This window comes from Corynebacterium occultum (assembly GCF_009734425.1).
Lineage (GTDB): Bacteria > Actinomycetota > Actinomycetes > Mycobacteriales > Mycobacteriaceae > Corynebacterium > Corynebacterium occultum.
Genome location: NZ_CP046455.1, coordinates 2,003,842 through 2,234,527, shown reverse-complemented (window position 1 = coordinate 2,234,527; position 230,686 = coordinate 2,003,842). Strand labels below are relative to the sequence as shown.

The window sequence follows — 230,686 nt, the reverse complement described above, 5'->3', positions numbered from 1 at the left end:
GGCCACCGCCGTCAACCATGCCGAGGTCATTGCGTTGCTGCGGGAAGAATCCGGCCGGGTCCGTGGGGTGGAGGTGCTCGACCGGCTCGGTGGGGGCAGTCATGAGATCCGGGCGAAGGTCACCGTCAACGCCGCCGGCCCCTGGGTTGAGTCTGCGCTGGGGGAGCTGGCCGAGGTGGTGGGGGTGAAGGTCAAGCAGTCCAAGGGAGTGCATTTGCTCACCCGGGATCTGGGCAGCCGGGAGGGGGTCTACGTCCGGGGCCGTAATGGTCATCATTTCATGGTCAATCCCTGGGAGGGAAGGACCCTGATAGGTCCCACGGACACCCTGATCAGCGGCAGTGCCGATGAGGCGGTGACCACCCCGGAAGATATTGAGCTGCTGCTGGAGACCTTTGATTCAGTGGCCGCTGAGCCGCTGGATCGGGCGGCGATTGAGGCGACCCTGGTGGGGGTCAGGCCGCTGGTGGATGATGGTGCCGACACCTACACCTCCTCCCGCCGCTTTGAGATCTTCAACCATGCGGAGTCCGGGGTGCCGGGTCTTTTCACCGTCACCGGCGGGAAGTGGACCACCGCCCGGGCAATGGGAGAGAAGGTGCTGGAGAAGGTGCTCAAGGTGGAGGCTGAGAATCTGCCACCGACCCGGAAATTCGATTCCCGCCATCTGCCGGTGGCCGGATCATTCGGGGATTTCGGCAGCTTGGAGGCGGCCTTCGAGGCCGCCCTGCAGCGTGAGCCGGAGTTGGGGATTCCGGAACGCAACCGCCTGCACCTGGCGCGGCTCTACGGAACCGGGCACGGGGCGGTGCTGGAACTCATTCGGCAGGATCCGGGGTTGGCGCGCGAGATCTCCCCGGCCAATGGCTGCCGGGACATTCTGGCACAGGTAGTTTATGGGGTGTGTGAGGAAGGGGCACGCACCCTGCGCGATGTGGTGGACCGCCGTCTGACCCTGGGTACTCTCGGCCTGGTCAGCGAGGCGGCACTACGCCTGGTGGCTGAGGCCCTGCGGCCCTTGCTGGGCTGGCGTGCGGAAGACACTGAATCTCAGGTGGGGGAATATCTACGTACCCAGGCGGCGATGCGGGCCGTGATCGAGTCGGTGGGTTAAGACTCCACTGGGATGGCATCCTCGATGAACTCAATGATGTGATCGGCTGAGTGCATCGAAGAGAGCAACCGTAGTCCTGAGCCATCCGGAGGGCTTGACCAGTGGGGGTGGCGCTGGGAGGGCGGACCGGTCCCGGTACTCCCATTATCAGCGTCTGCTTTCCAGGGGTCAGATCCATCCCTGGCAGTCAGTCGCCACCAGGGGGGGGAGCACGCCGTTTTTTCGGCGACCCCAGAACTGACTACCCCCGCGCGGGACGTTCACTGGGATACCCGTGAAAAATCCGGGACCGCAAGACTATGGTCTATCCTTAGCAAAGCCTTAAGGGATGCTGAATTATTATCTGGTCGTTATCTGGCACATTTTATGAACGTGGCAGCAGGCGGCCAACCAGACTGTGACCATCAAGCGACCTTGGGGGGCAGCCACTTGCCGAGTGAAACCTGAAATGGATCCACCAGTAAATAAGTCATGTTCCAGAACCCGTCAGAAGCTTATGTGCCTCTATTAAAATGCCCCGTCTTAACCTTGCTCAATAGGTTAACCAATTCTCCCAAAAATATGATGGAGAAATCTCTCCGAAAATCATAGAGCAATGGTAAGTATTCGCCCCTCGCATTGAATAAGAATTAACACAATGACATATAGCATCGTATCAATTTTCGGATTCTTCGCCATAATTTCCTTATGCGCGTTAGCGACAAGCAAGCTGATCGGTCTAACCAGGACCATCAGTGCCCACGTATTGGCGATAGCAATAGCATGGTTTTATGGATTTCGGTCCCCCAATGTAGGGGCAGACACTGAGGAATATATAGACAGGTTCCTTGATGAAACCGTCACCAGTGATTTCCTGTTCTCCTATGCAGGCATCCTGCTCAAGAAGGTTGGGCTGGATAGTTCGCAATACCTTTTTGCCCTCGCGCTTGCGACCAGCCTGCTGCTGCTGCATGCAATAAAGAATTTCACACAAGATTACTCTTCCGCATCCCTTTATCTGGCGTTGGCGGCGATATTGCCTTATGGAATAATGCAATACATAAACATTTCCCGCCAGGGACTCGCGGTAGCCATCGTCCTCTACGGCATCTCCCTCATACAGCATAAGTCCAGTGTGCGCGGCCTTGCAATGCCCCTCGCGACACTATTCATACATAGGACTACCGGGATAATCTATCTGGTATCTCATTTCTGCAAGAGGTTTCTGTCCAACAGGTATGGGCTCTTCATCGCTTTCGCAGCCATGACCATTGCATTCATCCTGTCGTCCTATACCCCTGAAATACTCTCGATGGCTGATGCCGATCTGGCGGAGAAATACAAAAGCTACTTATTTCTCAATACTTCCGAGTCGCCATACCTAATTTACGCCAAGTTTTTATGGGCAGTTTTTCATTTAGCCATCGTGTATAATCTGAATAAAGTTAAGGCGATTCCGCCAGCTCTCTATTACTATTATATATTCGTTACATTGTCTGGTATTGCCCTTTACCCCAACCCGGTAGTGTCTACCAGACTTCTCGCATCCATAGACTTTATCCTCCCCGTAATCTACGCCATTCCCACAGCTGAAAAGGGGAAGGATCTGAGAACAATTGGTGTTGTGAGTCTGTTCCTTTACGCTCTTGCTTCTCCTTTCCTATTCAGCATGTATGCCCTCAGCTTTAACTGGGGCTGAGTGGGCTCTCTGGGATGGAATGCGGACTGAATTTGGTTATTGTGCGGTGATGAACTGCGTGGTGGCGTCTATGTCAGTGCTGTTCCTGGGGGCAGGGAAAGCAGCTCACCAACCCGAATTTCTCCCGTGGCTTCGTTTCGTGATGGGCACGTGGGATAACCGCAGTAAGTAAGGATCGATGAGATCCCGGCGGGCGGGGGCCTGGTATCGGGGAAACCAGGCTCTAAGGTCCTTTAATCTAAGTTCCTTCAGGTAGTTGGCACTGTGGGACTGCGCGTTGAGAAAAAGCGGGATAAAACTCTGGAGCGCTCGGGTTGGGTGGGGGAGCGGCCCGCAAGTACGGACAACACCCCCTAAGAACTGGATAACGATGCTCTGCAGCTGAGCGAGTACAGCATGGGAACTCTCAGACCACCGGAAGAACTTTTAGGCCAGCAGCCAACCTATGTAGAGCAGCAGTCAACCTCTACGTGGTGGCACATAGATGTGTCGCGCTCACCAGCACCGGTGTGATTGTGCCAGCCCATCCAGTTGTGTTCCTCGAAAATGATGATCAGTGTTCAGGCCTTGGAGGGGACTGGCTTCAGTGTCTGAAAAGGGGACTTTTCCTGGTTATTCTTGGGCTCATGATCATCTCTGATTCGCGGCATATCGCGGTGGTGGCTCAAGCCCTCCCGCAGACGATCTACGACATCGCCCGTGATCTCTTTCGGCTGCCCGAATGGGCCGCTGGTTTGGCCGCGGGAAATCTGCAGGTGATGGATGAAAATACGGTGGAGCTGGACTCACCGATGGGCCGGGTACGCACGGTGTTTCTGCCGCGGAACCAGCTCGGTGTGCTCGATCATCGTGTGATCCTCCCAGACGGCACCACCATGGACAATCCGCTCCGGCTGGTTGTCCACCCCGCCGGAACCGAGATCATCTTCACGGTGCGGCAGGGGAGTGCAAGCAATGCTGATTTCGAGGCTGATTGCCTGGCGGTCCGCGCTGATCTGGAACGACTGGCCAGGCTTGCTGAAAAATCAGCGGAATCAGAGGAATAACCCGCGGCGCAGAGCCCTAATCCACCCTAATACAGGGCGTCTTTCACTGAGTCCCAGGCCGGGGTGAGCTGGGCCCGGAAATTACGCCAGGCGTGCACACCGCTGTCGAAGTACTCCACCACCTGGTGCTCCATCCCGTGATTCTTCATGGCCTCATCCAGGTCCTGGGTGCACAGCATCGACCCCTGTTCCAGGATCATGCCCAGCGGCATGTCGATCAGTGCGGTGTTGCCGTAGTTGTGGCGGTCCACATCGTCATATTCGCCATTGGCGGATGCCAGGTAGACCGCCATGTCGCGCAGTCCCTCCGGGTTGGCGGTGACATCATGTTCCACCCAGGTCTCGGAACCGTAGGGGCCCCACATGTTCTCCACGTCCCCGCCGCGGGTGCCCAGGGTCAGCTGTGCGGTCTGCCGGCCCAGGGAGTCCAGGGTGGAGTAGCAGCCGGAGAGGCCGAAGACCGCGGAGTAGAGCTCGGGGCGGGTGTTAGCCAGGTGCACCGCACCGGTGGCACCCATGGAGATGCCGCCGATGGCACGCTTGCCGTTGAAGTTCAGTTCCGGTTCCGCCTCCAGGATGGGTGGCAGTTCCTCAGCGAGGAAGGTTTCCCACATGTGGCGGCCCAGGTTCGGATCATCGGAAACCCAGTCGGAGTACATGGAGGCCCGGGCCTCGGTGGGCATGATCAGGGTGACGTTCTCATTCTCGAAGAAGCTGCCCGCACGGCCGGAATCCAACCAGTTGGAGTCGCGGGCGGCGTCCACCCCATCAAGCAGATAAAGCATCGGGGCAGGGGTGGTGGTGTCCGCGGAACGCAGCACCTGCACCTCGACATTGCGGGCCATGGCGGGGGAGGCGATGGTCCAACGCTCCAGACGATCCCCCTCCGGCACGCGGGAGATCAGCTCCGGGGTCTGGATCGACTCATCCAGTGGCTTGGGGTAATCGCCAGCGATGATGACCATCGATTCGGGCAGGGAGATCTGGGAGGAACCGGTGGCTTCCAGGGAGCTGGTCAGAGCACGCAGGGAACTACCTGAGTTGGCGGCTGAACTGCCGGAGTAGAGGTCGATCAGATCCCGGGTCAGATCCGCCAGATCCTCCTGATCGGAGGACGCTGCGGACCCGGTGGTGGAGCCTTCGCCATCATCCTGCCCGCTGCTGGAACCCAGGGAACTACCCGAGCTGAGCGGCGCTGAAGACCCTTCGTCAGAACCGGTGCTCTGGGCCAGGGCGGGGCCTGCCCCCAGCGTCAGGCTGAGTGCCAGCCCGGTGGAGATGATGGACCAAGACCTTGAAACCACGTATTTTCCTCCCAGAAGTCCTGCTGTCTTCACCCCGCTCGACCATGACCGGGGCAGACCATTTCGCTAGATCCTACTGGGAGAACTGTCGTGACCAAAGTGGCTGTCGTTACCTCCCGGCCGGTTCCGGGGGGATGTGGCCGGGTTCCCCAGGCAGCGGTAGGTTCCTCAGAGGTGCAGGTGAAAGGCTTTTCCAGGGGAGCTTCACCCAGGGGGTGGAAGCTCTAGTACAGGACGTGCTTGATGGCATCCCAGCCCGGCTGTAGCTGTTCATTGTAGTTATCCCAGTTGTGCAGACCACCGGACTTGTACTCCACCACCTGGTGGTCCATCCCCTTATCGTGCATCGACTTATCCAGGTTGTAGGTGCATTCCAGAGCGCCCCGCTCCAGCACCACACCCGCGATCATGTTGAAGAAGGGCTGGTCAGTGTAGACCGGCTTATCCCCGGCGGTCACCGAACCATTGGCCACGGAGAGGTAGACGGCCATGTCGCGCAGTCCCTCCGGGTTGGCGGTGACATCATGTTCCACCCAGGTCTCGGAACCATAGGGGCCCCACATGTTCTCCACGTCGCCCCCGCGGGAACCGACAATCAGGTTGACGGTCTGGCGACCCACCGGGTCCAGGGTGGAGTAGCAGCCCGAGATGCCGATGACCCCGTCAAAGAAATCCGGGTTGGAGTTGGCCAGGTTCACCGCACCGGTGGCACCCATGGACAGCCCGCCGATGGCACGCTTGCCGTTGAAGTTCAGCTCCGACTCCGCCTCCAACAGGGGGGCCAGCTCCTCGACGATGAAGGTCTCCCACTTGATGGTGCCCAGCGCGGGATCCTCCTGCTCCCAGTCGGAGTACATGGAGGCAGCGGCACCCAGCGGCATGACCACGGTGGCATTCTCCTCGGCGAAGACCTTCGGTGCCTCGCCCCCGTTGATCCAACCGGAGGAATTCTTGTTGCCGCCGATGCCGTCCAGCAGGTAGATCATCGGTGCGGCGGCCGAGTCATCTGCGGGGCGCATGATCTGCACCTCAACCACCCGCTTCATCGAGGGGGAGGCGATGTGCCAGCGCTCGAGCCGGGGAGCGCGGGTGTCGGTCTCCCGGCTCAGTATTTCCGCGGTGTTGATGCTCTCATCGGTGGTGAGGGGGTAACCGCTCTCGCTGCTGAGCAGGGGGCCGCTGAACTGTGTTTCGTAGAGTCCGACCAGGTTCAGTAGTCCCAGCAAACCGTTGACCCCCAGCCCGGAGGAGGTGGTGGACTGGGAGGAGCCGGTGATCAGTGCCTGCAGCAGACTGTTGGCGGAACCGAGCACACTGCCTTCCTCCTCGGCAGGGCTGGCGTCTCCGCTCTCATCGGAGTTGGCGGAGGAACCGAAGGAAAACAGGGAAGAACCCGAGGAGAGGGAGGAGGCACCAGCGGATTCACCGGTGGACTCCTCCGTGGCGCTCTGGGCCAGCACCGGGGTGCTGCAGAGCAGGGCGGCGGAAAGGGTGGTGGCAAGCGTGGTACGCAGGACAGACCGGGACATGGGGTTAAAGGCCTCCGAATTTTTCAGGCGGCACTTTTCAGGATTTAAGGCCGCAATCATCAAACGTATAAAGATAACATTGTGTGAAAGTGCTGGGCAAAGTTATCTTTCCCGGGAAAACCATCCGCACGTCTCAGGCCCGCCTAATTCTTCCTGGGTTTCAGCTTCCCCACCGGACTGCAGAGCAAGGAGCCCCGGCCTTCATCAGCTGAGGTGGCAACAGCCCAGCTGCACCGGAATCAGCGCGGCAGTGGTTCCGCCTTGGTATCCAACCATTCGGTGACCAGCTGTTGCAGCTCCAGTAGTTCCGTCGGCCAGAAATCCGGCTGCCGGGAAGGCGAAACCACCCGGCGGACATGGGTGGCATTGAGCAGCCAGACATGGCCTTCCTGAAGTTGCTGGTGGGTCAGGGGAGCTGACTCAACCACGGCCACACCCAGCCACAACAGGGCGCGGCGCACCAGCTGCGCGGTCACCGACTCCAGCTGACGGGGATGCTGGGGGAACTCCGCGATCCAGGGCACATCCTCGATCAGGGAACCAGGGAGGAAACGGATCGGGGTGGAGAAGCAGCACTCCACCACCTTCCCCTCCTCATCGAGCAGGATACGTTCATCCTCCGCCACCTCCGCCAGGAGTTCCTGCAGCAGGGGGATGTCGGGGCCCTTGATCTTCGGTAGGACCCGGGTGTCAGCTGCCCCGCTGGCGGACAGGGTGGCGGTGTCGGTTTCGGGGCGCGCCGGACGTCGCCGCAGACTGACCCCCACCTTGTTCAGTTCCAGGCGTGGGGAGGTGCCGGAAAGATCCTCGGAGCTCAGCAGGGAACGTAGGTGTGTCGGCTCCACCTGATGTCCCTGGGCCAGGCAGGCCCTCCGGAAGCGTTCCAGGTGCAGGCTCAGCCCCCGGACCACCGGTCCCTGCCCCAGGTCACGCACCGTGAAGGAATCCGCTGCCAGTAGTTCACTCATGTCCAGTCCTCCAACCAGTCGTCGGCATTGTCGGCGATCCCGAGCAGTCGCCGCAGCGGCAGCAGCTTCACCTGCACCTCAGCAGCCTCCTCGGCCGGGTCACTGAGCATGGTCACCGCGCCCCCGGCACCATAACTCAGCTCTTTGCCCGACACCACCGCGGTGCGGATCAGCACCGCGGTATCAACGACACCATCAGCACTCAGGTGTCCGGCGACACCGGAGTACCAACCCCGGGTGCCAGGCTCCAGGGTCTCCAACAGGGCCATGGTTCGTTCTTTGGGTGCCCCGGTCATGGATCCGGGCGGGAAGGCCGCATGGATCACCTGGTGGACCGGAACCCCGGGGTGTAACCGGCCGGTGACGGTGCTGATCATCTGGTGCCCGGTGGCGAAACTGTGCACCGCACACAACTCCGGCACCTGCACCGACCCGGGTTCACACCAGGCGGCGATGTCATGGCGCATCAGGTCGACGATCATCTGGTTCTCGGCCCGATCCTTCACCGAGGCCTGAAGTTCCGCACGGACCCCCTCATCCTGTCGCTTATCGACGCCGCGCGGGCGGGTGCCCTTGATCGGGCTGGCGGACACCATGCCCTGACCGTCCACGGACATGAAACGCTCCGGGGAAGCCGAGAGCAGGGCCACCCCGTCGACCCGCCAGAACGAGGCCATCGGGGCTGGGGCGAGCTTCCGCAGCCGCAGGTAGAGACCGAGGGGCTCAGGTTCCTCCGCCAACCTGGTGCGCACGGTGGTGGTCAGACACAGTTCATAGGACTCCCCGGCCCGGATGTGCTGCTGGCAGGCCTCAACCGCCGCGAGATATCCGGACAGGGAATGATCTGCCCGGGGGATACCCACCGTCACCGGGGCGGCGGCCGGAACGGGCTCAGCCAGATCTGCCAGGGCAGGCAACCGGACACCTTCGCGGGTGTAGAGCCAGGTGCCTTCCCGGGTTTCCTGCACCAGTACATCCGGGCACAGGTACATGGCAGTCTCCGCCTCATAGTCCAGCGACCAGAAGACACCCGGGCGGTAAGGACCCCCACCGGTGACCTCCACCTGGGGAAGCTGTGCCAGCCGCTCCTCCAACAGGCTCGCCGCAATGATGCCGGACTCACCGGACCCCAGGTCAGCGGCCAGGAAACTGCTGCGGCCGGTGGGGTGCACGGCATCGGAACTGTCCAACCAGACCAGACTGCGGGCCAAAGGATCCAACACCGCGGCCACCGCGGAGAGGGAGACCTGGCTAAGGAGTTGGGAGTGCCAGCGCACCCTGGGCGGAAGGTTGACCCCCAGTTCCCGCAGGAGAGCACGGATCATCAGCTCCCCACCTACGGTGCCCACCGACTCGGGGTGGAACTGCACCCCGACCTGTGGGGCATCCAGTCGACTCAAGGCCATGATGGTCCCGTCCTCGGCGCGGGAGGTGACCTTAAGATTTTCTCCCACCGACGCCGGATCCACCGCCAGCGAATGATAACGGGTGACCTCAAGGGGACCTGGCAGGCCCGCGAAACCGTCAATCCGGCTGCTCCGCCCGTGCATCGGGAAAGCAGCCCTGCTCACCCGGGCGCCGGCAGCCACCGCGATGGCCTGCATACCCAGGCACACCCCCAGCACCGGAACACGGTCCTGCGCCAGGGCCAGGGCGGAACCACGAAGATCATCGGGGTTATGCGGATTCCCGGGGCCGGGAGAGATGACCACGCAGTCCTGCGCGGCGATCAGAGCCGGGGTCAGGCGGGGGTCGTCGTGAAGCAGCACCCCTGGGGCAGTCCCGGTGGCCGCCTGAATCAGATGCGCCAGGATCCCGGTGAAACTGTCGTGGTTGTCAATCAGCAGCAACGAAGGCGGGATCCGGGAATCTGAGTTCATGGCAGCTCAGGATACCCGGGGCCATGGTGAGGTCAGGCAGCGACCACCGGTTCGGTGTCACCACGCAGCAGATCCTCGATCTGTTCGGCGGCGGCCACCACAATGTCCCAGCGGAACTCCTCCGGCATCGGCTTACCGGCGATGAAGTCGTGGTACCAGGAGGTGCGCCGGGAACGCATCGGCACCCACAGCCGTTCCAGGGCGATATAACCGGCGGCCTCCGACTCCGCACCCAGCAGCTTGCCCGGCTTGACCTGCTCCGCACCCTCCCACAGCTGGGAAAGATAACCGGTGAAGATCTCTCCCAGACAGCGCGCGATCTCGGCGAAACCATCCCGCTCCACGGAATGGTGGATGCGGAGGTGATACCAGCAGTCAAGTTCACTCATCATCGGGAAAGGCTGATCACCGGACTCCGGTTCATGGGTGATGTTGCACCAGGAGGTCTGACCCTCCCACTCCCGCTCCCAGGTGGCCACCGCGCCGATCTTCCAGAGGTTGCCCAGCATCTCGATGCGACGCACCGGGCGGCCGGCCCCGAACTCCATGTAGGACATGTTCGGCTCAGTCCGATAACCCAGGCGCTTGCGCCAGGCGGTCGCGGCATCACGGTAGCTGGGCAGATGGAGAACCGGGTTGGCACCCTCATTGAGCTGCGGGGCGCGCCGGGTGTGCTCCTTGAGGTAATAGGCCTCGGCTTGCGGCGGTACCGGTGCCTTGCCGGGGTTCTCCCGCGGGGTGTCCAACGTGATCGGGACGGCATCCTCCTTGGGTTCATAACCGAAGGCGTGCCATTCCATGGCGGAACGGACCTGTAGCCCCTGGATCATCTGCACCAGCGAGGGGTGGTCTTCATGGGTGTGGAACTCGACCGCGTCGGCTGTCTGCAGCGCGGTGCTGGCAGCCTGGGAGAGGGTCAGCTGCGGCATATGGCGCATGACCTCCACGATGAACTGCCCGAGTCGGGCTCGTCTGACCGGATCCTTCTCTTGGTGGATCCGAGCCTGCACACTGTTGAAAATAACGGCGGTCATGTCGCCACTCCCTCGCCGGTTGAAGGTGTTCTTTCTCCTTGGACCTGGTGTACTAGATGCGCAATTTAGTTACCTGGGTCACAGTCTAATGGGGAAGTTGAGACCCGTAAAGAGGTGACTCATGGTTCAGCCTGCTCAGCGCCACCCCGTGACACCCCCGGTCGAGCGGAAAACTCCCCGCACCAAGGTGTGGTGCGGGGAGCGGGAATCCAGAGTTGGGGTCAGCAGTAGTTCAGGGACGGTCAGTTGTGTTCTTCGCGGCCTGTCCCGGATCATCAGAGGTATCCGGGTTCTCGTTCTTTGCGGTCCAGCCGTCGGCCCACCGGCCGGACTCGTAGTCATAGTCGACCTTGTTGCCGAACTCATCGGTGCGCTGGTACCACTCGGTCACCTTCACCGAGGTGGAGTCGAAGTCATGGCCGGCACCCCGGCCCTCCTCCGCCTCGGAGACCCCGAACTCGAAGTCATCGCCGTATTCCTCCAGGCCGCGGACCACGGCATTGGCGACGGCGACGCGGGCGTACTTGCGTCGGATGGCGGCAGGGTCGGTGGAGAGATCCTTGAGGAAGGCGACCATCATCAACAGCAGCACCACCGAGAAGGGCAGTGCCACCAGGATGGTCAGGTTCTGCAGTGCGGCCAGCGTCTCCTCGCCGCCGGCGAGCAACATGACCACGGCGATGCCCATCATGCACAGTCCCCAGAAGATCACCACATACTTCTTCGGTGAGGGGTCACCCTTGGAGGACATGGTGCCCATCACCACCGAGGCGGAGTCCGCTGAGGTGATGAAGAAGATGGCGAGCACGAAGATCAGGATGAAGGGGGTGATCTGGTTCAGCGGCAGGGTCTCGAAGAGGGAGAAGAGCACATTCTCCGAACCTGCGGAGCCATCGAAACCGGCTGTGCCCTGCATGTTCAACCACACGGCTGCACCACCGAAGACGGTGAAGGCCAGGATGATGATCATGGTCGGGACCAACAGGGTGGCCAGGGCGAACTCACGCAAGGTGCGGCCCCGGGAGATCTGGGCGATGAACATGCCCACGAAAGGTGTCCAGGCGATCCACCAGGCCCAGTAGAAGGCGGTCCAGCCAGCCTGGAAGCTCACGGTTTCCTCGCCCCAGGACAGGGACTTGCTCATCATCGGCAGCAGTTCATCAACGTAGACCAAGATGCCCGAGGGGATGAGGTTGAGCAGGAAGAGGGTGGGGCCGGTGAGGAAGACGAAGGCGATCAGAATCAGGGTCAGCGAGACATTCAGGTTGGAGAGGTAGCGGATACCCTTCGCCACACCGGAGACCGCGCTGATGATGAACCCGGTGGTCAGCACAGCGATGATCATCAGCAGGACATCATTGCCCACTTCGCTGATCCCGGAGATGATCTCGATGCCGGTGCCGATCTGGGTGGCGGAGAGCCCCAGGGTGGCGGCGGTGCCGAAAAGGGTGGCGAAGATGGCCAGGATATCGATGATCCGTCCCACCAGGCCATCGGTCTGTTTGGTGCCGAAGAGCGGCTGGAAGACCGAGCTGATCAGGCTGACCCGGCCCCGCCGGAAGGTGGAGTAGGCGATCGCCCCACCCACCAGGGCATAAAGCGCCCAGGCGGAGAGCCCCCAGTGGAAGTGGGACTGGGCCAGCGCCTGGTGCAGGGCTGCGGGGGTGCCTGCCGCCACCGTGCCCGGCGGGGGATTGAGGAAGTGGGAGAGGGGCTCGGAGGGGCCGAAGAAGAAGATGCCCACGCCGATACCGGCACCGAACATCATCGCAATCCAGGAGAAACGGGAAAACTGGGGGCCCTCATCATCCTTACCCAGGCGGATGGCGCCGAAGCGGGAGAATCCGATATAGGCCATGAGCACCAGGCCGAGGATCATCACCAGGTTGAGCAGCCATCCGGTGTTGGTCATCGCCCAGGCGAAGGCGGAGGATGAGACCTCACCGACATGAGCGGGGCTCGAAATACCCCAGATGATGAAACCGATGATCAGGACCGCAGTGACGGCGAAGACGAACCAGTCCACCCCGAAACGGTTGCGCTGCTCATCAACACCGATGCCCGGCACCAGGCCAGGGTGTAGATCATGTGGGTATGAGCTCCCGGAAACCGGTTGTTCCGGCTCCTCGGCAGCAGCGCCGAGCTTGGGGGAGTGCACAGATTTATCTGGCATTATTTTCCTATCAAAGATAGTGGACAAAGTGGCCATTATTCGGCACGCTGGGACACAATGCCAACTCCTCCGGCCACATGCGGTCAGCAGGTTAAGGGAACTTCCCCAGGGGGTGGGCGGGAATTGATCAGGAAGCTACGGGGTTGAACATGAGTATGAGAATTGATATCTGGTCTGACTATGTCTGCCCCTTCTGTTCCCTCGGGGAGCGGCATCTCTCCCTGGCGCTGGAGAATTTCGCCGGCCGAGAGGATGTGGAGGTCATCTGGCGTAGCTTCCAGCTCAGTCCTGAGGCGGAGAAGGAACCTCAGGACTCCATGGTTGAATCCCTGTCCCGGATGAAGGGTGCCCCCACCGCCCAGATCGAGGGCATGCTGGGTCAGCTGGCCGCCCAGGCGGAGCAGGTCGGACTGGACTTCAACTGGCGGGAGGGCGTCAACGCCAACACCTGGGACGCCCACCGGGTGGGCCAGCTCGCCCGGGAGAAAGGGGTGGGCATGGCCTGGGATGAGATCGTCAAGGACGGTTTCCTTTCCCGGGGCCGCAATATCGCCGACCATGACACACTCCGTGAGTTCGCCGGAAAGGTCGGCCTCGAAGCGGAAGAGGTGAATCGGGTGCTGAACTCTGAGGAGTACAGCGATCAGGTCAACGCCGATATCGCCACCGCCCGTCAGATCGGTGTCCAGGGGGTACCCTTTTTCGTCTTCGATGGTCGACTGGCGGTCTCCGGTGCGCAACCGGTTGAGGTGTTCACCCAGGCGCTGGAACAGGCGGCGGCTGCGAAATGACGGTCTGGTTCACCTCTGATCTTCACCTGGGGCACCGTTTTGTGGCGGGGCTACGGGGTTTTAGCGATGTGGGCCGCCACGATGCGACAGTCCTGTCCAACCTGAAGGAGCAGGTCGCCCCGGGGGACCGCCTCTGGGTGCTCGGCGACCTGAGTGTCGGTGACACCAGGGAAGAACAGCGCGCCCTGGACCTGATCCAGGAACATCTTCCGGAGGTGGAGAAGCATCTCATCCCCGGAAACCATGACTCCTGCCATCCGCTCTTCAAGAGTTCCTTCAAAAGGCAGCGGGTCTACCTTGAGGTCTTCGAGTCGGTGCAGGCCTATCAGAAGCTGCGCTGGCAGGGGCAGGAGGTCTGGCTCTCGCATTTCCCGCGCCCCGGGCAGGACCATGACGGCATGACATCCCGTTTCGATGACCTGCGTCTGCGGGTGCCCTACCTGGTGCACGGTCACCTGCATTCCCCGGTGCCGCAGGTGGCCGAGGGACAGGTGGATGTCGGTCTGGATGCCTGGGGATTGCAGCCCGTGCGCCAGGAGGATGTGCAGCAGCTGCTCTTCAGCTGAGCAGCGCGGGGAGGATGCGGCGTCGACAAGCGCGGGTCGTTGCCAGGTCTGCGTCTCAGCCATTGTCCTGTTAGCGCTGCGCGCCCGCTTATCGACGGCCCGGTGCACCCCTTGCACCGGGCCGTTTCGGCAAGGCGGTGAGGGAGCTGTCGGCAGGGCTGCAGACGCGGGGCCACCGGCCTATCACTGCGGTGACGGTGATCCCGCAATTCTCCGGCGCTGGTACCAGAAACCTTCGCTACATAGCTCCTGAGTGACGGATTCCTGCATATCTGCCCCGGAAAACTCGTTGGGGTGAGGTTAAACTTCCTCAGTTTCCCGGTGCCGACCCAAGGGGCAGGATGATGTCATCCACTCATCCGGAGAGAAAATGGGTGCACCGGCACCCGGGGAGGTGCCTCCAGGGCGCTCACCGGTGTGGCTGGCGGAGCGATGCCACTCGTTGCCGCCGGGATCCTGGGCCAGCAGATCCTGGGCTGAATCCGGCCCACAGCAAGGTGTTTCCGCTCACAAAAGGGGCTCCCTAGGGGTTCTGCTCAAGCTGCCCGGTGCCGGAGCTGCACCTTTCTGTACAGCGGAAAGCTCTCCCCCTCAGCGTGCTCTCATCGGTTTTCGGGACTTTCGCCAGCTTGAGAAAGGTCACGGAACCATTACGCTTTCCCCATGTGAAAATCATACCTTTACGTCGATTTCTTCCTACAACCCTGGCTATCGCCGGATTGTTGGCACTCACCCCCTGCGTAGCAGAAGCTGCAACACCCGGCACAGCGCTCAGCTCTTCCCTCTCCGATGTGAAACAGCGGAACTATGCCCAGCAGACCCAGCACAACTTCGGCGATGTCCGCGTCTACACGGAGGGCGTGGACTTCTCCCGGCCCGTGGGTGCGGTCATCCGGCTGCACGGCGACGGCGCCTATGAGTACCACAACCCCGGATACCTGCTTGAGGGGCTCGCAGCCGTGGCGGCAGCGGAGAATAAGATCCTGATCGCCCCATTGACCCCGGACTCTGCCACCACCACCTGGTGGAAAAATTCCGCGTCCAATGCCGACTGGTTGGCCGAACTGCTCGAGCAGCAGATCCTTCCCGAATACGGGATCGACCGCTCCGATATCTGGTGGATGGGATACTCCGGGGGCGCAGAGCTTCTTGCCCACGAGCTGATCCTCAGTGAGCCGCAACTGGTGAGCGGCGGGGCACTCATGCTCGGCGGCGGCGGCCGGCCCTGGGGTGCGGACCCCGCTGCCATTGCGGCCGCCGCTGAGCAGGTCGGTCCGCTGACCTGGGTGAGCGGCACCGCTGATGATGGCACTGACCCGCAAGCACCCTTCAACGCCTATGGGGCGGCGCAGGAAGGCGCGGCCTGGTACCGGGCGCAGGGTTTCGGGGCAGTTGAGGAGTCCTACCCCCAGGGTGTGGACCACTTCGGCCTGAACAGCACCGCGATTCTCCAGGCTGCGCTGGACTAGGGGAGGAACCCCCTAGTTGTATTCCCGCGCGGTGCGGATACGGCGGGCCAGTTCCGCAATCTCCTCGAAACTGAGTTGACGGTTGGCGCTGGCGGTGACGTAGTCGAGCAGGCTGTAGCCGGCCAGCTGGACCGCCAGGTGGGTGTTCCAGCGCTCCTTGGCGATCTCCGGATGGTTGTTCACCAGGGTCTGGACGGCGCGGCGCTCCCCGAGCAGTTCATACTGCAGGTCGCGCAGTTCAGTGAGCTGACGGCCCGGACGGGAGGTCAGCAGGGCGCCGGTGGCGGCTCCCATCGCATCGAAGGCACGGCGAACCAGACGGTCATGGTGGCGTGGTCCGGAATCCCGCAGGATGAACCAGAGCGCGAGCAGGCCGAAGACGATGGAGAGGAGGATCTCCATGCTGCGCCCGAACATCACCTCACCCAGGGGGGAGGCGAGCGAATCGCCCATCAGCAGTGCCAATGGGGTGGTGAAGATGACGGTGAAGGCATAGTTTCGGGTGACAAAGAACTCCGCCCCGAACTGACAGACCGCCAGGGCGAGCAGCAGAGTGAACCCCTCAACCTCCAGGTAGTGGAAGAGGGCGAAGAGGAAGATGCCGATCAGGGAACCGATCATGCGGTGCAGCCCACGGATGGTGCCCGGGATGCGGTCCGGACCCCACTGGATCATCAGGAGGGCAGACACCACCGCCCAGTCCGGCCGGTCGAAGCCCAGCGCGATGCCGATCACGGCAGCCAGGGTGGTGGCTACCGCGACCTTGATTGCGGTGATGCTGGCATGGCTGTCGGGGTGCAGGGAACGGTAGATGCGATAGCTGACCGAGGGGCGCGCCATGGGGATTGCGGTGCGGGAGAGATCGATGTAGTTCGGGGTGTCGGTCAGCTCCTCGGTGGCACCACCCTGGGGGAGCATGGCACTGGCCTGGGAGAGTCGCCGGTGCGCGGTGGTGACCCGGTCCACCAGGTCCCGCTGCTTCTCGTCCAGCAGCTGCCCGGCGCGCACCGCACCGGAGTCGGAGAGTGCGCCCCAGGCGTTGGTGAGGGCGGTTTCGGCCTGGTGGTTTTTTGCCAGGGCGGGTTTTTCAGCGGCCTCGAAGTCGGCGACGGCCTGCTCCAGGGTTTTCACCGCCTGTTCCTGGGGGTGGCGGTGGTTGAACAGAGCGGGGAACATGCCGATGAGCAGGGCTGCTGCCACGCCGACCATGGCCCAGAGGCCGACATCCACGGGGTTGAGGCCCAGTTTGGCCACCATGGTGGAACCACCGCCGACCATGACGATGAAGAAGCTGCCGGGTGGCGGTAGTCGCAGGGCGTTCTGGACGAAGGTGCCGATGGTGGCAATGATGATGGTGTAGAAGGCGGAGAGCAGCAGCCACCAGTGGGAACCGTCGACTCCCATGGCCTGGAACATGGACTCGCCGACGAAGGCACCGGCGGTGGCGCTGAGTGCGATGAGTGCTCCGGCGATGAGCATCACCCGCCAGCGGGCGCGGTAGGCGTGTCCTTCGCCGTAGATGACGGCGAAGCCGCCGGCGGCGATGAGCATGATCTCATTCTCGAAGCCGAGCATGAGGGCCAGTAGTCCGGGCAGGGTGACGGCCAGCGCTGCTCGGAGCGCGCCGGGCCAGCGGGGGGCACTGCTGTGGAAGGCGGTCAGCAGCTGCCAGGGGCTGGGGCGGGCCGGGATCGGTTCGGGTAGGTCGGTGTTCTGATCAGGTCTGGGCTGTTTTAGCGGTTCCTGGCCGGGGGTTTCAGGATTCAATGGCGGACTCCGTGGGTAAATCAAGCGGTATATAGCTACGTCAACTAAGAGAAATTTCCGCCCCGGGGATTGACCTGGGCGGAAGCATTCCTTTCCATCATAGGCTGCTGAGCGGGGGTTTCTATCAGGAAATAGGCGTGATGCTGAGGTATCTCTGCTGGGAGAGTGCGTCCTGACACCCTGGTCTGGATCTGTGGGAGGGGGACCGGTGGACCTGAGAGTGCCGCGGGATGAAGGTGTATCCGCCCATCCCCGCCCCGTTATGAACAGATCTGTCTAGGGGGGCTAGACAAAGAGGTACCGGTTGGTCTATATTCTGAGGGGTCTAATAGTAATCTCAAACCTCGGAAAGCTGGTTCCCATGATCATCACCGGACTCGCCGTCGGTGCCGTACTCGGCATCGTGATGCAGCGCGGTAGGTTCTGTGTCACCGGCATGCTGCGGGATATCTTCCTGCAACGCTCCTGGCGCACCTTCGTCGGGCTGCTCGTGGTCATCGCGGTACACGCCGTGGGCCTCGCCGCCCTGACCTCCGCAGGCGTGATCACCCCGACCTATGACAACTTCGCCCCGGCCGCCGTGATCCTCGGCGCCTTCATCTTCGGTTTCGGCATCATCCTCTCGGGTGGTTGCGCCTCCGGCACCTGGTACCGCTCCGGTGAGGGACTGGTCGGCTCCTGGATCGCCCTGGCCACCTACGCCGTCTCCACCGCCGCCATGAAGACCGGCGTCCTGTCCGGTTTCACCAATTTCATGTTCTCCTGGGAGACCGAACTGACCACCCTGCCGGCACTCTTCGGCATCTCCGTCTGGTGGTTCGTCGTCCCCTTCGCGGCCCTGACCATCTACCTGGTCCGCCACTTCCTGACCCTGGAAGCCAAGCGCCCCAAGATCGCACGACTGGGGAACCAGCCGGCATGGAAGCGCCCCCTGCACGTCTACACCGCAGGTGCCCTGATCGGCCTGATCGGTGTCATCGCCTGGCCGCTCTCCGCTGCCGCGGGCCGCAACTCCGGTCTGGGCATCACCACCCCCACCGCCCACACGCTGCAGTACATCACCACCGGTGATGAGAGCTACCTCAACTGGGGTGTCATGCTGGTGCTGGGCATCCTGGTCGGCTCTTTCATCGCCGCCAGGTCCACCGGTGAATTCCGGGTGCGCGTGCCGGACTCCGTCACTTCTGTCCGTTCAGTGATCGGCGGCACCATGATGGGTGTCGGCGCCTCCCTGGCCGGTGGCTGCACCGTCGGCAACGGCATGGTCCAGACCAGCCTCTTCAGCTTCCAGGGTTGGATCGCTCTGCTGTTCATCGCCATCGGCGTTGGCGTGGCTGCCAAGATCTTCCTCAAGCCTGCCACCGCAGCGAAGAAGAAGACCCCGGACACCGGCACCTACTCCACCGAGCAGAGCCTGGCCAACGAAACCGTCACCTCCGCCGAGGACCGTGTGCTGAAGGTCGCCGACAACCCTGCAGTCAGCCCCGCCCCCCTGGGTGGACTGAAGATGGCGACCGGTCTGATCAACATCCAGCCCGCCGTCAGCGAGAAGCTACGCGAACTGGGTGATGGCTACTACGCCCTGGACTCCCTCGGCGCGGTCTGCCCCTTCCCGCTGATCGAGGCCAAGGACGTGATGCAGGATCTTCAGTCCGGCCAGCACCTGGTCATCGACTTCGACTGCACCCAGGCCACCGACGCCATCCCGCAGTGGTGCGCCACCGACGGCCATGAGGTCACCGACTTCCGGGAAACCGGGGAGGCCTCCTGGCAGATCACGGTGAAGAAGGGCTAGACCTAGTTTTTCGGTAGAGCTCCGTAGATCAAAGCACGGCATGACAGGAAATATGTCATGCCGTGCTTCTGTTTCCTGGATGACCAGCCATGAGTTCCAGGGGGGTCATGCAGCCTAGAGTGGGGAAAACCGGCCTTAAGGTCCTAGATCCCATCCTTAAGTGCCGTTTTCCCCACTCTAGGCTGCATGCCCGGATGAACTAGAGCGCAGAAACCCCCACCAGCATGCCCAGGGTGGCACCCGCCCCGGAAGGCAGGGTGATCCCTCCACGACCGGCCCCCAACTTGGCCGGTTCCACACAGACGAACTGCCGCCACTCATCGGGACCCACATCCGCCATGCCAGCGGCCTTTTCCTCCCCGGGGTTCCACACCACGGTGTGGTCGGAGCCATAACCGTAGATGCTGATAATCCGCTCAGCACCTTCATCGATGATGCGGACCGGGGCCTCCGTGGCCATGTCCTGGGTGGGGGCGACAGCGAAGAACTCATCATAGAGGGAGCCATCGAAGGTGATGGGGGAGGCATCGGCACCCTCCACTGAAATCTTCGTGACATCAGAGACCAGGAAATAAGGGTGGAAGGCCAACTGGATGGTGGCTTCCTTCTGTCCCAGGTTGGTGGCGGTCAGGGTCTGGGCGAAACCATCAGCGGTGGCCCGGGTGGTCAGGATCAGCTCAATGCCCCGCCAGGTGAGGGTGGCGTCGAAACCTCCCTCGACCTCCTCCGTCTTCCACTCACTACGCCGTGCCCAGCCATGCGCCGGGGTGAATCCGAGCAGGTCATTGAACCAGGGGGCGATGATCGGCACCCCACCACGGATGGATTCACCCTCCCCGAATGTCGCGCTCGTAGATAGGTAGAGCAGATCACCGAGCTGGGTGTCGGCAGCGGTCAGATGGGCACCGTGGGAGGTGTACCGGAGCGGGCCGGCAGTGATGATTTCAGACATACGGCCAGCTTAGCCGGAAGATAAACTGGTACCCATGACTCTTCGCACCTCCACCGCCATCCGCTTCGGCCACACCTTCCGGGAGCACCGCCTCCGGGTGCCCTGGGATCATCATGCGCCCCGGGAAACGCTGGAGATCTTCGCCCGGGAAATCATCCCGGCCGGTGGTGAGAACCTCCCGACGCTGCTCTACCTGCAGGGCGGCCCAGGCTTCCCCTCTCCACGGCCGGTAGACCCCAGCGGATGGCTGGAAGCCGCCCTGGAACACCACCGCGTGATCCTGCTCGACCAGCGGGGCACCGGACACTCCGAGCGTATCGACGCCGACAGCCCCTACCTCGATGCGGCACATCTGCGGCTGCTGCGGGCAGACCAGATCGTCGCCGACGCAGAAACACTGCGTGAAGCACTCGGCATCCGCCGCTGGTCCCTGCTGGGGCAGAGCTTCGGTGGCTTCTGCATCACCACCTACCTTTCCACCCACCCCGAATCCGTCGAACACGCCTACCTCACCGGCGGACTACCCAGCACCGACTCCCACGCCGATGACATCTACCGCGCCACCTTCAGCAAGCTGAGCACCCGGCACGAGAAGTTCTACACCGAAATCCCCTGGGCGGAAGACCGGATCCGGGAGATCTGCCACCACCTCAACAACTCCGAGGAACTACTGGCCACCGGGGAAAGACTCAGCTCCCGCCGTTTCCGCACCATCGGCATCGAACTCGGCCGCGGCACCGGATTCGACACCCTGGCCTACCTCCTGGAGGAACCTTTCCGGGAATACCGGGGGGAGAAACGTCTGCGCAGTGATTTCCTCCTCGACGTCGGTGGGCGCGTCAGCTTCGCCGAAGCCCCGCTCTACGCGGCCATCCATGAAACCATCTACGCCGGCACCACACCGGGTCCGACGAGTTGGGCGGCACAGAGCGTCAGCGATGCGATTCCCGGCTTCGCCTATGATCTGGATCCCCGGGAGGCTGAGCCCTTCTACCTCACCGGGGAGCACATCTTTCCCTGGCAGTTCGAGGAGGATCCGGCCCTGGAACCCTTCCGTCAGGTCGCCGAGGAACTCGCCCAGGCCGAGGACTGGACCCCGCTTTATGACGCCGAGGTGCTCGCCGAGGCCGGTCCCGTCTGCGCCGCCGCGGTCTACGTCGATGACATCTTCGTGCCCCTCGAACATTCGCTCCGCACCGCGGAACGCTACCGGGATCTGCGCCCCTGGATCACCAATGAGTTCCAGCATGATGGCATCCGGCAGGATGGGGCAGCCATCTTCCGCCGCCTGTACCAGATGGTGCGGGAGCACTGAGAAATCCCGATCCGCTGTGAGCTGAACTACTTTCTCCTAGACTCGGGATTTGACACACCGAGATGAGAAGGAAGTTCGAGAAGCATATGAAGCACACTGATCCGGAACGCGGGCGTCAGATCGCCGAGAACGACCGTAAGCACGTCTTCCACTCCTGGTCCGCCCAGGACAAGATCAACCCGTTGCCCATCGCTTATGCCGAGGGATCCACCTTCTACGACTATGAGGGCAAGGGCTACCTCGACTTCAACTCCCAGATGGTCAACGCGAACCTGGGCCACGGGCACCCTAAGCTGATCCAGGCGATCAAGGACCAGGCCGACCGGCTCGCCACCATCGCCCCCGGCTTCGCGGAGGAAACCCGGACGGAACTGGCCCGGCTCATCGCCGAGGCCGCCCCCGGTGACCTCAACTACGTCTTCTTCACCAATGGTGGTGCCGATGCGGTGGAACATGCGGTGCGCATGGCGCGGATCCACACCGGCCGCCAGAAGATCATGAGCGCCTACCGCTCCTACCATGGCGCCACCAACCTGGCGATGACCCTGACCGGTGAACCCCGCCGCTGGCCCACCCCGGCCGGTGACCCGGGAGTGGTCCACTTCTTCGGCCCCTACACCTACCGCTCGCCCTTCTGGTCCGAAACCCCGGAGCAGGAGACCGAACGCGCGCTGGCCCACCTGGAGGAGCAGATCATCCTCGAAGGTGCCGGCACCATCGCCGCCATCCTCATGGAACCGGTGGTCGGCGGCAATGGCGTGCTGATCCCGCCGCCGGGATACCTCAAGGGGCTGAAGGCATTATGTGAGAAGTACGGCATCCTCTACATCGCCGATGAAGTGATGATCGGTTTCGGCCGCATGGGCACCATGTTCGCCGTGGAGGCCTTCGACGTGGAACCGGATCTGCTGACCTTCGCCAAAGGATCCAACTCCGGTTATGTCCCTCTCGGTGGGGTGATCATCAACGAGGCCATCCGCGACACCTTCGCCCAGACCTCCTACCCTGGTGGCCTGACCTACTCCGGACACCCCCTGGCCTGTGCTCCCGGTGTGGCCACCTTCGAGGTCTTCCGCGAGGACAACCTGCTGGACCACATCAATGACCTGGCGGAGCGGGTGATCAAGCCGGCATTGGAGGAGATGAAGGAGAAGCACGCCTGCGTCGGTGATGTCCGGGGCATGGGTATGTTCTGGGCGATTGAGCTGGTCAAGGACAAGGAAACCCGCGAACCGTTGGTGCCCTTCGCTCCCAAACCGGAGGAGAACCAGCCGATGGTGGAGTACACCGCGGCCTGCAAGGAGCGGGGACTGTGGCCCCACACCCACTTCAACCGCACACATATCGCACCTCCGCTGACCATCACCGAGGAAGATCTGGTGCGTGGTCTGGGGATCATCGATGAGGCCCTCGGCGAGATCGACAAATACGCCAACTAAGCCCGGGAAAATCCCCTACCGGGATCAGACGCAGGCCCGCTTCAGGATTTTCCCGAAGCGGGCCTGCGGTGTTTTCAGGGCCAGGTGGCGGGGATGAGCTACCCAGGGTCAGGGGGCCGCGAAGGTCACCGGCAGATCAGCCACATTCCGATAATCCTCGGACTCATCACCGAAGACCTTGATCACGCATTCCTCGGCGGTGCAGTCCAGACCCTCACCGGTCGCAGCGGCAGCCAGCGTGAGGGTGGCGGTACCAGCTGGGGAAATCTCATGGCTGCCACCCGGGTTCCTCAACCAGGCGCGGTGCCCCTGATAATCGGCGTCACCGGTGCAGGTGGGATGACTGTTTTCCGCCGGTTGCCCGGCCTCACAGATGGCCACATGGTAACCGCGTTCAGGGTTCAGGCCACTGACCTCGATGGTGATGGAAGTGCCCGGGGTGATGTCGAAGAAGGGATCTGCACTCAGGTCCACAATCTCCGTTCCGGTGGGTGCGGCCTCATCGGGGCCACCCAGGGAGAGGCCCCCATCGTCAGTGGAAGGGGTGTCATTTCCCTTGCTTTCCCCGGGCTCCCGGTTCTCCCGGTTTTCTCCACCAGCTTCATCCTCCCCGCTGGTTGCCGTGGCATCCGCGGTTTCCGGGGCGGATCCTTCCGTCCTCTGGTCTTCCTCGGGGGCGGGGGTGTTGCTGCCTGCGGCGGAGCTTTCACCCTCAGCGGTGGCTGCGGTCCGGGTCTGGTCATCTCCCCCGGAATCGGAGCAGGCGCTGAGCCCGGAACCGAGAATCAGAATGGTGGCCAGGGTGGGGAGGAAGCGGGTCCGGTTCTTCAACAAGGGGGAGGTACCTTTCCGGGTTTTCATCAGGGGAGGGACACTAAGAGCCTAGTGGTGCCTCTCACCGGGCCCTGCGCTCTGGTGCCTTCCTGCTGGAGTTGAGGGGGGAAGTGTGGGTTGGGTGGGGATTCCACTTCCCATCACGCACCGCAACCCCAACCCCACCCGGCCGAGCTTTATATTAAGGAGAAGAAAATCACGACCCCCAGGAGTGCGGTACCCCTGGGGAGAATGCCCTCCTCTGCCAGGCACCACAGCCCTAAAAACGCTGAACACCGCCTCCCCGCTGGGTGTGCGGGGAGACGGTGGCTTCAGGTGGGGGTGGAACCGGAGGGCTGTGCTGCCGCGGTGCCACGGGTAGAACCCAAGGGGCGAAGATCAGGCAGGGGTGGGGTAGGGGGAGTTCGCCTACCCCGGTGAGGGGTTTAAGCGTTCGTGGACACGAACTGCTCTTCCTCGGTGGAGCCCTTCAGCGAGGTTGTGGAAGAGGTCGGGTCAACGGTGGTGGCGATATTGTCGAAGTAGCCGGCACCGACCTCGCGCTGGTGCTTGACGGCGGTGAAGCCACGCTCCTCAGCTGCCTGGAACTCACGGTTCTGCAGGTCGACGAAAGCGGTCATACCGTTGCGGGCGTAGCCGTGTGCCAGATCGAACATGCCGTAGTTGAGGGAGTGGAAGCCAGCCAGGGTGATGAACTGGAACTTGAAGCCCATGGCGGACAGTTCCTTCTGGAACTTGGCGATCTCATCTGCCTCCAGGTGTGCGGACCAGTTGAAGGAGGGGGAGCAGTTGTAGGCGAGTAGCTGATCCGGGAATTCTTCGTGGACGGCTTCGGCGAACTGCTTGGCCACTGCCAGGTCCGGGGTACCGGTCTCCATCCAGATCAGGTCGGAGTAGGGGGCGTAGGCCTTGGCGCGGGCGATGCAGGGCTCGATGCCGTTGCGGATCCGGTAGTAACCCTCGGCGGTGCGATCACCCTCGATGAAGGGACGGTCACGCTCATCGACGTCGGAGGTGATCAGGGTGGCGGCCTCAGCGTCGGTACGGGCGATGACCACGGTCGGGACGTTGGCGACATCGGCTGCCAGGCGGGCGGAGGTCAGGGTGCGGATGTGCTGCTGGGTCGGGATGAGGACCTTGCCACCGAGGTGGCCACACTTCTTCTCGGAAGCGAGCTGATCCTCCCAGTGGGTGCCGGCGGCACCGGCACCGATCATGGCCTTCTGCAGCTCGTAGACGTTGAGGGCGCCGCCGAAGCCGGCCTCGCCGTCGGCGACGATCGGAACGAGCCAGTTGTCGACGGAGGTGTCACCCTCGGAGCGGGCGATCTCATCGGCACGCAGCAGGGCGTTGTTGATGCGGCGGACGACCTGGGGGACCGAGTTGGCCGGGTAGAGGGACTGGTCCGGGTAGGTGTGGCCGGAGAGGTTGGCGTCACCGGCGACCTGCCAACCGGAGAGGTAGACAGCCTTCAGGCCGGCGCGGACCTGCTGGACTGCCTGGTTGCCGGTCAGGGCACCCAGGGAGTGGATGTAATCATCGCCGTTGACACCTTCCCAGAGGATTTCAGCGCCACGACGGGCGAGGGTGTGCTCCTCGATGACGGTGCCCTGCAGTTCAGCAACCTGCTCTGCGGTGTAGTCACGGGTGGTGTTGGCCCAACGGGGGTTGGTGTCCCAGTCCTGCTGGATCTCTGCTGCGGTACGTGCCTGGCCGGTGGTGCTCATATCGGTCACTTCCTAAAATCTTGAGGGCTTCCAGGGGATGGAGCCTGAGGGAGGGGAACTGCCTTGGGCGCTACTGCGGTCTCACCTGAAGTGTGTAACCGTGGTCACGCTGTCTTGGTGGCGTGGTTCACACACTGCTCGATCCCGTGATCTTCGTCAACGGTCTCGGCTCTTAAACTTCTGCGCGGGGGTAAGGGGTAATTTCGCTAAGTTTGCAAAGATTGAAATTTAGAAATCTCTATCAATAGTTTCTTCTATCGCCCCTGAGCTGCATTTAGTCAAGCGATGCGATTTTGGCCGCTAGGTTGCCTTTTCGGGAAATTTGCAGAATTATCACGATGGTCATCCTTTTGTGATGGGGGTAACTATGGGGCGAAGTTCGCAAAAGCCTTTTGTTCGTGACGGCCATCACTTAGCCTGATTTTCAACGCACCGCATCGGAATGCGTGCCGGACCGCTTCCCACTAACGAAGTCATCTCCTGACTTCCCAGGGATCCGCGAAGGCAGTCCCCACCTTTCCCGAGTCAGTAGGAGCCAGACATGTCCGAGCAGTCCACGACCATCATCAACCTCACCGACACCACCGAGCGCGTCAACGCCGGAGGCATGGAGGTCGCCAAGGTCCTCTACGACTTCCTGGCCGAGACCGTTCTTCCGCACGTCGACGTGGAGGCTGGCCCCTTCTGGGAGGGTTTCGGTCAGCTCGTCCGCGAACTGACTCCGCGCAACCGTGAGCTTCTGGCACGCCGTGACCAGCTGCAGTCCCAGCTGGATAAGTACCACCGGGAAAACCCGGGCCAGCTGGATCCGGATGTCATGGAGGCCTACCTCACCGAGATCGGTTACCTGGTTGATGAGCCGGGCCGCGGCCAGATCGTCACCCGCCACATCGACCGGGAGATCGCCGAGACCGCCGGCCCGCAGCTGGTCGTCCCGATCACCAACGCCCGGTTCGCCATCAACGCAGCCAACGCCCGCTGGGGTTCCCTCTATGACGCCCTCTACGGCACCAACGCCATCCCGGACACCGACGGTGCGGAACGCGGCAAGGGGTACAACCCGGCCCGGGGCCGCAAGGTCATCGAGTGGACCCGCAAATTCCTCGATGATGTCATCCCGCTGCAGGGTGCCAGCCACGTTGATGTTGAGCGCTACGGAATCACCGAGGGTCGCCTGATCGCCCATATCGACAAGTCGGAACACAGCCTGGTCAATGAGGATGCCTACCTCGGTTTCACCGGTGACCTCTATGATCCCGCCTCCATCCTGCTGCGCAACAACGGTCTGCATATCGAGCTGCAGATCGACCCGGTTTCCCCGATCGGCCAGGATGACCCGGCCGGGCTGAAGGATGTCATCCTGGAGTCGGCCATCACCACCATCATGGACTTCGAGGATTCGGTCGCCGCTGTCGACGCCGAGGACAAGACCCTGGGTTACCGCAACTGGTTCGGCCTGAACACCGGTGAGCTGGCTGAGAAGGTCACCAAGAACGGCAAGACCTTCACCCGTGAGCTCAACGAGGACCGCCACTTCATCTCCCGCACGGGCTGCGATCTCCCCCTGCACGGGCGTTCCCTGCTGTTCGTCCGCAATGTCGGCCACCTGATGAGCAACCCCGCCATCCTGGTTGATGGTGAGGAGATCCAGGAGGGCATCATGGATGCCGTCATCACCTCGCTCTGCGCCATCCCGGGAATCAACCCGGAGAACAGCCGCCGCAACTCCCGCACCGGTTCCATCTACATCGTCAAGCCCAAGCAGCATGGCCCGGAGGAGGTCGCCTTCACCAACGAGCTCTTCGGCCGGGTCGAGGATCTGCTGGGACTGCCGCGCAACACCCTCAAGGTCGGTGTCATGGATGAGGAGCGTCGCACCTCCGTCAACCTGGATGCCTGCATCATGGCGGTCGGTGAGCGCCTGGCCTTCATCAACACCGGCTTCCTGGACCGCACCGGCGATGAGATCCACACCTCCATGCAGGCCGGCCCCATGGTCCGCAAGGCTGATATGCAGACCGCCCCCTGGAAGCAGGCCTATGAGAACCACAATGTCGATGCCGGCATTGCCCGTGGTCTGCCCGGCAAGGCCCAGATCGGCAAGGGCATGTGGGCCATGACCGAGCTGATGGGGGAGATGCTGGAGAAGAAGATCGGCCAACCCCGCGAGGGCGCCAACACCGCCTGGGTTCCCTCACCCACCGGCGCCACCCTGCACGCCACCCACTACCACCGCGTCGATGTCTTCGCCGTCCAGGAGGAACTGAAGGCCGCCGGCCGACGCAACTCCTTCGTCGACCTGCTCACCATCCCGGTTGCCAAGAACCCGAATTGGACTCCCGAGGAAAAGAAGGAGGAGCTGGACAACAACTGCCAGTCCATCCTCGGCTATGTCGTCCGCTGGGTGGAGCAGGGCGTCGGTTGCTCCAAGGTTCCGGACATCCATGATATTGACCTGATGGAGGACCGCGCCACCCTGCGCATCTCCTCCCAACTGCTGGCCAACTGGCTGACCCACGGTGTGGTCACCGAGGAGCAGATCCTCGAGTCACTGCAGCGGATGGCCGCGGTCGTCGATAAGCAGAATGAGGGGGATCCGACCTACCTGCCGATGGCCGCCAACTTCGAGGGCTCCATCGCCTTCCAGGCTGCCAAGGACCTCATTCTCAAGGGTGCGGACTCCAGCGTCTCACCCTCGGGTTACACGGAGCCGATCCTGCACGCCCGCCGCCGCGAGTTCAAGGCGCGGGAAGGCCTGGTCTAAAAACCCCGCTTGACGACGTCCCGTGCCTGCCGCAGAAAATGCGGCAGGCACGGGGTTCTCCCGCTCAGCTGGCCTGGTTGATGCGGATGATATTGCCGGCGGGGTCCCGGAGCGCGAAATCACGTACCCCGTAGTCCTGGGTCATCGGCTCCTGGATGATCTCCGCACCGGCGGCTGAGACCTGTTCGAAATAGCCGTCCAGATCATCGGTGCTCAGGATGACCCCGGCATAGACTCCCTTGGCGATCAGTTCCGCGATCACCTGCTTTTCCGGCTCGGTGATCCCCGGGTCCACCGCCGGGGGTTGCAGCACGATGGCGGTGTCCGGCTGGCCAACGGGACCGACGGTGATCCACCGCATGTCTTCATAACCCACATCCAGACGAACCTCGAAACCGAGTACATCACGGTAGAAGGTCAGGGAGGCCTCGGGATCGGTGTGGGGAAGGAATGAATTCGAAATCTTGATGTCCATGACCCTGAGGTTAGGGCGTGGCGGAGCCCTTTGCTTCTTGATTCCTGACCGGTCTGCTCACCTGGCGGGTCACACAGGGTGGAAGTCCCGCCGCCTCCCCGCCATGCCCCTGCTGGTAGACACTGGGGGAGACCCCGACCAACTCCGAAAAACGGGTGCTGAAAGTGCCCAGGGAAGCCGAACCCACCGCGAAGCACACCTCCGTGACACTGAGATCACCCCGGCGCAGCAGGGTCTTGGCGCGCTCAATCCGCCGGGTCATCAAATAGGAATAAGGCGGTTCCCCATAGATCCGCTTGAACTCCCGACTCAGATGCCCAGCCGACATATAGGCCCCGCGGGCCAGTTCCCCCACATTCAGAGGGCGGTCGTATTCCCGGTCGATCCGGTCCCGGACCCGCCGGATCGCGATGATGTCAGCCAGCTTCTGCTGCTGGGGATTTCTTGCCATGAACATGATGCTACGTCATGTCCATCGCTGCTCAGCCCCCATTTCTGGGTGATTGTGGCCAGCGCCGCCTGAGCGTAGCTTCAGAGTTAAGCATGCCCTGGGATCTGTCCCCGGGGGTCCGCATGGTCCACACCAGAGTCCCGGAGGACTGCCTGATGGAAACTCCCGAGAAAACACTGACCACCGGAAGAACCCGCGACAACACCGGAAAACCCATCGAGGGCACCGGTTTCAACTACACGCCGGGAGGTCGCGTGGCCGAGGCCCTGGCAGCCCGGATCAGCCCCATCTACTCCCACCCCACCCACGGGGAGTGGGGTATGAAACTGGTCGATCCCAGTGAAAACGGCGGTGAGTATCTGCGGGGCATAGGGGTGTTCCGGGAGGGCCAGCCCTGGTTGGCGGCGCACTATCACCCCGACTATGAAGAGCACTTCGAGATCCTGGAGGGCACCTTCGCCTTCCGGTTGGACAGGACGGTGTACAACTTCGGACCAGGGGAGAAGGCAGCGGTCCCCAAGGGGGTGCTGCACACCTTCCGCTACACCGGCAGGGGATTCGGGTCCTTCCTCATCGAGGCCCGGCCGGGGGGACGTTTCGCCGAGTTCATCCCCATCTATTATGGCCTGGCCCATGACGGGAAGTTCTCCAAGTCCGGGGCGCCGCAGCTCCTCCCGGCGATGCTCATGACCAGGGAGCTCGAGGGTGACACCGTCTTTCCCTCGCCGCCGCCGCGGATCACCCGTCCCCTGGCCAGGGTCCTGGGCCCCCTCGCCAGTCGGCGTGGCTACCGGGAACTCTTCGACCTCTACCGCACGGATGAGTTCTGGGAGAAGCGGGTGGAACAACCCTGATTTCCCGGGTGTCAGGGGGACTGGCTGCCGCGGCGTAGATAAGCCTGGGGTGGGGTGGGTATCAGGAAGATTTCACGTCTTTTTCACATATGTGCGGGGATACAAGTAAGTTCAAAGGTGATTTAGTTCATTCTTTCGGTGCTCCCCCCGGGGTGCCGACGAGAGAAGGATACCGACATGTTCTCCACACCTAAGATCCTCGCCGGCCTCTTCGCCGTCGGCGCACTGACACTCTCCGCCTGTTCCTCCGACTCCAGCGATGACACCGCCACCGGTGGCGACGCAGCCGGCGGCGACTCCTACAGCATCGGCATCAACCAGCTGGTGCAGCACCCCGCACTCGATGCCGCCACCGAAGGCTTCAAGCAGGCCTTCGAGGATGCCGGTGTCGAGGTCGACTTCGATGAGCAGAACGCCAATGGTGAGCAGGGCACCGCCCTGACCATCGCCCAGCAGTTCGCCGCCGCCAACCTGGACCTGGTGCTCGCCGTGGCCACCCCGGCAGCACAGGCCACCGCCCAGAACATCACCGATATTCCGGTGCTCTTCACCGCGGTCACCGATGCCGAGGCCGCTGAACTGGTGGACTCCAACGAAGCCCCGGGTGCCAACGTCACCGGCACCTCCGATGCCGCCCCGATCGATGAGCAGCTGGCACTGATGCAGGAGCTGGTGCCGGACATGGAGAGCATCGGCATCGTCTACGCCTCCGGTGAGGTCAACTCCCAGGTTCAGGTGGATGCGGTGAACCAGGCCGCTGGCCCGCTGGGCGTGGAGGTCAAGACCCAGACGGTGACCACCGTCAACGAGATCCAGCAGGCCGTGGAGGCACTGGGTGAGGTCGACGCCATCTACGTGCCCACCGACAACATGGTCGTTTCCGGCATCGCCTCCCTGATCCAGGTTGCCGAGCAGAAGTCCATCCCGGTGATCGGCGCGGAATCCGGCACCGTCGAGGGTGGTGCCGTGGCCACCCTGGGTATCGACTACACCGAACTGGGCCGTCAGACCGGTGAGATGGCCCTGGAGATCCTGCGCAACGGCGGTGACCCGGCCACCACCCCCGTCGAGACCGCCCAGGAGTTCACCTACGTCATCAACGAGGATGCCGCGGAGCGTCAGGGTGTGAGCATTCCGCAGAACATCCTGGACGAAGCTGAGCGGGTATGATCGGCGCCTTCGAGGTCGGCCTGATCTACGGGGTCATGGCGCTCGGGGTCTACCTGACCTTCCGGGTGCTCAACTTCCCCGACCTCACGGTTGACGGTTCCTTCACCACCGGTGCGGCCACCGCCGCCATCGGTCTGCTCAACGGCTGGAACCCGATCCTGGCCACCCTGGCGGGTTTCGGCACCGGCTTCCTGGCGGGCGCGGTCACCGGTCTGCTGCACACCAAGGGCAAGATCGACGGCCTGCTCGCCGGAATCCTGACCATGATCGCCCTGTGGTCGATCAACCTGCGCATCATGGGTGGGGCAAATGTGCCCCTCCTGCGGCAGGACACCCTCTTCACCCCCCTGCGGGAGGCGGGGATCCTGAACAGCTGGGGCAGCGTCGCCGTCATGGCGGTCGCGGTCGGCCTGCTGGCTGCCGTGGTGATCTGGTTCCTGCGCACCGACCTGGGGCTGTCCATCCGGGCGACCGGCGATAATGGCCAGATGATCACCGCCTATGGCGTCTCCACCGACTTCACCAAGACGCTCACCCTGGCGCTCTCCAATGGTTTCGTCGGCATGTGTGGTGCCCTGATCGCCCAGTACCAGGGCTTCTCCGATATCTCCATGGGTATCGGTCTGATCCTGGTCGGACTGGCCTCGGTGATCGTGGGCCAGGCCGTTTTCGGGCAGCGTTTCCTCTGGCTGGCGGTCTACGCCGTCATCATCGGTTCGGTGCTCTACCGACTGATCATCTTCGCTGCCCTGCGACTGGGGCTGGACCCCAATGACATGAAGGCGATCACCGCGGTGCTGGTGATCATCGCCCTGCTGGTGCCGCGCATGAGGGAATGGTGGAAACGCTTCCAGACCTGGATCCGTCGGGCCAACACCGACCTCCAGCTGGAGGAAGAACCACATACCCCTGACCTGGTGGGAAGCACCCCGACCGGAGAGGTTCGATGATGCTGCAGATCAAGAACATCTCCAAGACCTTTTTCCCCGGCACCGTCAATGAACGCAAAGCCCTGGACAATGTTTCCCTCCATATGGAGGAAGGTGACTTCGTCACCGTCATCGGTTCCAATGGTGCCGGAAAATCCACCCTGCTCAATGCGGTGTCCGGCCGGCTGATCATGGACCGCGGCAGCATCAGTATCGCCGGATCCCAGGTATCCCGGCTGCGGGAGCATAAGCGTGCCCGCTTTGTCGGCCGGGTGTTCCAGGATCCCCTGGCAGGCACCGCTCCCCACCTCACCATCGAGGAGAACCTCTCCCTCGCACTCCGACGTGGCCGTTCCCGGGGTCTGGGGCCCAGCCTGAGCCGGAAGCGGCGGGAGCTCTACCGGGAGGAGCTGGCCAAGCTGGAGCTGGGGCTGGAGGATCGGCTCACCGCCAAGGTCGGACTGCTCTCCGGTGGTCAGCGACAGGCACTCTCCCTGCTCATGGCCGGATTCACCCAGCCGCAGATCATGCTGCTTGATGAGCACACCGCAGCGTTGGATCCCCAGCGCGCCGACCTGGTCACCGACCTGACCCGACGCATCGTGGCTGATGGGCGCCTGACCACCCTGATGGTCACCCACAACATGGAGCAGGCGATCCGCCTGGGCAACCGACTGATCATGATGCATGAGGGACGCATCGTCTATGAGGCGGACCCCGTCACCAAGGCGAAGCTGACGGTGCCGGACCTGCTCAATGAGTTTGCCAATATCAAGGGCGCCACCCTCTCGGACAAGTCCCTGCTGGGCTGAGTCCCGCCCGCGCCCCCCCTGCCAGATCGTTGCATTCCCAGAACTGATCCCCGGGCCGGAGGAGTTAATCTCCCTCCGACCCGGGGATCAGTCTCTGTTCCACCGTTATTTCCTGATGTCAGGCTGTAGTTCCCGGCCGTGACTGTCCAACTGCTCAGCCGGATTCTCCGCGGGTGGCTTCAGGTCCCCCACCGGGGTGGTGGCAGGGCTGGGATCAGGTAGTTCTCGGGCGGGGAGATCCTGGCGGGTGGCGGTATCAATGACACGTGCCACCCATTCCTCGAGGGGGCCCCGCCGGAACTTCAACTTCCACAGTGCTGCCACCGTTGCCGCAACCACCACGGTCAGTATCACCAGCAGATCATTTTCCGGCGCTTTCCCCTGGAGATAATCATCGAAATCCGCAGCCGGGTTCAGCAGGGTGAAGCCGAGCCCATGGAAGTACCAGGCGGTGGTGAGAACATGCAGCACATACACTGTCAGGCTCATCGAGCCAGCTGCCCGCAGCGGATAAAGCAACCTATTCAACCAGGTGAAACGGCACAACAGCAGGCACAGGGCGAGTGCCGCCAGCGAAGCGAAAAGGCTGGTGATCTGCTCCATCAGGCCACCGCTGTGACCCTCCGGAGAGAGAAAGACGAAGGCCGGTTCAGACACCAGGAACCTGGATTCAAAGATAACTTCCTCGGTGTAGTACTGCACCGAGGAATCCGGGTCGAGCGGAATGAAACCGAGAAGATAACGGGCCTGAAGCCCCAACATTGTCAGCAGCGCACCCACAACCAGCAGGCAGCTGAGCGCGATGGTGGAAACCTGCGGGGTGATCAGCAGCCGGTGGAGCAGAATACCCGCTGTGACATAGGTCAACCACGCCAGGAGCGGGTAACTGCCACCCATCAAGGACGTGAGGAAAGCTCCGGGGAGCAGCACCTGCAGTGCCGGGCCCACCAGCAGCAGAGTCAACCCCAGGGAAATCAGGGTGGAGTTTCGGGCACGGGGTGCCCAGCTGAGCAGGACCATCGCCAAACCGAGGGGGAGCAGCACCACCGCGATCGAGACCTGAGCCTCTCCCAGGATGAAACCCAGGACCATGAGGATCAGCCCCCGGATGATCAACCGGTGGCGATTATGGGCCAGGGTGGCGCCTCCGGCCCGGACCGCAGAGGCAGAGATGATCGACATGGAGATCCCGGCCAGGACCGCAAAGAGAGCGGAGGGCAGACCATTCCGGGACTCCATGAAGATCCTGCTGAAACCTTCATAATCCAATTCCTCACCCAGGTGGGAATAGACCATACCCATCACGGCGAGGAAGCGGGCCAGGTCAAGACCGTGGATTCGAGGGGCGAGGGTGCTGATGGACGCAGGCAGGCTTGGGGTGAGGGTGTTGGTTTTCATGAAACCCCGATCTTGATGATGGATGGACCATTTCAGTCTAGTGACAGCTGAGGGATTCCTGCGGTGAAATACCTCCCGATAGTGGGGAGCTGGGGACGTCATATTTCGGGGCACCACATCCCTGGGCGGCATGTTGCGGGGCAGAGGTGCAGCTCAGATACGGGGCGTGGATTAATCTTGTTTCTCATGTACAGCAGCCTGGAGATCATCGAACTCGAAGAAGAGGGTTATACCGTCGTATTCACCCACCCGGCGGGGTTCACACATCTGGCCCAAGCCGGCCTGCACACCGAACTGCCCCTGCTGCTGCCCCACGCCATGGAGGTGTTTGCAGATCACCGCGACTTCCAGGACTATGTCTGGGACACCGCAGGGCGGCACTGCCCCTTCATAGATGTCTCTGACCTGGCTTTCCAGGTCTCTGGGGTCACCTCCCTGGGCATGGATGCCAGGGATCGGCTGCTGGGTTCCTTCACCCTTCGGCAGATCTACCGCCTCCCGTACAGCACCGACTATGTTCTGGCGGAGGTGGGGATGGAGAGACCGGAGCGGCAGCGCTTTTATCTGCTTTTTCCCGCTGCGCTGGTGGCACGACATGGCCCGGGCACCGTGGTCTGGGGAGTCTTCGACCGGGTCAGGGATATCGCTGATGTACCCACTGAGCAGATCCTGGCCTCCACCCATCCTAACCTCATCTTCCGGGTGGTTCTGGCACTGAGCCGTGGGGACCGGGAACTCTGGGACCTGATGCTGGAACTGGGGGGAGTCCGCCTCAACTATCATCGGGGCAGTGCAATTGGCTGAGGATGAGGGCTATCGGGTGATCACCGATGATGGGCCGCCGATGCGATTCAGCCTCCATGACCCCGCCTACCGACAGACCCATGTCGACTCTGAATCGAGCACCGGGCGGGCCGGCAAGGATGTCAGGGGCATCCCCATGGATGAGCCCGCCTATCACAATCTGCTGGCGATCCTGGAACGGGTGATGGACACCCCGGAGATGATGGCGGATGAGAAGCTCATGTACCGGGTGAACCAGTTCCTCGCCCTGGTCATGGCGGCCGCGCCGCGCCGGGTGCTGGCCCGTCACCACGGTTTCGCTGAAATATCGCTTGGGGCGGCGAGGGAACTGGACTGGGAGGACATCGAGTCCTGGATCGCGGAGCAGCCACCGGAGGAGGAAGCGGCGGAACGTCAATTCCTGCTGGAACCCGGTCAGGCGGTGGATTCCCAGGTGCTGGCTACCCTGCACCGGGCCTGTGAGGACCACTCCCTGCTGCGGGTGGAGCTGAAGAAAGCTGCGCCGGTGGTGTTGGAGGCAAGAAAGATCGGTTATTCCTGGACCACGGAGCGCCAGCTGCAGGGCTTCGACCAGGCCAGCGGACAGGAACTCAAGCTGGGGTTTTGACCTTGTACAGCGTGGAATACCTGGGTATGCCCTGGGGCCGCTGACAAAGGGGGAAGGTGATTCCCGGGGTCCACCTGAATTCCGGGGAAGTGATCATGGTGGATTGTCCACCCTGATGGGCTAGTATCTGTGATGATCTACATGAACCAGTTGCGAAAGAAATGGCGGCGCTCATGAATGCTTTTGAACACGGTCGCGACCATGTTTCGCTCAGTGTCGGCGAAATGTCGGAGTTTGAACGCCTCATCGACATTTTCGAGGTGGCTGAAGAGCATGTTCTTGACCCTGGCCTGCTCACCCAGGTCTATTCCTCCTGATATGCCCCTGAACCTGATGCATCTTTAGAGTCCACAAAGAAAAATTGCCCTGTCCGCGGTGTGTGACCGTTGACAGGGCAAAAGTGTTTCCCCGGGGTCTAGCCCCTGACCTCGGGCAGCTGGGCAGTGGTATCGGGGTAGGAGGCCTGGGCACCGTGGCCGGTCGCGGCGTAGGCACCCACCCGGGCGGCGTGCTGCGCCGCGGCGATCATGTCCTCACCTTCCAGGAGCTTGGCGACGAAGGCACCGGCGAAGGCGTCACCGGCACCGGTGGTGTCCACCGCTTCAATCTTCGGGGTGGGGATCTCCACCAGTTCCGCCGGGGTCCCCACCAGCGCACCATGGGCGCCGAGAGTCAACACCACCGAGGCGAACCCGGCGTCGAGAAGCGACTGGGCGAGTACCTGCGGCTCCCCGGACTCCGGGGTGATGCCCAGCTGCTCCAGGATCAGACCGGCCTCATGCTCATTGGCCATGATCGGATCAGCTTTCAGCAGGGCCTCCCGGGGCACCTCGATCACCGGGGCGAGGTTGACCACGAGACGTCCGCCACAGAGCTCGGTGGCGGCGGCGAACCCCGAGGCCGGGATCTCACCCTGGAGCAGCAGGATATCGGCCCCGACGAGGGTGTCCGCATGAGTGCGGACATAGGATTCATCGACGGTGGCGTTGGCGCCGGGGACCACGATGATGGAGTTCTCGCCGTCCTTGGACACCGTGATCACAGCCAGGCCGGTGGTTGTCGCGGTGGTGGCCACCCCGGTCATGTTCACCCCGGCGGAGTGGAGCAGTTCGGTGCTGGGGCCGGCGTAGGCATCTGAACCCACCGCGCCGATCATGGTGACCTCCGCGCCCTGGAGTGCCGCGGCCACCGCCTGGTTGGCACCCTTGCCACCTGGGGTTATGTTGCCACCGCTGCCCATCAGTGTTTCACCTGGGTGGGGATGGCGGTGGACCCGGACCACCAGATCAGCGTTGATGGAACCGACCACGACGACACCACTCATCGACATTCACCCCTTTTTCTCCGCAGCCCGGCGATGGGTTGTGCAGGCCTGCGATCCTGGATATTTTCCCTCAACTCTAGCGATGTGTCAGAGCGGCCGACACTTCCCATGCCGCTGTTGCCAGGCGTGGCTCAGGGGGCGGAACCGGCGGTGGAGGCCCGGATCTTCAGTTTGGTGGGCAGACGTACCGACACCGGTGGGGTGTCCCCGGCAATCAGGTGCTGCAGCACCTCAAAGGCGCGGATCCCGAGCTCGGTGACCTGCTGATCGATGACCGTCAAGGGGGCCGGCTGCAGCTGGAAGATCGGGTGGTCATCAAAACCCACCAGGGCGATGTCCCGCCCAACTTCGACGCCAAGCGTGTGGCAGGCCTCGAGTGCACCGATGGACATCATGGTGTCCCCGGCGATGATGGCCCGGATTCCCTGAGCCAACAGCGTCCGGGTGCCTTCATAACCTTCCCGCTGTTCATAACCACCGGGGTACACCGGCTGATCCCCGAAGCCTTCGGCGCGGCAGGCGTCGTGGAAGGCGGCCAGTCGTTCCCGACCGGTGGAGGTGTCCACCGGCCCTGAAAGGTAGCCGATCGAAAGGTGGCCACGCTCCTTCAGATGTCTGACCGCGGCGGTGACCCCCTCCGTGGGGTCCGAGGAGACGGAGGTGATCTCAGTGTCCGGGAGGGTGCGGTCAACCAGGACGAGCGGGACACCCAGGTTTCTCAGTTCCAGCAGCTGTTCGCTGTTTTCCTCATGGGGGACCACCAGCAGGCCGTCCACCCGATGTCCCGCCAACACCCTCAACGCCTTGGCCAGTTCCTCCGGATCCTCCTCGGAGGTGAAGAGGATGGTCGACAGGGATGCCTCGCTGGCGGCATGCTGCACCGCAGCGGCGAGTCCCGCGAAATAGGGGTTGATCACACTGGGGATGGTCAATCCGATGGTGGAGGTCCGTGCGGCCCGCAGGGCACGGGCCTGGGCATTGGGCTGATAACTCAGTTCTATGGCGGCAGCCCGGACGCGTTCTGCGGTGCCCGCGGAGATTGCGGAGTGGCCGCTGAGCGCCCGGGAGGTGGTGCTTATGGAGACCCCAGCCAACTGCGCCACTTCTTTGAGGGTGGCCGGTTTGGCCCTTCTGGGGTGGGGAGGCTGGGTCATCATGGTGGGTGGACTTTCAGGCTGGGGGACCCTCCCCGGGCTCAATCCGGTCGGGCGGGATAGTTCTTTCGGGGGTGAAACTAGGGGAGCGGGGTGGGAAGCGGACTTAAAGATTCAAGTTAGGGCTGCAATCGTTTGCATCGTTCAGGTCAACTTAACCTAAATTCCCAGGTGGACAGTGTCAAGCGTTGTGGGTTACAGCCCGGCATCAATTGTGACTCATATTGCGTTTATGCAGGTGAAGGGCATCTTTTTTCGGAGTGCCGCAGCCCCGAACTCGGTTGGCGAGGGAGGGGTGTTTACAGCTGTCGGGGTGGAGGCTCAACCGCGGTGCTGGTATGGCATGGCCAACGGGGTACGGGATCGTGAAAAGTGGGTGAATTTAACGGATTGTCAACACTGCGCTTCAGTTTCCGGGTTAGGGTCTTGAACATGAAAAACACCACCCAGATCTTGCCGGAGTGGCTTGCGTCTCAGGTGGATGCAGCCGAGGACAACGGCGTTGAACTCCAGCACCTGATGGACACCTCCCCCTACCGCACCGCTGCGGTACGCACTGTCGCCTCCGATGGTGACTTTGAACTCCGCGGCGGGCATGTCCACCGACGTGTGGTCCCTGCCGGGGAGACCTGGCTCCCCACCGCTGATCCCCGGATCCAGGTGTTAGGGGACACATACCGCGTCCCGCTCATCGTCACCGAGGAGATGTTGGCCGGTGAGGGTTTCCCGGTTCCCCGGGCCATCGCCGGGATGCTCCAGGTGCCCCGGCTCTCCTTTAGGGCGTTGGACTCCCGCAAGGGCAAGCGGGGCCTGCACCTCAATGATGAGCATGCCCTGCTCGGCTCCATCGCCGATTTTCTCCAGGAGATGGACACCCGGGTCGGCGAAGAAGTCGCGTTGATATTTCATCCGGACGGAAGTTTCGATGTCCAGCCTTAAAGTCATGAGCGATGCCGCCACCTTCACAGTTACCCGCACCAGGCGTTCCCTGCTTGCCTCCACCATGTTCCTGGGGTCAACCCTGGGACTCTTCCTGGTGCTCCTGGTCGGGCTCCTCTTCCTGGAAACCGGGGCATTCGGAGTATCCCCCTCAGTGGCACTGTTGACCACCGGTCTACTCAGCATTCTGCTGCTCTGGCGGATGCTCCACTGGATCAGCCCCCGCCGCCAGCCCTATTTCAGTCTGGTGGGCCACTACTTGAGGGACTACCGGGGCCGGGAAATTGATCTGCGGGATATCCAGGGGATACAGACCTGGGTGGAGTCCAATGGTGATACCGGTTCCTCCCTGGTGAAATTCACCCTCATCCCGCAGGGCAGTGACGCGCGGGTGGATCCCAAGGCGAAGTTGGCTGCGGCCTTCAGTCGTCAACACCAGATCCCCCGGGAACTGGAGTCCGGCACCTACAGTTACCCGTCTTATCTACAGCCACCGATGCACGTCTTCACCGCGGAGATACAGCGCCGTGTCCCCCATCTCTTCCTGGAACACGTCGGCGAGCTCTAAGACGCAATCCGCGGAAATGGCCAGGGGTTGGCTGGCACACTGGATGCCATGACTTTGTTGGAACGCTATTTCCGCCGCCTCGGTATCCCGGCCCCTGCGGCGGGGAGCGACCCGGTTGAAACCCTGGACAACATCCTGTCCCACCATGCCGAAGCCATCCCCTTCGAAAATCTTGACCCGCTGCTTGGTCGGGGAGCCAGCCTTGATCCCGGGGTGGTGGCCACCAAGCTTCTCGACGCCCGACGCGGTGGTTTCTGCCATGAGCACGCCCTGTTGGTCCAACAGGTCCTCCGGGAACTGGGTTTCAAGTGTTTTCCCGTCCTGGCGCGGGTCTATCGGGATCCCACCCTGACCACTCCCTCCGGGCCGACCCACCATCTGACCCTGGTGGTGCTGGGCGAGCAGCTGCGGCTGGTGGATCCGGGGTTCGGTGGTGGCACCCCGACCGTCTCCCTCCCGGTTGAGGTGGGCGCTCAGGTGGGGGAGTTCCGCCTGGTGTCCGCACCTGAGACACTGCCCAGTCAGCTGCAGGCCAGGGACGTCTCCCTGCTGCTGCAGCGCCGCTCCGGCGAGGGGGTGTGGCACAACCTCTATGGTTTCGACACGGTCCCCGCCCAGCCCCAGGATATTGAGGTTTCCAACTGGTATGTCTCCACTAGCCCGCAGGTCATGTTCACCCGCTACCCGGTGTTGGCGCGGCCCCTGCGGGACGGCACCCGGCATAGTCTCCGGGGTCGGGTGCTGCGCAGCGTCGGACCCGAGGGTGAACACCGGGAGGAGATCGGTGACCCGGGTCGATTGGGGCAGGTGCTGGGGGAGGTCTTCGGGTTGGAGCTGATCGATGCCGAGGTCGGGGAAGTGTGGGAACGGTCCGGAGAGGTCGACTGAGAAAGCGGTTCCCACCCCACTCCAGAGGGTTTTCTCTCCCCGGGGTCCGGGGGGAAGTGCACCCCTGGTGGTTTTCCCCTTCGCAGGCTAGTTTTCAAAGGTATGCGCCTTTTCGCCTCGATTTCCCCCTCGACCCAGGCCAGGGAGCACCTGCTCGGTGCGCTCCGCCCGATCAGCGCGGACCTGGGCCCGGATCTCAGATGGACGGACCCGCAGCAGTGGCACCTGACCCTCGCCTTCTACGGGGAGCAACCTGAAGGGGCGATCGAGGATCTGCTGGGGCACCTGGCCATGGCTGCCGCCGGGGCCCGGGCCATGGAGCTCAACCTCAGGGGGGCTGGTTCCTTCAACCGGCGGAATCTCTGGGTGGGGGTCGGCGGGGAGACTCCGATGCTCAAGCAGCTGATGGCGGATTGTCTCCTCGATCCGAGCGAGCGTTCCCGGCAGCGCGCCCATCTCACAGTGGCCCGTAATCAGCGGGGCAGGCAGCGGGGCTGGGATCCGGTGCTGGATGATGTGGTGCATGCGCTCGCCGTCTATCAGGGGCCGGATTTCCCGGTCACTCAGATCGACCTGGTTAAATCCACCCTCGGGGCGGGTCGGGGAGGGGAACCCCGCTATGAGGTGCTTGCGTCGGTGCCCTTGGCGGCCCAGCACATTGACGCCGGTTACTGAGCGGGGGTGATTGTGAGGGGCACCACTTCGGGGTCACCCGCACTTCTTTTTTCACAAGGAACCAATAAGGTCATTTTCAGCGGGCCACCACGAGGCGGCCAGGGCTCAAATAGGTTACCTAGAGAAGGTGGGGAATCAATGACCCCGAGTGAAGCCCGATCCAGGTTGAACGAAGCCGAGCGGATCCGGGAAAGCCTGAATTGGTGCCAGTGCAGGTGGACGAAGATCTGCTGTGCCCTGCTGATCGGCTGTTATCTCTGTGTCCAGGCTTGGGGAGCGCTGATTCCCGAACTCGGTTTATTGGGATTGTTCATAGTGCTGGTATTGCTGCTGCGGAAGCGACTGTGCAATCCCTACTCTCATGGTCCTTCCTGGCAGCACCCCGATTCTGTGGCCGCAGCCACCTGGGTGGGAGTTGTGCTCTGGATCCCGGCGGTGATCTTCATACCCCAGGAACCCAGATGGTTGGGGGCATTGTTCGGCGTGATCGGTGCCCTCTTCGTTTATGGGGCTTGCCGGGTGAACCAGGTGGATGGTTCAGGTTCTCTCATCACCGGTGCCCCGGGATTTCCCACCATCCCGGGCAGTGCTGACCCCGTGCTTGGCCTGAACCCGGTGCTGCAGCAGCCTGGCCGGCTGCACTGCTGTGTCGCACTTCGCACCGTCGACGCGGTGGAAGGTGAGCAGGGGCCCCGGGAGATGAACATTTGCCTGCTGCAGGAAAAACTGGGGCTCAGCGAAGAGGAGGTGAAGGAGGTTCTCCACCGGTTGGTGGCCGTGGGCTATCTCCGTTGGCAGCGGGACTTCGGCATCCGGCAGGAAGGTCTGGGTGGCTGGGTCTATCTCACCGTGGGTGGGGCCTGGGCACTGGAGGCACATCTTCAGGCACTCCACCGGATTGCCGGGGAGCAGCCGAAACAGACCATCCCGGGAGTTAATCCAGCGCCGGCACGGCGGTGAGCAGCGCCCGGGTGTACTCATGCCGGGGGTTCTCCCACACGCTGGCAATATCTCCTTCCTCCACCACTTGCCCCTGGTTCAGCACCACCACCCTGGAACAGACCTGACGCACCACTGAAAGATCATGGGAGATGAACACCAGGGTCAGACCATATTCCTCCACCAGCTGATCCAGCAGCGCCAACACCTGGGCCCGGACGGTGGCATCGAGGGCGGAGACCGCCTCATCGGCCAAGAGCACATCTGGTCGGGGTGCCAGGGCCCGGGCAATGGAGATCCGTTGACGCTGCCCACCGGAGAACTGGTGGGGGTAGCGTTGGGCGGCATCTGGTGGCAGACCCACCTCAGTGAGTACTTCCCGGACCCGGGCGGCACGTTCCGCCCTGGTCATTTCGGTGCTCAGCAGGGGTTCCTCCACGGAGGAGAAGATCCGCATCCTCGGATCCAGGGAGGACATCGGATCCTGGAAGACCAGCTGGGTGCTGGCCTTGACCCTCACGGTGCCGGAGGTGGGCTGATCCAGACCTGCGATCAATTTCATCAGGGTGGTTTTACCCGAACCGGACCCACCGACCACACCCAGCCTTTCCCCGCGCCGGACCGTCAGGGAAACCCGGTCCAGGGCGGGGATACCACGGTGGGAGCGGGTCAATTCCTCGGTGATGATGATCGGCTCCCCTGGGGTAGTCACCGGAAAGTTCTCCCCCGGCCGGTAGGCGGCCACCAGCGCAGCGGTGTACTCATGGGCTGGTTTCACCAGTACCTGGGCGGTGGGGCCGGATTCCACCGTCCGCCCCTCCTTGAGCACCACCACTTTCTCCGAGATCTGGCTGATCACCCCCAGATCATGGGTGATGAAGAGCAGGCTGATGCCACGCTGCTCCACCAGTCGGGAGATCAGCTCAAGAATCTGGCGCTGCACCGTCACATCCAGGGCAGTGGTGGGCTCATCGCAGATCAGCAGCTCCGGATCATTGGCCAGGGCCATGGCAATCAGCACACGTTGGCGTTGCCCACCGGAGAGCTGGTGCGGGAAGGAACGCATTTTCTCCACCTTGAGGCCCACATCGGCGAAGAGTTCCCGGGCGCGCTGTTGTGCGTTGTGCCGGGAAACACCATGTACCCGCATCATGTCAGCCACCTGCCGGCCCACCCGCATCAGCGGATCCAGGGCGGTCATCGGTTCCTGGAAGACCATCGCGATCTTCGCGCCCCGGATCTGGCGCAGCCGCCGATCCTTAAGCTGAAGTAGATTACGCCCCTGGAACTCGACCCGGCCGGTGGCGGCCAGCTCCCGGGGCAGCAGCCCCATGATGGACAGGGCGGTCAGGGATTTACCGGATCCGGATTCCCCGATCAGGCCGACCCTTTCCCCCTTCCCGATCTCGAAGTTGAGGTCATGGACCAGGTCAGCGATATGCAGATCTTCGATCTTGAGCATCAACCTCGCCTTTCCTTCGGGTCGAGGGCGTCACGGAGGCCGTCGCCAAGCACATTGAAACCGAGGACGGTGGCCGCGATCGCCAACCCGGGCCACAGTGCCAGCTGCGGGGCCGAACCGAGAGAGGCCTGGGCGGTCTGCAACATCCGGCCCCAGGAGGGTTCCGGTGGGGGAGTGCCCAGCCCCAGGAAACTCAGCGCCGCCTCCGCCAGGATGGCCAGGGCAAAAGCCACCGAAGCCTGCACGATAAGCATGCCGACAATATTGGGCAGCACATGTCGACGGGCGATCTCCACTGCCGGACGTCCCGCGCTTTGCGATGCCGCGATGAAATCCCGCGTCATCACCTGCAACGTCCCGGAACGCGACACCCGGGCAAAAGCCGGGATGCCGGCGATACCGATGGCCACCATCGCCGTCACGGTTGACGCCCCGAACACCGCTCCCGCGACAATCGCCAGCAGCAGGGCAGGGAAGGCCAGCAACAGGTCCGACCCCCGCATCACCAGGGTCTCCACCCACCCGCGACGCATCCCCGCCCAGATTCCCAGTGGGGTACCCACCAGAGCGGAGATACCCACCGCGACCAGACCCACCAGCAGGGTGATCTGGCTACCGGCCAGAATCTGGGAGAACACATCCCGCCCGAAACGGTCCGTGCCCAGGAGATGCTCCGCAGAGGGGTCAGCCAGGCGCTGCGTGGGCACCACCTGCACCGGATCATGCGGGGTCCAGACCAGGGAGAGCAGGGCGGCCAACACCACCAGGGACACCAGGCTCAGGCCGATCCACCCGGTCCAGGGAAGTCTGCGCAGCACACTCATCGATCTGCCCTCCGTCGGGTTTCCGAGGTGGCACTGATCCGGGGATCCAGGAGTGAATAACTCAGGTCGATGATCAGGTTGACCGTCAGGGTGAACAACACCAGCAGCATCACAATGGTCTGGACCGCGATCAGATCCCGGTTACCCACCGCATCCAGCAGCATCGACCCCAGGCCCGGCAGCGCGAAGACCTGCTCGATCACCACCGCACCCACGATCAGGCTGGTCAACTGCAGACCGGTGACAGTCAGTACCGGTAGGGCCGCATTCCGCAATCCGTGGACCCGCAGCGCCTGGGTCAACGACATCCCCTTGGACCGGGCGGTGCGCAGATAATCCTCATTCATCACCTCAAGAATCGCGGAGCGGACATAACGGGTCAGGATAGCCGCCTGCACCGCCGTCAAGGAGACCACCGGCAGGATCAGGCGACGCAGGAACTCCCCGAAATCCACCGCCGGCGGCACCCAACCATTGGCCGGCAACCAGCCCAGCTGCACCGCGAACACCGCCACCAGCAGCACACCCGCCAGGAAACTGGGGATGGCGATGCCGATCTGGCTGCCGGCGGTGATCAGCAGACCATCTGCCCGCCGGGCCCGCCTGGCTGCCCAGACCCCCAGCGGCACGGCGATCAGCAGGGAGAGTGTCATGGCGGTGCCGCAGAGGATGAGGCTGACCTGGGCCCGATCCACCACGAGGGGGGAGATATCGGCCCGGCTGCTCAGTGAGATACCGAATTCACCGCGCAGCAGTCCACTGATCCAGGAGAAGTACTGCTGGATCAGTGGCTGGTCGGTGCCCAGCTGGGTGGAGAGTGCGGCCACCGCCTCAGGGGTGGCGTTGACCCCGAGCGCGATCTGGGCGGGATCCCCCGGGATGGCGCGCATCAGCCCGAAGATGAGGATGCTGGCGATGAAGAGGGTGATCAGGAATCTGGCCAGGTGACGAAAGATCAGCTGCATCTAGTCCTCCGCCTTGGAGATCCCGGCCAGAGGCAGGGCATCGGTGACCACATCGGCCTGCACCCCGGAAATCCCCGGGGAACTGAGCACGATATTGGGGACATTGAGCAAGGTGCCGGCGCCGGCCTGCGCCATGATCCCGGCGACGGCGGCATGCATATGCGCCTCCTGGTCGGAGAGTGGACCGCTGGCCGCCAGGGCGAGTTCTTCGCGTACCTCGGCGGAATCGAAACCGAGGTAGTAGTCGGGATTGCCGAAGAGCACCGGGATGTCCCGGGCCTCCACATGTGCGATCAGGGACATCTGATAATTCTGGTCACCCATCACCTCCGCCAGCCAGACCGCCGGGAATTCAGTGGACTTCAGCCGCACCTCAAATCCGATGTCACGCAACTGGGAGTAGAGCACCTCCGCAGTGGCCTCGGCATAGGGGAGGGTGGGCACCGAGATGGTGACCTGGTTGTTGCTTTCATCGATCCCTGCCTCAGCCAGCAGCTGACGGGCCCTCTCCGGGTCAAAGGGGTAGAAGTCGGTGCCCTCGAACCAGGGATCGGTGGGTGGCACCGGGGCGCCACCGGTGTCGGTGCCATAGCCCTCATAGACCAGGTCGATGATCGCCTGGCGGTCCACCCCGTACATCACGGCCTGTCGGACCCGCGGATCATCAAAGGGGGCCACATTATTGTTCATGCTCAACAACAGTTCACCATTGGTGGTGCCCACCTCGACGCGGTATTGCTCAGGCAGGTTGTCCAACAACTCTGGGGCGGGCATGGCCCACACCAGATCCACGTCCCCGGATTGGAGGGCGTTGGTGGTGGCGGTGGCATCCGCGAAGTAGCGGATCGCCGCAGTGTCAGAGGCCGGGGGATCCCCCCAGTAGTCCGGGTTGGCCTGGAAGGTGATGGATTCCGCGACCGCCCACTGCACCACGGTGTACGGGCCGGTGCCGATCGGGTCGGTGGCCAGGGTGTCGATGCCGCTCGGGGTCATCATCGCCCCGATCAGGGTGCCCATGGACCAGAGCCAGTTATTGCTGGGTTCAGACAGGGTGACCTGCAGCGTGAATTCATCCAGGACTTCAGTGTCAGCGACCACGTCCATCTGGGCGGCCAGGCCATTGCTCCACCCGCTCTGGACGTGATCGATGGAGAACTTCGCGCTGTCCGCGTTGAAGGGATCCCCATTGGAGAAGGTCACTTCTTCCCGCAGCTGGAAGGTGTATTCCCGGCCATCCGCCGAAACCTCCCAGGAGGTGGCCAGCTGCGGGATGATCTCCCCGTCCGCGTCGATGTGGACCAGACCCTCATAGACATTGGACATCAATGCCTGCGGAATGGCGGCGCCCCCGGTGGTGGTGAAATCCAGCGAAGCCGGGGCGGCGGTGGTGCCGACGACAATGGTTTCCGGCCCGCTGATCCGGCCTATGGATGTCGCGGTGGAACCGGCGTTGCAGGCGGTCAGCGTGATAGCGCTGAGGACCGCCACGACGCGGCCACCCCACCGGCGGACAGTTCTGCTCATAATCTCAGGCTAGCTGCCGGAACCGGGAGGGAAAATTCGGGGCGCTCCTCGATGGGGGTGTGTGGTTCGCTCAGCTGCTCAGTTCACGTAGCTGGCATCCGAGACCATGGAGAGGGCATTGGGATGCTCCCTGGTGGAGTTCATGGTGAAGCTCGCTTTCCAGGGAAGATAACGGTCATCGGAATATTCCACCGGGGTGCCCTCCAGTGTGAAGGCCCGGCGGCGGACCCGTAGCAGGGGAGTGCCGACCGGTACCTCCAGGAGGTCGGCGTCTTCCTGGTCGGCGCCGACCGCGTCGATGGTGCGGGTGGCGTGGTTGATGTCCACCCCGTTATCGATCAGCTCCTGGTAGATCGAACCGGCATCGGTGTCGAAGGCCAGGACATGACGCCCCACCGACAAGGGGTAATTCAGGCGTTCCACCATCGCAGGTGCCCCGTCCATGAGGCGGAGCCGGTAGACCGAGACCACCGGGTCGCAGTCGGAGATCTCCAGCTGGGCGGCCAGCGCAGCTTCCGCCTTGCGCCGGGCGACCCACTGAGTTTTCTGTCCAGGCTGAATGCCGGATTTGCGGCACCACTGGGAAAAGGAGATCACATCATCGAAGGATTGGGTGGACACCTTGTCCAGCACCACGGAGCGACGGCCACGGCCGGAGGAGATCAACCCTTCGGCGCGGAGCGTGGACATGGCCTGGCGGACCGGGCCGCGGGAGGTTTCGAATCTGCGGCTGAGTTCGGCTTCGGTGGGAAGCGGATCCCCGGTGCTGAAGGTGCCTTCTTTAATGGCGGAGCGCAGATAGTGCGCGATATGTTCGTGCTGCTGCACGCTTGAACTGTTCGTCATGGGGGAGGGCCTTCAGGGATTGCGGTGATGTCGTGGTTGTCAGGTGGTTTCCTAGTGTCTGACCCTGATAGGAGAGGAGGAGAAATGTGTCTGGCTTGGCATGTCCGCCCGTTTTCCGGCTTTATTTTTCAGGGGAAACTTTAAGTCGTCCTGAAGCTTGGATGAACAGATGAGAAACTTGTACATACAAGTTAGCTTAGCGGATGGCGAAGCATCATGATGGGAAACATGGAAAATAGAGATCTCATCATCGTCGGTTCCGGAATTCTCGGACTGGCCACCGCCTTCCTCGCCCATCAGCAGGGGCGCACCGTCTGCATCATCGACCGTTCCGACCATCCCGTCGGCTCCTCCATCCAGAACTTCGGCCATGCCTGCTTCACCGGCCAGGCCGACATCATCCAGCCGGTGGCTGAGATGGCCCGCGAGGGCTGGCTGCAGGCTGCCGCTGCAACCGGTATCTGGGCTGCGGAAACCGGTACCTACATCCCGGCCGTGACCGAGGCGGAGTTGCAGGTGCTCCGCGAGTTTGCCGAACATCGTGGTGGTGGGCAGGTTCAGCTCCTCTCGGGGGAGGAGGTGGGCCGGGCCCTGGGAAACCCTGGGCTCCCGGCCCTCGGCGGAGCCTGGTTGCCCCGTGATATGCGGGTCAATCCGCGGGAGGCTGCTCCGAAACTAGCTGCCTGGCTGGAGGGTAGGGGAGTGGAGTTTCGCTGGAAAACACAGGTCACCGCAGTGGAGGATGGGGTGGTCGTCACCAACCGTGGGGAATTTCATGCAGCCGAGGTAGTGGTGTGCCCCGGTTATGAGCTGGGCGGACTCTTTCCGGAGCTCGCTGAAGACCGTGGGGTCCGGGTCTGCACGCTGGCCATGTCCCTGATTGAAAAGCCCGCTCGGATTCCCGATGGGCTAGCGATGCTCAGTGGAACCTCTCTCACCCGCTATGACGGGTTTACGGCCCTGCCCGGTGCGCCTGCGCTGCGGGCGGAACTTGCGGAGCGTGAGCCGGAGTTGGTTGGCTGTGTCGCCAATCTCATGGTCACCGATATTCCGGAAGGGCTTCTGATCGGCGATTCCCATGCCTATGCCCATTCACCGGAACCCTTCATTGATGAGGGGGTTGCCCAGCTGCTGCTGGATCGGGCCACCTCACTGCTGGGCATTGAACGTCCGGTGGTCAAGCAGCGCTGGCTCGGCAGGTATGCGGACAGCGTCAGCACGAACCTGGTTCTGGAGCGTCCTGATGAAAAGACGACTATCGCGGTGGTGACTTCCGGCATCGGGATGACCCTTTCCTTCGGGATCGCCCGCTTAATTCTGGATGGCGAAAGTGTCCAGTTCTAGGCCAATGCCAACCGGAAGATAAACCTCAGTTACCACTAAGTGAACTCTTCAGAGTTGTCTAGACAACTTGGCTGGGATGGTTCACAATCGAATCCAGTGAGACAGCGTGTCACCTGGCAGAGCCCCCCCCTGGGCCGCCATGACTGGATTGCCCGCCGAAGTTCCTCGCAATATTCCTTCCGCCACCTCCCCGCCTGCGCTCATCCCCCTGCTTTCCTCTAGGACCTGAAAGGCTCTGCCTCCATGAAGCTCTCCCCGATCCTCAATTCCCGTGCCAGCCGAGTTGCCGCTGTCGCCGCCATGACCATCCCTTTTCTGGTGGCCTGCGGTTCCTCCCCGGAAGAGGACCCCATCACCTTCGCAGCGGTTCCCTCCGAATCCGCCGCCACCCTGGAGTCGTCCTTCGAGAACATCACCACCTTGATCGCCCAGGAAACCGGCCGGGAAGTCGTCTTCCAGAACGCCTCGGACTACGCCGCCGTCATTGAGGGCATGCGTGCCGGCCAGATCGATATCGCCTCCTTCGGGCCCTTCGCCTATGTCATCGGCAAGGACTCCGGCATCGACATGGAAGCCGTCGTCTCCCCGACAGATGATCCGGCACAGGCCCCGGCCTACACCTCGCTGGCCTATGTTCGTGAGGGCTCCGAGATCAAGGGCCTGGAGGATGCCAAGGACAAGACCGTCTGCTTCGTTGACGCCGCCTCCACCTCCGGTTTCCTCATCCCCTCCAAGGGATTGATGGATGTGGGCATCGACATGGACACCGACATCCAGCAGATCCTGGCAGGTGGCCATGACGCCTCCCTGCTGTCCCTCTCCTCCGAGAACTGCGATATCGCCTTCGCCCACGACACCATGCTCAACACCCTGGAGCAGTCCGGTCAGGTGGAGCCGGGCTCCCTGGTCGCCGTCTGGGAGTCTGATCCGATCACTGAAGACCCGATCAGTGTCAACCACGGTTCCCTGGAGCCGGAACTTGCCGATCAGATCATCAACATCCTCGAGGAGAAGGGGAACATCCCGGCCCTGGTCGAGGCCGGCATCTGTGCTTCCGAGGAGGAGTGCACCCTGCCGGAGGAGATCCAGTACGGTTTCCTGCCGGTCGATGACTCCGACTTCGACGCCATCCGTGAGGTCTGCGAAATCACCCAGGCTGAAGCCTGCAAGAACGTCAGTTAGGAAAACACGATGTTGGAGAATGAAAAGAGCCCCCAGTTGCAGCAGGAAATCGACCAGATCTACACGGTTCAGCTGGAGCATGTGAGCAAGGACTTCGGCGGCGGAGTACTCGGCCTTGATGACGTTAACCTCGGTTTCAAGACTGGTGGGATCACCGTCCTGCTGGGACTGTCCGGATCAGGCAAGTCCACCCTCCTGCGCCACATCAACGGACTGCAACGTCCCACCGCCGGAAATGTCAGGGTGCTCGGCCGAGACCTGGTGTCGCTGAATAAGAAGGAACTGCGTGGCCTGCGCCGTGATGTGGGAGTGATCTTCCAGCACTTCAACCTGGTGGGTCCGATGTCCGTACTGGAGAATGTCTGCACCGGCCAGCTGGGTTCCCTCCGTGGCCCCCGGATCTCACTGATGATGTACCCCAAGTCGGTGCGTCGGGAAGCCATGGAGAAGCTGGACCGCGTCGGCCTGGCGGACCGGGCCTACCAGCGGGCCGACACTCTCTCCGGTGGGCAGCAGCAGCGCGTGGCCATCGCCCGCGCCCTGATGCAGCACCCCAGGGTGCTGCTGGCCGATGAACCAGTGGCCTCCCTCGATCCGGTTTCCTCCCTGGAGGTGATCAACCTGCTGCGCCAGATCTCAGAGGAGGACAACCTCACCGTCATCAGCTCCCTGCACCAGGTACAGCTGGCCATTGACTTCGCCGACCGTATCGTCGGCCTGCGCAGTGGAAAGGTGGTGCTCGACCGGGGTACCTCCGGTCTCAGCGCCGCGGAGGCCTCCGAGATCTACTCCAGCGTCTCCGGTATGGACATTGATGAAGCTGAGCAGAACTCCTCCCCGCTGCGGGGCCACACCAATGGGGCAGGGGTGCGCTGATGAGCACCCTGCAGCAGCTTCCCGCGGGGCCACAGCTTCCGGTCCGGCCGAGGCCCTCGAGCGGAGGCATCGCCGCCACGGTGGTGATGCTGACACTGATCCTCGGTGGTGTCTGGTCCATCAACTCGCTGGGCATCAATATCAACACCATCGTCAATTCCTTCGACAATGCCGTGAATTTCCTCGGGGCAATGTTCCCCCTGGACTTCCCGCCCCTGATGGAGGGCATCTCCCTGGTGGCGGAGACCCTGGCCATCGTCTTCCTGGCCACCCTGCTCTCGGTGATCCTCTCGGTCCCCACCGCACTCTTCGCCGCCAGCACCACCACTTCCGGCAAGGGGGCACAGTGGGTGGCTCGCGCGCTGACCGTGCTCTGCCGGGCGATCCCGGATCTGGTGCTGGCCATCATCTTTCTCCGCATGTTCGGCCTGGGCGCGACCGCCGGCATCGTCGCCATGGGCATCCACTCCGTCGGCATGGTGGCCAAGCTCTACGCCGATGCCATCGAAGAACTTGACGACGGCCCTCGGGAGTCCCTCGCATCCGCCGGCGCCAGCCGTGGACAACAGATCCTCAGTGCCATCCCGCAGCAGCTGATGCCGCAGATCATCGCCACCGCGCTGCACCGTTTCGACATCAACCTGCGTACCTCGGTGCTGCTGGGATATGTCGGGGTCGGCGGTATCGGCCTGGCCATCGCCAGCTCCCTCCGGGTCATGGACTACCAGCGGGGTATGGCGCTGGCGCTGATCGTGCTGGCGCTCTGCATCATCATTGAGCTGATCTCAGGTGCCATCCGGGCGGCACTGATGCGTAGCACCGGCACCGGGATCAGCGGCGGCACCTGGGTGGACCGCATGTTCAACCAGGGACGTGAGCCGGGGGTCAATGACCTCAAACTCACCCCGCCGTGGAGCATGGATCGGTTCCGGAAATTCCTCTCCTTCGCCCTGATCATTGTCCTGGCGGTGGCCGCCACCTGGCGGGTCAACCTCTCCCTGAGCGATCTCTGGAATGGTCTGCTGGAGATCCCGGACACCCTGGCACTGTTCTTCCCGCCCTCCACCGGTGGTTCCCTGCCCAATATGCTGGAACAGCTGCTGGTCACCCTGCAGATCTCCCTGGCAGCCACCCTGATCGGTGGTGTCATCGCCATCCCGATCGGTATCCTGGCCGCCCGCAATGTGGCCGCCAATAAATACGTCTACCAGACCTCCCGCATGATCATCGTCGTCGTCCGGGGCATCCCGGAACTTATTCTGGCGATCATCTTCGTGGTGATCTCCGGTCTCGGCGGTGTGGCCGGCACCCTGGCGTTGTCCGTCGGTGCGGTTGGACTGCTGTCCAAGCTCATCGCCGACTCCCTGGAGGAGACCGACACCAAGGTTCAGGAATCCATGCGTGCCGCCGGCGCAAGTGAGATGCAGGTGTTCTTCGCCGCCACCATCCGCCAGGCCGCTCCCGCCATGGTCGCCCACACCATGTACCTGCTTGACACCAATATCCGTTCCGCCACCCTGCTCGGTGTCGTCGGTGCCGGTGGCATCGGTTTCCTACTGCTCAACGCCTCCCGGATCAATCAATTTGATGTGGTCACCATGGTCCTGATCCTCATGGTCGCCGTGGTCCTGATCGTCGAAGGCCTGTCCATGTGGCTGCGCCGCGTCGTCCGCTGACACCTCCCCTGAAGCCGGTGTCCCCGAGACACCGCACAACCCCCCTCATTCCCCAAGGAGAAAAACATGTTTGAACTCGCCGTCTTCGATATGGCAGGCACCACCATCAACGACCGTGACGAGGTCTACCGCGTTCTGCGCGAGGCCACCGAGCGGGAAGGGGCGAAGTACACCGATGAGCAGTTCCAGCAGTTCATGGGCACCGAAAAGTACTACGCCATCGGCAAACTCCTGGAGATCGGTGGGGTGGAAGCCACCCCTGAGATCCACGACAACGCCTGGGCCTGGTTCCGGGAGGAACTGCACCGCACCTACACCGAGAACCCCCCGCAGCCGCTCCCGGGTATTGAGCAGGCCCTGGAAACCTTCCGCGCCGAGGGCATGAAGGTCGGCCTGACCACCGGTTTCTCCCGGGAAATCACCGACCTGATCCTGACGAAGATGGGCTGGCAGATCGGGGAGACCATCGATGCCTCCCGCGCCGGCGATGAGGTGGCGCAGGGCCGCCCGGAACCCGACCTGATCCAGCTTGTCATGGCGGATGTCGGGGTCAGCGACCCAACCAAGGTCATCAGCGTCGGCGACACCTCCGCCGATGTGCAATCCGCACTCAAAGCCGGGGTCACCTCGGTGGGTGTGCTCACCGGTCACCTGACCCGGGAGGATTTCCAGGCCGAGGGTGCCCACCTGGTGGTGGACTCGGTGGCGGTCCTGCCGCAGGAACTGAAGAAGCAGGAGAACTAGCTTGTCCCGGATCAAGGCACAGGTGTGGACCGGTGGCAACACCTTTGAGACGGTCGAGGTGGCAACCCCGGAGCTCATGGCCGGGCAACGACTGGTGGAGATGCACATGGCCGCGGTCTGCGGCTCCGACCGGCACACCGTCACCGGGCGCCGCGGTGGTGCCTGCCCCTCCATCCTCGGTCATGAGGGCGTCGGAAAGATCGTGGCCGGGCCCGGGGCAGGGGAGCGGGTGGTGTTCAGCGTGACCTCGATCTGCGGGACCTGCGACCACTGCCGTCGTGGACTGAGCGCCAAATGCACCCAGGTCACCAAGGTCGGACATGAATCCTACGAAGGCCAGTGGCCGCTCTCAGGCACCTACGCCTCCCATATCCTGCTGCCGGCCGGGGTGACCGTGGTACCGGTCCCGACACAGGTCCCGGATGAGGTTGCCGCCATCGCCGGCTGTTCCGTGGCCACCGTAATGGCCACCCTGGATGCCGCCGGGGACATTGCAGGAAGAAAAATCCTGGTCAATGGGCTGGGGATGCTGGGGTTGAGTGCCGTGGCCGCCGCCTTGAAAAGGGGAGCCGCCGAGGTACATGCCTTCGACCCGGCACCTGAGCGTGCCGCACTGGCTGAGCAACTCGGAGCACATATCTGGAACGGGGACACTGAGATGGATATTGCGCTGGAATACTCCGGGGTCACCGCCGGAGTCCGCAGCTGTGTGGAATCCCTCGGCATCGGCGGCACCGCCGTGCTGGCCGGCAGCGTGGCACCGGGCGGTGACATCGACATCAACCCGGAATGGCTGGTGCGGGGCTGGCGCAGCGTCACCGGGGTCCACAACTATGAACCCCGCCACCTGCAGCAGGCGGTGGATTTCCTCACCGAAGCAGAACTGCCCTGGGACGAGATCCTCAGTGGTCCCATCAGCCTGGATCAGCTGGCCGAGGAATTCACCCACCCCCACGAGGGACTGCGCACCCTGGTGCGGATCTGAACCGGAGCTCACAGCCCGCTGGTGTAGGTCTTCCAGATCTGCCTCGGCTGGGCCTGGCCACCGTTTAACTCCACCGCCTGCTGCAGCAGTTCCATCCCGGTGCTGCAGAGGTGGTTGCGCATCGCCTCACCTGCTGCCACCTGATCCTGTTCCCGCAGAGCCACCAGGAGGGCGTCGAACTCCTGGAGGACATGGTGCAGTGAACGCCGGGGAGTGATCACCTCCCGGCCGATCAGCCGGGTGTGGGGACGAAGCTGCGCCACCAGCCGGGCACCCCTCTCACTGTGACCCAGCCGCAGGATCAGATCATGCAGGGCCCTTTCGTGGCGGAAGAATTCCTCCGCCTCGCCGATATCCGCCGCCTGGGACATCAGCTCCACCAGGTGGTCGATCTCCCCCAGATCGGCGACATTGCGTTGCCGGGCGGCCCGCCGGGCAGCCGGGACCTCAATACCGAGCCGCAGAGCATAGATCTCGGCGATATCCTCCGGGGAACTGGACACGATCTGGAAACCACGGTTCGCGGTGAACTGAATCAACCCCGACTCCTCCAGCCGCAGCAGACCGTCCCGGACCGGGCTCCTGGAAATGCCCAGCACCTCGCTGAGCTGCTGCACGCTGTACCACGCCCCGGCCACGATCTCACCGGAGGCGACCGCCCCGCGAACATAGTCCATGACCTGTTCCGTCAGCGTCGGCCTCGGTAACGGCTTCGGTGTTTCCGCCATGCCCCAGTATCCCACATCAACAAAGACCCGGGCCTGGATTTCCTGGGCCGGACCCACCCGGGCGTCACAAAGCGGGCCCCGGTACCGCGCCGGGGAAGTCATGGAAGAATAGCCTTTCGTGCAACAGGTACTCATGGGTTTCGCGGTCGTGTTCCTCGTCGTCTTCGTCGGATATGTGCTCGGGCGGCGCAACAGCCTCGGCGCCGGTGGACGCCAGGCGCTGGCCTCCCTGGTGTACCTGGTGGCCACCCCGGCCCTGCTCTTCGATCGACTGATAGTCACCGACCCCGCCGAAATATTTTCCGCGAACTTCGTGGTGATCGTGGCCTCCGCATTGCTCGCCGGATTCCTCTTCTTCCTGCTCTGCCGCACCCTGCTGCAGCGCAACACCGCGGACAGCCTGATCGGCATGCTGGCGGCCTCCTACGCCAATGCCGGAAATCTCGGTATCCCACTGGCGGTCTATGTGATTGATGATGCCGCCGCAGTGGTCCCCGTCATCCTCTTCCAGGTGGCCTTCTACGCCCCGATCACCCTGACCATCCTGGATGCGGTCAACTCCTCCCAGCAGTCGAACCTGCTGCGCAACCTGATTCAGGCCCCATTGACCAACCCCATGGTCATCGCTGCGATCATCGGCATGTTCTTCGCCTTCCTTGAGATCCCCGTACCGCAGCTGATCTCCGAACCGGTGGGCATCCTCGCCGGGGCCTCCGTCCCGCTGGCTCTGCTGGTTTTCGGCATGTCCCTGGCCGGTGCACCGGTGCTGCGGGAAGGTGCCCGCGACGCCATCCTGGCCTCCCTCTTCAAGGTGGTTCTCATGCCGATCATCGCCGGCCTGATGGCGCACTACATCTTCGGTATGCAAGGACACGCCCTGCTGACCGCCGTGGTGCTCGCCGCGTTGCCCACCGCCCAGAATGTCAATGCCTATGCTCTGCGTTTCCGCACCGCCGAGAACCTCGCCCGGGACGCCGGACTGGTGTCCACCCTGGCCTGCGTGCCGGTACTGGTGCTCATCTCCTTCCTGCTGGGCTGAAGCAGTTGAACCTCACCACCGTCGTACCCCGCCACCGTCCACTCCGACAGGTCCGGAAATTCGGTGGCCGCAACCCCAAGGTGCGGGAATACCTGCGGGGTGGGCAACCGGCGCTGCAGTTCACATAGCCTGGGACCTTCTCCTAGAATCAAGCCCATCATGACCACGAGAAGCCCCATCACGGTGCGCCGTCGCGCCGCCGCCCTTGCCCGCTCCCGGGCGGTGGCGGTCTGCATAATTTTCGTGGTGCTCCTCCTTCCCATCCTCTACGGGTTGCTGACTGAAAGATCCCGGCAGAGCAGTGGGACCTGGCAGAACGCCTACGCCATCGCCGCCCTCGCCCCAGCCTTGGGTATCACCGCCGCCGTGCTTTCCCTGGCGGTGGTGCTCTACCGGCGTTCCCGGCCCATCCTGGAGATCGGTGAGGTGGTGAAGATCCCGCACAGCGGAGTCAGCTTCCCCCTGGAGGAACTGGATACCGTGCAGCTCTGGTCCCGGGGAGCCACCTACATCACCCTGCTGCCGGATCATGTCCCCGAACGGGTGCCGCACTTCCTCAAGCAGGTGGCCTCCTACTCGGTGCGGCTGCCCGATGATGTCACCCCGCGGCCCTTTGAACTGACCGAGTTGATCAAAGCCCGGCGGGGAGAGGTTCAGATCGACAAACTCGGGGTGCTCTAACGGGCCCCGTCTGCCGCAGATCTGGTAGCAGGCCCTTCAGCACCGGGTCGGCGCGGAGTGGGGGTGCTGGCTGTCGCAGGAATACTCTCCCTGGGGGATGAGCTGTGGGGGAAGAGAAAAATGGAACGGCACACGCTTCTAGGCGCGTGTGCCGTTCCATGAAAATATTAGCTTCAGATGAGCCAGTTTGCAGCCGATTGGGGGGGTGCCCCGGTGGATCCCCGCTCACACCTCCAGCTTTGGGGAGGTGCGCCGGCAGCTAAAGCACCGACACCAGGGGGTGAGCAGTTAAAACCGGATCAGCGTCCCGGTACGCCGGCGGTGTTTTCCGGGTCCAGCTCCCAGGCCTGGGCCAGGATCTCCATGGACTCCATGGCCTCCGGCTGGGTGGTGCCCTGCAGGGAGATCATCAGCTCATCAGCCTGGGCCAGCTCGGTGAAACGCTCCAGCTGTTCCCGGATCTGCGGTGCAGTGCCCTTGGCGGTGAAGTAGAGCATCTCGATGATCTGCTGCCCCTGGTAGGAGTTGATGATCTGATCCAGTTGCTCCTCACTGAAGAAGCGACCCCGACCGGCCATGGAACGGACCCGCTGGCGGTGTATACCCTCCTCGCGGCGGTCCGCCTCCTCCTCGGTGTCCGCGCCGATCACATTGACCGCCGCAATGACATAGGGCTCCTTGAGGGTTTCGGAGGGCTGGAAGGTGTCCCGGTAGATCTTCACCGCCTCTTGCAGGTGGGCGGGGGCGAAGTGGGAGGCGAAGGAGTAGGGCAGTCCCAGTTTCGCGGCCAGCTGCGCCCCATAGGTGGAGGAACCAAGGATATAGAGCGGCACGTTGGTGTTCGCACCGGGGATGGCGTTGACACCCAGGATGCGGGAGTTGCCACTGAGGTAGCCGTTGAGCTCGACGACATCATTGGGGAAGTTATCCGAGGATGAGGGATCCCGGCGCAGGGCACGCAGGGTGTTCATGTCGGTGCCGGGGGCACGCCCGAGTCCCAGATCAATGCGGTCGGGGTACATTTCGGCGAGCATGCCGTACTGCTCGGCGATGGCGTAGGGGGCATGGTTGGGCAGCATCACGCCACCGGCACCCAGCCGGATCTTCTCGGTCTGGGCACCGATGTGGGCGATCAGCACCGAGGGTACGGAGGATGCGATGTGCTTCATGTTGTGGTGCTCGGAGTACCAGATGCGGGAGAACCCGAGCTGCTCCGCACGTTGCGCCATGGCCACTGAGCGGGCGAAGCTCTGGGAGGCGTTTTCCCCGGGGTAGATATGACAGAAATCAATCAATGAGAGCGGGACAGACAAGAAAAAATCCACCTTCCGGAGACAGTTGTGGTCATAGACCCCAACTTATCCGGAGGTGGAAATATTCCCCGAGGAGGTTTTAGGCCTTCGCCTCAGCAGGCTGTGCCGTCTGGACCTCATCGAAGGGGGAGGTCGGGCCCGGGGTGGGCTTTGCGACGTCGATAAGCAGACCGATGACGGTGGCGATGACGGTGGGCAGCACCCAGCCCATCTCCACCTCATGCAGCGGCGACCAGGAGATCAGCGGGCCGATGAAGGCGGAACCCCAGCCCAGGTTGTTGAAGGTCATCAGGGCGGCCCAGACCACGGCGGCCCAGACACCGATCAGGAAGGTCCAGCGGAAGTAGAGCTTGCGCTGCACGATCGGCTGAAGCAGGCTGATGAAGATCAGGGTGATCGCGGAGGGGTAGAGGAAACCGATCACCGGGGCGGCGATCGCCAGCACCATGTCCAGACCCAGGGTGGCCATGGCGAAGGACATCAGCGAGAAGAAAATCGCCCAGGCCTTGTAGTGGATGCCCGGCAGGATGGTCTCGAAGAACTCACTGGTGGCGGCGATCAGGCCCACGGCGGTGGTCAGGCAGGCCAGCAGCACGATCAGGCCGAAGATGAACTGGCCGGGGCCACCCATCAGCTGCAGTGCGGCATCCGCCAGCAGGGAGGCGCCATCGGAGTACTGTGCGGCATTCGGGATGATCTGACCGATATAGCCCAGACCGATGTAGATCAGGCCCAGCAGGATGCCGGCGATGACACCTGCCCAGATGGTGGCCTTGACCAGGGGCTTGCCCTCGGCGATGCCCTTGTACTTGAAGGCGGAGATCACGATGATGCCGAAGGCCAGACCCGCGATGGAGTCCATGGTCAGGTAACCCTCGACCAGGCCGGTGGGGAAGGGGGCATCCGCCCACTTCTCATTCGCGGCACCCGGGGTGCCGTCGAACTTGAACACCGCCAGGGCCACCAGCAGCACCAGCAGGACCAGCAGCACCGGGGTGAGGAACTTACCCAGATTGTTGACGATCGAGTTCGGGTTATAGGACAGAGCCAGGGCGATGCCGAAGAACACGAAGTTGAAGATGCCGGAGATGAGCATCCCCTCGGTGTCGAAGACCGGCTGGATGGCGGTGGAGTAGCTCACCGCACCGGTACGCGGCAGGGCGTAGAAAGCGCCGATGGAGAGGTAGGCCAGCACCGGGAAGGCGATACCGAAGAGGGGGCCGGCGCGGCGCGCCATGTCCCGGACATCTTTGCCGGAGAGGGCGATCGCGATGATCGCCAGCACCGGCAGCACCACACCGGTGCCGAGGAAGCCGAGGATGGCGGGGATGAAGTTGTCACCGGCCTGCGCACCCAGTGCGGGCGGGAAGATGAGGTTACCGGCTCCGAAGAACATCGAGAACAGCATCATCGCCGTGATGGCGAGGAGCACCGGGCTTGCTTTCGAAGCCACCTGGGGTTTCGACATGTGGGGAAACCTGACTAATAGACGGGATAAGGAAGTGCAGCTAAGAGTACTTCATCCCATGGGCTGGAACCCAACTCATCAGGCTCTCCCTCCACCTGCGCAGATGGGCGGATAAGAGGCCCGGGGGAAATCTGAAAAGGCCACCCCCGTCCACCTGGTGGAACGGTTGTGAGCTCCGGCACAGCTGGATATGGTTTCAGATATGGCCGATACCGAGCAGAAAGCGCGGAAGCTGAGGCGCCTGCCCATTCCCCGTAAGCCCGTCAACCTTGCCCGGCAGGCCTTCCTCCGGGTAGCCAACTTCGGGCTCACCGCGGCCTACAACCTCTACCGGGTCCACCCCGCGATCTGGCGTTTCACCGCCCGAAACTACAGCCCCAAACTCGAGGACCTAGCCCGGCTCAACGCCTGGATGATCTGCCAGCACGCCTACCTGGACGTTCCCGCCTACCATGACTTCCTCGCGGAGAATGACTTCGAGTTCAAGTGGTGGGATCTCTCCAGCTACCCCATCACCGCCAAGGACACCTACGTCGCCCGCTATGAGGAGGCGGACCGCTGCTGGAATGGCCGGATCCGGGTGGCCGGCACCGTGGTGGATGAATCCTCCGGTTCCACCGGCAAACCCTATAACTGGATGCGTTCCAAGCGGGAACTGCACACCGTGCACAAGAACATGGCTGGTTTCACCACGATGACCTTCGGCACCGGGGAGATCTTCTGCATCAACGCCTTTTCCATGGGGGCCTGGGCCACCGGCACCAACACCGGTCTGGCGATGGCGAAGACCGCCATGGTCAAGAACACCGGCCCGGACCTGGAGAAGATCCTGGACACCATGGAACACTTCGGGCCGCGTTTCCCCTACCTGATCACCGCCTACCCACCCTTCCTCAAACACCTGGTGGACCGCATGGACCAGGAACCAGGGCGCTGGGCCCGCTTCGAGATCAACGCCTTCGTCGGTGGGGAGGCGATGACCGAGGGGCTGCGCGAATACCTGGAGAAGCGTCTCGGATTCGTCTACTCCGGTTACGGTGCCTCTGACCTGACCATCGGGATGGCGGGGGAAACGGATCTTTCAGTGGTGATCCGCAAGGGTCTGTCCGACCCGGAGCTGCGGGTCGCCCTGCTCGGTGAGGATGAATCCCGCACCCCGATGATCTTCCAGTACAACCCCCTGGAGACTTACCTGGAGACCATCGAGGATGACAACCTGGTGGTCACCATCAACAATGCCGCGGTGATGAGTCCCCGGTTGCGCTACAACATCGGTGATGAAGCCCGGCTGCTCAGCTTTCCCGAGATGATGGAGCTGCTCAGGCCCTTCCCCAAGGTGGCGGCGAAGGCGAAGAAGGCCTTCCGGGCCCAACGGATGCGCCTGCCCTTCCTGCTCCTCTTCGGCCGTTCCGATGCCACCGTCTCCTACATGGGGGCCAATATCTACCCCCTCGATGTGGAGAACGGGCTCTATGGTTCGGAGAAGTACGCTCCGCTGATCGACACCTTCCGCACCGAACTGGTGGAGATCGGGGAGCTGGAACAACGTCCCACCATCCACGTCCAACTCCGGGAGGCTTCCCGCCTGCCTCCGGGTGGGTTCGGGGACGCAGAGCGGGAGGAGATGTCCAGGCAGCTGCAGGAGGGGGTGGTGGCACACCTCAGGACCGTGTCCCGGGATTTCCTTTCCTCAGTGGAGGAGGATCCCAGTGCCGCGGATATCCGGGTGGAGATCCATGATTTCGGTGCCGGCCCCTTCGCCGGGGATCAGAACAAGATCAAGAACACCTACCTGATGAAAGGCCAGCGATGAGATCCAATGATTTCTCTGCCGGACCACCCCAGGCGAAGGCGGAGTGTTTCTTCCTGGGCTGCAACCGTTACACCAGTCCGCTGCGGATGCTGGGCCAGCTGCGACAATGGCCGCCGGTGGCCCGGGCACTCAAAAAACATCCGGGTTATCTCTGGCACCGCTCCTACTATCAGTTCCCCTTGGGCATCGGACTGATGGTCGGCTTCCAGGACCGTGACTCCCTGATGGATTTCGCCCGCACCCCGGCACACCGAAAGATCATGACCTGGCTGGTGGGTGGTGGGGACAAGGCACCTGCCAAGGGTGGTTTCATCCGGATCCTGGATGCGGAGGAATGGGGTTACACCAATGGTGTCTACCGGGCGACGGGGGAGTTGGGGATGATCCGGAACTTCAGTCCCATCGGCGATGAGGACGAGGGCCCGCCCACCGCCGGAGGCAGTGCATGAACCCCGGCGCGGCAGCGATTTCCGTGGCCCCGGTACGTGAACTCTCCGAACTGGGGGACTTCATTGACCTGCCGCTGCATCTCGGGGAGGAGTACCGCCGCAGGCATGTGCCCCTGCTGGCCACGGACATCAAGCAGTGGTTCCGGGGGCGGGGCTGGTTCCCCGGCATTGATCTGCTGCTGGCCCGGCGCGGGGGAGAGGTGGTGGGGCGTGCCATCACGCACCGTTCCGCCGCCCTGGACACCAAGCTCGGTATCCGGGCGCAGCTTTTCGGCGCCCTGGATGCCACGGACCCGGAGGTGGTCCGGGCGTTGCTTGCGGAGGTGGAGGTGCGGGGGCGGTTGGCGGGATGTTCCCAGGTGTTCGGCCCGGTGACCCCGTTGCCCAATGTCACCGGTGGGGCGGTGACGGCGGGGTTCGAGCATCCCGGTTTCATGGACACCACCTGGAATGGTCCGGCCGTCCCGGAGGCCCTCGAGGCGGCGGGTTATCAGCGTTGGGGTGAGGCGGATACCTGGGAGGTGCCGCAGATCCCGGAGGTGTCGGCCCCGACGGCGGCGGAGTGGGGGCGGGCGAGGTTGCGCTACCCGGGCCGTTTCGGCCTGGCGAAAAGGTTGCTGCCCGCGTTGAACGCCTCTTTTGAGCAGTTGCCCTACTTCACCCCGATCACTGCGGCACAGATGAAGTCCCAGACCTCCGGGCTGGAGTTGCTGATGGATCCGAAGCTGATCCCCCTGGTGGAAATCGAGGGGGAGCTGGCCTGTTTTGCGCTGGTGATCCCCGATCCGGTGGGGATTCTGCGGCGTCGTGGTGGCCGCCTGGGCCTGCCGGAGCTGCTGCGTCTGCTCAGACATCGTCCGAAGGATGCGGTCCTGATCATCCAGGGCACCCTGCCGGAGTACCAGGGTCAGGGGTTGCTGTCCCTGCTGACCCGGCAGCTCTACGCCAATCTGCGGGCCGGTGGTTATCGGCAACTGCGGGTGACTTTCATCGGCCGGGACAACCCCGCCTCGGCCAGGGTCTTTGAGAAGGCCGGTGGGCATCGGCTGCACGCCATCAGTTTCTACCGGAGGGAGCTGAGCTGATGGAGCAGCTTATCGACGCCGCGATCACCCTGGCGGGGCGCGCCCCCTCCGCGCACAACACCCAGCCCTGGGCGGTGGAACAGGAGGGGGAGAAGGTGCGGCTCAGGGTGGATCCGGCACGTACCCTGCCCCTGGCGGACCCCACCCACCAGGACACCGTGCTGGGTCTGGGTGCCTGGGTGGAGGCCTTCGCCATCGCCCTGCAACGCGAACTTTGCCTGCAGGTGTCCGGCCGGGGTGCAGCGCTGGTGGTGGAGATCCAGGTGGGGCCGGAACCCTACCGGGATTTCACTCCCCGGGAGGTGGCCGCCCGACAGGTTGACCGGGGCAGGTTGGTCAAGGATGAGGTGTCGCTGCATCATGCCCTGGAGAATTTCGGACTCTTGGCCACCACCGCGGTGGCGCAGATGATGGGGGAGCGGACCTGGCGGAAACTGCATAACCGGACCGCACTGGATATCGCACGTACCCCGGAAATCCTGGCGGAGACAGTGTCCTGGCTCCGGCTGGACCCCACCGATCCTGCCTACCACCGGGATGGTCTCAACGCTGACTGTCTGCGGATATCCCCCGGCCTGGCACGGCTGGGGCGGAGGCTGTTGAATTCCCCGGGGCTGCGGCGCACCGCCGGGGTCTGGCAGCCCCTGCTGGCGCGGTTGTATTACAGCCGGAGCCTGCGGCCACCCAGTCGGGTGGTGCTCTGCGCGGGGGACACCACCGACCCGGCTGCCCTGATTGAATGTGGCCGGGATCTGCTGCGCTGCTGGCTGCTGCTGGCCAGGGCGGGACTGCGGGTGTCGGTGAACTCGGAGATCAAGGACAACCCGGACACCGCCGCAAAACTCCCACCCGGTGCTTTCGCGGTGTTCAGCGTGGGGGTCTCCACCACCAGGGTGCCCTGGAGTTCCCGGCTCCAAGACCCGGGACGCGGGTGACACCGCCCCGCTGAATCAGGCCTGGTCCAGGGCCGCGGCGATCCGATCCACCGCCACCTCCAGGTTCTCCCTGGAGGTGGCGAAGTTCAACCGTGCCCAACCCTCACCACCGGGGCCGAAGGTCACACCCTCATTGAAGGCAACCTTGGCATTGCGACGCAACCAGGCGGCCGGCATCTCCCGGTCCGGGATGGCGGTCTCCGAGAAATCCAGGAACATCAGGTAGGTGGCCTTGGGGTTGGTGGTTTTAATCCCCGGGATCCGCTTCGGCAGGTTCTCCACCAGCCAGTCCCGGTTGGCACGCAGATAATCCAGCTGCTCATGCAGGAACTCCCGACCCTGGTTGTAACAGGCGGTGGCAGCGAAAACGCCCAGAGTTCCGGTACCGTCCTTAATCACGCCATTCAACGCCCGCCAGGCCTTCACATCCTCATCATTGGAGAAGATCATCTGGGCACATTTCAGGCCCGCGATATTCCACGCCTTGGAGGTGGCGGTGACGGTGATGCACACCTTGGCAGCCAGCTCCGAGATGCTGGCGGCCGGCAGATGCGGACCTTCATACTGCAGCGGGGCATGGATCTCATCCACCATCAGACGGGCATCATAACGATCCGCCAGGGCCACCAGCTCATGCAGGAACTCCTCGGTGTAGGTGTATCCCAGCGGATTATGCGGGGAGCACAACACCAGGGAACCGGCACCATCAGCGAACTCCCGTTCCACCTCCGCCAGATCCAACCCATCGAAAGCGTCAATGAAGACCATCTCCCGGTCGGCGGCCTCCGGCAGATCCAGGAAAGGCATGTACGCCGGGGTCGGAATGATCACCTTCGACCCGGGGCGGGTCAGATACTTGATGCCCAGCAGCAGCCCACGCACCACATCCGGGACCGCGAAGATGCGCGCCGGGTCCGGCCGCCAACCGAACTCATCGGCGTAGAAATCGGAGAGGGCGTGCTGCATATCGTCATTGGCGGGGGTGTAACCGAAGGACTCCCGTTCCACCGCCGCCCGGATCTCATCCATCACCGCTTCGCAGGTGGTGAAATCGGATTCGGCGATGAACATGGGGAGCACGTCATCCTCATAGACCGTCCACTTACGGGTCTGCCGGTTCTTCAGTACTTCAAGAGAGGGGATCTGCATGACCACCAGTCTAGTAATCAACCCGCGGCATGACGGATTTGATTCACTGCTGGTGCAGTTCCTCTTCTTCCTCTTCGTGGTGATCGATCCCATCCGCCATGAAACCGAACTGCTTCAGGCGCCTGCGGTCCGCGGCATCGGTGGAGGCCGTCAGGGCGAGGAGCTGGGCATAAATACCACCGGAGGTCGCCAGCTCAGCGGGGGAGCCGACCTCACCCACCCTGCCGTCCTGCAGGGTGACAATGAGATCGACATCCGCGATCGTCGATAAGCGGTGCGCGATGATCAAGGTGGTGCGGTCTTCCATCAGCTCCTCCAGGCCGGCCTGCACCGCCCGTTCAGAACGAGTGTCCAGGGCGGAGGTCGCCTCATCAAGCACCAGCACCGGGGCATCCTTGAGCATGGCGCGGGCCACTGCCACGCGCTGCTTCTGTCCGCCGGACAGGCGCAGACCACGCTCACCGATGATGGTGTCATAGCCCTCCGGGAAGGCCATGATGAAACCGTGGGCATTGGCCCGCTTTGCGACGTCGATGACCTCGGCCTCGCTGGCATCGGGACGGCCGTAGGCGATATTTTCCCGGATCGACCCGGAAAACAGGCTCGCATCCTGGAAGACCACACCCACACTGGCGCGCAGCTCCGCCGCGGAAAGCTCAGCAATATCGCGGCCACAGATCTGCAACACCCCGGCGCTGGGGCGATACAGGCCCAACAGCAGATTCACCAGGGTGGACTTGCCACCACCGGACTCACCGACCAGGGCGATCCGCTGTCCCCGGTTGGCCTGGAAGGACACCTCCCGGATCACGGGCTCACCCCGGTTGTACTCGAAGGAGACATCCTCGAAGCTGATCACCGGATCCCCCGGCGGCAACGGGGCAGGGGTCTGATCCGCAAGATTCGGGGTTCCCGAAACCTGGGTGGTGGCCACCAGCTGGGCGTTGGCGGTGGGCTCAAACTCCTCCTCCATCACCTTGAAATAGTCCTTGGAACCGGCCACCGCCCGCTGCGCGGCATCCACCAGGAAACTGAGCATGAACACCGGCTGCTTGGCCATGTTCACCAGGGTCAGCAACAACACCATGTCACCCAGGCTGAAATAGCCGTGCAGGGTGCGGTAGAAGAGCACCAGATAAATACCGAAGAAGACGATGTTCATCGCCCCGCCACGCAGGAAATCCATCCAGTGCCAATAGCGGGACTGCCGCCGGGTGGTTTCCACCGTGGCGCCATAACGCCTGCCGAAGCTGGCCAGCTCCCGGACCTCCGCGACAAAGGACTTAACCACCTTGACCTGGCCGACGACCTCGGCGAAACGGCCGCCCGCCAGATCCACCTGCTCATTCTTCTCCGCCTCCAGGGCCTGCCACTTCACACTCGTCTTGGCGGTCAACCACATGTAGAGCGGGAAGATCAGGGCCAGCAGGATCGTCAGCGGCCAATAGTAGAAGGCGGTGATCACCATCACCGCACCCACCGTGATCACCATCGGGAAGAAGTTATTCGACACGGACTGCAGAAACTGGGTGATCGAGGTGATCGAACGATCCAGCCGGGCAATGATCGTGCCGGTGGAAGCGTTGTCATAGTAACGCTGCGGCAATGCCAGCAATTTGGCGTAATAGCGGGTGGAGAGGATCTGCCGCATCCGGGAGGCCATCACATCACCGATATAACCGCCGATATTGCTCATCAGCGTATTCGCCAGATCAGCCACCAACAGGCCCGCCGCCAGAACAACAATGGTGCGGGTCACCGCCGCAGCGGTGGTCTCCCCGCTGACCGCGGAAACAATGGTGTCAGTGGCTTCCCGGAGGATGAAGGGAGAGACCAGTCCCAGGGCAGCCACCAGAATGGAGCTTAAGATCACCCCCACATAGAAGGGCCATAAAGCAGAGGCACTACGCAGAATCCGTGCCAGAGAGCTCAAGGAATCAACCTTCCTGAAGTTTTCGGAGCACGGGCTGGTGCTCCCTCATGAAAATGTGATTATGCCATGGGCTCATAAGCCCGACACCTCCGCTAAGATAACGCCGGTAGAAGCTGGCGACCCCGCGGGCGAAACCCTGGGGAGCGCAGACCGAGACCCTCGGTACTCTTTTCCTTCCAGCGTCCGAGTCCCCCGCACGCTCCGAAACAGAAAGGACTCAACTCCAGTGAAGTTGAACCGACTGCTCGCCACTGCCACCGCGTCCTCGCTGCTCTTCCTCATCGGCTGCTCATCGGAGGAGGACCCCACCGGAGCAGAAGGTCTTGACGCAAGCTCCACCGCGGCAGCCCAACAAACCTTTGAACCCACCCCGGCTGACCCCATCTCCACCGATGACCTCAGCGAAACCCTCGTCGACCCCGGACTGAACGTGGAATGGACCATGTACGGGGCCAGCGTGGCACCCATGACCGGAGATGTGGTCATCCACGTCCGGATGAAGAACCTCAATGATGTCCCGGTGCCCCCGGACGTCATCGAAGGCCCCACCCTGTACGTCAACAACAATGGCACCCGCACCGAGATCGACCGGGTCAGCGATGACACCACCGAAATGTCCACCGGCCTGGACCTGCCCCTGGGTGTCGGTGCGACCACCAACCTGCAGTACGTCTTCGACACCACCACCGGCATGATCTGGGACGCTGAATTCCAGATCGGCAACGTCACCTTCGAAGGCGACCTCTTCTTCTAGGAAACCCGAGGGGCGGGGCCACCCCGGGGGTGGGGGAAACACCCCAAGGGGGAACCACAACCAGATCAGCACAGTCGGAATGTGGTGAGTACGACTGCCGGGAGCGTGACCGTGGGGGGACAACCCCCTGGGAAAGCGAGCTGGCAGGCGGACCACACACACACATATCCACATCATGCGGCAACCGCCTCCGGGACTGGGCGACACCACACACGATGAAGCCACCCAACGGGGCGTTCCGACATGCAGGTAATGGGGGTTACTTGAATGCACCTCGCTGATCTCAGCCGCACCCGACAGTCGTATTCCATCTCATCCATCTCACTCATCACCGCCCTGTTGCTGAGCGCACTGCTCTGCGTCTCCTGCGGCACCATCCCGGTCGCCGACGGAGAAACAGACACCCACCCAGCAGCGGGCAGCGAAACTGAGATGGCGGCGGAAACGGAACCGGAAACCACGGCACCGCTGATCGTGCTGGGGGAATTTGAGGGAGAGAGCGACACTTTCGACCTCTTCGACCCCTGCACGGAAATCCCCTGGGAGGTGTACCAGAAGGTGGGGTTTGTGGAGAGAGTGGGGGAGCCTTTTTATGATCTAGGGCTCTCTTCATCCTGCTCTCTTAAATCGCCCGCTGAGCAGGGACGCTTTGCGATGGTGAGGATTACGGGGGACAAAGTTCCTTATGACCGGATCGTGGAAACCGGATCCCTGATCGACACCACCGCAGAGTCTCGACTCCCCGGGGTCTACCACCATTGGTTGGGGTGGGAGGAAAATAGGCACTGTGCTGCCGCAATGCACACCACCCGGGGGAGGATCACGGTCAATTATTTCGACCGTGATCTGGAAGGACAGTTGGACGCGCTCTGCGCGAAAGCAAATAAGTACTTGGAAGACATCCATGAGCAGGCTGGGGGAGTCTAATGGAAATCACAATTGACACCGGATCGATTGAAAGTTCGATTGCGGAACTTGAACAGCTGGGTGATGTGGCAATGAACGCTGCCTCAACCGCCCACCAATCAACCTTGAACGGCAGTTTCTCCGGGGTTTCCGGCCTGGATCAGCTGGGTAGCGGGCATGGTGCCGTCATCACCGGTGGGCCGGGATCCGCGGTTGATGTGCTCAACTCCTATGCGGAGCAGATCCAGTGGCTGGGTGAGGCGCTCAAGGCCAGCTACACGGCGTTGACCGGGCAGAACACCTATGTCGGCCGGGGAATGGACATCGCTGATGAGGGCGGTGCAGTGGGTGCGGATGGTGTCAGCTTCCCGCAGCGTCCGATGCCCCGCTTCGAGAACTTCAGTTTCACCCCACCGGTGGTGACACCGGCGATGTCCATCGACCAGTTGGCGGCGGAGTTCTCGGCCACCAATATCGGTGCCGCCATCACAGCGGCGGCAACCTGGAAACAGCTTTCCACCTCAGTGGCGCAGGTCGCGGCGGGACTGCATGGGGTGGCGGGGAGGTTGGCCGCCGAGAACTCCGGGGATGTGATCACCGCGGCCGCCGAGAAAATCTCTGCGGTGGCCGCAGCGGGGGACACCTTTGCGGCGAATTCGGCGGTGATGACCACTTCGGTCCAGCAGTTGGCCGCGATCAAGAGCCAGGGTGCGGTGCAGGTGAACATGGCACGTTCCGCCCTGGCGGCCATTGTGGAACCGGTGGAGAAGATGGCTGCGGAGCGGGCTTTCCTGGTTGCTTTCCCGGCGAGTTTCTCCCCATCGGTGGTCACCGGGGTGCCGCCGATCCGGAATCTGATGTCGATGGATGGTGGGACTGGTGGTGGCGGGGAGATCGCCTTGGGAATGGACAGTGTGGCCGGTGATGGTCCTGTCCAGAGCACGGGCCTGAATCCCGCGGGTGCAGCTGCCAGCACCTCGGCGGCTTTCGAATCGGTGGGTGGTGGCAGTCAGTTCAGCACTGTGGAGAGTGGACTCAGCCAGTTGTCCCGGGTGGGGCATAATGCCTCCGAACTCAATAGTTTCGGGGCCGCTGATGAACTGGGAACCTTCAGTGCTGGTCTGGGTTCACCGTTGGCTTCCCCGATGAGCAACCTGGGTGGCATTCCGGGTGCGGCCCCCGGCGCAGGCAGCCAGGGTGCGTTCCCCGGGATCAATGCCGCCCTGGGGATGTCTCCGCTGGGTTCCCCGAAGTTCGGCGCAGCAGTCAGCACTCCCGGTACCGGCTCGGTCGGCGGGCTCCGCGGTGGGGCATCCAACCCCGGTGGGATCAACCCATCTGCGGCACTGCGGGGAAACTTTTCTCCGCTGCCCGCCCCGAATTTCACCTCCCCGACGTTGCCGGGCGGAAACCCGGGTTCCGGCCGGATTCCGGGTGTCCTGCCGGCCACCGGTTTGCCGACCACAGCTCTTCCCGGTGGTGGGTCTGGCCCTTCCTTTAATACGCTCTCCGGTGGTGCCCCTGGAATCTCAGGGGTTTCCGGGACCCCGACAGGTGGCATGGGTGCACCGATGATGGGTGGGATGGGTGCGCCAGGGCAGAACGGTGCCCAGAACAACCCCCTTACCCGTCCTGGTGTGGGCGGTGTCAGCGGCAATTCCCGCCTCACCTCCGGTGGTCTCAATGGCCCAGGTGGCACGGGGGGAGCTCCCCGCCTCAGCCACAGTGCTGCCCCGGGCTCGGTCGCAGGCCCCGGTGGGGCCGGTGCTGGTGCCCGCCCTGCGCTACCCGGTAGCGGAGCTGTTTCCGGTGATCCCCACCAGGCCCGTGGCCTCTCGGGGACCGGCGCCGGCAGTGGCATGGGTTCCGCCCACGCCAACGGCAACGTCAGCCCCGGCAGTAATGCCGGTGCCCATGCAGGCGGAACCCAGCAGGGCGCGCGGGGTGCGGGGTCAGCCACTGGGCGGGGGATGATGCCGATGATGGGTTCCCAGATGGGTGGGGCCCAAGGCAACCAGGGAAAGCCCAGCAAGGTGCGGACCGTGACCAGCGCCGTGGAGGAAGAGGGAAATATAGCGGATCTGCTGGGGGAACGCAGCCCGGTGGTGCCTGGAGTGATTGGGGCCTGGGTGCGAAATTAGAGTAGCCTTGAATGCATGAATCAGGACGTTGAACTGGTCGTTTTAGCCGATGAAAATGGCAACCCGGCTGGCACTGCCCTCAAGGCCACCATCCACACCGCTGACACACCGCTGCACTTCGCCTTCTCCAACTATCTGCTCGATGATCGTGGCAGGGTGTTGATGACCCGTCGCGCGTTGAGCAAGATCACCTGGCCGGGAGTCTGGACCAACAGTTTCTGTGGCCACCCCGGCCCGGGTGAATCCAATGAGGATGCGGTGCGTCGTCGGGCCGTCACCGAGGTGGGTCTGCCGGCGGAGTCGATCCTGGAGATCACCGCGATCCTCCCCGAGTTTCAGTACCGGGCGGTGGATTCCACCGGCATCGTGGAGTGGGAGATCTGCCCGGTTCACATCAGCCGTCTGGCACCCGGTCACCGTCCGGAGCCGAACCCGGAGGAGATCGACTCCTTCGACTGGATCGAACCGGCCGAGCTTTTCGCTGCGGTGGATGCCGCTCCCTTCGCCTTCAGCTCCTGGCTGGTGGAGCAGCTCAGTGACCAGAACCTGCGGCTGGCACTGACTGAGGCTTCCGCCAACCTGGCCACTGAGGAACTCAGCTAGCACAAGCTCAGCCCAGTAAGTTGCGCACCGCCCTGAGGGGGATATCCACCCACTCGGGGCGGTGGTCTATTTCATAGGCGACCTCATAAAGCGCCTTGTCCAGCACATAGGCGGACAGCAGCGGGGAGGCGGAGATCCCATAGCCTTCCAGCAGAGCTTCGGCGGACTGCTCCACCCAGGTGTGTGGGGCCTTGCCGTGGGCTGCCGCATAGTCCAGAGAGCGCAGCAGCCCGGCAATATCGCGGAGTGGGGAACCAGGGAGGCGGCGCTGCGCCAGGGGCCGGTCGGGTTCCCCCTCGAAGTCGATGAGCAGATACTCCTCCTCCGCCCGCAGGATCTGACCCAGGTGCAGGTCACCGTGGATACGTTGGATCGGGGTGGTACCAGGTTCCAGGTCACGGTAGAACTCCCGTGCCGCGGCCTCAAATTCCTTCAGCACCGGGGCTCTGCCCACCAGGCTGTCCAACCGTTCCTCCAATTCCCGGGCCAGTTCTGAAACTTCCCTCTGCTGCACCGGGAAAGCTTCGGCCAGGGCATGGTGCACCTTCCTGGTGGCTTCACCGATCAGGGCGGATTCCGGGGCGAAGGAGGCGTTGATGTGGGTGAACCCCAGGGCGTAATGCCAGCCGTCGACAGCATCGGGGACATATTCCTGGATCATCGCCAGCACATAGTCCTCACCTTCCAACTCAGCAGTGATCCAACCGCTGAGGGGGGCGATATTGGGGCAGTCGGGGATGGCGCGGAGCAGTTCCACATCAGGGTTGGTGCCGGGCTCGAGTTTGCGGAAGTACTTGATGATCACCTCGTCGCCGGTGTCATCCCCGAAGACCAGGGAGGTGTTGGACTGCTCGCCGGAATGTTCCCGGCCCCGCAGACCTGCCAGCTGCTCGGCACTGCCGTGGAGTTCACCCAACCCGGCTGGGGTGCCGCTGGCCAGGGCCTGACCCAGTTCGGTGGCCGAGTCGGCCAGGACATCGCGGTCCGCGGCGTCGATAAGCAGCTGGTAGAGGGAGCTGCGATCACCGTGATGCACCTGGGCCACAACGTGGCGGTGGCCCAGGGCCGGGGCTTCATGCCGGATCTCCACCCCGGTGATCTCTTCAGATTTTGAGCCGTAGAAACGTGCCTTTTCGAGCATGTCCTTCAGGGTGTCCATGATCCGCTCCCGTCTTCGCAGCTGTTTTCTCCACCCTAGAACAGTGCGGCCCGAAGATCAGCCCCAAAAAATCCGGCCCGGACATTCAGCGGAAAGTGGAGCGCACCATCTCCAGGGGATCGGAGACCAGTTCAAAACCGGCACCCGGCTCACTGATGTTCAGGCGCTGAGCCACCCGGCCCTGCGCCGGGGAGTAGGCACTCCACCCCGGCAACTCACCCCGGATGAAACGCAGGGCATCCAGGTGCAGCAGTTGCGCCACCTCCCGGACTCTGGGATCCGCAGCACGCGGACCCTCACCCAGATTGTGGAAGAGCAGTGGCACATCCCGGCTGTGCAGCGCCGGATCCTGCGCCGTGCCGGCATACTCCCGCAACCACACCGGCCCCGGCGCGTCTTCGGCGGCCCTGGCCACCCAGCGGCGGATCAGGGAATCGCTGAGGAATTGGCGGGCCAGGACCTCCGCCGGGATCTGTTCCTTCGCCTGTTTCAGATAATCACCGGGGCTTGCCAACCCCATCATTTTGCCCATGGTGCGCACCCCGGTGATGGCAGCTAAAGGTCCGGCTGCGTCGACGCGCCGGCCCACCTGATGGTGGTGGAATTCTTCCCGGGTGGTGCTCAACAGGATGGGGATATCGCTGAGCTCAGCGCCTTCGAAGAGAGCGGGTCCCAACGCCATGTCGGTGATGTGGCGGTTGCGGAAACGTCGGTAACCCCGGGAGAGCACCGCCGGGGAGGTTTCGCTGAGGGTGCTGCGGATGATGGGCTTGCCCAGGGCGGCCCGCAGCGAACCTTTACGCTGCTCGAAGGTCTGGCGGGGGAACGCCGGGGACATGGCCATGACGCGGCGGAATTCCCCCCGGAAGTGATCACGGCGCGTCAACCAGAGGGCGATGCCGGCCCCGGCGGATTGCCCGGCGAGAGTGACGTTGGTGGGGTCACCACCGAATTCCTCGATATTGCGCTGCACCCATTTCAGGCCGTGGAGGACATCATCGACCCCGCGGTAGTGGTCGACCACATCATCATGGAAGCGGATGAATCCCGGCAGCCCCAGACGGTAACCCAGGGTCACGGTGACCACCCCGGCACGTGCGAAGGCGTCACCCTGGGTGCGGGGGTCCTCATGGGAGCCGGTTTCATAGCGGCCACCGTGGATGTAGACCAGGACGGGCAGGTCCGCGCCGGGTGGGGTGCCGGTGGGGACGGTGACGGAGAGTGCGACGGCCCCGGGGTCGGCGTCGAGGGCGTCGATACGCGCGGCGGGGCTGAGTTCCGAGTCCCCGAAAATGCGGTATTGGAGGTGACGGATGGAGCGGAAGTGGGTGACTTCCTGCTCCGCCACCCCGAGGATGCTTCCGGCCTCGCAGTTGAGTTTCACGACTTCTCCCATGGTGCAGACTCTAGCAAGGTGGCCACGGCTACCATGGCTTGATATGAGTGATCAGAATCCGCTTCTCAGTCCTTCCGTCCTGCCTTATCTGCTGCCGGACTTCGCCGCGATCAGGGTGGAGCATTTCCTGCCCGCCTTTGAGGCTGCCCTGGCCGAGCATGACCGCGAGATCGCCGCGATCCTTGAGCAGGCCACGCCGGACTGGGAGAACACCGTGGAGGCCCTGGAGAAGGCCGGCCAGGCCCTGAGCCGGGTGTCGGCTGTGTTCTTCAACCTGCAGGGCACCGATTCCAGTCCGGAGTTCGATGAGATCGCCGGGGAGGTGGTTCCGCAGCTGTCCGCCCATTCGGACCGGATCTACCAGAACCCGGAGCTCTACGCCCGCCTGAAGGCGCTCACACCCCCAGCAGATGAGGAGTCCACCCGGCTGCATGAACACCTGCTGCGTGCTTTCCGACGCCGGGGTGCGGATCTCGACGAGGCCGGCAAGGCCCGGCTCAGTGAGGTGAACCAGCGGTTGTCGGTGTTGTCGGAGAACTTCGGCCGCAACCTGCTGGCAGATACCCGGGAACTTGCGGTCCGTTTCGATTCCGCTGCGGAACTGGCCGGTCTGGGTGAGGGCCGGATTGCTGCGGCCGCCGCCTACGCCGAGGAGACCGGGGTGGCGGGGTGGGTGCTGCCCCTGGAGCTGCCTACCGTGCAGTCCGCCCAGTCCGACCTGGATGAGCCGGCTTCCCGGGCGAAGCTTTATGAGGCTTCCCAGCGACGCGGTGAGGAGAAGAACCTGGCGGTGCTCCTGGAGACGGTGCGCCTGCGCGCTGAGCGGGCCCGCCTGCTGGGTTATGGGACCCATGCCGACTATGTGATTGAGGAGGAGACCGCCGGTAGCGCTGCCGCCGCCCGGGAACTGCTCTTCGACCTTTCCCCGGCGGCTGCCGCCAATGCCGCCGGTGAGCATAAACTGCTCACCGAGGCGGCCGCGGAAAAGGATGAGGAGGTCGCTGCCGCGGACTGGTCCTATTGGGAGAACAAGGTCCGGGAACGGGACTTCAACCTCGACACTGATCAGCTGCGCCAGTACTTCCCGTTGGATCAGGTGCTGCGGGATGGGGTCTTCTACGCTGCGCAGCGTCTCTACGGCATCCAGGTCACCCTGCGGGAGGATCTGCAGGGCTATGCCGAGGGAGTGCAGGTCTGGGAGGTCAGCGAGGCCGATGGTGAGGGCATCGGTTTATTGCTCACCGACTACTTCGGCCGCCCCAGCAAGCGGGGTGGCGCCTGGATGAGTTCCTTTGTCCGCCAGTCCCAGCTGTTGGGCACCAAACCGGTGGTGGTCAACGTCATGGGCATCACCAGGCCGAGTGATGGTTCCCAGCCGCTGCTGAGCATCGATGAAGTGACCACCCTCTTCCACGAATTCGGCCATGCCCTGCACGGTCTGCTCTCTGATGTGCGTTACCCCAGCTTCTCCGGGACCTCCGTTCCCCGTGACTATGTGGAGTTCCCCTCCCAGATCAATGAGAACTGGGCTTTCGACCCGGCGGTGGTGCGCAACTATGCTCGCCATGTGGACAGCGGTGAGATCATCCCCGGTGAGCTTCTCGACGCCGTGGAAGCCGCCCGCCAGTTCGGGCAGGGTTTCGCCACCTCGGAGTACCTGGCCGCCGCCATCATCGATCTGGCCTGGCATTCCCTGAGCCCCGAAGAGGTGGCTGAGGTCGGGGATGACCTGGCCGCGGTGGCAGCTTTTGAGGAGCGGGCCCTGAAGGAGGCCGGCCTGGTGGTGGAGGATCTTGCCCCGCGTTACCGCTCCACCTACTTCAACCACATCTTCGCCGGTGGCTACTCCGCCGGCTACTACTCCTACCTCTGGGCTGAGGCGCTGGATGCCGATGGTTTCGACTGGTTCCGGGGCTCCGGTGCTGCCGGGGAGCAGGCCGCTGAGGAAACGGTGCGTCGCACCGGGCAGCTTTTCCGGGAGCTGGTGCTTTCCCAGGGGGCTGCCCGTGACTTCAGTGGTGCTTTCGAGGAGCTGCGCGGCCGGGCCAAGGATGTGGGCCCCCTGCTGCGTCGTCGTGGTCTGGCCGGGGCGGCATGATTGACTGGATCACCCAGACCCTGACGCTGTCCCCGCTCTGGGTGCAGGCCCTGGTGGTTTTCGCGGTGGTGCTGCCGTTGTGTTCGCTGCTGGCGCTGGTGCTGATCCGGGTGCTGGATGTGCTGGTGGGGCAGGTCAAGCGAGTATTCTCCCGTTCCGGCAAGCGCGGAATCGGTGAAGTGGCTTCCGCGTCATAGAATAAGGGCTATCAACCGCAAAGGAATTGGAAGTTATGGCTAATCCCGAGGAACTCCGCAAGCAGGACCAACAGCTGCCCAGACAGAAGCGCAAATACCCGCAGTCCCGGGTCACCCAGGCCTTGGGGTTGCTGCTGGTGCTCGTGCTGGTGGCCTGGCTGGTCACCCTTTTCTAGGGGTCGTCCCCCCTGGGCAAGCAGCTGAACAAGGTCACGGACCGCGGCACCCCCCTCTCCTGGTAGGTGGGAGGGGGGAGTGTCGCGGTCCGTTGCTTTTTCGTGTTTCCCGGGTTTTCCCGGTGGCGGGATATGGCAGGAGGGGCTGATGAGGGGCACCGCTTCCAGGGGGATCTCCTGGGAGAAAGCAGAAGCGCCCCCCTTTGCGGCTGCGGGAAAATTAGGACTGTTTCCAACAGGGGTAATAGGGGGGCGCTCTACTTAGGGGTGGGGCCGCAAACCTGGGCGGCCCAACCCTTTTTAGTTCTTCCGGGGGCGTTTCGAAGCCTCGGCGACCGGGGCGAAGAGCTCGGCTTCGGCCAGATCCTCCAGCAGCACGGCCGTGCCCTCACCATCGCAGAGGGGGACACACCAGTTGGGGTAGAGATCCTTGGTGGTACCCGGCTGGTTCTGGGTGCGGCGGTCGCCCACCAGGTCCACCAGGGAGGTGCAGGTCAGTGCGGAGGGGGTGCCGGCGATGTGGCGGTGCAGACCAACCAGCAGATCCCTGGTCTTCCCGCGCTCATCACGCTGTGCGCCCTTGAAGCTGCGGCCTTCCAGCTCAGTGCCCCTGAAGCCACCGTTGTCGGCGATGCGATCCAGGATCTCGTTCTGCCAGGTGAGGTCCTCGGCATCTTCGTCCGCAGCATCCGTGGTCAGCACACCGAGACGCTCACGCAGCTCGATGTGCTCACCCTCGAGGTAACCGGCGGAGGGCGGCAGGTCGTGGGTGTTCACGGAAGACAGTGCCAGGGGGCGATATTCCCCCTGCTGGCGGGGGCCGCCGATGCTGGGGGAGTGCTCGAACCAGAGGATGGAGGTGCCCATGATGCCGCGCTCGGCGAGCACATCCTGCACCCAGGGTTCGAAGGTTCCCATGTCCTCCCCGACGACCACGGCACCAGCCCGCTCCGCCTCAAGCGCGAGGATCCCGACCAGGGCCTCATGATCGTAGGTGACATAGGTGCCGGTCGAGGGGGGCTGCATCCGCGGCATCCAGAAGAGGCGGAAGAGCCCCAGGATATGGTCCACGCGGATACCACCGGAGTGTCGCAACACGGTGCGCAGCAGGTTACGCCAGGGAAGGTAGCCTGCCTCGGCCAGCTTCTCCGGATGCCAGGGCGGCTGGGACCAGTCCTGGCCCTGCTGGTTATAGGGATCCGGTGGGGCACCCACCGAAGCATCGGGGGCGAGGACCTCAACAAGGTTGTTGGCGTCGGCACCACCGGGGTGGACACCGACCGCCAGGTCAGCCATCACACCGATGCTCATCCCGGCTTCAATGGCGCGCCGCTGCGCTGCGGCGAGCTGCTCATCGCAGAGGAACTGCAGCCACATGTAGAAATCGGCGAGTTCATCCACCTCAGGTGTGATCTGGTGGGCACTGAACTCCTGGACGTTGATCTCCTGCTGGGCGCACCAACGGGCGAAGTCCACCAGGCCCTGACCCTCACGCTTCTTGAAGGCCAGGTAGGCCTCGGCGCGTTCCCTGGTCCGCGGCAGGGCATAAAGCTCGCGCAGGACCTGCAGCTTCGCCTCATAGACCGGATTGCGTTCGATGATCTCCGCGCTGGAGTTGAGTTCCCGGAACCCCCGGGCCAGCTCCTCCACCTCGGCGCGCAAGGCCTTGTCCAGCATCACCAGCTCCGGCACATCCTCGATGCGCAGGTAGATGGGGTTGATGAAGCGGCGGGTGGTCGGCAGATAGGGGGAGTCCTCCGCCGGGGGGAAGGGCTCGGCGGCATGCATCGGATTGATGAGGAGGAAGTCAGCCTCGGCCTTTTCCGCCACGATCTCAGCCAGGGACCCCAGATCATGGAAATCGCCCATGCCCCAGGAATCCCGGGAACGCACCGAGTAGATCTGCGCCATCACACCGGTGGCCGGGGACGCCAGGTAACGGTCGGTGGTGGACAGGCGTGCCGGGGTGATGATCAGCCCACATTCGGTGTCCACACCCTCGGACTCCAACTGGATGCGGTGCCAACCCAGGGGCAGTTCCGCCGGCAGCTGGAAACTCGCCTCACCCCAGACCACCCCATCCACCTCGCGGGGCGGGGTCCAGTTCTCCACCTGGGTGGGGCTCAGGATCTCCCCGTCCTCCAGGATGATGCGGACCTCGGCGGGGGCACCATCATGGACGTGGACACTGAAGCTCTTCTGCTCACCGGCCACCGCCACCACACAGGCGGGCAGTGGGCGGGTGGCGGCCAGCTCCTCACGGTGTTTCAAAGCCGCACGCAGCATGGCCTCATCGACCGGGGTGTCCGCCTCGCCGAGCTCGACACCGAGGGCCCGCAGAATCTTGAGCAGGGTGTCCTCGGACACGATGACCTGCTCGCCGCTGCTGGCCCAGTACTCGGTGGCCACACCGTGTACGGTGGCCAGTTCCCTCAACGCATCGTGGTAAGTCACAAGGGGTGATTCTGCCATTAACCACCCGCTCCTGCTCCCCTAATTGAATATGAGGGGGTGGTTACTCCGGACCAGGGCGGGAAAGGCCGGTAGATTCTGGGGTGAGCGTCACATTCCTTCCCCCCTGGGACCGACCCCAGGTGTGCTCGAGATCAGGTGTCTTCCCGGGAAACCTCAGGTCGGGGAGAGGGACGCGGTGGCGCACTCCCTAAACTTCCAAGAACACCCGTCCCAGACCAGACCAGCTCTTCAGTGATCCCCCAAGAAAGCGAGAAAACCGTGCAGGAGACCCACAGCCCGGCGAACTTCGAGGTCAAGGAGGGGGAAAGCTGTCTGACCGCACTGCTGGACAGTGCCAAGGCACGCCCCTACGGTGTGCTCTTCACCCGGCCCAGGAACTATGAGTGGGTCAATGTCACCGCGGAGGATTTCCGCCGGGAGATCTACGAGGTGGCCAAGGGCCTGATCGCGAATGGGGTGCAGCACGGTGACCGCATCGCCCTGCTGTCGGCCACCCGCTATGAATGGTCCCTGCTGGACTTCGCCATCTGGGCGGTGGGCGCGGCCAGCGTCCCGATCTACCCCTCATCCTCCCTGGGACAGGTGCAGTGGATCATCGAGGATTCCGGGGCGGTGCTGGGCATCACCGAAACCCGGGAGCACACCGAAACCATGGAACTGCTGCTGCTCAATGAGTCAGGGGAGCCCCGACTCAGTGGTTCCCCCACGCAGCTCAAGCGCATCCTGGAATTGAACTCCTCGGCGATCGAGACCCTGAAGTTCGAGGGCCGGGAAATTGCCGATGCCGAGGTGGATGCCCGCATCGCGGGAACCAAGCTGGCGGACCTGGCCTCCATCGTCTACACCTCCGGCACCACCGGCCGGCCCAAGGGCTGCGAACTGACGCACAGCAACTGGCTCCACCAGATCCGAGGCCTGCTGACCCACCCCATCGGTGGGATCGCGGTGCCCGGCACCCGGGTGGTCACCTACCTGCCGATGGCACACGTTCTGGCCCGTGCGGTCTCCCTGGCCGTGGCCATCGGTGGTTCCACCCAGTCCCACTGGTCGGACACCTCCACCCTGACCGTGGAGCTGCAGCGATCCCATCCGAACCTGCTGCTGGGTGTGCCGCGTGTCTTCGAGAAGGTACGCAACGCCGCCGCCAACAGCGCGAAGGAGGGGGGTCCGATCAAGGCCGGCATCTTCGCCCAGGCGGAGAAGACCGCCATCGAGTACTCCCATGCCATGGACACCGAGGAAGGCCCCTCGAAGGTGCTGGCGGCCAAGCGCAAGCTCTACGACAAGCTGGTCTACGGCAAGATCCGCAGCGCCATCGGCGGGGCGGTCTGGTACTGCATCACCGGTGGTTCGGCGATGAGCCCGGAACTCTCCCACTTCTTCCGCGGCATCGGCCTGCCCATCTACGAGGGTTATGGTCTGACCGAGACGGCTGCTGCGGCGGCAGTGGACTTCACCGGCCAGAAGATCGGCACCGTGGGCGAACCCCTGCCCGGCACCACCATCCGGGTGAATGATGAGGGGGAGATCCAGATCAAGGGTCCCATCGTGTTCCAGGGCTATTGGAACAATCCGGAGGCAACGGCCGCCTCCAAGGACGCCGAAGGCTGGTACAGCACCGGTGACCTGGGCATGATCCACGAGTCCGGCCACCTCCAGATCACCGGCCGCATGAAGGACCTCATCGTCACCGCCGGCGGCAAGAACGTCGCCCCCGGCCCGATGGAGGACACCCTTCGTTCCCACCCCCTGATCAGCCAGGCGGTCCTGGTCGGTGACGGCAAACCCTTCATCGGCCTGCTGCTCACCCTCGACGAGGATGCCCTCAAGCACTGGAAGCTGGACCACAATATCTCGGAGTCCACCTCCGTGAAGGAACTGGCCACCCACCCCTCCCTGCGGGCGGAGATCCAGGATGCGGTCAACGCCGCCAACCGGAATGTCTCCCAGGCGGAAGCCATCAAGCGTTTCTACATCCTCGAACGTGACCTGAGCGAGGAAGAGGGGGAGCTGACCCCCACTCTGAAGGTCAAGCGCAATGTGGTGGTGGAGCGCTATACCGAGGGCATCGAGCACATCTACAAAAAACGCCAGACGGTCTAACCACCCCACAGGCCAGTCATCGGCAGACTCGCAGGGCAGTCACCGGCAAGGGGGGAGTGGATCTCCACAACGGGACTTTAGGGAACCCCGCACCTGCCACCTGGGGGAGTGCCTCCCCGGTGCCCCGCTGTGGCGGGGCACCCTTGGGAGGGGGGTGTCGTGGGGAACTTTGGGAAGCAATCGGCGGGGCAAACCAAAAGCGCCGCAAAATTTCCTTAAAGTCACCTAGCAGAAGCGAAAAGTCTCAAGTAGAACTTGAGGGTGATCCCTAATGCGGAAGGAGCAGCCTGGATGAACAAGACGGCCGCCGAGCTGCGTCATCATGAGCTCACGCAGGAGATCTACAATATCGGCGATGAAGTCGCCGACTACCTGGAGCACATCATCGAGGCCCTGGCGGACTGGGACCGGGAACTCATCGAAGACAGCCTCCTCGAATTCACCGAAATCCTCGAAGACGCCCGCCTGGACTCCCGACGCATCACCGCCGAACTGACCGGCCTGCGACAGGCCCTGACCTCCGGGCTACGCGCCGGGACCGTGAACTTCCAGCCCGACCTGGGTGCGGTGGGCGTGGCAAAGCCAGCGGAGCTGGATACGGGCACCCTGCGCCGGGACTATCCGATCACCGCCCGCCCGGTGATCGTCCGCGAACTGACCAGGGCACTCAATGGGCGCACCGAGCAGGTCATTGAACATCTTGAGGACCTGGTGCAGTGGACCCTGCACCAGACCGCACTGGTGGCCAATGACCTCAATGCCCCCTCCCTCCCACTGGTCTACCAGCAGGTGCGCACCAGGGTGGATAGCGCGGTGGGAGCCTGGGTGGAGTCAGTCGCGGAGGAACATCCCGGTTATACCCTGGCGATGCGGGGCACGAACCCCCCGAGCTTCCTCACGGAGCGGGCCCGGGTCGACGGGATCGTCGCCAAGGTCGCGGAGAAACGTGCGGCCGCCCGCCGCGCGATCTCCGGAGGCGGCTACGCTTCCTGAGTATGGCTACCCCCTTCGGCGTCTATCTCCACGTCCCGTTCTGCACCACCCGCTGCGGATACTGCGACTTCAACACCTACACCGCCGGGGAACTCGGCAGCAGTGCCAGCCCCGAGTCCTACCTGGACGCCCTCGAGCGTGAACTCGAGATGGCGGCCGCCAAAATGGCCGCCGACGGACACCCCCCACGCAGTGCCGACACCGTCTTCATCGGCGGCGGCACCCCCTCTCTCCTGGGGGCGCAGGGGCTGAACCGGGCCCTGGCTGCGGTGCGCAACTCCTTCGGCCTGAGCGCCGGGGCCGAGGTCACCACCGAATCCAACCCCGAATCCACCTCCCCGGAATTCTTCGCCGGCCTGCTGGAAGGTGGCTTCACCCGCATTTCCCTGGGCATGCAGTCCAGCGCCCCACATGTGCTGCAGGTGCTCGAGCGCCGCCACACCCCGGGCCGCCCCGTCGCTGCCGCCAAGGAAGCCCGCCGCGCCGGTTTCGCACACGTCAACCTCGACATGATCTACGGGACCCCGACGGAAACCGATGATGATGTCCGCGCCACCCTCGACGCCGTGATCGAGGCCGATGTCGACCATGTCTCCGCCTACTCCCTGATCGTGGAGGACGGCACCGCCATGGCCCGGAAGGTGCGCCGTGGGGAACTCCCCGCACCGGATGAGGATGTGCTGGCGGATCGTTACCAGCTCATCGATGATCGTCTCCGGGCTGATGGTTTCGAATGGTATGAGGTCTCCAACTGGGCCAAGCCTGGTGGGGAATGCCAGCACAACCGCATCTACTGGGTTGACGGTGACTGGTGGGGGGCCGGCCCCGGCGCGCACTCCCACATCGGTGACTCCCGTTTCCACAACGTCAAGCACCCCGCCAGCTATGCCGAGCAGATCGCCGGTGGGCAGCTGCCGATCAAGGGCACCGAGGCGCTTAACGCGGAGGATCACCACACCGAGCAGATCATGCTGGGTATGCGCCTGCGGGAAGGTGTGCCGCGCAGCTGGTTCCGCCCCGGTGCGGATTCGGTGATCACTGATTTCATTGACCGTGGCCTGCTGCAGCTGCTGGGTGATCATCTGGCGTTGACCGAAAAGGGAAGGCTGCTTGCGGACGGCATGATCACGGATATTCTGGTGGCAGAGGAAAGCTGAGGCAATGGAGAAGTCGGCGCTCCGGTGGGATCCGCGGACAGCGGACACCTGAAGGAGAGCAGGCATTCCCCAGGAACTGGACCTCTGGGACCACGGCATTCCCGCCGGGGAGATGATTCCCGCAGGGATGGCCAGGGGGTTCCCCCAGGGCCGCATTCTTTCATTCGGAGGTTTGGAGAACATATGGTCAGCGCAACAGAAAGACGCCGCCAGGAGGTGCTGCGCGCCATCATCGCCGACTACATCGTCTCCCAGGAGCCGGTGGGTTCCAAGGCGCTGCTGGATCGCCACAAGATGAATGTCTCCTCCGCCACCATCCGCAATGACATGGCGGTGCTGGAATCGGAGGGGTTGATCGTGCAGGAGCACGCCTCCTCCGGACGGATCCCCACCGAGAAGGGTTACCGCCAATTCGTGGACTCCATCCACGAGATCAAACCACTCAGTGCCCCGGAACGTCGTGCGATCACCGGCTTTTTGGAGGAGGGGGTGGATCTGGAGGATGTGCTGCGCCGTTCGGTGCAGCTGCTCAGCCAGCTCACCCGCCAGGCCGCGATCGTGCAGCTGCCCATGCTCAATCTCTCCCGGGTCAAGCACTGTGAGGTGGTGCTGCTCTCCCCGCACCGTCTGCTGCTGGTGCTGATCACGGACACCGGCCGGGTGGACCAGCGCAATGTGGAGCTCGGGGATGGTTTCAACCCTGATGATCTGCCCCGCCTGCGCGACCTGCTCAACGCCGCCCTGGTGGGCAAGACCCTGGGTGATGCCCGCACCTCCCTGGCGGACCTGGCCCATGATGCCCCCGCTGATATCCGGGATGCGGTGGTCCGGGCCGCCAGGGTACTGGTGGAAACCCTGGTGGAACAGCCCACTGACCGTCTGATCCTGGCGGGTGCCTCCAACCTGACCCGCGGGGTGAGACATCACCCCTCCGGCCTGCCGGGGGTGCTGGAGGCCCTGGAGGAGCAGGTGGTGGTGCTCAAGCTGCTGGCCAATGTTCGTGACCTGGGGGATGTCACCGTCTCCATCGGTGAGGAGAATGAGGTGGAGCAGCTGCATTCCACCTCGGTGATCACCACCGCCTATGGTTCGGATGGTGCCGCCCTGGGTGGCCTGGGTGTGGTGGGTCCCACCTTCATGGACTATCCGGGAACTATTTCCAAGGTCTCGGCCGTTGCACGCTATGTCAGCCGGGTCCTGGCCGGCGACTAAAGTTGAGCGACTAAAGTTGAGTCAATCTTTATCAACCAGGCACCCGGGGCGTTAGAATGCTCCGGGTAGGCATGGCAAGAATTCATTGTGAGTAAAGGAAGTACGAACTAACCGTGGCTCGTGACTATTACGGCATTCTCGGCGTGGACCGCTCCGCCTCCGATCAGGAGATCAAGAAGGCTTATCGCAAGCTCGCGCGTAAGTATCATCCGGACATCAACGACACGGAGGAGGCGGCGGAGAAGTTCCGTGAGGCCTCCGTGGCACATGAGGTGCTGACCGACCCGGAGAAGCGCCGCATCGTCGACATGGGCGGTGACCCGATGGAACAGGGCGGCGGCCAACCCGGTGGTGGCTTCGGTGGAGGTGGTTTCGGGGATATCTTCGAGGCCTTCTTCGGTGGGGGCGGCGGCGGTTCCCGCGGCCCCCAGTCCCGCGTCCAGCCCGGCAATGATGCCCTGTTGCGCACCGCGATCACCCTGGAGGAGGCATACTCCGGCATCCGCAAGGAAGTCACCGTGGACACCGCCATCCTCTGTGACCACTGTCAGGGTTCCGGTTCGGAGTCCAAGGCCAAGCCCCACACCTGTGGCACCTGCCATGGTTCCGGTGAGGTGCGCGAAGTTCAGCGTTCCATTCTGGGCAATGTGATGACCACCCGCCCCTGTGGCACCTGTGGTGGTTATGGCGAGATCATCCCGGACCCCTGCACCCGTTGTAGTGGTGCCGGCCGGGTCAAGGCCCGCCGTGATCTCAGCGTCAACATCCCCGCCGGCATCAATGACGGCATGCGCATCCGCATGGCTGGTCAGGGTGAGGTCGGCCACGGTGGTGGCCCGGCCGGTGATCTCTACGTTGAGGTGGCCACCCGCCGCCACAAGATCTTCAGCCGGGAGGGTGATGATCTGCATCTGACCGTGAAGGTGCCGATGTTCGACGCCGCCCTGGGCACCGACTTCGAGGTCACCGACCTGGCCGGTGAGAAGGTCAGCGTGACCATCGAGCCGGGCACCCAGCCGGGCCAGCAGGTCCACCTGGAGGGTGAGGGCATGCCGCACCTGCGCGGCGAGGGCCGCGGCACCCTGATCGCCCATGTGGATGTGGTCATCCCCACTGAACTCGATGAGACCTCCCGGGAGCTGCTCACCCAGCTCCGGGAGCACCGCGCCGAGGCCTCCTCGGTCCGCAGCGATGACGATGGCGAGGAATCCCTCTTCAGCCGGCTGCGCAATAAGTTCCGCCGCTGATGTCACTCCCGGTCTTCCACTTCGCGGCCGAACTCCCCGGCATCGGCGATCAGGTCACCCTCGACGGCCCTGAAGGTCGGCATGCCGCCACCGTCAAACGCTTAGGTCCCGGTGAGCTGCTGAAGCTCATCGACGGCCACGGTGGTTGGGCGGAGGCGGAGGTGCTCAACGCCACCAAGTCCGCCCTGGGGCTGAAGGTACTGGCGGTGGGGCAGGAAGAGGCACCCACCCCGCAGGTCACCATCGTCCAGGCGATCCCGAAGTCGGAACGTTCCGAGTTGGCGGTGGACCTGGCCACCCAGGGCGGTGCCGATGAGATCATCGCCTGGCAGGCGCAGCGCTGCGTGGCCAGATGGACCGGGCCCAAGGCCGCCAAGGGAGTGGCCAAATGGGAGGCGGCGGCACTGGCCGCCGCGAAGCAGTCCCGTCGTTCCAGGGTGCCCCAGATCCATCCGGAACCGCTGGGCACCCCGGAGCTGGTGCAGCTGCTCAAGGCCACCCCGGATGCGCTGGTGCTGGTGCTCCATGAGGAGGCCGCCACCCCGCTGAAGGAGCTGGAACTTGAGGGTGTGGCCAAGATCTACCTGATCGTCGGCCCGGAAGGCGGCATCGGTGATGAGGAGCTGGCGAAGCTGCGGGAAGCCGGTGCCCGGGCAGTCAAACTCGGCCCCGCGGTGCTGCGTACCGCCAGTGCCGCCATGGTCGCCCTTTCCGCCCTCGGGGCGCTCACCCCACGGTGGTAAGGTATCCAATAATTTCCCCCGAGATGAAAGCAGGCGCTGAACACAACGTGGCAGCCTCTAAACCCCCCAAGGAGACCCGGCGCAGGGCCGAGGCGATCACCCGCAGTGTGGACCTGGATCAGGAACATGTGCAGACGGTGCTGGGGATCAACGATGAGAACCTCAGGGTGCTCAACAACCAGCTCGGCGCCCATCTCTTCGCCCGGGGCACCGCCGTCCGGGTCAGCGGCCCCGCCCATGAGGTGTCCCGGGCACTGAAGGTGCTCGAGGAACTGCAGGCCATCGCCCGCCGTGGTCAGGTGATCACCCCGGACGGGGTCAAGCATGCCGTCGGCATCGTCACCGTCGAGGCGCCGCAGTCCGTGCGCGAGGTGCTCGGCTCGGACATCATCGCCCGCCGGGGCAAGGTGATCCGCCCCAAGACCCTGGGGCAGAAGGAATATGTCGACGCCATCGACACGAACACCATCGTCTTCGGGCTGGGCCCCGCCGGTTCCGGCAAGACCTACCTGGCGGTGGCGAAGGCGGTGCAGGCACTGCAGTCCAAGCAGGTGCAGCGCATCATCCTCACCCGCCCCGCGGTGGAGGCGGGGGAGAAGCTGGGCTTTTTGCCCGGCACCCTCAACGAGAAGATCGACCCCTACCTCCGCCCTCTCTATGACTCCCTGCGGGACATGCTGGACCCGGAGATGATTCCGAAGCTGATGGAGGCCGGGGTCATCGAGGTCGCCCCCCTGGCCTATATGCGTGGCCGCACCCTCAATGACGCCTTCGTCATCCTCGATGAGGCACAGAACACCACCCCGGCCCAGATGAAGATGTTCCTCACCCGGCTGGGATTCGGTTCAAAGATGGTGGTCACCGGGGACATCACCCAGGTGGACCTGCCCGGTGGACAGAAGTCCGGCCTGCGCCTGGTCCGCCACATCCTCCGGGGTGTGGAGGACTGCCACTTCTCCGAACTGACCAGTGGGGATGTGGTCCGGCACCAGCTGGTGGGCCGCATCGTCGACGCCTATGAGCACTACGAGGAAAGAGAGGAAAATCGATGAGCATCGAGGTTTTCAACGAGTCCGGCATCGCCAGCATCAATGAGGAGATGCTTATCGACGCCCTCTCCTTCGCCCTCGGCGAAATGGACGTCCACCCCGACGCGGAGGCCTCCATCCACATCGTGGACCTGGCCACCATCGCAGATCTGCATGTGCGCTGGCTGGATCTGGAGGGCCCCACCGATGTGATGAGCTTCCCCATGGATGAGCTCACCCCCGGGGCAGGGGCCCGCCCCGACGCCGATGCCCCCGGCCCCTCGATGCTGGGTGATATCGTGCTCTGCCCCGAGTTCGCCGAGAAGCAGGCCACCGCCGCGGGCCACGGCCTGGACCATGAGCTGGCCCTGCTGACCATCCACGGCTGCCTCCACCTGCTCGGTTACGATCACTCCACCGCGGAGGAGGAACGCGAGATGTTCGCCCTCCAGAATGAACTGCTCGCTGACTGGTATGACGACCTCAAGCAGCGCAGCCTGGAGTACCACCCCCGTCCCACCGGCCCCGCCGCCTTCCCCTCGGCGGCGGACCGTGAGGCCCTGGATGAGAAGTTGGGTGGGTCGGACTCCTAGATGGGAGCGCTAACTTTCGCGCTGGTCACCGTCCTGACTCTGCTGCTGGCAGGCCTGATCGGCACCGTGGAGGCAGCGGTGTCCAGCATCTCCCGGGCCCGGGTGGAGCAGCTGGTCAAGGATGAGGTGGCCGGTGCCCCGGCCCTGCTGAATATCCTCAACGACCGGGCCAAACACATCAACCTGCTGGTTCTGCTGCAGACCGTGCTCAGTGTCGCCGCAGCTGTCTTCGCCGCCAGCCTGGCGATGGCGCTGATCGACAATGATCTGCTGGCCTTCACCCTGGCCGTGCTCTCGGTGTCCCTGGTCTCCTTCGCGGTGATCGGCTTCTTCGCCCGCACCATGGGCAGGAAGAACCCTTACACCATCTCGCTGCGTTCGGCGATGGTGCTCTCCGCGCTGGCCACAGTGCTGGGACCGGTGATCCGGCTGCTGATCTGGATCGGCAACTTCATCTCACCGGGTTCCGGTTTCCGGGACGGGCCCTACGCCACCGAGATCGAATTGCGGGAGATGGTCGACATCGCCCAGGAACACGGCATCGTGGAGGTGGAGGAGCGGCGCATGATCCAGAGCGTCTTCGACCTCGCCCTGACCAATGCCCGCCAGGTGATGGTGCCCCGGCCGGAGATGATCTGGATCGAGTCCGATAAAACCGCCGGCCAGGCGGTGTCGCTGTGTGTGCTCTCCGGTAACTCCCGGATCCCGGTGATCGGGGAGAACGTCGATGACATCATCGGCGTGGTCTACCTCAAGGACCTGGTGGAGCAGACCTACACCGCCACCGATGGCGGCCATTCCGTGGCGGTGACCGAGGTGATGCGGGAACCCAGTTTCGTGCCGGATTCCAAACCCCTGGATGAGTTGCTGCACCAGATGCAGATCGACCACACCCACCTGGTGATGCTGGTCGATGAGTACGGCGGCATTGCCGGCCTGGTGACCATGGAGGACATTCTCGAGGAGATCGTCGGTGAGATCGCCGATGAGTACGACGAGCAGGAGGTCGCCCCGATCGAGCAGATCGCGGAGAACACCTACCGGGCGGTGGCCTGGGCCCCCCTGGAGGACCTGCTGCGACGCATCGAGGAAGAGCATGATCTCGAGATCGAGATTGCGGAGGAGGTCCGGGATCAGGTGGACACCGTCTCCGGTCTGATCACCTTCGAGATCGGCAGGGTCCCGCTGCCCGGTGTCCAGGTGGAGACCCACGGACTCAAACTCACCGGTCTGGGTGGGCGTGACCGCCGGGGTCGGGTGCGGGTGCGTTCGGTGCTTGTGGAGGTCACTCCGGAGGCCGGTGGGGAATCCGCTGCTGATTTGGAGCCCTCCGCGCGGTAGAGTGGAGAAATAATCTTTCTCTAGCTAAGGATGGCCTGTTGAGCTTCACCAGCACCCCGGAGGGCTTTCGCTCCGGATTCGTCAGCTTCGTCGGACGCCCGAACACGGGTAAGTCCACGCTCACCAACGCACTGGTGGGGGAGAAGATCGCGATCACCGCGGATCAGCCCGAAACCACCCGCCACCCGATCCGTGGCATCGTGCACCGCCCCGATGCCCAGATCATCGTGGTGGACACCCCAGGTCTGCACCGCCCCCGCACCCTCCTGGGTGAGCGGCTGAATGAGCAGGTCAAGGACACCTACGCCGATGTCGATGTGATCGGTCTGACCATCCCGGCCGATGAGAAGATCGGCCCCGGTGACCGCTGGATCCTGGAGGCGGTGCGCAATGTCAGCCCCAAAACCCCGATCATCGGTATCATCACCAAGCTGGACAAGGCCACCAAGGACCAGGTGGGCACCCAGCTGCTGGCCCTGCATGAGCTGCTGGAAGGCAAGTCCGAGGTCGTTCCGGTCTCCGCCCAGGAAGGCATCCAGACCGAGGTGCTGCTTGATGTGATCACCACGCTCCTGCCGGAGGGCCCCAAGCTCTACCCCGATGACCACGTCACCGATGAGGACCAGGAGACCCGCATCTCCGAGATGATCCGGGAGGCTGCACTCTCCGGCCTCAAGGATGAACTGCCGCACTCCGTGGCCGTCGAGGTCGACGAGATCCTCCCCAGTGAGGAACGCGGCGGGGTGCTCAATGTCCACGCCGTCATCTACGTGGAGCGTCCCGGCCAGAAGAACATTCTCATGGGCAAGGATGGTCGTCGCATGTCGCGCATCACCCATACCGCCCGGCAGGACATCATCAAGCTGCTGGGAACCAATGTCTACCTCGACATCCGGCTCAAGGTGCTGAAGAATTGGCAGTCCGACCCGAAGTCCCTGGGCCGACTGGGATTCTAGGGGATTCACGGTGCGGCGGGAGAGTTACCGCGATAAAGCGGTGGTGATCCGCACCCATGACTTCGGCGAGGCGGACCGCATCATCGTGCTGCTGACCCGGGGTCACGGCCTGGTCCGGGGGGTGGCGAAGGGGGTGAGGCGGGCGAAGTCCCGCTTCGGTTCCCGGCTGCAGCTCTTCGTCGAACTGGATGTCTCCCTCTATCCGGGCCGCAACCTGGCCACCATCGCCGGGGCCGACACCCTCAACTACTTCGCCTCCGGCATCATCGAGGACTACCAGCGCTACACCGCGGCCTGCGTGGTGCTGGAAAGCGCCGGGAAATTGGCGGTGGTGGAACAGGGCGAAGATCCCTGGCTCTATGACGCGGTGGTGGCCACCCTCGCCCGGATCCGGCAGGATCCCCACCCCGAGCTGGTGTTGGACTCCTTCCTGCTGCAGGCGATGAAACACGCCGGCTGGGCACCCAGTCTCTTCGACTGTGCGCAGTGCTCCGCCCCCGGCCCACATCACGCCTTCCACCCCGCGGCCGGGGGAGCGGTGTGCCTGAACTGCCGCCCCAGTGGTTCGGCGGAAATCCCGGAGCAGACCCTGCACCTGATGTGGCTGCTCAGCGGGGGCTTCTGGGAGGCCGCCGAACCCTACCTGGAACAGCCGGAGATTCTCAGTGCCGCACACCGCCTGACCACCGCCCACCTGCAGTGGCACCTGGAGCAGAAGCTGCCGTCGCTGCGGATCCTGGATCAGGGATAGGGCACAATGGAGGACGTGACTCTCAATCCTCCACAGATCCCCGAAAAGTTCATTCCCCGGCATATTGCGCTGGTGATGGATGGTAATGGCCGTTGGGCCCAGGACCGTGGCCTGCCGCGGACCGAAGGCCATAAGCGTGGCGAAGCCGTCCTCATGGACGCCGTCGACGCCTGCCTCGCCATGGGGGTGACCCACCTCTCCGCCTACGCCTTCTCCACCGAGAACTGGCGCCGGACCGCCGGCGAGGTGCGTTTCCTGATGGGCTTCAACCGGGATGTGCTCCGCCGCCAGCGGGATGTGCTCAATGAGAAGGGGGTGCGGGTGCGCTGGGTGGGGCGTCGTCCCCGGCTGTGGCGTTCGGTGATCCGCGAGTTGGAGACCGCGGAGGAGATGACCCGGGACAACACCCGGATGACGCTCTACATGTGCGTCAACTACGGGGGCCGCGCCGAGATCGTGGATGCCGCCCGGGAGATCGCCCGGCAGGCCGCCGCCGGGGAACTGCTCCCCGAGCAGATCACCGAGAAGAACTTCGGGCGTTTCCTGGATGAGCCGGACATGCCCGATGTGGATCTCTTCCTGCGCCCCTCCGGGGAGAAGCGCACCTCGAATTTCCTGCCCTGGCACTCCACCTATGCGGAGCTGGTCTACCAGGACAAGCTCTTCCCGGACTTCACCCCGCAGGACATGTTCAACGCGGTGGAGGAGTACGCCCACCGGGACCGCCGCTTCGGCGGCACCAAGTAAAATCCCCGCCCCTAGTAGGGCCATGAATCCCAGCAAAGAAGGACCAGCCTTGAGCCCCCTGAGCACGGACCCCCAAAGGCCGGCAAGCCGTCGACAGATCAAACGTTGGCGACGCTACCTGGCCAATGAACGGGCCGAAGCCGCCGTCTACCGCGAACTCGCCCAACGCCGCAACGGGGAGGAACGCGAAATTCTGCTCGCCCTGGCAGATGCGGAGAGTCGGCATGAGAACTACTGGCGGGACAAACTCGGCCATGACATCGGAATGCCCCAGCAGCCCAACCTGGCCACCCGCTTCTATGGGCTGATGGCACGCCGCTTCGGTTCGGTGTTCACCCTGGCGCTGATGCAGACCGCGGAGAACCGCACCCCTTACCTGAGCGATGCCGATGCCCCCGAGCAGATCGCCGCGGATGAACAGATCCACGCCGAGGTGGTCCGGGGACTGGCGGCCCGGGGCCGGGAAAAACTCTCCGGTTCCTTCCGGGCGGCCGTCTTCGGGGCCAATGATGGCCTGGTGTCCAACCTGGCACTGGTGCTCGGGGTGATGGGTTCCGGGGTGGCGCCGAATGTGGTGCTGCTGACCGGCATCTCCGGCCTGCTGGCGGGTGCCCTGTCCATGGCGGCGGGGGAGTATATCTCGGTGCGATCCCAGCAGGAGCTGCTGGAGGCGGCCCGACCCAATGGGGATGCCCATGAGGTGGTGCCGCAGCTGGATGTGGACGCCAATGAACTGGCCCTGGTCTACCGGGCCCGCGGCATGTCCGCCGAGGAGGCGGAGAAGCAGGCTGCGGCGGTGTTCCACACCCAGGAGACGGTGGAGGCGGTACCGGAGGTGGCGGAGCCGGATCTCGGTGGCAGCCCCTGGTCCGCAGCCATCTCTAGTTTCGTGTTCTTCGCCTCAGGTGCTTTCCTCCCCCTGATCCCCTTCATCTTCGGGGCGGGAAACCTGGTCGGGGGTGTCATCGCACTGCTGCTGGTGTCGCTGGCACTCCTGCTGACGGGGGGAGTCACCGGGTTGATCTCCGGAAAGCCCCCGTTGTACCGTGCCCTGCGTCAGCTGGTGATCGGTCTTGGTGCGGCCGCCATCACCTTCGGCCTGGGTGCCCTCTTCGGGCTGATCCTCTAACTCCCCGGGGGGGTCAAGCTGAGCATTTCACCTGGGGCCCCCACCACAGGGTTAATATCCCCCACCCCTGGGGGATTGAGCTCTGGGAACCCCTGAGCTCTCAACTCCGGGAGGGATGCTGAATTTCTTAACCGGCGTTGGAGTGCTCTTCCTTCGCCTCCCTGCGGATGGCAAGACACTTGGGGCAGCGGCCGAAGATCTCGGCGTCATGCCCGGTGATGTCGAAATCATATTCCTCCGCCACCTGGCGGGCCCAGGTTTCCACGGGGCCTCCGGGAATCTCCTCGGTCCGCCCGCAGTCCACACACACCAGATGGTGGTGGTGCTTTTCGGTGGTGCAGTGCCGGTAGAGGGTTTCACCATTACTCATGTTGAGGACATCGACGGCCTCAATCTCGGCCAGGGACTGCAGGGTCCGGTAGACCGTGGTCAGTCCCACTCTCAGCTCCCTAGCCTCAAGAGCTGCATGAATCGTCTTCGCCGAGGAGAAGTTGTCCAACTCCCGCAGCACATTGACTACTGCGGTTCGCTGCCGGGTGTTTCTCACTCCGAGTTTAGGTATCCCGGAATTAATGGTCGCCATCGTGTTCCTTTCTAAAACCTGAGAAGGTGCACATGAGGTTACGCCGTTATTTAACTGACCGGCACCCCTGCTTCTAGGGGCGCAGTCTTCAGTGCCAGGCGGTTTGCGTCCTGGATGAGCTCCATAATCCCGGTGTCCGCAAGGTGGTAGTAGCTGCTGCGCCCCCGCTTGTTGAATTCGACGACCCCGGCGGCTTTGAGCACCTTGAGATGCTGGCTGACCAGCGGCTGACTCTTGCTGGCCTTAGCTGAGAGTTCGCTGACAGTGTGTTCCCCAGAACTGAGAAGGGAAATCAGTTGAAGTCGGAGCGGGGAGTTCAGGGCATTGAACAGCTGCTGGGCAGGAGTGGTATTGAGGGAAATGGGAGTACTGATGATGTCCCTAGCCCCTTTCGCGACCTAAGAGAACCTGATGAAATTACTTCTACAGTCATAATATTGGACTAAATGAAAATGTGAAAAAAGGGGGTGTGGCCAAAACTCATCCGGAGGTGCCACATTGCCTCGGGTGGTGGCTCGCAACTGAGGAGGAAAGGCTAAACTGGCGTGAAGTCTGCGTCAGAGCACTATGGTGCAGCGTCATTTCAGTTCCAATTCCCGAGGAGTACCAGATCCCCATGGCGAAGAATTCCGTCATCGACACCGTTGTCAACCTCTGCAAGCGTCGTGGCTTGGTTTACCCCGGCGGTGAGATTTACGGAGGTACGCGCTCATCCTGGGACTATGGCCCGCTGGGTGTGGAACTGAAGGAGAACATCAAGAAGCAGTGGTGGCGTTCCATGGTCCAGTCCCGCGATGACGTCGTCGGTGTGGACACCTCCATCATCCTGCCGCGCCAGGTCTGGGTGACCTCCGGCCATGTGGAGGTCTTCTCTGACCCGCTGGTGGAGTCCCTGCACACCCACAAGCGCTACCGGGCGGACCACCTGCTCGAGGCCTATGAGGAGAAGCACGGCCACGCCCCGGAAAATGGCCTCGCGGACATCAATGACCCGGACACCGGCCAGCCCGGCAACTGGACCGAGCCCAAGGCCTTCTCCGGCCTGCTGAAGACCTACCTCGGCCCGGTTGATGATGAAGAGGGCCTGCACTACCTGCGCCCCGAGACCGCCCAGGGCATCTTCGTCAATTTCAAGAACGTGATGACCTCCGCCCGCATGAAGCCCCCGTTCGGTATCGCCAACATCGGCAAGTCCTTCCGTAACGAGATCACCCCGGGCAACTTCATCTTCCGTACCCGCGAGTTCGAGCAGATGGAGATGGAGTTCTTCGTCAAGCCGGGTGAGGATGAGGAGTGGCACCAGTACTGGATCGACACCCGCTACCAGTGGTACGTCAACCTGGGTGTCAAGGAGGAGAACCTGCGTCTCTACGAGCACCCCAAGGAGAAGCTCTCCCACTACTCCAAGCGCACCGTCGACATCGAGTACGCCTTCAACTTCGCCAACACCAAGTGGGGCGAGCTGGAGGGCGTGGCCAACCGCACCGACTATGACCTGCGCGTCCACTCCGAGGGTTCAGGCGAGGACCTCAGCTTCTTCGACCAGGAGAGCAACGAGCGTTGGATCCCCTACGTCATCGAGCCGGCCGCCGGCCTGGGCCGCGCCATGATGGTCTTCCTGGTGGACGCCTACCACGAGGATGAGGCACCGAACTCCAAGGGCGGTGTGGACAAGCGCGTCGTGCTGAAGCTGGACCGCCGCCTGGCACCGGTCAAGGTGGCCGTGCTGCCCCTGTCCAAGAAGGAGGAGCTCTCCGTCCCGGCCCAGAAGCTGGCCGCCGGTCTGCGCGAGTTCTGGAATGTCGACTACGACACCTCCGGTGCCATCGGCCGTCGTTACCGTCGCCAGGACGAGATCGGCACTCCCTTCTGTGTCACCTACGATTTCGATTCCCTCGAGGACAACGCCGTCACCGTGCGGGAGCGTGACACCATGGAGCAGGTCCGCGTTCCGATGAACGAACTGCAGGGCTACCTGGCCCAGCGGCTGATCGGTTGCTAATGCACTACACCTCCTGGGGTAAAAGGGAAAAGGGCGAAGGCGAGCAGCGCATCCCCCTGCTGATCGAGGACGGTCCCGAGGAACTCGGCATCTTCAGCGAGCAGAACGCCGCCGTGGGCGGCCAGGTCTGGCAGCTGAGCCACGATGAGGAAGGTGCCACCGCCACGCTTGGCGACGGCCGCGTCTTCCGCGCCGCAGGCGACCTGAGCAAGCAGAAGCGCATCAAGGTCACCCTCGATGCCAAGCCTTTCCACTTCATCAACGAATCCAGCAGCAACTGGATCATCGAGGATGAAGCCGGGAAGAAGATCGGCCAGTTCTCCGGGGCCGGCAACGGGGTCCGTCGTTCCATCCTCGAATTCGAGGATGAGGCGGCCGCCCCCCTCAGCGATGAAGAGCGCGCCGGCCTCAGCTGGTTCGTCCGCCTGATCCTGGAGGGCCGCCTGGGCACCACCTCCCGCACCCTGATCGGAACCCTGCTCGGTTTCACCATCGTCGGACTCATTGCCTTCGTGGTGAAGTAAATGCAGGAACGTGCGGGAATCTTCAGCGAACCCACCGAAGAAATGTGGATGTGGGAAGGCAATGAGCTCATTGACTCCCGCGGTGAAGTGATCGCTGAGGTCCGCACGGACCTGATCTACCACGGCGCGGAACGCATGCTGGTGGAGTCCAGCCCGGGGCCTTTCCGCTTCCGGGCCAGGGCCACCAACGCTAACGGTGATGTTTTCACCCTCTCCCAGGAGAGCCGCACCGTGCACCGCCTCAAGGCGGAATGCGCCGGGCGGAAGTACACCCTGGAAAGGGTGTCCCTCTGGCGTAAGGAAAGACGCATCCTCACCGCTGAAGGACAGGAAGCCATCCGGGTGCGGCCCCTGGTCTCCGGGCGGGTGGAGGTCATCTCCGGCAAGGCCGGGAACACCCTTCCCACCCTTGACGCGATCTTCCTGACCTGGGTGTGCGTCCTGGTGGACTCCCCGGTGCGCCGTCCCCGGCTGGCTTAGCGCTCACCTTTAAGTTCTGGAGAAGCAGAAAACCCCGCTCAGGCCGGGTTTTCTCAATTTCCGGGGTGGGGGTGTTCAGAAGCGGCCGCCGCCACCGAAACCACCGCCACCACCACCTCCGAAGCCCCCGCCACCACCGCCAAAGCCACCGCCGAAACCGCCACCACCCCGGCCACCACCGGAGAGCATGCTGTTGATCACCATGCCGGCGATGAAGGCACCGGTTCCGCTGTTGCCACCCCCGCCACCATTGTGACGGTTACGGTAATCATCGACATTGTGCTGCGCCTGGGCGAGTGCCTTGGAACCCTTGATGCTGGCCTGGCGGGCGTACTCGATGGCTTCACGGGTATTGGAGTCACGGTGCTGGATAGCCATGGCCTGCAGTCGCTTGGCCTCCGCCAGGTGGGTACGGGCCGAAGATCCGATGATCCGGCCGCGGGAGGCGATGAGATCCTCCGCGGACTGGATGGTCGCCGAGGCGGAGTTACTCTGCTGCTCGAAGAGCTGGAAGAGGCGGGCCTGATCGGCGGCGGTGGCACGCAGCTGATCCAGGTGCATGTCCAGTTCGGTGTCAATCTCCTGCAGTGAGGTGTAGGCGCTCAGGGGATCCCTCTCGCTCTTCTCCCGGGCGTTTTCCACCCTGGCGATAGCCCGGGCCACCGTATCGTCGATGGTGTCCCAGTCAGCGTTGATATTGCGCTGCTTGAGCTGCCCGGCCTCCCGGATCTCCCCCTCAACCTCTGCGATCAGCGCACCCAGACCAGCCCGGGCGCTGCGGATATTGTCATCGGCATGCTCGATGCTGCGCAACTGGCGGTTAGCCACCTCCACGGCATGTTCGGCATTACGGATGGCATCAACCAGACCACCCTGCTCACCCGGGGGCCGGGACTCCAGCTGGCGGCCGGCATCCAGGGACTTCTCGGCCTCATCCAGGCTGATGGAGGCAGCCTCAATATTGTCGTTGATGCTGTTGAGCGACTCTGCGGGATACTCGCGGCGCAGGCGCCCCAGGATCTCTTCGGCCAGGGGCAGGCGGGCCCTGAGATCCACGGTTTGCTGGGTGATCTCATCCAGCTTTGCCGGGGCATTGACCAGGAGGTTGCGTAACTCGGCGAAGCTTGCGGCCTCGGTGTCCAGGGCATCATCGGCCTGCCCGCAGGAGGAGATGATCTGCACCAGCAGGCTGCGTTTCTCGGCTTCAGTTTCCTTGATGGAGTCATCGAGTTTCTGCTGGATGGCGAAGGCCTGCTGCAGGGTGGTGGTGGAGTGGTTCATCGCCCGGGTAAAAGACCGGGTGCGCTCCGGGCCGAACTCGGCGATCGCCAGGTCCAGTTCCTCCCGCGCCCGGCGAATGGACTCATCGGTGGAGACCAGTTCCTCCTGGGCCAGGGTCTCCAGAGCCGAGGTCTGGAGACGATTGAGTTTGTTGACATCAGCCGGGTCGATCTGGCGGGCCCCACTGAGGATATCCGCATCAGTTTTCTTCTTCTTGTTGCGGGAGTAGGCGTAGAAGCCACCGCCGGCCACCCCCAGTGCGGCCAGGCCGCCGCCCACCCAGGCCACCCCGGCGCTGGAGCCGCCGCCGGCTGCGGCATCCACGAGTGCCAAGGCGGAGCCACCCCAGTTATCGACGGAAAGCTCGGCAAAAGCGGCGTCATACATGGCGTCGAAATCACTCTGGGACCAGTCCTCTCCCAGCCAGAGACCCACCGCCCGGTCCTGCGTGGCCACGGCGTAGACGGCGACATTGTTGCCACCGTTGATCGCCACCGCCTCACGGGCGAAGTCCTGGGCCGCCATCCCATCGAAGCTGGGTTGGAAGACCACGAAGATCGCCTTCTGGCTCTCCGTCTGGAAGGTACTGATCGCTTCCTCGATCTGGTGTTTCTCCGAGGCGCTGAGCACCCCGGAGCGATCGATGACCCTTTCACTGTAGAAATCCGGGGCCTGTGCCACGACCGCTGTGGCCTCCGCGCCCGCGGTCAGAGGGGTGAAAGCTGCACCGAATAACGTGACCGCACCAGCTGCAACGGCAAAAGTCCCCAAGCGCACCAGATTAAGTTCCATGGCCCCAGATTAGACTGTCAGGGATGAACTCGTCAGAAAAAGCAAGGAGCAGCGGCACACCCGCCTGGCTGCTGGTGTTGGGTACCGCCCAGTATGATGGCCGTCCCTCCCCCCACTTCAGGGCCCGCCTCGATCATGTGGTGCAGCTCGCGGAACGCTGGTCGGGAATCCCGGTGGTCACCGTGGGCGGAAAAATGCCCGTGGACCGCTTCACCGAAGCCGAAGCCGGCCTCAACTACCTGCAGGAACAGGGGGTGGAGCCGACCAGGATCCATGCGGTGGGGGAAGGTTCTGACAGTCGGGGATCCCTGTGCGCGGCACTGGCTGAATTGCCCTGGCTGGGGGAGGGGAGAGGGGTGCTGATCAGCGATCCCCTGCACGGGCCCCGGGTGGTGCTGCTGGCGCGTCAACTCGGAATCCGGGCCTGGGCGGACCCCACCCGCACCTCGCCCACACAGTTTCCCCGACCCACCTGGTGGCTGGCTCTGACCCATGAAGCTGGCGGACTGTTGGTGGCGGTGGTGTCCCACCTGTTCGGGCGTGATCGGGCAGATAGGCTGGAGGATGCCCTTCGTCGCCTGCAGGGTAAGATCCGTCCCTCGCGCCGTGCCCGCCATGAACAACTGCGCAGACAATCGGAAAACTGAGGAAGCATGTACCAGTACCGTCCCATCGACACGGCCCGTCGTTTCGCCGAAGCCCCCAAGGGCAGCGAGTTCGAAACTTCCCGCAATGACGTGCGCGGGGCGTTTCCCCGCGACCGGGCCAGGGTGCTGCATTCCGCCGCACTGCGTCGACTGGCGGATAAAACCCAGGTGGTGGGACCCCGGGACGGTGATACCCCGCGCACCCGGTTGACGCATTCCCTGGAGGTGGCCCAGATCTCCCGCGGTCTCGGTGCCGGTCTGGGCCTGGACCCGGACCTCTCGGAGTTGGCGGGGCTGTGCCATGACATCGGACACCCGCCTTATGGCCACAACGGGGAGCAGGCCTTGAACCAGGTGGCCCAGGACTGCGGTGGTTTCGAGGGAAACGCCCAGACGCTGCGCATCCTCACCCGCCTGGAACCCAAGATCGTCTCAGTAGAAGGGGAGAGCTTCGGCCTGAACCTCTCCCGCGCTGCCCTGGACGCGGCCTGCAAATATCCCCGCACCAAAACCAATGCGGATGGCAGCCAGAACCATAAATACGGTGCCTATGACGAGGACGCCGAGATCCTGACCTGGATCCGGGAGGGGCATGAGGATGAGACCCCGGCCATGGAGGCCCAGGTGATGGACTGGTGTGATGACATCGCCTACTCCGTCCACGATGTCGAAGACGGCATCGTCTCGGGGCGCGTGGACCTGGGTGTGCTCTGGGACCTGGTGGAGCTGGCGGCCCTGGCGGAGAAGGGGGCCCGGGCCTTCGGCGGTGACCCGGCGATGCTTCTCGACGCCGCGGCAGTCCTGCGTGGGCTTCCGGTGGTCAATGCCGCCGTCGGTTTCAACGGGACACTGCGCTCCTATGCGGCGCTGAAGAAGATGACCTCGGAACTGGTGGGCCGCTATGTCGGCGCGACCATCGGAGCCACCACCCCGGGAAACCTGGGCCGGATGAACGGCCACCTGCAGATCCCGGAGGAAGCACTGGCGGAGGTGACCCTGCTCAAAACCGTGGCGGTGCTCTATGTCATGGATGAACCGAACCATATCGCCCGGCAGAACCGGCAGCGGGACCGTATCTTCCGGGTCTTCGACTATCTCAACCTGGGTTCCCCGGGAGCCCTGGACCCGCTGTACCGCATCTGGTGGGAGGAGGCGGAGACCCCGGCGCAGCACCAGCGGGTGATCATCGATCAGATCGCCTCCATGACCGAATCCCGCCTGGAGCGGCTGGCCCGCCATTCGGCGGATGTGAGCACCTTCCTGGCCTGAGATGGGTTTTAGTGCTGAGCTGGTTTAACGCTGGAGTTCGATCTCCAGGTCTGCCAGCACCTCCAGTACCGCCTGCTCATCATCTTCCCGCAGCTGCCAATGAGCACAGATGATCTTGGAGACCTGGAACTCACGCAGCAGATCAGCCATGGCATCCAGGTTCGCTGGGGCGGGGCGCTTGTCCCGGTAGGTGTTGGCAGCCAGGGCGGCATAGAGGTCCGCGCGACTGTGGAGCGCTCGGGTGATCAGGATCGGATTATTCAGCATCGGGAATCTCGCAGAAGGACTCATAGTGATCGGCGGTGTAGTACCAGGTCTCAGGGTCGATGTCCGTGCCACCACCGGTGACGATGCGGCGCGGCCCCCGATGGTTCAACCCTGGGGTGTCCACGGTGTACTCCCGGTAGAAGTTGGAGTGTTCCTGGGGGAGATAACCCTCATAATTGCCGAAGTGCACGCCATCATTGTCCGGGTAGTCGAAGGGACCACCGACCTGGATGGTCTCGACCACCTCAGCGGCTTCCCTGGGCAAGGTCGCCAGGGCACAGCTGCCTTGGGAGGTGTCCGGGGTGGCAGTGCTCTCGGCTGCTGAGCTGGGGGCTGCGGCTGAGGTGTTCTCATTGCTCTGATTCTCCGGACCCAGTCCGAACCAGGCTGCCCCCACCGCGATGATGAGGGCGACCACGGAGCCGAGCGTCCACCCAGTTTTTCGGGAATTCTGCTTCGCCATGGGGAAATCTTCTCATGAGCAGGCGGCGTTTCTAAAAAGCTGAACATCATGTTTCCTCGCTTAACCTTTCTGACCTGCTGAAAAAGCATAAAATAAATTAATTCTTACATATGAAAAAAGAAAGAAAATCATGAGCTAACTTAAGGGTAATGGGGTTTCGGGGCTGGGGGAGTGGGCCGCGATGAGTATTTGACCGCAGCGCTAGAGTTGAGGGCATGGGTGCGATGAACAAGGGGAGAATTCCCGAGAGTGATATTCAGGCGATCCGGGAGCGCACTCCGATTGAGGAGATCGTGGGCGACTACGTCCAGCTCAAGCCGGCGGGCGCGGATTCCCTGAAGGGACTCTCGCCCTTCAAGGATGAGAAGACCCCCTCCTTTCACGTCCGCCCCAACCGTGGCTACTTCCACTGCTTCTCCACCGGTGAGGGCGGAGATGTCTTCAGCTTCCTGATGAAGATGGAACACATCTCCTTTCCTGAGGCCGTGGAGGCCTGCGCTGAGAAGATCGGTTTTCACATCAATTACCAGGGGGGTGGGCCAGGGCGACGCGAGGAACCCGGCACCCGGCAGCGACTGATCGCCGCCAACAAGGCCGCCCACGCCTTCTACCGGGAACAGCTGGAAACCCCACCGGCAGCCAAGGCGCGGGAGTTCCTGCTGGCCCGCGGTTTCTCCGTCGAGCACATCCACGAATTTGAGTGCGGTTACGCCCCCGAGGGCTGGGACACCATGACCAAGGTGTTGCTGCGCCAGGGTTTCGACTTCAAGGAACTTGAGGCAGCCGGGCTGTCCAAGATGGGCAAGCGCGGCCCCATCGACCAATTCCACCGCCGCCTGCTTTGGCCCATCAAGAACCTCTCCGGGGATGTCATCGGCTTCGGTGCCCGCAAACTCTTCGATGATGACAACATGGGCAAGTACATGAACACCCGTGACACCCTCCTCTACAACAAGTCCAAGGTGCTCTTCGGCCTGGATAAGGCCAAACGGGACATCGCCAAGAGCCATCAGGCCGTGGTGGTGGAGGGGTACACCGATGTGATGGCCATGCACGCCGCCGGGGTGACCACCGCCGTCGCCTCCTGTGGCACCGCCTTCGGCGAGGAACACCTCCAGATGCTGCGTCGCCTCATGCTCGATGACAATTACTTCCGCGGCGAACTCATCTACACCTTCGACGGTGATGAAGCCGGCCAGAAGGCCGCCATGAAAGCTTTTGAGGGCGACCAGAAATTCACCGGCCAATCCTTCGTTGCCGTCGCCCCGGAAGGCATGGACCCCTGTGACCTGCGCCTGGAGCGTGGCGACGCCGCGGTTCGGGACCTCGTGGCCTCTCGCGAGCCCATGTTCGAATTCGTCATCCAGGCCATGCTCAAGGACTTCCGGTTGGACACCGTGGAGGGTCGTCTCCAGGCTTTGAGACGCACCGTACCTGTTGTCGCCGGCATCCGGGACCGCGCCCTCCAGGCTGAATATGCGCGCCTGCTCTCCGGCTGGGTCGGTTGGAATGATCCGGGTGAGGTGCTGCAGCAGGTCCGTGATGAAACCCGACGCCCCAAGCGTGCGGAACCCCAACTGCGCCGCGCACGTCGCTTTGACAGCGATCAGGCCCAGCCGGTGCGGGAAGAAAAGCCCGCTCTGATCCTGCCCAACCGTCGCGATCCAAGGCTCTGGCCGGAACGCGAAAGCCTCAAGATCGCCCTACAGTACCCCGAACTGGCGGGAAGCTACTTCGATGGATTAGCCCCAGATACCTTCAGCAATGAGGCCTACCGGATGGTGCGCGAAGCCATCACCGCCGCTGGGGGATGTGCCACCGCGCATGAGGGCGTGGACTGGCTTGCAGCAGTGTCCGGGCAGATGGCGGACCTGGTGGGAAGCTCCCTGGTCAGCGAGCTGGTGGTGGAAAGCATCCAGATCGAGCCGGAAAACCTCAACGGCTACGTGGACAGTGTGCTTTCCCGGCTGCAGGAAGCCCGGGTGGGCAACCAGATCGCCCAGCTGAAGGGGCAACTGCAGCGCATGCGGCCCAGCGATGATGAAGCGGCCTATAACTCCCTCTTCGCGGACCTCGTGGCGCTGGAGCAGGCTCGACGCGAGCTTAATGATCGGGCACTGCGGGGTTAGCTTTTCAGGTTGCCCGCTTTGACGGTTCCGCGGTGGCTTCTAATCTTCATCCGGCTCCAGCACCTCAGACCCATCTTCACCCCGGAGGTTCTTGACTTCCTTCATCCGGGGCTGGGGGTCCAGACGGTCGGCGATGGCTTTGCGAGTGGCGTTGATCGCGGACTTGGTTGCGGGGGAGTTGACCGCGGTTTCGTAGCCCTTCTTGATCTGCTCGAATCGGCGGCGTCCGGCTTTGGTGCCCAGGACATAGCCTGCGGCGGCTCCGATGACCAACTGGATCATGTGGGGTACTGCTCCTTAAGGGGACTACTCGGGAAAGGTACTTGATCCAGCTTAGCGTGAGGCCTCCGGATCAACGGGTGTCCCCGGGTGGCTGATGGCCGCGGCGGCTCGGATCAGACCCAGGTGGGAGAAGGCCTGCGGGTAGTTGCCGGCTAAACGCTGGTGCGTGGGGGAGTACTCCTCAGCGAGTAGTCCAAGGTCGGAGGAAACTGCGAGAATGCGGTCCATGGACTCCCGAGCTTCATCGATGCGGCCGGAGTGGGCGTATTGCTCGATGAGCCAGAAGGAACACAGCAGGAAGGGGTATTCACTGCCGGCGATGCCGTCGACACCGGTGCCGGTGGGGTAGCGGTGGAGGAAGCCGTGGGCGTCGAGAAGCTCTTTTTCGATGCGGTCCACGGTCGCCAGCATGCGGTGGTCGTCGTAGGGGAGGAAACCGATCTGGGCGAGTTGGAGCAGTGAGGCATCGACATCTGTGCTGCCGTAGGTCTGGGTGAAGGATTGGAGTTCATCGTTCCAACCGTGGGTGAGGATTTCCTCGCGGAGGGTGTCCCGCAGTTCCCGCCACTCTTCGACGGGGCCGGAGAGTCCGTGCTTTTCCACGGCCTTGATACCGCGGTCGAAGGCTGCCCACATCATGGCGCGGCCGTGGGTGAAATAGGCCGGTTCGCTGCGCATTTCCCAGATACCGTGGTCCTTGACATCGAACATTTCCGCCTGGAAATCAAGGATGGACTTCTGCAGATCCCAGGAGAAGAGATCCTCCTCGATGCCGGCATCGCGGAGTGTCTCCAAGGCGATCATCACCTCACCGACCACATCAGCCTGATACTGCTCGGCCGCACCATTACCGATGCGCACCGGCCGGGAATCCGCATATCCGGGCAGATGGTTCAGCTCGAACTCGGGGAGGTGGCGTTCCCCGCGCAGCCCGTACATGATGCGCAGCTGTTTCGAATCGCCCGCGATTGCACGCAGCAGCCAGTCCCGCCAGGCCGACGCTCGCTCGGTGTAGCCTGCTTCCACGAGCACCTCAATGGTCCAGGCGGAATCCCGTAACCACACATAGCGGTAATCCCAGTTGCGCTGCCCACGGAACTCCTCCGGCAGGGAGGTGGTGGGGGAGGCGACGATACCGCCGGTGCGGGCATCGGTGAGTGCGCGGAGCACCAACAACGAACGGTCGACCTCCGTGGCATACTCTCCCTCGTAATTGCTGATATCCGCCCAATCGTGCCAGGCACGCCGGGTGATGTCCTTGGCCTTGGAATAGTCGGGTGGATTCGGGATCTGGCGGTGGGAGGGGAACCAGGTGAGTACCCATTCCAGCTGATCGTTCTCGCGCAGGTGGAAGAAACCGCGGTGGGAGTTCGTATCCTCATTCAGGGTGAGGTAGGGGCCACGCAGGTGGACCGAATCGGGGCCGGCGACACTGAGTATCTCCCCGATGTTGTTTTCCGCATCGATCACCCGGTAGCGGTAATAAGGGGAGGCGCGGCCATAGTCGAAGCGCAACCGCATGATGCTGCGGATATCCACCTCACCTTCGATGCATCGGACCACCCGCATGAGGTCAGTGCAGGAGAAGTGTCGCTTTTCATCTCCCTCGAGGTGCCCGTCGATGGGCATGAAATCTGTGACGGTGGCGACACCGGTTGGGGTGGTCCAGGTGGTTTCCAGGACGAAGGAGTCGTCGAGGTAGCGGCGGGCGGAGACACGCCCGGCGGGGGCGTCGATAAGCCAGTGGCCGTGTTCCTCGGTGCCCAGCAGGGCGGTGAAGATCGCCTGGGAATCGAAGCGGGGGACACACAACCAGTCAATACTCCCCCCTTCAGAAACCAGTGCCGCCGTGCGCATATCCGAGAGCAGGGCGTATTTCTCCAGGGGGACGGTGGAGGGCGTGGGGTTCAGCGCAGGCGAACTCATGACTCCAGCATATGGATATTGGTGCTTAGTGGCTCTGACCCGAGACTTCAGTGGTGGATTCGATCCCGTGATTAAGGGAGCGTTTGATCGTGCACAGCGTGGAAATGGAACGCTCCGTGCTGGCGATCAGTTTCTCCTGCCGCTCCGGCTCCAGCTCCGAGAAGTCCGCCAGGATGTGGTTGATTAGCTGCTCGATGCGGTTCTCCTCGGCGTTGTAGACCACCTCGACGCTGGAGGTCATGGTGAAATCCTCACCCAGACGGTTGGTCAGCTGGGCCTCCCCGGAAAGGGCGGCGCAGCCGGCGAGTGCGGCCTGGAGAAGCTCGATGGGGGAGAAGCAGCCTGCCGCGCCTTCCATGCCGATCTTGATCTCGGCACCGCGGCCATTGTTCACGGTGTAGGTCCAGGGGGCGGTGTGTTCGGCACTCAGTGTGGGGATGTCTTTGGCCATGTGGGCTCACCATTTCCGTTGAGGATTTTACGGGGGCTTGTGGCATCCACGCTAATCCTCAATCCGGGGGCACGTGCTGGGTGGGGGTTGGATTTTTGGAAGCCTCGGCTCGGCGGTGCGAGACAGAAAAAAGACCACCAGCAAAAATGCCGGTGGCCTTGAAAGTCTTGCTCCCCCAACTGGGCTCGAACCAGTGACCTTTCGATTAACAGTCGAATGCTCTGCCAACTGAGCTATAGGGGATTATGTTGATCTGGGCTCACGTTAAAAGGTGTTCCCTGCAACGAGCACTAACTATATAGCCATTATTGCTTTGTTCAAAACCGGGTGACACCCATGGGTGATGCTGGAGGGGGAGTGGGGCCCGGAACCCCGGGGAAGGGTGTGGTGGAACCTGGGCCTTGAAGCTGGGCAATGAAAAAGGCCACCAGCAAAAATGCTGGTGGCCTTGAAAGTCTTGCTCCCCCAACTGGGCTCGAACCAGTGACCTTTCGATTAACAGTCGAATGCTCTGCCAACTGAGCTATAGGGGATTATGCTGATCCGGAATTTACGCTAGGCGCTGTTCCCTGCAACGAGATGTAACTATATCGACAGGTCCTGAAACTAAGCAAATCGCCTGATCAGGAGATGAATCCAACACCCTTTCGCCAGGTCTTCCGGAGATGCTCATGAACCGGCGCGCCCTGGCGCTCCACATCCGTGACACGTAGCCAGCGCAGTTCCACTTCATCCCGGCGGATGCGTGCGATGGAATAGCCATGGGAATCCAGGTCCACATGCCGAACATGGGGGTTGGTTTCCCGCAGGAGCTGCTCCGCCAGATGGGAGAGGGGATTATCGGCCGGCAGCTTCAGGTTCTCATCCACATTCGGTGCCGATACTGAGGCACAGACCATCTCCACCCCGATTTCCCGGCCCTCATGGCTCAGTGCATTGGCCCATTCGGTGTGGACATCCCCGGACAGCGCCAGCAGCGGGGTGTCCTTTTTGGCCAGGAGCGCCGTCAAGCGGTGGCGTTCGGCGGCGTAACCGTCCCACTGGTCGGGGTTGAATGGCACCCCGGTGATCCTGGTGCCCAGGAAATCGGCGATGACCTTGGTCCGTGGATTGTCCTGGAGGGTGAGCAGGTTCATGGGGGCGAACATCACTGAACTGCCGATCACATTCCAGGAGGTGTCGGAGGTGCTGATACGGCGGCGCAACCATTCGAACTGCTCAGAACCCATGATGCTCCGACTTCCATCATTGAAGGTCCGCAATCCCTGATCCGGTGGGAGGTAGGTGGCCTGCTGATCACGGTAGCTGCGTAAATCGAGCATGTTCAGTTCCAGCAGGTTGCCGAAACGAAAACCCCGGTAGAGGGAAACCTGTCTGGAGGAGTTTTCAGCACGGATCGGCAGCCACTCCAGGTGGGCCTGCATGGCGGCGGTTTTCCGGGTGTGCCATTCACCTTCCCTTGGGGAGTGGTTCTGGGCGCCATCCCGCCAGGAGTTATTGGCGCTTTCGTGATCATCCCAGATGGCCACCCAGGGCAGGGCGCCGTGGGCGACCTGCAGTTCCGGGTCGGTGCGGTAGCGACCATAGCGGCGTCGATAGTCCTGAAGGGTGGTTAGTTCCCAGGTGGGTTCGTGGATCCGGAAGGCTCCGCGTTTCCCGGTGTATTCCCCAGTGGCATGTTCGTAGATGTAATCCCCTAGGAAAACCACCAGATCCAACTCACCTTCGAAGGCGCGGTGGGCGATGTCGCGGTAGGCGGAGAAGAAACCGGATTCCCAGTTGGCACAGGAAGCCACCGCGATATTCAACTGCTCTGGTGAGGCCTCAAATGCCGGAGCTGTTCTGGTGCGGCCGGTGGGGGAGACATGGCCGGAGAATTCCCCATCCAACACAAGGAAACGGAAATAGTACACGCTGTCAGCTGCCAACCCCCAGGGGTCGACGTGGACGGTGTGGTCCCTGGCTGCCGTAGCCAGACACTCACCCCGCTTGACCACGTCCTGGAACTTCGCGTCACGGGCCACCTCCCAGGCGAGGGTGGTGTCCGGCCCCAAGCCGGAACCGGGCTGGGCCTCAGCGCCGGGAGTCACTCGCGTCCACAGCACCACGGAATGAGGTAACGGATCCCCGGAGGCGACCCCATGCAGGAAAGGCAGGGTTCCTACCGGAGCTTCGGCAGGGGTGGGGGCAGATACGTGAGAGCTCTGGGCAAAGGCGGGCTGGGCGATGGCCAGGGGAGTGAGCATCGCCCCACCGATGAGAAGCTGGCGGCGAGTGACAGAGTTCGGCATGAGTGCAAAGTCAACCCCACTTTCCCTGTCGGCGCTATCGGAAATGGTGTCGGATGAAGACTTATTAAGAATTAGTGACAGGGGGAGGGGAGCCGATTGATTCCTCTTGAGGAAAGGTGGATATACTGAACCAGTTATTGCGGCCTCGGCCGTGAATGACCTAGGGGCTATAGCTCAGTCGGTTAGAGCCGCGGACTCATAATCCGTAGGTCGCGGGTTCGAGCCCCGCTGGCCCCACTAGTTGCACTTCCCCCGTTCCCGACACTCCCGGTGAACGGGGTTTTCTTTTCCCTACCTGGTAAAATGTGGAATTTTCCATGGTCCACATAAATAGTTAATTATGTTCAATCATTAGTTTACAATAATAAATATGTTAAAATAGCAGCATGAGGTAATAAATCATATAACTTTTTGGAGGGAACATTGAATAACGGAGAGTTGCTCTCAATCAACGAGCTGGCCGCACTGCTGGGGGTTTCCAGGTCCACCGTCAACGCCTGGAGGATGGATGGAGCGGCCCCCGCGGAGATCAAGTTGGATGGCGGCAAGCTCATTCGCTTCCGTCGTGAAGATATTGACCGGTGGTTAGAGAGTGAAGCTGCATGAGGAGCTACACACTCAGCGACCCCACCGAACTGCGCCAGGGGTGGCACGCAGACCGGTGAGCTGAGGCTCAGGAAATTGCGGGCATAGTGCCGCGGCTATGAACTTTTGCCCTGTGGGCCGCTTGGCCCGCGGGGTTTATTCATGTTCGGGCAGAAAAAGCGGTTGACCATTCGGTAATTGGGGTTGCAGGCTTGAAGGGAAATATCTGGTCGGCGAGTCTCAAGCTGCGGGCATGAAAGTTTTTGACCGGGATTATGGCATGGTGCTGGGCTTCAGGGAGGGTATCTGCGCTGCCTGGAAAACTCGGCCGGTTAACCGGGCCACTAAACCCGATGATCGCTGGCAGCCTGCCCGGTAGCTGCCTAAACTTTGACCATGCCCCATGTCGATCCTGAGATCCTCGCCCTGTACCAGGTCTTTGACCTCATTGGTGTGGTGCTCAACGGCATCATCGGCGGCACCATCGCCCGCCAACGCAACTTTGACTTCATCGGTTTCCTTTTCCTCGCGCTCTTCTCCGCCCTGGGTGGGGGCATGCTGCGTGACACCCTCATCCAGGCGGGTACACCTGCCGCAATCGCGGACCCGATCTACCTGACCCTGGCTTTCGGGGGCGCGGTGATCGCCCTGGCCGTCCACTTCCAGGGGAAGACCTGGGAGATATTCAAGGTCCACGGTGATGCAGTGATCCTCGGGGTGTGGGCGGTGACCGGTTGTGTGAAGGCACTCAGCGCTGGGCTGCCCTGGTTGTCCGCGATCTTCATGGGCGTGATCACCGCGGTCGGTGGCGGCATGATCCGCGATATCTGCACCGGGGAGGTCCCGGGCATTTTCGGCGGAGGCCCTCTCTACGCGGTGCCCGCGGTGCTCTCTTCAGTGTCCATGGTTCTTTTCCATGCGGCCGACCTGGAGGCGGTGGGCATGGTGATTTCCCCGCTGGTGGGTATCGGATTGGCGGTGCTCAGCTATTGGAAGGGTTGGGTGCTGCCGGCTCCCACCAACTGGGCACCGGTGAACATGACTGCGGCCCAACTGGCGGCCGCCTTGAAACGGGCAGAGAAGCGGGGCCACCGTCAGGGACGTCATGAAGCACGCCGAGAGCATAACCGGGAGCAGGCGAAGAAGAACCCGGAGTAGAGCTGTGCCTCGGGGCCTGGGCAGGGTGCCAGGTCCCAAGGCAAGGGGGAACGCGCGAACCAGAGGGCATGCGGGAACTTCTTCCGTGCCTTCTGCGCAGATCATTAGGATGGTGGCATGAATGCACTGGAGAAAATTCAGGACTGGCCCGTCAACTCGGCTGCCGCCGCCCTGCTCAACGATGGGGAGCTCACCACCACCGGGGATACCACCAAGATATTTGAATTGGCGAGCGTGACCAAGCTACTTGCCGCCTATGGCATTCTGCTGGCGGTGGAGGAGGGGGTCTTTGAACTCGATGACCCCCTCGGCCCCGAAGGTTCCACGGTGCGTCACCTGCTCGCACACGCCTCCGGGGTGGGTTTTTCCAGCCGCGAGCCGGAGAAGAGCGTGGCGGAACGCCGCATATATTCTTCTGCCGGTTTTGAGATCCTGGCAGAGGCAGTGGGGGAGGAAAGCGGGATCAGCTTCCCCGAGTATCTGCGCCTGGGTCTTTTTGAGCCACTGGGGATGAAGGACACCGAGCTCTGGGGTTCCGCCGGGCATGAGGCACGGTCCACGGTGGACGATCTGGCGAAGTTCGCCGCTGAGCTGCTTTCCCCGAAGCTGCTTCACCCCCAGACCCTGGCGGAGGCTTTTCAGGTGCAGTTCCCGGAACTCGATGGTGTGGTTCCGGGCTACGGCATGAAGAAACCCAATCCCTGGGGCCTGGGTTTTGAAATCCGTGGTGAGAAGGACCCCCACTGGACCGCGCCCTCCATGCCAGCCGATGTGGTCGGCCACTTCGGGCAGTCCGGCACCTACCTGTGGGTCGCGCCGGGGACGGGACGGGCGATGGTGGCACTGACCGATGAGCCTTTCGGTGCCTGGGCAAAGCCCCTGTGGGCGGAGACCAATGAGGCGATCTGGGCTGAGTTGGGATGAAAGCCTGAATTCTCAGGAAGTTCCCTGGGTTGGGGAGGAACCTGGGTTCCACAACTTCATGGGACGCCCCCGCAGCGAAGTGATGCTGGGGGTGCCTTTTTTTCGCACCTTCCCCACGAGGATGGAGAAGGATTCTGGCACTTTCTAGGCCCTGCCTTAGGCGGGATGGAGCTGGAGATGGGACCTGATTCAATCTGTATTTCAGGCCCCGCTCAGCGGGGTGGCGGGGCCTGCCTGAGACTCTCAACCATAGCTTGAATGAATGGGGGGCTGGGGTGGGGTGGGGAAGTTGCCGCGCGCCCCGGGATTGAGAAAGATCGCAGGTGATAGATCATTTGGTGATCATCCAAGGATTCACGCACGAGGCCGTTGGGGAAGACGAACCTCGTCTTGCATTAGCTGTGGTGTACCCCCCCTGAAAACATCGGGGGAGCACACCACGGTGGATGTTTCAGTGTTTGCCGAAGGACACCGACACGATGATCAATATGCTTTCCGGGAGCAATCCCACCGGTCTGCCGGCTGACCTGATGTCCGCCGAACGGCAGTGGGCAGGCTTCGGCATGCCCGAAAGCCCCAAGACCACCAAGATCCAGCCCACCGCCATGTCCCGCCCCCTGAGCTGGGCGAGCCAGAGCGATAAAGATGAGCTTCGCTCCGCACTGCTCAGCATCCGTCGGCTACCCCGGCACCTGCGCGCCACCGTGGAATCCGCCATGGTGGTGTGCATTCAGAGCCCGGCTGAGCCCTGCGCGGCTGATGTCGACCTGCTCACCGCGCGTTGGTTCACCGCCTGGCGTCGCTGCCTGGAAAACCATCGGAGGGTGGAGTGTCAGGAAGTGATCACCGGCACCACCCGGGAATTGGGCTACCTGCGGGGTGTGCTGGCCAACCTGTCGCAGGAGCATGATTTCGACGCGGAGGTCCGCCCCCTCGACTAAAACCCCGGGGCTGAGCACCGGGCAGTCTGGTTTATGACGCGGCGTCGAGAAGCGCCCCCGGGGCCGCCACCGGCGCAGAGCCGCAAAAGTCAGCCCTCCAGCTCCTCGCTCTCGCCAGGCAGGAAATGCCCGTCACCGAAGGGGTCAAGGACATTCACGGCGATATCGGCGATGGAGTCCACCACCCGGTCCGGTCGGTAGGGGTAGCGGTTGATCTCGGCATCATCGGAGATCCCGGAACGCACCAGGATGGTGCGCAACCCGGCCTCCAACCCGGAGCGGACATCAGTGTCCATCCGGTCGCCGATCATCACGGTGTGCTCGGAATGGGCGCCGATGGTGTTCAACGCGGAACGCATCATCACCGGGTTCGGCTTGCCCACATAGTAGGGCTCCATGCCGGTGGCCGCGGTGATCAGAGCGGCCACCGCGCCGGTGGCGGGGAGAATGCCCACCGGGGCGGGACCGGTGACATCCGGGTTGGTACAGATGAACCGCGCCCCACCGTTGATCAGGTTGATGGCGGTGGTGATCGCCTCAAAAGAGTAGGAGCGGGTTTCCCCCAACACCACAAACTCCGGGCGATCATCAGTGAGGATCCAACCGGCGGCATGCAACCCGGTGGTCAACCCCGATTCACCGACCACATAGGCGGTGCCGGCCTTCTTCTGGCGGGCGAGAAAATCTGCGGTGGCCGTGGCCGAGGTCCAGATCCGCTCCGCGGGGATATCCAGTCCGGTGGAACGCAGCCTGGCGGCAAGATCCCTGGGGGTGTGGATCGAGTTATTCGTCAGCACCATGTACGGGATGTCATTGTCTTCGAGTTCCTGCAGGAAGTGTTCCGCACCGGGGATCATCTCACCCTCACGGATCAGCACCCCGTCCATGTCGGTCAGGTAGGCAATGTGGTGGTTCATGCCTGCCATTGTGCTCCCTTAGGCGGGGGAGCGCTCAGCTTCCAGATGCCCGATCAGGTCCCCGATGGTCTGGAAGTTCATCACATGCTTATCCTCCAGCTGCACGCCGAAGGCCTCCTCGATGCGGATGGTGATCTCCACCAGTGACAGGGAGTTGACTGCGAGGTCTTCGATGATGCGTGCTTCGGGGACTACATCCGCGGCTTCCACCCCGGCGTAGTCCTGAAAAATCTTCGCCAATTCGGCCTGGAGTTCGGTGGTGGTCATGCCCTCCACATTAGCGGGTAACCTCTACAGCCATGAACCTCAGGACTCTGACCCCGGCGGGGCGACGCAGGATCGCCTTGGAGCGGGGTGTGCTGCATTCCCAGAACCGCGAGCCGGGCCTACGGGATGTCGATAAGCAGGGCACCGTGAACAGCGAGGGCATCAGGGTGTACTACTACCGCAGTGGCCCGGTGGATGCGACAACCACGGTGGTCTTCGTCCACGGTTTCACCCTCGCCGCCGAGTCCTACTACCTGCAGGTCAAACACCTCCGCCAGCATCACCCCGAGGTGGCCTGCCTGCTGCTGGATCTACGTGGTCACGGCCAGACCGGGGCGGTGGCGGCACCCAAGTGCACCATCGACGGGCTGGCCCACGACGTGCGTGAGACCATCGCACAACAGGCCCCTGAGGGCCGCCTGATCCTGGTGGGACATTCCCTCGGCGGGCTGGCGGTGCTAGCGGCGCTGCGCCAGATGCTCGTCGAGGACCCCGCCTGCCACGCCCGGGTGGCGGGGGTGACGCTGGTGTCCACCAGCATCGAATCCCTCTCCGCCCAGGGCATCCCCCAGATTCTGGCCTCACCCCTGGCGGATCGCGTGATGGAGGCGGTGGAGGCCTCCCCGGATGATGCCCGCCAGGTGCGGGAGGCGGCGGCGAAGTTCCTGGCACCCACCCTGGCCACCGCGGTGTTCAAAAGGTCCACCGACTATGAGCTGGTGGAGTTCCATGCCGCCATGATTCATGAAACCCCACTGACCTCATTCGTGGGTTTCTTCGATGACCTCCAGGAGCATGGGGAACTCGATGCCGTGCCCGCGCTGCAGGGGATCCCGGGTTTCATCATCACCGGGGAGAAGGATGAGGTGACCCCCCTGAGCCAGGCCGAGCGACTCTGGGAGGTGTGGCCGGAGGCCTGGTTCCAGATCGCAGCAGGGGCGGGACACATGCTCATTCTGGAGGCCCCGGACATCGTCAATCAGGCGATCAGCAGACTTCTGGAGAACTAACCCCAGAACTGCTGCCAGAGGGTTTTCTGCCCGGCCTGGCGGGTTTCCACCACGAGTGTGCAGCCCCGGGTGTAACCGGTCAGGGTGATCTGGGGTGCGCCCGCAGCCGGGGCGGTGACATTGATCTTCGAGTCGGTCCAGGTCTCCTTGAGATGGTTGAACACATGCACCCCCGGCGGAACGATGATCTTGATCTCCGCGGCGTTGGCACGCAGCTCGAAGGTGATCATCTGGGCGGCGGCGGTGGCCTCCCGCAGATCCAGGTGCAGGGTGGCGGCATTCACCGTGAACAGGCAGCGCTCCGGCACCAGCCACTGACCGGTGCGTTTGATGGTGCCCATGACGGAGGAGAACTCCTGCTGGGGTTGCTGCATGCCGGGCTGTGCCAGGCCGGGGTGCTGCCCGCTACTCATGGGCACCCCAGGATAACCAGGCTGCCCCGGATACATCGGGTTCACCGGCTGCGGCGGATACTGCTGCGGCGGATACTGCTGCGGCGGCATCTGCTGGGGATACTGCTGTGGCATCTGCTGCTGTGGATATTGCTGCGGCGATAGGCCCTGCTGCTGCGGTGGTGTGGGGGAGGGGGTGGAGTGCGGCATCTGCTGCGGCAGCTGGGGGTCCGGATTTCCGGTGGGATGCTGGGGGAGGGGGCCCCACTCCGCCGGGGGTGGCCCGATATAGCGGGCGTGAATATCAGCCAGGACGGCGATGTCCTGGGCCGCCAACATGGTGTCCACCGCATGCTGGAACACCCCCAGGTTGATCCTCCCGATGCCGACCATCCGGGTCAATTCAGCCTGAAGATATTCACGGTCACGATCAGTGGGAGTTTTTGCCATGTCTTAAGTGTGCCAGAAATGAAAAGGCCCCACCCCACTGCATCACAGCAGTGGGGTGGGGCCTTTCGAGTCAGGCCTTAGGCCTTGGTCGGATCATCCAGGTTGAACTTCTTCGCAGCCTCATCGGCAACAGAGATGTCGAACTGGCCCTCGCGTGCCAGACCGGAGAGCACCGCCACGACAACCGACTCTGCGTCGGTGTTGAAGAAGCGGCGGGCAGCCGGGCGGGTGTCGGAGAAACCGAAACCATCGGTGCCCAGGGTGGTGTAGTCACCCGGGACCAGCTTGCGGATGGACTCCGGCAGATCGGTGGCGAAGTCAGAGACTGCCACGTAGGGACCGGAGGCCTTCTTCAGCTGCTTGGTGGCGAAGGCCTCTTCGACCGCTCCCGCCGGGTTGCGCAGCTGCTCCAGCTTCTGCGCGGCACCCTCGCGGGCCAGCTCGGTCCAGGAGGTGACGGAGAAGATATTGGCGCGCACACCATAATCGCTCTTCAAAATCTCCTGGGCACGCAGCGCGGCCTGCATGCCGATACCGGAAGCCAGGATGGAGGCCTCATGGCCGTCACCCTCGCCCTCGGAGTAGAGGTAGATGCCCTTGTGCAGGCCCTCCACGTCCAGGTTCTCCGGCTCCGCCGGCTGGGAGGTCGGCTCGTTGTAGATCGTCATGTAGTAGATGACGTTCTCGCCACGGCCGGGGCCGTACATGCGGTCGATGCCCTCATGCACCAGGTGAGCGATCTCATAGGAGAAGGCCGGGTCATAGGAGACGACACCCGGGTTGGTGGCGGACAGTAGCAGGGAGTGGCCGTCCATGTGCTGCAGGCCCTCACCGGTCAGGGTGGTGCGGCCGGCGGTGGCACCCATGATGAAGCCACGCGACATCTGGTCAGCGGCTGCCCAGATGGAGTCCGCGGTGCGCTGGAAACCGAACATGGAGTAGACCACGTACAGGGGGATCATGGCCTTGCCGTGGGTGGCGTAGGAGGAACCGGCGGCAATGAAGGATGCCACGGAACCAGCCTCGTTGATGCCCTCGTGCAGGATCTGGCCATCGGTGGACTCACGGTAGGAGAGCATCAGGTCATGGTCGACCGGGACGTAGTTCTGACCGTGCGGGTTGTAGATCTTCAGGGTCGGGAACCAGGAGTCCATGCCGAAGGTACGGGCCTCATCCGGGATGATCGGCACCAGGGATTCAGAGATACCCTTGTCACGGATCAGTTCCTTGAAGGTACGGACCATCGCCATGGTGGTGGCAATCTGCTGCTTGCCGGAACCCTTACGGACCGAACGCAGCTTGTCCAGCGGCGGCACCTGGATCGGCTCGTAGTTGCTACGACGCTCCGGGAGGAATCCACCGAGCTCCTTACGGCGCTCCAGCATGTACTTGATCTCTTCGGAGTCCGCACCGGGGTGATAGTAGGGCGGCAGGTAGGGATCCTTCTCCAGATCAGCGTCGGAGATCGGGATGCCCTGCTTATCGCGGAACTGCTTCAGGTCATCCAGGGTCAGCTTCTTCATCTGGTGGGTCGCGTTGCGGCCCTCGAAGTTGTGGCCCAGGCCGTAGCCCTTGATGGTGAAGGCCAGGATGACGGTGGGCTTGTCCTTGGTCTCGGTGGCGCGCTTGTAGGCGGCGTAGACCTTGCGGTAGTCGTGACCACCGCGGGGCAGGCGCCAGATCTCATCGTCGGTCATCTCTTCGACCAGCTTGCGGGTGCGCTCATCCCGGCCGAAGAAGTGCTCGCGCACGTAGGCACCGTCATTGGCCTTGAAGGTCTGGTAGTCACCATCCGGAGTGGTGTTCATGACGTTGACCAGAGCACCCTCCTGATCCCGCTCGAAGAGATCATCCCACTCGCGGCCCCAGATGACCTTGATCACGGACCAGCCGGCGCCGCGGAAGAACGCCTCCAGCTCCTGGATGATCTGGGTGTTACCACGGACCGGGCCGTCGAGACGCTGCAGGTTGCAGTTGATCACGAAGGTCAGGTTGTCCAGGTTCTCCAGGGCAGCCTTCTGCAGCAGGCCACGGGACTCCGGCTCATCCATCTCGCCGTCACCCAGGAATGCCCAGACGTGCTGCTGGGAGGTGTCCTTGATGCCACGGTTATGCAGGTAGCGGTTGAAGCGCGCCTGGTAGATGGCATCCATCGGGCCCAGGCCCATGGACACGGTCGGGAATTCCCAGAAGTCCGGCATGCCGTGGGGGTGCGGGTAAGAGGGGATGCCACCCTGAGGGCGGGAGACTTCCTGACGGAAACCGTCCAAGTCATCCTCGGTCAAACGACCCTCGAGGAAAGCGCGGGCGTACATGCCCGGGGATGCGTGACCCTGGAAGAAGATCTGGTCACCACCGCCGGGGTGGTTCTTGCCGCGGAAGAAGTGGTTGAATCCCACCTCATAGAGCGGGGCAGCACCAGCGAAAGTGGAGATGTGGCCACCGACCTCAATGCCCGGGCGCTGGGCGCGGTGCACCATGATGGCGGCATTCCAGCGCATCCAACGACGGTAACGCTTCTCGATCTCCTCATCGCCGGGGAATTCCGGCTCCATGGAGGTCGGGATGGTGTTGACGTAGTCGGTCGACAGCAGCGGCGGGAGTGCAACGCGCTTGGCGGAGGCACGCTCCAACAGACGCAGCATCAGGTAGCGGGCGCGGTCGTGGGTGGATTCGGCGAGTAGTCCGTCGAGCGAATCCATCCACTCCCGGGTCTCCTCCGGGTCGGTGTCATTCAAGTACGAAGCAACGCCATCGCGGATCAGCGCGAAGTTGGAGTCGTCCGTGGGCTTGCCACCGATCTTCCGGTCAGCCATTCCAAACCTCCTATAGGAATTAATCAAAAGGTCATGCGCGAACGGCAACCGACATGATGTTTCCACGTCGGAGTGAAGCCTCGGTCTCCCTTGGTCCGGGCCGATTGCGCATTTCAGGTTCAAGGATACGTCTTTCTGGTTTGCCACGGCACTCGAGGGCGAAGCTGGGGAGGGAGCTTTGCAAAGCTTTGTTATCGCAGAATTCGCATGATGCGGCGAAATGACCAGCCAAAACGTCCATAAAGGTAAAGATGGAATCTTTGCTTTCGGGTGTAGCCCATGGTTAGTCCCCCGTGCAGCTCTGGGAAAAGGGGGTGAAGGCGGAAGAAAAACCACCTAAACCCGGTCATTTCGGCGCAGAGCTTGTATCCTGCTGGGAGAAACAAAAAAATCACAGCCAAATAGGGTGTGACAGAAACAAGGAGGAACAACACAGTGGTGGACGCTCCGGGCACGGTGAAAAATAGTGCCCAGGATTACGCACAACGTCTCGGGATTCTTTCGGGCCAGACCGTTCAAGAGGTCGGCTGGGATGAAGACTGTGACAGCTCCATTTCCGAGGGCATCGAGGAGGTGCTCGGCGAGGAGCTGCTGGACGAAGATACCGATGAAATCTGCGATGCCGTGATCCTGTGGTGGCGTGAAGATGACGGTGACCTGGTCGATGGCCTGGTGGATGCGGTCCGACCGCTCGCCGAAAATGGTCGCATCTGGCTGCTGACTCCGGGAGCCGGTAAGCCGGGCACCCTGGAAACCGGTCTGATCGCGGAATCTGCACAGCTGGCCGGTCTGGTTCAGACCAAGTCTGACCGTTTCGGTGATTGGCAGGGCTCCTGCCTCGTTCAGCGGGGCACCACCAAGAAGTAGGTACTCCGGAGTGGCCACCCCGTTTTTCAGGGTGGCACTGCAACGTGCTAATGTTCTTGCTTGTTCACCCCGTGACGCGGGTGAAGTGCATGCGCCTTTAGCTCAGCTGGAAGAGCAGCTGGTTTACACCCAGCAGGTCGGCGGTTCGAGCCCGTCAGGGCGCACAGATATAGCAGCAGGCCAGACACTATTTTTAGTGTCTGGCCTGTTTTCTTTTCCCCGGACATGATGGCGGCAACGGTGGGGCCTGTTGGGGGATCTCTCCGTTGTGGCTCAACCAGATCTGGGGAGGGCTGCGGCCTGCTCTCTGGGGAGTAACCAGAAAATTGACCACCGCCACCGCCGGGACCCTGATTATCCCAGGGGCCCCGGGGGCAGATCATTGCGGTGGAGATGTCCCGGCCTTGGGTCAGGGGTTGCAGGCGGATGCGACCATCCCCGGGAAAGTCACCTCAGGCCGCCAGTCCTCTAGGTTCCAGATCGGTTTGCCGGGGGCGAAGATGACGTGGCAGGTCAGCTGGCCCACAAGGGAGGGCGTGGCAGGAATGCCCTTGCTCTCCATCTCCGGTCCGGGATCGTGGCTGCTGCTCGAGGAGCTCAGGTTCCCGTCTTTCTTGTTCGGAGAGATGTTGTACACGGTGCCACGACTGTTTTCCGTGGTGGTGTAGGAATCGATCACCGTAGCCCGGGCGAGGCCGGGGCTGGTCACCAATATCAGGGCGGTCGCGGTTGCGGCGAGTTTGGTGCGTTTGAACATCCGAGGGGCTCCTCGTTTAGGTGAGTGCGGGGTGCTGGGTTTGTGAAAAATCCCGCTCTGAAGAGTCGATCTGGGTTTCGGTTGCTAGGTCCCCTGAGAACACATCACGATGACCTTGCGGATATGCCCAGTGGGGGAGAGTGGCGGTTCTCTATTTTGGGGCTCTTGGTTGGTGGCTCGGGGGTTGGGGACGTTCCCCAGCAAAACACGGCCGAGATTCCCTCACAATCCCCCATTTCTGGTGCTCAGAGCTTGAGGTTCCCCCGGTATCCCGGCAGTGGAATAGGGGGGAAGATCTGTCCCGACGCTGCTCTTTATTCCATCCCCCATTGGGTGCCAGAGCGCCTGCAAGCCAGCGGCAGGCGGGGGCGGGGGCGTCACAACCTGCCCGGCTGGGTGGGTCCCGGGGTGGCGCCACGGTGGCCTGTGGGGAAGGCCTCCCGGGGGCTCTGATGGTTCCGCTGAGCTTTCGAATCCTGGGGGAGCGGTGAAGGGCGTTCCGGGGTTCCTCCCCGGGGCCTGCAGATATAAAAAACAGGCCAAGGTAGTTTTTAACTACCTTGGCCTGTTTTCCACACGGGGGGGGCTCAGATCCGGGGTCCGGCCAGTAGGTCCCCAGCCCGGAGCATTCCCGCTGCACCTGATTCAAGCAGTGCTCAATTCAAGCAGTGCCCAACGTGGGAGCTATTTCTCCTTGAGGGCGGGGGCAGCATTCTGGATGCCGCATTTTTATCTGAACACCGTGAGACCCCTGGGAGACCACCATCAGCCGCCCATCACCTGGGCCACCGGCACCGCTCGGGCAGCCCGCCCCCGGGAACAGCCCTGGGCAGAACCGTGGCTAGCCGCGCTTGTTGTGGGCTTCCCGCTCCCTATGCCAACGCTGGTGGCGTTTCGCGGAGGCTTTTTCCTCGGCGCGCAACAGGGTGCGGAACTTCTGGGCATGATCTCCCGGCACCCAGTAATTGTAGGCCCCATCAGAGCTGGTGATCAGGGTGTGTTCTGCCGGGGTGACATCCCGGAGCATGGCGGCCACGACCGTGGGGTCGGCGAAGTCTCCCTCACTGGAGACCTCATGCACCCTGGGGTTGCCTTGGTGGAGGTAGCGGAAGTCACCGCGGGGCTGGAGCTTGAAATTCGGCCCGAAGTGGAGGTCGCAGTGGATTTCGCTGAAATGTTCCCGGGTTCCGGTGGCCTCGGCCATCTCGCTGAGGACTCGGGCATAGGCGTCATTGGAGTCCACGAAGTCATATTCGAAGTAGAAGCTGCGGGGGAAGAGGTAACCATCCCGATCCCGGAGCTGGAGGAGAGTGCTCAGGCGCTCGGCGTTGAAGGCCTCGATGCCGCCCAACCGGTCGAAGGGGACCTCATCGACGGTGATCTCGCGGCGTGCCTCGAAGCCGAATTCCCGGGCCAGGTCGAGTGCCAGGTGGAGGGCCCGGGCGCGGTGACGGGGATCCTCCACCAGGCCTTCGGCTGGGGTGTCGGAATTCTCCCGGAAACCCAGCTGTTCGGCAATAGCGCTATCACTGTCTGGATCACGTGTGAACAAGCGTCGCCAGAATCCCATCAGCACTCCCTTAAACGAAAGGATGATACATCTGGCAAGGGTAATGCCTGCCCGGGGTTTCGGCTACCCCTCCAAACTAGTGGCGGGAGCGGCGCTTCCAATGATCCGGATGTTGTCCGCCGTAGCGGGCACGGACATCCCGGGAGCGTGTCGCCTCCCGGTCCTCGGGCTTGACCACCTCGGGGTCGGGTTCGTTTCGGGCATCGGTTCCCGTCTCATCCCCGGCATCCGGAGTCACGCCTGCCTCAGTTGCGGCCAGCTCATCTTCCTCACGGCGGACGCGGCGTCGTTCCCGCACCTCAGCCCAGATGAAGTAGCCCAGGCCCAGTGGGGCCATGATTCCGAAGGCCAGCCACTGCCAGCCGTAGCTGAGGTGGGAGCCGCGGTCCAGTTTGGGTACCGGCATGGCGTTCAGTTCACCGGCGGAGCCTTCGGAGAGCTGGATGTAGCTTTCCGCCAGCTCCAGGTCCACGGCCTCGCCGACCTGCCCGGTGTTGATGCCGTAGACCTGCAGCCGGTCCTGTTCCACCATGGGGGGATTGTCGGGCCGGGTCTCATTGAGCCGGGCCATGCCGGTGATGGTGACTTCGTTGGTGGGGGCCGGCTCAATCTCAGGGATCTGCGGGCCGGGGAAGGCAACGAAACCACGGTTGACCAGGAAGATTTCCCCGTCATTGGTTTCGAAGGGAGTCAGTGCCTGGAACACCGGGGTTTTCTCCACGGGACGCAGTCTGAGCAGCGCCTCGGAATCAGGGAGGAATTGTCCGGTCAACAGCACCCTGGTCCATTCCTCGGTGGCCTCGATCTGGCCTTCAGGGTCGAAGACTTCCTGATAGGGGACCGGGTCCTGCTCGAAGGCCTGCTCAAGCTGTTTATTGCGTTGGACAATGTCCTCGTCCTTGCCCAGTTGCCAGGGGGCGAGGAAGGAGAAGGATGCGTAGGAGAAGGCGACGATCGCCAGGATCGCCAGGATCCACCCAGGACGGAGGAAGAATTTCCAACTGAATTTCTCCCGCTTGTGGTCCTTGGCGCGTCGACGTTCAACCTTGGTGCTCACATCTACCGAGACTACCTTTCGCCTGCCTCAATGATGAATTCCCGCTGGTTGACATGCTCGCGGAGCCAGGTGATCAGGCCCGGTGTCGCAGCCTCGATCAGGTGGCGGGTTTCGCGGAAGCCTTCAGGGCCGCCGTAGTAGGGGTCATCGACCCCGGCACCCTCCGGGGCTGTCGGGTCAAAGCTGCGGAGCAGCCGGATACGCTTTTCCTCGGCCCCGCGGGCGATGAGCTCGGAGCGGTGGCCGCTGTCCAGGGCGATCAGCAGATCGGCGTTCTGGTGCTCAGCACCGAATTGGGCGGCACGGTGGCGATCACCGTCGTAGCCGGCGGAACGCAACTCGGACAGGGCGCGTTTATCGGCCTTCTGGCCGACGTGCCAGCCGCCGATGCCGCAGGAGTCAACCTTGACGAGGGATTCCAATCCGGCATCCTCCACCGCTTGCGCGATGATCACCTCGGCCATGGGGGAGCGGCAGATATTTCCGGTACAGATGAAACTGATGTGGTAACGCTGGTCCTCGCCGAAGGCTGCGGACATGGGCGGTCCTTTCCAGGTGAATGTGGGACGCCCAAAGGATAGGGGCTTGGGGACTCCGGCGCAAAGGTGGGTGGACGCTACACTTGCTGGGTACGCGAGGAGGAAAGAGCAAGGATGAGCAGCACTGTCGGGCAGATCCGAACCGTGATGGAGCAGGCCTACCCGCCGCACCTGGCGGAAAGTTGGGATCAGGTGGGTTTGACCTGCGGTGACCCGGAGGCGGAGGTGAGCAAGGTGGCCTTCGCCCTGGACTGCACCCAGGCGGTGGCGGAGAGGGCAGTTGAGATCGGGGCGCAGATGCTGATCGTGCATCATCCCCTGCTGCTCCGCGGGGTGCATTCAGTCGCCGCTGACACCCCGAAGGGCAAGGTGCTGCATACCCTGATCACGAATGGGGTGGCGCTTTTTGCCGCGCACACCAATGCCGATTCGGCCCGCCCCGGTGTCAATGACAAGCTCGCTGAGCTGGTTGGCATCACCCCGGGTCCGCCGATCCTGCCCAAGTCCGGCACCGCCCGCGACAAGTGGGGTGTCCACGTCCCGGCGGAGCATGCCGAGACTCTCAAGGAGGCCCTTTTCGCCGCGGGTGCCGGAAATATCGGCGATTATGCGGAATGCGCCTTCGATATTGAGGGCACCGGTCAGTTCACCCCTCAGCGGGGTGCGGACCCCACCGATGGTGAGGTGGGCACCCGGTACCGGGCAGCGGAGATCCGCGTCGAGTTCGTCGCTTATCGACGTTCCCGTCAGGCCCTGCTCGATGCGATCCGGGCCACCCACCCCTATGAGGAACCTGCCTTCGACATCCTGGCCATGGAGGATGACACCGACCCGGCCAGCGCCACCGGCCTGGGTCGGATCGGTGAGTTGCCGGAGCCGATGAAGTTGCAGGATTTCGTACAGCAGGTCGCTGATGCCCTGCCGGTCACCGAGTGGGGGATCCGCGCCGCCGGGGACCCGGAGCAGCTGGTGCAGAAGGTGGCGGTATCCTCAGGCTCCGGAGACAGCTTCCTCGACCGGGTCGCCGGTCTCGGGGTGGATGTCTACGTCACCTCCGATCTGCGTCACCACCCGGTGGATGAGTATCTGCGGGCCGGCGGGCCTGCGGTGATCGACACCGCGCACTGGGCGAGTGAGTTCCCCTGGACCTCCCAGGCTGCCGAGATCGTCGCCACGCACACCGGTGTGGAGGTTGAGATCCTCGACCTGCGTACCGACCCCTGGACCATGTCCACCCACAACAACCAAGGAAAATAATGAAACTCTCCCCGGCTTCCCAACTCACCCTGCTGGAACTGGCCAACCTGCAGCGCAACCTCCACACCTCCAGCACCGCCACCGAGCTGCCGGAGCAGCGGGAGCTGGATGCTCTGCTGGCCAAGCAGGTGCGCATGCATGATGCTGCGGCTGCCGCACAGATGGCGGTCGATGACATGGAGAATGAGATTCTGCGGATCCAGGCGGACGAGATCAAGCTGCGTCGCCGTGACAAGGACGCCCGGGAACAGCTGGGTGCGGAGCTGGACCCGGAGAAGCGCAAGGACCTGGAGCATGACCGCTACTCCACCAAGTCCCGCCTGGCGGACCTGATGGCGGAGCTGCAGGAGGCGCATAATGAGATCCACGCGCTGCGCAACAACCGCGATGTCCACGGTGCCCAGGTCGATGAGCTCGCCCACAAGGTGGAGGTGGCTACCCGTGCCCGGGATGCCGCTGCCGAGTCCGCCTCCCACATTCCGGACCCCGAGCAGCGGGTCGAGGAACTGCGCGCCCAACTCGATGAGCAGGTCCTGGTTCAGTATGACCAGCAGCGGGAAGAAAATGAGGTCGGCGCTGCCCTGTTCAACGGCCGTGCCTGCGGTGGCTGCTTCATCGTGCTGCCCCCGGCCGACCAGTCCCTGATCCGCATGGCCCCTGTCGATGAAGTCCCGCAATGCTCCAACTGCGGCAGCTACCTCATCCGGAAGGCTGTCTGAGGGTGAAGGTCTGCATCGAAGCTGATGGTGGTTCCCGGGGCAATCCCGGTATCGCCGGCTGCGGCACCGTCGTCTACGCCGCCGACCGCCGGGAGATCCTGCGCGAGATCTCCTATGTGGTGGGTACCGCCACCAACAACGTCGCCGAGTACCAGGGTCTGATCAACGGGCTGCGTGCGGCTGCGGAACTCGGTGCCGATGAGGTCCTGGTCTACATGGACTCCAAGCTGGTGGTGGAGCAGATGTCAGGCCGCTGGAAGATCAAGCACCCCGACATGAAGAAGCTGGCCATCGAGGCCCGCGACATCGCCTCCCAGTTCAGCCGGGTCAGCTATGAGTGGGTGCCGCGGGTGAAGAACTCCGCGGCTGATGAACTGGCCAACAAGGCCATGGATGCCCTGGCCAAGGGGGCGAAGCCCGGACCCCTGGACACCACGCCGAAGAAACCCGCCCCGGAGGCGGTGGACAGCAATAACCCGGCCCGCTGGAATGGTGCCTCCACCGAGCCGACCCGCCTGATTCTGCTGCGTCACGGCCAGACCCCGATGTCGGCTGCCCGGCAGTACTCGGGGCGCTCCAACCCGGAGCTCAGCGAATTGGGGTTCTGGCAGGCGGAGGCCGCCGCGGCATCCCTCGCGGAGCGGGGCGGTATCGACCTGGTGCTGGCTTCCCCGCTGCGACGTGCCCAGCAGACCGCCGAGACCGTCGCAAAGCGCCTGGGGGTGGAGGTGGAGACCGAGGAACGTCTCATCGAGATGGACTTCGGGGAGTGGGATGGGCTGACCTTCGATGAGGCCCGCGCCCTGCATCCCGAACTGCATGAGAAGTGGGTGCAGAATCCCACCCTGACGACCCCGGGCGGGGAGTCCCTGCAGAAGTTGCACCGTCGGGTGAAGAAGCTGCGGGAGTCCCTGCAGGCCGAGCATCCCGGCAAGAATATCCTGGTGGTCACCCACCTGACGGTGATCAAGTCCCTGCTGCGCCAGGGCCTGGATGGGGGACCGCAGCTCTTCCGCCGCATCTTCCTCGACCTGGCAAGCATCTCCATCGTGGAGTTCTACGATGCGGACAATTCCAGTGTGCGTCTGGTCAATGACACCTCCCACCTGCGTCGCTAGGGCCCCGGGTGCGGGGTTGGTGAATTGGGCGGCCGCGGGAGTAGAGTGAAAACCGCGAATGAGCTGGCCGGGTGATTGCGGCCACCGAACCCCACTCTGGGTGAAACCTGGTGGAGGCGGTGCGCCGAGGAAAGTCCGGACTCCACAGAGCACGGTGGTTGTTAACGGCAACCCGGGGTGACCCGCGGGCAAGTGCAACAGAAAGTAGACCGCCCTCCTTAAGGCCTTGAGCTGGGGGAGGGTAAGGGTGAAAGGGTGCGTTAAGAGCGCACCAGCAGGCCAGGTGACTGGTCTGGCTAGGTAAACCCCACCGGGAGCAAGGCATTAAGCCGTACCCCCTTGAGGTACGGCGGAACGGATGACCAAGGGCTGCTCGCCCGAGTCCGTAGGTAGCTGCTTGAGGCGGCCAGCGATGGTCGGCCCAGATGGATGATCACCGCCCCACAAGGTACAGAATCCGGCTTATAGGCCAGCTCATTCGCCCTCTTTTTCATGACTCTTTCAGTAGGATGTGTTTTGTCACACATCACTGAAGGAGTTGTCACTTGTACCACAATGATTTCTACACCCCGGAAACCCAGGGCGCCTATGAGCTGATCAGCATCGGTGAGCTCCAGCTGGAAAATGGTGGCGTCATCCCGGAGTGCGAACTGGCGGTCACCACCCTCGGCACCCTCAATGAGGCCCGGGACAACGCCATCCTGATCACCACCTGGTTCTCCGGGACCCACCAGACCTGGCTGCAGCACTATATCGGCCCCGGCCATGCCCTGGACCCGGGAAAGTACTTCATCGTGATCATCAACCAGATCGGCAACGGGCTCTCCACCTCACCGCACAATACCTCCGATCCCGCCATCACCGGTTCGAAGTTCCCCAGGGTCAGCATCGGTGATGATGTGGTGGCCCAGGAACGTCTACTGCGCGAACACTTCGGCATCCAACAGCTCTACGCCGTGGTCGGTGGCTCCATGGGTGCGGAACAGACCTACGAATGGGCCGTGCGTTTCCCGGAGAAGGTGCAGCGTGCCGCCCCGATCGCCGGTACTGCGCAGGCCACCCCGCATGATCAGCTCTTCACCAGGGTGCTCGCAGAGGCGATCACCGTTGATCCCGGTTATGCGGACGGGGAGTACACCAGCAATGAGGCGGTGTCGGAGGGACTGCGCCGACACGCCAGGGTCTGGACCCTGCTGGGACTGTCCACCGAATTCTGGAAGCAGGAGTACTGGCGCAGCCTGGGTTTTGAATCCAAGGAACAGTTCATCAGTGAGTTTTTCGAACCGCTCTTCGCGGCGATGGACCCCAACGCACTGTTGACGATGGCCTGGAAGTGGGGCAATGGTGATGTTGCCCGACACACCGATGGGGACCTGGCGGCGGCACTGGGGCGGATCAAGGCGAAGGTTTTTGTCATGCCCATCAATGAGGACATGTTCTTCCCGGTCCGGGACTGCGCTGCGGAACAGGCCCTGATCCCCGGTTCTGAGCTGCGGGTCATCGAGCACATCGCCGGCCACTTCGGGCTCTTCAATTTCGATGAAAGCTATATGCAGCAGGTTGACCAACATCTGGGGGAGCTGCTGGCCAGCTAGTGTGCCAGAATCGGGTGCTATGAAACTCTATGCCGCTCCCCTGAACTTCCGGGGCATCGCCGAGGAGTTCGGGGTTCCCACCACCTTCGACCCGGCGCTCCACGACGCCGCCCGGGCCGCCACTGACCGCTTCGCCGATCAGCGTATCGACGCCCGCGGCATCCCCCTGGTCACCATCGACCCACCCGGATCCAGGGATCTGGACCAGGCGGTGGCCCTGGAACCCGGGCCGGCGGGGGTCGGCTACCGCGTGTACTACGCCATCGCCGATGTCGCGGCCTTCATCGAACCAGGCAGCGACCTGGAAGCAGAAAGCCTCAAACGCGGCCAGACCATTTATCTCCCCGATGAACCGGCCCGCCTCCATCCCGAGGAACTCTCCGAGGGCTCCGCCTCCCTGCTGCCGGAGGTGGACCGTCCGGCCGTGCTCTGGAGCATCGACCTGGATGAGGCCGGGGAGATCCTCAACTTCAGCCTGAACCGGGCGCTGGTGCGCAGCCGCGCCCGCCTCGACTATGAGGGCGTGCACCAGGACCTGCTCGCCGGGACACTGCACCCCGCCATCACCCTGCTGCCGGAGGTGGGAAAATTACGGCAGGACTCCGCGCTGCGCCGGGCCGCGGTTAACCTGCGTATCCCCGCACAACGCGTGGAAGCCCTCGAAGACGGCCGCTATGAGCTGGTCATCGAACCCCGCCACGAGATCATGGACTATAACTCAGAGATCTCCCTGCTCACCGGGATGTGCGCAGGTCAGCTCATGGTGGACAAAGGCGTGGGAATCCTGCGCACCCTGCGGCCCGCCACTACAGAATCGGTGGCGGAGTTCAGGACCGAGGCACTGGCCCTGGGCTACCACTTTTCCGAGGACATGCCGGTGGGGGAGTTCCTCGCCACCGTCGACGCCACCGATGCCCGCGGCATGGCCATCATGCGGGAAGCCCAGAAGTTATTGCGGGGCTCCGGCTACGACCAAGTGGAAAACGGAGACAGTGAGGTACATGCCGGCATCGGCGGCTACTACGCCCACGTCACCGCCCCCCTGCGCCGCCTGGTGGACCGCTTCGCCACCGAAGTCTGCCTCGCCCTCTGCCAGGAGCAGGAAGTGCCGGAGTGGGTGATGGAACGCGCCGGGGAGGTGGTCAGCAGCATGAGACGAACCTCCCAGCTGGCCAATAGCGTGGATCGCGCCTGCCTGGACCTGGCCGAGGCAACGGTGCTCGCCCCCTGGTTGGGGCATAACTTTGAGGCGGTGGTACTCCGCACCGACCTGGGGAAGGACCAGGCACGTATCTTCCTCAGCGACCCGCCGGTGCTGGCGAACTGCCTGGGGCATCCGAAACAGGCGACCACCACGAAGGTGTCCCTGATCCGGGCCGACACCGAGGAAAGGGCCACGGTCTTCGCCTGGCCGGCGGACTAGCGGGGTATTGGGGTTCCCGGTGCTCCCCCTGGGCTTTCCCTGGGGGAGAGACCAATGCCCCCACGGTGGGTGATCAGTTAAATGCCCGGGAAGCCTCACCGGGATGCAGCGGAACCAGCATCAGGCCATCAGCGGAGAGATCCGCTTCGAAGTTGGCGGCATGGATCCGCGGCACCACCACAATCACCGCACCGGAAACCCCGGCAGCGGCACTACGCGCACTGATCGCCCCCCGATTCTGACACAGCTGAGCCAACGCCATGTCAGTGCCACCCAACCCATAATCCAGGTGCAGAGCAGCCTGGGAAGCGCCGAGCAGCTGCCAGATATCGGTATGACGACGGGAACGCAGCGCACTGGCCAGCTGTTGGGCACGGGAGGTCTCGCGTTCATAGAAGTCCAGCCAGGAACGGGCATCCACCAGGGAAGGGGTACCTGCCGGGCCATGAAAATTCTGCACCGCCTGCAACCACTCCGTCACCCGCTGGGGGGCGTCGGGAAGCTGGCGGAGGGAATCCACCCCGAAAGCGTGGGCGGCCCGGTTGGTGAAGCGCTGCCGCTCCCTGATCAACTTCGACTTGCCCGGCGCAATGCCATCCGTGGGGGCGAAGACCGCATAGGCGGTGGTGTCCTTGGTCACGGGGTGAGGAGCCTGGGTGACTGAACCATCCGAGTAGTCGACCACCGAGACCGTGTCCCCGGTGCCCCGGAGGGCGGCGGTGTGTCGGGCACGCAGCGGCGGGAACTGGGAGAAGGTCGCACCTGCCTGGGTGCAGACCTCGGCCAGGCGGGCGCGGGCGGGGGCGTCGTCAAGCTCGCCGGCGCTGTGGTGCAGGGCCAGGGCGACCGCGGCATCCATGGAGCTCAAGGCACCCAGACCGGAGTCGGTGGGGATATCGGAGACTACGGTGACATCGATGCCGGAGGTGTCACGGCTGAGCAGCTGACGGTGCACCATCATCCACAGGATGCCACCCACCCGCCGGGCCAGACCGCCTCGGGGATGCGGGGGAACCGTGGGCCGCCCCGCTTCATCCACACCGGGCTGCTGCTCGGCGGCATACTCCGCCAACGCGGGCAGATCAGTCGCGTCCTCGAGGACCTGGCCACCATCACTGTGCAGCTGCACCCGGATCTTCTCATCCTCACGGAAGCTCAGACACACCGCGACCTCCACCGAGGCCAGGGAGATGATCACCACACCGCCGACATGATCAACATGCTCACCGATCACGGACCAGGTGGCCGGGGCGATGGCGCCGGACCCCGGCTCCTCACCACACCAGGAGAGGTGGGCGGATACCGCCCGACCCTGGATCGGGTCATCGCTGGTAGGCCACATCGGCATGTACGTACTACTCCTTAGGCTGAGCTGCTTTAAAAGACCCATCCTAGCGCCACCGGCAACCCGGCCCACCGCTGAGTAGCCTGGGAGGAACCGACACAGATCCGATGGAAGCCCATCGGAAGAGTGGTGAAAGACCAACGGAAGGAATACCCGTGAGCGACGGCGACAACAAGTGGTACTTCGATCTCTCCACTGGTGAGGTCACCCAGGGGAAAAATGCCAGCTGGGATAACCGCATGGGCCCCTATGACAGTGAAGTTGAGGCCCGCAACGCCCTGAACGTGGCCAAGAACCGCAATAAGGCCGCGGATGCGGCAGAGGAAGCTGAGGAGGACTGGGGAGTCAAACCCTCCTGGGAGAAGTAGGAGGGTTCCCGGCTGCACTTTTAAGTCCCGGTGCAGGGTTGCCAGGTTCCCGGGTTCCCAGAGGGGATGCAGGGCACGAGGGGTGAGCCTGGGTTCATGTTGCCTCAGGGTGCTGGCCCCGCCGTGATGATCGCGCCATTGCGGGGCAGCCCACCAGGGAAGGTGAAGGCAACCCCCTGCGCCTTTTCCGGGTCCGCGGCATCCATCAGCTGCAGATGCAGATGAGGTTCCGTGCTGTTCCCGGAATTACCGCACTCCGCCACTTTCTGCCCCGTCTTCACCCACTGGCCCGGGGACACCTGGATGCTGCCCTGACGGAGATGGCAGAGGGCGAGAAAAATCTCCCCGGAACTGTCGGCGGGGTGCCCCGTGCTGTCCCCGGATCTGCGGATGATGAGGTGATTGCCGGCCAGGGTCTCAAACCCACCGGCGGCCCGGCGCGCCTGGGTCAACGCGTAGGCGATGGAGGGCAATCCGCGGTGGGCCAGGTGGTCGGGGAGGCCATCCTGGGCTGAGACCACTTCGCCTGACAGTGGGGCGAGGACTGCCCTACCGAAGCCGGGGAAGATCTCAGGTGCTTGACTCCGGAAGAAGGAACGCAGCTGGTATCTGGCGCCGTGTCCGTGTTCGTCGAGGGGTACCAGGTCGATGGAGTGTGCCAGGGCGAAGAGGTGGGTGCCGTGGCTGGGCACCCTGGTGGCCGGGCTCTTGCGCACCTGCAGGGCCCCCTGGAGGGGAAGCTGGAGCAGGATTGCATTCATGGCTGGGCTTTTCGCTGGGTGTGGGTAGGTGGTGTGGGTCTACTTCTTCTTGTCCTTCCCGCCCTTCTTGTTCTTCTTGTTCTTGCGGGAATCTTCCAGCCGGCCGTAGGCTGCCTTGATCTTCTTGGCGGTTTCGGAGTACTCCTCCAGGGACTGCAGACCGATCTGGCGTTCCCGCTGGTAGAGCAGGCCATAGCCGAAGGTGTCCTCGCTGCGGGCGCGGGCCTGCTGGGCCTTCTTCAGGAGGAAGTCGCGGGAGGTGACGGAGTCCTGGAAATCGCCGAGGACGGACTGCATGTCCTTGCAGGCCTTGTAGATGGGCTTGGTCTTCAGATCGGTGGCGGAGCCGACGGCTTCGGCTGAGTAACGCAGCTTCTTGGCGGCCTTGCGCATGTCGTGGAAGTATTCTTCTCGCTCATGCAGGGTAAGTTCCGGGTTGTCCCAGTTGTCTACCGCCTTCTTGTGGCGCTTCACCAGCTTCCGGTAGGCGCTGTCCAGGTGTTCGGAGAGGATCTCCTCCATTTCCTCCCTGGTTTCCGTGGGGGTGGTTGCCTCGGCTACTTCGGCAGCCGCTTCCGCGGAGACCCCCTCGGGAAGCTCTGCGGTGGGTTCCGCCGCCTCCCCGGTTTCTTCCGGCTCCGGGATGACGGTGACGGATTCCACGGCGGAGAGATCCTCGAGTGCTTCCGCGGTGGCGCGATCCTGCTCGGCAGCCTCCGCATCCAGGGGCGCCTCGGCGGTGGCGGAGGGCAGGATCGGGGGATCCGCCAACAGCCCATCCAGGGCATCCAGGAGTGCCAGGTAACGGTCTGAATCCAGGGTGGCGACCACCCTGCGGTGTGCCCGCTGGTACTCCACCCCCATGTCCTCCCGGAGGTGGGTGCGGGTGGTTTCATCGAGGACACCGGAGTCCTCGGAATCGAGCAGGGCGTGGAAACGTTCCTCCACGACCTCAGCGTCACGGGCGACCCCCAGCAAACCAGCCAGGAGTTTCAGCTCAGCCTCGATATGCTCGAACTCTTTGCCCCCGAGAATGCCCTCGAAGGTCTGCATGTGGCTGCGTAGCTCGCGGGTGGCCACCCGCATCTGGTGAACCGAATCCCACTCATCGCGGCGGACCTTGGGGTCGAACTCGATGAGCTTGTCGCGGTTGGCCTGGAGTGCGGTGACCACGGCTGCGGCGGGGGAGTCTTCATCAAGATCTGCCACCGAACGCGGCTCCGGAACCTGGTTGATGCTGTCACCGAGGGCACTCATCAGCTTGGAAGGGGACTTGGAGACCCGTGCCCCGGCGCTGATCAGCAACCCCGTGGCCAGTCGGATCAGTTCCGGCCCCTGTTCGCTTTCCACACTGGCGGCACTGAGCTCAAATTCCCATTCCCGCCAGCTGCTTTCCTGCCCACCGGGCAGCAGGGACCAGGCAGTGACGCGGTCATCACAGAACTCGGCGACTGGGGTCCCCTCCTCATTGACCAGCACCTGTTCACTACGCTCATTGTCCACCTGGGCGATCGGCACCAGGGGCGCGCGCCGGACGATCGCCCTCACCTGGTCCAGGAGTTCCTCCGGCACCTGGAAATGCCCCTCAACTGGCTCACCGAGCTCCGCCTGGATCTCAATCCGACCGGTGGTGCCGGGCAGCTTGATGTGCCAGCCATCATCATGGCCCCCGGAACGCCGGCGCAGGGTGATCTTGGCCCGGGTGAGACGGAGATCCTCGGTGTCATAGTAGATCGCGGAGAGGTTGTGGCTCCGGGTCTCGGCGATACCGGCTACCCCGGGAATCCGGGTCAGTTCCGGAATGAGCGCGGTCTCGGAAACCGCAAATTTGGCTTCTACTTCAAGGAAACGTCGGGTGGACATCAGTGATCTCTCCAGTTCTCCAGGGGGGTGTTCACCCTCACTTTAGCCCTCCCGGGATTAGAGGGGCATCGGTTTAATGCCCAGGAGGTCACCACGGAGATGGGAATGCTGAGCGGCGACAACCCCATCCCGGTAACCACCCGCGTGGCGGGAACTCAGGCGCAGTGAGCGACTCCGGGGAAAGAGCCGACTAAGGGTGTGCTGGGCGGCGGAGCCACGGGCGGCCAGTACCGGGAGGGCGCTGTCACCCTCGGCGGAACGGGAGGCGACTTCCAGCAGCTGACCCACACGGTGGGTGTAGGCGATCATGAAGCTGCGGCGGTAGGCGGAGGTCTCACCCCGGGCGGCAGCCTCGTGCGCGCCGGGGGAGGTGCGCATGAAATGTTCCCGCTGCCGGTTGAGACTGACGAAGAGGTCGGTGACATAGCGCAGATCATCGGGGGTTCCCAGGACGGTGGCGATGCCATTGCTGGTCAGCAGCATGGTGGCGCAACCGTTGACCTGGGCGATCCTGGCCAGCAGGTTGTACTGGTATTTGATCCACGGGGCATGCAGGTAGACCCGCTGGGCCTGGGGTGAGAAGTCCCCGGCACTGTCCTCCCCGAGGGACTCGATCCGGTAATGCTGTCGCAGGTGCTGTGCCTTGGCCACCAGCGCATTGGCCTCGGCCTCGAAGTTGGTGGACTCAGCCTTCTTCAGCAGGGCGAGAATACGGTGGTGTGCCTTGCGTTGTTCCGGGCTCAGCCGGGTGAAGGCCTGATTGCTTTCCTCCACCCCGTGGGGATCCCCCAGCAGGGGATGGTCATGGAGGGGTTGGAGTCGACGGAGCAGGGTGACGCACTCCTCCAGGGCTGCGGTGGAGAGGTGGAATTCCTCGACTGCGTGGCATTGACGCTGCCAGGCCTTCCTTGTGGCTGGTGGGATGGTGTTGTTGATCAGGGACAGGACCTGGAAGAGGAGGTGGTTGATCCGGCATCCGAGGACATGTCGGAGATCATCAGGGGTCCAACCCTTGGCTGCGGCGGCGAGCAATCCCTGTGTGATCTTCTCCTGCAGCTCAAGGGTGTAGTTGCGCCAGTGTTGATGATCCTCGCTGAAGGAAGTGTGGGGGAACTCAGGGTGGTGCGGGGAGTTGGGGTGGGTGCTCATGGTGATTGAACCTTTCGTTTGTATGTTCGATTTCCCTTTTAGTTGAGCAGTCCCGCCGGACATGGCTACCCCCGATCTTTTGAAAATTTCCCACTACCTGCATGAAGGGTATAAATAACCACCCCCGGTGTTATTTCCGGGGATTTGGGGGACGCATAACTGCCACCACCACTCCGGGTGCCGGAACTAGCATGGGCAGCATGAACAGTCAGCAGGAATTCGTGCTCCGCACCGTTGAGGAAAGTGGCATCAAGTTCATCAGGCTCTGGTTCACCGACATCCTCGGTTACCTCAAGTCGGTGGTCATGGCCTCCAGTGAGTTGGAATCCGCCTTCGAGGAGGGGGTGGGATTCGATGGCTCCGCCATCGAGGGATTCTCCCGGGTGTCCGAAGCGGACATGATCGCCCTGCCGGACCCCTCCACCTTCCAGATCCTGCCCTTCGATCCAGAGGACTCCCCGCTGGTCACCGCCCGGATGTTCTGTGACGTCACGATGCCGGACGGCACCCCCTCCTGGGCGGATCCCCGCCAGGTGCTGCGCCGTCAGGTGGACTCCGCGGCGGAGGATGGTTTCACCTGCATGATTTCCCCGGAGATCGAGTTCTACCTGGTCAAGAGCCTCGATACCGATGGCCATGAACCCGTCCCCACCGACTCGGGCGGTTATTTCGACCAGGCCTCCCACTTTGATGGCCGTGCGGTCCGCCGCGAATCGATGATGGCGATCGAGTCCATGGGTATCCCGGTTGAGTTCTCCCATCATGAGACCTCACCAGGGCAGCAGGAGATCGACCTGCGGCATGCTGATGTGCTGACCATGGCGGACTCCATCATGACGCTGCGCTACATCGTCAAGCAGGTGGCGATGCAGAACAATGTGGCGGCCACCTTCATGCCCAAGCCTTTCCACAAGCAGGCTGGTTCCGCGATGCACTCCCACATGTCGCTGTTTGAGGGGGATCAGAACGCCTTCCATGACCCGGATGATGAGATCAGCCTTTCCGTCACTGGTCGGCAGTTCATCGCCGGCATCCTCCGTCACGCCCCGGAGATGACCGCGGTGACCAACCAGTGGGTCAACTCCTATAAGCGCATCATGTTCGGCAATGAGGCCCCCACCGCCGCGACCTGGGGAATCTCCAACCGCTCGGCCCTGGTTCGGGTACCCACCTACCGGCTGCACAAGGCTGAATCCCGTCGCGTGGAAATCCGCAACATCGACACCGCCGTCAACCCCTACCTGGGTTATGCGGTGCTGCTCGGTGCCGGTCTCAAGGGCATCCGGGAGGGTTATGAACTGGAGGAACCCGCCGAGGACAATATCTCCGATCTCACCCGCCGGGAACGCCTGGCCATGGGCTATGTGGACCTACCCACTGACCTGGAGGGGGCGCTGCGCGAATTCGAGGGGTCCGAGCTGATGGCGGAGGTCCTCGGCGAGCATGTCTTCGAGTTCTATCTACGCAGCAAATGGGATGAGTGGCACCGCTACCAGGAACAGATCACCCCCTGGGAGCTGCGGAGCACCCTCGGTTACTAGCCCCGTCCCACCCACACCCATTAAAACCCTGTTGGAGCCACACCGATAAATCATGACCCTTCCGCGTTCTCCCCGCAGTAGCCTGCCAACCCCGGGCCTGATCGGCCTCTCCCATCCCCGTGCCAGCGAGGACCTGGAATGGCTGAGGTGGAATAACCCCGAAAGTGAAGATCTTCTCTGGGCGCTAGGGGGTGCAGGTGACCCAGACCTGGCGCTGAACACCCTGGTCCGACTGATGGGTGCCCTCGATGAGGCGGACGGGCTCAGCTATAGTTCCGCGGAACAACGGATGACGGCCGAACCCGGCGCGCGCCGATGCGAACTCAACCACGCCCTGCTCAGTGATACCGCGCTGCGGGTGCGTCTGATCGCCCTGCTCGGTGGTTCCACCGCCCTGGGCGACCACTTGGTGGCACACCCCGAGCTGTGGCCACAGCTGGTGCAGCCGCTGCCCACCGCAGCGCAGATGATGACCCAGATGCTTGAAGCCGTGGATGCGGTGCCGGCAGACATTGAGATCCCGGTGGAGGACGAGGTCATTGATTATGGGCCTGACCCGGCCACTTCCACCCTGGACGGGGCTGGCACCTACCGCGCCAGGATCGGGGGAGCGGAGGCGGAACAGTCCCTGAAATTGACCTACCGCACCCTGATCATGAGGATCGCCGCCCATGACCTGGCGGGCACCTACCCGGGGTCGCGCCGCCGCATCGGCCACCCGATTGTCCCGCTGAACACGGTGACCACCCTGTTGGCTGATCTGGCGGATGCCGCCCTCACTGCCGCCCTGGCGGTGGCGGTGGAGTCGGTGTACGGGGAGAAACCGGTGGACACCAGGCTGGCCATCATGGCGATGGGTAAGTGCGGTGCCCGGGAGCTGAACTACATCTCCGATGTGGACGTCATCTTCATCGCGGAACCCGCCAGCTCCCGGGCCACCCGGTTGGCCGGCGAGTTCAACCGGATCGGTTCCCGGGCCTTCTTCGAGGTCGATGCCGCCCTACGACCGGAGGGGAAGCAGGGCGCTCTGGTGCGCACCCTCGACAGCCATCTCGCCTACTACAAGCGTTGGGCGGAGACCTGGGAGTTCCAGGCCCTGCTCAAGGCCCGGGCGATGACCGGCTACCGGCCGTTGGGGCAGGCCTATATCGACCAGCTCCAGCCCATGGTCTGGGCAGCCAGCCAGCGTGACTCCTTCGTCGATGATGTCCAGGCGATGCGACGTCGCGTGGTGGAGAACGTTCCGGAGAAACTGCGGAACCGGGAACTCAAACTGGGTAACGGGGGCCTGCGGGACGTCGAATTTGCGGTGCAGCTGCTGCAGCTGGTGCACGGTCGTTCCGATGAGTCCCTGCGGGCACTCTCCACCACCAAGGCGTTGCACGCCCTGGTGCTCGGCGGCTATGTCGGCCGGGAGGACGGCCATGACCTGATCGCCGCCTATGAGTTCCTCCGCCTGCTGGAACACCGCCTGCAGCTGCACCGCCTGCGCCGTACCCACCTGCTGCCCGCGAAAGATGAGAGGGCGCACCTGCACTGGCTGGCGATTACCGCCGGTTTCACCAGCTCCGGTAACCGTTCCGCAGAAGAGATGATGCTGGACAAGCTCCGCAAGATGCGCCTGCTGATCTCTTCCCTGCACCGTCGAATCTTCTACCGCCCACTGCTGAACTCCGTGGTCAACATGTCGGTGGACACCCTGAAGCTGTCCCGCGAGGCAGCCCAGCTGCAGATGGCGGCACTGGGCTACCGCTCCCCGGAACGCGCCTACGAGCACCTTGCCGCCCTGGCATCCGGGGCGACCCGCAAATCAAAGATCCAGGCGATGCTGCTGCCCTCCCTGATGGACTGGCTGGCCAACACCGCCGACCCGGACGCGGGGTTGCTGAACTACCGGAAGCTCTCCGATGCCGCCTATGACCGCACCTGGTTCCTGCGGATGCTGCGGGATGAGGGCATCGTCGGCCAGCGGTTGATGAAGATCCTGGGAAACTCGCCCTACACCGCCGACCTGATCATCGCCGCCCCGGACATCGTCAAGTTGCTCGGGGACGGGGCGAAGGGGCCGAAACTGCTGGAAAAGTCGGCCGACACGGTCGCCCGCTCCCTGGTGGCAGCAGCTGGCCGCCACCAGGATCCGGAACGGGCAATCAGCGTGGCCCGCTCACTGCGCCGTGGAGAGCTGGCCCGGGTGGCTGCCGCCGACCTGCTGGGAATGATGGATGTGCAGGAGGTCTGCCATAACCTCTCCAGGGTGTGGAATGCCGTCCTAGAGGCGGCACTTCGTTCCGAGGTGCGCTACCAGCTCAAGATTCGGAACCGGGACGAAGCACCCGCCCGCATCGCGGTGATCGGGATGGGCCGCCTCGGTGGGGCAGAACTCGGTTATGGCTCCGACGCCGATGTCATGTTTGTCGCCGAACCCATCGAAGGCCAGGATGAGAACGAAGCCATCAGGTGGGCGATCTCGGTCTGTGACCAGCTGCGCACCCGACTCGCCAAACCCAGCCAGGACCCACCCCTGGAGGTCGACCTCGGCCTGCGGCCGGAGGGCCGCAGTGGTCCCATCGTGCGCACCGTGAAGTCCTATGAGTCCTACTACCGCCGCTGGGGTGAAACCTGGGAACTCCAGGCCCTGCTCCGGGCTACCAATGTCGCCGGCGATGAAGACGTGGGACTCGCCTTCCTCCAGGCCATTGACCCGCTGCGCTACCCGGATGGAGGAGCCGACCAGGCCACCATCCGGGAGGTTCGCCGCATGAAGGCCCGGGTGGATGAGGAACGCCTCCCCCGGGGCGCGGACCGCAACACCCACACCAAACTCGGCCGGGGTGGACTGGGTGATGTGGAATGGACCGCACAGCTGCTGACCCTGATGCACGCCCACGAACATCCCGGACTGCACAACACCTCCACCCTGGAAACCCTCGAGGTGCTTGCCGCGGAGGGACTCCTGAGCGAGAAGAAGGCGGAGAAGCTGCGGGACTCCTGGCTGCTGGCCACCAAATCACGCAACGCCCTGGTGCTGGTCCGCGGTAAACGCACCGACCAGCTGCCCCAACCCGGACACCAACTCGCCCAGGTGGCCGGTGCCGCCGGCTGGAATCCCAATGACAACCACGGATTCCTGGAGCACTACCTCAAGGTCACGCGCCGGGCCCGGCAGGTGGTCGATGAGGTGTTCTGGGGGGAGCGCATCCTGGAACGGGAAAGCTGAAGCGGCGGTTGCCGGGAGGGGGGTTGGGGAGGAACCCCGATCTTTCCCCTAAGGGTATCGACGTGACAGTTTGCGGTACCTACACTCGGATTCAGACCCACCACCCAGAAGGATTGGACATCATGGCACTGAAACTTTCCATCGACCTCAAGGACGCCAGCTTTGCTGATCTGGTGGCACTTGTCGACGCCGCCCGCTCCGCTGGCATGGACCCCCGTGACCGCATCGACTTTGACGGCCGCACCCTCAGCCTGGAGGTGGAGGTTGACGCTTTCTTCCCGGGTTATGAGGAAGATGATGATCAAGATTCCGAGGATTTCTCCGCAGCAGGGGAGGAGACCGAGGCAGCCGAGGTCATTGACCGGGCCGCTGAGGACTTCTTCGGTCCCCGCCACCGTGACCATGGTCGTCCCCGCAATCCCTGGGAGGATGTCCGCAAGACCTTTGAGCAGGGCCGGGACACCATTGATTTCGTGGGTTCCTCAGGCATCGGTGATGCCGCGATCCGCAGTGTGATCGATATCCTCACCGGCCGCCAGGATCCGCCGCAGGGCCCCCGTGGTCCCCGTGGACCCCGTCACTGAGTCGCCCCTGAATGAAAAAACATCCCCCCGCCCCCATGCCCGGGACTGAACCTCTTCAGGTTCCCCGGGCAGGGGGCGGGGGGATATTTCGGGTGAATCCCCTGGACTGGAAGATCTAGACCTCGGTGTGTTCCACCACCTTGGTGCCACGACCCCGGCCCCGGTCGGAACGCAGCATGGCGGAGCGCGAGATCAACAGCCCGATCACACCCAGTGCCCAGACGACGATGACCGCGATCCAGGCGATGCGGAAATCAGCCCAGGCGTAGGTCTTGCCTTGGGCGCTCCAGTCCAGCAGGACACCCACCAGCTGGGCGGCGAGCATGCCGGAAAGGAAACCGCCCATGTTGGACAGGCCGGTGCCGGTGGCCACGAATTTGCGGTCCAGTCGTTCCCGGACATGATCGAAACCGAAGTTCGCTGCCGGGGTGCACATGGCGACGATGATGTTGACGATGATGATCGCCATCAGACCACGCGGGGTTTCGGACATGAAGAAGATGATCCAGGTGGCACCGATGATCAGCGTGAAGGCCAGGGCGCCGAGCTCACGACGCTGCCCCAGCCGGCTGGAGATGAGCCCCAGCAGTGGGCCGATGGAGACGGTGGCGACGGTGTTGAGGGTGAGCACCAGGGCCGCCTGGGCGGAGGAGAGACCCATGCCCAGGATCATCATGGGCACGCCCCACAGCAGGGTGAAGACGATCTGGGGCAGCATGCAGGAGTAGTGGATGAAGAAACCGAGCCAGCAGACGGGGCTGCGCAGCACCATCTTCAGCAGTTCCCAGACCTGGGCGGGCTCCCGGGGGGTGACCACGGCGTCGTCAAGCGGAGGTTCTTCCCCGGCCCGGCGGGCCTTCTTCTCCGCCCGGGCCTGTTTAGCGGCATCGTCGGTGTCGGGGGAGTCAGCGACGGCGACTCCGGCGGCCATGGCGATCAGGACACCCACCGCGCCGAGGGAGACGAAGGCGACGGTCCAGCCGGAGAGATGCAGCAGCGCCATGAAGGGGACCGCGGAAATGAACTGGCCCAGCTGACCGAGGGAGGCGGTGAGCTGGGTGAACAGCGGAGTTTTCTTCAGCGGGAACCAGTAGGGCAGGATCCGCATCACCGAGAGGAAGGCGGAGGCATCGCCGGCACCGATGAGCACCCTGGCGAGGATGGCCACCCAGTAATTACCGGTGAGGCCGAGCAGAATCTGGCCGGCCCCCATCACCACAGCACCGGCCACCAGCATCTTCCGGGGGCCGAAGCGGTCGATCAGCATACCCATCGGGATCTGGGCGAAGGCGTAGACACCGATCTGGACGGCGGTGAAGACCGCGATCCGGGAGGCGTCGATACCAAAGCGTTCGATGGCTTCCACACCGGCGACACCGAAGCTGGTGCGACCGGTGATGGCCACCACGTAGACGGCTACGGCAGCCACCCAGACGGTGATGGCACGGCGGGTTAAAACGGTACGGGGATCAGGGCTGCTCACAACATCACACCTTAATCCTCTTATCAGGAAAGTGGGATCTGCCTCGAATGGGACAGTCGCCCCGGGGTCAACTCCGGGGGTTGCCCGGTCGGTGGCCACTGTAATCCCGGCAGGAGGTAAGTAAGGTATGGGGCGTGGATTACATTTCAACTCGAGACAGCTCAGCAACCCCTGCAAAGTTCACCGATATCCTCCTCGGCGGCCTAGCCCCGGACGGTGGCCTCTACCTCCCGGCGGAATACCCGGAACTGGATGATGCCACGCTCACCGCCTGGCGCACCCTCCTCCGGGAGAAGGGCTACGCGGCCCTGGCGGCGGAGGTCCTCAAACTCTATATCGATGACATCCCCGCGGAAGATATCGAGGCGATCACCGCCCGCGCCTACACCAGCGAAAAATTCGCGCACGAGGAGATCGTGCCGGTGACCAAGCTGGAGGACGGCCTCTACCTCGGTCACCTCTCCGAGGGGCCGACCGCCGCCTTCAAGGACATGGCGATGCAGCTGCTCGGCGAGCTCTTCGAATATGAGCTGGCCCGCCGCAACGAGACCATGAACATCCTCGGCGCCACCTCCGGTGACACCGGTTCCTCCGCCGAGTACGCCATGCGCGGCCGGGAGGGCATCCGCGTATTCATGCTCACCCCCGCCGGCCGCATGACCCCCTTCCAGCAGGCCCAGATGTTCGGTCTGGATGACCCGAATATCTTCAATATCGCCCTCGAGGGTGTCTTCGATGACTGCCAGGACGTGGTCAAGGCGGTTTCCTCTGACGCCGCTTTCAAGGCAGAGCACCGCATCGGTGCGGTCAACTCCATCAACTGGGCCCGCCTGATGGCCCAGATCGTGTACTACGTCAGCACCTGGCTGAAGCTGACCGAGAGCAACGACCAGAAGATCTCCTTCTCCGTGCCCACCGGCAACTTCGGTGATATCTGCGCCGGTCACATCGCCCGCCAGATGGGGCTGCCGATCGACCGTCTGCTGGTGGCCACCAATGAAAATGACGTGCTCAACGACTTCTTCAGCACCGGCTATTACCGCCCCCGTAAGTCCAGCGAGACCTACGCCACCTCCAGCCCCTCGATGGATATCTCCCGTGCCTCCAACTTCGAGCGTTTCATCTTCGACCTGATGGAGGGCGATGCCGGCCGTGTCCGCCAGCTCTTCGGCATGCTCGACCAGGGTGGTTTCTCCCTCGCCGAGGACACCCGCATGCTTGACGTGATCGATGAGTTTGGTTTCGGCTCCGCCAAGTCCACCCACGAAGATCGCCTGGCCACCATCAAGGATGTGCATGAGCGTTTCGGTGTCCTGATCGACCCGCACACCGCCGATGGTGTCTTCGTGGCCCGGGACTGGAGCAAGGATGTGGATACCCCCATCGTCTGCCTGGAGACCGCCCTGCCGGTGAAGTTTGCCGAGACCATCAAGGAAGCCATCGGCACCGAGCCTGAGATCCCGGCGCGTTTCGCCGGCGTCCTCGACACCGAGCACCACGTCACCGACCTGCCCAATGATGTGGAGGCGGTCAAGCAGTTCATCCGCACCTCCATCGACAACACTGAGGTCCGCTAAACCCGTTTAACTGACCCGGCTTCCCGGAAATCGCCCCACCGACCGCAGCCCTTGCGGTTCCGGGGGCGATTTTTCTTTTGTACCCCTGCAGCACCTCCGGTGGCAGCTGCCCTGTTCGAGAGCGGGGAGATGACATGCCCACCCCTCACCTGAAGTTTGATCACAGGTTCTTCGGCAACATGAGGAATAGACGATGGTGGATCCCGGATGGTTCACCCTGCTGAAAGACCGGGATGAGCTTTCGGCACCCCGCCAAGGCGGTGTCTCCCGGGAATTGGCGGACAGCCACTACCGGCGAGGTCATGAACGGTTCTCGAACTGCAACGGCCGGAGGTCACAACCTCGAAAGAGATTGTGACCTCCGGTTTTTCTTCATTTCCAGGTGGCCGTGGGGGAAATTTGGGGGAGGGAGGGTGGCAGGTGCAAGTCCTTGTTTTGGTGTTGAGATCAGCTACCTGGCAGGGATTCGGCTAAGGGTGTGACTTGCAGCTTCAGTGACTTTTTAGCAACTTCAAATGGCGTTTTTAGATGATGCCAGCAAATGTCCCAAGTAGGTCGAATAAATGCTCGGAGTGAGCTATCTCGGGGTCAGATCTCTCTTCCCTGCGGCTCCATTTGGGGATCCGCTAATTTTCCCCTAGCCAAAAGGTCATCTACGCAAGGGACCTTGATCCTGTCGAGGGGTCTCCAACCGATCTAGCCTGCGACTAGCCTTACGTAGCATCTTGATCAGCAAGACAAGAACGTAGAGCACCGCAGTGAGAACTGCCAGCATAAGTAACATGATCACAATCTCGGTAAGGCCGATAGTTGGCATAGTGGGATCCTCTTCCAGTAGTGGGGCATACGGTATGCGAAGTTAGAGTAGCGCCTTTATTTGCAAAGCAAAGAGAGCAGGAGGATTCGGGCATTCCCTGATCGCCACTTTTTAGAGAGGCTGACACGCCAAGCTGAAAGCCCTCCACTATGACTTGAAACTTCGTTTGGCGACTTTTTCGAAACTTCAAAACCGGTTTCCGGCCCGTAGGGCGTTAACCACTGCAGCGAAAAGCCATATCGTCCCCAGCACTCTCGGCGCAAGTGCGGGATGAAAAATGACTGGTTCGCCTGCCATGGGGTGCAACCAGAGCATAGAACCACCAACCAACACGACTCCGATAAGCACGCAGATCCCAACGTCCACCCAGGAAGCTTCCCGAAGAGCTACGGCAACGTTAAAGAGCACGAAGGATACTGCTAACGCCACACTTCCCACTACGAAAGAAGACCATGTAAGAGTGGTCCCGTTATTCGCCATCGGATTCATCTGGAGAGCGGCAACAACAACCAGTAGCGCACCACAACCGAGAAAGCCGATGGCAACCCAGGTCGGCTTATCGAGAGGATCCGTCATGAGCATTCCTTTCCGAAAGTCCCAGCCCCGAGGCGCCGACCGCCGGTTTATTCACAGAATGTCTTGTGTCGCCGTTCTACTGCTGAGCCCGCCTACGAGCGAAGAGATAAGCCAATCCTCGACGAACCAGGTAGGACGCGCCAGACACCATCATGCCCATGCCCAGAAATAGCACAAGGCCGAGAAAGATAATCGGCTGACCAGCAAAATTCTGTTGCATGAACTGATAAAGCAGGAACCCAACTACTATGTAGGCGATGTCGAACCAGAACACTCGCAGCGGGATAAACAGTAGGGGTATTCCGACGATAAGTGCGCTCCATCCCGCGGTCTCTGCGTTCATTGCGAGACGGTTCACGGTGGAGAGCGGATCTGGATAGATTCGTTGAAAGACGAATCCGACGATCAGAAAGAGGATCTCGGGGAGGGGTAAGTTCCACCAGCGAGCCTTGGAAAGTCGGTGGTGTGGAAGCATAGGCGGCCGACTGCGCGAACGTATATCCGCTTTCAGCTCTTCGGAACTGGTCGGTCGGTGGTGAGGGAGCACAATCTCGTCCTTGTTCTTGTGGGCACTGATTATAAGAGGGGGCGGGACCGCTCAGATCTTGATGCCTATCTCCAAAACACCCGCGTTTGGAGTGGGCAGCAGTCGATTTTCTAGACAGGTTTCCCATCTTCGAGTATTCCTAAGGTTTACCACGAGGCTTATTCATAGGGGTTTATCGTCCCCAGTCCATTCGCCGCTCGTGGGGCGTGTCGCGGGGACATAAAAAGGGACTGCCTGTTTCGATTAATGTGTGAAGAAAAACCAAACAAACAGTCCCACCAGCAAGACTACGGCCCCGCTGAATGACACACAACTACTCGGCCTGATCGAGACCATCACCCACTGCGACCAGCTCGCCGACATCCCCTACGGCAGACGTACCCTGACCGTGGAAGATCGGGTCCTGCTGACCCTGGACTACCTCAGCGAAAACCGCACCGAACAAGCACTGGCAAAGACCTACCGCATTTCCCAGCCCACCGTCTCCCGCATCATCAGCACCTTCACCGACCTGATCGCTGGCCTGCTGGAGAAACACCGGCCCACGCCCGCCGACTTCGAGACCTTCGTTGGCACGCTTGTCATCGATGGAACCCTGGTGACCTGCTGGGACTGGAACGACCACCACGACCTCTACTCCGGGAAACACAAGACCACCGGGCTCAACCTCCAGGTGGCCTGTGATCTGGACGGACACCTGATGTGGGCCCCCGATCCGAAACCCGGGGCCTGGCACGATCTGCGGTGTATCCGAGAATCCAACTTCCCCGACCCCGAGGGACAGCCCTGGAATGTCACCGCCGACAAAGGCTATATCGGTTGGCACTGCACACACCCGATCCGGAAACCCAGAAACGGCAGCCTGACGCAAGAAGACAAAGACTACAACCGGCAGGTCAATAGCTACCGGGCGGTCATCGAGCGAGTGAATGCACATCTGAAGAACTGGCACATCCTGAAAACGAGATATCGACGTCCGATCGAGGACTTCACAAACGTCATTCGAGCGATCATCGGAATGATGTTCTACAACGGCCTATGAATAAGCCTCCACGACTACTCACAGCATTCCTTTTCAAATGGTGAATGCTCGATCGGACCCAGGGCATCGGCACCGATTTCGAAGAGCGGATCGAGGGACTGCGTTTCACCGACTCCCGGGACCCGGATGCCTTCCGGGTGCAGCAACTGCTGGGGGAGGCCCGCCAGACCCGTGCTCTTCTGTTGGAGATTGAGGTGGCTACGGACCGTCGTCGCTGCCTGAGACTGCTCAACCGTGCGGATCGGGTATGGGCGGACCTGGCGCGTCATTACCTCGGTGGGACAGGCACAATGGGGGGACAAGAACTAGTCGAGAGGAGAGCTGCACATGGCTCAGGAACATCAGATGGGTGCGGAATATTTTCTGGAGTTTGATCCGGAACGCTTCGCGGCACAGATCAAGGCAGAGGCAGCCGCCCGCAAGGCTGAAGAGGAAGCCTCTGCTGAGGACCGCCCTGCTGAGGGCAGGGACCAGGGTGGAACAGAAACCGGAAACGGGGAATAACCCCTTTCCCCTGATACCAACCCCCTGTACCAACCCTCCATGGGATTCCCTCTGCTAACCCAGGGGGGATCTGAGAAGAACTGATCAATAAAGGAACTGATGTGGCCACCCCTGAATTCATTGTTGAGCTGCGCAAAAAGATCGGCCATGATCCGCTCTTCCTGCCGGCTGTGAGCGCGATCGTGATCCGCGATGTCGCCCCGGATGCCCCGATCTGGGCGGTGCCGGAGGTGCTGCTGGTCAAGCGTGCCGACAACGGCAACTGGACCCCGGTCTGCGGGATCTGTGAACCCGGTGAGGAACCCGCCGAGACCGCGATGCGGGAGGTCAGGGAGGAGACCGGCCTGGAGGCCCGGGTTGAGGCACTACTCGGGGTGGGGGCGATGAACCGGGTGACCTACCCGAATGGGGATGTCGTGGATTTCATCGACACCGCCATCCGGATGAGCGTGATCGGTGATGACACCCCGGTCATCGGCGATGAGGAGTCCAGCGATGTCGGCTGGTTCACGGTGGCCCAGCTGCCGTCACTGGACCCCCGTTTCCGTCTGATCATCGGGGATGCGGTGGCCCAGTTGAAACATCCCCAGGGTTTCCGCCCCCGGCTGGGCTTCCACAAGCGCAAGCCTTAAGCCACCCCCCTGTCGCAAACTGGGGATCCTGATGGTGTCGGGCCTCCCCTGGGCGGGGGCGCTCAGGAACCGGAGGAACCGCTGGTGAAGGAGAAACCGTAGAGGTCTCCGGTGCCGGCATAACCTAAGGACTGGAAGTTACGGTTATCCCAGATGACCAGGCCACCGGCGGGGTCAGCGAAGACGGACTTGGTGCCGATATTGCGGCTCTGTCCGGGTTGCAGGGCCTGCGGGGTGCCGTCCATGCCCTGGTTCCAGCAGTTGGTGAAGGTTTCATTGCGGGTGTTGATCACCAGGCTGGGGATCAGCGCCTGGGGTGGGTTACATTCCGGGTTGGCGGCCCTGCTGCCGGGGGCATCCGAAACACAGAGCACATGGGTGCCTTCCGCCCGGGGATAGAAGGTGCACCGCACATCCCCGGCGGCATTGGTGTACTGCAGGGGAGCAGTCTGGGCGGTGGCGGTGGCACCACCCACTGTCAGGGCGGTGGCGAAGGTGAGGGCGGCGGAGATCTTCAGAACGCGGAGACTCATGGTGGACATCCTCCCGATATCGGTGAAAATACGGTGACAGCCGTCATGATGACAGCAGTTTCAGATGCTCGGGGACTGAATGCCGGAAAAGTTATGCTTCTGAAACCGCCTGTTCAAGTCCCCTTCGGCTCCGCCTAACCCAGTTGACCGGATTCCGGCCATTGTTCCCGTGGCCCCCAGTCCGTGCCCTGATCCAGGAAGGTGCTGCGGAAGGTTTCCCACTCCCCGTGGAGGCAGTCATGCAGCTGCCGGGCCGAGTCCAGGAAACATATCTCCTCCAGCCAGGGTGGGGCTGTTTCATCATGGACCTCCTCCGGGCTATGGGTGTTCCCGCAGACCAGCAGATGCGGTGGCCCTAGCTCAGGGGTCAGCACCAGGTTGCCCTCCACCGCCAGCTCGAAGAGCAGTTCACATTGGGGGAGGTTCAGTTCGGCCTGGAATATCTGCCCGTAGAAGGAGGAGGCTCCCTCACCCAGCCAGGAGGTCTCGAAATGCATTTCGGCCCCGCCAAATTCCCGGCAGAGCCAGCGCTGATCGCTCAAGATCCCGTGCCGGGACAGTATTGCCCGGATAGCCGCCAGGTTCGGGTCCTCATCAATGGGCACCAGGCTCAGGTTCAGAGTCATGGGTGGTGCACCTTATCCCGGGAGTGCTCTTTCCCCTCAGTCCGCAGCTCCAGGCGTAGCCAGGCAATGGCCTGCCAGAGCAGTCCCAGCATGGCGATATTGCGCAGGCTCAGGATGACCACCGCGATCAGCTGAGGGTCGGCATCAACCAGCTGGTCATAGAAGACCGGATAGACCAGGGTGCCCAGTGCTGCGGTGGGGATGGCCAGCCAGGTCAGTATCTTCAACGGCCGGGGGACACCACCTTCCCGGCCAGCGGTGCCCACCAGGCAGGCGGCGAGCAGGGGGCCCATCCAGAGCAGGTACTGGGTGGAGAAGACCTTGTTCACCACGATCAACGCGATGAGCACCACCAGCCAGAAGGCCAGGGTGGAATGGGGGTGCCAACCACCGCGCAGGAAACGACGCAGCGCGAACCCGAAGGCGAAGAGCAGCAGGGCCAGCATAGCCACCGAACAGAGCTGGGCGGCGATGCCGGTGCCCAGGCCCTGGATCTCAAAACTCTTGGAGGGGGCATAGGAGATCTGCCATTGATCGGGTTGGAGCCAGGCCAGCAGCACAAAGGGGGTGGCCGCCACTGACTCCACCTGTAATCCCCGCTCCCCCTGATAGTTCAGGGGGGACAGCACCCTGTCCGGGCCGAAGAAGACGGCGGTGATCGCGGCGCTGAGCAGCAGGGTTCCCAGGAACCAGAACAGCTGCCGCCAGGTCCGTCGTTCCCTCCACCCGGCCACCAGACCGGCGGCCAGCACCCCGGGCCAGAGTTTCACCGCGGTGGCATAACCCAGGGCGACCGCCGAGATCCGGGAGTTGTGCAGCACCCCCAGGGCGGCCACCCCGACCAGCAGGGCGGGTACCAGATCCATGCGGAACACCAGCATCGGGCCGCAGGCGGTGCTGAACAACAGCCAGAACCAGAGCCCCGCCCCGTGTCTGCCCCGCGCCAACCAGAGGCAGAATGCGACGTCGAGAAGCAACCAGAGGCCGACATAGGCGAGGGTGAACATGTCGGCATCACCGGGGAAGAGGGCATGCAGCGGGTAAAGCAGCCAGAGGGCGGGCTCCGGGTATTCCGGGAGGGTGCCTTCAGTGATGCCACGGTGGTAGTAGGCGACATCATTGATGACGGTGTAGTCATCAATACCGACAAGGGCGAGGATGCTCAGACGACCGAGCAGCCACAGCAGCACCGCGGCCACGCGCTGGGGGAGTAGGGACACACCGCTGATTCTATGCCGCCCCTCCGCCACATTCGCTTATCGACGCCGTGTTGACCCACCTCCACCGGGCCACCCCGAGGTCAGGAAGGGGTGACTAGGGTGGCGGTATGAATTCCACCACCTCCCACCGTCTGCTGGTGATGCGGCACGCCAAGTCCTCCTGGGCGACCCCGGAACCCGACCACGAACGCCCCCTGAACAAACGTGGCATCCGAGATGGATTCGCCGCCGGGCAGTGGTTGGCGGAGCAGATCGGCGATATCGACCATGTGCTCTGCTCCACCGCTGCCCGCACCCGCCTGACCTGGGAAAGAGTCGAGGATGGTGGGGCCCGTGCCACGGGGATCAGCTACCACGAGCAGATGTATGAGTCCCCGGTATCCTCCTTTCGGGAACTGATCACCGCCTTACCGGAGTCGGCCGGCACGGTGCTCTTCCTGGGACACTGGCCCGGGGTGCAGGACCTGGTGCGGGAAGTGGCCACCCGGGACAACCATCCCGGCTGGGCCAGCATGGACCTGAAATTCCCCACCAGCGCCATTGCCGTTCTGGAGTTCGAGGGAACCTGGGAGAAGCTGCAGCCCGGGGATGCCCAGTTAAGGGAGTATGTGGTCCCCCGGGGTTGAGCCGCCGGGGCAGCTGCTCGGTGAGGGACATGTGACTCAGCCCCGGAAATCCTCCCGGGTGACATGCTCCTGGTGGAAACCGGGGTCCTGGAACACCTCCGAAGATTCCAGGTGGATCTCCACCCTCGCGCCCCCGAAATGCTGCAGAATCTCCTGCTCCAGTGCATCGGCGCTGCGCTGTGCCTTCACCACGGTCCAGGTCTCCGGAACCCCCATGATGACGGTGAAATGCAGGCGTTCACCGATCCGGACACCATGGATCGCCGAGAAGCTGATCTGCCGGGGTTCCGCGAAATGGTGCAGCAGATCCTTGAGTTCGCGCAGCTCCTCCGCCGACGCCGGCACCCGGGGTTGGGTGGCGGCGCTGCGGGTCCAGAGCTGATACGCCACATAGAGCAGCACCAGGGCCTGTAGGAAGCCGATCAGGGCATCCAGCCATGACCAGCCGGTCCAGAAGGTGAGTGCCACGGCGAGCAGGATCAGCGTGGAGGTGAGGATCCCCAACCACAGGTAGCGGGCCCCGGTGCCCAGGATCTCCAGGCGGTAGTAGCGGGAAGAACGCTGCAGGTACACCGCCAGGCTGAACATGAACAACCACGCCAATCCCGCCGACCCCAGCGCCGGAACCGGCAGCTGCAGCGGCGTGGCATCAATCAGATGCCAGGACACCAAGGTGATCAACCCCAGGGACAGCACCGTGAACATCACGCTGAAGATCCGGGCATAACTACGGTCCGCCCGACCAAAGGTGATCAACTGCGGCACGGCGGTGCGCCGCAGCCGGGAAATCGCCAACAACGTAGTCAACAGCAGCAGCAGGCAGGCGACCGCATCAGCATAGAAACCGATGGAGCCACTGAAGATCCCCGCAGCAGTCTTCAACAGCGTCGACACCAGCAGCAGCACCAAGGTCAGCACAAGAATCCGCTCCAGAAGGTTGATCTTCTTCTGTTGGAGAGGTCGGATATGGGACATGGCGATTCCTTGGGTTCAGCCTTCGGCAGCTCAACGGTAGGTGAAACAGCAGGGGGGAGGAAGCGGGATATATTGAAGGAAATGTCCCGTGGAAAATCCTGATCTGGAAGCGGAAAACACCTGATGAGGCAACACCGGAGGCAAAGTATTTCCGTACTCGAAATATAACTCAGAATCACCCGTTTGAAGCCGAAATTTCCGGAATTGTTACCGCTAGGTGTCCTGGCCTGATGAGAGCACAGACAGTGAGGGTGGACAACCCAACCCCGGGCACACCCCCTGCCCCGGTGAGCAAGATGACAGGGGTGGAAACAGCTCCAGAATCAGGGGATGACATGGGGGATCACCCACACCACTGGAAGTGGCCGTGACCCTTTCTTGGGGAGTCTGGAAACGGGGTGGCTGAGGGGGGCAATCCTCGGGTCCGCTAAATCTGGGGTGGTCGTTTCCATGGGCCATCCCCGGGGGAGGGGCATCTCTGAGGTTTCGGGGGTGGGGGCCTTACCTGGGGGGGAACTTCAGTAGCCCTTGCGGCACCCCCTTGGCAAGGAGGGGTTCCGGTGTAGGTCTGGGAGCAGGTCCGGTTCCGGCTTCTAGGATGGGGTGCATGAGAATCGGAATCATCGGTGCCGGCGCGGTCGGCGGATACTTTGGCGGAAAACTGGCGTTGGCCGGAAAAGATGTGAGGGTGGTGGCTCGGGGTGAGACCCTGCAGAAAATCCGCTCGGCGGGACTGCAGCTCATCGAACCGGAGGGGGAGTCCACCACAGTCGAGGTTCCGGTCGCCGAGAGCTTCGCTGAACTCGGCGGGGTGGATGTGGTCATCCTCGCCACCAAGGCACTTCCCGGGCAGGACACCTTCCCGGGGATCCCTGCGGCGGTGCCCGTGGTGACCACCCAGAACTCCGTGGAGGTGCCCTACCTGGCGGCTGAGCTGCTGGGGGAGAGCCGGGTGTGGCCCGGTGTGGTCCGGGGTTTCATGGTGCACCGGGGTCCCGGGGTGGTGGAATTCAAGGGTGGGCCACTCAGCCTGAACTTCGGCACCTTCGATACTTCCCCCAGTGAGCTGGCCCAGCAGCTGGCCGCTGATCTGACGGAGGCTGGTCTGGTGGGAAGTGTTCATGAGGATATCTGGGTGGATGTATGGAATAAGGCGATCTTCACCGCCCCCATGGGTGCGCTGGGCGCGGCCAGCACCCAGCCCCTGGGTTATCTGCGTACCGTGCTGCGCCCCCAGCTGCAGCAGCTCTTCGCCGAAGCGGATCAGGTGGCCCGTGCCATGGGGGTGAACCTGCCGATGGATCAGGTGGCGCAGACCCTGGCCTTCGCGGATTCCCTGCCGGAGGCGGCAACCTCCTCCATGCAGCGTGATTTCCTGGCTGGGCAGATCAGCGAATTGGATGCCCAGGTCGGTGCGATCCGTCGCCTGGGGGACCACGTGAAGGTGGAGACACCCCTGCATGACATGCTCCAGGCAGTGCTGGAGGCACAGGCGGCTGCCGCCGGGCGGGAATAGTCCCGCGAGTTCCTTTCGGGGTGGCAGAGTGCTGCCGGATGCCGGGGCCATGGCCGGAGGTTGTGACTTGCAGCTTTGTGTGGCGGCTTTTTAGCAACTTCAGTTGGCGGTTTTAAGCGATGTCAAAGCGGGACCGAGTAGGTCGAATAGATGCTCGGAATGAGTGTTAGCCCGAATTTTTCACGTGAATTCGTTTCGTGATGAGTACGTGGGGGTAGCAGCAGCAAAGATCGACGAGATCCCGGCGGGTGCTGGTGCCGGGGTGACCAGGTTCGAAGGTCCTTGAAGTAGTGGTGGCTGTGGACTGCGCGTTGATAAAAAGCGGGGCAACACGTGCCGGGGTCAGGCCGTGGATCTCAGCCGGGACAAGCCGTGCTCCAGCAGCTCACGGTGGGTAGCAGCGCCATCGAAGCGGATGCTTAAGCGTCTGGCGTGTCGGACGACGACACCAGCGACCGATAGCATTCGGACGCGTAGGGTTTTGGGTTCCCAGACCCACCATCGTTGTCGGGATGTGGTTGATGGTGGCGGTGTGGCTGCGGTGATCAGTCCGGACCAGGTGATCAGGTTCATCGCCAGCATGGCTGAGTAGGCCCACGCCTGGTTCATGGCGAACGCCTTGTGTGGGAGTTTTCCCAGGCCACAGTCCTTGAAGTCCCGGATGCGTTGCTCGCACCGACCGCGTGCCCGGTGGAGTTCATCCAAGCGCTGGGCGTGCCCGTGCCGGTTGGTGACAAACATCTGCGATCCCGTCGCCCATCCAGATCTGTGGTGCGCAGCTGCGCACCGGATGCGGCGTGTTCGACTCGGATGATAAACCGTATATCCGGTGGGTAATCGGTCAGGGTAAGGCCGAGGGGTTCCCCGGCCCAGCAGCGCACCCGGCTGGTGATGTCCGCGACTTAGGAATCATCAATATCGCTGATCGTGCCGTCCGGGCGGATGATGCCCTGTTTGACCGCATCACCCAGGGTTGAGGCGATGTCGGCGATCTGCCAAAACGTACCGATCCCGACCGAGTAGGCCAGGCCTTGTTGGTCGAGGTGGTTGATGAATTTCTTTGATCCACCGGCAGCATCGGTGCGCACCAGCAGACGTCGGCCCCAGTCGTGGCCGTCGGTGTGGTCCGGGATCGTGGACAAAGTCTGATCCAGCACTGTGATGTGGTCAGCAGCGGTATTCGACCCGGCGTTGCCGGGGCGCAGCAGCACCGCCGCGGGCTCCCCGGTCAAACCTGGTCCGTGATCGATGATTGCTGCTAGTGGGTGGAAGCCGAAGTGTTTCTTCCACGTCGGACGGGCGTGTTCTTTGTCCGAGTGGGAGGTGACTTCGGTGGCGTCGATGTCGATGACCAGGGGATTTTTCAGGCTGGCCCGGGCGGTGTTCATCCCGGCGAGTACTGCTGTAGTGCTGGCATCATTGATTAATTCAGGGCCGTTGTGATCATCGTCTTCGGAATCGTGGAGTTCTTTGTATCGGCGGTGGATCGTGGAGTCAGACGGGATCTGATCGATCAACCCGGCGGCTACCAGCGGGTTGAGCAGCTCGATGTCGCTGGCGTCATCCCCGCCCAGGGCCAGGGCCAGGGCGAGTGAGGTCATGGTGTGGCCGGTGGTGTGGACCAGGTGTGGTTTCTGAAGGTCACCGAGTGCGGTGTCGATTGCGTCGGCGACGCCGACCCGGTCGGCGGCCTGGGCCAATAGCATGAGTCCGGCATTGGAACATAGCTGGGATGTAGTGGGGGTATCGATATGAAAGCTGGTAATCTTCACCGTGAAGGTGATCCTTTCGGGCAGGTGTGTGGAAGCGTGAAGAACTCCCATTTTACCTGCTCAGGATCACTTTCTTTGTCTTTTTAGGGCCCTATTTCCCTAATTCCCGTGAAAACACCGGGCTAATGGATATTTTGTTAGAAAAGTCAGAATGTGAACAAGTGTGAATAAATGAACAAAATCTAGAAAAGTTACGAACGATGGAAAATTGACTATCTGGAAGATTTGGATAGAAAATGCGAAAAAGGGGAGACAAAGATGAGTGAGCATGAAGACGGAAAATCCACTACGCCGAGCTTTGTCATTGAAGAACGGGAACGCTACAGGTGGAGGACCGGATCCCCGGTGAGCACAATTACCGATGTGGCCACCTGGTTTCTTTCCATATGCCAGAGTCAAAGAAAGTCACCAAACACGATTCGCAGCTATCGAACTGCAATCAACAGCCTGGGCGGAATCCTCGCGGAAATCACCGGCAGGAACAAAAGTGCATTGCCCGTTGAATTACTCAACCGCAATGACCTGAGCGATGCTTTCAACGAGTACGCAGCCCCGGCGGGAAGACTCGAACCGAAGCCTGCAGCAGTGCAACCTCCGGTGGTTCCCGCGGCAGCGGCGCCGGCAGCGGCGGAAACGTCCATCCCACAGGGGGAAGTCCCCGCCGCCCCGGAGCAGCCGATCACTGAGGCCACCCCGGCCGTTATCGCCGAGCCCGGCCCCCAACCGGACGCGGCGATTCCTGCAGCGCCTGCGCCCCAGCCGACCGCCGTGACCCCTGTCGACGCGCCCGAGCAGTTGGCGAAGCCGGTGGGGGCACCCGAGTCGACTGCTGGGGAAAACCCAGTGCCCGTCGTGCCCGTCGCCGATCAGCCGGCGGCGCCACCCCAGCTGGAAGCCACCGTGGATGCCACTGGTGTGGACTCCCCCAGTGCTGCTGATACCCGCATCATCCCCGTAGTTGCCGCACCGAAGCCGGCGGATCCTTTCGATGATGATGACGACGGTTTTTGATCTTCCGGTGGAGCAGGCGATCTACGTGGGCTCCCTCGGCTGCGAACACCCCACCCTCCCCGCACCCCGCGGAGCCACCTGGCCACCCACCACCACCGACGGACGCCAACAACTCCACCTCCACCGCATCGACATTGTCCAATAGGGCTGTAGTTGGCTCTTGGATCGCCTCACAGTCCGTTTGTCCTCAGTACCGGTAAGTGGATGGGACACCCCTTGGAATCCACCAAAGAACAGCGCAACCAAAAGGGCACCACCCTGCATTCGGGTGGTGCCCTCTGGCCCTAGCGGAGATCACCCCGCTAGGTCACAGATCTTGATCAAACTGCGCAGCCTTGATCGCGGACCGTTGTCTGCGGCTGGCGAAAAGAAAGGCCACCAACCGGCGCACCAGACAGGACCATGCTCATCCCGGCAAGCAACACAAGCCCCAGGAAAATAATCGGCTCACCCTCCAAAATTTGCAGGTGCTGTCGCATTTACTTAACCCTTGAAATATCGCGCATTGTATTGAAAAGCGACCCCATGAGTGGAGTCGCTTTTTCATCAGGGAGTCAGCCCGCCTGTAGCCACAGCTAGAACCAACATGAAAAAAAGGAGATTACCAGCGAGGAAACCTCCCCAAATTCCCCATCCCAGAGCACGGATAGAATAATGGCCACGGCGATAACGGTATAAAGCGGTGCCCGTGACGGCTGATATTCCAAACAAAATAATCTGGTTGATGGAAAATCCTAAGAGCCACGGCATTTCCCGCTCAAGAATAAATTCGAGTGGGATTAGGCTGTCACGGAGGAAGTATCCAATCACTAACCCAGGAAGAAAAAGCAGGACAATGCCTACTTTTCGCTTCCATGCATTAGTTAAGGTCACTTCTCAAGATTACCAAATCGGTGCCGCCGACGGGGAGCTCATTTTGGGGAGCCTTAGTCACCCGAGCCGCCAGGGCATAGCTTACGCACACCTGTTTAATGGCCTCGGGGTTTCCATCCAACCGAATTCCGACCTGACGACCTGTGTAATTATTGTAGATGTCCATTCCTGCGGTCTGCGCAGGAGTGTACACGCCGTTCGGATCAGAGATGTTATCTCGCTCATGTGCTTCTGCTAGTCGCGATGCGAATCCAGCATTTGAGACATCGGTAGTCAGACCCTGCCAGACACAGTGTCGTGCAGCATCACCTTCATTGTCATGAGGTGGCGATACCGTATTTTCTCCTATTGCATGCGCTTGGTCTGTAACACCTGATCGATAAACTCGCGCACAGTCGTAAGGTTCATTTGCGCAGACTGCAGTTTCATTTTCCCCGGCGTTAATTCCTACGTAGTTGGAGACCGAGTCACCTACGGCCACTCCACTCGCTCGAGTTTCAGTGTTTTGCGCTTGTGCTTGGGTGCGCATAGTTTGTGCTGGTTCCGTTCCCGCATAATGAAACGTAACTTCATTGCCGTTGACCTGGGGCTCAATATTGACCCAACTATCTGAATGCGGAAGAGACGTCGGCGTCACGATCGCACCAACTTCTCGGCCTTCCGTATTGACAACACTGACTCGGCTTGTATATCTGGACTCGAGGTGCAAACCCTCAGGCAGACCCACAAGGAACCGGAAATCAGGATTAGTGGAAGGGTTTTTGTAGGTGACATCGAAGTTTATGTCGAAATTTCCACCTGGAGTCAGAGCCACTCGGAAGTCATTGTTTTCCACCACTGCGGACGCGCCCTCGATAGAGGCTTGGGACTCCTCCAGGGAAGGAACACCCAGCGAGTAGTTGCCCTGACCGCCGAAGAGGTTTACCGGGATGGACGGTGAGCTGAGGTATCCGCCCTGGAACCGCTGACTGGCGGAGAGAGGTGAAGTCGTCACCGGATCTTCGATGGGATAGCCAAGCGATCCATTTTCATACCCTGCTGCCGACCACTGGCGAAGGATGTCACCACTGAGGGGGTGAGCACCATGGTTAGGGTGCCAGTAGATTGAACCGTTTTGGAAGACACTAAAGCGTCCAACGCCGTCTGCAGTTTTCGCTTCATCAGCGATAGGGAAACCAAGCTCACTGTTCGTGCCCCCAAGCTCGAGCCACTTATCCAGGATCACACCGTTAATGCTGGCGACCTGGAACCCTTCCATGGCTGGACTGCGGTAGATCCGTCCGCCCTGGAACTGCTGCACCCAGCCATGGATCTCACCGTCAATAGAGTTCGACCCCTGAACGGGGACTTCACCGTGGGTGGGGTAGCCCAGCCAGCCGGCCTCCCAACCGTGGCGCTGCCACACATTGACGGTGTGGTTGGCCACCGCATGGGTGCCGACCTCCGGGTGCGAGTAGATAAACCCGCCCACGAACCGCTGGCGATGCCCCTGACCATCAGGATTGTTTGCCTGGTGCTCGATGGGAAGCAGAAGCCAGCTGGTCGCCCCACCTAGCTGCTCGTAGCGGTTGAGGATTTCCCCACACACCTTGTAGGGGATCAACCAGAAGGACTGGCACCGCTCCGCGGTGGCCTGAAAACTCATGGTCTGCGGTTGGGACTGCTATTCGGCGATTGCGACCTCAGACTGATCGGCCTCGGCCTTATCAAAACCCTCAGGCACGCCGACCTTGTCCGACCACATCTCACCGGGGATAATCTCGTCCTGCGGCGGGCCCGAGGCCTGCGCCTGGCGAATCTTTTCCTGAACCTCGGCGATTTCCTCTTCGGTCAACCCTTTGACCCCGTCGATCACCGGGGGATCATTCGGGTCGTAGTTGAACTCCGCGACGTAGGCATCCTGTTCTTCCGGCGCCACCACCCGCTCCGTCTGCGCGGTGGCCACCGGGGACATTAACCCCACACTCATGAACACCGCTGATGCTGCGGCGAGCACTTTCCGATGCACTCTCACCCGAACTCCTCTGTACAGAAACTGTGGACCAGCTGAACATATCCAACAAGTTTCCTGCATGTAGGATGTGGGCTATGCCCCCAAAGTGGGCCCCCTGTTTGGGTGGGACCTTTCGTTTCTTTTAGATAGCGACCTGGGACAATCCCGCAATAATGATCACAGCGACGTTATATTCACACCTTTGGCCCCAGCCGGTTATCAGGTCACCCCACCTATTCTCAGATGATGCGGATTCCCGGGACCCCCTAATCGTCCTGATTGTCGGTGTCACCGCCTCTCCCATAGGGGCAAATCTTCACTTCTTTGTCCGCATTGGTGGATGGTGAACTTCTTGCACGGTGCCGAGATTAGAAGATCCTGACATCAACTGACCTATAGAAATAGCCCCTCGGGCAGTCGTCCCGCATCGTGCGTTTGACGATCGCCATACGCAGCAGCCGCATCTCGGATCTCCGTGGCTGACCCGGCAGACACGATCAACCAGACACTCTCAAGAGAATGCGAATAGGTTTCCGTAGGAATTCAGGTGTTCGATCAAGTCGTCGTAGTTGCGTCCTGGTGTGGACAGGTAATAGGTGACCACATAGCTTTGTATTGCCGCGCTCCTTTTAGCCGGTGTTGAGATGACAGCGGTATCGTTCTTCGCGAAAGTGTGTCCTTAACGTATCCTCTAGAAAGATTTACTTGCTTTGTGTGAATTCGAGGCGATAGTCAGGTGGAGGGGAAGCCTCGCTCTTACTGTGTGGGTTTTCCCCAATGTTCAGCCAGAAGCTGTTGCGCTTCATCCTGGCTGAGTCTGCTGATGGATTCAGGCGAAAGCTGAAGATTTTCCTGCAGTGCCTGAACCAACCAGCCGGGAAAATCAGGCACTATGGCCGGCTCAGGGCTAGCTGAGACCCCACTGTAGAGTCTGCCCATATCCGAAATGACGGCGGTAAGTGCACGTGCCTGGGGATGGCCCGATTGTTTTAGTTGGTTGACCCGCTGGGTCATCTCTTCATAAACCTCACTATCCGCCCGGGCTCCTACCGCCCAGATCTCCGCAATGTCTAACACGGGCAGGTGAGCATCGTCGGTGGTTTCTCGCCACACGATCCGATAGTCATGGTCACCGACGACTAGTTTCCGAAAACCAACAAGGGTGCCCAAGAGGGGCTTTCCGGCGTTGGGGGAACGCTCCAGAAGGAGCATTTTCTTGAAGACCTCGCGGACGATCTGGGGGTCTTTTTTCTGGAGTCGACGCAGGTCAGAGACAGCATCATCGGTCAGGCGCACTCGGGCGCGGGGTTCGAGGTAAGACACAGGCGCAGATCAAAAGGAGTGAATCTCGGCCGCGAGTTCAGCTTCGAGTTCCGCGCGGGTAAGACCAAAATCCTCCATCGCCTGGTCCAGGTCAGTGCGAACACCGGAGTCCGTCGCAAAGCGGGCCATCACCAGCGCCGCGTCACGCAGAGTGTCCCGGTCTTTGCGGAGCTTGTTCATCTCCTGGGCGGAGACGATCTCAGCCACCACTCGTCCGTGGCGGGAGAGGGCAACCTTCTGACCTGCTTCCGCAGAGGAGATCAGGCCGGAGATGCCCCTGCGTGATGCCTCGGCGATCGGTAACGTCTTCATGCCCATAATCTACACAGATTTCTACCTAGAATCAAGGGGTAACTCACGCCAAGATAGACGAAGGGGGCATACTCATCCGGGGCAGGTAAGGGTTGAAGCGGGGAGTGTGAGGGGCCGGCGAGAGCTCCGGGGAGGCGCCAGAAACCGCAGCTTGTTGGGGGAAGGTGCATAGCCCTCGCGGTTGGTCTTCAGCTAGATTTTCGCTTGAGTTTTCGAGTCGGAATGAGTGCATTGTCTCCATTCTCTTGAGCTCCGGAAGTGAGGGCGACCGATGCCCCCAGTCGGGAGTCGCCGTCTCTGTCCCGACTTTGCAACAGCACCCTCTCCACGATTATCCATGCTGAGCTGCGTCGGATCATCGACCAGGCACTCTCCGACCGCGACGCGGGACAGATCACCGTCGACCAGATCCACGATCAGCTCAAGCACCAGCTCACCCTCTACGCTGATGTCGATGCCGATCCCAAAAATGACCTCCTCACTGGCGATCAGCGCATGCAGCGCCACAGCTGGGCAGAGATTCCCCACGCCTTCGGGGATTGGGTGAGCTGGATCAGCGTGACCCGTCGCCTGGCGGCAAAGCCTGCCCCGCCCGGGGTTGTGGACCCTGCGGATCGGCGGGTGTGGGGTGAGGTGCTGGAGTCGGTGAGTCGTGGGCTTGACCAGCTCCTGGACGTAGATCTGTCCCGGGCATCGAATGACCGTGACACTGGGCACCTCCAGGAGCTGGAGGCATTCGCCAAGGAGTCGGAGCAGATGGCGCAGCTGGCGCGACGCCAGCTGCGTGGACATCAGGGCTAATCGCTCGTGTGCTGTGGACTTCTTCTTTCAATTTTTCGCGGTTATACCTTACATATAAGGCCATCTCGTCCAGGCTGAAAAAACTCCTGACCAGCAATTGATCACACAAAGCAGACTGTCAACGGCCCCGATTTTTCGTATCCTGGGCTAACTGGGAATTTGAGGGGATGTCAAGCCCCGGGTTTTCTAGAGAGTAGTTAGTCTGTTTTTGTTGGGTTCAGGTCAAGCTGCGTAAGCGGTGGTGGATCCATGATCGGCCCAGTACAGAGCCTCGAACTTATTTGGACTGCGGTTCCCGAGCTTCGAGTGGATGCGCTCGGTGTTATGCCAGCCACCCATTCCAAGGTAGCTTTCTCCACGTCTTTGATCCCCTGCCAGGCATCGGGATAGACGTTGGCATTGTGGATCACCTCGCCCTTGTAAAGACTGTTGAGCGCTTCGGCCAGCGCGTTGTCATGAGGTGTCCCCACGAGACCCGACAGAGGAAACAATCTCGTTCTCGTCCAGGGCGGTGGCGTAGGCAATAGAGCGATATTGCACCCCGCGATCTTCAGTGATGGACAAGCTCAGCCACGGACTGCCCCGCGCGTCTTCTAGCGGCGATCGCCATCGTCAGGGCATCCACAGCTAATTCGGCGTACAAGGTGTCGCTGATCTTCCAGCCGACAATCTTGCGGGAGTACACGTCGGTGACAAACGCGGTGTACATCCAGCCGGCATGGGTACGGACGTAGGTGATGTCAGCGACCCACAGCTGGTTCGGGCGGGTGGCGGTGAACTTCCTATCCACCAGATCCAGTGGGCAGGAATCCTTCGGCGCGGAATAGGTTGTATTCGGGTTTTTCCTTCTGACCAGGCCTTTAATTCTCGCGATCCGCATCAACCGTTCGACGGTACAGCGCGCGACCGAGCCTTGGCCGTGGGTATCAAGATGTTCATGCTGGTTGATCACGGCGTGGAGTTTGCGGGCGCCGTACACGTAGAAGTTCTTCTCGAACAACCAGATCAGATAGTTGATCAGCACGCGGTCTCGTTTCTCCCTCGTGGACGGGGTGTGGTTCAGGCGGGCGTAGTCGGTACTCGGTGCGATCTTGATGCCGGCTTGAGCAAGCTGCCGGCAGATCGGCTCGACACCGAAGCAGTCCTTGTGGGAAGAGACGAAAGTCGATGACTGCCGGGAGGGGCGGCCTGGCTCCGCTGCGAAGAAAGCCGACGCAGACTTCAGAATCTCGTTGGCTCGACGTAGTTCTTTGTTTTCTTTCTCCAGTTGGGCCAGGCGCTCGGCGTCGCTGGTGGTGTTGCCGGGCCGGTCACCGTTGTCGATCTGGGCTTGGCGGACCCAGGCTCGCAGGGTCTGAAGCGTTGAGGTCGAGCTGGGCTGCGATGCGCTTGTAGGCGCCGTGTTTGGTGGCCGGGTCGCCGAGGGCATCGAGGGTCAGGCGGACTGCTCGGGCCTTGAGCTCGTCGGAGTACTTCTTCGGGGCGGGCATAGGATCTATCCTTCCGTGGTTTCCCACCCTCCATCAAACCCGGGAAAGCTCAGGCGTGGGCCTACTCCGCGATGCTGTCGATGAACCTGATCACCTGGGCAGGACTGATCACCGCAGCCACACCACCGCCTTCAACCACGCCCCGGCAACGATGGTGGGTCTGGGAACCAAAAACCCTGCGGGCCAGGATGCTATCGATCGCCGGTGTCGTGGTCCGGCACGCCCGACGCTTATACATCCGCTTCGATGGCGGTGCCGCTCACCGTGAGCTGCTGGAGCACGGTTTATCGCGGCTGAGATCCACGGCCTGACCCCGGCTCCTTGTTGCCCCGCCTTTTTTATCAACGCGCAGTCCACAGCCACCACTACTTCAAGGACCTTCGAACCTGGTTTCCCCGGCACCAACACCCGCCGAGATTCTCTCGACCCCAGAATCAGCCACCCTCACTGAACTGCCGGGCCATGACCCCACATGAAAAATTCGGGCTAACACTCATTCCGATCATCTATTCGACCTACTCGGTCCCGCTTTGACATCGCTTAAAACCGCCAACTGAAGTTGCTAAAAAGCCGCCAAACAAAGCTGCAAGTCACAGCCGGAGGTGGGGGCGTCGTGAAGCAGCCTCCCTCATCCACCGGTCGGGGGCGGACAGAAAAGAAAGAACCCGGCCTCCCCCCTCATTTCAGGGGGAGGCCGGGTTCTTCGGCGCTTTCGGAGCTGCTTGATCAGCAGTCGTAGTAGAGCTCAAACTCCAGGGGAGTGGGGCGCAGGCGGTTCGGGGAGATCTCGTTGTCGTACTTCAGACCGATGTAGGTGTCGATCAGATCCTCGGTGAAGACATCGCCTTCGGTGAGGAAGTCATTGTCCTCCTCGAGGGCCTTCAGGGAGGCTTCCAGGGAGGTGGGGGCCTGCGGAATGGAGGCGGCCTCCTCCGGGGGGAGCTCGTAGAGGTCCTTGTCCACCGGGGCGTGCGGCTCGATGCGGTTCTTGATGCCGTCGAGACCGGCGAGCATCATGGCGGCGAAACCGAAGTAGGGGTTGCCGGAGGGGTCCGGGGCGCGGAACTCGATGCGCTTGGCCTTCGGGTTGGAACCGGTGATCGGGATCCGCACCGCGGCGGAACGGTTGCGCTGGGAGTAGACCAGGTTGATGGGGGCCTCGAAACCCGGGACCAGACGGTGGTAGGAGTTCAGGGTCGGGTTGGTGAAGGCCAGGACCGCGCCGGCGTGGTGCAGGATGCCGCCGATGTAGTAGCGCGCCAGGTCGGAGAGGCCGGCGTAACCGGACTCATCATGGAAGAGCGGCTTGCCGTCCTTCCACAGCGACTGGTGGGCGTGCATGCCGGAGCCGTTGTCACCGGCCAGGGGCTTGGGCATGAAGGTGGCGGACTTGCCGGCCCGGGCTGCGGTGTTCTTGATGATGTACTTGAAGGTCTGTAGATCATCCGCGGCATGCAGCATGGTGTTGAAGCGGTAGTTGATCTCCTGCTGGCCACCGGTGCCCACCTCGTGGTGGAAACGCTCCAGGTGGAAACCGGAGTTGCGGAGATGGCGAACCATCTCATCGCGCAGCTCAACGGTCTGGTCATAGGGGGCGACGGGGAAGTAGCCACCCTTGAGGCGGGTCTTGTAGCCGGTGTTGCGACTGCCGTCGAGGTTGTGCTCCTCGCCGCGGTTCCACCAGCCCTCATCAGAGTCGACCTCGTAGAAGGCGGAGTTGGTCTCGGCGCTGTAACGCACGGAGTCGAAGATGTAGAACTCGGCTTCGGCACCGAAGTTGCAGGTGTCGGCGATGCCGGTGGAGGTCAGGTACTCCTCGGCCTTGCGGGCCACGTTGCGCGGATCCCGTGAGAAGGGTTCGCGGGTGAAGGGATCGTGAACGAAGAACTGCATGTTCAGGGTCTTCGCAGAGCGGAAGGGGTCGATCTTCGCGGTCTGCGGATCCGGCAGGAGATTCATGTCGGATTCATCGATGGTGGTGAAGCCCCGGATGGAGGAGCCGTCGAAGGCCAGTCCCTCCTCGGCGGCGTCTTCGTCGAAGGCCTCGGCGGGGATCGAGAAGTGCTGCTCGATGCCGGGGACGTCGGTGAAGCGGACATCGACGAATTCAACGCCCTCGTCCTTGATGAACTTGATGACTTCTTCATTGGACTTGAAGGTCATGGTGACTCCTTGCGGATTCCGGGTGCGGGGGGTGCAATAGCTTCATTCTAGGTGGGAGTAGGATTTCAGGTTGTCGGCGACACATCCAGCTTTCCTACAGTCCTGGTCCTAACTGCAGCTACCACCTTAGAACAATATCTGTCGGTCTATCAAAAGTGTGTGGTTTCCCACCCCCAGCCACGCCGACTAGATTGGTAGACATGGCGAAGCAGAAGCGAAGTTGGATTGAGGGGCCGCAGATCCCCGGGGAAAACGATGACCCCTCGGCACCAGGTAAATGGCCCGGCGAGAAGCTCGGCTTCCCGGAGAAGGGGGAGGGGGCCCTGGCTTCTGTCATGCGGCGTCTCTGGGGCGTGGTCATTGACTGGCTGATCTCCTGGGGACTGGCGGCCTTCATCAATCTCTTCACCGACTGGCTCGGCGACACCGCCACTCTGACCTTGATCATCTTCGTCATCCTCGGCGTGGTGTCGGTCTGGCTCTTCGCCCGCACCCCCGGTCAGGCAGCTCTGGGCATGGGCGTGGCGCGTGTCGACGTCCCCGGCACCCGGGTCGGCTTCATCCGTGCGCTGCTGCGCACCGTGCTCACCGCCTTCCTCCTCCCGGCGGTCCTGGTCGACTCCGATGGTCGCGGCATGCACGATCGTGGCACCGGCACCACCGTCATCCACGGCTGACCCCTTAGGAAACACCTTGCCGGCGGCACCCCCTTGCCGCAGGACAAGCAGAAAAGCCCCTTCCCGCACCTCTGGTGGGCGGGAAGGGGCTTCTTGCCTGATGCGGGGAAGCGAAGGACCTACTTCTCCTTGCGCTCCTGGGCGCGGCGGGCACGACGGTTCATGCCTGACATGCTGGCACCCTTGGGCATCGGGCCCTTCGGCAGTCCGGCACCCACCCCACCGGCCACCGCATCCATGGCCTCGATCTTCGCGGCCATGGGACCGACCTCAGCCTTCTTGTAGTTGCGGGGCAGCTTCAGCATCTCGCGCTGCAGGTTACGCAGCGGAGTCTGGCCCTCACCGTCACCGATGATGACCTCGTAGACCGGGACCCCACCGGCAATCCGGTTGATGCGCTTCTTCTGCTGGTTGAGCAGGGGACGCAGACGGTGCATCTCACCCTCGCCCACCAGCACCACACCCGGGACACCCACCACACGGTGCACGGCATCCATCTGGGTGGTGGCGGCGACCATGGTCTTGGAACGCCATTCCACACCGGGGGAGTTACGCAGGTTCTCCACCGCCCAGCCGGCGGAACCGGCCTGCTCCGAGGCCCGGTCATACATGGAGGACTCCAGGCGGCGGGTGAAGATGAACATCGCCAGGGCGAAGCCCAGGACCAGGCCCAGGATGAGCATCCACCACTGGCCGCCCCAGATCAGTCCGATGAAGAAGAACAGTGCACCCATACCGATGATGGCCAGGGCCATGTACGGAATGAGCTTCTTGTCCTGCTTACGCTGGATATTGAACGCCTGCCACAGCTGTTTCCAGGTCTGGTTACGCTGCGCCCGCTTCTGCTTGCGGGCCTCCTTCTTTGCGGCCTTGTCGGCCTGCTTCTTCGCATCTGCCATGACATACACATTAGGCGATTTAAAGCAGGAAACCAGAAACGGGGCCCCAGGGGGGCCGCGGAATACGCGGCGCCCCTGGGGCCCCGTGCGGGCAAAGGGCGAAGTTACTTCCCTAACGGAAGGTGTTCACCGGGGTGTCCTTGGAGGGACCGTACTTCTCCAGCAGGGTGGAGGCCTCCTGGGAGGTGCTGCCCTGGGAGGTGACCTCCAGGTGCTTGAGGTTCTCCGGGATCTCACGACCGTGGAAGCGCATGGCCTCAGCCCAGAGGCGGCCGGCACGGTAGGAGGAACGAACCAGGGGCCCGGACATGACGGCTGCGAAACCAAGTTCCTTGGCGTACTCGGAGTGAGCCACGAACTCCTCCGGCTTCACCCAGCGGTCGATGGGATGGTAGAGCGGGCCGGGGCGCAGGTACTGGGTGATGGTGATGATGTCGGTGCCGGCCTCGTGGAGGTCACGCAGCGAGGACTGGACCTCCTCCTCAGTTTCACCCATGCCCAGGATCAGGTTGGACTTGGTGATCAGACCGAAGTCACGGGCCTGACGGATGACATCCAGGGAACGCTCATAACGGAAGGCCGGGCGGATGCGCTTGAAGATGCGCGGCACGGTCTCCAGGTTGTGGGCGAAGACCTCCGGGTGGGACTCGAAGACCTCCTGCAGCAGATCCGGCTTACCGGAGAAGTCCGGCACCAGGTTCTCCACGCCGGTGTTCGGGTTGAGCTCGTGGATCTGGCGGACCACCTCGGCGTAGAGCCAGGCACCCTCATCCTCGAGATCATCACGGGTGACACCGGTGATGGTGGAGTAATTCAGGCCCATCTCGCGGACACTCTCGGCAACGCGGCGAGGTTCATCGCGATCCAGCGGATCCGGCTTGGCGGAGTTGATCTGGCAGAAATCACAGCGGCGGGAGCAGTTCGCGCCACCGATGAGGAAGGTCGCCTCACGGGACTCCCAGCATTCGTGGATATTAGGGCAACCGGCCTCCTGACACACGGTGTGCAGCGAAGCGCCCGAGACGCGCTTCTTCATGTCCTGGTACTCCGGTCCCGTCTTAACCGAGGTCTTGATCCATTTCGGTTTGGCCTCGATCGGGGTCTGCGAGTTGCGGGCCTCGATACGGAGTAGCTTGCGTCCTTCAGAAGTGGTAGTCACGAAGTTCAGCCTACCTTTCAAAAATAGAGGGGTCTAACAGCTGTGGAATGGCACACATTCCCCTGATAAGGGGAATAGAACTGATTAATCCTGCCGGACCCGGCGGCCCAGCCCCTTACTCGGGTCTGGTGCCGAACCGAAGGTGTGGTCAGCGACCTGCATCCGGCCGGAGAGCACCTCCTCCAAAGCATCCAGGAAGGGCTGGGTCATCTCCTCGATGCTCACCTCACGACCGAGTTCGCGGCTGAGAGTGGTCACCCCTGCATCGGTGATGCCACAGGGGATGATGTGCTCGTAGTACTCCAGGGTGTTGGCGCAGTTCAGGGCGATGCCGTGCATGGTCACCCCGCGGGTGATGCGGATGCCCAGGGCGGCGACCTTGGCGTCCTCACGGCCGTCATGGGCGGGAACCCAGACCCCGGAGCGGCCGTCGACACGACCTGCGGTGCTGACACCGGCCTGGCGGACCACGTGGATCAGGGCCTCCTCCAGGCGGCGGACATAGTCGACCACGTCGACCGGCTCCGCCAGCTTCAGGATGGGGTAGACCACCAGCTGGCCGGGGCCATGCCAGGTGATACGCCCACCCCGGTCCACATCGACGACCGGCAACCCATTGCTGGGGCGGTCCTCCGGCTGGGTGCGTTTCCCGGCGGTGTAGACATTGGGGTGTTCCAGGACGAGGACGGTGTCGCCGATCTCCCCCAGGGCCCGCTGGGCGGCCAGCTCCGCCTGGAGATCCCAGGCCTCCTGGTAACCGATCCGGCCCAGGTGGCGGATCTGCAGGGGTCCGGTGGCGGCCCGGATGGATTTATCAGCAGGGAAGAAAGGATCACGGGGTGCACTCATAATAGGAACAGCATACTCAGCCCCGGGGATGCTTCCCAGAGAAAGCACTACCTGAACAGGGCAGCTGCCGGAGAGATGCCCGGAAAAGAAAAAACCCGCGGGATGCCGGTATGAAGCGGGGCACCGCGGGTTCCTCAGGTGTTTAAGGCTTAAGCCACACCATTGGCCTTGGCGTACTCATCGGCGGTCTGCAACGGACCGGCCTCGGAGACCTCGACCTCGAAGAGCCAACCCGCACCGAAGGGGTCGTTGTTGATGAGCGAGTAGTCATCGTGGACCGCGTCATTGACGGCGGTGACGGTGCCGGTGACGGGGGAGTAGAGATCGGAGACCGACTTGGTGGACTCCACCTCGCCACAGGTCTCGGAGTGGGTCACGGTGTCGCCGACCTCGGGCAACTCGGCGAAGACGACCTCGCCGAGACGGTCGGTTGCCACGGAGGTGATGCCGATCTTGACAGTGCTGCCGGTGGCAGCCTCAGCGGTGGTGTTGATCCACTCGTGGTCTTCGGAGTAGGAGAAGTTCTCGGGCAGGTTTGCCATGGCTTTAAGCCTTCCTGATCAGGGATTGTCGTCGATGAATGAGTTTAGCGCGGAAGCTTCAGCGCAGTGGCCTATTGGGCCCGCTTGTAGAAGGGGGTGTCCACCACGGTAAAGGGGTAGCGCTTACCGCGGATATCAGCTTCCAGGGCGGTGCCCGTCTCGCCGAACTCCCGGTCCACATAGGCCAGTGCCACCGGGTACCCCAGAGTGGGGGAAGGCTGGCCGGAGGTGATCTGGCCGACCTCGGTGCCTGCGGCGTCGAAAAGCTGGGCGCCGGAGCGTGCGGCACGACGTCCCTCGCTGCTCAGGCCGACCAGCACCCGGGCCGGCTCGGCCTGGGCATCCAGTGCCTCCTTGCCGAAGAAGCTCTCCTTCTTCTTGCCGATCAGCACCCCCAGACCAGCATCCTTGGGGGTCAGGTCGAGGGAGAGCTCATTGCCGTAGAGCGGCATGCCGGCCTCCAGACGTAGCGAATCCCGGGCGGCCAGGCCACAGGGCAGCAGACCCTGGCCGGCACCGGCGTCGAGAAGCTTATTCCACAGGGCAGGGGCCTCGGTGTTGGAGATGTAGAGCTCGAAGCCATCTTCGCCGGTGTAACCGGTGCGCGCGACCAGCATGTCCACCCCGGCGATGTTGGCCTGGACCGCAGAGTAGTACTTGGCCTCGCGGACGTCCTCGACATCCTCCTCAGCGGTGAGGGAGAGCAGGATCTCCAGGGACTTCGGGCCCTGGACCGCGATCAATGCGGTGACCAGGGACTCGTCGCCGACGACCACGTCGAAGCCCTCGGCACGTTCCTGCAGCGCGGCGACCACGGCGGTGGTGTTTCCGGCGTTGGGAACCACGAGGAACTCATTCTCACCCAGGCGGTAGGTGATCAGGTCATCGATGATGCCGCCCTGTTCATTGACGATCATGGAGTACTTGGCGCGCCCGATCGCAATGCTGGAGAGCTGGGAGATCAGGGCGTGGTCCAGGAAGGCACCCGCCTCCGGGCCGGTCACCCGGACCTCACCCATGTGGGAGAGATCGAAGAGGCCGGCGGCCTCCCGAACGGCCTTGTGCTCGGCGAGCTCGGAATCATACTTCAGGGGCATGTTCCAGGGGCCGAAAGCGGTGAAGCTGGCGCCGAGGTTCTCATGTTCGGCGTGGAGCGGGGATTCGCGCAGGGTGTGCTCAGTCATGGGTCTGAAACCTTCCTAGTTTTCGGTGTCGTCTTCGTCGCTGTAGTCGAAAGCCTCCGGCGGCGGGCAGGAGCAGACCAGGTTGCGGTCGCCGTAGGCCTCATCCAGGCGGCGCACCGGCGGGAAGTACTTGTTCTTGCGCAGCTCGGCAACCGGGAAGGCGGCCTGCTGTCGGGAGAACTTGTACTCCCACTCATCGCGGGTGACGGAGAAGGAGGTGTAGGGGGCGTGACGGATCACGGAATCCTCATACTCGACCTTGCCGTCGATGATCTCCTGGATCTCGGCCCGGATGGTGCGCATGGCCTCAATGAAACGGTCCAGCTCAGCCAGATCCTCAGACTCGGTGGGCTCCACCATAAGGGTGCCGGCCACCGGGAAAGCCAGGGTCGGGGCATGGAAACCAAAGTCCACCAGACGCTTTGCGACGTCCGCGGCGGACACCCCGGAAGCGTCGGTCAGGGCACGCAGATCCAGAATGCACTCATGGGCGACCAGGTCATTGGCGCCGGTGTAGAGGATCGGGAAGGAATCCTTGAGCTCCTTGGCCAGGTAGTTCGCGGTGAGGATGGCGTGGGCGGTGGCGGAGGCCAGGCCCTCGGTACCGGTCATCGCGATATAGGACCAGGAGATCGGCAGCACGCCGGCGGAACCGTAGTTGGTGGCGGTGATCGGCACACCACGGTCACCCGGTGCGGCATCCTCGGGGACAGCCTCGTTGGGGTCGGTCGGCAGGAAGGGGATCAGGTGCTCGGCAACTGCGACCGGGCCGACACCCGGGCCACCGCCACCGTGCGGGATGGTGAAGGTCTTGTGCAGGTTCAGGTGGGAGACATCCCCACCGAACTGGCCCGGCTGTGCCAGACCGGTCAGGGCGTTCATGTTCGCACCGTCAATGTAGACCTGGCCACCGGCGGCATGTACCTTCTCGCACACGGTGCGGACGGTGTCCTCGAAAACGCCGTGGGTGGAGGGGTAGGTGATCATGATGGCGGCGACGCGCTCACCATGTTGCTCCAGTTTGGCATCCAGATCATCGAGGTTGATGGAGCCGTCCTCGGCGGTGGCCACCACGACGACGCGCAGGTTGGCCAGGGTGGCGGAGGCGGCGTTGGTGCCGTGGGCGGAAGCCGGAACCAGGCAGATGTCACGCTCGGTGTCACCGTTGGCGACATGGTAACGGCGGATGGCCAGCAGACCGGCCAGCTCACCCTGGGAACCGGCGTTGGGCTGCACCGACACCTTGGCATAACCGGTCAGGGTGGCCAGCCAGTCCTCCAGCTCGTGGATCAGCTCGCGCCAACCGGCGGTCTGGGAATCCGGGGCGTAGGGGTGGATATTGGCGAACTCCGGCCAGGTGATGGACTCCATACCGGCGGTCGGGTTCAGCTTCATGGTGCAGGAACCCAGGGGGATCATGGTGCGGTCCAGGGCCAGGTCCTTGTCCGCCAGGGTGCGCAGGTAGCGCATCATCTGGGTCTCGGAGTGGATCTGGTTGAAGATCGGGTGGGTCAGCGGCAGCTCCGCGCGCACCAGGGTGTCGGGGATGGCGGTAGCGGCGTCACCCTCGACGACCGAGGTGGCACCGAAAGCGGCGGCCAGCTGCTCGACGTCCCCGGAGGTGGCGGACTCTCCGAAGGAGACGGAGACCTTGTCGGCATCCACGGGGCGCACCAGGTAACCGGCCTCAGCCAGGGCGTCGGTGATCTCCTGGGCCCGGCCTGCGGTCTTCACGGTGACGGTGTCGAAGAAAGTCCGGTTGGACAGCTCCACACCCTCGACACCCGACACGGTGGCGGCGAAGTCCACGGCCAGGCCGTGGATACGCTCGGCGATGTTCTTCAGTCCCTGCGGGCCGTGGTACACCGCGTACATGGAGGCGGTGACCGCCAGCAGTGCCTGGGCAGTACAGATATTGGAGGTGGCACGCTCACGACGGATGTGCTGCTCCCGGGTCTGCAGGGCGAGACGGTAGGCGGGGTAGCCTTCGGCGTCGACGGAGACACCGACCAGGCGTCCCGGCATCTGGCGCTTGAGCTTGTCAGCCACAGCCATGTAGGCGGCGTGGGGGCCACCGAAGAACATCGGCACACCGAAACGCTGGGAGGAACCGACCGCGATATCCGCGCCCAGTTCACCCGGGGAGGTCAGCAGCAGGAGGGAAAGCGGATCGGTGACCATGGTGGCCAACCCACCACGGGAGTGGATGCCCTCGATGATGGCGCGGGGATCACTGATATCACCCTCGGTACCGGGGTAGGCGATGACCACGCCCACCAGATCCTCGCCCACCAGATCATCACTGAGTTCGGTGATCTCGACCTCGAGGTCGATGGCGCGGGCACGCTCAGCGGCGACACCCAGAACCTGGGGGTGCAGGCGGGCATCCAGGATGACCCGACGGCCCTTCTTCTGGGCGCGGGACATCAGGCCCACGGCTTCGGCGACGGCGGAGGCCTCATCCAGCAGGGAGGCATTCGACACCGGCAGGCCGGTGAGCTCGCTGACCATGGTCTGGAAGTTGAGCAGGGCCTCCAGTCGGCCCTGGGAGATCTCCGGCTGGTAGGGGGTGTAGGCGGTGTACCAGCCGGCATCCTCAACCACGCCCCGGCGGATGACCGGGGGAGTGAGGGTATCGGAGTAGCCCTGGCCGTAGAAGGACTTCAGGACGACATTCTTCGAAGCGTAGGAACGCAGCTTGGCCTGCGCCTCAACCTCGCTCAGCGGCTCTCCGATGGAGGAGACCTGGTTGGCGCGGATATCGGCCGGAATGGCAGCATCGATCAGCGCATCCAGGGAAGAGTAACCGAGTGCATTGAGCAAAGCCTGCTGCTCGGTGTTGTCTGGCCCGAGGTGGCGGGCCAGGTAGGAAGCGGGATCGGTGACCGGTGTCAATGACATACGGCTCAGTATCTCCTTAGTTAGGGGAATGATTCATTCTTCGCCGTCATTATATGGCTTTATCAACACCCGTATGTCTGATTGGGGTCACCAAAGCCGGGTCCTTTCTCAACCGTTTGGGGTGTGGGTGCCCGCGGGCCGCCAACGACAGCATGTTCCCTCCAGCTGACCTGGGAAAACAAAGCTGCCGCCCCCTCCCCGGGATAGGGGGAGGGGGCGGCAGGCGGTGGGCTGTGTTGCTTTAATCACTCAGCCGCAAAGGTGCTTCTAGATGTCCAGGTCCGCCTCGAAGTCGGCGGTCTCCAGACGGTCCTTGATGGTGGTGATGAAGCGACCCGCGTCGGCACCGTCAACGACCTGGTGGTCGTAGGTGAAGGGCAGGTAACACATCTGGCGGATGGCGATGGCGTCATTGCCGTTCTCGGAGACGACGACCGGACGCTTCTCGATGGCCGCGGTGCCCAGGATGCCGGCCTGCGGCGGGGTCAGGACCGGGGTGTCCAGCAGGGCACCCTCGGAACCGATGTTGGTCACCGTGAAGGTGCCACCGGAGAGGTCATCGGGACGCAGCTTCTTGCTGCGTGCACGCTCCGCCAGGTCGACGATCTCCTTGGCGATCTCCGGCAGGGACTTGTCCTGGGCCTTCTTGATGACCGGGACCAGCAGACCCTGCGGGGTGTCAACGGCGATACCGATGTTGACGTCCTCGTGGTAGGTCATCTCCTTGGTCTCTGCGTTGTAGGACGCGTTGACGTTCGGGTGGGAGACCAGGGCCTCCGCGGTGGCCTTGACGATGAACCCGAGGAAGGTCAGGTTGGCATCGTGCTTCTCGATGAACTTCGCCTTGGAAGCCTTGCGCAGGTCCCAGATGTTGGTCATGTCGACTTCCTGCACATGGGTCAGCTGTGCGGTGGTCTGCAGGGACTCAACCATCTTGGCGGCGGTGATCTGGCGGATGCGGTTGACCTTCTGGGTGGTGCCGATCAGCTCCGCCTTCTCCGGGTCAACAGACTTGGTGGACCAGTTGGCGCGCTCGCCCTTCGGTGCCGCAGCAGCCTCGGTGCCACCCTCAGCGGCAGCCAGGACATCCTGCTTGCGGATGCGGCCACCGATGCCGGAGCCGGTGACGGTGTTGAGGTCAACGCCGTGCTTCTCGGCCAGCTTGCGGACCAGCGGGGTCACATAAGGGATGTTATCGCCGGATGCGGAAGCCGCAGGCTTCTTCTCCTCAGCCTTGGGAGCCTCCTTCTTGGGCTCTGCCTTCTTCTCCTCGGTCTTCTCGACCTTGGGAGCAGCAGGCTTCTTCTCCTCAGCCTTGGGAGCCTCCTTCTTGGGAGCCTCCTTCTTGGGCTCTGCCTTCTTCGGCTCCTCCTTCTTCGGGGCGGAGCCGTCGCCGATGCGGGCGATCACGGCGCCGACGTCGACGGTGTCGTCTTCTTCAGCGAGGATTTCGAGGATGGTGCCGGCAACCGGGGAAGGGATCTCGGTATCGACCTTGTCGGTGGAGACCTCGAGCAGCGCCTCATCAGCCTCGACGGTGTCGCCGACCTGCTTCAGCCACTGGGTGATGGTGCCCTCGGTGACGGACTCGCCGAGCTCCGGCATCTCAACATCGGTGGCGTCGCCGGAAGCTTCCGGAGCGGACTCCTCCTTGGCTGCCTCATCGACGGTCTCGTTCTCGTCCTTGGACTCAGCTTCCTCGATGGCTTCCTCTGAGGGAACCTCGCGCTCCTCTTCCGGAGTGGCTTCCTCGGACTCGGCAGCGGCCGAGCCGTCGCCGATGCGGGCGATCACGGCGCCGACGTCGACGGTGTCGTCTTCCTCCGCGAGGATTTCGAGGATGGTGCCGGCAACCGGGGAAGGGATCTCGGTGTCGACCTTGTCGGTGGAGACCTCGAGCAGTGCCTCATCAGCCTCGACGGTGTCACCGACCTGCTTCAGCCACTGAGTGATTGTGCCCTCGGTGACGGACTCGCCGAGCTCCGGCATCTCAACATCGGTGGCGTCAGCGGAAGAAGCGGCAGGCTTCTTCTCAGCCTTGGGCTTCTCCTGCTTCGGCTCCTCAGCCTCAGCTTCGGGTTCCTCCTGCTTCGGCTCTTCAGCCTCGGCCTCGGCGGAATCGCCCTCCTCACCGATAATGGCGATCACGGCGCCGACATCGACGGTGTCGTCTTCCTCAGCCTTGATCTCGATGATGGTGCCCGCAACCGGGGAGGGAATCTCGGTGTCGACCTTGTCGGTGGAGACCTCGAGCAGTGCCTCATCAACCTCGACGGTGTCACCGACCTGCTTCAGCCACTGAGTGATTGTGCCCTCGGTGACGGATTCGCCCAGTTCGGGCATCTCTACGGAGAACGCCATTATTAAAGACTCCTCGAAAGTCGTGTCGTAAAAAGAATGCTAATAACTAAGAGCGTACCGCTTCGCCCAAACGCGTGTGACCCGGAGGTACCCAGTTAGGTGCGGTAAGTCTCTACAATTGTAAGTCGTGTTCAGTCTTTTCGGCCGAAAGAAGGCCAAGTCCAATTTGCGTCCCCCTCGCGGCCCCGGTGAGACCATCCGGCCTGAGGATCGTGAAGCTCTCAAAAACTGGGCTGCGGGCCGGGCCTTTGTTGAGGCATATATCGAACCGGAGACCCTGGTCAATGAAATGTCCGTGGTGCTGGTCGATGAGCGCGGGGAATTCCTCCGCCGTAGAATCGGCGGACCCAAGGGCATCGACGCCGTCGACAAGCTGCTCGGTTGCCCGGTCTACGACATCGAGGTCACCGGCTACCCCCAACGGATGCGGGCCCGGATCGAGCGGGAAAGTCTGCTGCGGAAGCGGGAGGAGCAAAAAGCCCGCCGCGCGAAATTCGAACGCGGCGAGCTTCCGGATTAACCCGTCCTGAGGGGTTAGGGGGGGTTACTTCTCCTGTGCCAGTTCCTGCAGGAGGGTGAGGAAGGTGCGGACCGGAACGCCCGTGGCACGCTTCGGGGTGTAGCCGGAAACCCCACCGTTGTTGAAGGAGGGGCCGGCAATGTCCACATGTGCCCACTCAATGTCCTCACCGATGAAACGGGAGAGGTAGAGGCCGGCGAAGAGCATGCCGGCATTGCGGGAGTTATGGGAGTTGCGGATATCGGCGACCGGGGACTTCAGCTCCTCCTCCTGCTCCTCGAGCAGGGGCATCGCCCAGGCGGGTTCACCGATCCGGCGGCCGGTTTCGGCCACTCGGTCACGGAACTCATCGGAGCCCATGACACCGGAAGTCTTGGCACCCAGGGCGACCATCTGGGCACCGGTCAGGGTGGCGGTCTCGATGAGGAAGTCCGGCTCATCCTCGCTGGCCCGGGCCAGGGCATCCGCGAGCACGATGCGGCCCTCCGCGTCAGTGTTGATGATCTCCGAGGTCAGCCCACCATAATGGGTGATCACATCACCCGGGCGGGTGGCGGAACCACTGGGCATGTTCTCAGCCAGGGGCACCGTGGCGGTGACCTTCAGGTTCAGATTCAGGCGGGCCGCGGCCAGGATGGTGGCGACCACAGCTGCGGAACCACCCATGTCGGAGATCATGTCCTCCATCTTGGAGGCCGGCTTCAGGGAGATGCCGCCGGTGTCGAAGGTGATGCCCTTACCCACCAGGGCCAGCGACTTCTTCGCCTTCTTCGGGGCCCAGCGCAGCTGCACCAGGCGCGGGGCGCGGTCAGAACCCTGGCCCACGGCGAGGATGCCGCCGAAGCCCTGCCTCTTCAGTTCCTTCTCATCGAGTACCTCGACATCGACCCCATACTGCTTCGCCTCGGCGGCGATGATGGCGGCGTAGGACTCCGGGTAGAGATGGGAGGAGGGGGTGTTGACCAGGTCGCGGGCCAGAATGACTGCTTCAGCGGTGATCTGGGCGGTGTGGAACTCATCCTTATCGACCTTCGGATCGCCCAGGAAGGTGATTTTCTTGACGGGCTCCTTCGCCTCTTCCGGCTCCTCGCTGCGGATACCGGGGTAAGCGTATGCACCCAAGGCGAGACCCTCTACAGCAGCAGCCAGGCCGAAGGCTCCGAGCGTGGTGGCCACGGACTGCAGACCCTTGAGGGAGCGGCCCGCGGCACCGGCGGCCCGGCGCAGCTTCTCATCATCGAGGTCCTCGGAAGCTCCCAGGCCGATGGCGAGGATGAAGTCGACCTCACTTTCCGCGGTCCCCGGGATCCGGGTGAGCTCGCAGACTGCGCCGGTGGCGCCTACCGCGATCAGCTGCCGCAGCAGGGCCATCTCCACCTCATCGCTGAAGAGGCCGGTGGCTGCCAGCTCCGGGCCTTCTTCACCCTTGAAGAGCGGGACCAGCAGAGCCTCGGTCTTCTTCGGCAGTTTTTTCGCCAGCTCCAGCTCAGGGATCGGGCTGCGGGACGGAAGTTCGAACTTTTCACTCACCGGTGTATTACCTCCACTTGTTGGTGAACTACGGGGAATTACCAGCCAGCTTAACCACATCCGTGATTTCCGGGTTTTCGGTACTGATGGCCGGGAGCTCCTGCCCGAGGTGTAACTTATCTGTCATGACGTCCCTCAACTTCGCCGTGCATAATAACGAAAACCCGACGTCACCGGATCGCCTGAAGGAAATCCTGGCCAACCCGCAGTTTGGCAAGAACTTCACCGACCACATGGTGACGATTGACTGGACCGAGGAAGCTGGCTGGCACAACGCCCAGGTACAGCCCTACGCCCCGCTCTCCATGGATCCGGCCACCACTGTATTCCACTACGGTCAGGCAATTTTTGAGGGCATCAAGGCCTACCGACAGCCCGATGGTTCCATCGCCACCTTCCGCCCCACCGCCAATGCGGAGCGGATGCAGCGTTCCGCTCGCCGCATCGCCATGCCGGAGCTGCCGGTGGAGGACTTCGTCGAGGCCATCCGTCTGCTGGTCGACATCGACCAGGAGTGGGTCCCGGAGGCCGGGGGAGAGGCGGCGCTCTACATCCGCCCCTTCATGATCTCCACCGAGGTTTCCCTGGGGGTCAGCCCGGCAGATGCCTATAAGTTCATCGTCATCGCATCACCCTCCGGCGCCTACTTCACCGGTGGCATCAAGCCGGTCAGTGTCTGGCTCAGCGAGGACTATGTCCGTGCTTCCCCGGGTGGCACCGGTGACGCCAAGTTCGCCGGCAACTACGCCGCCTCCCTGTTGGCGCAGGCCCAGGCCGCCGACATGGGTTGTGACCAGGTGGTCTGGCTGGATGCCATCGAGCGTAAGTACATCGAGGAAATGGGCGGCATGAACCTCTTCTTCGTCTACGAGGAGGGGGAGCAGACCAAGGTGCTCACCCCGGCACTCTCCGGATCGCTGCTGCCGGGCATCACCCGCGATTCGCTGCTGCAGGTCGCCCGCGATCTGGGTTACAGCACCGAGGAGCGTCGCATCACCACCACCGAGTGGCAGGAGGACGCCACCACCGGCGCCATGTCCGAGGCCTTCGCCTGTGGTACCGCCGCGGTGATCACCCCGGTGGGCAAGGTGCTGTCCAACCAGGGGAACTTCGAGGTCAACGGTAATGAGCCGGGTGAAGTGACCATGAAGCTGCGGGAGACCCTCACCGGTATCCAGCGTGGCGTCGTGGCTGACACCCACGGCTGGATGCACACCCTGGTTAAGTAGTAGCCGGCAAGACTCAAGGCCCCTGACCACATTGGTCAGGGGCCTTTTTCGGGCGCTTATCGACGCCCCGTACTAGTTCGGCTCGGGCTGGGTGCCCGCCGCCTCCCGTGCCAGCTGCCCGGCGGTCTGCAGCAGCGGCAGCGCGAGCAGGGCAGCACTGCCTGGCCCGAAGTCGAAGTCCAGGTCCAACAGGGGGGAAAGTCCCAGATCCCGCAGCGCCACCGTCTCGACCGGGTTTCCACTGTCCTGGGCGGCGTAGAACCAGGCGCGGGCGCCGGGTGCGAGGCGGTCGGCGAGCAGCGCTGCCAGGGCGGGGACGGGGCCGTCGATAAGCACCGGGGTGCGACGTACCGCAGCCTGGGCGCAAAAGGCCGCCAGCGCGACGATATCGGGGGAGGAGATCTTGCGCATCACCTCCAGGGGCTGGGAAATATCGGAATGCACCCGGAACATCGCATCCCGGATCACCCCGACCCGTTGCTTCCACATGGCCTCCGAAATCCCATAGCCCGCCCCGACCATCACCACCGGCTCGGTGCGGGTCAGGGCTCCGGCCACCGCCGCAGCCACCGTCTCGGCAGCCATTCCCAGGGAGCCTGGAATCAGCAGTTCAGCCCCGGAATCAACCTCTTCATCGGCGACCCTGGATCCCACCTCAAGCGCCTTTTCCAACTGTTCCCGGCTCAACCCATCCTCGATGTCGATGCGGCCGGAACCCTCGGCCACCCGCTCCGGGCCCCAGGCTTCATGGGCCAGGGAGACATCCACCAGCCGGACTCCGGCTCCCGCCCCAGCAGCCAGGGAGTTCAGTGGGGCCTGGCCCGAGGTGATCTGCTCCGCCAGCTGCCGGGAAGTGTCCTCCGGTCGGGTATCCACCCCTTGGGCGTTCACGCCATGGTCACCAGCGAAGATGAGGACCCGGGGCCGGGTGATCGGACGCGGCGGATGAACCTCCTGACACGCAGCCAACCAGGCCCCCGGCTCGCTCAGCTGGCCCAGCCCGTTCTGGCCTGCCGGGGCCGCAACCGCGAAGTGGGCGAACTGTCCCCGGGCCTCCGCCGAGGGTTCCCTGACGGGAGCGAAGAGCGCTGCCGAATCCATGAAAATTCTCCTTCTGGCGGGAAAGTCTCAACTTCCCAACCTTAGTTCGGGAATGAAAATCCCGCCCCACCGGCACCATCTTCAGACACCCCGGGGGACGGGAAACATAATTCTCAGCGCTTAGGGCTCAATTTTGGAGCCGGCCTCCACCTGCGGCTTCGGGGTGCGCCAACGACGCGGCTGTGTGACCCGGGAGTAGGCGTAGAAGCCCATGCTGAATCCACCGACATTGGTGTCCGGGAACTTCTTGCGCACCGCGGCGGCGGCACGACGGCCCAGGATCACACCTTCAATGGCGAAGACCACGATGAGCACCATGGCGAACATGGAGACGATGTTGGCGAAGGTCGGGGCCCAGGTGCCCACCAGCATGACCACCAGCAGCACCAGGGCCACCGGCATCACCCAGCTGTTGATGAAGCTGCGGGAGTCCACCCAGTCGCGGACGAAACGACGTTCCGGCCCCTGATCGCGGGGGAGCAGATAACGCTCATCGCCCTTGTCCATGCGGACCTGAGCCTCACGGCGGGACTTGGCGGCGTCATCGCGTTCCTTGCGCTTGTATTCCTTCCACTCATCCTTGGACATGGAGGCCTTGAGCTCCTTGCGGCGTTCCCGCAGCGTGGCCTGGGACTGCACGCCTCCGGCCGGACGAATCACACCACGCTCAATCTCGACCTCACGACGCTTCGGGGTGGGGCGACCCTTCGGCGGGGTGTAGCCCTTGGGGAGCGGCTGCCCAGAAGTCTGGTCAGCCTCGGGTGCACCACCGCTCAGGGACTCGGTTTCAGGGGTGTCTTCGTTTTTCTGCCACGGGAGTTTCACACCCCATAGGCTACAAGCCTGCGGAATGTTTCGGGAATAAGGGTGGGGGAGTGCTTGTTGGACTGGTTGTACCTAGGACTTCCCCGGGTGTCTGGTGCTCCCATCTCCGCAGGGGGAGGGGAACTCCCTCGCCCGGGGCCGGTGGGTGCCCCATCCGCTCAATGCGGAGTAGGCTTTAAGCATCAGAACAAGTGCGTGGAAGTTTTTCCCGCGGTCCCAGCGCCGCAGCGAAGATTCCAGACATAGCAGTAGTTTTCAAGGCAAGGAGATTCCCTTATGACCGCTCCCTCCACCGAAACCGGTGTCATTATCTCGGATGAGGCGGCCGCCAAGGCCAAGAGCCTCCTGGATCAGGAAGGCCGCGATGACCTCTCGCTGCGCATCGCCGTGCAGCCGGGTGGCTGCGCTGGACTGCGCTACCAGCTCTACTTTGATGACCGCACCCTGGACGGTGACAAGTCCGACACCATCTCCGGCGTCCGTCTCGTCGTCGACAAGATGAGCGTCCCCTACCTGATGGGGGCGAAGATCGACTTCTCCGACACCATCGAGTCCCAGGGATTCACCATCGACAACCCCAACGCCGGCGGCTCCTGCGCCTGCGGTGACTCCTTCAACTAGGTCACCCAACTTCCGACGGCTCAAAGGCCCCGGCCCGAACCTCCCCGCTGTGGGGGAGTCCGGGCCGGGGCCTTATCCGTGGTACCTGGGCGCCGACCCTCCCCCCTCCTGCAACACAGTGAATGCTGCGGCAGGGGCAGGGGAGCGTCGATAAGCAGACTAGATGTCGACGGGGTAGTCGTGGTGCTCGATCTGGGGGTCGATGCGCTTCTCCACGAAGATGCCGTGCCAGACCATGAACGCCAGAACGGTCCACAGGCGACGGGAATGATCGGAGACCCCGTCACGGTGCTCCTTGAGCATCTCCAGCACCGCCTGCTTATTGAAGATCTCCTCGGTGCCGGACTCGGTGATGGTGTCCTGCGCCCAACCGAAGAGCTCATCCCCTGCCAACCAATGACGCATCGGCACCGGGAAGCCCAGCTTCTTGCGGTGCAGCACATGGGGCGGCACGATCTGCTCCATCGCCTTACGCAGCGCGTACTTGGTGGTGCCATTGGCGATCTTCAGATCATGCGGAATGGTCTCCGCGACCTTGAAGACCTCCTTATCAAGGAAGGGCACCCGCAGTTCCAGGGAGTTTGCCATGTTGATCTTGTCTGCCTTGACCAGGATGTCACCCCGCATCCAGGTGAAGAGATCCAGGTGCTGCATCCGGGCCACCGGATCCATGTGGGTGGAACGGGCGTAGATCGGCGCGGTCACCTCACGGTGATCCCACTCCGGCCTGGCCCAGGGGATCACCCGCTGCATCTGCTCGAAATTGAAGGAACGGGCGTTGCCGTAGTAACGCTCCTCCATGCTCTGGGTGCCGCGATCCAGCAGGGACTTGCCCTTCACTCCCTCAGGCAGCACCTGACCGAGCTTGCGCAGCCCCTTGAGCAGGGGAGAGGGGATCTTCTCGAAGGGAGCCAGAGAGAGCGGCTCCTTATAGATGGTGTAACCGCCGAAGAGCTCATCGGCACCCTCACCGGAGAGCACCACCTTCACATGCTTACGGGCCTCAGCCGCCACAAAGTAGAGCGGGACCAGGGAAGGATCAGCCACCGGATCATCCAGGTACCACATGATCTTCGGAATGGCCCCGGCATACTCCTCCGGAGACACGACCTTGACGATGTGTTCCACGCCGATCGCCGCAGCCGACTCGGCGGCAACATCAACCTCGGAGTAGCCTTCCCGCTCGAAACCGGTGGTGAAGGTCAGCAGGTTAGGGTTATGGCGCTTGGCCAGGGTGGCGATGGCGGTGGAGTCGATACCGCCGGAGAGGAAGGAACCCACGGTGACATCGGCACGCATATGCTTCTCCACCGAATCCTCCAGAGCCCGGGCGATCCGGTCGAAGAGATCCTGTTCCTTACCCTTGGGCACCGCCTGCACCGGGAACTGCGGCTTGAAGTAACGCTCCTCCTGCAGCTTGCCACCGGGCTCCACCCAGGCGATGGAACCGGACTCCAGGCGACGGATCTTCTGGTGCAGACTCTCCGGCTCCGGAACATACTGCAGGTCCACATAATGCTCGATGGCGCGCTGATCAAGCTCAAGGCCTAGACCAAGCTCGGGTGCCATCTCCAGGATGGTCTTCTTCTCGGAGCTGAAAACGGTGCCGGCCTCGGTGGTGGCGTAGAAGAGCGGTTTGATGCCGAACTGATCACGAGCCAGGAAGAGGCGATGGGTTTCGGTATCCCAGATCGCGATGCCGAACATGCCGCGCAGATGATCGACGACCTTCTCACCCCAGTGATGGAAACCGACGACGATGGTCTCCGAATCGCCCTGGGTGCGGAACTCATGCCCCTCGGCCTGCAGTTCCTCACGCAGCTCCAGATAGTTGTAGATTTCACCGTTGAAGGTCAGCGCGTACCGCTCCGGGTTCTCCGGCGGCCCCCAACGCAGCGGCTGGTGGGAATGCTCCAGGTCGATGATGGACAGCCGGTTGAAACCGAAGACCGCATCCTGGTCATGCCAGGTGCCAGCATCATCGGGACCGCGGTGACGCATGCACGGCAGAGCCCTTTCCACGGCATCGACAAAGCTGGCCGCATTCTCATTGCTCGACAAAAAGCCAAGTAGCCCGCACATGGTCTTGGTGGTCCTCCTCTAGGTAACCGGACAGAAGATTGATTACTTCACGATACGGGTCGGCGGGCCGCCGTGTTAAACGGGCACGCGCGATCCAGGTCCATGCCAGGGACACCTCAGTGATGGGGACCGCCGGGAGATGGAAGGCAGTGCCAGGCCCCTTGGGCGTTGGGGGCCCGCCCCGGGGCCCCGGGGATGAGGCGGATCAGGGCCAAAAGGGGAAATGGCGAGGAGTCGCGGGGGAATTATGAGGCCGCAGAAGGGGGAGTGTTCTTAGAAGGCCTGCTCCGGGGCTGAAAAAAGGGGTTCAATCTTAAGTATGATGCGCTGTGATTTGGGAAACAGGCGCGCGGGGGGTGCCGTTCGCTGGAAAAGCCCACTGGCTGTAACATCCTAAGTGCTTAATAAGACTCTGGTCTGTCCTTTACTGACGCCGCGGGATGCTTGTGCAGGGAAACGTTCCTCCTATCGGCTATCCTGCCTAGTTAGGACAGGACCAAAGTGTTCTAAGAATTTGTGTGGACAGGAAGGCAGACACACGTGGATCAGCGAAAGAAGCGCGGTTTCGGGCGTAAAGCATCGCTCGCCGGCGTTATCGGCTTGGCCGGTGCCGCCATGGCGGCTTGCGATGTGGCTCCGCCGGAGAACGCCGTATTCGATTTCCTCCGCATGGGGTGGCCGCAAGGCATCACCCCGGAGGCCACTGCGATGGGTAACTTCTGGGTGTGGGTCTGGGTCGCAGCCTGGATCATCGGCTTCATTATGTGGGGCATCTTCCTCTACGCCGTTTTCGGCAAGTGGAACGCCAAGAAGGCGGAGAAGCGGGGAGAGGGTGAATTCCCGAAGCAGCTGCAGTACAACGTTCCCCTGGAGCTTGTGCTGACAATTGTTCCGATCATCATCGTGATGGTGATCTTCTTCTTCACGGTTCAGACCCAGGAACGGGTTGTGGCCCTTGATAAGGACCCTGAGGTCGAGGTGGATGTGACCGCCTTCCAGTGGAACTGGAAGTTCGGCTACTCCAACGTCTCCGGTTCCCTGACCGAGAATGGTCAGGAATACGTCGGTGTCGACGAGGAACGTCAGGCAACCGCCGAGGATTCCAAGGTGGAGGAGGGTGGCGTCAACCCGATCCATGGCAAGTCCAAGTCGGATCTCTCCTTCCTCAACTACAACGAGATCGAGACCCTGGGTACCTCTGATGAGATCCCGGTTCTGGTTCTCCCCTCCAACACCCCGATCCAGTTCAACCTGGCTTCCGGCGATGTTGCGCACTCCTTCTGGGTCCCGGAGTTCCTGTTCAAGCGTGATGCTTTCGCTCATCCCGAAGCTAACCAGCAGCAGCGTTCCTTCCAGATCGAGGCCATCGAGGAAGAGGGCGCCTTCGTGGGCCGCTGTGCCGAGATGTGCGGTACCTACCACGCCATGATGAACTTCGAGCTGCGTGTTGTCTCTCCGGAGGCTTTCACCGAGTACCTGGCATTCCGTCAGGACAACCCGGATGCTCCGAACTCCCAGGCTCTGCAGGCCATCGGTGAAGATCCCTACGCAATCACCACCCGCCCGTTCAGCTCCGACCGTAACACTGCCGATGGCAACAACTACGTCGATCCGGCTGCAAACCTCTAAGGCTGAGGAGTAAAGGCAAAACCATGAACTCAAGTGCAAAGATCATGTACTCGCTCTCCGCTTTCTTAGCGGTGACGGCTCTGATCTACATCTTCGGCACCACCTACATGCAGGATGATAGTTACCTGCGACGCACCGAGTGGGTCGGCGTTGTCGGCCTGGTCCTCGGCTTCGGTCTGACCACCTTCCTCGGTGTCTACTTCCACTTCACCCACAGCCGCTCCGATGTCCTTCCCGAGGACTGGGAAGAGGCTGAGGTTCAGGATAAGGCTGGAACCCTGGGCTTCTTCAGCCCCGGCTCCATCTGGCCGGCAGCCATGTCCGGTGCGATTCTGCTTCTCGGCCTGGGCATTGCCTTCTGGCTGTACTGGCTGATCGCTCTCGGCGCTCTGCTGCTCATCTACACTGCAGCGATGATGAACCTGCAGTACGGCATTCCCAAGGAAAAGCACTAATCTAGACCAGTGCTCAAAAGCCGGGATCCACTAAGGATCCCGGCTTTTCCATGCCCTGATGCCCCCGCGAAGAGGATCTGGCACGTCGCTGTCATCGTGGGGTTGCGCGATGAACTTGGGCCTGGGATCCATCATGTGGGCCCCCTGGGGGGATAGTGGGGGTTGGTGTGGCACGCCGGGCCCCTCCAAGAGCCCCGGAGGAAAATCGGGCGGGGCTGTCCGTGCATTCAGGCCTTTAACTGGGTGCTCTGGCACCCTTTGGTTGTCCTTGCCTTTGGCTGCGTTTGAAGGCAGGTTTCTCGCGGGGCTGGGAGGCGCTTCTCGAAGGACCCTCCTACGGGGGAGGGGGGTGGCATTCTGGGGCCATATCCCGGGGGTGTCGGGGATCCGCGGCCCGATGAGCTCATGGTTGCCTGAAGGGTCTGTTGCCGGCGTTTCAAGAGCAACTGGGCTTTCAGGCGGGGCGGATGGGCTCGCTGAGTGACTCCGGCCTGCATCGGCGGGGCGGAGCGCTGGGTTGCTCCCCGCAGGCTCAATCAAGTTGAAGGGCTGGATTCAGCGACTTAATGGGGACAATCTCCTGGGTGGGTGAACGTGGAGCAGGGGTTGCTGAGGTGTGGAACCCTGTTCCTTTAGACCCATGCAGATCCTTCAGATCCTTCAGGTAGGTGAAGTCTGCTCTCCCTGTGAGTTGGTCAGGGGGAGTCTTCGGCTGGACGGGCATCGGCTGGACGGTGTGCCTTGGCGTGAAGCCCTCTCATTGGCGGAGCGCGGGGTGGGGGAGGGGTCCGGATCTGGAGGAGCGCCGCCGGTGCGAAGTGGTGGCGGGGCGGCATCGTGTCAAGGGGTGATCCGGCCAGAAAAGAGCTTCCGGGGAACTTCGGGGGATTGTCATGCGTTGAATCAGGCAGGATGGAAGGCAGCAGCTGGCAGGCGGTATCCGCTTCAGGGGCGCAGGAATTCCTGCTTCTAGCTGCAGGTTAAGGGGTCAACCGAAAGTTTGAAGACTTCGTTTAGGGCGGCATCAGACTGTGATTTGAATCTCCCCGGTGAAATCGAATGAATCATCGTGAAAATGAGTGCGGTGGGGTAAGCTTCTGCCAGATCTTTTTCGACTTTTTCCAAGACGGTCCGGGGGGACGTTATGACCAGCGGAAATGATGCGTCGTAAAAGCCGGTGGGAAAGTTCCCGAATTTGGCAAAAGTTTTTAAAACTTTTAGCTGGGGGACAAAAGTGCAGGTCGATTCTGAGTTTCTTCCACCAGAGTGGGGGAATCGAAGTGACTTAAGTTCGTCGAAGCGCCATACTGGTAGGCGTGACGAGCGTAGTTTCTAACCAAGGTATGGCAGCACCACAACGTGTTGCGGCACTGAACCGACCCAATATGGTCAGTGTCGGCACCATTGTGTTCCTGTCTCAGGAATTGATGTTCTTCGCCGGACTGTTCGCGATGTACTTCACCTCGCGTGCCAACGGCCAGTCGGGTGACTGGGCGGATCAGACCGCTAACCTCAACGTGATTTATGGCGCTGTTATCACCGCCATCCTGATCACGTCTTCGGTTACCTCGCAGTTCGGCGTCTTTGCAGCTGAAAGGGGGGACGTATTTAAGCTGCGCCGGTGGTACCTGGTGACCATTCTTCTCGGAGTTATCTTCCTGGGCATGGTTGCCTTCGAGTACTACGAGATGATTCACCACGGTGTGACCATCCCGAGTTCCGTGTTTGGCTCGGTGTTCTACATCATCACCGGATTCCACATGGCCCACGTGACCGCGGGCATCATCGCTTTCATTGTGATTCTCCTGCGGACCCGGAACTCCAAGTTCACCCCGGCACAGGCAACCGCCGCCATGGTGACCTCTTACTACTGGCACTTCGTGGATGTCATCTGGGTCGGCGTCTTCATTGTTATTTATCTCGTTCAGTAGGCCGTAGACAGCCGAGTATTCGGCCTACAGCCATTCACTTTCCGCATTCGAGTTCTAAGGGAAATGATGGAAACCAATCCACAGTCATCCGAGCCTGCCGCAGCCCCGGCAGCATCGGGCAAGAAGACCAGGGCTCGGCGCAAGGTGCGTAAGGCTGCGGCCGGCGCACTTGCACTGACCTTCGGTCTCACCGGCGCTGGCGTTCTCGCCACCGCTCTGACCCCGGATGCCCAGATCGCCACCGCACAGAGTGATGATCAGGCGCTAATCCAGGAGGGCAAGGATCTTTACGACGTCGCCTGCATCACCTGCCACGGTGCGAACCTGCAGGGCGTCGAGGAGCGTGGCCCCTCCCTCATCGGTATCGGTGAGGGCGCCGTCTATTTCCAGGTTCACTCCGGCCGTATGCCGCTGTACCAGAATGACGCACAGGCTGAACGTAAGACCCCGCGCTACACCGAAGCTCAGACCCTGGCCCTGGCGGCCTATGTCGCAGCCAACGGTGGCGGTCCCGGAATCGTCTACAACGAAGACGGAACCATCGCCATGGAGTCCCTCCGTGGCTCCAGCTACAACGGACAGATCGACCCCGCTGACGTTGCTCGCGGCGGCGATCTTTTCCGTCTCAACTGCGCCTCCTGCCACAACTTCACCGGTCGTGGTGGCGCACTGTCTTCCGGTAAGTACGCTCCGGTCCTGGATCCCGCCAATGAGCAGGAGATCTACCAGGCCATGCTGACCGGACCGCAGAACATGCCGAAGTTCTCCGATCGTCAGCTCTCCGCTGATGAGAAGAAGGACATCATCGCCTTCATCAAGGCGTCCGGTGAAACCCCCAGCCCCGGTGGCTACTCCCTCGGTGGTCTCGGCCCCGTTGCTGAGGGCATGTTCATGTGGATCGTCGGCATCGTCGTACTGATCGCGGCTGCTATGTGGATTGGATCGCGCTCGTGAGTAATGAAGTAAAGAAGAACTACACGGCTCAGGAACTTCGTTCCATGAGCAATGAGGAGCTCGCACGCCTCGGCACCGAGCTCGACGATGTCACCATTGCCTACCGCAAGGAACGTTTCCCGATTCCGAATGACCCCGCTGAGAAGCGCACGGTCCGCGGTATCACCATTTGGCTGATCATCTCGATCATCTCCGGACTGGCTTTCCTGGGTACCTATCTCTTCTGGCCCTGGGAGTACAGGTCCCACGGTGATGAAGGTCTGATGTGGTACACCCTCTTCACCCCGGCTCTGGGTCTGTTCGCAGGCCTGGCCATCCTGGCCCTCGGCTTCGCAGTGGTCCTCTACGTCAAGAAGCTCCTGCCGGAGGAGATCGCTGTCCAGCGTCGTCATGACGGTGGCTCCGAGGAGATCGACCGCCACACCCTGGTTGCGCTGCTGAATGACTCCTGGCAGACCTCCACCCTGGGTCGTCGTAAGGTCCTGCAGGGCCTGCTCGGCGCCTCCGGCCTGCTGGCCGGTCTGGCGATCGTCGCTCCGCTCGGTGGCATGATCAAGAACCCGTGGAAGGCCGGCGAGCTCGGCATCCAGGGTGACGGCACCCTGTGGACCTCCGGCTGGACCCTGGCCAACAATGACGTGAAGCTGTACCTGGCCCGTGATACCGGCGCCATCGCTCAGCCGCACACCAGCGAGGCCGGCACCCACATGTCCACCACCGGTATCACCCGTCTGGTGCGCGTGCGTCCCGAGGATCTTTCCGCTGGCGGCATGGAAACCGTGTATCCGCTGCCCCAGTCCTACGTCAACGACGGTGACCTCTTCGATGAGACCCGCGATGTCTACGAGGACCACATGCACTCCATCCATGGTCCGCGTAACGGTGTCATGCTGATTCGTCTGCGTCCGGATGATGCTGAAAGGGCCATCGAACGCGAAGGTCAAGAGGACTTCCACTACGGCGATTACTACGCCTACTCCAAGATCTGCACCCATATCGGTTGCCCGACCTCTCTCTACGAGGCACAGACCAACCGAATCCTCTGCCCCTGCCACCAGTCGCAGTTCGATGCACTGCAGTACGGCAAGCCGGTCTTCGGCCCCGCCGCACGTGCTCTGCCGCAGCTGCCGATCACCGTGGATGAAGAGGGTTACCTCATCGCCGAAGGCAACTTCATTGAGAGCCTCGGCCCGGCATTCTGGGAGCGTAAGTCCTAATGAGTACCAAATCAGCCCAGTTGGGCAATAACCTCGACTCCCGCTACCCCTGGGCGGGAATGGTCCGCACCCAGATCAACAAGGTCTTCCCGACCCACTGGTCTTTCATGCTGGGTGAGATCGCACTGTACACCTTCATCATTCTGCTGCTGACCGGTGTTTACCTGGCTCTGTTCTTCGACCCCTCCATCACGAAGGTCATCTACGACGGTGCCTACCTCCCGCTGAACGGCGTGGAGATGTCTCGTGCGTACGAGACAGCTCTGAATATCTCCTTTGAGGTGCGCGGTGGACTCTTCGTCCGCCAGATGCACCACTGGGCAGCCCTGATGTTCATGGTCGCCATGACCGTGCACATGGCCCGCATCTTCTTCACCGGCGCATTCCGCCGTCCGCGCGAAGCGAACTGGATCATCGGCTGCGCCCTGATCCTGCTGGGCATGGTCGAGGGCTTCATGGGTTACTCCCTCCCGGATGAGCTCCTGTCCGGTACCGGCCTGCGCATCATGTCCGCCATCATCGTGGGTATGCCGATCGTCGGTACCTGGATGCACTGGCTGATCTTCGGCGGTGACTTCCCCTCCGAGATCATGCTGGACCGTTTCTACATCGCTCACGTCCTGATCCTGCCGGGTATCATCCTGGCCCTGATCGCGGCGCACCTGATGCTGGTCTGGTTCCAGAAGCACACCCAGTTCCCGGGCGCTGCCCGTACGGAAAACAACGTCGTAGGCATCAGGATCCTCCCGCTCTTCGGTGTGAAGGCGATTGCGATGGGTCTCTTCGTTGCAGGCGTGCTGGCGCTGCTGTCTGGCTTGACCACCATCAACGCCATCTGGAACGTCGGCCCCTACAACCCGTCCCAGGTGTCCGCAGGTTCGCAGCCTGACTGGTACATGCTGTGGACTGATGGTCTGGCCCGCGTCATGCCGGCTTGGGAACTCTACCTGGGCAACTACACGATTCCCTCTGCCTTCTGGGTGGCCCTGGCTTGTATCGTCATGGTCGTCCTGCTGATCGCGTATCCCTTCATCGAGAAGAAGATCACCGGTGACGATGCACACCACAACCTGCTGCAGCGTCCGCGCGATGTCCCGGTTCGTTCCGGCCTCGGCGCAATGGCTGTCACCTTCTTCTTCCTGGTCAGCCTCTCCGGCGGTAACGATCTGTTCGCCCACTACTTCCAGATCTCGCTGAACACGATGACCTGGGTTGGTCGAATCGGTCTGATCATTCTGCCTCCGATCGCCTACGTCATCACCTACCGAATCTGCATCGGCCTGCAGCGCTCCGACCGCGAGGTTCTGGAGCACGGTATCGAGACCGGTGTCATCAAGCAGCTGCCGAACGGTGCCTTCATCGAGGTTCACCAGCCGCTGGGCCCGGTGGACGAGCACGGCCACCCGATCCCGCTCGAGTACGCTGGCGCCGTCGTGCCGAAGCAGATGAACGAGCTCGGCTTCGCCGGTGCTCCGGGTCGCGGCAGCTTCCTTAAGCCGGATGATGCCACTATCGCGGAACGTGCTGCTGAGATCGAGCACGCTAACCACCGCGAGGAGCAGGAGGCACTGCAGAAGATGCAGGACGCCTACCGCGATGAGGACCGTAAGAACGGCCTGATCGACTAGCTCCCCCTGGTTTCCTCGGAAACTACATCTCAGAAGGACCCCGCACACCATAAGGGTGTGCGGGGTCCTTCTGGGTTTCTCTGTCCCTGAGCCCAGTTCCGAATGGGGGCGGATCAGCTCCCTGCGGGATAACCTTCTCCGTTTAGCTGCCGGGCAGTGGGGGAGACAGCGAGTTCCGGTGCAGTGGGTTATGGATGGAGGGATCTCGTCGACCTTCAGGGAAAGAACCGCCGGGGGCGGTATGAAAGGGGGAGTTTCCATCCCCGGGAGGGTTCGAAGATGGCGGAGTGGGGGCTGGCTGGTTATCCGGTCACGGCCGCGGGTGGTTTCGGATCTGACTGTGGCGATGAGTATCTGTATCTCCTCCGGTCGGATTCGGGAGTCCCGGGATGAGGCGGGAGGTGGTGGGAGCTCGCCAGATTTCCGGGGATCCGGTCCTCCAAATTCGCTGGCATACCTTATATATATGTATCTCCCTTGAGGAAAGGATATTTCTCAGCTTTCCTACTCATGACACCAGCGAGGTTGGGCAGGGGTACGGGGAGGGGCTCTGTCGACTGGCTCTCGGGGTGGGCACCTCAGCGGGGAGGTGGCCTCGGGTGGAAAACCTCCTGCGGTGGATATCCCCGGAGTATGTGTCTCTGGGGAGGGTTCCGTCCGAAGCGGCTTGTGCGGCAATCAGCAGGGTTGGATCTGTCGTTGTGGACAAGTGTCCCATCTCAGCTTTCTAAGGCCGAGAAGGATGGCTGGCAGTCGGATTGGAGGGCTTCCCTTCATGGTTGACTTCGGCCCGGTTGAACAGCGAGATATGACGGCAAGGTGTGCCGGGGGAGTCTTGGGGACCCTCAAAAGCCTAAGGATCGGGGATTTTGACCCCCAGGAAGGTGAGGGTGAGCAGAATCACAATTGGCACTTAATGAAAATATTCCATCTGGAAACGTTTGCAAGAATCATCCCCGGGGCATATTCTTCCTATTTCCAGAGTATGCAGCTAGTGACCAATTTGTTATCAAAGGCGTGGGGGTTGAGGTCGGGTGAGGGCAAGGCTTGCAAATTTTGATTTAAGGCTCGGAATCTTTCGATAACGGTCCGATAACACTCGGCTTTCTCTGCGGAGAGTGGACATATCTCGTTGTGGTTTCGTAACCTGATCGAGACATTGCGGCACCGGAGCCTGTCATTTCCAGTCAGAGTTGGAAGTGCCCGCGTGATCCGACAGAAAACTAAATGCCTAATTTTCCGCCATCAGCCTCATCCGGAGGGGGTGGGAAAGCCGGGGAACCAGTCTCAGATCTCTGGGGTGAATCCGCATCAAGAGCGAGAGTGATCTCGTGGCGAAGTGGAAGAGAGCTTCCGTTCTCTAATCCGACAGCTAACCCGGCCGGCTCAATGGAAGAAACTTGGAGTTATTTCGTGGGTAAGCACCGTAGCCAGAACCTGACCACCGTCCGTCGCATCGCCACCGCATCCGCAGTGGCTGTCGGCGCCACCGCCATCGCAGCTGCACCGGCCAACGCCGTCGAGATCAGCGTCGCCGGTTCCAGCGTCAACGTTGACGATCGGATGCTGTCCCAGATCCAGGGCCTGGAGAATATCCCGAACATCGGCGCATTCATCCCGAGCATCGTCGAGCAGGCCGCACCGGTCGAGTACGGCAACGCAGTCGCCGCTGTCGCTGAGCCGGCCGCCCCGGTCCAGCAGGCCTACCACGCCCCGTCCAACGGCCAGGCCATCGTGGATGCCGCACGTTCCAAGATCGGATCCCCCTACGGCTGGGGTGCCACCGGCCCGAGCGCCTTCGACTGCTCCGGCCTGACCAGCTGGGCTTACCAGCAGGCTGGCAAGTCCATCCCGCGCACCTCCCAGGCGCAGGCCGCTGCCGGCACCCCCGTCAGCATCTCCGACCTGCAGCCCGGTGACATCATCGCCTACTACGGTGGTGCTTCCCACGTGGCAATCTACGCTGGCAACGGCATGATGATCGATGCCCTTAACTCCGGTTCCACCGTCCAGGAGCGTCCGGTCAACTACATGCCGATCCACTCCGCATTCCGTTTCTAGGACTGCACTCCCCGGCAGGACTTTATTCGTCCCGCCATGAAACCCCGCTGAGCATTGTTCAGCGGGGTTTCGGCGTTGCAACCCCAGGGCAGTCCCGCCAGGGGAACCTGCCCACTGAGATAGGGGAAGAGCCCAGCCAACCCAGGTTTCAGTGCTGAGCGCACTTGCCTCCAGAGCTGAGCCTTCAGGCACCGAGGATGAGGAGATGGCTGCCCGCATCGATGACAGGCAGGAGCTTTCCCGCCCGGGTCGGCAGTCAAGCCTGGGAAGGTCAAACGACGTGACCTGGAGATGGAGTCCGGGCCGGAGTGGTCGGCACGCCTCGGACCCCGGTTCAGGTGGTGCCGGAGAAGCCCCATGCCCTGGTTTGGTGCCAGCCGCTTCTGACCCTTCCCACCCCGGCTCACTAAGGTTGGGGGACATGGGTAAAACTCTGCTGGTGACCAATGACTTCCCGCCGACGATCGGTGGCATCCAGTCCTATCTCCGGGATTTTCTGGCCACCCTGGATCCTGCGGAGGTGGTGGTCTTCGCCTCCACCCAGGATGCGGTGGCGGCTACGGAGTATGACCGGCAGGTGGGCTATGAGGTGGTTCGCTGGCCTCGTCGGATCATGTTGCCGACCCCGGCCACCACCCGCCGCATGGCGAAGATCATCCGGGAGCGGGAAATCGACACGGTCTGGTTCGGGGCGGCGGCCCCCCTGGCATTGATGGCTGGGGCGGCACGGGAGGCGGGGGCCCGCCGGATAATTTCCACCACCCACGGCCATGAGGTGGGGTGGTCCATGTTGCCGATTGCCCGCCAGGTGCTGCGCCGCATCGGCCGGGAGACTGATGTGCTCACCTATATCTCGGAGTACACGCTGCGACGATTCCGGCGGGCCTTTGGCTCCCGGCCAAGGTTTGAGCATCTGCCTTCCGGGGTGGACGTGGAGCTTTTCCGGCCCCTGGCCGAGGATGAGAAGAAACAGATCCGGGCGGAATTCGGGGAGGGACCGCTGCTGGTGTGCATTTCCAGGCTGGTTCCCCGCAAAGGTCAGGATCAGCTGATCCGAGCGTTACCGGAGATTCGCCGTCGACACCCTGGCACCAGGTTGCTGATCATCGGGCAGGGTTCCTATGAACGCACCCTGCGGAAAATGACGGAACCTCTGGGTGAGGCGGTGGTGTTCACCGGCAAGGTGGGACTGGAACGGATGCGTTCCCTGCTGGCAGCGGCCGATATTTTCGCCATGCCGGCCCGGACCCGTGGCAGGGGGCTGGACGTGGAGGGGCTGGGCATCGTCTACCTGGAGGCCCAGGCCTGTGGGGTGGCGGTGATCGCCGGCGACTCCGGAGGGGCCCCGGAGACAGTCACCCCGGAAAGCGGCATGGTCGTCGGAGGCCGGGACCTGGGGGCGCTTATCGACGCCGCGGACCTCCTGCTCAGCGATCCGGCACTGCGGGGCCGCATGGGGCAGGCGGGGCGGGAACATGTGGTGGCATCGTGGACCTGGGAGCGGATGGGGGAGCGCCTGCGTGGGATCCTGGCTTAGCTAATGTGGTTCCCTTTCCGGCCCCCGTTATACTTGCTTGGTAATCTTTGATGTTTTTGTCCGATTTCTGAGCTAAGGCGGCGGTATGTCCTTGTTCCCGACCGAACACACGGTTGGCCTAGACATCGGAGGCACCAACCTCCGGGCCGGTGTCGTGAGCGAGGCCGGGGAGATCATCGACTCCCGTTCGATGCCCACCCCACGGACCGTCGAGGAACTGGAACTCGGCATCGCCGATCTGGTCACCCAGCTGCGCCGTGAGCATCCGATTCAGGCGGTGGGCCTGTCGGTGGCTGGTTTCCTGGACCCGGAGTGTGAGATCGTCCGTTTCGCCCCCCACCTGCCCTGGCGGGGGGCTCCGGTACGTCGCATCATCACCGGCCTGCTCGACCTGCCGGTCCGGCTGGAGCATGACGCCAACTCCGCAGCCTGGGGTGAGTATCGCTATGGTGCAGCCCGGGACGTCGATAATTGGGTGCTGCTGGCGATCGGCACCGGCATCGGGGCCACCCTGATGAATAACGGTGAGATCTACCGGGGTGCTTATGGCACCGCACCGGAGTTCGGTCATCTCCCGGTGGTCCCCGGTGGCCGCCCCTGTTCCTGCGGCAAGCGGGGATGCCTGGAACGCTACTGTTCCGGCACCGCCCTGGTCACCTCTGCCCTGGAGGAGCTGGCTTCGGCGAAACACCCTGAGAGTGAGCTCACCCGCAGGCTGAGGGCCCACCCGGATTCCGTCAACGGGGAACATGTCTTCGCTGCCGCCCAGCAGGGCGAGCCGGTGGCCGTGGCGGCGGTCGAATCCTTCATCCACTGGTTGGGGGAGGCCCTGGCAATTGTGGCGGACGTCCTCGACCCGGAGCTGATCCTGATCGGTGGTGGTGTCTCCCGGGACGCTGAATTCTTCCTCAATGAGGCCACCGAGCGCTTCGCGGGGCGGATCGTGGGGGCAGGATACCGCCCCCTGCCCCGTGTGGTCAGCGCTGAACTCGGGGGTGACGCAGGTATGATCGGCGTAGCTGATCTGGCCCGGAGCGTGGCCGTCGCCTAGTCCAGCCCTGAACGCAGACCCCCTGAGCAAAGGAATCAAGACATGCACAACAAGTGGTACTCGATCTTCAAGCACGTGCTGATCGGCCCCTTTCTGCGTGTCTGGAACCGTCCGGAGCTCGAGGGGGTGGAGCGTATCCCCACCGAGGGGCCGATCATCATGGCATCCTCCCACCAGTCGGTGATGGATTCCTTCTACTTTCCGTTGATGTGCCCCCGGCAGATGGTCTTCCCGGCGAAAAAGGAGTACTTCACCGCGCCGGGTGTGGTCGGCGCCATCCAGCGGTGGTTCTTCAAGGCGGTCAACCAGATCCCGATCGACCGGGATGCGGATAACGCCGGTGAGTCCCTGATGGCTGCCGGCAAGAAGGTCCTGGGTGAGGGCGGCATGCTCGGTATCTACCCGGAGGGCACCCGCTCCCCGGACGGCCGGGTTTACCGGGGTCGCACCGGAGCCGCCCGGGTGGCCTTGGCCACGGGCGTGAAGATTGTGCCGGTGGGCATGATCGGTTCCCGGGATGCCAACCCCATCGGAACCTGGGTGCCGCGTCCCCGGAAGGTCCGGATGAAGGTCGGGGAACTCATTGACCCGGTGGCTTATGTCCGCTCCCAGGGTCTGGAGCCGGATGACCGCCAGGCACCCCGGGCCCTCACCGACCACATCATGCAGGTTCTGAAGGATCTGGTGGGCGCTGAGTACGTGGATGTCTATGCCTCTGAGGTCAAGAAGTCGCTGGAGGCGGGTAAGGGTTACCCCGCGGGGACGGAACCGCGTTAGGCACCTTTGCACTGCACCGTCCAAGCTCACGCCGCCAAAGCCCTGTCCAGGGCTTTGGCGGCGCAGTGTTTTCCGGGGCAGCGGGGAAGCGGGATCCGGTGCCCCTGCGGGACGTCGTCAAGCGGGGTCTGGGGGAGGAGAACCTTCCTGAGTGCTCAAGGCCAGCTCTGGTGAAAGATCTGATTCCTCCGTTTCCTCCATCAACTGGGTGACCTCAGGTTCAGGGGCTGAGTTTTAAGTAAAGGTTGACCCTCGGGTTAAGATAAACGGAGCAAGTAGATGTTTGAGCTCTCCCCATGAAGTTTTTGGAACCCGCATCAGGGAAATACTCCGCGGTGGTCAGGAGAGCAGGTTCCATTAAGTCAGCTGTAGCTGGTGGGCCTGAGATTTAACTTTAGGAGACACATGCCCACAGCTGGCGCGGCCCCAGTTAAAGAACGTCTGGCCTGGCCGGACGTTGCCAAGGGTGTCTCCATCATTGGCGTGGTGCTGCTGCATGTCAGCCTCGCCGTGCCGCAGGGCATGGAAAGCCTGGCTGCGGAGATCAACCACGTCTTGGACCCGCTGCGGATGCCGCTCTTTTTCCTGGTCAGCGGTTTCTTCTCGGTGAAGATCCTGAAGTACAGCTTCGCCGAACTCTTCACCCGCCGGCTGTGGTTTTTCCTGGTGCCCTATGTGATCTGGGTGCCGATTGAACTGTGGACCAAGTTCCGCGAGTACAACATCTTCCATGAAACCCCCATGCCGGGACCCTGGACCTATGTCCGGCACCTGGTGGAGGCCCGGAACATGGCCTGGTTCCTTTTCGCCCTGACGGTGTTCAGCCTGATCCTCTGGTCCACCCGTAAGTTCTCGCACTGGGCAGGTATCGCGGTGGCCTTTGTGCCACTGCTGCTGCTCCCCCTGAACTCGGAATGGCACATGATAGGCAAGGCGGTGATGTATCTGCCGATGTTCATCCTGGGTGCCCGCCTGCGTTCCATGATCAACGAGTTCGCGGCCACCGCCCTGGAGCCACGGCGGATCGTCTTTGGGGCAGTTTTCTATGTCACCGGTTTCGGGGTATCCACCCTGGCGGTGGCGCTGCACACTCCCTTCGCGGAGCGGCTGCTGCTGCCCCTGGGAGGAAGTTTCGGCACCCAGGAAATGCAGATGATCATCAACATGACGGTGCATCTGCTGATGCTGCCCGCCGCGATCATCGGGGCGGTGCTGCTGGCCAAGGTGCCGGTGGTCTCCCCGGTGCTGCAGTCACTGGGACGTAACACCCTGCCGATCTACCTGGGGCACCCCATTGCCCTGACCGTGCTGTACCACTACAACGTCCGGGCCGAGGACTGGCAGATCCAGCTGGGTGCGGAGGATGTCTGGAGCCGAACCAGCACCTGGATGGTGGTGGCCATGGCGATCTCCGCGATCGGTGCGATCCTGTTCTGGCTGATGATGAAGGTTCCGGTGCTCAAGTGGACCCTGACCCCGCCACGGATCGACCGTCTCATCCCTGCCAGCCGGGGTGCGGACCGCAGTTCCCGGGCGGCGCAGGGTCAGGCTGTGCAGCTGCGGGAAGGGGCCGGGGCCTCCCGGCGGCGGTGACTGGGTTTAGGGTGTGCTGCCGGCGGGGGAGTAGAGTGTCCCTGCGTAAATAATCAACCGAAAATAGGGGGTCCTGAGCTGTGGATCGGAAAAGTCTTCTGAAACTTCTGGCCGTCTGTCTGCTGGTGGTCGGCTACGTCTTCATCGCGGCCTTCGATTTTCACCGGGAAGCGATCGCCCCCTTCATCGTGCTCGCCGTCGCCGCCATCTTCTTCCTCCCCCTCAAGCGCAGTGAGAGCCACCCCGAGGATGCGGAGTCCCGCAGCTCCTAGTGTCCAGCTTTCGCTTTGCGACGCCCGCGCCTCCCCTGGAATCCCTGGGACCCCGGCGACAGGCTGCGTCGGGGCGGAGACTAGGCTGAAAATGTTAGCCCGCAGCACCTGTGCCAGGTGAATACCGGGGGAAATGATGCTGGAAGGACAAGACGCCGCCGTGCGTTATTTCTACGACACCGAGTTCATTGAAGACGGCAGGACCATCGAGCTGGTGTCCATCGGTATCGTCGCCGAGGACGGCCGCGAATACTATGCCGTTTCCACCGATTTCGATGCCACCAAGGCCGGCCCCTGGGTACGGGAAAATGTTCTCAACCAGCTGCCCAGCCCGGCGGACAAGGTGTGGAAATCCCGGGATGCCATCCGCCGTGAGGTGCTGGCCTTCCTCACCTCCGCCAACACCCGCCCCGAGCTCTGGGCCTGGGTGGGTGCCTATGACCATGTGGTGTTGGCTCAGCTTTTCGGCGACATGACTGAGATGCCCAAGGCCCTGCCCCGGTTTACCCGGGAGCTCAAGCAGTACTGGGAGATGGCCGGAAAACCGAAGCTCCCGCTCGCCCCGGCCGGGGTGCATGATGCTCTGGTCGATGCCCGCCATAACCTCGACAAGTTCCGGGCCTGCATGGATGCCATGCCCCTGCACCGCGGTAGCCGCGCCCGTCGATAAGGGGTGCTGGCGGTGGGGAGTCGCTGCCAGAGGTTCTGGAAAAACCGGGGACGTGCTTTAATGACTCTTGTGAGTTGGACTGTAGATATCCCCAAGGAAGCGCTCCCTGACCTCCCGCCGCTGCCGGCGGGGCTCCGCGAGCAGTTTGAAGACGTCGTCTCCCGAGAAGCCAAGCAGCAACCCAGCTGGGACAAGCAGCAGGCTGAGACCGTCCGGAAGATCCTCGAGTCGGTGCCGCCGATCGTGGTCTCGCCCGAGATTGTGGAGCTGAAGCGTCAGCTGGCCGATGTGGCCAATGGCGAAGCCTTCCTCCTCCAGGGCGGGGACTGTGCGGAGACCTTCGAATCCAACACCGAACCCCATATCCGGGCGAATATCCGCACCCTGCTGCAGATGGCGGTTGTGTTGACCTACGGTGCCTCCACCCCGGTCATCAAGATGGCCCGGATCGCCGGCCAGTACGCCAAGCCGCGTTCCCAGGACCTGGATGCCAATGGTCTGCCGAACTACCGCGGTGACATCATCAATGGCGTCGAGGCCACCCCGGAGTCCCGCCGCCACGATCCGGCCCGCATGATCCGCGCCTACGCGAACTCCTCCGCAGCGATGAACCTGGTGCGCGCCCTGACCGCCTCCGGCACCGCCGACCTCTACCACCTCAATGAGTGGAACCGTGAGTTCGTGGCCAACTCCCCGGCTGGCGCCCGCTATGAGGCACTCTCCCGGGAGATCGAAGCTGGCCTGCGCTTCATGAAGGCCTGCCAGGTCGATGACACCAACCTGCGTGCCGCCGATATCTTCTGCTCCCATGAGGCACTGGTCGTCGACTATGAGCGTTCCATGCTGCGTCTGGCTGAGGAGGACGGGGAGATGAAGCTCTACGACCAGTCCGCCCACCAGCTGTGGATCGGTGAGCGCACCCGCGGCATTGATGACTTCCACATCAACTTCGCCGCCATGATCGCCAACCCCATCGGCCTGAAGATCGGACCCACCATCACCCCGGAGGAGGCTGTCGCCTACGCCGCGAAGCTGGATCCGAACCGCGAGCCGGGCCGACTTACCCTGGTTGCGCGTATGGGCCACGACAAGGTCCGCACCATACTGCCGGGAATCATCCAGGCTGTCGAAGCCGCCGGGCACAAGGTCATCTGGCAGTCCGACCCGATGCACGGCAACACATTCACCTCCTCCAACGGCTACAAGACCCGCCACTTCGACAAGGTCATCGATGAGGTACAGGGTTTCTTCGAGGTGCACCGCGCGTTGGGCACCCACCCCGGTGGCATCCACATCGAGCTCACCGGTGAAAATGTCACCGAGTGTCTCGGCGGTGCCGAAGACATCACCGATGTGGACCTGCCGGGCCGTTATGAGTCCGCCTGCGATCCCCGCCTGAACACCCAGCAGTCCCTGGAGCTCTCCTTCCTCGTTGCGGAGATGCTGCGCAACTAAGACCCGGGAAGAGAAATCTTCTGCGGCCCGGATCAGTAGACCCCCGGAGCCCATCCAACCCCCTGCCCCATGCTCCCTCCCACCAAGGTGAGTCTGGGTCAGGGGATTTTCTGCACCTATGTGCAGGATTCCCGGGGGGGGTGCCGTGGAGCAAGTCCTGTGGTTGCCATGGGGAAAGCCGCTCACCGGCCCAGGGTTTTTCCTTAAACAGTTAAACCAGGCACCCTTAAGGACACTGAACCAGGTTTCCCCCTTGAGGGGTCAGCTCAGCCAATCGCCTTCAGGGTGACCGTGGCGCCTGCCTCGGCGGTCTTTTTTGCCCCGGGATCCTGGCTATAGACCCGCTCATCCTCATCGTCCCCGGTGGAAACCCCGAAACCGGCCTCCTCCAGGATTTCCCGGGCCTCCCCGACCTTCTTGCCGCGGACGCTGGGAACCTTCACCTTGCCGGGCAGGGTGATGCTCACACTCGGGTTCGCCGGGTCCACGAACTCGCCTTTGGCAGGGGTCACGGCAACGATCTCATCGGCACCGTCGGCGGTTTCATCGGCATCGGTCTCGGCGGCGCTGATGCTCAGACCGGCTTCCTGAAGTTTCTTCTCCGCCTCGCTGCGGCTGAGCCCGAGGATATCGGGCACCACAATGGAGTTGGAGACGTACAAGGTCACCGGGGTACCGCGGGTGACGCTCTCCCCGGCGGGGGGTTGACTACCGGTGGCGGTGCCGGCCGACTCTTCCTCATCGAAGTGTTCACTGATCTCAGCCACACTGAGCCCGGCCTGTTCCAGGGCGTCCCGGGCCTCCTCAGCGGATAACCCCACCACCTTGGGGATGCTGACAGGTGCCGGGCCTTGGCTGAGGTTGGCGGTGATGGTGGAGCCGGTGGACACTGCCTCACCAGGGGCGGGGGAGAGCTTGACCACCCCACCCTCGGCCACGTCATCAGAGTAGAGGGCTTCCCCGATCTCCAGTTCCAGGGTGCGTTCCAGCAGCAGGGAGCGCAGCGACTCCACGCTCCGGTCCTGGGGGATGCCGGGCACGGTGGGTTTGCCCTTGGAGACCAGCACGCTCACCACATCCCCGCGGATCAGGCTTTCACCGGGTGCAGGTTGGGTGGCTGCGATCTGTTCCGGGGCGATGTCATCGTGGTACACCTGGCGGGTTTCGGTCTCGAAACCGGCCTCCTCCAAGGTGGCCACAGCCGCGACCTGCTCCATTCCGAGTACCTGGGGGATCTCACCGTAGCGGCCGGAGCCGAACCACCAGCCACCGACGGCGATAGTGGCGGTGAGTACCGCCACCACCACCAGCCAGACGATCAGCTTCACCGGGGAGCGGTTGCTCACCGCTTTCTCCCCCTCTTCCTCGTCTTCCGCCACTACCGCTGTGCTGCCACGTTGGGCAGGCAGATTCGGTGGGGCCACCGGGCCCAGCGGAGGATGTTGTGGCTCCGGGGTGGGGACCACCGCGGTATCCGGCTGCGGGGCAACCACCGGCAACACGGAGGTTTCATGAGGACCCTCGGGGCGGCGAGCGGTGCTCCCGGGTTCGACGGTGTCGATGACCCCGGTAGGTTCCAGCGGACCGACGATGCCGGTGGTGTCGGTGGGGACCGCTGCGGCGCGGTGCGCGGCGGCATTGCGCGGCACCGGGACCTTGAAGGCGGGCAGGGAGAGTTCGGCCGCGACGTCGTCAAGCGCGGCGAGGAATTCCGCGGCATCATTGAAACGGTTCGAAGCCTCCCGTGAGGTGGCGGTGCCGACGAGCTCATCGAATAGCTGCGGAACCCCCTCGATCCGGGAACTGGGGGCCGGCACATCCTGCTGCAGACGGGCGAAGGCATGTGCCAGATCGGTCGGACCATGGAAGGGGGTGGCGCCGGTCAGCAGCTCAAAGAGCATGATGCCCGTGGAGTAGACATCGCTGGCGGGCCCGATATCACTGCCCTCAACCTGCTCAGGGGAGAGGTAGGAGACGGTGCCGACGATCTGGTCGGTGGTGTTGTTGCTGCGCGTGGTGGAACGCACCAGACCGAAATCCGCCAGCTTGACCTGATGGTCATCATTGATCAGCACATTGTCGGGCTTGATGTCACGGTGCACCATCCCGGCGGCATGGGCGACCGAAAGGCCGGTGAGGATGGCGCGCACCACTGCGGTGGCGGCATGGGGAGGCATCGGGCCACGCTCGGCGAGCAGCTCCCGCAATGTCCCTCCCCGGATCAGTTCCATCACCAGGAAGAGATGATCCCCATCGGAACCGAAATCATAGACATTGACCAGATTCGGGTGGGAGAGTTGGGCCATGGCCCGGGCCTCACGGCGGAAACGCTGCCGGAACACCGGGTCATCAACATATCGGGGATCCATTACCTTGGTGGCGACGGCCCGCCCCAACCGCAGATCCACGCAGCGGTAGACCGTCGACATGCCGCCCCGGGCGATCGGATGATCGATGCGGTAGCGGTTGTCGAGGACGTCTCCCACCTTGAGTTGAACCATGCCCACAGTATGACGGATCGACCGGAACAAGTGTTATCTGACACCGGGGTGACGGCAGCAGGAAGGGCCCGGCAGGGTGAGGAAAACAGTTTTCCCGGTGCTCGCCAGAGCGGGGTGGTTTTTATCTGGGCAGGGAAGGGATAGATTAGAAGGTGTGAATCTCCACTCCGTTCCCCACGACATTCTGCCCGCTGATGAAAAGCTGCTGAACCTCCCCGAGGTCGCTGAGTTGCTCGACGTCCCCGTAACCCGGGTCAATGACCTGCTCAACGCAGGTAAATTGCTGGCCGTGGTGCGCGATGGTGTGCGCCACGTCCCGCTCTCCTTCTTCATTAAGAAACCCGGTCAGACCACCGTGAACAAGTTCCTCTCCGGCACCATCACCGTGCTCCACGATGGTGGCTATGACCCCGAGGACATCCTGCGCTACCTCTACACCGAGGATGAGACCCTCCCGGGGCGGCCCATTGACGGCCTGCAGGGACACCTGGCACGGGAGGTGGTGCGCCGCGCCCAGGGCATGGGGGTCTAAGAGGCCGCTGTCCCCTTCAATTCAGTGTGACCTCAACCCGGCACACTGACAACACCCTTGTGCTGTGCTCTGGAAAGTGACATTTTCCGGAGCACAGCACAAGGGTGTTTCTGACCTCAAGACCCCTTGGTGGGGCAGGCCATCGGCGGTTAAGTTCCCCCAGCCCGAAGAGCCGGGCGATGCCCTCAGGGCCTTCCCGTCGGTGTGGCCCCCAGGGGTGCACCGCTGATTTCAGGAGGGCTGAGGGTGGATCAGGGCCGGGGGTCGGCGAGGGCGGTTTCCGACTGCTCCGGCTCCCTGGTGGTCAGGGAAGTCTTCACCTCAGCGAAGATGAACTCCACAGTCACCCAGGAAGCCACCACCAGACAGACTATCCACGGCACGTTATAGAGCTGGTGGTTACCGCTGCCGGAGAAACTCAGCGCAATGACCATGGAAGCAGCACTGCTGAACTTCAACAGCCAGAGTGGGGGCCGGTAAGTGCCCAGCAGGCTGATCACACTGGCGTAGTACCAGGGCAGGGTCACCGAGTTGAACACGAAGGCCACCGAATAGGCGGCGGTGATTCCCTGCACCGCATGCTTATCACTGCGACGGAAGAGCCACCAGCTGATGACCAGCCCAGCCAGCATCAGCACCAGGGAGAGATTCCGCAGCACCTCAAGGATGGTGTTATAGGAGAAATCCTCATCAAACAACCGGAAATAGGGACTGATCAGGCCAGCGAAGAGCGAAGGGAAGGCCAGCGGGTTGATCACCTTGGAGTTACCGGAGATCTCCGTCAGCCAACCCCAGGAAGAACCCGAGGCCCAGGTCACCAGGGCCACCACAACGATGGTCTCCAGCGCCCCGAGGAAACCGGTGAGCAGGAAAACCCCGAAACGTCGCAGTTTCTCCCCGGCATCCGGGACAAAGTGATTGACCATCATCCACACCACAAAAGGCAGGGCGATGGCCGCGGTTGCCTTGAGGGAGACCGCCACGGCAATCAGGGCGATACCGGCGATGAACTTCCGACGCAGGCTCAGCAGCAGGCCCACACTGACCATGCCCACCATGATCGACTCATTGTGCATGCCACCGACCAGATGGAGGATCATCACCGGGTTGGCTACACCCAGCCAGAGCGCGGTGGAGGGATTACCACCCAGGTGCCGGGCAATCAACGGAATGGACCAGACGATCGCAGCGAAACCGGCCAGGGAGATCAGCTTGTAGAGGATCACCCCCAGGGTGACATTATCCCCGACGATGCGGGTGACCACCTCCCCAATCCACAGATGCAGCGGACCATAAGGGGTCGTCGTGTTCCGCCAGTCATGGGAAACCTCCAGCAGCATCGGCCCCGGGTTGACGGCCGCACCCTGGGAATAAGGGTCGAAACCATCCCGGACCATCGCCCCCTGCATCAGATAGGAGTAGACATCCCGGGAGAGCATCGGGGCAGCTGCGATGAAAGGCAGCACCCACAACCACATGCTGCGGCGCACCGTCCGGAAACGGCCACCTTTGCCGATGCGCAGATCACTGAAGACAGTCTGGCGGCCCAATAATGCCCAGCCCAGGACCAACAGCACCATACCGAAGAAGAAGACCGTGTTGGAGATACCGGCCCCGTGGCCATAGGAGAGGAAGTCCAGACCGGCGAGCTCCAGCACCCCACCTCGGTTGCGGGTCGCACCACCTCCGAAGGAACCGAGGGTGATCAGGATGGCGCCGCTCAACCCGATGAGGCTGGCAGGGGGAAGCCGGTGGATGCTGATACTCATGATGGGAAACCCGGAATTCCTCACATCTTTCGGGCGGTGGCACGGATGGCCAGGGTCCGCAGGGTCTCGGAGACCTCCTCCGGCAGATCCACCGCCGCGAGGTGTGCCAGACCGGACTCAGTCAGGGTGCTGATGCGCTCCTCAATTTCCTCGGTGACCCCGGTGTCCTCAACCACCTTCGCCAGATCGGCGATCTCAGCGGGGGAGGAGACCCGACCAATGCCCTGCCGTAGTTTCGCCGCAGCCTCCGGGGTGGTGGCATCCGCCCGCTGCAACGCCAGCGCAAGCATCACGGTGCGCTTTCCCTCCCGCAGATCATCACCGGCTGGCTTGCCGGTGATGGCAGGGTCCCCGAACACCCCCAGCAGATCATCCCGGAGCTGGAAAGCCACACCAATATCGCGACCATATCCGCGGAACGCCTCGATGATGTCCTCCCCGGCACCGGCGATGGCCGCACCCAGGTGCAGGGGACGTTCGATGGTGTAGGCGGCGGTCTTGAAACGGTTCACCGACTCCGCCAACGCCACATCCTCCGTGGCAGCGGCCTCGAGACTGATGTCCAGCAGCTGCCCACCGATGACCTCGGTGCGCATCGCCCGCCAGGGAACCCGAACCCGTTCCAGTGCCCCAGCGCTCAGCCCGGCATCATAGATCAGGTCATCCGCCCAGGCCAGGGCCAGATCACCCGCCAGGATAGCCACCGACTCGCCGAAATGGGAGGCATCCCCGGACCAGTCACCGTCCCGGTGGAGCTTCTCGACAGCGCGGTGAACCGTGGGATTGCCGCGCCGGGTATCGGAGGAATCGATGATGTCATCGTGGATCAGGGCGCAGGCCTGGATCAGTTCCAGGGAGCTGAGTGCACGGAGCACCGCCGCCGGATCTTCGGCGGTGTTCTTCAAGCCGCCGGCACCGATGAAACCCGCCCAGGCGAAGAGCGGGCGGACCCGCTTACCGCCGCCGAGCACGAAATTGCGCAGATGGGAGACCGCTGACTCAACCGGATCGCCGATGCGGTCGATCTCAGGCTGGCGAGTGTGGAAATACTCGGCCAGCATCTCCCGTGCAGCATCCGGGATCTGGTCGATCGAGAGAGTTCTCAGGTCAGGGGTAGACAACAGCGGACCTCCGGGTCATGGATGGCAATGGGAATGTCTCCACGATACCCACCGGGGCAACAGGTCCGGAGCCTCGGCCAACCGAGGGGGGATCAGGCTTCGGGGTGGGTGTGGCTCAGAGGGAGTCGATGCCTACCCAGCTGATCTGCTGTTGCACCTGGCGGGGCGGGGGTTTCCGGGGACTCGTGGGAATGTGCCGGGGAGGCCAGTGGGAGGCGAGCGGCCAGCACCGCAAAGGGGCGGCGATCACCGGTGAAGTGGAAGTTGCGCAGCACATCATAGAAGCCCATGGAACGGTAGAGCCCGAAGGCCCGGTTGTTCTCCTGTGGCACCTCCGGGGTGGAGAGCACCGCATTCCCGGCAGGGGCATTGCGCAACAGCTCGCCCAGTAGTGCCCTGCCGATCCCGCGTCCCTGGTTTCCGACGCGGACATGGATCTCGGCGACCTCGAAATAATTGCGCAGCAGCTCAAACTCCGATTCTGAGGGGCCACCCTTCTGGTGGATGCCACGCCGCAGCTGCAGATGCCACCAGTGATCCGGGGAACCCAGGAAGCCATAGGCGACACCGAGGATCTCACCGTCTTCGAGAGCACAGACGGCGGTGAACCCCGGCTGGAAGGTTTCGCGACGCCAGGTATTGATGCGGGAGTGCCGGATTATCGGGTCATAGCCCATCGCCTCGATGTAGATGTCGACGAAATCGGGACAGTTCACCGAGAACTCGGGGATTGCAAGGCGGCGGATTGACACAGTCACGTTCTTATAGAACCACGAACCGGGGTCCGGATGGGAAAACTCGGAAAAAATCCCGCTCAGACTCTTGTGTCGGGGGAAGTGCTCATCTTAAGATTGGAACAATAGTTCGATATTGTCCAGGCCTCGCCGCCTGGAGGTTCGGACTACTGCATAGGTTCAGGTGTCAGACAGGGCTCAACGGAAAGGGGCAGGTCCCATGGCACAGGTCATCTCCGCAACCACACGTTTCATCCGGCAGGGTGGTCGCCGCTCGGATTTTCTCGCCCGCGCCCGAGCGCTGCTGGAACAGTCCCGGCAACATTGGGAGGCCGGGGAGATTGACCTGGCCCTGGAATATGCCTATCAGGCGGCACTGCGGGTGGCCGGTGCCCGAATCGCGGACAGCCCGGTGGCACAACGCAAGCGCAGGCCCACCGATGCCTGGGGGCAGCTCCGACTCGTCGATGAGGTCGGGGTGCATTGGGCGGGAATCTTCGAGGGCTACTCACGCTTCCGTTCGCGGGTGGCCTCCGGGATTGAGCTGGCACCCGACTCCGGGGCCATTGCTGAAGTCATGGCCCACGCCACCGCTTTCCTGGCGGAGGTTGAGCTGGATTTTGGCGGCTCACCGGCTGCCGCCTGAGTCACTGGAAGATCTTCGGAGTGGCTTCGATCTATCTTCCACAGGGTTTTTAGCATAACCGGGAACTTTCCCGATACTCTGGACGTTGAGCAAGTATAGAAATAAAGCAGGCTCGGATCGAAAAAGCTGGAGGAACAGTGTCGCTGTCAGAGCAGGAGCAGAGAGCGCTCCGAGAGATTGAGCAGTCTCTCCTCGCGGATGATCCCAAATTCGGTGCGGCCGTCGCCGGAGCCGGGGACTTGGGCGGGTTCGGTGGGGGACTGACCCTGCGCGGCATCGCCCTGGGTGTCCTTGGTTTGGTCATGCTCATTGGTGGAGTGGCACTGTCGCAGCAGAGCCTCTGGTTCATCATCCTTTCCGTCCTCGGTTTTCTGGTGATGTTCGGCGCTGGGGTCTGGATGCTCCGCTCCGACTCCGCCACGGGATCCGGATTCGGTGGGATGGGTGGGGGTCGCTCCCGTAAGTCCGCAGCTTCACCGCGGGCGAGCAAGATGGAGGAGAACTTCCGCCGCCGCTTTGAGGGACAATAAGCGCTCCTAGTTAATGATCCGCACCTTTCGGAGGTGCGGAATCAGAGTCCCGACGCACCTTGGACAGGTCCGGCACCCATATGGGTGCCGGACCTTTTCTGGCTTCCGGGGTCGACCCCTATCAGCTTTAGGATGTCGCGGCAACGGGGAGTGCTCAAGAGGGGTCGCCGAAAAGGGGTGGGGAAGGCAGGGTGGAAATCGTTTCCCACTCCGTCCCAACCCGGTTCCCCACCTTCCACCACTGCGGGAAAATCAGGGGGTGAAGCGCTCTGGAATTTGAGAACGACCTTTGGTTCTCCTGAGGCGGAAGTGAGGATAAAGGTGCAGGTCAGGGATTTGTGAACTGATTCTGGCGGCAATATTTTCACCCTCTCGTGAGGGGCTTGGTGGGGGCTGGGGCGGGGGTGCGAGTTGAATCTCAAGGACAGATTGAGGGTTGTGTAAAACTTTGCCCCACCTTAATTCCGTGTCTTGAACTGCAACTATGGAAAAGGGGGACTGCGATAGAGGGAGGGTAGCTATAAAAAGTGGGGGAAAGTGGGGTATTGTGGGGCGCAGCGGTTGGGAGATCGGAGGAATATCCTCCGCTTCGACCACGGCGAGAAAGAAAATCGAATCTCTGGTTTTTGGGTAGAGGAAGGTGGATCCGAGATGTTTCTCGGTACCTACACTCCGAAGCTCGATGACAAGGGGAGGTTGACTCTTCCGGCGAAGTTTCGCGAGGAACTTGCTGGAGGGCTGATGGTCACCAAAGGGCAGGATCACAGCCTGGCGGTGTATCCACGGGAGGAGTTTGCGGCGCGCGCCCGAAAAGCGGCAGCCGTCTCCCGGACCAATCCCCAGGCTCGTGCCTTCATCCGTAACCTCGCGGCGAGTGCGGATGAACAGCGGCCTGATGGTCAAGGCCGGATCACCCTCTCCGCTGCGCACCGTGAGTACGCAGGGCTGAGCAAGAACTGTGTGGTCATCGGTTCGGTGGACTTTCTCGAGATCTGGGACTCCGAGTCCTGGGCCGCGTACCAGCAGGAGACGGAGGCAGCATTTTCCGCTGCCGACGCCGATGATGTGCTCGGTGGTCTGCTCTAGTCCCGTCATAAGACGAGGCCGGAGGCGGAGCGCGTGTAAGGACTCTGTTCGAAGGAGGCTCTGGTGTACTTCCCCGACATCAGATCAGCATTCGGACAGGGCCCTATACGCACCCCGTTGCCAGGTGACTGGCTGAGAGCAAGCGGGGCCAGTAAGTAACGAAGGGGGTGGCCCACATGACCGAGGCACGCAGTTTCGACCTCAAGGAAAATCACGGGCATGTCCCGGTTCTCAGAGACCGGATGGCCGATTTGATTGCACCCAAGGTGCGGGAGCTCGGCGAAAAGGCGGTGATCCTGGACGGCACCCTCGGTGCCGGCGGACATACCGAGCATTTTCTCCGAACCTTCCCCGAAGCCCGGGTGATCGGGGTTGACCGCGACCCACAGGCCTTGGCTGATGCCCGGGACAGACTGGCACCCTTCGGTGAACGCTTCGCTTGGGTACAGACCCGTTTCGACGGTTTTGCCGACGCCATCGCCAGCTCCCGGGGTGAGGTCTTCGACCTCTACAACGAGGTCGGCATCGCCGGTGCCCTCTTCGATCTGGGGGTCTCCTCGATGCAGCTGGATCAGCTGAACCGTGGTTTCGCCTATCGCGCTGATGCCCCGCTGGACATGCGCATGGATCCCACGCACGGCATTACCGCCGCAGATGTGCTCAACACCTACTCCCATGGGGAACTGGCACATATTCTCAAGGCTTACGGCGATGAGCGTTTCTCAGGCAAGATCGCTTCAGCGGTGTTACGCGAACGGGAGAAGGAACCCTTCACCACCTCAGCCCGTCTGGTGGAGTTGCTCTACGCCACCATCCCGGCCGCCACCCGGCGTAGCGGAGGACACCCCGCCAAGCGTACTTTTCAGGCGCTGCGCATTGAGGTGAACGCGGAACTGGATTCCCTGGCTGCGGTCATCCCCACTGTGGTGGAGGCACTGACCCAGGGTGGGCGTGCGGTATTCATGTCCTACCAGTCCCTGGAGGACCGGATCGTCAAGAAGCAGTTCCAGGATCTGACCGCCTCCAAGACCCCGCCCGGCCTCCCCATGGATCTGCCGGGCACGGCGCCCCGCTTCCGGGTGATCACCCGGGGTGCGGAGAAGGCCACTGAGGCCGAGATCGAAGAGAACCCGCGGGCCGCCCCGGTGCGAGTTCGTGCCATTGAGAAGATCGCCGCCGACGCTGGAGGAAACCTATGAGTACCACCGCGCGAGACACGGAGCGCAGTACCCCTGAACGTCGTCCACGTTCCGGGGGTGCCAGCCGCGACTACAGCCGGGGCGGAACCACCGTTCTGGATCGCGGCAGCGTCGAAAGGGAGCGTCGTCACGCGCATCTGAGCCATCGCACGAGCAGCCCGAACCGTTCCCTCCGCCCCCAGCGCGAAGAACCGCAGCATCTCTACGACACCCCGGTGCGTAAGAAGCCGCTGCAACGCAAGCTCGGTTCCGGACAGGTCGTCTCGGTCCGTGGCCGACGCACCGGTAACGCCAAGCAGACCACCAAACTGGCTCGTCTGATCCTGGTGGTCACCGTCCTGTTGATCGGTGGCATCGCCATCGCCATGGGACTTTCGGCGCATTCCACCGAGCAGACCTTCCGGATGCAGCAGCTGGTCTCCCAGGAAGCTCAGCTGGGCAACCAGCTCGAGACCCTCAACCGCGATTTGGAGAACGCCAGCGCCGCCGCCGAGATTGCCCGTAAGTCCGCTGAGATGGGGATGGCTATTCCCAATCAGCCGGGCATCCTCACGGTCTCCGGCAACGGTGAAATCATCGAGCAGCGTTCCGCAGATGGCAGCACCCGCCCGATCATCGACGTCAACGGGGAACAGGTCAGGCCCAGTCCGGCATCCAGTAACCCGGAGGAAACCGACGAGCTCAGCGACAACCTGGCGGCGATCCCGGAGGGGGAGTCCGCTCGACCGGCACCGCAGGCCCCGGCCGCGGAACTTCCGGCAGTGGCCCCCTATCAGCCCAATATCCCCGCCCCTGCCCCGGCCCCGGCTGCGCCCCAGGCAGAAGCCCCGGCAGGGGTTGCCCCCCAAGCAGAACAGGCAGGTGAATCCGCTCAGTGACACCTCCCAATGGTGGCGGTCAACACGCGGGACGAGGTGAATCCTCGTCCCGCGGTTCGGCGTATCCAGGCCGTCCCCGAACGGACAGCCGACGTCAGAACCGGGTGGAATCGCTTGGCAAGAAGAACCCGGGGCCGCAACCCGGGGTAAGTTTCCGACCCGCTCCCACCCAGGTGCAGAAGGCGAAGATGAGCCAGCGACTGCGCTTGGCCACCCTCGTGGTCGTCCTGATCGTCTGTGCCCTGGTCGTTCGGCTGGCCTGGGTGCAGATCGTCTGGGGCCCGGAACTGTCCGTGCTGGCCGAGCAGCAGCGTACCCGGGTCTACAATGACCCCGCCCGCCGTGGCGAGATCACCGACCATGAGGGCAATCAGCTGGCGTTCACCATGCAGGCACGCTCCCTGACCGTCTCACCGATCCTGCTGCGCAGCGAACTGCGCCAGCAACAGAAACTCGCGATGGATGTTGAGGGCACCTCCACCGGACTGAGTTCGGAGGCACTCGACGCGGAACTCGATGAAAAGGTCGAGGGCGTGATGGAGCGGATGTCCACTGAGATTCCGCGGATGATCAAAGACTCCGGTGCGGAGTCCAGCAAGGTCGATGAGAAGGAGATCCTGGAGAAGCTGCACGCCGACACCCACTATGAGGTGCTGGTGCGCAATGTGGATCCGGATGTGGCCGCTGATATCGCCCGGGAGTTCCACGGGGTGGCCGCCGACCACCAGGACATCCGTCAGTACCCCAATGGTGCGATCGCCCAGAACATCATCGGCAAGGTCTCGATGGACGGTCAGGGCCAGTTCGGTTTCGAGGCCTCCGGGGATCCGCTGCTCTCCGGGGTCAACGGCCGTTCCACGGAGGATGTCTCCGCGACCGGTCAGGTAATCCCGGGCAGCCTGCGTGATCAGGTGCCCGCCATGGACGGCAATGACGTCACCTTGACCCTGGATCTGGATCTACAGACCTATGTTCAGCAGCAGCTGGAGCAGACCAAGGCGGAGGTGTTGGCGCAGTCCGCTTCCGCGGTGGTGCTCGATGTCGCCACCGGTGAGGTGCTGGCCATGGCCAACACCGACACCATCGACCCCAACGGCAACCTGGAGAAGCAGCTGGAGGAGGGCAAGGAATTCGGTAACCCCTCGATCTCCCACCCCTTCGAACCTGGTTCGGTGGCTAAGATCATCACCGCAGCCGCCGCCCTGGAGGAGGGGTTGACCACCCCGGATGAGGTGCTGCAGGTGCCGGGCAGCATCCACATGGCCGGCGTGGACGTCAAGGACGCCTGGGATCATGGGGTGGTTCCCTACACCACCACTGGTGTCTTCGGTAAGTCCTCCAACGTGGGCACGCTGATGCTGGCGGATCGTCTCGGGGAAGAAAAGTTCGCCGAGTACCTGGAGAAGTTCGGCATGGGGCAGTCCACCGGTATTGAACTGCCCAATGAATCCGCCGGCCTCCTGCCCTCCCTGGAACAGTGGTCGGGCGGCACCTTCGCCAACCTGCCCATCGGGCAGGGTCTGTCGGTGACCACCCTGCAGATGGCCAGCATCTACCAGGCGCTGGCCAATGGTGGTGAGCGCATTGAACCGCGCATCATCGACCAGGTCACCACTCCCGAGGGAGAGGTCCTGGAGCAGAACGAGCCGGAGCGGGTCCAGGTGGTCAGCCCGGAGATCGCGAAGACCACCGTGGACATGTTCCGCTCGGTGGTCCAGTCTGATCCCGCCGGAGTACAGTCCGGCACCGGCCAGGAAGCCGCGGTCGAGGGGTATCAGATCGCCGGCAAGACCGGTACCGCCCAGCAGGTGGATCCGGAGACCGGGGCATACTCGATGAGCGACTACTGGATCACCTTCGCCGGCATCGCCCCAGCGGATGATCCCCGTTTCGTGGTGGCCATCATGATGGATGACCCGGAGCGCACCGGAACAGCGGCCCCGCTCTTCCACAACATCGCATCCTGGCTGCTGGACCGCGACAATATCCCTACTTCATCGCCCATGGAGGGGCAGTTGATCCTTCAGGCGGGACAATAAGACCTCATGCACCGCCTCAGTCACCCACGCTGAGTGCCGAGCTACCCTCCCCGGACCACCTGCGTCCCTGAACTCAAGAATCCATTCCAAGGAGCAAGATCATGGCAACCACCCTCGCAGAGCTTTTTGAGCTCCTTCCCGCGGCTTCGAGTCGCCTGCTCAACTGTGATGACCCGACAGCGGTGCAGATCACCGAGATTGGGTTGGACTCATCGGTGCTTCCCCAGGGGGCGATTTTTGCTGCGGTACCAGGCACCCGAACCCACGGTGCCAGCTTCGCCATGACCACCGGTGCAGCCGCCATCCTCACCGATGCGGCTGGCCTGGAGATTCTGCAGACAGCCGGAGAGGACCGTCCGGTGCTGGTCGTCGAGGATGTCCGCGAGGTTTTGGGCCGGGTCAGCGCCGAGGTCTACGGCAATCCCTCCCGGGAACTGATCCTGATCGGGGTGACCGGCACCTCCGGAAAGACCACCACCAGCTACCTCATGGAGGCCGGTCTGATGGCCGCCGGACATGAGGTCGGGTTGATCGGCACCACCGGCACCCGGATCGCCGGGAAGAAGGTCCGCACCAAGCTGACCACCCCGGAGGCACCGACCCTGCAGGCGCTTTTCCGTCGCATGGTGGAAGCCGGGGTCAGTCACGTGGTCATGGAGGTTTCCAGCCACGCCCTGAGCCTGGGCCGGGTCAGCGGTTCTGATTTCGATGTTGCCGCCTTCACCAACCTCTCCCAGGATCACCTGGATTTCCACCCCACGATGGAGGACTACTTCGAGGCCAAGGCGCTGTTCTTCCGGGCGGACTCCCCGGTGGCGGCCCACCGGACCGTGATCTGTGTCGATGACCAGTGGGGTGAGCGGATGGCGCAGCTGGCGGTGGCCCCGTTGACGGTGGCCACCCGGGGCCGGCCTGCCGACATCTCCGCGGCTGCACCTGAGATCGCGCCGAGCGGTGCCCAGAACTTTCAGGCCACGTTGCCGAGCGGGAAGGAAATCCAGGTTTCCCTGCCACTGCCGGGGGAGTTCAACGTCGCCAACGCCACCCTCGCCCTGGGGGCCGCGATTGCCGCCGGGGTGGATGCCGAGGACTTCATCCGGGGCCTCCGCAATGTTGCGGTCCCCGGCCGCATGGAACGTATCGACGAAGGCCAGGACTTCATCGCCGTCGTGGACTACGCCCATAAGCCTGCGGCGGTGGCGGCTGTGCTCGACACCCTCCGTGGCCAGGTGAAGGGACGGGTTGGGGTGGTGGTCGGTGCCGGCGGCAACCGTGACTCCTCCAAGCGTCCCATCATGGGTGCGGAGTCCGCCCGCCGGGCTGACCTGGTCATCATCACCGATGACAACCCCCGGGATGAGGAGCCCGCCCCGATCCGGGCGGCCGTGGTCAGTGGGGCGCAGGAAGCCGCCGGGGAAGTGGCTGATCCCCCGGAGATCAGGGAGATTGCTGACCGGGCCCGGGCCATCGATGAGCTCATCAGCTGGGCCCGCCCCGGGGATGCCGTCATCGTCGCAGGTAAGGGGCATGAGGTTGGTCAGCTGATCAAGGGTGTGAACCACCACTTCGATGACCGTGAGGAGGTCCGCCGCGCACTCGGCGAGATCCTCGGAGACCGGAACACCTCAGACACAAAGGAGCAGGCATGATCCCCATGACACTGGCCAAGATCGCCGAGATCGTCGGCGGCGAACTCCACGATGTCCCGAACCCTGAGGTTCAGGTCCACGGGAGCGTGGAGTTCGATTCCCGCAAGGTCCGCTCCGGCGGGCTCTTCATCGCGCTGGCCGGAGCCCGCGTCGACGGGCATGACTTCGCCGAAAAGGCGATCGCCGATGGTGCGGTGGCGGTTCTTGCCGCCCGACCGGTGGGGGTTCCCGCGGTCGTCGTCAAGCCCACCGGGAAGCCCAGCGGCAATGCCGAGGTATTCACCCACGATGAGGACGGTTCCGCCGCGGCGGTACTGCAGGCCCTGGCAGCGCTGGCGCAGGCGGTGAGCACCCGGCTGGTGAAGGAAGGCAACCTCAACATCGTCGGCATCACCGGTTCCGCCGGAAAAACCTCCACCAAGGACTTCATTGCCACCGTCCTCGAGCAGCAGGGCCCGACCGTCGCCCCGCCAGGTTCCTTCAACAATGAGATCGGCCACCCCTATACCGTGCTGCGCTGTGAAAACAGCACCCGCAACCTGGTGTCCGAACTTTCCGCCCGCGGCATCGGGCATATCGCCCATCTGGCCAAGATCGCCCCACCCCGGATCGGTGTGGTGCTCAACGTGGGCACTGCCCACCTGGGGGAGTTCGGTTCCCGGGAGAACATCGCCCAGGCCAAGGGCGAACTGGTGGAGGCCCTGCCCAGCGCCGCCGAGGGTGGGGTGGCCGTCCTCAACGCTGATGACCCCCTGGTCGCCGGAATGGCCCCACGCACCTCGGCGGGGGTGTTGCGCTACTCAGCCACCACCCCGCCCGCTCCCGGGGCCGACATCTACGCCACCGCCATCCGCCTCGATGACATCGCCCGCGCCTCCTTCACCGTGCACGCCCCGGACAGTGAGCCGGTGGCGGTGAAACTGCGGGTCTTCGGCGAGCACCAGGTCTCCAACGCCCTGGCCGCCGTCGCTGTCGGCCTGGCCTCTGGGCTGGCACTGCCGGAGATCACGGCTGCCCTGCAACGCCACACCAATGCCTCGGCGCACCGCATGGACGTGAACACCCGGCCGGATGGGGTGACCGTGATCAATGACGCCTACAACGCCAACCCGGACTCCATGCGCGCCGGTATCGCCGCCCTGGCCTACACCACCAGTGCCCGGCCTGAGGCCCGCAGCTTCGCGGTTCTCGGGGAGATGGGGGAGCTGGGGGAGGACTCCGTCAGCGCCCACCGCGAACTGGGCCGGGTGCTGGCCAAGTACCACGTGCAGAACCTCATTGCAGTGGGTTCCACCCCGGCCTGCCGGGCCATGGCCACTGTCGCGGCGGAACAGGGTATAAATACGGAGATCGTGTCGGATGCCGGGCACGCCGTCGACCTCCTGCGGACCCAGCTTTCCCGGGATGATGTCGTGCTGGTCAAGGCCTCGAACTCGCAGGGACTGTGGCGGGTGGCGGAGGAGCTCCTGGCCACCGGCCCAGCTTGAACCCTCACCCCTGATCCACCCTCAGTCCGTATCACTAATTGAAGGATGTCCTCTTGACCCAGATCATCATCGCGGGAGTCGTCAGCTTCCTGGTCGCGATCTTCACCACCCCGGTGTTGATCCGCTATTTCAGCTTGGCCGGTAAGGGCCAGGAGATCCGCGAGGAAGGACCGAAGTCCCACCTGCGCAAGCGTGGTACCCCGACCATGGGCGGTATCGCCATCCTGGTCGGCATCGTCGTCGGCTATGTGGTCACCGGTATCTACGGCCAGGTCACCGGGACCGGTGGTTTCACCGTTTCCGGCCTGCTGGTGCTCGGCCTGACGCTGGGCATGGGCCTGCTCGGCTTCGCGGATGACTTCATCAAGCTCTTCCGGGAGCGCAACCTTGGGTTGAACAAGACCGCCAAGCTGGTCGGCCAGCTGGTCCTGGCGCTGGCTTTCGGCCTGTTGATCCTGCAGTTCCCCGATGAGGAGGGATTGACCCCGGGTAGCACCCACCTCTCCTTCATCCGTGACATCGAGACCATCGATCTGGCCATCGGTGGCGGCATCATCGGCATCATCATCTTCCTGATCTTCATGTACATCCTGGTCAGCGCCTGGTCCAATGCGGTCAACCTGACCGATGGCCTGGATGGTCTGGCTGCCGGTGCCACCGCCATGGTGATGGGCACCTATACGGTGATCGCCTTCTGGCAGTTCCGTAACTCCTGCTCCGTTGAGGTGGAGCCGGGCTGCTACTCGGTGCGTGACCCCCTGGACCTGGCGGTGCTTTCCGCAGCCGGCCTCGGCGCGGTGCTCGGCTTCCTGTGGTGGAATGCCGCCCCGGCCAAGATCTTCATGGGTGACACCGGTTCCCTGGCACTGGGTGGTCTGGTCGCCGGTATCTCGGTGACCACCCACACCGAGCTGCTGATGATCATCATTGGTGCGCTCTTCGTCATGGAGGCCGCTTCCGTGGTCATCCAGGTCGCCTCCTTCAAGTCCACCGGCAAGCGGGTCTTCCGCATGGCGCCCTTCCACCACCACTTTGAAAATGGTGGGTGGGCGGAAACCACAGTTGTCGTGCGTTTCTGGCTGATCGCCGCCATGGCAGCCCTGCTGGGTTCCGCGATCTTCTACGGGGAGTGGCTCTCCCTGGCAGGGCTGTTCACCCCTTAAACCCATTCTGATGACGGGGGGCGCTCCGCCATCGTGGGGGGGGGAGCATCCCCCTTCGTCCTTTCCCGGTCCTGCCGGGAAATGGGCAACGCCGGAGGGCAAGGGGGGTGTCGTGAAGCGGGCCTGTTTTTACCTAGACTCTCCACCAGCGACTTTCCATGAACACTCAATACCGAGAAGGAACTCCAAGATATGAGCCCCCATCCGATTCTGCCGCCGGAACTCAACGCCCGGGTCCTGGTTGCCGGGGCGGGAGTCTCCGGAACCGGCTGCGCCGTCCTGTTGGCCGACCTCGGCGTGGACCTTGATGTCGCCGATGACAATGCCGACTCCCTGGCGAAGATGAGCTCCACCACCCAGGGGCGGGCCGGGGCCATCAGTGTGGCCACAGCCCGGGAGAATCTGGGGGAGTACTCCCTGGTTGTCACCTCACCGGGGTGGCGTCCAGACTCCCCGTTGCTTCTCGACGCCGCGGCCGCCGGCCTGGAGGTCATCGGTGACGTGGAGCTGGCCTACCGCCTTGACCGGGCGGGGGTCTTCGGTGACCCACGCACCTGGCTGGTGGTCACCGGCACCAACGGCAAAACCACCACCACCGCCATGCTGGAGGCCATGATGTCACAGGGTTCCCGGCGGGCCCTGGCGGTCGGCAATATCGGGGTTGCGGTGGCGGATGCCCTGATCGATCCGGAGCGGGTGGAAATCCTGGTGGCTGAGCTCTCCAGCTTCCAGTTGCACTGGTCCAGCCAACTGATCCCGGATGCCGGGCTGCTGCTCAACCTGGCCGAGGACCACCTTGACTGGCACGGTGATTTTCTGGAGTACGCCCGGGCCAAGGCCAAGGTGCTCCAGGGGGAGGTGGCGGTGATCGGGGCAGATGATCCCCGCGTGGTGGAGATCGCCGCCGAGGTGATCCCCGTTGATTCCAGGAAACACCCCATCGGTTTCACTCTCGCTGAACCCGCCCCCGGGCAGTTCGGGGTCCGCGACGGCCAGCTGATCGACAACAGCACCGGGGAGAACCTCCGGCTGGCCCCGGTCGAGGGCATCGAGCCGCCCGGTCCGGCAGGGGTACTGGATGCGTTGGGGGCTGCGGCGATCGCGCGTTCCCAGGGGATCACCCCGGCGCAGATCGCGGCGGCACTGAAGAGCTTCCGGGTCGCCGGCCACCGTGGCCAGGTGGTGCACCAGGCACGTGGGGTGCGCTTCATCGACAATTCCAAGGCCACGAACCCGCATGCCGCGGACAGTGCCCTGGCGGGACTGGATTCGGTGATCTGGGTGGCCGGGGGTCAGCTCAAGGGGGCGGAGATCGATGATCTGATCCGTACCCACGCCCACCGTCTGCGCGCCGCCCTGCTGCTGGGTGTCGATGCCCCTCTGATCGAGGAGGCACTTGCCCGGCTGGCTCCTGAGGTGGAGGTGCGGTGCAGCCGGGAGCAGGATGCCGGGATCGCCATCCACGAGGTGGTGGGATGGGCTGTGGAACTCGCCCAACCGGGAGACACCGTGGTGCTGGCGCCGGCGGCAGCGTCCCTGGACATGTTCAGTGGCATGGCTCAGCGCGGCGACCTCTTCAGTGCCGCCGCCCATGAGATCATGACGGAAACCGTTCCCACCGGGCAGAGCGAATAGGTAGGGGAGAGGATATGAGCACCAGGACACCACAACCACCGCAGACCGGCCGTGCGGAACCCAACCCGGTTCCGGCCCCGGTTCGCCGCCCCGGCCTGCTGGAACGCTTCGGGGGCATCATCAGGTCGCTGACCCGCAGCCGTAACAGCCACCCCAATCTGGATTACCTGATGATCCGCCTGGTGGTCTTCGCCTTGGCCGCCATCGGGCTGATCATGGTCTTCTCATCCTCCATGACCTGGTCCATCGCCGAGGGCAGCACCGCCTGGGGGACCGCCTCCCGCCAGGCGGTCATGGTTTTTCTGGGCTTCGTGGCCTTCTGGTTCTCCCTGAAGCTGCGTCCCGGGCTGATCCGGCGGGTCTCTCCCTGGTTGATGCTGATCACCCTGCTGATGCTGGTGGCGGTGCTCATCCCCGGTATCGGTACCGGCCGTGAGGAAGTGGGCTCCCAGTCCTGGTTGATGCTGGGCCCGATTCAGCTGCAGCCTTCGGAGATCGCGAAGGTGACCATCGCCATCTGGGGTGCCGCCTACCTGGCTGACCACACCCACCGGGGTGGCGGTTGGCGCAACCCCTTCCTCATCTTCTCCGGGGTGGCCGGACTCTTCGGGCTGTTGATCTTCCTGCAGGGAGACCTCGGTATGGCCGTGACCTTCGCCATCACCGTGGTGATGCTGCTGATCTTCGCCGGGGTGCGGATGCAGTGGGTGATCGGTACCCTGATCGCCGGTGCCCTGGCCATGAGCGCGGTGCTGATGGGCGGCGGTTTCCGTTCCGCCCGCTTCGAGGTCTTCTTCAACTCCTTGTTCGGAAATTTCGAGGACACCCAGGGCCAGGCTTTCCAGTCCTACCAGGGCTTCCTCTCCCTGGCGGACGGTTCCCTGCTGGGAGTGGGGCCGGGTCAGTCCCGGGCCAAGTGGTTCTACCTCCCGGAGGCCAAGAATGACTTCATCTTCGCCATCATCGGCGAGGAACTCGGACTCTGGGGCGGTGCCCTGGTCATCATGCTCTTCGGCGCCCTGGGTTACTTCGGTATCCAGACCGCGCTCAAGGCCCAGGATCAGTTCCAGTCCCTGATGGCGGCCACCCTGACCGCCGGTGTGGTCACCCAGGCCTTCATCAACATCGGTTATGTGGTGGGAATGCTGCCGGTGACCGGTATCCAGCTGCCGATGATTTCGGCAGGTGGTACTTCCGCGATCATCACCCTCGGTTCGATGGGACTGTTGGCCAGCTGTGCCCGCCATGAGCCGGAGGCGGTTTCGGCGATGCAGTCCTATGGTCGGCCCCTCTTCGACCGGCTGCTCTTTTTGGGGGAACCCCGCACCCATGATGCCAAGCGGGAGGCCCCCCGTCCGGCGGAGCGTCCGGCACGTTTCGGAGCCCCGGTCACCAGACGCCCGCAGCCCCCGGTGGGTGGTAGCGTCAAGTCGAGGAATTCCGCTCCGGCGGAACGGATCCGGACGGAACCCAGGGCCCGGCAGAACCCGCCGCCCCGGGCAGCCCGGCCAAACCGCCAGGCCCCACCGGTGCAGCAGCGTCGACCTGGCCCCGATGATGAGCGCTACCGTGGGCAGCGCGGAAGGAGAGACTGAGGATCGTGGTGGAACACCCTTACTCAATCGTGGTCGCCGGTGGTGGCACCGCCGGTCATATTGAACCGGCACTGGCGGTCGCGGAGGCGCTGCAGCAGCGTCATGGCGCCCGGGTCACTGCATTGGGTACCAAACGGGGACTGGAGGTGGATCTGGTCCCGGCCCGCGGTTTCGATCTGCGGTTGATCGACCCGGTCCCGGTTCCCCGCAAACCCAGCGTGGAGTTGCTGAAGCTACCCCTGAACCTGCGGAAGTCGGTTAATCAGGCCAAGGAGATTCTCCGAGATGTCAAGGCTGATGCCCTGATCGGATTCGGTGGTTATGTCTCTGCACCGGCCTACCTGGCCGCCCGCGCACTCAAGCTGCCCATCTATGTCCATGAGGCCAACGCCAAGGCCGGCCTGGCCAATAAGCTGGGCGTCCGGCTCGGTGGCACCGGCTTCAATGCGGTGGCCAACTCCGGTATGCCCGGCGAGGTGGTGGGCATCCCGATCCGTTCCGGGATCAGCGGGGACCGTGATGGTGAGGCCGCCCAGCGGGGGCGGAAGATCTGGAACCTGGACGCAGCACACAGCACCATCCTGATCACCGGGGGTTCCCAGGGCGCCCAGTCCCTGAACCGGGCGACCGAGGGGGCGGTGAAGGAGCTCTCTGAGTCTGGTTTCCAGGTGCTTCACGCCTATGGTCCGAAGAATGAGTCCCCGCAGTCTGCCGCTGAGCTGCCCGGCTATGTGGCGGTGCCCTATATCGGGGACATGGCTGCCGCTTATGGGGTGGCGGACCTGATCATCGCCCGTTCCGGGGCGATGAGCGTCGCCGAGATCACCGCAGCCGGGGTGCCCGCGATCTATGTGCCGCTGCCGCACGGTAATGGCGAGCAGGCCCTGAACGCCACCGCGGTGGTCGAATCGGGGGCGGCCCGCCTGATCGCCGACCAGGACTTCAACTCGGCGGAGATGATCCAGCAGATCAAGGATATTCTCGATGTGCCTGAGGTCTACAACGCCATGGTCGCCGCCGCCGCAGAAAGCGAGGCCGGCCAGGTGTCGGCCCTGTTGGCGGATCGTGTCGTGGGAGATCTCCGACGCTAGCTCCCCCTCCCTAGGGGGTTCGGCGGCTCGCTGACCCCCACCCTTGCTGAACAATCTTTCCGAAACCCACCTATCCAGGAGAAAATCCATCGTGAGCACCGCCGTTGATCTGTCCCGCGTCCACCTCATCGGCATCGGCGGCGCGGGTATGTCGGGTGTCGCCCGTATCCTGCTGGCCCGGGGTGCCACCGTCTCCGGTTCTGATGTCAAGGACTCCCGCCCGGTGATGGCGTTGCGTGCCATGGGGGCGGAGATCGCCGTCGGTCATGCCGCCGGGAACCTCCGCATCTCCGGAGAGCTGCCCACCGTGGTGGTCACCTCCTTCGCCGCCATCCCCACCGATAACCCCGAACTGGTTGAGGCCAGGGGACAGGGGATCCCGGTGATCCGTCGTTCCGATCTGCTGGCGGAACTGATGAGCGGCTACACCCAGGTGCTTTTCGCCGGGACCCACGGCAAGACCTCCACCACCTCCATGGCGGTGGCGGCGATGCAGTCCGCGGGGATGGATCCCAGCTTCTCCATCGGCGGCCAACTCAACCGTTCCGGTACCAATGCGCACCAGGGCACCGGGGAGGCTTTCGTCGCTGAGGCAGATGAGTCCGATGCCTCCCTGCTGCGCTATAACCCTGATATTGCGGTGGTCACCAATGTCGAACCTGATCACCTGGACTTCTTCGGTGATGCCCAGAGTTATTTCCAGGTGTTCGAGGACTTCGCGGACCGGATCAGCGACTCCGGCTACCTGGTCGTCTGCCTGGATGATGAGGCCGCCGCGAAGCTCGGGGAACGAGCGCTGCAGCGCGGGGTGCAGGTGCGGGGCTACGGCACCTCCGCAGCCGCGACGAAGCACCCCGACATCCCCTGCGGGGCAGAGGTGCGCGCCATCGAGGTGACCGCGGCAGGTTCCCGGGCCACCGTACTTATCGACGGCCGGGAGTTCCACCCGGTGCTGCAGACCCCGGGCACCCACATGGTGCTCAATGGTGCCGCCGCTCTGCTGGCCGGACATCTCGCCGGGGGAGACCTGGATCTTCTGGTTGCCGGCCTCAGTGACTTCTCGGGGGTGCGCCGCCGTTTCGAGTACCGCGGCACCATCGCCGGGGGAGAGTTCGCCGGCGTGCAGGTCTATGACGACTACGCCCACCACCCGACTGAGGTGGCCGCGGTTATCTCGGCTGCCCGCCAGCGGGTGGAGGCTGAGGGACAGGGCCGGGTGGTGGTGGTTTTCCAGCCGCACCTGTACTCCCGCACCATCGAGTTCGCCAATGAGTTCGCCGCCGAGCTCTCGGGTGCGGATGCCGTCATCCTGCTGGAGATCTACGGTGCCCGGGAGGAGCCGGTGGAAGGTGTCACCTCCCGGATCATCACCGAGAAGATCACCGCTGCCGAGGTGCGCTATGAGCCTGACTTCTCCGCCCTGGCGGGGGTGGTCCGGGAGATCGCCCAGCCGGGTGATCTGGTGCTGACCATGGGAGCTGGCACCGTCACCCTCCAGGCCGCGGAGATCCTCGAGGAACTGGCGAAGTAACGCATGTCCTGGAAGAAGCTCAGCCTGGCGTTGCTCAGCCTCGCGGTCCTGGTGGCGGCGGTCTTCGGCATGGTCTGGGCAGTACCCATCCTGAAGGTCGAGAACATCGAGGTCAGTGGCACCCGGCACCTTCCGGAGGAGGAGGTCCGGGAGGTCTCCGGGATCGCCACGGAGGAGAATATGCTGCGGGTCAATGTTGCCGCCGCAGCTTCGGCAGTGGCGGATTCCCCCTGGGTCAAGGCTGTCAGCGTGCGGCGTAACTGGCCGGCCACCATCAGCATCGACGTCACCGAACGCAATGCGGTGCTCTTCACCGACACCGCTGAGGGCATCAAACTGATCGATGAATCCGGGGTTCCCTTCCTCATCGGCGAGCCCCCCGCGGAGACGGTCGAGGTCACCGGTGACGCCAATGACGACACCGCGGAACTGGTTGAGGTGGCTGAGGTGGTGGCCGCGGTGGACCCGGCGGTCCGGGAGCAGGTGGCCCGGGTGGAGGTGCCCTCCGCACTGGAGATCACCTTCCATCTCCATGATGGCCGCAGCGTCTACTGGGGCGCGAACCGCGACAACCATGACAAGGCCTTGGCGATGGAGACGGTGCTCAGCCGGGAGGGCCAGCATTGGAACATCTCCAACCCCACCATGGTCACCGTCCGTTAGAGCGAAGATGGTGCGCATCGGGGGAGCCCCGAAGCCGGGTCTGGGGTCCTTGGCCCCCGGAGTCGGCTAGGGTGGACAAGAAACGGTTTCGGGTCTGTCCCGGGGCCGCGGCGGGGTCGGTGTCTGTGCACGTCACAACCCTAAAGTTAAGGTTGAGAGATCGACACGCCGTCGCAAATGTCCGACAACTCGCGCAGGTTTTGGAAGATTATATAGAACACGCGCACTGGCAGCGGGTTTCCCGCTGGTCCGGAAAAAACTGAAGCTTCGCACAGCACACTCTCTTTGAAAGGCGAGACATAACCTTATGACCTCTCCGAACAACTTCCTCGCCGTTATCAAGGTCGTCGGCGTTGGTGGCGGTGGCGTCAACGCCGTCAACCGCATGATCGAGGAGGGCCTCAAGGGTGTTGAGTTCATCGCCGTGAACACCGACTCCCAGGCCCTGATGTTCTCCGATGCCGATGTCAAGCTCGACATCGGTCGTGAGGCCACCCGTGGTCTCGGTGCCGGTGCCAACCCCGATGTGGGCCGGACCTCTGCTGAGGACCACAAGAACGAGATCGAGGAAACCCTCAAGGGGGCGGACATGGTGTTCGTCACCGCAGGTGAGGGTGGTGGCACCGGTACCGGTGCCGCTCCGGTGGTGGCCAATATCGCCAAGAAGATGGGTGCCCTGACCGTTGGTGTCGTCACCCGCCCCTTCAAGTTCGAGGGCAAACGCCGCACCCGCCAGGCATTCGAGGGTATCGAGGCGCTGCGCGAGGTCTGTGACACCCTCATCGTCATCCCGAATGACCGCCTGCTGGAGCTCGGTGACTCCAACCTCTCCATGATGGAGGCGTTCCGCGCCGCCGATGAGGTGCTGCACAACGGTGTCCAGGGCATCACCATGTTGATCACCACCCCGGGCATGATCAACGTGGACTTCGCGGATGTTCGTTCCGTCATGTCGGATGCCGGCTCCGCCCTGATGGGTGTCGGTTCCGCACGGGGCGATGACCGCGTCATGAGCGCCGCCCAGCAGGCCATCAACTCCCCGCTGCTGGAATCCACCATGGAAGGCGCCAAGGGTGTTCTGCTCTCCGTCGCCGGTGGTTCCGACCTCGGCCTGCACGAGGTCTACCAGGCCTCCTCCATGGTGGAGGAGAAGGCCGACCCGGATGCCAACATCATCTTCGGCACCATCATCGACGACAACCTCGGAGATGAGGTCCGCGTGACCATCATCGCCACCGGCTTCGACGGTGCAGACTCCTCCAACGTCAACAATGACACCCCCTCCCAGCAGGCTTCGCAGCAGGCTAACCCGGCCACCCAGGCCCGGGCAGCTGAGCCGGTCACCCCGGCCCCGGTGAACAATGCCATCAACCCGGAGCAGAGTGGCAACCGCGACTCCATGTTCGGGGAGCGCGGCCAGGCCGAGACCCGTGAAGAACGCGGCCCCTACGGTGAGCGTGCCGCCAGCGCCCGTCACCGCTACGAGGACCGGCCGGCCAGCGGTGGACTCTTCACCTCCAGTGAGGATCGCTACCGCGACTCCCGCCGGGATGAGCGTCGGGACGAACCCCGCGACGACCGTTACCAGGACCGTCGTGATGACCGCCGCGATGACCGCCGCGATGATCGTCGTGATGATGGCGACGATGATCTCGACGTGCCGAGCTTCATGCGCTAAAATGCCAGCTCATGGCATTGAATGAGGTTAACCGCCCCGTCCGTAAGGTGTTCACCACCCGAGCGGGCGGGGTTTCCCTTTCCCCCTACCGCTCCTTCAACCTGGGAGATCACGTCGGTGATGATCCGGCCGCGGTGGCCACGAACCGGGCACGCCTGGCCGAATCCATCGGGCTACCCGAACGCAACCTGGTGTGGATGGAACAGGTCCACTCCAACACGGTCACTGTGGTGGACGCGCCCCGGGAGAACCCGGTCCCGGCCACCGACGCACTGGTCACCACCAGCCGGAGACTGGCGCTGGCGGTACTGGTCGCGGACTGTGTCCCGGTCCTGCTCTCCGACCACCACAACGGGGTCGTCGCCGCAGTCCACGCCGGGCGGATGGGGGCACGCAACGGCATCGTGGAACGCACCGTGGCGCAGATGGTGGAACTCGGCGCCGAAGCGGCCCGGATCCACGTGCTGATGGGGGCCGCCGCCTCGGGTAAGAATTATGAGGTACCCAAGGCGATGGCCGATGATGTGGAATCACGCCTCCCCGGATCCCGGACCCGCACCTCCCAGGGGACCTGGGGGATCGACGTCCGTGCCGGGCTGATCCGGCAGCTGCTGAGCCTGGGTGTCACCGCCATCGACTCCGATCCGCGGTGCACCATTGCGGATGAGGATTTCTTCTCCTACCGCCGGGAAGGAAAGACTGGTCGTCAGGCCGGCCTGGTGTGGCTGCCCTAGAACTCTCAAGAAGGAAGTTAGTTGAATACTGAGCTAGATACCCGCAGCATCGAGCTGTCCGAGAACATCGCCGCGGTGCGGCGGCGTATCGACGCCGCCCTCCTCAAGGCCGGGCGTGAGGGTGAGGAGGTGCAGCTGCTGCCGGTGAGCAAGTTCCATCCGGCGGAGGACCTGCAGCGGCTGGTGGACCTCGGGGTCCCCATGGTCGCGGAGAACCGCGAACAGGAGGCCCGAACCAAGGCGGAGGCCGTGCCGGGCGCCCAGATCCACATGATCGGCCAGATCCAGTCGAAGAAGGCGAACTCGGTGGCCCGCTGGGCTGCCGCGGTGCACAGCATTGACAATGAGAGGTTGATCAGCGGGCTGGAGCGGGGGATGTCCCTGGCCCTGGAGCGTGGTGACCGCAGCACCGCGGTCCTGCCCTGTTTCATCCAGCTCAGCGCCGACGGTGACACCTCCCGGGGTGGGGCGGTGGCCGCGGACGTCGATAAGCTGGCTGCCGCCCTGCAGGAGGCGGAGCATCTGGAATTAGCCGGGGTGATGTGTGTGCCGCCGCTGGGCTCTGATGCCGCCGAGGTGTTCGCCTGGGCCGCCGGAATCCGGGACGGACTGGGATCCGGACTCAAGCTTTCCGCCGGTATGTCAGGGGATCTGGAGGAGGCGATTTGCGCCGGCTCTGATGTCGTGCGTGTCGGAACGGCTATATTCGGAAATAGGCCAGTACGGTAGACTGCAATCCGCCCGGAAACTGCCGTCAGCTGCACAATCTCACAATTTTCTAAGGGGACACCGCGATGTCAATCATGAAGAGCGCCAAGGAATTCTTCGGTCTTACTCCGATCGACATGGAGCAGGACGACGCCTACTACGCCGAGGGCTCCCGCTACGGGGAGACTCAGGGCTCTGCGGCATACGCACCCCGCCACGATTATGAGGACTATCAGCCGGCACCGACCCCGGAGCCGGCCAGCTACGCTGCCACCATCGTCCCCGTGGAGCTGCGCTCCTACAAGGAAGCCGCCCGTATCGGTGAGCCCTTCCGGGATGGTGACGTCGTGGTCTTCGATGTCAACAACATGGACAAGTCCGAGGCCACCCGCCTGGTGGACTTCGCCGCCGGTCTCTGCTTCGCCGTCCGCGGCGACATGAAGAAGGTCGGCCCGAAGGTGTTCGCCATCATCCCGGAGAACGCTGATGTCACGGAGCGTGAGCTGGAGCGCGCCGCGCGCCTGCGCTAGACCCCGCCGGGGAGGTCCTCGCACGGCGGAGTATCGGGCAGACACCGCCTTAAGACCGCACCTCGCCCATGATGTGGCGGGGTGCACTTCGTCTTGGGCTATCAGTATCTGGGCGGGCTGGGGGGTTGTTCAGGGCGGTGGGTGGGGGGGCGAAGAAAGTTTTCCGGGATGTGTACTGCGGCACTTTCGCACCAGAAGGGTTCCGTAGGTTAGGCTCGGAACCGTGACGCTCATCGGAACCATTCTCTACGTGATCATCCGGATCTTTGTGCTGCTGCTCATCGCGCGGCTCGTGATCGAGATGATCCACTCCTTCTCCCGCAACTTCCAGCCGCCCCGGTGGTTCAGCTATGTCGCGGAACCGATCTTCCTGGTCACTGATCCGCCTGTGAAGGCGCTCCGGAGAATAATCCCCCCGGTGCGGATGGGTGGGGTGGCCCTGGACATCTCAGTGATCGTGCTCTTCTTCATCATGATGCTCCTGCAGATCGTGGTGCAGGTGGTTTTCCTCATCTGATGAGATGCTCCGCCGAAGCCTTTCCGTGGCTTCGGCGGATTTCTGCGTTTCAGGCTGGTCCTCTTCAGCGAGGGGAGTCAGGGAGGACCCGCCCAGGGTGATGCCGGGGAGGCGAATCCCCGGAACATGAGTAGTGACAGGCTCTGGGGTGGGGGAGTTTCCGGGCAAAACCCGTGCTGAAGTGGCTGAAGGGAGTGGAGTGAAGGAAGATGAAGTAGTCTGATGGTTTTTGAGGGGTTACCCCTACCTGGTGAACCGGCCTGCGAGTCGGACACAGGAAAGGGTGTTGCCGAGTACACTCAGAACATAAACAACGTAATATGATGTGGAATTCAAGTGTGGGAACGCCCTGCATCTTGTCAATGGGACAGATAGAACTCGAAGGGAACGCTAATGCCGCTGACACCAGCAGACGTGCACAATGTCGCTTTCAGTAAGCCGCCGATAGGCAAGCGCGGCTACAACGAAGACGAGGTTGATCAGTTCCTCGATCTCGTCGAGGACACACTGGCTCAGTTTCAGGAGGAGAACGACGAACTGCGCCAGCGCTCCGAGGAGCTGGAGAAGGCCCAGAAGAGTGGTGCCACTGGTGGCTCGGTTTCTTCTGGCTCGGGTTCTTCCGTTGATGAAGCAGCGATCCGCAAGGATGCCGAGGCCAAGGTTCGCGCTGAGTACGAAGCGAAGCTGACCGAGGTGCGTAAGGCCAACCAGGCTGAGCTGGACAAGCTCCGCAACGAGGCAGAGAACGCCCGCAAGCAGAACACCCAGGACAGCTCCAAGTCCGGTGTGGACACCGCAGCCCTGGATAAGGCCCGCAAGGAAGCTGAAGAAGCTAAGGCTGAACTGGCCAAGGCACGCTCCGAGGTTGAGTCCGCCCGCAAGGAGGCCGCTGCCGCCAAGGCTTCCGCCGCTTCCCGTCCTTCCGCTGCCGTCAGCGCTGCCGCACCTTCCGGTACCGCCACCGCTGACACCCATATGCAGGCCGCCAAGGTTCTGGGCCTGGCCCAGGAAATGGCTGATCGTCTCACCACCGAGGCGCAGGCTGAGTCCCGCTCCATGCTGGATGAGGCACGTTCCGCCGCCGAGAAGCAGCTCAATGAGGCTGAGACCCAGGCCAAGAACACCGTCGATGAAGCCAACCGCAGGGTTGCCACTCAGCTGAGCGAAGCCGACACCAAGGCCAAGACCATGGTTTCTGAGGCTGAGGCCCAGTCCCAGAAGCAGCTCAGCGACGCTGAGAGCCAGGCCAAGAACACCATCGACTCCGCTAACACGCAGGCGAAGAACACCATCGACTCGGCCAATGCACAGGCCAGCACCACCGTCGATGAGGCCAACGCCCGCGCTGAGGCACAGATCCGTCAGGCCGAGGAGAAGGCCGCTGCACTGCAGGCCGATGCGGAGCGCAAGCACAACGAGATCATGTCCACGGTCAAGCGTCAGCAGACCGCACTGGAGACCCGCATCTCCGAGCTGCGTGTCTTCGAGCGTGAGTACCGTACCCGCCTGAAGACCCTGCTGCAGAGCCAGCTCGACGAGCTCGACAGCCGTGGTTCCTCCGCACCGCAGGGTGAGCCGGAGAAGCAGGGCTAGATACAGCCCCTCGCAGCTGTGTGGTTGATCCGCACCGCACTCCCTCGCACATCCCCCCTACAAGGGGGGGGGTGGCGGGGGAGTTTTTTCTTCCCCCGGGGAGCCCCTCAGGGTGGCCACTCCGACTGGCCGGAGGTGGGGATCAGTGATTCAGCCAGCGGGGATATGGTGCGCTACACTTGTCAGCTATAACGCCTCTCCTGTTGAGGGGGAGGACGTCAACGCGATGAACCGGCCATCACCGGGGAGCATCCGGAAGAACTGCCAGGCCACCTTGGCTGGCACAGTAGAACCGGACGGGTGGGACCGTGACATACCTTCAACACACAAGGAAGTGGAGTGCCGGCGCATCAGGCGCCGGTGCTCAAGCGGGGTGGTACCGCGCAGTCTGGTTTCAGGCGGCGTCCCTGCACTGACCGTGCTTATCCGAAGCTGTGTGATGAAGGAGTTGTCGAGGCTAATGAGTGAAGCCGTAGGTGGGGTTTACCCGAAGGTGGACCTGACGGGTGGATCAACCCGTTTCCCTGACATGGAGGAAAAGGTCCTCAAGTACTGGGATGAGGACCAGACTTTCCAGGCCTCCCTGGAGAACCGTGAAGGCTGCGAGGAGTACGTATTCTACGACGGTCCGCCCTTCGCCAATGGTCTGCCGCACTATGGTCACCTGCTGACCGGCTACGTCAAGGACATTGTCCCCCGTTTCAAGACCATGCGCGGATACCACGTGCCCCGGGTCTTCGGCTGGGACACCCACGGACTGCCCGCCGAGCTGGAGGCTGAGAAGCAGCTCGGCATCAAGGACAAGGGCGAGATCGAGAAGATGGGTCTGGCCAAGTTCAATGAGTACTGTGCCACCTCCGTTCTGAAGTACACCAAGGAATGGGAGGAGTACGTCACCCGCCAGGCTCGTTGGGTGGACTTCGAGAACGGTTACAAGACCATGGACCTCTCCTACATGGAGTCCGTGATCTGGGCCTTCAAGCAGCTCTATGACAAGGGCCTGATCTACCAGGGCTTCCGTGTCCTGCCCTACTCCTGGGCGGAGCACACCCCCCTGTCCAACCAGGAGACCCGCCTGGACGACTCCTACAAGATGCGTCAGGATCCGACCCTGACCGTGACCATGCCGGTCACCGGTGCCGATGCCGGTTCCGCTGCCGAGGCCACCCTCAAGGCCCACCCGGAGCTTTCCGACGCCGCCTTCATCGCCTGGACCACCACCCCCTGGACCCTGCCCTCCAACCTGGCGCTGGCCGTCAACCCGGAGGTCACCTATGCCGCCGTCAAGGTCGGGGAGTCCGGTGCCGAGGGCTTTGCCGG

206 protein-coding genes, 4 tRNA genes, 1 other RNA gene and 1 riboswitch (2 of these 212 running past the window's edge) are annotated in these 230,686 nt (G+C 62.9%); of the genes, 129 read left to right on the top strand and 82 right to left on the bottom strand.

Features of this window, described 5'->3' with window-relative positions:
- From COCCU_RS10320 to COCCU_RS10310, 3 genes are all read left to right on the top strand, one after another.
- Positions 1-1,114: the 3' portion of a glycerol-3-phosphate dehydrogenase/oxidase gene (locus COCCU_RS10320; protein WP_156231429.1), read on the top strand. The gene continues 587 nt to the left of window position 1, outside the view; the window shows 1,114 of its 1,701 coding nt (coding positions 588-1,701); its start codon lies beyond the left edge, outside the window; the stop codon is at positions 1,112-1,114.
- A gap of 637 nt (positions 1,115-1,751) precedes the next feature.
- Positions 1,752-2,792 (top strand): EpsG family protein, encoded by a 1,041-nt coding sequence (locus COCCU_RS10315; protein WP_156231428.1) that lies wholly within the window; start codon positions 1,752-1,754, stop codon positions 2,790-2,792.
- Between the two features lie 626 nt (positions 2,793-3,418).
- Complete coding sequence (locus tag COCCU_RS10310) at positions 3,419-3,838, top strand: hypothetical protein (RefSeq protein WP_156231427.1); 420 nt, start codon at positions 3,419-3,421, stop codon at positions 3,836-3,838.
- Between the two features lie 26 nt (positions 3,839-3,864).
- Here COCCU_RS10310 and COCCU_RS10305 read toward each other — a convergent pair whose 3' ends face one another.
- The 6 genes from COCCU_RS10305 to COCCU_RS10280 all read right to left on the bottom strand — a co-directional run bounded on the left by COCCU_RS10305 (position 3,865) and on the right by COCCU_RS10280 (position 12,726).
- Positions 3,865-5,142 (bottom strand): alpha/beta hydrolase, encoded by a 1,278-nt coding sequence (locus COCCU_RS10305; RefSeq protein ID WP_231598740.1) that lies wholly within the window; start codon positions 5,140-5,142, stop codon positions 3,865-3,867.
- A 224-nt stretch (positions 5,143-5,366) separates the two neighbouring features.
- Entirely contained in the window at positions 5,367-6,671 is a 1,305-nt protein-coding gene (locus COCCU_RS10300) for an alpha/beta hydrolase (RefSeq protein WP_156231426.1), read from the bottom strand.
- Positions 6,672-6,910: 239 nt separating this feature from the next.
- On the bottom strand, positions 6,911-7,639 hold the full coding sequence (locus tag COCCU_RS10295) for an aminotransferase class IV (protein WP_156231425.1): 729 nt from the start codon (positions 7,637-7,639) through the stop codon (positions 6,911-6,913).
- Positions 7,636-9,519 (bottom strand): chorismate-binding protein, encoded by a 1,884-nt coding sequence (locus COCCU_RS10290; RefSeq protein WP_156231424.1) that lies wholly within the window; start codon positions 9,517-9,519, stop codon positions 7,636-7,638. Before COCCU_RS10290 ends, COCCU_RS10295 begins: the two co-directional genes overlap by 4 nt.
- Positions 9,520-9,551: 32 nt before the next feature.
- Positions 9,552-10,553 carry a hypothetical protein gene (locus COCCU_RS10285; protein WP_156231423.1) on the bottom strand — a complete coding sequence of 334 codons (1,002 nt, stop codon included), beginning with the start codon at positions 10,551-10,553 and terminating at the stop codon, positions 9,552-9,554.
- Positions 10,554-10,785: 232 nt separating this feature from the next.
- Positions 10,786-12,726: a BCCT family transporter gene (locus COCCU_RS10280; RefSeq protein ID WP_156231422.1), complete on the bottom strand. Its 1,941-nt coding sequence runs from the start codon at positions 12,724-12,726 to the stop codon at positions 10,786-10,788.
- A gap of 149 nt (positions 12,727-12,875) precedes the next feature.
- Here COCCU_RS10280 and COCCU_RS10275 point away from each other — a divergent pair, with 149 nt between their 5' ends.
- The 3 genes from COCCU_RS10275 to COCCU_RS10265 all read left to right on the top strand — a co-directional run bounded on the left by COCCU_RS10275 (position 12,876) and on the right by COCCU_RS10265 (position 15,552).
- Entirely contained in the window at positions 12,876-13,517 is a 642-nt protein-coding gene (locus COCCU_RS10275) for a DsbA family oxidoreductase (protein WP_231598739.1), read from the top strand.
- Positions 13,514-14,083 carry a metallophosphoesterase gene (locus COCCU_RS10270; protein ID WP_156231421.1) on the top strand — a complete coding sequence of 190 codons (570 nt, stop codon included), beginning with the start codon at positions 13,514-13,516 and terminating at the stop codon, positions 14,081-14,083. Before COCCU_RS10275 ends, COCCU_RS10270 begins: the two co-directional genes overlap by 4 nt.
- A 791-nt stretch (positions 14,084-14,874) precedes the next feature.
- Entirely contained in the window at positions 14,875-15,552 is a 678-nt protein-coding gene (locus COCCU_RS10265; RefSeq protein ID WP_156231420.1) for a hypothetical protein, read from the top strand.
- A gap of 12 nt (positions 15,553-15,564) precedes the next feature.
- Here the strand turns inward: COCCU_RS10265 and COCCU_RS10260 are convergent, their stop codons facing one another.
- Positions 15,565-17,319, bottom strand: coding sequence for an FUSC family protein (locus tag COCCU_RS10260; RefSeq protein ID WP_197088342.1), 1,755 nt, complete (start codon positions 17,317-17,319; stop codon positions 15,565-15,567).
- Positions 17,320-17,680: 361 nt separating this feature from the next.
- Here COCCU_RS10260 and COCCU_RS10255 point away from each other — a divergent pair, with 361 nt between their 5' ends.
- Entirely contained in the window at positions 17,681-19,114 is a 1,434-nt protein-coding gene (locus COCCU_RS10255) for a YeeE/YedE thiosulfate transporter family protein (protein ID WP_156231418.1), read from the top strand.
- Between the two features lie 199 nt (positions 19,115-19,313).
- Here the strand turns inward: COCCU_RS10255 and COCCU_RS10250 are convergent, their stop codons facing one another.
- Positions 19,314-20,066 carry an aldose epimerase family protein gene (locus COCCU_RS10250; RefSeq protein ID WP_156231417.1) on the bottom strand — a complete coding sequence of 251 codons (753 nt, stop codon included), beginning with the start codon at positions 20,064-20,066 and terminating at the stop codon, positions 19,314-19,316.
- Positions 20,067-20,100: 34 nt separating this feature from the next.
- On the opposite strand from COCCU_RS10250, the gene COCCU_RS10245 reads away from it, so the two are divergent.
- Positions 20,101-21,381 carry an alpha/beta fold hydrolase gene (locus COCCU_RS10245; RefSeq protein WP_156231416.1) on the top strand — a complete coding sequence of 427 codons (1,281 nt, stop codon included), beginning with the start codon at positions 20,101-20,103 and terminating at the stop codon, positions 21,379-21,381.
- A gap of 86 nt (positions 21,382-21,467) precedes the next feature.
- Complete coding sequence (locus COCCU_RS10240; RefSeq protein ID WP_231598738.1) at positions 21,468-22,820, top strand: aspartate aminotransferase family protein; 1,353 nt, start codon at positions 21,468-21,470, stop codon at positions 22,818-22,820.
- A 108-nt stretch (positions 22,821-22,928) separates the two neighbouring features.
- On the opposite strand, the gene COCCU_RS10235 is transcribed toward COCCU_RS10240, so the two are convergent.
- Both COCCU_RS10235 and aceA read right to left on the bottom strand, forming a co-directional pair.
- Complete coding sequence (locus tag COCCU_RS10235) at positions 22,929-23,654, bottom strand: hypothetical protein (protein WP_156231414.1); 726 nt, start codon at positions 23,652-23,654, stop codon at positions 22,929-22,931.
- A gap of 425 nt (positions 23,655-24,079) precedes the next feature.
- Positions 24,080-25,381: an isocitrate lyase gene (gene aceA / locus COCCU_RS10230; RefSeq protein WP_156231413.1), complete on the bottom strand. Its 1,302-nt coding sequence runs from the start codon at positions 25,379-25,381 to the stop codon at positions 24,080-24,082.
- 541 nt (positions 25,382-25,922) lie between these two features.
- On the opposite strand from aceA, the gene glcB reads away from it, so the two are divergent.
- A complete protein-coding gene (glcB, locus tag COCCU_RS10225; protein ID WP_156231412.1) occupies positions 25,923-28,145 on the top strand; it encodes a malate synthase G in 2,223 nt (740 codons plus the stop codon).
- A 64-nt stretch (positions 28,146-28,209) separates the two neighbouring features.
- Here glcB and COCCU_RS10220 read toward each other — a convergent pair whose 3' ends face one another.
- The gene (locus COCCU_RS10220) at positions 28,210-28,620 is read right to left on the bottom strand and encodes a VOC family protein (protein ID WP_156231411.1); all 411 of its coding nucleotides are present in this window, start codon (positions 28,618-28,620) and stop codon (positions 28,210-28,212) included.
- Between the two features lie 10 nt (positions 28,621-28,630).
- Positions 28,631-29,071, bottom strand: a complete 441-nt coding sequence (locus COCCU_RS10215) for a helix-turn-helix transcriptional regulator (protein WP_156231410.1) — start codon at positions 29,069-29,071, stop codon at positions 28,631-28,633.
- A gap of 155 nt (positions 29,072-29,226) precedes the next feature.
- Here COCCU_RS10215 and COCCU_RS10210 point away from each other — a divergent pair, with 155 nt between their 5' ends.
- The 4 genes from COCCU_RS10210 to COCCU_RS10195 all read left to right on the top strand — a co-directional run bounded on the left by COCCU_RS10210 (position 29,227) and on the right by COCCU_RS10195 (position 32,836).
- Positions 29,227-29,925, top strand: a complete 699-nt coding sequence (locus COCCU_RS10210) for a cupin domain-containing protein (protein ID WP_197088341.1) — start codon at positions 29,227-29,229, stop codon at positions 29,923-29,925.
- A 177-nt stretch (positions 29,926-30,102) separates the two neighbouring features.
- On the top strand, positions 30,103-31,095 hold the full coding sequence (locus COCCU_RS10205; protein ID WP_156231408.1) for an ABC transporter substrate-binding protein: 993 nt from the start codon (positions 30,103-30,105) through the stop codon (positions 31,093-31,095).
- Positions 31,092-32,045 carry an ABC transporter permease gene (locus COCCU_RS10200; protein WP_156231407.1) on the top strand — a complete coding sequence of 318 codons (954 nt, stop codon included), beginning with the start codon at positions 31,092-31,094 and terminating at the stop codon, positions 32,043-32,045. Before COCCU_RS10205 ends, COCCU_RS10200 begins: the two co-directional genes overlap by 4 nt.
- The gene (locus COCCU_RS10195; protein ID WP_156232784.1) at positions 32,045-32,836 is read left to right on the top strand and encodes an ABC transporter ATP-binding protein; all 792 of its coding nucleotides are present in this window, start codon (positions 32,045-32,047) and stop codon (positions 32,834-32,836) included. The genes COCCU_RS10200 and COCCU_RS10195 overlap by 1 nt, the downstream gene beginning before the upstream one ends.
- A 105-nt stretch (positions 32,837-32,941) precedes the next feature.
- On the opposite strand, the gene COCCU_RS10190 is transcribed toward COCCU_RS10195, so the two are convergent.
- The gene (locus COCCU_RS10190; RefSeq protein ID WP_197088340.1) at positions 32,942-34,234 is read right to left on the bottom strand and encodes a DUF418 domain-containing protein; all 1,293 of its coding nucleotides are present in this window, start codon (positions 34,232-34,234) and stop codon (positions 32,942-32,944) included.
- A gap of 186 nt (positions 34,235-34,420) precedes the next feature.
- Between COCCU_RS10190 and COCCU_RS10185 the strand changes: the two genes are divergently transcribed.
- The 3 genes from COCCU_RS10185 (at position 34,421) to COCCU_RS14555 (ending at position 35,962) form a co-directional block, all read left to right on the top strand.
- Positions 34,421-35,038, top strand: coding sequence for a hypothetical protein (locus tag COCCU_RS10185; protein WP_156231405.1), 618 nt, complete (start codon positions 34,421-34,423; stop codon positions 35,036-35,038).
- Positions 35,025-35,645 (top strand): hypothetical protein, encoded by a 621-nt coding sequence (locus COCCU_RS10180; RefSeq protein ID WP_156231404.1) that lies wholly within the window; start codon positions 35,025-35,027, stop codon positions 35,643-35,645. Before COCCU_RS10185 ends, COCCU_RS10180 begins: the two co-directional genes overlap by 14 nt.
- Positions 35,646-35,818: 173 nt before the next feature.
- Complete coding sequence (locus COCCU_RS14555) at positions 35,819-35,962, top strand: hypothetical protein (RefSeq protein ID WP_197088339.1); 144 nt, start codon at positions 35,819-35,821, stop codon at positions 35,960-35,962.
- Between the two features lie 98 nt (positions 35,963-36,060).
- Here COCCU_RS14555 and COCCU_RS10175 read toward each other — a convergent pair whose 3' ends face one another.
- Positions 36,061-36,969 carry a ribokinase gene (locus tag COCCU_RS10175; protein WP_156231403.1) on the bottom strand — a complete coding sequence of 303 codons (909 nt, stop codon included), beginning with the start codon at positions 36,967-36,969 and terminating at the stop codon, positions 36,061-36,063.
- 131 nt (positions 36,970-37,100) lie between these two features.
- Positions 37,101-38,072 (bottom strand): LacI family DNA-binding transcriptional regulator, encoded by a 972-nt coding sequence (locus tag COCCU_RS10170; protein WP_231598737.1) that lies wholly within the window; start codon positions 38,070-38,072, stop codon positions 37,101-37,103.
- 483 nt (positions 38,073-38,555) lie between these two features.
- Between COCCU_RS10170 and COCCU_RS10165 the strand changes: the two genes are divergently transcribed.
- The 5 genes from COCCU_RS10165 to COCCU_RS10145 all read left to right on the top strand — a co-directional run bounded on the left by COCCU_RS10165 (position 38,556) and on the right by COCCU_RS10145 (position 42,153).
- Positions 38,556-39,062 carry a hypothetical protein gene (locus COCCU_RS10165; RefSeq protein ID WP_156231401.1) on the top strand — a complete coding sequence of 169 codons (507 nt, stop codon included), beginning with the start codon at positions 38,556-38,558 and terminating at the stop codon, positions 39,060-39,062.
- Between the two features lie 4 nt (positions 39,063-39,066).
- Entirely contained in the window at positions 39,067-39,630 is a 564-nt protein-coding gene (locus tag COCCU_RS10160; protein WP_156231400.1) for a hypothetical protein, read from the top strand.
- A gap of 48 nt (positions 39,631-39,678) precedes the next feature.
- Positions 39,679-40,518: an arylamine N-acetyltransferase family protein gene (locus COCCU_RS10155; RefSeq protein ID WP_156231399.1), complete on the top strand. Its 840-nt coding sequence runs from the start codon at positions 39,679-39,681 to the stop codon at positions 40,516-40,518.
- A gap of 102 nt (positions 40,519-40,620) precedes the next feature.
- Complete coding sequence (gene thpR / locus COCCU_RS10150) at positions 40,621-41,193, top strand: RNA 2',3'-cyclic phosphodiesterase (protein WP_156231398.1); 573 nt, start codon at positions 40,621-40,623, stop codon at positions 41,191-41,193.
- Between the two features lie 300 nt (positions 41,194-41,493).
- Positions 41,494-42,153 (top strand): hypothetical protein, encoded by a 660-nt coding sequence (locus COCCU_RS10145; RefSeq protein ID WP_156231397.1) that lies wholly within the window; start codon positions 41,494-41,496, stop codon positions 42,151-42,153.
- Here the strand turns inward: COCCU_RS10145 and COCCU_RS10140 are convergent.
- From COCCU_RS10140 to COCCU_RS10120, 5 genes are all read right to left on the bottom strand, one after another.
- On the bottom strand, positions 42,128-43,594 hold the full coding sequence (locus tag COCCU_RS10140) for a dipeptide ABC transporter ATP-binding protein (protein WP_156231396.1): 1,467 nt from the start codon (positions 43,592-43,594) through the stop codon (positions 42,128-42,130). The two genes, COCCU_RS10145 and COCCU_RS10140, sit on opposite strands and share 26 nt — an antisense overlap.
- Positions 43,594-44,418, bottom strand: coding sequence for an ABC transporter permease (locus COCCU_RS10135; RefSeq protein WP_156231395.1), 825 nt, complete (start codon positions 44,416-44,418; stop codon positions 43,594-43,596). The genes COCCU_RS10140 and COCCU_RS10135 overlap by 1 nt, the downstream gene beginning before the upstream one ends.
- A complete protein-coding gene (locus COCCU_RS10130) occupies positions 44,415-45,383 on the bottom strand; it encodes an ABC transporter permease (protein WP_156231394.1) in 969 nt (322 codons plus the stop codon). The genes COCCU_RS10135 and COCCU_RS10130 overlap by 4 nt, the downstream gene beginning before the upstream one ends.
- Entirely contained in the window at positions 45,384-46,907 is a 1,524-nt protein-coding gene (locus COCCU_RS10125; protein ID WP_156231393.1) for an ABC transporter substrate-binding protein, read from the bottom strand.
- Positions 46,908-46,985: 78 nt separating this feature from the next.
- A complete protein-coding gene (locus COCCU_RS10120) occupies positions 46,986-47,753 on the bottom strand; it encodes a GntR family transcriptional regulator (protein WP_156231392.1) in 768 nt (255 codons plus the stop codon).
- 228 nt (positions 47,754-47,981) lie between these two features.
- On the opposite strand from COCCU_RS10120, the gene COCCU_RS10115 reads away from it, so the two are divergent.
- From COCCU_RS10115 to COCCU_RS10090, 6 genes are all read left to right on the top strand, one after another.
- Entirely contained in the window at positions 47,982-49,097 is a 1,116-nt protein-coding gene (locus tag COCCU_RS10115) for a TIGR03364 family FAD-dependent oxidoreductase (RefSeq protein ID WP_156231391.1), read from the top strand.
- A 243-nt stretch (positions 49,098-49,340) separates the two neighbouring features.
- Positions 49,341-50,279 (top strand): phosphate/phosphite/phosphonate ABC transporter substrate-binding protein, encoded by a 939-nt coding sequence (locus COCCU_RS10110; protein ID WP_156231390.1) that lies wholly within the window; start codon positions 49,341-49,343, stop codon positions 50,277-50,279.
- Between the two features lie 9 nt (positions 50,280-50,288).
- Positions 50,289-51,155, top strand: coding sequence for a phosphonate ABC transporter ATP-binding protein (phnC, locus tag COCCU_RS10105; protein WP_156231389.1), 867 nt, complete (start codon positions 50,289-50,291; stop codon positions 51,153-51,155).
- Between the two features lie 86 nt (positions 51,156-51,241).
- Positions 51,242-52,831: a phosphonate ABC transporter, permease protein PhnE gene (gene phnE / locus COCCU_RS10100; RefSeq protein WP_407924171.1), complete on the top strand. Its 1,590-nt coding sequence runs from the start codon at positions 51,242-51,244 to the stop codon at positions 52,829-52,831.
- A gap of 66 nt (positions 52,832-52,897) precedes the next feature.
- Entirely contained in the window at positions 52,898-53,575 is a 678-nt protein-coding gene (locus tag COCCU_RS10095; protein WP_156231387.1) for an HAD hydrolase-like protein, read from the top strand.
- A gap of 1 nt (position 53,576) precedes the next feature.
- Positions 53,577-54,560, top strand: a complete 984-nt coding sequence (locus COCCU_RS10090) for a zinc-binding dehydrogenase (protein ID WP_156231386.1) — start codon at positions 53,577-53,579, stop codon at positions 54,558-54,560.
- An 8-nt stretch (positions 54,561-54,568) separates the two neighbouring features.
- Here COCCU_RS10090 and COCCU_RS10085 read toward each other — a convergent pair whose 3' ends face one another.
- A complete protein-coding gene (locus COCCU_RS10085; protein ID WP_231598736.1) occupies positions 54,569-55,390 on the bottom strand; it encodes a GntR family transcriptional regulator in 822 nt (273 codons plus the stop codon).
- Positions 55,391-55,406: 16 nt separating this feature from the next.
- Here COCCU_RS10085 and COCCU_RS10080 point away from each other — a divergent pair, with 16 nt between their 5' ends.
- From COCCU_RS10080 to COCCU_RS10075, 3 genes are read left to right on the top strand one after another with little or no spacing between them, the layout of a single operon-like run.
- Positions 55,407-56,327: an AEC family transporter gene (locus COCCU_RS10080; protein ID WP_156231385.1), complete on the top strand. Its 921-nt coding sequence runs from the start codon at positions 55,407-55,409 to the stop codon at positions 56,325-56,327.
- Positions 56,328-56,332: 5 nt separating this feature from the next.
- Positions 56,333-56,455, top strand: a complete 123-nt coding sequence (locus COCCU_RS14850) for a hypothetical protein (protein ID WP_269434456.1) — start codon at positions 56,333-56,335, stop codon at positions 56,453-56,455.
- Positions 56,456-56,486: 31 nt separating this feature from the next.
- Positions 56,487-57,008: a hypothetical protein gene (locus COCCU_RS10075; protein WP_156231384.1), complete on the top strand. Its 522-nt coding sequence runs from the start codon at positions 56,487-56,489 to the stop codon at positions 57,006-57,008.
- 299 nt (positions 57,009-57,307) lie between these two features.
- Here the strand turns inward: COCCU_RS10075 and COCCU_RS10070 are convergent, their stop codons facing one another.
- Entirely contained in the window at positions 57,308-58,321 is a 1,014-nt protein-coding gene (locus COCCU_RS10070) for an LLM class flavin-dependent oxidoreductase (protein WP_156231383.1), read from the bottom strand.
- Between the two features lie 79 nt (positions 58,322-58,400).
- On the bottom strand, positions 58,401-59,789 hold the full coding sequence (gene brnQ / locus COCCU_RS10065; RefSeq protein WP_156231382.1) for a branched-chain amino acid transport system II carrier protein: 1,389 nt from the start codon (positions 59,787-59,789) through the stop codon (positions 58,401-58,403).
- Positions 59,790-59,991: 202 nt separating this feature from the next.
- Here brnQ and COCCU_RS10060 point away from each other — a divergent pair, with 202 nt between their 5' ends.
- Genes COCCU_RS10060 through COCCU_RS10045 form a run of 4 tightly spaced genes read left to right on the top strand, consistent with a single transcriptional unit; the run spans position 59,992 to position 64,071 of the window.
- Entirely contained in the window at positions 59,992-61,602 is a 1,611-nt protein-coding gene (locus COCCU_RS10060; protein ID WP_156231381.1) for a phenylacetate--CoA ligase family protein, read from the top strand.
- Positions 61,599-62,051 carry a hypothetical protein gene (locus COCCU_RS10055; RefSeq protein ID WP_156231380.1) on the top strand — a complete coding sequence of 151 codons (453 nt, stop codon included), beginning with the start codon at positions 61,599-61,601 and terminating at the stop codon, positions 62,049-62,051. Before COCCU_RS10060 ends, COCCU_RS10055 begins: the two co-directional genes overlap by 4 nt.
- Positions 62,048-63,136, top strand: coding sequence for a GNAT family N-acetyltransferase (locus tag COCCU_RS10050; RefSeq protein WP_156231379.1), 1,089 nt, complete (start codon positions 62,048-62,050; stop codon positions 63,134-63,136). Before COCCU_RS10055 ends, COCCU_RS10050 begins: the two co-directional genes overlap by 4 nt.
- The gene (locus COCCU_RS10045) at positions 63,136-64,071 is read left to right on the top strand and encodes a nitroreductase family protein (protein ID WP_156231378.1); all 936 of its coding nucleotides are present in this window, start codon (positions 63,136-63,138) and stop codon (positions 64,069-64,071) included. The genes COCCU_RS10050 and COCCU_RS10045 overlap by 1 nt, the downstream gene beginning before the upstream one ends.
- A 15-nt stretch (positions 64,072-64,086) precedes the next feature.
- On the opposite strand, the gene COCCU_RS10040 is transcribed toward COCCU_RS10045, so the two are convergent.
- Positions 64,087-65,220: a MalY/PatB family protein gene (locus tag COCCU_RS10040; protein WP_156231377.1), complete on the bottom strand. Its 1,134-nt coding sequence runs from the start codon at positions 65,218-65,220 to the stop codon at positions 64,087-64,089.
- Between the two features lie 43 nt (positions 65,221-65,263).
- The gene (locus COCCU_RS10035; RefSeq protein WP_156231376.1) at positions 65,264-67,153 is read right to left on the bottom strand and encodes an ABC transporter ATP-binding protein; all 1,890 of its coding nucleotides are present in this window, start codon (positions 67,151-67,153) and stop codon (positions 65,264-65,266) included.
- Between the two features lie 226 nt (positions 67,154-67,379).
- Between COCCU_RS10035 and COCCU_RS10030 the strand changes: the two genes are divergently transcribed.
- The 4 genes from COCCU_RS10030 (at position 67,380) to idi (ending at position 71,557) form a co-directional block, all read left to right on the top strand.
- A complete protein-coding gene (locus tag COCCU_RS10030) occupies positions 67,380-67,907 on the top strand; it encodes a hypothetical protein (protein ID WP_156231375.1) in 528 nt (175 codons plus the stop codon).
- A gap of 267 nt (positions 67,908-68,174) precedes the next feature.
- Positions 68,175-68,834 carry a DUF3558 family protein gene (locus tag COCCU_RS10025; protein WP_156231374.1) on the top strand — a complete coding sequence of 220 codons (660 nt, stop codon included), beginning with the start codon at positions 68,175-68,177 and terminating at the stop codon, positions 68,832-68,834.
- Positions 68,834-70,954 carry a hypothetical protein gene (locus COCCU_RS10020; protein WP_156231373.1) on the top strand — a complete coding sequence of 707 codons (2,121 nt, stop codon included), beginning with the start codon at positions 68,834-68,836 and terminating at the stop codon, positions 70,952-70,954. The genes COCCU_RS10025 and COCCU_RS10020 overlap by 1 nt, the downstream gene beginning before the upstream one ends.
- A 15-nt stretch (positions 70,955-70,969) precedes the next feature.
- The gene (gene idi / locus COCCU_RS10015) at positions 70,970-71,557 is read left to right on the top strand and encodes an isopentenyl-diphosphate Delta-isomerase (RefSeq protein WP_156231372.1); all 588 of its coding nucleotides are present in this window, start codon (positions 70,970-70,972) and stop codon (positions 71,555-71,557) included.
- Between the two features lie 7 nt (positions 71,558-71,564).
- On the opposite strand, the gene COCCU_RS10010 is transcribed toward idi, so the two are convergent.
- A complete protein-coding gene (locus COCCU_RS10010; RefSeq protein ID WP_156231371.1) occupies positions 71,565-72,716 on the bottom strand; it encodes a phosphotransferase in 1,152 nt (383 codons plus the stop codon).
- Between the two features lie 85 nt (positions 72,717-72,801).
- Positions 72,802-74,112: a carboxylesterase family protein gene (locus COCCU_RS10005; RefSeq protein WP_156231370.1), complete on the bottom strand. Its 1,311-nt coding sequence runs from the start codon at positions 74,110-74,112 to the stop codon at positions 72,802-72,804.
- A gap of 43 nt (positions 74,113-74,155) precedes the next feature.
- On the opposite strand from COCCU_RS10005, the gene COCCU_RS10000 reads away from it, so the two are divergent.
- From COCCU_RS10000 to COCCU_RS09990, 3 genes are read left to right on the top strand one after another with little or no spacing between them, the layout of a single operon-like run.
- Positions 74,156-76,210 (top strand): M3 family metallopeptidase, encoded by a 2,055-nt coding sequence (locus COCCU_RS10000; protein WP_156231369.1) that lies wholly within the window; start codon positions 74,156-74,158, stop codon positions 76,208-76,210.
- Complete coding sequence (locus COCCU_RS09995) at positions 76,207-76,407, top strand: hypothetical protein (protein WP_156231368.1); 201 nt, start codon at positions 76,207-76,209, stop codon at positions 76,405-76,407. Before COCCU_RS10000 ends, COCCU_RS09995 begins: the two co-directional genes overlap by 4 nt.
- A 35-nt stretch (positions 76,408-76,442) precedes the next feature.
- A complete protein-coding gene (locus tag COCCU_RS09990; RefSeq protein WP_156231367.1) occupies positions 76,443-76,583 on the top strand; it encodes a hypothetical protein in 141 nt (46 codons plus the stop codon).
- Between the two features lie 300 nt (positions 76,584-76,883).
- Here COCCU_RS09990 and malQ read toward each other — a convergent pair whose 3' ends face one another.
- On the bottom strand, positions 76,884-79,037 hold the full coding sequence (malQ, locus tag COCCU_RS09985) for a 4-alpha-glucanotransferase (protein ID WP_197088338.1): 2,154 nt from the start codon (positions 79,035-79,037) through the stop codon (positions 76,884-76,886).
- A gap of 279 nt (positions 79,038-79,316) precedes the next feature.
- On the opposite strand from malQ, the gene COCCU_RS09980 reads away from it, so the two are divergent.
- From COCCU_RS09980 to COCCU_RS09920, 13 genes are all read left to right on the top strand, one after another.
- On the top strand, positions 79,317-81,161 hold the full coding sequence (locus tag COCCU_RS09980; protein ID WP_156231365.1) for an AMP-dependent synthetase/ligase: 1,845 nt from the start codon (positions 79,317-79,319) through the stop codon (positions 81,159-81,161).
- A gap of 291 nt (positions 81,162-81,452) precedes the next feature.
- Positions 81,453-82,154 (top strand): hypothetical protein, encoded by a 702-nt coding sequence (locus COCCU_RS09975; RefSeq protein ID WP_156231364.1) that lies wholly within the window; start codon positions 81,453-81,455, stop codon positions 82,152-82,154.
- A gap of 2 nt (positions 82,155-82,156) precedes the next feature.
- Complete coding sequence (gene hemW, locus COCCU_RS09970) at positions 82,157-83,311, top strand: radical SAM family heme chaperone HemW (RefSeq protein WP_156231363.1); 1,155 nt, start codon at positions 82,157-82,159, stop codon at positions 83,309-83,311.
- Between the two features lie 183 nt (positions 83,312-83,494).
- Positions 83,495-84,523, top strand: coding sequence for a heat-inducible transcriptional repressor HrcA (hrcA, locus tag COCCU_RS09965; protein ID WP_156231362.1), 1,029 nt, complete (start codon positions 83,495-83,497; stop codon positions 84,521-84,523).
- A gap of 113 nt (positions 84,524-84,636) precedes the next feature.
- Positions 84,637-85,770, top strand: a complete 1,134-nt coding sequence (gene dnaJ, locus COCCU_RS09960; protein WP_156231361.1) for a molecular chaperone DnaJ — start codon at positions 84,637-84,639, stop codon at positions 85,768-85,770.
- Entirely contained in the window at positions 85,770-86,513 is a 744-nt protein-coding gene (locus COCCU_RS09955; protein WP_156231360.1) for a 16S rRNA (uracil(1498)-N(3))-methyltransferase, read from the top strand. Before dnaJ ends, COCCU_RS09955 begins: the two co-directional genes overlap by 1 nt.
- A gap of 23 nt (positions 86,514-86,536) precedes the next feature.
- Positions 86,537-87,565 carry a PhoH family protein gene (locus tag COCCU_RS09950; protein ID WP_156231359.1) on the top strand — a complete coding sequence of 343 codons (1,029 nt, stop codon included), beginning with the start codon at positions 86,537-86,539 and terminating at the stop codon, positions 87,563-87,565.
- Positions 87,562-88,134: an rRNA maturation RNase YbeY gene (gene ybeY / locus COCCU_RS09945; protein WP_156231358.1), complete on the top strand. Its 573-nt coding sequence runs from the start codon at positions 87,562-87,564 to the stop codon at positions 88,132-88,134. The genes COCCU_RS09950 and ybeY overlap by 4 nt, the downstream gene beginning before the upstream one ends.
- The gene (locus tag COCCU_RS09940) at positions 88,135-89,475 is read left to right on the top strand and encodes a hemolysin family protein (protein ID WP_156231357.1); all 1,341 of its coding nucleotides are present in this window, start codon (positions 88,135-88,137) and stop codon (positions 89,473-89,475) included.
- A gap of 38 nt (positions 89,476-89,513) precedes the next feature.
- On the top strand, positions 89,514-90,431 hold the full coding sequence (era, locus tag COCCU_RS09935) for a GTPase Era (RefSeq protein ID WP_156231356.1): 918 nt from the start codon (positions 89,514-89,516) through the stop codon (positions 90,429-90,431).
- A gap of 10 nt (positions 90,432-90,441) precedes the next feature.
- Positions 90,442-91,182 (top strand): DNA repair protein RecO, encoded by a 741-nt coding sequence (gene recO, locus COCCU_RS09930; protein WP_156231355.1) that lies wholly within the window; start codon positions 90,442-90,444, stop codon positions 91,180-91,182.
- Positions 91,183-91,188: 6 nt separating this feature from the next.
- Positions 91,189-91,929, top strand: a complete 741-nt coding sequence (locus COCCU_RS09925; RefSeq protein WP_156231354.1) for an isoprenyl transferase — start codon at positions 91,189-91,191, stop codon at positions 91,927-91,929.
- Between the two features lie 58 nt (positions 91,930-91,987).
- Positions 91,988-93,058: a VIT1/CCC1 transporter family protein gene (locus COCCU_RS09920; RefSeq protein WP_197088509.1), complete on the top strand. Its 1,071-nt coding sequence runs from the start codon at positions 91,988-91,990 to the stop codon at positions 93,056-93,058.
- Between the two features lie 127 nt (positions 93,059-93,185).
- Here COCCU_RS09920 and COCCU_RS09915 read toward each other — a convergent pair whose 3' ends face one another.
- Positions 93,186-93,641, bottom strand: a complete 456-nt coding sequence (locus COCCU_RS09915) for a Fur family transcriptional regulator (RefSeq protein WP_156231352.1) — start codon at positions 93,639-93,641, stop codon at positions 93,186-93,188.
- 50 nt (positions 93,642-93,691) lie between these two features.
- Positions 93,692-93,973 carry an ArsR/SmtB family transcription factor gene (locus tag COCCU_RS09910; RefSeq protein ID WP_269434474.1) on the bottom strand — a complete coding sequence of 94 codons (282 nt, stop codon included), beginning with the start codon at positions 93,971-93,973 and terminating at the stop codon, positions 93,692-93,694.
- A 284-nt stretch (positions 93,974-94,257) separates the two neighbouring features.
- Between COCCU_RS09910 and COCCU_RS09905 the strand changes: the two genes are divergently transcribed.
- The 3 genes from COCCU_RS09905 to COCCU_RS09895 are packed head-to-tail and all read left to right on the top strand — an operon-like array spanning position 94,258 to position 96,647.
- On the top strand, positions 94,258-95,643 hold the full coding sequence (locus COCCU_RS09905; RefSeq protein WP_156231350.1) for a glycine--tRNA ligase: 1,386 nt from the start codon (positions 94,258-94,260) through the stop codon (positions 95,641-95,643).
- A complete protein-coding gene (locus COCCU_RS09900) occupies positions 95,643-96,167 on the top strand; it encodes a hypothetical protein (protein ID WP_156231349.1) in 525 nt (174 codons plus the stop codon). The genes COCCU_RS09905 and COCCU_RS09900 overlap by 1 nt, the downstream gene beginning before the upstream one ends.
- Entirely contained in the window at positions 96,168-96,647 is a 480-nt protein-coding gene (locus COCCU_RS09895; RefSeq protein ID WP_156231348.1) for a hypothetical protein, read from the top strand.
- A gap of 75 nt (positions 96,648-96,722) precedes the next feature.
- Here the strand turns inward: COCCU_RS09895 and COCCU_RS09890 are convergent, their stop codons facing one another.
- Positions 96,723-98,720, bottom strand: a complete 1,998-nt coding sequence (locus COCCU_RS09890; RefSeq protein WP_156231347.1) for a TPM domain-containing protein — start codon at positions 98,718-98,720, stop codon at positions 96,723-96,725.
- A 23-nt stretch (positions 98,721-98,743) separates the two neighbouring features.
- Here COCCU_RS09890 and COCCU_RS09885 point away from each other — a divergent pair, with 23 nt between their 5' ends.
- Positions 98,744-99,367 (top strand): YdcF family protein, encoded by a 624-nt coding sequence (locus COCCU_RS09885; protein ID WP_156231346.1) that lies wholly within the window; start codon positions 98,744-98,746, stop codon positions 99,365-99,367.
- Positions 99,368-99,373: 6 nt separating this feature from the next.
- Positions 99,374-100,636, top strand: a complete 1,263-nt coding sequence (locus tag COCCU_RS09880; RefSeq protein WP_156231345.1) for a deoxyguanosinetriphosphate triphosphohydrolase — start codon at positions 99,374-99,376, stop codon at positions 100,634-100,636.
- 24 nt (positions 100,637-100,660) lie between these two features.
- Here the strand turns inward: COCCU_RS09880 and COCCU_RS09875 are convergent, their stop codons facing one another.
- Both COCCU_RS09875 and COCCU_RS09870 read right to left on the bottom strand, forming a co-directional pair.
- Positions 100,661-100,903 carry a hypothetical protein gene (locus COCCU_RS09875; protein ID WP_156231344.1) on the bottom strand — a complete coding sequence of 81 codons (243 nt, stop codon included), beginning with the start codon at positions 100,901-100,903 and terminating at the stop codon, positions 100,661-100,663.
- The gene (locus tag COCCU_RS09870; protein WP_156231343.1) at positions 100,893-101,366 is read right to left on the bottom strand and encodes a ribonuclease domain-containing protein; all 474 of its coding nucleotides are present in this window, start codon (positions 101,364-101,366) and stop codon (positions 100,893-100,895) included. The genes COCCU_RS09875 and COCCU_RS09870 overlap by 11 nt, the downstream gene beginning before the upstream one ends.
- Positions 101,367-101,590: 224 nt before the next feature.
- Here COCCU_RS09870 and dnaG point away from each other — a divergent pair, with 224 nt between their 5' ends.
- Entirely contained in the window at positions 101,591-103,495 is a 1,905-nt protein-coding gene (gene dnaG / locus COCCU_RS09865) for a DNA primase (protein WP_156232781.1), read from the top strand.
- 39 nt (positions 103,496-103,534) lie between these two features.
- Here dnaG and COCCU_RS09860 read toward each other — a convergent pair whose 3' ends face one another.
- From COCCU_RS09860 to COCCU_RS09835, 6 genes are all read right to left on the bottom strand, one after another.
- On the bottom strand, positions 103,535-103,777 hold the full coding sequence (locus COCCU_RS09860; protein WP_156231342.1) for a hypothetical protein: 243 nt from the start codon (positions 103,775-103,777) through the stop codon (positions 103,535-103,537).
- A 51-nt stretch (positions 103,778-103,828) separates the two neighbouring features.
- On the bottom strand, positions 103,829-105,703 hold the full coding sequence (locus COCCU_RS09855) for a glycoside hydrolase family 15 protein (RefSeq protein WP_156231341.1): 1,875 nt from the start codon (positions 105,701-105,703) through the stop codon (positions 103,829-103,831).
- Positions 105,704-105,728: 25 nt separating this feature from the next.
- A complete protein-coding gene (locus tag COCCU_RS09850; RefSeq protein ID WP_156231340.1) occupies positions 105,729-106,154 on the bottom strand; it encodes an OsmC family protein in 426 nt (141 codons plus the stop codon).
- A 170-nt stretch (positions 106,155-106,324) separates the two neighbouring features.
- Positions 106,325-106,397, bottom strand: a tRNA-Asn gene (locus COCCU_RS09845).
- 217 nt (positions 106,398-106,614) lie between these two features.
- A tRNA-Asn gene (locus COCCU_RS09840) sits at positions 106,615-106,687 on the bottom strand.
- A gap of 90 nt (positions 106,688-106,777) precedes the next feature.
- Positions 106,778-108,445 (bottom strand): alkaline phosphatase D family protein, encoded by a 1,668-nt coding sequence (locus COCCU_RS09835; protein ID WP_156231339.1) that lies wholly within the window; start codon positions 108,443-108,445, stop codon positions 106,778-106,780.
- Positions 108,446-108,608: 163 nt separating this feature from the next.
- Between COCCU_RS09835 and COCCU_RS09830 the strand changes: the two genes are divergently transcribed.
- The 5 genes from COCCU_RS09830 to COCCU_RS09810 all read left to right on the top strand — a co-directional run bounded on the left by COCCU_RS09830 (position 108,609) and on the right by COCCU_RS09810 (position 112,053).
- Positions 108,609-108,682, top strand: a tRNA-Ile gene (locus COCCU_RS09830).
- A 201-nt stretch (positions 108,683-108,883) separates the two neighbouring features.
- The gene (locus COCCU_RS09825) at positions 108,884-109,051 is read left to right on the top strand and encodes a helix-turn-helix transcriptional regulator (RefSeq protein WP_231598735.1); all 168 of its coding nucleotides are present in this window, start codon (positions 108,884-108,886) and stop codon (positions 109,049-109,051) included.
- Positions 109,052-109,426: 375 nt separating this feature from the next.
- Positions 109,427-110,188: a trimeric intracellular cation channel family protein gene (locus COCCU_RS09820; protein WP_156231337.1), complete on the top strand. Its 762-nt coding sequence runs from the start codon at positions 109,427-109,429 to the stop codon at positions 110,186-110,188.
- A gap of 117 nt (positions 110,189-110,305) precedes the next feature.
- Complete coding sequence (locus COCCU_RS09815) at positions 110,306-111,112, top strand: serine hydrolase domain-containing protein (RefSeq protein WP_156231336.1); 807 nt, start codon at positions 110,306-110,308, stop codon at positions 111,110-111,112.
- Between the two features lie 479 nt (positions 111,113-111,591).
- Positions 111,592-112,053: a hypothetical protein gene (locus COCCU_RS09810; protein WP_156231335.1), complete on the top strand. Its 462-nt coding sequence runs from the start codon at positions 111,592-111,594 to the stop codon at positions 112,051-112,053.
- Between the two features lie 89 nt (positions 112,054-112,142).
- Here COCCU_RS09810 and COCCU_RS09805 read toward each other — a convergent pair whose 3' ends face one another.
- Together COCCU_RS09805 and COCCU_RS09800 are read right to left on the bottom strand one after the other, a co-directional pair.
- Positions 112,143-112,970: an HAD-IIA family hydrolase gene (locus COCCU_RS09805; RefSeq protein WP_156231334.1), complete on the bottom strand. Its 828-nt coding sequence runs from the start codon at positions 112,968-112,970 to the stop codon at positions 112,143-112,145.
- Between the two features lie 18 nt (positions 112,971-112,988).
- Positions 112,989-113,237: an acyl carrier protein gene (locus tag COCCU_RS09800; protein ID WP_156231333.1), complete on the bottom strand. Its 249-nt coding sequence runs from the start codon at positions 113,235-113,237 to the stop codon at positions 112,989-112,991.
- Between the two features lie 32 nt (positions 113,238-113,269).
- Here COCCU_RS09800 and COCCU_RS09795 point away from each other — a divergent pair, with 32 nt between their 5' ends.
- Complete coding sequence (locus tag COCCU_RS09795) at positions 113,270-114,247, top strand: alpha/beta fold hydrolase (RefSeq protein WP_156231332.1); 978 nt, start codon at positions 113,270-113,272, stop codon at positions 114,245-114,247.
- Here COCCU_RS09795 and COCCU_RS09790 read toward each other — a convergent pair.
- Both COCCU_RS09790 and aceE read right to left on the bottom strand, forming a co-directional pair.
- Positions 114,244-115,089 (bottom strand): hypothetical protein, encoded by an 846-nt coding sequence (locus COCCU_RS09790; protein WP_156231331.1) that lies wholly within the window; start codon positions 115,087-115,089, stop codon positions 114,244-114,246. The genes COCCU_RS09795 and COCCU_RS09790 overlap by 4 nt on opposite strands.
- Before the next feature lie 77 nt (positions 115,090-115,166).
- Complete coding sequence (gene aceE, locus COCCU_RS09785) at positions 115,167-117,905, bottom strand: pyruvate dehydrogenase (acetyl-transferring), homodimeric type (RefSeq protein WP_156231330.1); 2,739 nt, start codon at positions 117,903-117,905, stop codon at positions 115,167-115,169.
- Positions 117,906-118,340: 435 nt separating this feature from the next.
- On the opposite strand from aceE, the gene COCCU_RS09780 reads away from it, so the two are divergent.
- The gene (locus COCCU_RS09780; RefSeq protein ID WP_156231329.1) at positions 118,341-118,772 is read left to right on the top strand and encodes a DUF3052 domain-containing protein; all 432 of its coding nucleotides are present in this window, start codon (positions 118,341-118,343) and stop codon (positions 118,770-118,772) included.
- 91 nt (positions 118,773-118,863) lie between these two features.
- Positions 118,864-118,936 (top strand) — tRNA-Val (locus tag COCCU_RS09775).
- 245 nt (positions 118,937-119,181) lie between these two features.
- On the opposite strand, the gene COCCU_RS09770 is transcribed toward COCCU_RS09775, so the two are convergent.
- The 4 genes from COCCU_RS09770 to COCCU_RS09755 form a co-directional block, all read right to left on the bottom strand.
- Positions 119,182-119,529, bottom strand: a complete 348-nt coding sequence (locus COCCU_RS09770; protein ID WP_156231328.1) for a DUF2599 domain-containing protein — start codon at positions 119,527-119,529, stop codon at positions 119,182-119,184.
- A gap of 841 nt (positions 119,530-120,370) precedes the next feature.
- On the bottom strand, positions 120,371-121,081 hold the full coding sequence (locus tag COCCU_RS09765) for a hypothetical protein (RefSeq protein ID WP_156231327.1): 711 nt from the start codon (positions 121,079-121,081) through the stop codon (positions 120,371-120,373).
- 94 nt (positions 121,082-121,175) lie between these two features.
- Complete coding sequence (locus tag COCCU_RS09760) at positions 121,176-122,156, bottom strand: SURF1 family cytochrome oxidase biogenesis protein (protein WP_156231326.1); 981 nt, start codon at positions 122,154-122,156, stop codon at positions 121,176-121,178.
- Between the two features lie 11 nt (positions 122,157-122,167).
- Positions 122,168-122,695, bottom strand: coding sequence for a low molecular weight protein-tyrosine-phosphatase (locus tag COCCU_RS09755; protein WP_156231325.1), 528 nt, complete (start codon positions 122,693-122,695; stop codon positions 122,168-122,170).
- Positions 122,696-122,809: 114 nt separating this feature from the next.
- On the opposite strand from COCCU_RS09755, the gene COCCU_RS09750 reads away from it, so the two are divergent.
- The 6 genes from COCCU_RS09750 to COCCU_RS09725 all read left to right on the top strand — a co-directional run bounded on the left by COCCU_RS09750 (position 122,810) and on the right by COCCU_RS09725 (position 128,807).
- Entirely contained in the window at positions 122,810-123,952 is a 1,143-nt protein-coding gene (locus COCCU_RS09750) for a Nif3-like dinuclear metal center hexameric protein (RefSeq protein ID WP_156231324.1), read from the top strand.
- A complete protein-coding gene (locus tag COCCU_RS09745; RefSeq protein ID WP_156231323.1) occupies positions 123,952-124,671 on the top strand; it encodes a zinc ribbon domain-containing protein in 720 nt (239 codons plus the stop codon). Before COCCU_RS09750 ends, COCCU_RS09745 begins: the two co-directional genes overlap by 1 nt.
- Before the next feature lie 2 nt (positions 124,672-124,673).
- Positions 124,674-125,789, top strand: a complete 1,116-nt coding sequence (locus COCCU_RS09740; protein ID WP_156231322.1) for a bifunctional RNase H/acid phosphatase — start codon at positions 124,674-124,676, stop codon at positions 125,787-125,789.
- Positions 125,790-125,848: 59 nt separating this feature from the next.
- Positions 125,849-126,270, top strand: an RNA gene (gene rnpB, locus COCCU_RS09735) — RNase P RNA component class A.
- A 64-nt stretch (positions 126,271-126,334) separates the two neighbouring features.
- On the top strand, positions 126,335-127,384 hold the full coding sequence (locus COCCU_RS09730) for an alpha/beta fold hydrolase (protein ID WP_156231321.1): 1,050 nt from the start codon (positions 126,335-126,337) through the stop codon (positions 127,382-127,384).
- A 19-nt stretch (positions 127,385-127,403) separates the two neighbouring features.
- Entirely contained in the window at positions 127,404-128,807 is a 1,404-nt protein-coding gene (locus tag COCCU_RS09725) for an RNB domain-containing ribonuclease (protein WP_156231320.1), read from the top strand.
- Positions 128,808-128,880: 73 nt separating this feature from the next.
- Here COCCU_RS09725 and COCCU_RS09720 read toward each other — a convergent pair whose 3' ends face one another.
- A complete protein-coding gene (locus tag COCCU_RS09720; RefSeq protein WP_156231319.1) occupies positions 128,881-130,155 on the bottom strand; it encodes a galactokinase in 1,275 nt (424 codons plus the stop codon).
- A 152-nt stretch (positions 130,156-130,307) separates the two neighbouring features.
- Between COCCU_RS09720 and COCCU_RS09715 the strand changes: the two genes are divergently transcribed.
- The gene (locus COCCU_RS09715; RefSeq protein WP_156231318.1) at positions 130,308-130,520 is read left to right on the top strand and encodes a hypothetical protein; all 213 of its coding nucleotides are present in this window, start codon (positions 130,308-130,310) and stop codon (positions 130,518-130,520) included.
- Between the two features lie 104 nt (positions 130,521-130,624).
- Here COCCU_RS09715 and COCCU_RS09710 read toward each other — a convergent pair whose 3' ends face one another.
- From COCCU_RS09710 to COCCU_RS09700, 3 genes are read right to left on the bottom strand one after another with little or no spacing between them, the layout of a single operon-like run.
- Entirely contained in the window at positions 130,625-131,281 is a 657-nt protein-coding gene (locus COCCU_RS09710) for a M23 family metallopeptidase (RefSeq protein ID WP_156231317.1), read from the bottom strand.
- A gap of 39 nt (positions 131,282-131,320) precedes the next feature.
- Entirely contained in the window at positions 131,321-133,144 is a 1,824-nt protein-coding gene (locus COCCU_RS09705) for a CYTH and CHAD domain-containing protein (RefSeq protein ID WP_156231316.1), read from the bottom strand.
- Between the two features lie 57 nt (positions 133,145-133,201).
- Positions 133,202-134,293, bottom strand: a complete 1,092-nt coding sequence (locus COCCU_RS09700) for a DUF2786 domain-containing protein (RefSeq protein WP_197088336.1) — start codon at positions 134,291-134,293, stop codon at positions 133,202-133,204.
- Positions 134,294-134,493: 200 nt separating this feature from the next.
- Between COCCU_RS09700 and COCCU_RS09695 the strand changes: the two genes are divergently transcribed.
- The 3 genes from COCCU_RS09695 to COCCU_RS09685 all read left to right on the top strand — a co-directional run bounded on the left by COCCU_RS09695 (position 134,494) and on the right by COCCU_RS09685 (position 139,635).
- Complete coding sequence (locus tag COCCU_RS09695) at positions 134,494-135,834, top strand: glutamine synthetase family protein (protein ID WP_156231314.1); 1,341 nt, start codon at positions 134,494-134,496, stop codon at positions 135,832-135,834.
- Positions 135,835-135,886: 52 nt separating this feature from the next.
- Positions 135,887-139,051 carry a bifunctional [glutamine synthetase] adenylyltransferase/[glutamine synthetase]-adenylyl-L-tyrosine phosphorylase gene (locus tag COCCU_RS09690; RefSeq protein ID WP_156231313.1) on the top strand — a complete coding sequence of 1,055 codons (3,165 nt, stop codon included), beginning with the start codon at positions 135,887-135,889 and terminating at the stop codon, positions 139,049-139,051.
- 122 nt (positions 139,052-139,173) lie between these two features.
- The gene (locus tag COCCU_RS09685) at positions 139,174-139,635 is read left to right on the top strand and encodes a hypothetical protein (RefSeq protein WP_156231312.1); all 462 of its coding nucleotides are present in this window, start codon (positions 139,174-139,176) and stop codon (positions 139,633-139,635) included.
- Positions 139,636-139,750: 115 nt separating this feature from the next.
- Here COCCU_RS09685 and COCCU_RS09680 read toward each other — a convergent pair whose 3' ends face one another.
- The gene (locus COCCU_RS09680; RefSeq protein ID WP_156231311.1) at positions 139,751-141,118 is read right to left on the bottom strand and encodes an MFS transporter; all 1,368 of its coding nucleotides are present in this window, start codon (positions 141,116-141,118) and stop codon (positions 139,751-139,753) included.
- 134 nt (positions 141,119-141,252) lie between these two features.
- Between COCCU_RS09680 and thrC the strand changes: the two genes are divergently transcribed.
- Entirely contained in the window at positions 141,253-142,695 is a 1,443-nt protein-coding gene (thrC, locus tag COCCU_RS09675) for a threonine synthase (protein ID WP_156231310.1), read from the top strand.
- Between the two features lie 1,003 nt (positions 142,696-143,698).
- Here the strand turns inward: thrC and COCCU_RS09670 are convergent.
- Together COCCU_RS09670 and COCCU_RS09665 are read right to left on the bottom strand one after the other, a co-directional pair.
- The gene (locus COCCU_RS09670) at positions 143,699-144,088 is read right to left on the bottom strand and encodes a hypothetical protein (RefSeq protein ID WP_156231309.1); all 390 of its coding nucleotides are present in this window, start codon (positions 144,086-144,088) and stop codon (positions 143,699-143,701) included.
- Positions 144,089-144,164: 76 nt separating this feature from the next.
- The gene (locus tag COCCU_RS09665) at positions 144,165-144,431 is read right to left on the bottom strand and encodes a hypothetical protein (RefSeq protein ID WP_156231308.1); all 267 of its coding nucleotides are present in this window, start codon (positions 144,429-144,431) and stop codon (positions 144,165-144,167) included.
- Positions 144,432-144,885: 454 nt separating this feature from the next.
- Here COCCU_RS09665 and COCCU_RS09660 point away from each other — a divergent pair, with 454 nt between their 5' ends.
- Positions 144,886-145,677 (top strand): transposase family protein, encoded by a 792-nt coding sequence (locus COCCU_RS09660; protein WP_156231307.1) that lies wholly within the window; start codon positions 144,886-144,888, stop codon positions 145,675-145,677.
- A 14-nt stretch (positions 145,678-145,691) separates the two neighbouring features.
- Here the strand turns inward: COCCU_RS09660 and COCCU_RS09655 are convergent, their stop codons facing one another.
- Positions 145,692-145,946, bottom strand: coding sequence for a hypothetical protein (locus COCCU_RS09655; RefSeq protein WP_156231306.1), 255 nt, complete (start codon positions 145,944-145,946; stop codon positions 145,692-145,694).
- 58 nt (positions 145,947-146,004) lie between these two features.
- Between COCCU_RS09655 and COCCU_RS14550 the strand changes: the two genes are divergently transcribed.
- Positions 146,005-146,181, top strand: a complete 177-nt coding sequence (locus COCCU_RS14550; RefSeq protein WP_197088335.1) for a hypothetical protein — start codon at positions 146,005-146,007, stop codon at positions 146,179-146,181.
- 101 nt (positions 146,182-146,282) lie between these two features.
- Positions 146,283-146,813, top strand: a complete 531-nt coding sequence (locus COCCU_RS09650) for an NUDIX hydrolase (protein WP_156231305.1) — start codon at positions 146,283-146,285, stop codon at positions 146,811-146,813.
- A gap of 62 nt (positions 146,814-146,875) precedes the next feature.
- Here the strand turns inward: COCCU_RS09650 and COCCU_RS09645 are convergent, their stop codons facing one another.
- The 3 genes from COCCU_RS09645 to COCCU_RS09635 all read right to left on the bottom strand — a co-directional run bounded on the left by COCCU_RS09645 (position 146,876) and on the right by COCCU_RS09635 (position 149,192).
- Positions 146,876-147,346, bottom strand: coding sequence for a hypothetical protein (locus tag COCCU_RS09645; RefSeq protein WP_156231304.1), 471 nt, complete (start codon positions 147,344-147,346; stop codon positions 146,876-146,878).
- A 134-nt stretch (positions 147,347-147,480) separates the two neighbouring features.
- Positions 147,481-147,972: a hypothetical protein gene (locus tag COCCU_RS09640; RefSeq protein WP_156231303.1), complete on the bottom strand. Its 492-nt coding sequence runs from the start codon at positions 147,970-147,972 to the stop codon at positions 147,481-147,483.
- Positions 147,969-149,192, bottom strand: coding sequence for a glycosyltransferase 87 family protein (locus tag COCCU_RS09635; RefSeq protein WP_197088334.1), 1,224 nt, complete (start codon positions 149,190-149,192; stop codon positions 147,969-147,971). Before COCCU_RS09635 ends, COCCU_RS09640 begins: the two co-directional genes overlap by 4 nt.
- A 107-nt stretch (positions 149,193-149,299) precedes the next feature.
- Here COCCU_RS09635 and COCCU_RS09630 point away from each other — a divergent pair, with 107 nt between their 5' ends.
- The gene (locus tag COCCU_RS09630; RefSeq protein ID WP_156231301.1) at positions 149,300-149,818 is read left to right on the top strand and encodes a SixA phosphatase family protein; all 519 of its coding nucleotides are present in this window, start codon (positions 149,300-149,302) and stop codon (positions 149,816-149,818) included.
- 36 nt (positions 149,819-149,854) lie between these two features.
- Here COCCU_RS09630 and COCCU_RS09625 read toward each other — a convergent pair whose 3' ends face one another.
- Positions 149,855-150,793: a cation diffusion facilitator family transporter gene (locus COCCU_RS09625; protein WP_156231300.1), complete on the bottom strand. Its 939-nt coding sequence runs from the start codon at positions 150,791-150,793 to the stop codon at positions 149,855-149,857.
- A 607-nt stretch (positions 150,794-151,400) separates the two neighbouring features.
- Between COCCU_RS09625 and COCCU_RS09620 the strand changes: the two genes are divergently transcribed.
- Positions 151,401-152,309 (top strand): 2-dehydropantoate 2-reductase, encoded by a 909-nt coding sequence (locus COCCU_RS09620; protein WP_156231299.1) that lies wholly within the window; start codon positions 151,401-151,403, stop codon positions 152,307-152,309.
- A 342-nt stretch (positions 152,310-152,651) separates the two neighbouring features.
- Here the strand turns inward: COCCU_RS09620 and COCCU_RS14845 are convergent, their stop codons facing one another.
- Both COCCU_RS14845 and COCCU_RS14840 read right to left on the bottom strand, forming a co-directional pair.
- Positions 152,652-153,101, bottom strand: coding sequence for a transposase (locus COCCU_RS14845; protein ID WP_269434473.1), 450 nt, complete (start codon positions 153,099-153,101; stop codon positions 152,652-152,654).
- A gap of 110 nt (positions 153,102-153,211) precedes the next feature.
- Positions 153,212-154,015, bottom strand: a complete 804-nt coding sequence (locus COCCU_RS14840; RefSeq protein ID WP_197088333.1) for a transposase — start codon at positions 154,013-154,015, stop codon at positions 153,212-153,214.
- A gap of 558 nt (positions 154,016-154,573) precedes the next feature.
- Between COCCU_RS14840 and COCCU_RS14835 the strand changes: the two genes are divergently transcribed.
- Positions 154,574-155,092: a hypothetical protein gene (locus tag COCCU_RS14835; RefSeq protein ID WP_156231296.1), complete on the top strand. Its 519-nt coding sequence runs from the start codon at positions 154,574-154,576 to the stop codon at positions 155,090-155,092.
- Positions 155,073-155,237, top strand: coding sequence for a hypothetical protein (locus COCCU_RS09600; protein WP_231598734.1), 165 nt, complete (start codon positions 155,073-155,075; stop codon positions 155,235-155,237). Before COCCU_RS14835 ends, COCCU_RS09600 begins: the two co-directional genes overlap by 20 nt.
- 714 nt (positions 155,238-155,951) lie before the next feature.
- Here the strand turns inward: COCCU_RS09600 and COCCU_RS09595 are convergent.
- The 4 genes from COCCU_RS09595 to COCCU_RS09585 all read right to left on the bottom strand — a co-directional run bounded on the left by COCCU_RS09595 (position 155,952) and on the right by COCCU_RS09585 (position 159,593).
- A complete protein-coding gene (locus COCCU_RS09595) occupies positions 155,952-157,610 on the bottom strand; it encodes an LGFP repeat-containing protein (RefSeq protein WP_231598733.1) in 1,659 nt (552 codons plus the stop codon).
- Positions 157,611-157,628: 18 nt separating this feature from the next.
- A complete protein-coding gene (locus COCCU_RS14710; RefSeq protein WP_231598732.1) occupies positions 157,629-157,973 on the bottom strand; it encodes a hypothetical protein in 345 nt (114 codons plus the stop codon).
- 741 nt (positions 157,974-158,714) lie between these two features.
- Positions 158,715-159,254 (bottom strand): type II toxin-antitoxin system RelE family toxin, encoded by a 540-nt coding sequence (locus COCCU_RS09590; protein WP_231598731.1) that lies wholly within the window; start codon positions 159,252-159,254, stop codon positions 158,715-158,717.
- 36 nt (positions 159,255-159,290) lie between these two features.
- Positions 159,291-159,593, bottom strand: a complete 303-nt coding sequence (locus COCCU_RS09585; RefSeq protein WP_156231293.1) for a type II toxin-antitoxin system Phd/YefM family antitoxin — start codon at positions 159,591-159,593, stop codon at positions 159,291-159,293.
- 258 nt (positions 159,594-159,851) lie between these two features.
- Here COCCU_RS09585 and COCCU_RS09580 point away from each other — a divergent pair, with 258 nt between their 5' ends.
- Complete coding sequence (locus tag COCCU_RS09580; protein WP_156231292.1) at positions 159,852-160,394, top strand: hypothetical protein; 543 nt, start codon at positions 159,852-159,854, stop codon at positions 160,392-160,394.
- Positions 160,395-160,944: 550 nt separating this feature from the next.
- On the opposite strand, the gene COCCU_RS09575 is transcribed toward COCCU_RS09580, so the two are convergent.
- The gene (locus COCCU_RS09575; RefSeq protein WP_156231291.1) at positions 160,945-161,823 is read right to left on the bottom strand and encodes an IS3 family transposase; all 879 of its coding nucleotides are present in this window, start codon (positions 161,821-161,823) and stop codon (positions 160,945-160,947) included.
- Between the two features lie 141 nt (positions 161,824-161,964).
- Here COCCU_RS09575 and COCCU_RS09570 point away from each other — a divergent pair, with 141 nt between their 5' ends.
- Positions 161,965-162,195, top strand: a complete 231-nt coding sequence (locus tag COCCU_RS09570; protein WP_231598730.1) for a transposase — start codon at positions 161,965-161,967, stop codon at positions 162,193-162,195.
- 415 nt (positions 162,196-162,610) lie between these two features.
- Here the strand turns inward: COCCU_RS09570 and glnA are convergent, their stop codons facing one another.
- On the bottom strand, positions 162,611-164,047 hold the full coding sequence (glnA, locus tag COCCU_RS09565) for a type I glutamate--ammonia ligase (RefSeq protein WP_156231290.1): 1,437 nt from the start codon (positions 164,045-164,047) through the stop codon (positions 162,611-162,613).
- 200 nt (positions 164,048-164,247) lie between these two features.
- Between glnA and COCCU_RS09560 the strand changes: the two genes are divergently transcribed.
- Positions 164,248-164,724 carry an RDD family protein gene (locus tag COCCU_RS09560; RefSeq protein ID WP_156231289.1) on the top strand — a complete coding sequence of 159 codons (477 nt, stop codon included), beginning with the start codon at positions 164,248-164,250 and terminating at the stop codon, positions 164,722-164,724.
- A 119-nt stretch (positions 164,725-164,843) separates the two neighbouring features.
- Here the strand turns inward: COCCU_RS09560 and COCCU_RS09555 are convergent, their stop codons facing one another.
- The 7 genes from COCCU_RS09555 to sucB form a co-directional block, all read right to left on the bottom strand.
- On the bottom strand, positions 164,844-165,623 hold the full coding sequence (locus COCCU_RS09555; protein ID WP_156231288.1) for a DUF4191 domain-containing protein: 780 nt from the start codon (positions 165,621-165,623) through the stop codon (positions 164,844-164,846).
- A gap of 112 nt (positions 165,624-165,735) precedes the next feature.
- Positions 165,736-166,782, bottom strand: coding sequence for a lipoyl synthase (lipA, locus tag COCCU_RS09550; protein ID WP_156231287.1), 1,047 nt, complete (start codon positions 166,780-166,782; stop codon positions 165,736-165,738).
- 84 nt (positions 166,783-166,866) lie between these two features.
- The gene (gene lipB, locus COCCU_RS09545; protein ID WP_156231286.1) at positions 166,867-167,631 is read right to left on the bottom strand and encodes a lipoyl(octanoyl) transferase LipB; all 765 of its coding nucleotides are present in this window, start codon (positions 167,629-167,631) and stop codon (positions 166,867-166,869) included.
- A gap of 149 nt (positions 167,632-167,780) precedes the next feature.
- Positions 167,781-168,173, bottom strand: coding sequence for a glycine cleavage system protein GcvH (gcvH, locus tag COCCU_RS09540; RefSeq protein WP_156231285.1), 393 nt, complete (start codon positions 168,171-168,173; stop codon positions 167,781-167,783).
- Positions 168,174-168,244: 71 nt separating this feature from the next.
- The gene (gene gcvT, locus COCCU_RS09535; RefSeq protein WP_156231284.1) at positions 168,245-169,357 is read right to left on the bottom strand and encodes a glycine cleavage system aminomethyltransferase GcvT; all 1,113 of its coding nucleotides are present in this window, start codon (positions 169,355-169,357) and stop codon (positions 168,245-168,247) included.
- A gap of 15 nt (positions 169,358-169,372) precedes the next feature.
- A complete protein-coding gene (gcvP, locus tag COCCU_RS09530; RefSeq protein ID WP_156231283.1) occupies positions 169,373-172,258 on the bottom strand; it encodes an aminomethyl-transferring glycine dehydrogenase in 2,886 nt (961 codons plus the stop codon).
- 267 nt (positions 172,259-172,525) lie between these two features.
- Positions 172,526-174,619: a 2-oxoglutarate dehydrogenase, E2 component, dihydrolipoamide succinyltransferase gene (sucB, locus tag COCCU_RS09525; protein WP_156231282.1), complete on the bottom strand. Its 2,094-nt coding sequence runs from the start codon at positions 174,617-174,619 to the stop codon at positions 172,526-172,528.
- Positions 174,620-174,746: 127 nt separating this feature from the next.
- Between sucB and COCCU_RS09520 the strand changes: the two genes are divergently transcribed.
- Positions 174,747-175,139, top strand: coding sequence for an oxidoreductase (locus COCCU_RS09520; RefSeq protein ID WP_156231281.1), 393 nt, complete (start codon positions 174,747-174,749; stop codon positions 175,137-175,139).
- A 24-nt stretch (positions 175,140-175,163) separates the two neighbouring features.
- On the opposite strand, the gene COCCU_RS09515 is transcribed toward COCCU_RS09520, so the two are convergent.
- On the bottom strand, positions 175,164-176,669 hold the full coding sequence (locus COCCU_RS09515; RefSeq protein WP_156231280.1) for a leucyl aminopeptidase: 1,506 nt from the start codon (positions 176,667-176,669) through the stop codon (positions 175,164-175,166).
- A gap of 125 nt (positions 176,670-176,794) precedes the next feature.
- Here COCCU_RS09515 and COCCU_RS09510 point away from each other — a divergent pair, with 125 nt between their 5' ends.
- Positions 176,795-177,898 (top strand): branched-chain amino acid aminotransferase, encoded by a 1,104-nt coding sequence (locus COCCU_RS09510; protein WP_156231279.1) that lies wholly within the window; start codon positions 176,795-176,797, stop codon positions 177,896-177,898.
- Between the two features lie 72 nt (positions 177,899-177,970).
- Here the strand turns inward: COCCU_RS09510 and COCCU_RS09505 are convergent, their stop codons facing one another.
- Both COCCU_RS09505 and COCCU_RS09500 read right to left on the bottom strand, forming a co-directional pair.
- On the bottom strand, positions 177,971-178,999 hold the full coding sequence (locus COCCU_RS09505) for a nicotinate-nucleotide--dimethylbenzimidazole phosphoribosyltransferase (RefSeq protein ID WP_156231278.1): 1,029 nt from the start codon (positions 178,997-178,999) through the stop codon (positions 177,971-177,973).
- 120 nt (positions 179,000-179,119) lie between these two features.
- Positions 179,120-179,824 carry a DUF3043 domain-containing protein gene (locus COCCU_RS09500; RefSeq protein WP_156231277.1) on the bottom strand — a complete coding sequence of 235 codons (705 nt, stop codon included), beginning with the start codon at positions 179,822-179,824 and terminating at the stop codon, positions 179,120-179,122.
- 276 nt (positions 179,825-180,100) lie between these two features.
- Between COCCU_RS09500 and COCCU_RS09495 the strand changes: the two genes are divergently transcribed.
- The gene (locus tag COCCU_RS09495; protein WP_156231276.1) at positions 180,101-180,445 is read left to right on the top strand and encodes a HesB/IscA family protein; all 345 of its coding nucleotides are present in this window, start codon (positions 180,101-180,103) and stop codon (positions 180,443-180,445) included.
- Positions 180,446-180,604: 159 nt separating this feature from the next.
- On the opposite strand, the gene asnB is transcribed toward COCCU_RS09495, so the two are convergent.
- A complete protein-coding gene (asnB, locus tag COCCU_RS09490; protein ID WP_156231275.1) occupies positions 180,605-182,527 on the bottom strand; it encodes an asparagine synthase (glutamine-hydrolyzing) in 1,923 nt (640 codons plus the stop codon).
- 540 nt (positions 182,528-183,067) lie between these two features.
- Between asnB and ctaC the strand changes: the two genes are divergently transcribed.
- From ctaC to COCCU_RS09420, 14 genes are all read left to right on the top strand, one after another.
- Positions 183,068-184,156, top strand: a complete 1,089-nt coding sequence (ctaC, locus tag COCCU_RS09485; RefSeq protein ID WP_156231274.1) for an aa3-type cytochrome oxidase subunit II — start codon at positions 183,068-183,070, stop codon at positions 184,154-184,156.
- A gap of 23 nt (positions 184,157-184,179) precedes the next feature.
- Positions 184,180-184,611, top strand: a complete 432-nt coding sequence (gene ctaF, locus COCCU_RS09480; protein WP_156231273.1) for an aa3-type cytochrome oxidase subunit IV — start codon at positions 184,180-184,182, stop codon at positions 184,609-184,611.
- Between the two features lie 1,316 nt (positions 184,612-185,927).
- On the top strand, positions 185,928-186,542 hold the full coding sequence (gene ctaE, locus COCCU_RS09475; RefSeq protein WP_231598729.1) for an aa3-type cytochrome oxidase subunit III: 615 nt from the start codon (positions 185,928-185,930) through the stop codon (positions 186,540-186,542).
- Positions 186,543-186,605: 63 nt separating this feature from the next.
- On the top strand, positions 186,606-187,496 hold the full coding sequence (gene qcrC / locus COCCU_RS09470) for a cytochrome bc1 complex diheme cytochrome c subunit (protein WP_197088332.1): 891 nt from the start codon (positions 186,606-186,608) through the stop codon (positions 187,494-187,496).
- Positions 187,493-188,713, top strand: a complete 1,221-nt coding sequence (gene qcrA / locus COCCU_RS09465) for a cytochrome bc1 complex Rieske iron-sulfur subunit (protein WP_156231271.1) — start codon at positions 187,493-187,495, stop codon at positions 188,711-188,713. The genes qcrC and qcrA overlap by 4 nt, the downstream gene beginning before the upstream one ends.
- Complete coding sequence (gene qcrB, locus COCCU_RS09460; protein ID WP_156231270.1) at positions 188,713-190,341, top strand: cytochrome bc1 complex cytochrome b subunit; 1,629 nt, start codon at positions 188,713-188,715, stop codon at positions 190,339-190,341. The genes qcrA and qcrB overlap by 1 nt, the downstream gene beginning before the upstream one ends.
- Before the next feature lie 1,218 nt (positions 190,342-191,559).
- Positions 191,560-191,742, top strand: a riboswitch (cyclic di-AMP (ydaO/yuaA leader).
- A 12-nt stretch (positions 191,743-191,754) separates the two neighbouring features.
- Positions 191,755-192,402 carry a C40 family peptidase gene (locus COCCU_RS09455; protein ID WP_231598728.1) on the top strand — a complete coding sequence of 216 codons (648 nt, stop codon included), beginning with the start codon at positions 191,755-191,757 and terminating at the stop codon, positions 192,400-192,402.
- A 421-nt stretch (positions 192,403-192,823) separates the two neighbouring features.
- Positions 192,824-193,939 (top strand): glycosyltransferase family 4 protein, encoded by a 1,116-nt coding sequence (locus COCCU_RS09450; protein ID WP_156231268.1) that lies wholly within the window; start codon positions 192,824-192,826, stop codon positions 193,937-193,939.
- A gap of 85 nt (positions 193,940-194,024) precedes the next feature.
- Positions 194,025-194,990, top strand: coding sequence for an ROK family protein (locus COCCU_RS09445; RefSeq protein WP_156231267.1), 966 nt, complete (start codon positions 194,025-194,027; stop codon positions 194,988-194,990).
- 42 nt (positions 194,991-195,032) lie between these two features.
- On the top strand, positions 195,033-195,767 hold the full coding sequence (locus COCCU_RS09440) for a lysophospholipid acyltransferase family protein (RefSeq protein ID WP_156231266.1): 735 nt from the start codon (positions 195,033-195,035) through the stop codon (positions 195,765-195,767).
- A gap of 405 nt (positions 195,768-196,172) precedes the next feature.
- The gene (locus COCCU_RS09435; RefSeq protein ID WP_156231265.1) at positions 196,173-197,360 is read left to right on the top strand and encodes an acyltransferase family protein; all 1,188 of its coding nucleotides are present in this window, start codon (positions 196,173-196,175) and stop codon (positions 197,358-197,360) included.
- Positions 197,361-197,440: 80 nt separating this feature from the next.
- Positions 197,441-197,632 (top strand): hypothetical protein, encoded by a 192-nt coding sequence (locus COCCU_RS09430; RefSeq protein WP_156231264.1) that lies wholly within the window; start codon positions 197,441-197,443, stop codon positions 197,630-197,632.
- 160 nt (positions 197,633-197,792) lie between these two features.
- Positions 197,793-198,302 carry a polyadenylate-specific 3'-exoribonuclease AS gene (locus COCCU_RS09425; RefSeq protein ID WP_156232777.1) on the top strand — a complete coding sequence of 170 codons (510 nt, stop codon included), beginning with the start codon at positions 197,793-197,795 and terminating at the stop codon, positions 198,300-198,302.
- 69 nt (positions 198,303-198,371) lie between these two features.
- The gene (locus COCCU_RS09420) at positions 198,372-199,757 is read left to right on the top strand and encodes a class II 3-deoxy-7-phosphoheptulonate synthase (RefSeq protein ID WP_197088331.1); all 1,386 of its coding nucleotides are present in this window, start codon (positions 198,372-198,374) and stop codon (positions 199,755-199,757) included.
- Between the two features lie 266 nt (positions 199,758-200,023).
- Here COCCU_RS09420 and pknB read toward each other — a convergent pair whose 3' ends face one another.
- Entirely contained in the window at positions 200,024-202,258 is a 2,235-nt protein-coding gene (pknB, locus tag COCCU_RS09415; protein WP_156231262.1) for a Stk1 family PASTA domain-containing Ser/Thr kinase, read from the bottom strand.
- A gap of 154 nt (positions 202,259-202,412) precedes the next feature.
- On the opposite strand from pknB, the gene COCCU_RS09410 reads away from it, so the two are divergent.
- Complete coding sequence (locus COCCU_RS09410) at positions 202,413-202,790, top strand: Rv2175c family DNA-binding protein (protein ID WP_156231261.1); 378 nt, start codon at positions 202,413-202,415, stop codon at positions 202,788-202,790.
- A 251-nt stretch (positions 202,791-203,041) separates the two neighbouring features.
- Here the strand turns inward: COCCU_RS09410 and COCCU_RS09405 are convergent, their stop codons facing one another.
- The 3 genes from COCCU_RS09405 to COCCU_RS09395 form a co-directional block, all read right to left on the bottom strand.
- Positions 203,042-204,559 (bottom strand): alpha-(1->6)-mannopyranosyltransferase A, encoded by a 1,518-nt coding sequence (locus tag COCCU_RS09405; RefSeq protein ID WP_156231260.1) that lies wholly within the window; start codon positions 204,557-204,559, stop codon positions 203,042-203,044.
- Between the two features lie 20 nt (positions 204,560-204,579).
- On the bottom strand, positions 204,580-205,680 hold the full coding sequence (locus COCCU_RS09400) for a polyprenyl synthetase family protein (RefSeq protein WP_197088330.1): 1,101 nt from the start codon (positions 205,678-205,680) through the stop codon (positions 204,580-204,582).
- A gap of 92 nt (positions 205,681-205,772) precedes the next feature.
- Positions 205,773-206,438 carry a GNAT family N-acetyltransferase gene (locus COCCU_RS09395; protein ID WP_197088329.1) on the bottom strand — a complete coding sequence of 222 codons (666 nt, stop codon included), beginning with the start codon at positions 206,436-206,438 and terminating at the stop codon, positions 205,773-205,775.
- 196 nt (positions 206,439-206,634) lie between these two features.
- Here COCCU_RS09395 and COCCU_RS09390 point away from each other — a divergent pair, with 196 nt between their 5' ends.
- The 21 genes from COCCU_RS09390 to ileS form a co-directional block, all read left to right on the top strand.
- Positions 206,635-207,060, top strand: a complete 426-nt coding sequence (locus tag COCCU_RS09390) for an SAV_6107 family HEPN domain-containing protein (RefSeq protein WP_156231259.1) — start codon at positions 206,635-206,637, stop codon at positions 207,058-207,060.
- Positions 207,061-207,197: 137 nt separating this feature from the next.
- Positions 207,198-207,590 (top strand): DUF3040 domain-containing protein, encoded by a 393-nt coding sequence (locus COCCU_RS09385; protein ID WP_156231258.1) that lies wholly within the window; start codon positions 207,198-207,200, stop codon positions 207,588-207,590.
- Positions 207,591-208,241: 651 nt separating this feature from the next.
- Entirely contained in the window at positions 208,242-208,676 is a 435-nt protein-coding gene (gene mraZ, locus COCCU_RS09380) for a division/cell wall cluster transcriptional repressor MraZ (protein ID WP_156231257.1), read from the top strand.
- A gap of 176 nt (positions 208,677-208,852) precedes the next feature.
- Complete coding sequence (rsmH, locus tag COCCU_RS09375) at positions 208,853-209,875, top strand: 16S rRNA (cytosine(1402)-N(4))-methyltransferase RsmH (RefSeq protein WP_156231256.1); 1,023 nt, start codon at positions 208,853-208,855, stop codon at positions 209,873-209,875.
- Positions 209,872-210,753 carry a hypothetical protein gene (locus COCCU_RS09370; RefSeq protein WP_156231255.1) on the top strand — a complete coding sequence of 294 codons (882 nt, stop codon included), beginning with the start codon at positions 209,872-209,874 and terminating at the stop codon, positions 210,751-210,753. Before rsmH ends, COCCU_RS09370 begins: the two co-directional genes overlap by 4 nt.
- Positions 210,754-210,941: 188 nt before the next feature.
- Entirely contained in the window at positions 210,942-212,792 is a 1,851-nt protein-coding gene (locus COCCU_RS09365) for a peptidoglycan D,D-transpeptidase FtsI family protein (RefSeq protein ID WP_156231254.1), read from the top strand.
- Positions 212,793-212,893: 101 nt separating this feature from the next.
- The gene (locus COCCU_RS09360) at positions 212,894-214,441 is read left to right on the top strand and encodes a UDP-N-acetylmuramoyl-L-alanyl-D-glutamate--2,6-diaminopimelate ligase (protein ID WP_156231253.1); all 1,548 of its coding nucleotides are present in this window, start codon (positions 212,894-212,896) and stop codon (positions 214,439-214,441) included.
- On the top strand, positions 214,438-215,928 hold the full coding sequence (locus COCCU_RS09355) for a UDP-N-acetylmuramoyl-tripeptide--D-alanyl-D-alanine ligase (RefSeq protein ID WP_156231252.1): 1,491 nt from the start codon (positions 214,438-214,440) through the stop codon (positions 215,926-215,928). The genes COCCU_RS09360 and COCCU_RS09355 overlap by 4 nt, the downstream gene beginning before the upstream one ends.
- Positions 215,929-215,981: 53 nt before the next feature.
- Positions 215,982-217,091 (top strand): phospho-N-acetylmuramoyl-pentapeptide-transferase, encoded by a 1,110-nt coding sequence (mraY, locus tag COCCU_RS09350; RefSeq protein WP_156231251.1) that lies wholly within the window; start codon positions 215,982-215,984, stop codon positions 217,089-217,091.
- Between the two features lie 192 nt (positions 217,092-217,283).
- Positions 217,284-218,726: a UDP-N-acetylmuramoyl-L-alanine--D-glutamate ligase gene (gene murD / locus COCCU_RS09345; protein ID WP_156231250.1), complete on the top strand. Its 1,443-nt coding sequence runs from the start codon at positions 217,284-217,286 to the stop codon at positions 218,724-218,726.
- A 14-nt stretch (positions 218,727-218,740) separates the two neighbouring features.
- Complete coding sequence (locus COCCU_RS09340; protein WP_156231249.1) at positions 218,741-220,321, top strand: FtsW/RodA/SpoVE family cell cycle protein; 1,581 nt, start codon at positions 218,741-218,743, stop codon at positions 220,319-220,321.
- 5 nt (positions 220,322-220,326) lie between these two features.
- Positions 220,327-221,412: an undecaprenyldiphospho-muramoylpentapeptide beta-N-acetylglucosaminyltransferase gene (murG, locus tag COCCU_RS09335; protein WP_156231248.1), complete on the top strand. Its 1,086-nt coding sequence runs from the start codon at positions 220,327-220,329 to the stop codon at positions 221,410-221,412.
- A 148-nt stretch (positions 221,413-221,560) separates the two neighbouring features.
- Positions 221,561-222,943, top strand: coding sequence for a UDP-N-acetylmuramate--L-alanine ligase (gene murC, locus COCCU_RS09330; RefSeq protein ID WP_231598936.1), 1,383 nt, complete (start codon positions 221,561-221,563; stop codon positions 222,941-222,943).
- 3 nt (positions 222,944-222,946) lie between these two features.
- Positions 222,947-223,606 (top strand): cell division protein FtsQ/DivIB, encoded by a 660-nt coding sequence (locus tag COCCU_RS09325; protein ID WP_156231246.1) that lies wholly within the window; start codon positions 222,947-222,949, stop codon positions 223,604-223,606.
- A 307-nt stretch (positions 223,607-223,913) separates the two neighbouring features.
- Positions 223,914-225,284 carry a cell division protein FtsZ gene (ftsZ, locus tag COCCU_RS09320; RefSeq protein WP_156231245.1) on the top strand — a complete coding sequence of 457 codons (1,371 nt, stop codon included), beginning with the start codon at positions 223,914-223,916 and terminating at the stop codon, positions 225,282-225,284.
- 11 nt (positions 225,285-225,295) lie between these two features.
- The gene (gene pgeF / locus COCCU_RS09315) at positions 225,296-226,018 is read left to right on the top strand and encodes a peptidoglycan editing factor PgeF (RefSeq protein WP_156231244.1); all 723 of its coding nucleotides are present in this window, start codon (positions 225,296-225,298) and stop codon (positions 226,016-226,018) included.
- A gap of 21 nt (positions 226,019-226,039) precedes the next feature.
- Positions 226,040-226,747, top strand: a complete 708-nt coding sequence (locus tag COCCU_RS09310) for a YggS family pyridoxal phosphate-dependent enzyme (RefSeq protein WP_156231243.1) — start codon at positions 226,040-226,042, stop codon at positions 226,745-226,747.
- A 65-nt stretch (positions 226,748-226,812) separates the two neighbouring features.
- Positions 226,813-227,256 (top strand): cell division protein SepF, encoded by a 444-nt coding sequence (locus COCCU_RS09305; RefSeq protein WP_156231242.1) that lies wholly within the window; start codon positions 226,813-226,815, stop codon positions 227,254-227,256.
- A 223-nt stretch (positions 227,257-227,479) separates the two neighbouring features.
- A complete protein-coding gene (locus COCCU_RS09300) occupies positions 227,480-227,773 on the top strand; it encodes a YggT family protein (protein WP_156231241.1) in 294 nt (97 codons plus the stop codon).
- Between the two features lie 393 nt (positions 227,774-228,166).
- Positions 228,167-229,366 (top strand): DivIVA domain-containing protein, encoded by a 1,200-nt coding sequence (locus COCCU_RS09295; protein ID WP_156231240.1) that lies wholly within the window; start codon positions 228,167-228,169, stop codon positions 229,364-229,366.
- A gap of 460 nt (positions 229,367-229,826) precedes the next feature.
- Positions 229,827-230,686: the beginning of an isoleucine--tRNA ligase gene (gene ileS / locus COCCU_RS09290; protein WP_156231239.1), read on the top strand. 2,332 nt of this gene lie beyond the right edge of the window; the window shows 860 of its 3,192 coding nt (coding positions 1-860); its start codon is at positions 229,827-229,829; the stop codon falls past the right edge of the window.

What these genes read in the sequence shown, in the direction of transcription:
- COCCU_RS10315 (WP_156231428.1), top strand. Translation starts at nt 1,752, where the DNA reads ATGACATATAGCATCGTATCAATTTTCGGATTCTTCGCCATAATTTCC.
- COCCU_RS10310 (WP_156231427.1), top strand. Translation starts at nt 3,419, where the DNA reads ATGATCATCTCTGATTCGCGGCATATCGCGGTGGTGGCTCAAGCCCTC.
- COCCU_RS10300 (WP_156231426.1), bottom strand. Translation starts at nt 6,671, where the DNA reads ATGTCCCGGTCTGTCCTGCGTACCACGCTTGCCACCACCCTTTCCGCC.
- COCCU_RS10295 (WP_156231425.1), bottom strand. Translation starts at nt 7,639, where the DNA reads ATGAGTGAACTACTGGCAGCGGATTCCTTCACGGTGCGTGACCTGGGG.
- COCCU_RS10290 (WP_156231424.1), bottom strand. Translation starts at nt 9,519, where the DNA reads ATGAACTCAGATTCCCGGATCCCGCCTTCGTTGCTGCTGATTGACAAC.
- COCCU_RS10285 (WP_156231423.1), bottom strand. Translation starts at nt 10,553, where the DNA reads ATGACCGCCGTTATTTTCAACAGTGTGCAGGCTCGGATCCACCAAGAG.
- COCCU_RS10280 (WP_156231422.1), bottom strand. Translation starts at nt 12,726, where the DNA reads ATGCCAGATAAATCTGTGCACTCCCCCAAGCTCGGCGCTGCTGCCGAG.
- COCCU_RS10275 (WP_231598739.1), top strand. Translation starts at nt 12,876, where the DNA reads ATGAGTATGAGAATTGATATCTGGTCTGACTATGTCTGCCCCTTCTGT.
- COCCU_RS10270 (WP_156231421.1), top strand. Translation starts at nt 13,514, where the DNA reads ATGACGGTCTGGTTCACCTCTGATCTTCACCTGGGGCACCGTTTTGTG.
- COCCU_RS10255 (WP_156231418.1), top strand. Translation starts at nt 17,681, where the DNA reads ATGATCATCACCGGACTCGCCGTCGGTGCCGTACTCGGCATCGTGATG.
- COCCU_RS10250 (WP_156231417.1), bottom strand. Translation starts at nt 20,066, where the DNA reads ATGTCTGAAATCATCACTGCCGGCCCGCTCCGGTACACCTCCCACGGT.
- COCCU_RS10245 (WP_156231416.1), top strand. Translation starts at nt 20,101, where the DNA reads ATGACTCTTCGCACCTCCACCGCCATCCGCTTCGGCCACACCTTCCGG.
- COCCU_RS10240 (WP_231598738.1), top strand. Translation starts at nt 21,468, where the DNA reads ATGAAGCACACTGATCCGGAACGCGGGCGTCAGATCGCCGAGAACGAC.
- aceA (WP_156231413.1), bottom strand. Translation starts at nt 25,381, where the DNA reads ATGAGCACCACCGGCCAGGCACGTACCGCAGCAGAGATCCAGCAGGAC.
- glcB (WP_156231412.1), top strand. Translation starts at nt 25,923, where the DNA reads ATGTCCGAGCAGTCCACGACCATCATCAACCTCACCGACACCACCGAG.
- COCCU_RS10220 (WP_156231411.1), bottom strand. Translation starts at nt 28,620, where the DNA reads ATGGACATCAAGATTTCGAATTCATTCCTTCCCCACACCGATCCCGAG.
- COCCU_RS10215 (WP_156231410.1), bottom strand. Translation starts at nt 29,071, where the DNA reads ATGGCAAGAAATCCCCAGCAGCAGAAGCTGGCTGACATCATCGCGATC.
- COCCU_RS10210 (WP_197088341.1), top strand. Translation starts at nt 29,227, where the DNA reads ATGGAAACTCCCGAGAAAACACTGACCACCGGAAGAACCCGCGACAAC.
- COCCU_RS10205 (WP_156231408.1), top strand. Translation starts at nt 30,103, where the DNA reads ATGTTCTCCACACCTAAGATCCTCGCCGGCCTCTTCGCCGTCGGCGCA.
- COCCU_RS10200 (WP_156231407.1), top strand. Translation starts at nt 31,092, where the DNA reads ATGATCGGCGCCTTCGAGGTCGGCCTGATCTACGGGGTCATGGCGCTC.
- COCCU_RS10195 (WP_156232784.1), top strand. Translation starts at nt 32,045, where the DNA reads ATGCTGCAGATCAAGAACATCTCCAAGACCTTTTTCCCCGGCACCGTC.
- COCCU_RS10190 (WP_197088340.1), bottom strand. Translation starts at nt 34,234, where the DNA reads ATGAAAACCAACACCCTCACCCCAAGCCTGCCTGCGTCCATCAGCACC.
- COCCU_RS10185 (WP_156231405.1), top strand. Translation starts at nt 34,421, where the DNA reads ATGTACAGCAGCCTGGAGATCATCGAACTCGAAGAAGAGGGTTATACC.
- COCCU_RS14555 (WP_197088339.1), top strand. Translation starts at nt 35,819, where the DNA reads ATGAATGCTTTTGAACACGGTCGCGACCATGTTTCGCTCAGTGTCGGC.
- COCCU_RS10175 (WP_156231403.1), bottom strand. Translation starts at nt 36,969, where the DNA reads ATGAGTGGTGTCGTCGTGGTCGGTTCCATCAACGCTGATCTGGTGGTC.
- COCCU_RS10165 (WP_156231401.1), top strand. Translation starts at nt 38,556, where the DNA reads ATGAAAAACACCACCCAGATCTTGCCGGAGTGGCTTGCGTCTCAGGTG.
- COCCU_RS10160 (WP_156231400.1), top strand. Translation starts at nt 39,067, where the DNA reads ATGAGCGATGCCGCCACCTTCACAGTTACCCGCACCAGGCGTTCCCTG.
- COCCU_RS10155 (WP_156231399.1), top strand. Translation starts at nt 39,679, where the DNA reads ATGACTTTGTTGGAACGCTATTTCCGCCGCCTCGGTATCCCGGCCCCT.
- thpR (WP_156231398.1), top strand. Translation starts at nt 40,621, where the DNA reads ATGCGCCTTTTCGCCTCGATTTCCCCCTCGACCCAGGCCAGGGAGCAC.
- COCCU_RS10140 (WP_156231396.1), bottom strand. Translation starts at nt 43,594, where the DNA reads ATGCTCAAGATCGAAGATCTGCATATCGCTGACCTGGTCCATGACCTC.
- COCCU_RS10135 (WP_156231395.1), bottom strand. Translation starts at nt 44,418, where the DNA reads ATGAGTGTGCTGCGCAGACTTCCCTGGACCGGGTGGATCGGCCTGAGC.
- COCCU_RS10130 (WP_156231394.1), bottom strand. Translation starts at nt 45,383, where the DNA reads ATGCAGCTGATCTTTCGTCACCTGGCCAGATTCCTGATCACCCTCTTC.
- COCCU_RS10125 (WP_156231393.1), bottom strand. Translation starts at nt 46,907, where the DNA reads ATGAGCAGAACTGTCCGCCGGTGGGGTGGCCGCGTCGTGGCGGTCCTC.
- COCCU_RS10120 (WP_156231392.1), bottom strand. Translation starts at nt 47,753, where the DNA reads ATGACGAACAGTTCAAGCGTGCAGCAGCACGAACATATCGCGCACTAT.
- COCCU_RS10115 (WP_156231391.1), top strand. Translation starts at nt 47,982, where the DNA reads ATGGAAAATAGAGATCTCATCATCGTCGGTTCCGGAATTCTCGGACTG.
- COCCU_RS10110 (WP_156231390.1), top strand. Translation starts at nt 49,341, where the DNA reads ATGAAGCTCTCCCCGATCCTCAATTCCCGTGCCAGCCGAGTTGCCGCT.
- phnC (WP_156231389.1), top strand. Translation starts at nt 50,289, where the DNA reads ATGTTGGAGAATGAAAAGAGCCCCCAGTTGCAGCAGGAAATCGACCAG.
- phnE (WP_407924171.1), top strand. Translation starts at nt 51,242, where the DNA reads ATGCTGACACTGATCCTCGGTGGTGTCTGGTCCATCAACTCGCTGGGC.
- COCCU_RS10095 (WP_156231387.1), top strand. Translation starts at nt 52,898, where the DNA reads ATGTTTGAACTCGCCGTCTTCGATATGGCAGGCACCACCATCAACGAC.
- COCCU_RS10085 (WP_231598736.1), bottom strand. Translation starts at nt 55,390, where the DNA reads ATGACTTCCCCGGCGCGGTACCGGGGCCCGCTTTGTGACGCCCGGGTG.
- COCCU_RS10075 (WP_156231384.1), top strand. Translation starts at nt 56,487, where the DNA reads ATGACCACGAGAAGCCCCATCACGGTGCGCCGTCGCGCCGCCGCCCTT.
- brnQ (WP_156231382.1), bottom strand. Translation starts at nt 59,789, where the DNA reads ATGTCGAAACCCCAGGTGGCTTCGAAAGCAAGCCCGGTGCTCCTCGCC.
- COCCU_RS10060 (WP_156231381.1), top strand. Translation starts at nt 59,992, where the DNA reads ATGGCCGATACCGAGCAGAAAGCGCGGAAGCTGAGGCGCCTGCCCATT.
- COCCU_RS10055 (WP_156231380.1), top strand. Translation starts at nt 61,599, where the DNA reads ATGAGATCCAATGATTTCTCTGCCGGACCACCCCAGGCGAAGGCGGAG.
- COCCU_RS10050 (WP_156231379.1), top strand. Translation starts at nt 62,048, where the DNA reads ATGAACCCCGGCGCGGCAGCGATTTCCGTGGCCCCGGTACGTGAACTC.
- COCCU_RS10045 (WP_156231378.1), top strand. Translation starts at nt 63,136, where the DNA reads ATGGAGCAGCTTATCGACGCCGCGATCACCCTGGCGGGGCGCGCCCCC.
- COCCU_RS10040 (WP_156231377.1), bottom strand. Translation starts at nt 65,220, where the DNA reads ATGCAGATCCCCTCTCTTGAAGTACTGAAGAACCGGCAGACCCGTAAG.
- COCCU_RS10025 (WP_156231374.1), top strand. Translation starts at nt 68,175, where the DNA reads ATGCACCTCGCTGATCTCAGCCGCACCCGACAGTCGTATTCCATCTCA.
- COCCU_RS10020 (WP_156231373.1), top strand. Translation starts at nt 68,834, where the DNA reads ATGGAAATCACAATTGACACCGGATCGATTGAAAGTTCGATTGCGGAA.
- idi (WP_156231372.1), top strand. Translation starts at nt 70,970, where the DNA reads ATGAATCAGGACGTTGAACTGGTCGTTTTAGCCGATGAAAATGGCAAC.
- COCCU_RS10010 (WP_156231371.1), bottom strand. Translation starts at nt 72,716, where the DNA reads ATGGACACCCTGAAGGACATGCTCGAAAAGGCACGTTTCTACGGCTCA.
- COCCU_RS10005 (WP_156231370.1), bottom strand. Translation starts at nt 74,112, where the DNA reads ATGGGAGAAGTCGTGAAACTCAACTGCGAGGCCGGAAGCATCCTCGGG.
- COCCU_RS10000 (WP_156231369.1), top strand. Translation starts at nt 74,156, where the DNA reads ATGAGTGATCAGAATCCGCTTCTCAGTCCTTCCGTCCTGCCTTATCTG.
- COCCU_RS09995 (WP_156231368.1), top strand. Translation starts at nt 76,207, where the DNA reads ATGATTGACTGGATCACCCAGACCCTGACGCTGTCCCCGCTCTGGGTG.
- COCCU_RS09990 (WP_156231367.1), top strand. Translation starts at nt 76,443, where the DNA reads ATGGCTAATCCCGAGGAACTCCGCAAGCAGGACCAACAGCTGCCCAGA.
- COCCU_RS09975 (WP_156231364.1), top strand. Translation starts at nt 81,453, where the DNA reads ATGAACAAGACGGCCGCCGAGCTGCGTCATCATGAGCTCACGCAGGAG.
- hemW (WP_156231363.1), top strand. Translation starts at nt 82,157, where the DNA reads ATGGCTACCCCCTTCGGCGTCTATCTCCACGTCCCGTTCTGCACCACC.
- hrcA (WP_156231362.1), top strand. Translation starts at nt 83,495, where the DNA reads ATGGTCAGCGCAACAGAAAGACGCCGCCAGGAGGTGCTGCGCGCCATC.
- COCCU_RS09955 (WP_156231360.1), top strand. Translation starts at nt 85,770, where the DNA reads ATGTCACTCCCGGTCTTCCACTTCGCGGCCGAACTCCCCGGCATCGGC.
- COCCU_RS09950 (WP_156231359.1), top strand. Translation starts at nt 86,537, where the DNA reads ATGAAAGCAGGCGCTGAACACAACGTGGCAGCCTCTAAACCCCCCAAG.
- ybeY (WP_156231358.1), top strand. Translation starts at nt 87,562, where the DNA reads ATGAGCATCGAGGTTTTCAACGAGTCCGGCATCGCCAGCATCAATGAG.
- COCCU_RS09940 (WP_156231357.1), top strand. Translation starts at nt 88,135, where the DNA reads ATGGGAGCGCTAACTTTCGCGCTGGTCACCGTCCTGACTCTGCTGCTG.
- COCCU_RS09925 (WP_156231354.1), top strand. Translation starts at nt 91,189, where the DNA reads ATGGAGGACGTGACTCTCAATCCTCCACAGATCCCCGAAAAGTTCATT.
- COCCU_RS09915 (WP_156231352.1), bottom strand. Translation starts at nt 93,641, where the DNA reads ATGGCGACCATTAATTCCGGGATACCTAAACTCGGAGTGAGAAACACC.
- COCCU_RS09905 (WP_156231350.1), top strand. Translation starts at nt 94,258, where the DNA reads ATGGCGAAGAATTCCGTCATCGACACCGTTGTCAACCTCTGCAAGCGT.
- COCCU_RS09900 (WP_156231349.1), top strand. Translation starts at nt 95,643, where the DNA reads ATGCACTACACCTCCTGGGGTAAAAGGGAAAAGGGCGAAGGCGAGCAG.
- COCCU_RS09895 (WP_156231348.1), top strand. Translation starts at nt 96,168, where the DNA reads ATGCAGGAACGTGCGGGAATCTTCAGCGAACCCACCGAAGAAATGTGG.
- COCCU_RS09890 (WP_156231347.1), bottom strand. Translation starts at nt 98,720, where the DNA reads ATGGAACTTAATCTGGTGCGCTTGGGGACTTTTGCCGTTGCAGCTGGT.
- COCCU_RS09885 (WP_156231346.1), top strand. Translation starts at nt 98,744, where the DNA reads ATGAACTCGTCAGAAAAAGCAAGGAGCAGCGGCACACCCGCCTGGCTG.
- COCCU_RS09880 (WP_156231345.1), top strand. Translation starts at nt 99,374, where the DNA reads ATGTACCAGTACCGTCCCATCGACACGGCCCGTCGTTTCGCCGAAGCC.
- COCCU_RS09875 (WP_156231344.1), bottom strand. Translation starts at nt 100,903, where the DNA reads ATGCTGAATAATCCGATCCTGATCACCCGAGCGCTCCACAGTCGCGCG.
- COCCU_RS09870 (WP_156231343.1), bottom strand. Translation starts at nt 101,366, where the DNA reads ATGGCGAAGCAGAATTCCCGAAAAACTGGGTGGACGCTCGGCTCCGTG.
- dnaG (WP_156232781.1), top strand. Translation starts at nt 101,591, where the DNA reads ATGAACAAGGGGAGAATTCCCGAGAGTGATATTCAGGCGATCCGGGAG.
- COCCU_RS09860 (WP_156231342.1), bottom strand. Translation starts at nt 103,777, where the DNA reads ATGATCCAGTTGGTCATCGGAGCCGCCGCAGGCTATGTCCTGGGCACC.
- COCCU_RS09855 (WP_156231341.1), bottom strand. Translation starts at nt 105,703, where the DNA reads ATGAGTTCGCCTGCGCTGAACCCCACGCCCTCCACCGTCCCCCTGGAG.
- COCCU_RS09850 (WP_156231340.1), bottom strand. Translation starts at nt 106,154, where the DNA reads ATGGCCAAAGACATCCCCACACTGAGTGCCGAACACACCGCCCCCTGG.
- COCCU_RS09835 (WP_156231339.1), bottom strand. Translation starts at nt 108,445, where the DNA reads ATGCCGAACTCTGTCACTCGCCGCCAGCTTCTCATCGGTGGGGCGATG.
- COCCU_RS09820 (WP_156231337.1), top strand. Translation starts at nt 109,427, where the DNA reads ATGCCCCATGTCGATCCTGAGATCCTCGCCCTGTACCAGGTCTTTGAC.
- COCCU_RS09815 (WP_156231336.1), top strand. Translation starts at nt 110,306, where the DNA reads ATGAATGCACTGGAGAAAATTCAGGACTGGCCCGTCAACTCGGCTGCC.
- COCCU_RS09810 (WP_156231335.1), top strand. Translation starts at nt 111,592, where the DNA reads ATGATCAATATGCTTTCCGGGAGCAATCCCACCGGTCTGCCGGCTGAC.
- COCCU_RS09805 (WP_156231334.1), bottom strand. Translation starts at nt 112,970, where the DNA reads ATGAACCACCACATTGCCTACCTGACCGACATGGACGGGGTGCTGATC.
- COCCU_RS09800 (WP_156231333.1), bottom strand. Translation starts at nt 113,237, where the DNA reads ATGACCACCACCGAACTCCAGGCCGAATTGGCGAAGATTTTTCAGGAC.
- COCCU_RS09795 (WP_156231332.1), top strand. Translation starts at nt 113,270, where the DNA reads ATGAACCTCAGGACTCTGACCCCGGCGGGGCGACGCAGGATCGCCTTG.
- COCCU_RS09790 (WP_156231331.1), bottom strand. Translation starts at nt 115,089, where the DNA reads ATGGCAAAAACTCCCACTGATCGTGACCGTGAATATCTTCAGGCTGAA.
- aceE (WP_156231330.1), bottom strand. Translation starts at nt 117,905, where the DNA reads ATGGCTGACCGGAAGATCGGTGGCAAGCCCACGGACGACTCCAACTTC.
- COCCU_RS09770 (WP_156231328.1), bottom strand. Translation starts at nt 119,529, where the DNA reads ATGTTCAAACGCACCAAACTCGCCGCAACCGCGACCGCCCTGATATTG.
- COCCU_RS09755 (WP_156231325.1), bottom strand. Translation starts at nt 122,695, where the DNA reads ATGTCCGCAGCCTTCGGCGAGGACCAGCGTTACCACATCAGTTTCATC.
- COCCU_RS09750 (WP_156231324.1), top strand. Translation starts at nt 122,810, where the DNA reads ATGAGCAGCACTGTCGGGCAGATCCGAACCGTGATGGAGCAGGCCTAC.
- COCCU_RS09745 (WP_156231323.1), top strand. Translation starts at nt 123,952, where the DNA reads ATGAAACTCTCCCCGGCTTCCCAACTCACCCTGCTGGAACTGGCCAAC.
- COCCU_RS09725 (WP_156231320.1), top strand. Translation starts at nt 127,404, where the DNA reads ATGAAACTCTATGCCGCTCCCCTGAACTTCCGGGGCATCGCCGAGGAG.
- COCCU_RS09720 (WP_156231319.1), bottom strand. Translation starts at nt 130,155, where the DNA reads ATGCCGATGTGGCCTACCAGCGATGACCCGATCCAGGGTCGGGCGGTA.
- COCCU_RS09710 (WP_156231317.1), bottom strand. Translation starts at nt 131,281, where the DNA reads ATGAATGCAATCCTGCTCCAGCTTCCCCTCCAGGGGGCCCTGCAGGTG.
- COCCU_RS09705 (WP_156231316.1), bottom strand. Translation starts at nt 133,144, where the DNA reads ATGTCCACCCGACGTTTCCTTGAAGTAGAAGCCAAATTTGCGGTTTCC.
- COCCU_RS09700 (WP_197088336.1), bottom strand. Translation starts at nt 134,293, where the DNA reads ATGAGCACCCACCCCAACTCCCCGCACCACCCTGAGTTCCCCCACACT.
- COCCU_RS09695 (WP_156231314.1), top strand. Translation starts at nt 134,494, where the DNA reads ATGAACAGTCAGCAGGAATTCGTGCTCCGCACCGTTGAGGAAAGTGGC.
- COCCU_RS09690 (WP_156231313.1), top strand. Translation starts at nt 135,887, where the DNA reads ATGACCCTTCCGCGTTCTCCCCGCAGTAGCCTGCCAACCCCGGGCCTG.
- COCCU_RS09685 (WP_156231312.1), top strand. Translation starts at nt 139,174, where the DNA reads ATGGCACTGAAACTTTCCATCGACCTCAAGGACGCCAGCTTTGCTGAT.
- COCCU_RS09670 (WP_156231309.1), bottom strand. Translation starts at nt 144,088, where the DNA reads ATGACGGATCCTCTCGATAAGCCGACCTGGGTTGCCATCGGCTTTCTC.
- COCCU_RS09665 (WP_156231308.1), bottom strand. Translation starts at nt 144,431, where the DNA reads ATGAACGCAGAGACCGCGGGATGGAGCGCACTTATCGTCGGAATACCC.
- COCCU_RS09655 (WP_156231306.1), bottom strand. Translation starts at nt 145,946, where the DNA reads ATGACGCGCCAGGTCCGCCCATACCCGATCCGCACGGTTGAGCAGTCT.
- COCCU_RS14550 (WP_197088335.1), top strand. Translation starts at nt 146,005, where the DNA reads ATGGCTCAGGAACATCAGATGGGTGCGGAATATTTTCTGGAGTTTGAT.
- COCCU_RS09645 (WP_156231304.1), bottom strand. Translation starts at nt 147,346, where the DNA reads ATGAGTCTCCGCGTTCTGAAGATCTCCGCCGCCCTCACCTTCGCCACC.
- COCCU_RS09640 (WP_156231303.1), bottom strand. Translation starts at nt 147,972, where the DNA reads ATGACTCTGAACCTGAGCCTGGTGCCCATTGATGAGGACCCGAACCTG.
- COCCU_RS09630 (WP_156231301.1), top strand. Translation starts at nt 149,300, where the DNA reads ATGAATTCCACCACCTCCCACCGTCTGCTGGTGATGCGGCACGCCAAG.
- COCCU_RS09625 (WP_156231300.1), bottom strand. Translation starts at nt 150,793, where the DNA reads ATGTCCCATATCCGACCTCTCCAACAGAAGAAGATCAACCTTCTGGAG.
- COCCU_RS09620 (WP_156231299.1), top strand. Translation starts at nt 151,401, where the DNA reads ATGAGAATCGGAATCATCGGTGCCGGCGCGGTCGGCGGATACTTTGGC.
- COCCU_RS14840 (WP_197088333.1), bottom strand. Translation starts at nt 154,015, where the DNA reads ATGCTATTGGCCCAGGCCGCCGACCGGGTCGGCGTCGCCGACGCAATC.
- COCCU_RS09600 (WP_231598734.1), top strand. Translation starts at nt 155,073, where the DNA reads ATGATGACGACGGTTTTTGATCTTCCGGTGGAGCAGGCGATCTACGTG.
- COCCU_RS09595 (WP_231598733.1), bottom strand. Translation starts at nt 157,610, where the DNA reads ATGAGTTTTCAGGCCACCGCGGAGCGGTGCCAGTCCTTCTGGTTGATC.
- COCCU_RS09585 (WP_156231293.1), bottom strand. Translation starts at nt 159,593, where the DNA reads ATGAAGACGTTACCGATCGCCGAGGCATCACGCAGGGGCATCTCCGGC.
- COCCU_RS09575 (WP_156231291.1), bottom strand. Translation starts at nt 161,823, where the DNA reads ATGCCCTCGGCGACCCGGCCACCAAACACGGCGCCTACAAGCGCATCG.
- COCCU_RS09570 (WP_231598730.1), top strand. Translation starts at nt 161,965, where the DNA reads ATGAACCTGATCACCTGGGCAGGACTGATCACCGCAGCCACACCACCG.
- glnA (WP_156231290.1), bottom strand. Translation starts at nt 164,047, where the DNA reads ATGACCTTCAAGTCCAATGAAGAAGTCATCAAGTTCATCAAGGACGAG.
- COCCU_RS09560 (WP_156231289.1), top strand. Translation starts at nt 164,248, where the DNA reads ATGGCGAAGCAGAAGCGAAGTTGGATTGAGGGGCCGCAGATCCCCGGG.
- COCCU_RS09555 (WP_156231288.1), bottom strand. Translation starts at nt 165,623, where the DNA reads ATGGCAGATGCGAAGAAGCAGGCCGACAAGGCCGCAAAGAAGGAGGCC.
- lipB (WP_156231286.1), bottom strand. Translation starts at nt 167,631, where the DNA reads ATGAGTGCACCCCGTGATCCTTTCTTCCCTGCTGATAAATCCATCCGG.
- gcvH (WP_156231285.1), bottom strand. Translation starts at nt 168,173, where the DNA reads ATGGCAAACCTGCCCGAGAACTTCTCCTACTCCGAAGACCACGAGTGG.
- gcvT (WP_156231284.1), bottom strand. Translation starts at nt 169,357, where the DNA reads ATGACTGAGCACACCCTGCGCGAATCCCCGCTCCACGCCGAACATGAG.
- gcvP (WP_156231283.1), bottom strand. Translation starts at nt 172,258, where the DNA reads ATGTCATTGACACCGGTCACCGATCCCGCTTCCTACCTGGCCCGCCAC.
- sucB (WP_156231282.1), bottom strand. Translation starts at nt 174,619, where the DNA reads ATGGCGTTCTCCGTAGAGATGCCCGAACTGGGCGAATCCGTCACCGAG.
- COCCU_RS09510 (WP_156231279.1), top strand. Translation starts at nt 176,795, where the DNA reads ATGACGTCCCTCAACTTCGCCGTGCATAATAACGAAAACCCGACGTCA.
- COCCU_RS09505 (WP_156231278.1), bottom strand. Translation starts at nt 178,999, where the DNA reads ATGGATTCGGCAGCGCTCTTCGCTCCCGTCAGGGAACCCTCGGCGGAG.
- COCCU_RS09495 (WP_156231276.1), top strand. Translation starts at nt 180,101, where the DNA reads ATGACCGCTCCCTCCACCGAAACCGGTGTCATTATCTCGGATGAGGCG.
- asnB (WP_156231275.1), bottom strand. Translation starts at nt 182,527, where the DNA reads ATGTGCGGGCTACTTGGCTTTTTGTCGAGCAATGAGAATGCGGCCAGC.
- ctaF (WP_156231273.1), top strand. Translation starts at nt 184,180, where the DNA reads ATGAACTCAAGTGCAAAGATCATGTACTCGCTCTCCGCTTTCTTAGCG.
- qcrC (WP_197088332.1), top strand. Translation starts at nt 186,606, where the DNA reads ATGATGGAAACCAATCCACAGTCATCCGAGCCTGCCGCAGCCCCGGCA.
- qcrB (WP_156231270.1), top strand. Translation starts at nt 188,713, where the DNA reads ATGAGTACCAAATCAGCCCAGTTGGGCAATAACCTCGACTCCCGCTAC.
- COCCU_RS09450 (WP_156231268.1), top strand. Translation starts at nt 192,824, where the DNA reads ATGGGTAAAACTCTGCTGGTGACCAATGACTTCCCGCCGACGATCGGT.
- COCCU_RS09445 (WP_156231267.1), top strand. Translation starts at nt 194,025, where the DNA reads ATGTCCTTGTTCCCGACCGAACACACGGTTGGCCTAGACATCGGAGGC.
- COCCU_RS09440 (WP_156231266.1), top strand. Translation starts at nt 195,033, where the DNA reads ATGCACAACAAGTGGTACTCGATCTTCAAGCACGTGCTGATCGGCCCC.
- COCCU_RS09435 (WP_156231265.1), top strand. Translation starts at nt 196,173, where the DNA reads ATGCCCACAGCTGGCGCGGCCCCAGTTAAAGAACGTCTGGCCTGGCCG.
- pknB (WP_156231262.1), bottom strand. Translation starts at nt 202,258, where the DNA reads ATGGTTCAACTCAAGGTGGGAGACGTCCTCGACAACCGCTACCGCATC.
- COCCU_RS09405 (WP_156231260.1), bottom strand. Translation starts at nt 204,559, where the DNA reads ATGAGTATCAGCATCCACCGGCTTCCCCCTGCCAGCCTCATCGGGTTG.
- COCCU_RS09390 (WP_156231259.1), top strand. Translation starts at nt 206,635, where the DNA reads ATGGCACAGGTCATCTCCGCAACCACACGTTTCATCCGGCAGGGTGGT.
- mraZ (WP_156231257.1), top strand. Translation starts at nt 208,242, where the DNA reads ATGTTTCTCGGTACCTACACTCCGAAGCTCGATGACAAGGGGAGGTTG.
- rsmH (WP_156231256.1), top strand. Translation starts at nt 208,853, where the DNA reads ATGACCGAGGCACGCAGTTTCGACCTCAAGGAAAATCACGGGCATGTC.
- COCCU_RS09370 (WP_156231255.1), top strand. Translation starts at nt 209,872, where the DNA reads ATGAGTACCACCGCGCGAGACACGGAGCGCAGTACCCCTGAACGTCGT.
- COCCU_RS09365 (WP_156231254.1), top strand. Translation starts at nt 210,942, where the DNA reads ATGAGCCAGCGACTGCGCTTGGCCACCCTCGTGGTCGTCCTGATCGTC.
- COCCU_RS09360 (WP_156231253.1), top strand. Translation starts at nt 212,894, where the DNA reads ATGGCAACCACCCTCGCAGAGCTTTTTGAGCTCCTTCCCGCGGCTTCG.
- COCCU_RS09355 (WP_156231252.1), top strand. Translation starts at nt 214,438, where the DNA reads ATGATCCCCATGACACTGGCCAAGATCGCCGAGATCGTCGGCGGCGAA.
- murD (WP_156231250.1), top strand. Translation starts at nt 217,284, where the DNA reads ATGAGCCCCCATCCGATTCTGCCGCCGGAACTCAACGCCCGGGTCCTG.
- COCCU_RS09340 (WP_156231249.1), top strand. Translation starts at nt 218,741, where the DNA reads ATGAGCACCAGGACACCACAACCACCGCAGACCGGCCGTGCGGAACCC.
- murC (WP_231598936.1), top strand. Translation starts at nt 221,561, where the DNA reads ATGTCGGGTGTCGCCCGTATCCTGCTGGCCCGGGGTGCCACCGTCTCC.
- COCCU_RS09325 (WP_156231246.1), top strand. Translation starts at nt 222,947, where the DNA reads ATGTCCTGGAAGAAGCTCAGCCTGGCGTTGCTCAGCCTCGCGGTCCTG.
- ftsZ (WP_156231245.1), top strand. Translation starts at nt 223,914, where the DNA reads ATGACCTCTCCGAACAACTTCCTCGCCGTTATCAAGGTCGTCGGCGTT.
- pgeF (WP_156231244.1), top strand. Translation starts at nt 225,296, where the DNA reads ATGGCATTGAATGAGGTTAACCGCCCCGTCCGTAAGGTGTTCACCACC.
- COCCU_RS09305 (WP_156231242.1), top strand. Translation starts at nt 226,813, where the DNA reads ATGTCAATCATGAAGAGCGCCAAGGAATTCTTCGGTCTTACTCCGATC.
- COCCU_RS09295 (WP_156231240.1), top strand. Translation starts at nt 228,167, where the DNA reads ATGCCGCTGACACCAGCAGACGTGCACAATGTCGCTTTCAGTAAGCCG.